Origin of the sequence: Rubellimicrobium rubrum (assembly GCF_006152115.1) — a bacterium.
GTDB lineage: Bacteria > Pseudomonadota > Alphaproteobacteria > Rhodobacterales > Rhodobacteraceae > Rubellimicrobium > Rubellimicrobium rubrum.
In genome coordinates this window covers 1-228,684 of record NZ_VDFU01000005.1, presented here as the reverse complement: position 1 = coordinate 228,684, position 228,684 = coordinate 1, and the positions used below count along the sequence as shown (strand labels likewise).

The following is a 228,684-nucleotide window of genomic DNA, read 5'->3' as shown; positions in this document are numbered from 1 at the left end:
TCTACGACGATACGGGTCATCTCCTGGATTGCGCCTCCAACGCCCGCGTCGCGTCCGCTCCGCTGCCCCGGGCGGTTGATCGCACCGTCGTCGCCGTGGCGCTCGGAGAGGCAAAACTGGCTGCCTTGCGCGCTGCCCTGGTCGGACGGCTGGTCAATGGGCTTGTCACCAATGAAGCCACGGCCGAAGCCCTTCTGTCCTAAGGGTGACGCGGCCCGCTTGGCCGGAAGCACGATGGCCGACGGCATTCGCCCAAGTCACTTATCGTTGAAGAAGCAGCTTGAAGCAACCTCAGGCCAGCTTTGGCCTACGCGTTCGGCCTTGCTGCAGCGCGGCGTGCAACATCTCTTGACAGGTGATCACGAAGTCAGGAGTATTTGCCCACGACGTAAGCATTTGCCCGATCGAGGCAAAACGGGAGGATACATGAACACGCTGACCCGCGCCCTAATGGGGGCGACGGCCCTTTGCGCCTTGGGCATCGCTGCCTCGGCCCAAGAGGCCACGACCCTGACGATCGCGACCGTGAACAACGGCGACATGGTCCGGATGCAGGGCCTGACCGATGCCTTCACCGAGCAGCATCCTGACATCGAGCTCGAGTGGGTGACGCTCGAAGAGAACGTGCTCCGCCAGAACGTTACGACCGACATCGCCACCAGCGGTGGGCAGTACGACGTGATCACCATCGGCACCTACGAGGTTCCGATCTGGGGCAAACAGGGCTGGCTCGTTCCGCTGAACGATCTGCCTGCCGAATACGATGTGGACGACATCCTGCCGCCGATCCGCGCGGGCCTGTCGGTGGACGACACGCTTTTCGCTGTCCCGTTCTACGGCGAATCCTCGTTCGTCATGTATCGCAAGGACCTGGCCGAGGCCGCCGGCGTCACGATCCCCGATCAGCCGACCTGGGACGACATCAAGGCCGCTGCAGCCGCCATGAACGATCCCGACAACGGCATCTACGGCATCTGCCTGCGCGGCAAGGCCGGCTGGGGCGAGAACACGGCCTTCATCACGACGATGGCCAACTCCTACGGCGCGCGCTGGTTCGACGAGAATTGGCAGCCCCAGTTCGACAGCCCCGAGTGGAAGGCGACCATCACCGACTACCTCGACCTGATGACCAACTACGGCCCGCCCGGTGCGTCGTCGAACGGCTTCAATGAGAACCTGACCCTATTCCAGCAGGGCAAATGCGGCATGTGGATCGATGCCACGGTCGCCGGTTCGTTCGTGACCGATCCCAACAACTCCACGGTTGCCGATCAGGTGGGCTTCGCTCTCGGGCCTGACTCTGGGCAAGGCAAGCGGGCCAACTGGCTCTGGGCGTGGTCGCTGGCCATCCCCTCGTCGTCGGACGCCCCTGACGCTGCCAAGCAGTTCGTCGCCTGGGCAACCTCGAAAGAGTACACCGAACTCGTGGCCGAGAACGAAGGTTGGGCCAATGTTCCCCCGGGCACGCGCACGTCGCTTTACGAGAACCAGGAATACTTGGCCGCGGCACCCTTCGCGCAGATGACGATCGACTCGATCAACGCGGCCGATCCCAACAGCCCGACCGTTCAGCCTGTCCCCTACACCGGCGTGCAGTTCGTCGCGATCCCCGAGTTCCAGGGCATCGGCACTGCTGTAGGCCAGGAGTTCTCGGCCGCACTGGCTGGCGAGAAGACCGTGGATGAAGCCTTGGCCGCCGCTCAGGAACTGGCGGTCCAAGAGATGACGACGGCGGGTTACATCCAGTAATCACCGTTGCAATGACCGCTGCGGCGGCCCTTGCATCGTCGCCCGGTCCCTTTGGGGGCCGGGCACAATCCCTCGCAATGAGGTCTGCCCCATGTCCACGCAAGCCTCGCGGGTCGCAGCCCGGGCCATGCTCTCGCCGACCGTACTCCTGCTGCTGATCTGGATGATCGTGCCGCTGGTCCTGACGTTGTGGTTCTCGTTCCAGCGCTACAACCTTCTTTATCCGGACCGCTCAGGCTTCATCGGGCTCTCCAATTACTTGAACTTCGTCTCGGCGCCCGCGTTCTGGGGAGCGATCATCAACACGTTCCTACTGGTGGGAGGCGTGCTGCTGGTCACGGTGGTGGGGGGAATCGGGATCGCCCTTCTGATCGACCAGCCGATCTGGGGGCAGGGGATCGTGCGGATCCTCGTGATCTCGCCCTTCTTCATCATGCCTCCGGTGGCGGCTTTGGTGTGGAAGAACATGTTCTTCAACCCGACCAATGGCTTGTTTGCCGAGGCGTTCAAGCTCATCGAGCTTCGGCCTTTCGATTTCCTCGGCCAGGCGCCGCTTGGATCGATCATCATGATCGTGTCCTGGGAATGGCTGCCATTTGCGACCCTGATCCTGCTGACCGCGCTTCAGTCCCTGTCCTCTGAGCAACTCGAGGCGGCCGAGATGGACGGCGCTCCGCCGGTCAAGCGGTTCTGGTTCATCATGCTGCCGCACCTTGCCCGCGCGATCACGGTCGTCATCCTGATCGAGACGATCTTCCTGCTGGGCATCTTCGGCGAGATCCTTGTCACCACGAACGGAGGCCCCGGCACCTCTTCGACCACGCTCACCTACCTCGTCTACAAGGAGGCGCTGCTCGACTTCGATGCCGGGACTGCCGCTGCCGGAGGTGTGGTGGCCGTCATCCTGGCGAACATCGTCGCCGTATTCCTGATGCGCGCCGTCGGCCGCAATCTGGACGCGTGAGGAGCTGACCGAATGTCGCGTGCCGTCACACCTGCCCGCAAGACGATCAACACCGTCCTCGCCTGGACCGTCGCACTGATCCTCTTCTTTCCGATCCTGTGGACGGTGCTCACCAGCTTCAAGCCCGAGCCCGTCGCGGTGGCGTCCCCCCCGGTGTTCCTGAACTTCGACTGGACGCTCAAGAACTACTACGACGTGGAGCGCCAGCGGGACTACTTCGACTACTTCCTGAACTCGGTCATCATCTCCCTGGGATCCACCGTCCTGGGGCTCGTCCTCGCAGTGCCCGCCGCCTGGTCAATGGCCTTCGTGCCCGGCCGCAGGACCAAGGACCTGCTGATGTGGATGCTCAGCACCAAGATGATGCCCGCAGTGGGCGTGCTCGTGCCCATCTACCTCATCTTCCGGACGCTCGGTCTGCTCGACTCGCGCATCGGCCTGACGGTCGTTCTGATGCTCATCAACCTGCCGATCATCGTGTGGATGCTTTACACCTATTTCCGCGAGATTCCTGGCGAGATCCTGGAAGCCGCGCGGATGGATGGTGCGACTCTGTCCTCCGAGATCATCTACGTCCTGACCCCGATGGCGCTGCCCGGCATCGCTTCCACGTTCCTGCTGAACGTCATCCTGGCCTGGAACGAGGCGTTCTGGACCATCAACCTCACGGTGACGGACGCGGCGCCGCTGACCAAGTTCATCGCCGGCTTCTCGTCACCGCAGGGCCTCTTCTACGCCAAACTGTCGGCGGCTTCGACCATGGCCATCGCGCCCATCCTCGTGCTGGGCTGGTTCTCTCAGCGGCAACTGGTGCGCGGCCTCACCTTCGGCGCCGTGAAATAAGGGACAACTCATGGGACAGATAACCCTTTCGGGTGTGGCCAAGCGGTTCGGCGAAGCCCAGGTCATTCCACCGCTGGATCTCGAGATTCAGGATGGCGAGTTCGTGGTCTTCGTCGGTCCTTCCGGGTGCGGCAAGTCCACGCTGCTCCGTCTGATCGCCGGGCTTGAGGACACCACGGGCGGCCGCATCATCATCGACGGCCGGGACGCTACGGGAGTGTCCCCGGCGCAGCGCGGCCTTGCCATGGTGTTCCAGAGCTATGCCCTGTACCCCCATATGTCGGTCAGGTCGAACATCGCCTTTCCGCTTCGCATGGCGGGCCTGCCCAAGGCGGAGCAGGACCGCAAGGTCGAGGCCGCTGCCAAGGTGCTCAACCTCACCAGCTACCTCGACCGTCGTCCGGGTCAGCTTTCGGGCGGGCAGCGCCAGCGCGTGGCCATCGGTCGGGCGATCGTGCGCGAGCCGTCGGCCTTCCTGTTCGATGAGCCGCTGTCGAACCTCGATGCCGCCCTGCGGGTCGGCATGCGGATGGAGATCAGCGAGCTTCACGAGAAACTCCGCACGACCATGATCTATGTGACCCACGACCAGGTCGAGGCCATGACCATGGCCGACAAGATCGTGGTGCTGAACGCGGGCCGGATCGAGCAGGTGGGCAGCCCGCTTGATCTCTACCGCAGCCCGCGCAACATCTTCGTTGCGGGCTTCATCGGCAGCCCCAAGATGAACCTGATCTCGGGGCCCGAGGCGCAGCGGTTCGGCGCCCACACGATCGGCATACGGCCCGAACACATTTCGGTCCACCCGACGATGGGTGAGTGGCGCGGCATCGTCGGCGTTTCAGAACACCTGGGCTCCGACACCTTCTTCCATGTTCAGGAGACCGGTCTTGGCGCTGCTCTGACGGTTCGTGCTGGCGGAGAGGTCTCGCTTCATCATGGCGATACGGTCTTCCTGACGCCCGAACCGGACAAGATCCACAGGTTCGATCAGAGCGGACTGCGCTTATGAAGCGCCTCGAGGGCAAGCGCGCCCTGATCACCGGGGCTGCGCGCGGTATCGGGCTGGCCTTTGCAGACGCCTACACCCGCGAGGGGGCCCGCGTCGCCATTGCCGACATCAACATCGACCGTGCGCGGCAGGCCGCTTCGGGCATCCCCCGCGCCATTGCCGTCCGAATGGACGTGACGCACCAGGACAGCATCGACGCGGCGGTGGCCGAGGTGGAGCGCGAGTTGGGCGGCATCGACATTCTGGTGAACAACGCCGCGCTCTTCGACGCTTCGCCTGTCGTCGAGATCACGCGCGAAACCTTCGACAGGCTTTTCGCTGTCAACGTTGCGGGCGTGTTCTTCACCACCCAAGCCGTAGCCAGGGGCATGATCGCCCGGGGGCAGGGGGGCAAGATCATCAACATGGCGAGCCAGGCGGGCCGCCGGGGCGAGGCGCTGGTGGCCGTCTATTGCGCTACCAAGGCCGCCGTCATCAGCTTTACCCAGTCAGCCGGCCTCGACCTGATCAAGCATGGGATCAACGTCAATGCGCTCGCGCCTGGCGTCGTCGATGGGGAGCATTGGGACCATGTGGACGCCATGTTCGCCAAGTACGAGAAGCGCCCCCTGGGCGAGAAGCGGCGCATCGTGGGTGAGGCGGTCCCCTTCGGCCGCATGGGCACCGCCGAGGACCTGACCGGCATGGCTGTCTTTCTGGCATCCTCCGAGTCCGACTATGTCGTCTCCCAGACCTACGGGGTGGACGGCGGAAACTGGATGGCCTGACGATGGACCTGGGACTGAAGGGCAAGATTGCGGTCGTGACGGGCGGTAGCGTCGGCATCGGCCTCGGCGTGGCGCGGACCTTCGCTCGGGAGGGGGCTGACGTCCTCATCGCTGCGCGCAACGGCGCGCGTGCCGAGGAAGCCGCCCGCACCATCGAGGTTGAGTTCGGCACCCGCGCCGTGGCCCAGGCCTGCGATGTCGCCACGGCCGAGGGCTGTGCGACGCTGATCGAGGCCACCCGGGCGGCGTTCGGCGGTTGCGACATCCTCGTCAACAACGCCGGCACCGGCTCCAACGAGACGATCCTGGATGCGCCGGACGAGAAGTGGCAGGCTTACTGGGATCTGCATGTCATGGCTGCAGTGCGGCTAGCCCGAGGACTCGTGCCTCTCATGGCACCCCGCGGGGGTGGCGCGATCCTAAACAACGCCTCCATCTGCGCGACCCAGCCGCTTTGGTACGAACCGATTTACAACGTGACGAAGGCCGCGCTGCTGATGCTCTCCAAGACGATGTCGACGGAGTTCATCCCCATGAACATCCGCGTCAATACCGTGAGCCCGGGTCTCATCCTCACGCCCGACTGGGTGAAGACCGCCAAGCAGCTTTCGGCTCCGAATGGCGGCGATTGGGAAGGCTACCTTCAAGGCGTCGCGGACGAGCACGCCCCCATCAAGCGCTTCGGCACGGTCCAGGAACTGGCGGACTTCATGGTCTTCCTTTGCTCCCCCCGGGCGTCCTACGCGGTGGGGTCCACCTATCACTATGACGGCGGCATGCTCCGCACGATCTGAGGATCAACCATGTCTATTCCCCTGAACGACGCCGCGCTGCAGAACCTGCCCGACGGCGTCGCCGGCCCCGCTTACGACCGTTCGAGCCTGACTGGCGGCATCCTCCATGTCGGCGTCGGCAACTTCCACCGTGCCCACATGCAGGTCTATCTGGATCGGCTCTTCAATCTGGGACGCGACCACGACTTCGCGGTCGTCGGAGCGGGCGTACGTCCGTCGGACGCCCAGATGCGGGACCGTCTTCTGGCGCAGGACTGCCTGACCACGGTGGTGGAACTGGACCCGTCGGGTCTGAGCGCCCGAGTGATCGGGTCCATGATCGACTTCGTGGCGGTGGAACCAGAGGCGATCGTAGCAGCGATGGCCAGCCCGGCGATCCGCATCGTCTCCACGACCGTGACCGAAGGCGGATACTATGTCGATGCCAAGACCGACGGGTTCGCGGCCGACCACCCCGACATGCAGGCCGATGCCCGGAACCTCGATGCCCCCCGGACGGTGTTCGGCATGATCCTGGCCGCCCTTCGCCGCCGTCGCGAGGCCGGGGTACCTCCGTTCACCGTGCTGTCTTGCGACAACCTCCCCGAGAATGGGCATGTGGCGGCGCGGACGGTCATTGGCTTGGCCCGGCTACAGGACCCGACATTCGCGGAGTGGGTCGCGGCCCATGTCGCGTTCCCGAATTCCATGGTGGACTGCATCACCCCCGCCACCTCGGACCGGGAGCGGCAGATGGTTCAGGATCGCTTCGGTCTCCTGGACTCGGCCCCCGTGGCGTGCGAGCCCTTTCGGCAGTGGGTGCTGGAGGACAACTTCCCGCAAGGCCGGCCGGCTTGGGAGGAGGTCGGCGCCGAGTTCGTGACCAATGTGGCGCAATACGAGCTGATGAAGCTCCGCATCCTCAACGGCGGCCACGCTGCCATCGCCTATCCCGGCGCGCTGCTGGGTCATCACTTCGTCCATGATGCGATGGCGGACCGACGCATCGCCGACTGGCTCGATGCGCTGACCCGCCGCGAGATCCAGCCAACCCTGGCCCCCATCGCGGGCGTCAGCTACGACGCCTATCGCGAGCTCATCGCGGAGCGGTTCTCCAATCCTGAAGTGGGCGACACGATCCCACGCCTTTGCCTCGACGGCTCGAACCGCCAGCCCAAGTTCATCCTGCCCACCGCACGCCAGGCCCTCGCCGAGGGACGGCGTTTCGCTGGCTTGGCTCTGGAGGTCGCGCTTTGGTGCCGGTACTGCGCCGGCGTGGACGAAGCTGGCAGGCCCATAGCTCCTAACGACGAGAACTGGGATGATTTGCGCGCACGCGCCTCGGCCGCCAAGACGGACCCGGCCGAGTTCCTGTCCAACACGCTGGTGTTTGGGGATATGGGACAAGACCTACGCTTTGCCGACGCCTTTGGCCGGCAACTCGCCTCGCTTTGGTCAAACGGCGTGGAAGCGACCCTTGCCGCTTACGTCCAGGACTAGGCCAGGGGCTCAGGCCTGACATCGTCGGAGCAGCCGCAGACCTCAGGTCGGAAACGCCAGGTCCGCCCAGATCGGCAGATGATCCGAAGCGACCCGGGACAGGCCCGTAACATGGACCTGTGCCCGGATCAGCCTGACAGCGCCACCCAGGATCATGTGGTCCAGGGCTACGAAGGGATGCGCGGCATGAAAGCTGGGTCCCGGCGTCACCAGCCGCAGGTCGCGGTGGAACGGCGCAAGCAGCCTCGCTGGGGCGCGTTCATTCAGATCTCCGGCCAGGACGACTGGCAGCCGGAGGTTCCGAGTCGCTGAAAGGATAGTCGAGACCTGCTGATGGCGGGAGCCCCGTTTCAGCCCCAGGTGCGCTGCCACCAGGGCGAAGCTGCCTGCCCCGGCCGTGGGACGTATGCGGGCAACCAAGGCCCCTCGGGGTTCGAGCCCGGGCAGGTCGAGGCGGTCCAGGACCTCGCCGGCGAAGCCCTTGCGGAGAAGGATGGCGTTGCCATGCCATCCCAACGAGGGTCCTGGACCGGGGTCGAGGTGCTGATAGGCCCCGTGGGTGGCCAGAAGGCCGAACGGGATCGCAGCGGGCCTTTGCCCAAGCCGCTTGTCTGCTTCCTGCAGAACGATCACATCGGGCTGGATTTCATCAAGCACGCTCAGAATGCGCTCGGGACGACGTTTCCAGTCCAGGCCCACGGCCTTGCGGATGTTGTAGCTGGCGATCCGCAGCCGCCATTCCGGCGCCGGCTTGCGATGGCGCGAGGTCATAGCACGGGCGACACGAGACGCGCGACCGAGTCGCGGAATTGCAGGAGCCGGGAACTGGACCGGTACTCGTCCGGATCGAACAGGCGACAGCGCGCGCGGTCGAGTTCATAGCTGGCCTCCATCTCGGCGGCTATGGCGGTGTCGTAGACCAAGGCGTTGAGCTCGTAATTGATGGAGAAGGACCGGATATCCCAGTTACCCGATCCGACGGAAGCCACCCAGCCATCGGCCACGACCGTCTTGGCATGAAGAAAGCCGCCTTCGTACAACAGGACCTCGACTCCCGCCGTGGCGATCTCGGCCAGATAGGTGCGGGCAGCCCAGTACACGAGTCTCTGGTCCGGCCCCCCGGACGCGATCATCACGGAGACGTCGATCCCGGACAGCGCTGCGGTCTTGAGCGCCTCGCTCAGCGAGGCGTCCAGGATGAAGTATGGGGTTTGAAGCCGGACCCGCTCTCGTGCACCGGTGATCATGCCGAAGTATTGCTGCCGGATCGCACGCCATTCCGAGTCAGGCCCCGACACCACGAGCTGGACCGGGTGGCGGGCCTCGTCGTCGTCCTGCAGTGGCGGAAAGTGCTCAGGTCCGAACAGGCTTTGCCCTGTAGCGTTGGTCCAGTCGACGGCAAAGACGCGTTGCAGGGCGCGTACCGCCAAGCCGGTCATTCGAAGATGCGTGTCGCGCCAGATCGCGTAGCCTCGACCGGGCGCGAGATGCTCGTCACCGATGTTCAGGCCGCCCGTGTACCCGATGCGCCCGTCGATCACGGCAATCTTTCGGTGATTCCGATAAGAGATCGTGTGAACCCGCCATAGCGGAGAGGACGGCCACATCTCGATCCCGCGGGCACGCATGCGCCGGATGTAGATGGCGGTCCTGATGCCGAACGAGCCGACCGGGTCGTAAAGGATGCGGACCTTCACGCCTTCGGACACCTTGGCCGCGAGGAGCGTCATCAGGTGTTCGCCCAGCCTGTCGGACCTCCAGATATAATACTGGAGGTGGATGCTGATGCGGGCCCCCGCCAGATCCTCCAAGAGGCGGGGATATTTCTCGGAGGCGTCCTGAAGGACCTCCACCTTGTTCGAGGTCGTCAGGAACCCGCCCGAGGTGGCCTGCGCCAAGGTCGCCATGTGCCGCACCAGCGGAGGCCGCGTGGTGATGCGCTCCATCGCCCGTTCGTGCTCGGAGCGGGCGCGGTCGAGAGTCTCACCCAGGTGGAGAGGCTGACCTTGGCGAAGGAGCTTGCGGGTCCGACCCACGCCACCGCGCATCCGGCCGAACAGGATATACATGACCAGGCCACCGAGCGGGACCGTCAGGAACAGGAACAGCCACGCGAACGCGGACTGGGGCCGACGGTTCTCGGAGATGATGTAGGCCGAGACCCCGACGACGTAGAGGATGTAGCCCAGTGTGAACAGGGTCATGGTGGTCCTTGCGGGCCGTTGTAGCCGCGCTTTCTTGGCCGGACCTTCACGCCGATCAACCCCTCCCGCAAGGGGGCAGCCACTGGTCGAACGTCCCTCGACGGCACCCCGAAGCGGTTCGGCGTCGATCTCGACACATGACCTGTGCGCCAGGGCACCACCCGCGCCCCTTGCTCCCGCAGGAGATTGTGTCCACCTGAGGCGTCCGGGTCGGAAAGGCGCTCAGGATGGAACTAGGTCTCTACACCTTTGGCGACGTGGGCAGGAACCCTGTCACCGGGCATTTCGTCACGCCGAGCGAGCGGCTTCGCAACCTCGTCGAGGAGATCACGCTTGCCGATCAGGCAGGGCTGGACATGTTCGGCTTGGGCGAACATCACCGGTCGGATTATGCTGTGTCCGCCCCAGCGGTAGCGCTGGCGGCAGCGGCCCTGCAGACCCGGACGATCCGGTTGGCCAGCGCCGTGACGGTGCTGAGCTCGGATGATCCCATTCGTGTGTTCCAACAGTTCTCGACGCTGGACAACCTCACTCAGGGCCGGGCGGAAATCATCGCCGGTCGGGGCTCGTTCATCGAGTCCTTTCCCTTGTTCGGCTACGATCTGGACGACTACGATACCCTGTTCGCCGAAAAGCTGGCGCTTCTGATGCAGCTAAACGAGGGGGAGCGGATCACTTGGCCGGGCGGCCAGCACACCCCCGAGATCGGGGATCGGGGGGTGTATCCGCGTCCCTATGGGGAACGCTTGCCCATCTGGGTAGCGGTCGGCGGTACGCCTCAGTCCGTGGGACGGGCAGGGATGCTGAACCTGCCGCTCGCGGTCGCCGTCATCGGAGGGGAACCCGCTCGCTTCCAGCCGCTCTTCCAACTCTATGATCGCGCGGTCAAGCAGGCAGGTCACGACCGGGGCCAGCTTAAGACCTCGCTGAACGTCCATGGCTTCGTAGCTGAAACGAGTCAGGAAGCCGCCGACAGTTTCTACCGTCCACAGGCCGAGGTGATGAATCGGATCGGCCGCGAACGAGGCTGGCCGCCGACAAGCCGAGCGCAGTTCGATGCCGCGCGAGGCCCTAGAGGAGCACTGTTCGTGGGCAGCCCGGCAGAGGTGACGGACAAGATCCTTGCCATGCACGAAATCCTTGGCTTCGACCGCTTCGTGATCCAGATGGCGATCGGCGTCATCGACCATCCAACGCTCATGAAGGCGATAGAACTTTTCGCAACGCGGGTTGCGCCAGAAGTCAGGAAGGCGCTGGCCTGAGCCCTGGTCTGGGCTGGCCGGACACCTAGCTGCCATGTCATTCAGCCGGGAGTTGCGAATGACCGAAGGGGTGGACCCGCGTTATCGCGACCTAGACACCTGGAACGCTTCGCAAACTGCGACCGCTATCTGGGAAAGTCAGCTTGCTGCCGTCGCGGCGGTCGGGCCAGCGCTTCCCGACATAACGCTGGCCGTCGAGGCCGCAGCCGGACGCCTTTCGGGCGGGACGGGCCGGATCGTCTATGCCGGCGCCGGCACTTCGGCCCGGGTCGCCGTCCAGGATGGCAGCGAGCTTGGGCCCACCTTCGACTGGCCCTCAGAGCGGATCGCCTTCCTCATTGCCGGTGGTCCTTCCGCGCTGCTTGAACCGAGTGAAGGGGCAGAGGACGACCGGGATGATGGCGCGCGCCAAGCGATGCAGGCCACCCTGGGCCCAGGGGACGTCCTTATCGCTGTGGCCGCGAGTGGCCGTACTCCATTCACCCTGGCTGTCGCTCAGGCAGCTCGCCGGCAAGGGACGCTGACCATCGGGGTCTGCAACAGCCCAGGTGCTCCGCTGACGTCTGCCTGTGAATTCGGCATCACTGTCGATACCGGCCCCGAACTGCTGGCAGGCTCCACGCGGATGAAGGCGGGCACGGCTCAGAAGGTCGTGCTCAACATGATCTCTACCCAGGTGATGATCCGGATGGGTCGTGTTTACGAAAGCTACATGGTGGAGATGCGCCCTCTCAACGACAAGCTACGCCAGCGTGCTGTCGAGATGGTCTGCCAGCTTGCCCGCTGCACCCCCGGATCGGCCAGCGACGCTCTTGAGCGAACCGGGTGGAGCATCAAGGCCGCTGTTCTCGTGGCGGGTGGCCTGGAGGCAGACGAGGCGACACGTCGGCTGACCTCCGCAAGCGGCAATCTCCGCCTGGCTTTGGAGAGTTCCGAGGATCATGGGCAATGATGTTCGAAAGCGCAGGCCGTTCAGTGTCCGCGCCCTTGACGCGCAAGCCATAGGGCACCGTCGAGGGCCGATCCCAGCGGGGGGCGTACGGTCCATCGGCGGGCCAGCGCCCCTGAGAAGAAAGGGGCTAGCCCTCCCAGAACGACGACCGGCAGATCGGCTTGATTCTGGAGGAGCTCGACCGATCGGACTACGTCGGCCGTGGCCCGCGCCATCACATCGAGCGCCGCAGCGTCCTGCGATGCCATGACCCGGGGCGCCAAGGCCGCGAAGTCCGCGGGCCGGGCCGACAACGACCAGGACACCAGGCCATCCGCGCCGCCGTGTTCCGTGACCAGCGACTCGAGCAGTGGGGTGGAGGGGCGGAACCCGTCATGGGCTGCCATGGCGGCTGACAGGATCGCGCGTCCGATCCAGGCTCCGCTTCCTTCGTCCCCGAGCACGAGGCCCCAGCCGCCGATTTGGCGAACCTTGCCTGCCAGTTGGATGGCAAAGACCGTGCCTGTGCCCAGCGCCGCGACCACCCCATCCTCCTGTTCCAACGCCCCCAAAGTTGAGGCGACGGCATCGCTGACCACATGCGCCCGAGCGAACGGAAGGCGTCGCATCAGCCGGTCCCGGAACCCTCGCGCGTTCGAGCCTGCGAGGCCCAGAGCGGCATGGACCTCTTTGGTCAGCGATTCATCAAGACCGGCTGAAGCCATGGCAGACCGGGTCGCGGCCAGAATGTTCACAAGGGCTCCGTCGGGGTCCGACGCGATGTTGGCCGGTCCTGCTTCGCCGCGGCCCAGGACAGGACCGTCCGCCTCTGCCACGGCCGCCCGGCAGCCTGTTCCGCCTCCGTCCACCCCGAGATAAAGCCGCATCGACGATCCTCCTCAGCCCTTCTTGCCGAAGGGCGGCGCGAGGGGAAGTGGGGGGTTGGCCGGCGGTCTCGATCAGCGCTCGGGAACAAGGCTTTACAGTCGGTCCCGATTGATCATCATTCCAACCATGAACGAGCTTGCAATGGTCGGGCGACGGACTGGGGACAATGTTGCACCCCACTCAGCCGCCATGGGACCTGCACATTCGGCTTGCTTCGAGATGCCGTCGGGCCTTGGCCCCAAGCCGACCAAAGAACAAAGAACCGATAGGGAGATCCTCATGACAACCGTGTTCCGCATTGCCCTTCTGGGAAGTACGCTGCTTGCCGGCGTCGCCCAGGCGCAGGAGCCTGTGACCCTGACCATCGAATCCTGGAGGAACGACGACCTCGCCATCTGGCAGGACACGCTCATCCCCGCCTTCGAGGCGCAGCATCCCGACATCAATGTCGAATTCGCTCCCACCGCCCCAGCCGAGTACAACGCAGCTCTCAATTCCAAGCTGCAGGCCGGCTCGGCGGGTGACCTCATCACCTGCCGGCCCTTCGACGCCTCGCTCGAACTGTTCAATCAGGGCCACCTTGCGGACCTGACCGACCTGCCAGGGATTGCCAACTTCTCGGACGTGGCCAAGTCCGCCTGGCAGACCGACGATGCGGCCGCGACCTTCTGCGTGCCCATGGCCTCGGTGATCCACGGCTTCATCTACAACAAGACCGCCTTCGACGAGCTTGGGCTCACCGAGCCGACAACCGTGGACGAGTTCTATGCGGTGCTCGATGCCCTCAAGGCCGACGGCACATACATCCCCATGGCCATGGGCGCCAACGACCAGTGGGAAGCGGCCACCATGGGCTACCAGAATATCGGGCCGAACTACTGGAAGGGCGAGGAAGGACGTCAGGCCCTGATCGCAGGAACCCAGAAGCTGACCGACCCCCAATGGGTGGCTCCTTTCGAGCAGCTTGCCCGGTGGAAGGATTACCTCGGCGACGGCTTCGAAGCGCAAACCTACCCCGATTCCCAGAACCTGTTCACCCTGGGTCGCGCCGCCATCTATCCCTCGGGATCCTGGGAGATTTCTGTCTTCAACCCTCAGGTGGACTTCGAGATGGGAGCGTTCCCGCCGCCCGTGCAGGCTGCGGGCGATACCTGCTACATCAGCGATCACACCGACATCGGTATCGGCATGAACGCCGCCACGCCTAACCCGGAGGCCGCGCGCACGTTCCTCGACTGGGTGGCCAGCCCCGAGTTCGCAAACCTCTACGGCAACGCACTGCCCGGCTTCTTCCCCTTGTCCAACGGCGAGGTGACTCTGGAGGACCCGCTCGCGCAGGAGTTCATCTCCTGGCGGGACGAGTGTGAATCGACGATCCGTTCGACCTACGCGATTCTGTCGCGCGGGACGCCCAACCTCGAGAACGAGACATGGAACGCCTCGGCCAACGTGATGCGCGGCACCGAGGCCCCAGTTGACGCGGCAGCCCGCCTCCAGCAGGGCCTCGACTCCTGGTACACGGCTGCGCCTCAGTGAGGACGGCGGGCCCCGGAGCGATCCGGGGCCACTCCACAGGAGAGATGGGAATGGCAGCACCTAAGGTCCGGTGGCATATCGCGGTGTTCCTTGCGCCGGCCGTGCTGGTCTACACCGCAATCATGATCATCCCACTGTTCGGAACGCTGAACCTGGCGCTTTACGGAGAAGAGGGTTTTCGTGGTTTCCAGAACTTCCGCGTCCTTTTCGGCGACCCGCTGTGGTCCGACGCCTTCTGGAATGCGCTAGGCAACAACATCTGGTTCTTCGTGATCCATATGCTGGTGCAGAACCCCATCGGCGTCCTTCTTGCCGCGCTTTTGGCCAGCCCGCGTCTCCGCTTTGCGGCCGCTTATCGGACAGCCATCTTCGTGCCGACGATTCTGAGCTTCGTGATCGTAGGCTTCGTCTGGAAACTGATTCTGTCGCCGCTCTGGGGGATCGCGCCGTCGATGCTTGGGGCAATCGGTCTCAAGGGGCTTTTCGCACCCTGGCTTGGCCAAGAAGGGTCGGCTCTGACCACGCTTGCGCTGATTTCCGTCTGGCAGTTCGTCGGGATTCCCATGATGCTGATCTACGCCGCGCTTCTCTCGATCCCTGACGAGGTGCTGGAAGCCGCCGAAATGGACGGCATCACCGGCTGGGCGCTCTTCCGAAAGGTGCAACTGCCGCTGATCCTCCCTGCCATCGGCATTATCTCGATCCTGACCTTCGTGGGTAATTTCAACGCGTTCGACCTGATCTACGTGTCTCAAGGGGCCCTCGCAGGACCGGACTTTGCGACCGATATCCTCGGCACCTTCCTTTATCGTACCTTCTTCGGCTTCCAGCTTCAGCTGGGCGATCCCAACATGGGTGCGGCCATCGCGACGGCGATGTTCCTGATCATCCTTGCGGGGGTGTGTCTTTACCTCTTCGGGGTTCAGAGGCGGCTCCGCCGGTATCAGTTCTGATGGCCGCACGCAGCCATCCCGGCCGCGCTCTAGCGGCGCATGCCGTCCTGATCGTCTACACGCTGATCGCGCTGTTCCCAGTGTGGATCATCGTGATCAACAGCGTGAAGTCCCGGCGCGCCATCTTCGGCGCCCCACTGGCGCTTCCGACGCCAGCGACCTGGGATCCGGTCGGTTACACGACGGTGCTCGAGAACGGCGACGTGATCGGCTACTTCCTGAACTCCGCCATTGTCACCATCGTCTCGCTTGCCATGGTCCTCCTCTTCGGAGCCATGGCTGCCTTTGCATTGTCCGAGTACCGGTTTCGCGGCAACACGCTCATGGGCCTTTACTTGGCTCTGGGCATCATGATCCCGATCCGCCTCGGCACGGTGGCAATCTTGCAGATGATGGTGGCGGCTGGCCTCGTGAACACGCTGACGGCGCTGATTCTCGTCTATACGGCCCAGGGCCTACCGCTCGCGGTGTTCATCCTGTCGGAGTTCATGCGGAACGTCTCGGATGATCTCAAGAACGCCGGCCGCATGGACGGCCTGTCCGAGTATGCGATCTTCTTTCGGCTGGTCCTGCCGCTGGTTCGTCCCGCCATGGCTACGGTCGCGGTCTTCACCATGATCCCGATCTGGAACGACCTCTGGTTCCCGCTCATCCTGGCTCCGTCCGAGGAGACCAAGACGATCACGCTGGGATCGCAGGTCTTCATCGGACAGTTCGTGACCAACTGGAACGCGGTGCTGGCGGCGTTGGCGCTCGCCATCCTGCCGGTCCTTGTCCTTTACCTCATCTTCTCGCGGCAGCTCATTCGCGGGATCACTGCCGGAGCCGTGAAATGACCATCCGCGTCCTTGTCGTGGGCCTTGGGAACATGGGACGCAGCCATGCGGTCGCCTATGCCAGCAATCCCGAGTTCGAGATCGTGGGTCTCGTGAACCGCTCGGTCATTGAACTTCCGCCGGAACTTGCCGGCCACACGATCACGACCGACTACCACGCAGCGCTGGCTGTGCTGAAACCGGACCTCGTCTGCGTGGCGACCTATTCGGATAGCCATGCCGACTATGCCGTAGCCGCCATGCAGGCGGGCGCGCATGTCTTCGTCGAGAAGCCGCTGGCGACCTCCGTCGAGGATGCAAGGCGCGTGGCGGAGGCTTCCCGGATCACCGGCCGGAAGGTGGTGATCGGCTACATCCTTCGCCATCACCCGAGCTGGATTCGCCTGATCGAGGAGGCTCGCGACCTTGGCGGACCTTACGTCTTTCGCCTGAACCTCAACCAGCAAAGCAGCGGCCCCACCTGGGAGGTGCACAAGCGGTTGATGGAAACGACATCGCCCATCGTGGATTGCGGCGTGCATTACGTGGACGTGATGTGCCAGATCACCGACTCCAAGCCGATCGAGGTGCGGGGCATGGGCCTTCGCCTGTCGGACGAGGTCGCGCCCAGCATGTACAACTATGGCCACTTCCAGGTCTTGTTCGAAGACGGTTCCTGCGGCTGGTATGAAGCCGGGTGGGGTCCGATGATGTCGGACACCGCCTTTTTCGTGAAGGACGTGATCTCGCCTCGGGGGGCCGTCTCCATCCGGATGGCCGAGGACGCGCGATCGGACGACATCGACACCCACACCAAGACATCGCTGATCCGCGTTCATCGGGTGGGCCAGCCTGACGAGGATCTGAGCATGGCGGACGAGCCCGGGCATCAGGAACTCTGCGACCGCGAGCAGGCCTTCGTGGCGCGTGCGATCCGCGACGATCTCGACTTGTCGCGGCACATGCAGGATGCGGTCAGTTCGCTCGCGGTCTGCCTGGCAGCGGACGAAAGCGTCCGCTCGGGCCAGCCGGTGAGGCTCTGATGGGGTCGCTTCGGCTTGCGGGTCTGACGAAGAGCTTTGGCCGCACAGAGATCATCAAGGGAATCGACCTTTCTGTCGCCAACGGTGAGTTCGTGGTGTTCGTCGGCCCTTCGGGCTGCGGCAAGTCCACGCTGCTGCGGATGATCGCTGGGCTCGAGGATGTCACCACCGGCTCGGTTACGCTGGACGGACAAGACATCACGAACGTCGCCCCGGCCAAGCGTGGCATTGCCATGGTGTTCCAGACCTACGCGCTCTACCCGCACCTGACCGTGCGGGACAACATGGGCCTCGCTCTCCGTCAGGCCGGGGTCTCGCGGGCGGAAACAGGTGCGGCCGTTGATCAGGCGTCGACTCTGCTGGACCTGAACCCCTATCTCGACCGCCGTCCTGCCGAGCTGTCGGGGGGGCAGCGTCAGAGGGTGGCCATTGGCCGGGCAATCGTCCGGACCCCGAAGCTGTTCCTCTTCGACGAACCTTTATCGAATCTGGACGCCGCGCTCAGGGTGGCCACACGGATCGAGATCGCCCGGCTTCACCGGGAACTCGGGGCGACGATGATCTACGTCACGCACGATCAAGTAGAGGCCATGACCCTCGCCGACCGCATCGTCGTGATGCGCGCAGGCGTGGTGGAGCAGGTCGGCCCGCCGATGCAGCTATACAACGATCCCTCGAACACCTTCGTGGCGGGATTCATCGGGAGCCCGCGGATGAACTTCCTCAAGGGCCGAGCCTTGGGCGAGCAATCCTCAATCATGGGCGTCCGTCCCGAACACCTCTCCATCACGTTCAGCGGTAGCGCCATCTCCGGTTCCGTCAGTCATGTAGAAGCGCTCGGCGGCGAAACGCTGGTCTATGTCCACACGGAGCCGCATGGCCTACTGACGGTCAGACTGTTCGGTGAGCACCATTTCAGCGTGGGTCAGGCGGTCGGGCTGACCCCGGATCCGGCTCGGGTCTTCCGCTTTGACGCGGAGGGCCGCCGGCTTCGCTAGTGGGGGGCCCAGACCCTGGCCGGCCCGCCGCGTGCGAGCACGTAGAATCCGTTCGCCGAAAGCCGTTCCCACGGCCCTTCGGTCCCGTCGGGCCATAAGACGCGGACCTCGGCGCTTGCGGCCTCCGCCAGACCCATGTGCCACCAGCCCATTGAGCCGCCCGCCTGACCGCCCCCAACCGTCACTTCGCGCGAATGGATGCCGTCGGCCAAGCGGACTTCGATCCAGGCACCAACGCCGTCGCGGTTCGCCCCCGGCTGCTCCAGGCGGATTTGGATCCAGTGGCCTGCTTCTCGGGTCGTATTGCGCCAAAGCTGGGCGTTTTCGCCCCGGTTTGTGACAGCCAAGTCGGGCAGCCCATCGAGATTGAAGTCGGCCAGCGTGGCCCCGCGCGAGACAGCCATGCTGGCGACGCCGGCCTCCGAACCGACCTCGAGGAAGGTACCATCCTCACGCAGCAGCAGCAGGTTGTTCGGGTCGCGAGCGGCGAAGTCGGGCATCTCGGCCACGTTGCCCTTGGCGATGAACAGGTCCGGCCGCGCATCGTTGTTCACGTCCGCGAACTCCAGGTGCCAGGCGGTCGAGGGTCGCACGTCGCCGCCGGTATAGGGTCTTTGAGCGATGGCTCCGCGAGGATAGGCCACATCGATATACTCGGGGCGAAGCGGTGCATCGGCTGGCAGCACCGTCGCCAGGGTCTGCAGCTTGTTGTCGGCCATGCTGCTCAACGCGTACTCGGGATAGCCGTCCAGATCGATATCCCGCGAGGCGATGCCCATTCCCCAGATCCGCAGGGGACTCCAGCCCTCGGCCTGCGTGAATGGAGCAGGCTCGCCCTCCGGGAGAACGCGCCACAACTGTTCCTGTCCGCCTTTGTAGTACTCACGGTCATTCGCGATCCGCAGAGACGGCGTGCCCGAACGATCCCAGTCCGTGAACATCATCGACAGCGCGCAGAAGCTCGGGCGCAGGGGCAGGGGCTCGCCGAAGGTTTGGCCTTCGGGGCGGAACAGGAGGTTGTCCGTGCAGGAACCCCAAGGGAAGAACTCCTCCTCCGGATCGATGTAGGTGCCCAACGCGAGGGTCGGCCAGTTCTGTCCGCGCTCCCAGGTGGCCGCGAAGGCCGAGGTCCAGGCGTTCGGAGCCTCGAAGCGCCAGAGTTCGTTGGCCGGTTCGAACCGGCACTCGCCAAGCCCGCGCATGAGCACGCTTTCGCCCTGACGCAACAGCACGAGGTCCTGCACGCCATCGCCATCCACATCAAGGGGATAGGCTCCGGTGACGGCCTCCAGTTCGATCCCGCTTGCCACCGGTTCGAAGCGCAGCGGGCCTCCCTGGGCCGAGATGTTGCGCCAAAGCGAGGCTCGCGAGGTGCCCCCGGCGAAGCCCAGGTCCGGGAACCCGTCCCCGGAGCAGTCGAACGCTGCCACTCCTCCGCCGACCATGTATTCCCACCCGCCGTCGTAGGAGCTGCGGACATTGGAGTAGTCTGTTTCCTCAACGAAGGTTGGGATGATCGGTTCTGCGGCCGAGGCGGCAGTCGCGAACAGTCCGGCAACGACTGCAAGGCGCATCAGTGCCGCGTCCGTAGGTTGGACGCGTAGGCGCCAATGCACCGTCCTTGATCCAACCCCTGCTCAACGGCCGAGCGAAAGTGAATCCCGCCTAGCAGTCGTGACTCAGCAGCTTCTAGCGCGGCCTCTTGGAAGCTGGAAAAGCTTCGGGCGGGCAACCCATCGTCCACATGCGTCGCATCGGTGAACGAGTAATCCTCGCCGAACAGATCGGTCAGCACGACTGCCGCGGCGGCCGATTGGGTGCTGTGCCCGGACGGGTACTCGGGGAACGGAGGCGTGATCAGCATGGGCTCGAAGCCTGGATCGAGATGCGCTCGGATGTAGGTCACGGGGCGGATCAGGTTGAACCGGAACTTCTCGTGCCAGCAACCGATGAAGGCGTCGGCCATGGCGATGCTCAGCTTGGCCAGCACCTCGGCCCGCCGCTCCTCGTCCGCATCCTCCGCATCCAGGACCTGCTGCGCAATCGAGATCCAGTGGCCCGGGGGGGTGGGCGACAGCATCGGATCGTCCGACCAGAAGCGCGCAACGGTGCGCTGTTCGTCGGTCAGCCGGCGACGCGTCTCCAGAACCTCGATGGCTTCCTCCATGAACCGCGAACCCGGTTCCTCGCTGTAGGCTGGGGGCGCGGGCGTCGGACAGGCTGCTGCGTCCGGCATCGCGAAGCTCCGGTTGCTTCCCCATTCGGGGAGGAGCGGCAATTGCTGCTGAACGATCCGGCTTGTTGGCGTCCATGCGCCCGGACCCTTGGCCAAGCTGTACTCGAGGGGGAAGCCCATGTTCTCCACCACGTGCCCGCCGTCCTTCTTGGCCCATTCAAGGATATGGGTGGCCAGATCCTGTCCAAGCGCCCGACTGCGGTCTGCCGTCTCGGCGCCAACGCCTTCGCTGGCATCGGCCCCCAGATGCTCCGCCATGCGGTCCAAGGCGCGCTGCCCGGTGGGACCGGTGTTGAAGAAGAGCTCGGCCATGGCCGCGGATAGAGCAGCCTGCAGGACGACGGCATCGTCGTAGTCCTGGCCGGGCCTCCGCTGCGGCAAGCCTGACAAACCATTCAGCTGTCCCTGGAGGCTGCGCAGCTTGGTGGAGCCACCGGCGACGGCCTCGAAGGCGGTGATGTACAGGTATGCGAATGCCCGGCTAGCCACGGGTGGCGAATAACTGGGCGTGTGCCGGACCAGTTCGAGCACGAGACGGGTATTGGTGTGAAGCACGTCATCCGGCGAAGGTCGTGCCATGGCTTGGCCGCCCATCAGCAGCCCTACAACAAGCGCCACTATCCCACGCACCGTGTCCACCACCCTCTTTTCCTCACGAGATTAGGTCATCAGCCATTCTCGAAAGCAAGAGATCGCCGCAACCGCTCTGGTCCGCTGACGATGTCATGGCTAATCCTTCGCCTGCCGGATCGGGAGGATCGCCATGACAGAGAAGCCAATTCGCATCGCGTGCATAGGGGAGGCGATGGTGGAACTGTCCGGGCTCGACCCCGAGCGGGGGCAACTCGGCTTCGGCGTGGCAGGCGATACCCTCAATACGGCGATCTACCTGAAAAGGATCTTGGGAGAGGGGGCAGAGATCTCCTATCTCACCGCCCTCGGGACGGATGCCTTCTCGGATCGCATTTCGACCTTCATGGAGGCCGAGGGGCTTGACACGTCCGGCGTCGCGCGGCTGCCAGGGCGACTGCCGGGGATCTACGCCATTTCGGTCGATCAGCATGGCGAGCGAACATTCTCGTACTGGCGCAGCGAATCCGCAGCCCGGTCGATGTTCGACACGGGCGGGATCGATCCGGCAAGCTTGGGCAACTTCGATCTGGTCATGCTGTCGGGCATCACCCTCGCCATCCTCCCGCCCGAGCAGCGCATCCGCCTGATCGCGCAGTGCGGCCTTCTTCGCGCATCGGGCAAGGCCATCGCGTTCGATACGAACTACCGGCCGCGTTTGTGGGAAAGCGAAGACGCCGCTCGGACAACTTTTGCTGCGATGTGGGACGCCACCACGATCGCGCTTCCATCCCGAGACGACGAGGACAAGCTCCATCCGGGCGAGGACGTGAACGCGGTGTTCGAGCGGCTCGCCCGCAAAGGGGTGAGTGAGATTGCGTTGAAGGACGGGCCGTCGGGGCCGCATCTTTGGGCGCGCGGTCAGGCCTTTCCACGGGGCGTGTATCCGCCAGCGCCCCGGGTCGTAGACACGACCGCAGCCGGAGACGGGTTCAACGCGGGCTATCTCGCCGCGCGGCTCCAGGGACAGGCCCCCGACCAAGCGGCTCAGACGGCTCATGCCTTGGCCACCCGGATCATCGGTCATCCCGGAGCCATCATCCCCCGCGACTGACGCGCCGCACGACCGAGCCTGACCGTCGCTCCGAACTCCATCACATGTGAGTTCCACCCGTGGTGACAGCCAGCGGGGAGGGCCTATGTGCGGCAGGACCGGTCGATCGTCGTGGACCACGCTTGCGACGGAAACCCGGCCCATAACCGTTGGGATCGGGCGAGGTCGGCTGCGCCCGCATGCACCAGTCCAAGGAGGACCGCCAATGCCAAGGATCCACGCCGGGAGCGATACCGGCTCTGTCGGACCCTGGCGTCTGCATCGGCTCGCGGCCATCGCGCTCATCCTGGCCCTACCGTCTGGGCTGGCTCAGGCCCAGACGCCCGGGGGACCTCCCGGCGCCGAGGAAGCCGGGCCGGCCGAGGTCGGCGTTATCGAGCTTTTGGCCGAGGACGTGCCCTACGCACTCACCCTTCCCGGTCGCGCCGTCGCCTTCGAGGAAGCGGATGTTCGCCCTCGCGTGAGTGGCGTGATTGAGGAGGTCGCCTTTCAGGCTGGCCGGCCCGTGAAGGCCGGTGATCTCCTGTTCCGCATTGAGGACGACACTTACGCCACGGCCGTTGCCGCAGCCGAGGCCACGGTGGCTGGGGCTCGGTCCAGCGTCGCTACCGCCCAGGCGACCGTTGAGCGGTACCGCAGCTTGGAGGGCTCTGCAGTGACGCGGGCCGATCTTGAGACCGCCGAGGCCGCGCTGTCGCAGGCGCGGGCTTCGCTGGCCTCCTCCGAGGCTGCGCTTCAGGCCGCCCAGCTGGATCAGGAACGCAGCGAGATTCGCAGCCCCATCGACGGCATCCCGGATGTGGCCGAGGTCTCGGTGGGCGAACTCGTCACCGCAAATCAGGCCGAGGCCCTGACCAGGGTGACCCGGCTGGACCCGATCTATGTCGATGTCACCGAATCAAGTGCCCGGATGCTGCGCATCCGCGAGCGCATCGACGCAGGAACCCTGGAGTCCGGCGACGCGCTTGGCATGAAGCTCGTGCTCGAGACCGGCGAGATGCACGAAGGCGAGGGGACGCTGGTCACGCCAGCGACGGCCGTATCCACGACGACGGGCACGGTCGATTTCCGGGTCCAGTTCGACAACCCCGACTGCCGGGTGTTGCCCGGCCAGTTTCTCCGGGTCGAGGTCACGCTGGGCACCAGCCCCGGCATCATCGTACCCCAGCGTGCCACCAGTCGCGCGCCCGACGGATCCCTGACGGCCTTTGTCGCCCGGGACGGGGTCGCATACGAGGTTACGCTGACCACGACCGGGACCTATCGCAACGGCTGGGTGGTGACCGAGGGGGCGCAACCTGGCGATCAGCTGATCGTGGACGGGCTGAACAATCTTCGCGACGGCGCCGAGGTGGTGCCGCGCCCCGTGGAGATCGACGAGCAGGGCGTCGTGCGCGACGTGGCCTCCACTGAACCCGCTCAGGATCCAGAGACAACCGAGGAGGGCGCGCCCTCAACGGCGCAGGCCGGTCCGGTGAGCGGAACCTCTTCGGGCGCTCGCAGCGCCCCGGCGCAGGAGTGAACGGCGATGGCCCAGTTCTTCATACATCGTCCCGTCTTCGCCTGGGTGCTTGCCATTGTCGTCATGCTGGCCGGGGCCTTTGCGCTCACGACCCTGTCCGTCTCCCAGTATCCTGACATCGCGCCCACCACCGTGCGGATCTCGGCCTCTTATCCTGGCGCGACCGCCGACGCCGTGGAAGGGTCGGTGACGCAAGTCATCGAGGACGGGCTGACTGGTCTCGATGGGCTGCTCTATATCGTCTCCTCCTCCAACGAAGGCTCGGCGAGCGTCACGCTTACCTTCGACGAAAGCATCGAAGGACCGGACGCGCAGAACGAGGTCCAGAGCCGGGTCCAGCAGGTCGAAGGGCGGCTGCCCGACGTCGTCCAGCGGAATGGCGTGACGGTTTCACGGTCGAGTTCATCGATCCTGATGGTCGGTGCGCTCGTTTCGACTGATGGGCGTTACAGCACCCTGGAGCTGGGAGACATCATGTCCTCCACCATCGAAGGACCTGTGCAACGGACCGAAGGGGTGGGCGGCATCAACAGCTTCGGCTCGGGTTACGCGATGCGGATCTGGCTCGACCCGCTCAGCCTTGCCCAGTATCAACTCACGCCATCGGACATCGTCGCGGCCGTCGAGGCGCAGAACACCACCGTGTCCGTCGGGGCCCTGGGCACCCAGCCCGTCGTGCCGGGCCAGCAGTTCACGGCAACGATCACCGCACAAAGCCAGCTTTCGACCGTCGAGGAATTCGAAGGCATTCAGGTCAAGTCGGGCGATGGGACCGGGATCGTCTATCTGGGCGATGTCGCACGGGTCGAGATCGGGCAGGAGCGGTATGGCGGTGACTCCCTTTTCAACGGACTGGCCGCGTCGGGGTTCGGGGTCAATCTCGCCACCGGTGCGAACGCCGTGGACACTGCTGCCGCTGTCCGGGCGACCATCGCAGGTCTGGAGGGAGCGTTGCCCGAGGGGGTTGAGGTTCGCTATGCCTACGACACCTCGCCTTTCGTGGAGCTGTCCATTGAGCAGGTCGAGCATACCCTGATTGAGGCGATCGCGCTCGTCTTCGCGGTGATCCTCATCTTCCTGCAGAACTGGCGCGCCACCCTCATCCCGATCGTGGCGGTTCCTGTGGTCCTCCTGGGAACCTTCGCCATGCTGGCCGTGCTTGGCTATTCCATCAACACGCTGACCATGTTCGCCATGGTGCTGGCCATCGGCCTTCTTGTGGACGACGCCATCGTGGTGGTCGAGAATGTCGAACGGTTCATGGCCGAAGAGGGTTTGGGACCTGTCGAAGCCACGGAAAAGAGCATGGGCCAGATCACCGGGGCGCTCATCGGGATCGCGCTCGTACTGTCGGCCGTGTTCCTGCCGATGGCGTTCTTCCCTGGCTCCACGGGTGTCATCTACCGGCAGTTCTCGGTCACGATCATCTCGGCCATGATCCTTTCAGCCGCCGTGGCGCTGATCCTCACTCCGGCGCTTTGTGCGTCGTTCCTGCGGCCCCATCGCGGTGGCAGGCAGTTCCTGCCTGCGCGCCTGTTCAACCGCGGCTTCGAGGCAGTGACGGACGGCTATGCCGCCGGCGTCCGCCGCATGGTTGCGTGGCCTCTCGTCGCGCTGGCCATCCTTGCTGGCGTCGGGTTCGGGGCATGGCAGCTTTACGGCCGATTGGACAGTTCGTTCCTGCCTGCAGAGGACCAAGGCGTCCTGATGACCCAGATCAACCTGTCCGAAGGGTCCACCATCGCCCAGACCACGGCGGTCGTCGAAGAGGTGCAGGATTACCTGATGACCGAAGAGACCGATGCCGTGGAGTCCACCTTTGCAGCCCTGGGCTTCGGCTTTGGCGGGTCCGGCCAGAATGCGGCCATGCTCTTCATCAAGCTCAAGGACTTCGAGGAGCGCGAGAGCGCTGACCTGTCCGCGACAGCCGTCGCGCAACGCGCCAACGCAAGGTTCGGCGACCACCGGGCCGGCCGCATCTTCGTCATTCAGCCGCCCGCCATCCAGGGACTCGGCAACTCGCGCGGGTTCTCCATGTACCTGGTGGATCAGTCGGGAGCCGGGACCGAGGCTCTTAGGGGCGCGGCAGAGGAACTCGTGCTGCTGGCCGAAGGCGACGAGCGGGTGCAGAACGTGGATGCGCGCGGGACCGAGGACGAAAGTGCACTCCGTATCAACATCGACCAGCAGAAGGCAGAAAGCTTTGGCGTGTCGGTCCCTGCCGTCAATGCCATGCTGTCGGTGATCTTCTCGGGCGAGAGCGTGAACGACTTCATCCTGGGCTCAAGCCTTCGGCCCGTCATCGTGCAAGCCGATGCGGCCAGCCGCATGCAGCCCGAGGATATCGAGAGCTGGTATGCCCGTAATGAGCAGGGGGAGATGGTGCCCTTCGCATCCTTCCTGACCACCGAGTGGGCTCCGGTCGCGCCACGCCTGTCACGGATCGACGGGCAGCGCGCCTTGTCGATTTCCGGATCCGAGGCCGATGGGACAAGCTCTGGCGAGGCCATGGACGCGATGGAGGAACTGGTGGCGCAGGTGCCGGGCGGCTGGGGCGTGGCCTGGACCGACCTGAGCTATCAGGAACGCCAGTCGGGCAACCAGGCGCCTTACCTGTATGCCCTTTCCGTGCTCGTCGTGTTCCTTTGCCTGGCGGCGCTTTACGAAAGCTGGTCGATCCCGTTCTCGGTCATGTTGTCGGTTCCGGTCGGCGTGCTGGGAGCCTTGCTGGCGGCTTGGCTGTTCGACCAATCGAATGACGTCTACTTCAAGGTGGGCCTGCTCACGACCATTGGCCTCGCGGCCAAGAACGCCATCCTGATCGTCGAGTTCGCGCGCGATCTCGAACTGGAGGGACGAACTGCCTCCCAGGCCGCCATCGAAGCGGCACGGCTCCGTCTGCGCCCCATCCTCATGACGTCGCTGGCCTTCATCCTTGGCGTCACGCCGCTGGCCACAGCGACAGGAGCCGGGGCGGGCGCACAGAATGCCATCGGAATTGGAGTGATGGGCGGCACACTGGCCGCGACCTTCATCGGGATATTCCTCGTACCGGCGTTCTACGTTGTCCTGCGAACCCTGAGAGGCAGGGGACGGATGCCAGCGGCGCAAGCCGCCGAATGACCGGCCGGGCGCCATCAGGGACTTGCCGATGCAGGCGCTGAAAGACACGCTCTGATATAATTTCGTCATTGATCATTGGCTCCGAACATCAGGGCTGAGGGGAAAGGGCCCGGTTCGCGTTGACAGGACGGGGCATGGGACGCCAGGCAGGAAGTGTAGTGCCGAAACTGAGTCTCCGAAACAACGGGGCCTGATCGGCAGGGTAACGGCGCGGGGGAGACTGCGGTGACCATGTTTGCCAACGACCGACGCATCCTGCCGTCACCGCACCGGTTCGGGGCGCGATCGCGCCCGCTTCTGGCTTGAGCGTTCCTGCACGGGGCCCTTGAATCGAAGCACATGAAACGAGGCCCCTGAACAGGGGGCTTTCCGGCCCAAGATAAAGAGCGGTGCAGCCGGAGGCCGTACTGGAGAATATAACAAAAAGAAGACGCTGATCCTGGCCGGCATCGCCGGCCTCCTGTCCACGAGCGCGATGGCCGAAACGATCGGGGTGTCGATGGCCCTTTTCGATGGCAACTTCCTGATCACATTGCGCAATGGCATGACCGAACACGCCGAGGGGCTGAAAGGGTCGAAGTCACAATCGAGGATGCAACTAATGACGTCGGCAAGCAACTAAGCCAGGTGCAGAACTTCATCGCTGCGGGCGTGGACGCCATCGTGGTGAACCCGTTGGACACGTCGGCCACGCAGGCCATGATCGATGCGGTGTCAGCCGCCGGCGTCCCGCTGGTGTTCGTCAACCGCCAGCCCATCAACGTCGATACCTTGCCGGACAACCAGGCCTTCGTCTCGTCCGACGAGCGCGAGTCGGGCACCCTGCAAACCCAGGAAGTCTGCCGGCTTCTGAAGGAGCAGGGCGTGACCGAAGCCAAGATCGTCGTCATGCAGGGCGAACTCTCGAACCAAGCCGCCGTTCAGCGCACGCAGGACATCCAAGACGTGATCGCCACCCTCGACTGTGCCTTCATGCAGATCGTGGAGGAGCAGACGGCCAACCGGAACCGGACGTAGGCCACCGATCTGATGGCGAACTGGCTATCGGCTGGCGTCGAATTCGACGCGTTCATCGCCAACAACGATGAGATGGCGATCGGTGGCATTCAGGCCATGAAGTCTGCCGGGATGTCGATGGACGAGATGATCGTCGCTGGCATCGATGCGACCCAGGACGCGCTTGCGGCCATGCAGGCCGGCGATCTGGACGTGACTGTGTTCCAGGATGCCGCCGGGCAGGGGTCGGGCGCGATCGATGCAGCGCTCGCTCTGGTGCGGGGCGAAACCGTCGAGCAGAAGGTGTATAACCCTTCCAGCTCGTGACTCCGGCCAACATCCAGGGGTTTCTGAGCTCTAAGTGAGGCCGTCCGGGCAGGAATGTCCGACCAGATGTCCTCTAGGGGCGGTCCAAGAGGGCCGCCCTTTCTCGTTCGCAGCGGAGGTGCCATCCGCAAGAGGCGCGGCTCGGTCCTGGCCTCTAGGGACCGTTGCGGGTCATGCATCTCGCGAATGGGATGTTCGTGAGGGATCGCTGCCCCGGCTTCACCCTTCTCCGTTAACGCGCTGGCCAGCCAGAGGACGGGTGCCGTGGCGGCTGGACATCCCATGCAGGTCCGGCAGGCCGTCAAAACCATCTGTTAACCAAGAGATCATATCGGGAAGGGGTCAGATCCAGGAGCAGAGTGCGACGAATGACCGACGACCAGAAGCTGACCCAGCGCCTCAAGTTCATGCAACTGACGGCCAAGGACGCGGAGCTTTCCCGAACAAGCCTCCCCGTCCTCAAGGATGCCATTGGCCGGGCGCTCGATGACTTCTACGATCATGTCGCCGCGACGCCCGAAGTGTCCGCCCATTTCCCCACGTCTGACAAGGTCGAGCGGACGAAAGCCCGGCAGGCGGCGCACTGGGCTCATCTCTTGAACGCCCAGCTCGATGGCGCCTATCTCGACAAGGCGCGGGTCATCGGTCAGACCCATGCCCGAATCGGGCTTGAGCCCAACTGGTATCTTGGGGCCTACGGCTTGGTCCTGGGACGCGTCATCCGCGAGGCGCTGCCCCGCATGCTGCGCGGCCCTTTCTGGAGCAGGCGTCGCCGCGAAGAGCGCGCCACCGCAGCGGTCAGCGCCGTCGTCCGTTACGCAATTCTGGACATGGACCTTGCTATCTCGACCTATATCGAGGCCATCACGGCCGAGCGGGACGCGGCGGATGCCGCCCGGCTGGCTCTGTCGCAAGAGCAGGGCCGCGCGATCGAACAGCTTTCCTCTGCCATGGAGGAGATCACCTCCAGTATCCGTCAGACGGCGGACAGCGCCGGACGGACCGAAACCCTTGCTGCGTCCTCCGCGGAGAGCGCCGACGAGAATGGCAAGGCGGTCCAGCGCACGGTCACAGCCATTCGAACGATCGCCGACAAGCTCCGCGTTCTTCAGGAGATCGCTCGCCAGACGGATCTTCTGGCTCTGAACGCTGCAGTCGAGGCGGCCCGCGCTGGCGAGAATGGGCGAGGCTTCGCTGTCGTGGCTTCGGAGGTCCGAAAGCTGGCCGAGCGCGCCGGGGTAGCGGCTTCGGAAATGGCCGCCATGGCGTCCGAAGCGGTGACGGCCGCGGAAGAGGGCGGAAGCCGCGTGACCAAGCTCCTGACCGACATCCGTCAGACAGCTACGCTCGTTGCCGAAATTTCATCGGCTTGCCGCGAACAGTCGATCGGCTCAACACAGATCAACGAGGTCATCCAGACGCTCGATCGGATGGGCAGCGGTCAGCAGAACGACTCGACCCGCTCGTTCAACCAAGAGCCCCGTCGTCTGATCGCTCGCCGTTAGTGGCCCGGGCGATCAGGCCCCAAGCATTCCAGACTTCGGCTCGGGCTGCCTCCATGTAAATAGCTTACCGCTGTCTGCGATGGCGTTCACCAGTGCACAGCTGTTGGCGCAAGAGGTGAATGCCTGCAGATCAGCAAAAGCTGCCACGTCGGGTAAGACGACCGACAAGCAACACGCCATGGACAGGAGATCTGGTGGCGGAGAGACAGGGATTCGAACCCTGGGAAGGCTTGCACCCTCAACGGTTTTCGAGACCGCCCCGTTCGACCGCTCCGGCATCTCTCCGCGGCCGAGGAACGATCTAGTCGGCTGCGCGGACAGACGCAACCCCCTTCAGCCAGTCTCCTAGCGCCTGACAATCGCGTCAGTCCGCTTTCGGTCGCTTGGCTGCGAGGGAGCAGATCACTATGACTCCTTTGAGGGCCGCTGGACGGCCAGTGGTATCGCGGAGCCTTGCTAGCCATGTCCATCCGAACTGCCGGCGCCTTGGTCCTGGTCCTTGGAGCCGCTCCAGTGCTGGCCCAGTCTGTCGCATCTGAAGCTGCAACCGACCAACCGGACCCCGTTGAGGCCATTTACGAGGCTCTCCTGCTGCCCCAAGTCATTGACCTGATGGCTGAAGAGGGCCGTGAGTACGGCGAGACCTTGGCGGAATCGCTGTTCGGTGGCGGCACGACTCCTGCCGAATGGTCGGAGGCCGTCGCGACCGTCTATGATGAAAACCATCTAGCCGATCAGGTTCTAGACTCCTTGGCGACCGGTCTCGAGGGGCAGGATACGTCGGCCATGCTAGCGTTCCTCGAGTCGGAGAATGGGCGTCGGGTTTCCAAGCTGGAGGTCGATGCGAGAACCGCCATGCTGGACGACGATGTGGAGCAGCAGGCCAAGGAGGCAGCCGCCGTCGCGATCGCCGAAGGCTCGCCCCGCATCGACCTCCTGCGCCGCTACGCGGAGACCAACGATCTTGTGGACACGAATGTCGCCGGCGCCATGAATGCGAACGTCGCCTACTTCCTGGGTTTGATGGATGGCGGTGCCTTGAACTCGGACATGACCGAAGATGATATCCTGTCGGGCGTGTGGGCGCAGGAGGCGCAGATCCGTGCCGACACGACCGAGTGGGTGTATTCATTCCTGCTCAAGGCGTACGAGCCCGCATCTGACGAGGATATCCAGGCCTACTTGGAGTTCTCGGAAACGGAGCCCGGACGGGCGCTGAACCGGGCTGTCTTCGACGCGTTCGATCAGAGATTGGTCGACGTCTCGCGGAAGCTTGGGCTCGTGGCAGCCCGGTATCTGACCACTGCGCAGCTGTAGGCGGCAACTCGATAGGGAACAACGGTCCCGTCCAGCGTCCCTGAATGGGGCACCCGTGATCCTGAAATCTTCGCGCTACGAGCCGTAGAGGATCAAGGTGGACACGAGGGCGCTGGGGTTTGCCTGAAAGAGCGCCAGGTCGCCCCGGAGTTGGAGTGATCGTGCAGGGCGATCAGCGATGGGTACCTGCGCGGCGTCCATGGCCGCCGAAAGGGAAGGGCCACCCCCCTGATTGACGTCCGCGAGGATGGCGGGGAGGTCGGACTTGACCCGCAACTCGACTGCACCACGCCGTTGAGCGTCAGCGGGATCTACAAGTGCACCTACGTTCAGACCGTGCGTACAGGCCACCAGCAGGATCATCGCGCCGAAAGGGATGTATCTCATTGTTCAGGCACCGGCCATGATATTGACTTGGAGTCCCATTGCGCAGATAAGCCGCCATCCCGGCAAGCGGATTCGTTTGCAGGGCCCGCGCTGCTTTGTGCTGCGCCCAGCATCATTGGACGCCCTTCAGGGGCGCGCTGCCCGAGGCGGGCCCGAAAGGGTCCACAACTTCCCTGCAAGGGGGGCCGCAGGGCGCGGAACAGGAAAGGAAGACCATATGTTCGCGGTTCTCAAGACCGGCGGCAAGCAGTACCGGGTCCAGTCGGGCGACGTCCTGCGCGTCGAGAAACTCGACGCCGAGGCGGGCGAGACGATCCAATTCAATGAAGTCCTCATAGTCGGCGACCAGATCGGCGCGCCTTTCGTGGCCGGTGCTGCTGTCCAGGCGACCGTGATCGATCAGATCAAGGGCGAGAAGACCATTCACTTCGTCCGCCGTCGCCGCAAGCATTCCTCCAAGCGGACCAAGGGCCACCGCCAGCAGCTCACCCTGCTTCGCGTGACCGACATCCTGGCCGGCGGAGCCGAGGGTACTGGCGTCAAGGCCGCCATCGGCACGGGCACTGGCCAAGGTGCGGCTCCGGTCAGCTTGATGGTGCGCGTGCGCCAAGCAGCCTCGACCGTCCGCCAGGAAGCCGGTGAGGTTCTCGACAGGGTCGAGAATGCCGCCGAAAGGGTAGTGGACGTCGTAGAGGACGCGGTCGAAAGCAGGACAGGCAAGGTGGCGCTTGCCGCAGTTGCCGCCGCCGGGGTCGCTGCGATCGCAGCCGCAGCCTTCCTGCCCGGATCTTCCGATAAGGCCGACGACTCGGCCGATAACGCCTAAGGAGACTGACCGATGGCACACAAGAAAGCTGGCGGATCTTCCCGCAACGGGCGTGACAGCGCCGGCCGCCGCCTCGGCGTGAAGAAGTACGGGGGCCAAGTGGTCATTCCCGGCAACATCATCGTGCGCCAGCGCGGGACCAAGATCTGGCCCGGCACCGGCGTGGGCATGGGGACCGATCACACGATCTTCGCCGTGTCCGAGGGTCACGTGACCTTCCGCAAGGGACTCAAGGGCCGGACCTTCGTATCCGTCTCGCCCGTCGCGCAGGCTGCTGAATAAGCTAAACTGATCTAATCGGGATGGGGGGCCGGGTAACGTTCCGGTCCCCCATTTCTTTTCCGCCTGCGTCTCTCTGGGGAAGCCGTTCCGCTGCGCCAGTCACAACATAGCTTCATGAAATCGCCTCAGTCCGGGCTTAGATTGTCCGGAACCCTCCGGCCCTACGCCGGAGCAGTGGGTGTCGGGGAGGACACCGCCATGCTCGAGTCAGTGGTCAAGGCACAGGTTGATCCAGTCACGCCGCAGCCGGTCATCCCGGCCGGACGCTTCATCCTGAGACCGATGCAGAAGTCCGACGCGGGACTGATCGCCCATTACGCCGGTGACAAACGCGTGGCCTGCAATACCCGATCCATCCCCCATCCTTTTCCGCCAGGGGCTGCCGAGGCCATGACCTCTCGTGCTGCGCAGCCAAGCCGCACCGAAGACGTGTGGGTGCTCGACGGCTCGGCCCATGGTCTGGGAGAGGTGCTTGGCCTGGTTTACCTGACCCGAATGGAGCGACGCCAGAGCGAGATCACGTTCTGGATCGCTCCGCCATTCTGGAACACGGGTCTTGCCAGCGAAGCTGTCGGAGCTTTGATCGCCGCCAATCCCCATGGGGATGAGGTCATATTCGCCGAAGTGTTCCAGGATAATCCGGGTTCCGCTCGGGTTCTGACCCATAACGGATTCGACTACCTGGGCGACGCGGAATCGTTCTCGGTGGCTCGTGGCATCAACGTCCCGACATGGACTTACGCGCTGTCCCTCAAGCGATAGATGAGGGTTCGGGGCTAGCAACTTCTCTGGGTTCGGCGCTCCGTAAGGAAAGCGGCAGCTTGCTTTGATGGTTTAAGTTCCGCATCCAGCAAGCGGCTCGTTCAGTTGACCCGTTTTTGGGGCGGCGTTCCTCAGGATGCCGCGCTCCAGCCCAGGCAGCCGGCAGGCAACGCCGTCCCGCTCACAAACACGGCCCCGTGCCGATAAAGGGCCCAACGCTCCTGGGCTGGCACGTCGAGAAGCGCCACCTGCAAGGTCGGCCCCGACCAGACCACGTTCGCTCCTAGATTGGCGAGGTCGCGCGCGATGTGCTCTGGCGGGCGGTTGGGTGCGAAGACGGCCAGGGTGTAGGGCGCATTCGAAGGGCGCGCGGCCCAGGCTCCCGATCCGAGGCAGAGTATGACCAGCGCGGCCAGCGCTGCGCCGCCCCGACCAGGCGGATTGTTTTGGCCACGTCGGAGAAACACCCAGCCAGTCCCCATCGGGACAAGGCCGAATACCGTCAGCCACCCGAGATCCCAGGCCAGGGGCGCCTCAGCCTCGATCCGAACGCGGTGCAGACCCAAGATCCAGTGCGACAGCACGGCGTCCGTGACATGCCAAAGCCCGAAGCCCAAGGCCAGCGCGCCTGCAAGGCCGGCCCCGGTCGGCATGAGATGCCGTCGGTGGGCCCGCCAGAGACCCCATAGGCCCGCGGCTGCCAGTAGATACATGAAGGCGTGGAAAAGCCCGTCCCAAAGGACCTGCCGCGTCAGGTCGCCTGCACCCGGTACAAGGCTCAGGAGATGATGCCACTGCAGGATCTGATGGAGGAGGATGCCGTCGAAGAACCCCCCCAAGGCGAACCCGAGCACCAGCGCCCAGCGGATACTTTTGTCTCGGACCATCGGCGTTCCCCTTTGCTGCCTAACATGGGAACAGCCAGGACGTTCCGTACGCTTGAGAAGACGGCGCGAACCCGCTATCGCGATGCCCTGTTCAAAGGTTCATTCCCATGAAGTTTCTCGATCTCGCCAAGGTCAACGTCCGCTCCGGCACCGGTGGCAACGGATGCGTTTCGTTCCGCCGGGAGAAGTTCGTGGAGTATGGGGGTCCGGACGGCGGCGACGGCGGCAAGGGCGGCGACGTGGTGATCGAGGTGGTCGAGGGGCTGAACACGCTCATCGACTTCCGATATCAGCAGCACTTCTTCGCCAAGAACGGCAAGGGCGGCCAAGGCAGCCAGAAGACCGGAGCGGACGGCGAGGACGTGGTCCTGCGGGTTCCCGTGGGCACCGAGATCATCGACGAGGACGAGGAAACGCTGATCGCGGACCTGACGGTGCCTGGACAGCGGATGGTGTTGGCGCAGGGCGGCAACGGCGGTTGGGGCAACATGCGCTTTACGTCGTCCACCAATCGGGCGCCCCGCCGCGCCAATCCGGGGCAGGAGGGCGTGGAGCGGACGGTCTGGCTGCGGCTCAAGCTCATCGCCGATGTGGGCCTGCTTGGAATGCCAAACGCAGGCAAGAGCACCTTTCTTGCCGCGACCTCCAACGCCCGTCCCAAGATCGCGGATTACCCCTTCACGACGTTGGTTCCGAACCTTGGGGTCGTGGCGGTGGATGGCGCCGAGTTCGTGATCGCCGACATCCCCGGCTTGATCGAGGGCGCTTCCGAAGGACGAGGCTTGGGCGACCAGTTCCTGGGTCACGTGGAGCGATGCAAGGTGCTCCTGCACCTGATCGATGGCACCTCCGAAGACGTCGCGAGCGACTGCGAGATCATCATCAACGAGCTTGAGCAGTACGGCGGCGATCTGGCCGACAAGCCCCGCATCACGGTCCTCAACAAGATCGACGCCCTTGCCGCCGATGAGCGGACGGCCAAGCTGTCGGACCTTGAGGAGGTCGCCGAGGGCCGTGTCATGCTGATGTCGGGCGCGACCAAGGAAGGTGTGACGGAGGTCTTGCGTGCCCTTCGCGCCGTCATCGACGGTGCCCGCGCCGAGGAAGGTCGCGAGGACGAGGAGGAGAAGCCGTGGCAGCCGTGATGCCGAGCCTGTCGGACGCTCAGCGCCTAGTTGTGAAGATCGGGTCCGCGCTGCTTGTCGATCGGGTCACGGGACTTCGGGCTCACTGGTTGCATAGCCTTGCATCCGACGTGGCTCGACTGAAGGCGCGCGGAACGCAGGTCGTTCTCGTGTCCTCGGGGTCCATCGCGCTAGGCCGAGGCGTGTTGGGACTACCGAGCCAAGGGCTTTCCCTTGAACAGTCGCAAGCCGCTGCGGCGGTCGGCCAGATCCGCTTGGCCCGCGCCTACGAGGAGGCACTGGCTCCGCACGGGATTGTGACCGGACAGGTGCTGGTCACGCTTGAGGATTCCACGGACCGGCGCCGCTATCTCAATTCCCGCGCGACCATGGAGACGATGCTCTCGTTGGGCGTGGTTCCGATCGTCAACGAGAACGACACGGTCGCGACCGACGAGATCCGCTATGGCGACAATGATCGCTTGGCAGCACAGGTCGCCGTCACCACAGGCGCGGATGTGCTGATCCTGCTGTCGGATGTGGATGGCTTCTACGACGGAAACCCGCACACCGACCCGGCCGCACGGCGGTTCGAAACAGTGGACCGGATCACGCCCGAGATCGAGGCCATGGCCGGCGAAGGTGTGTCCGGCCTGTCCAAGGGCGGGATGATCACAAAGCTCATGGCGGCTAAGGTCGCGACGGATGCTGGCTGCGCTATGGCGATCACGCTGGGGTCCTCGCTTCACCCTTTGTCGGCGCTTGAAGCAGGGGCGAATGCGACATGGTTCCGCGCCCAGACGGACCCACAAGCCGCCCGCAAGCGCTGGATTGCCGCCATGAAGCCCCGGGGCGAACTGCGTGTGGACGCCGGCGCGGCCCGCGCCCTTGGCGAGGGCAAGAGCCTGCTGCCGGCCGGGATCACGGCCGTGCAAGGTCGCTTCGGGCGAGGCGACCCCGTTGCGATCCTTTCGCCCGAAGGCACCCGCCTGGGCCTTGGGCTGGCCCGCTACACGGCCGAGGAGGCCCGCGCGTTGACCGGCCGCAAGAGCGCGGACATCGAGGCGATCTTGGGATACAAGGGGCGGGCGGCCCTGATCCACCGCGACGACATGGTGCTCTGATGCTCGACCATACCGATCTACGCTCCCTCATGGACGACATGGGGACGCGCGCCCGCTCTGCGGCCCGGGTTCTCGCCACGGCCGACTCCGAGCGGAAGTATGCAGCCCTCATCTCGGCCGCCCATGCCATCGAGGCGAACGAACAGGCCATCATGGACGCCAATGCCGAGGACCTGGTCTTCGCGGAAGCTCGGGGCCTGTCCTCCGCGATGATCGACCGGCTGATCCTAGACCCTCGCCGGATTCGGGCGATCGTGGACGGACTGCGAAACGTCGCGGCCCAGAGCGATCCGGTCGGGCGCGTGCTGGCCGAGTGGGACGTGCCCTCGGGCCTGCACATTCAACGGGTCAGCACCCCGCTTGGCGTGATCGGCGTGATCTACGAGTCCCGTCCCAACGTGACGGCCGATGCAGGCGCGCTTTGCCTGCAGGCGGGGAATGCCGTCATCCTGCGGGGGGGATCGGAAAGCCTGCATTCCTCGGCGGCCATCCACGCTTGCCTTGCCCAGGGCTTGCGGGAGGCCGGCCTGCCCGAGGACGCAATCCAGATCGTTCCGACGCGGGACCGGGCCATGGTCTCAGCCATGCTGGGTGCGGTGCAGCACATCGACGTCATCGTGCCGCGAGGGGGCAAAGGGCTTGTCGGACTGGTCCAAGCCGAGGCAAGGGTTCCTGTCTTCGCTCACCTCGAAGGCATATGCCACGTCTATGCCGACAAGGACGCCGACATCGACAAGGCACGACAGGTCGTGCTGAACGCAAAGACCCGGCGGACCGGCGTCTGCGGGGCAGCCGAATGCCTGCTGATTGACTGGCGCTTCTACACTCAGCACGGACCCGTCCTGATCGAAGATCTGCTCAGGGCCGGCGTGGAGGTCCGGACCGAGGGCGAGTTGCTCAACGTGCTAGGGACGGTGAAAGCCGCACCGGAGGATTTCGGCCGCGAGTTTCTTGACATGATCATCGCGGCCAAGCTGGTGGACGGTGTGGATGAGGCCATTGCCCACATCCAGCGCTACGGATCGGGGCATACCGAGTCCATCCTGACCGAAAGCGATGCCACGGCCGAACGGTTCATGACGCAGCTGGACAGCGCCATCCTGATGCGCAACGCCTCCACTCAGTTCGCGGATGGAGGAGAGTTCGGCATGGGAGCCGAAATCGGCATCGCCACGGGCAAGCTCCACGCCCGAGGGCCAGTCGGGGCCGAGCAACTGACCAGTTTCAAGTATCTGGTGACGGGCGATGGAACGATCCGGCCCTGATGCGCCGCCACGGACTCCGAAGACATTCGATCTTTGGCAGTCGAAGACTGCTCGTAGAGGCCGGACTAAGGGCGGGAGCGCCGACGAGACCAGAGGCCCGACGGGATCGCGGCTCCCCGCCTTGAGTCACTCGTCCCTTTGCTTCGAAGGTGATCGTCTACCTGCCTGCGTCCTGCACAACTCGTACGTGCAACCCTGGTTCGTCAGGGCAGTCGTGCTCACGGGTAGAAGCTGCGAAAGGCAGCCTCGCCCGCCAGACACGCCGTCTCACAGCGGCGCTTGGGGATCACATGCGCACGGTGATCCGGTCCCCATCGTAATCCAGGGTCACGTTGCGACCGAGCCTGTCCAGCACGCCTGCAAGCAGAGGAAACTGCACGAGGGCTGACGCCGCAGGAGGGGTCCCGCGCTGCTCCCGCACGGAGTCCCAGACCATCGGATCGACCCTGAGGCGGCCTCCCTCGGCAGTCAGATCCCAAGCGTCCAGTTGACGGGCCACCCGAATCCGTCCGCCGGTCGGCATGGCGGATTCCAGACACTGGAGCAGAAGGAAAACGGCCTTGACCTCGTCGCGGGGCACATCGCCGGTGACGCTCCAGTCGTAGACGATCCGTCCTGTGCGGGACAGGGCAGCAAGGATCCGCGTCACCTCGGCGCTGCCGATCCCTTGGCGGCCTGCCAGACCGAATGCCAGGCGGAAGAACCGGAGCCGCGCGTTCGCGCTTTCCACGCTTTGCGCGATCAATTGCATCTCTGGCGACGTCTCAAGCCCGGCCAGAGCCAGAAGCTCGACACCGTTGGCGATGGCACCAAGGGGGCTGGTCAGGTCATGGCAGATTCGGGCTGCAAGGAGAGCCGTCAGATCTGTGTCGCCGGGACCCTCTTTCGGGAGGGAGTGGACTTCAGGCATCGAGCGATGCACCTTTCCGTTGTGCCGCACCGAGTGATGCGGTCCTTCTAGAAAACCGGGAGCATCCATGGCCGATCTGAATGCGATCCTGGCACCCGGCATGCTGGTGACTCACCCTGATCACCCTGAATGGGGGACGGGTCAGGTCCAGTCGGTCGTGGGTCAGCGCATCACCGTCAACTTTCCGGAAGCCGGTAAGGTCGTCTTCGACGGCACGCGCATCCCACTGACCCTTGTCTCGCTTGGCCCGGCCATCCATTAGCCGGGCCGGCATGTTCTACCCCAGGTTGGTTGTCAAAGAGTTAACGCCCTCTTAATCCGATCCAGCCGAACAGCGGAAGCTTACGTCCGAATGTCGCAACACATGTCCCCTTTGGCTCTGCGTATCGCCGAGACCAAGCCTGAGATCGCATCGGCCCAAACTCTCCGCTTCTCCGTATTCGTGACCGAGATGGGCGGCCGCGGAGGCGATCAGACCGATGTAGGAAGGGGCATCGAGGCCGACCGCTTCGACCAGCACTGCCGGCACCTGCTTCTGCTGGATACGCTGCGAGACAACCGGGTCGTCGGCACGACGCGAGTCTTGACTGTCGAGGGCGCGCGCAAGGCCGGCCGGTTCGCCAGCGAGGAGGAGTTCGACTTGTTCGCCCTGCGCAAGAGCGGTCGGGTCCTACTGGAGATCGGGCGAACATGCCTTCATCCCGAGTATCGCGGTGGCGGTGCCATGCAGCGGCTTTGGCAGGGAGTCGCCGGCGTCGTCGCTGACGAAGGCGCCGAGATCCTGTTCGGCCTCGCCTCGTTTCCCTTCGACGATCCTACCTCACTGGCTAAGCCGCTCACCAATCTTTGGCAACAGCATCTTGCGCCCGAGTCCCTGCGGCCACAATCCCGCAGGCCATTCGCTGTTCCGATTATCCAGCCCAAACATGTCGACCGGCGCGAAGCGATCCTGAGGACCCCGTCGCTCGTCAAGGCTTACCTGCGGCTAGGCGGGTTAGTGGGAGAAGGGGCGTTTCACGACCCGGCCTTTAACTGTGTCGATGTCTGCATGGTGCTGGACACCGCCCGGCTCACGGCGACGTCCCGCGCCCTTTATGCCGGCGAGAGGGCGTGAGCCCCACGTGGCAGGGGAGCCCGGTGCTGGAGCCTCAGCGACCCGGCACTGCGGGGCTTGTCCGGGCAGGTCTAAGGGCCATGCCGCTTCTGATCGTGCTGAGCCTCGGTCTGCTTCTCTCGATCCTGGTGCGCTTCGTCGAGCTGCCGCTATGCCAAAGCCGGCGGCCGGTGACATCCTTCGTCACGGTTTTGGTCTGCCGGTGCTCGCTCAGGTTCATAGGATTGCGGGTCCGTGTCGTCGGCGAACCGATCAGGGGTCCGGGCGCGATCCTGGCCAACCACTCTTCATGGCTGGATATTCTGGTGTTGAACTCTCGCCAGCGTCTGGTGTTCGTCTCAAAGTCTGAGGTTGCTGCTTGGCCTGGGATCGGCCACCTGGCCCGGGCCACGGGAACCCTGTTCATCCGCCGCGAGGCCCGGGGGGAGGTCACGGCTCAAGCTCGCGCGCTGTCTGACCGCGTTGCGGCTGGTCAGACGATCGCCCTGTTTCCCGAGGGCACGTCCACCGACAATCGTCGCGTGCTGCCGTTCAAGCCGTCGCTCCTGGCCGGCCTGCTGTCCAAAGATCTGCCGGATGACCTCACGCTCCAGCCGGTCACTCTTTGGTACGAGGCGCCCTTGGGCCAAGACCCTCGGTTCTACGCGTGGTATGGCAGCATGGATTTCGGGCCTCATGCCCTGGCGGTGCTGGCAGCCAGCCATCGCGGGGTCGTGCATGTCACATATCACGCGCCGATCCCGGTCGCCGGACGTGAACGCAAGAGCCTTGCGGCTGAGGCCGAGGCCAGCGTGCGCGGCGCGCTACCGGGACGTGAGGAGCAGATCTCAACCGATGGCATCGTTCAAGGTCCTGAAGCGGGCGACCGGATCGCCGGAGTCCCATATCTCCGCTCCGAAGGCGAAGAAGTCGGTCACCGGTGACAACGCCCGCACCAGATCCTCGTCCAAGGCACCTTCGGCAATGACTGGGATCTCGATCATCTCGGACCACCACTCGAAGATCTCGCGCTCGGCGCGCCGGCCGTCACCCAAAGGCGTTGCGCCAGCCGGACCGAAGCTCACGTAATCCGCGCCGAGCTCGCCGGCCGTCATGCCGTCATGCCGCGACAGGCCGCAGAACGCCCCGACGATGGCGTCGTCCCCAAGCTCCTTGCGAACCTTGCGCACCGATCGCGCGGCATCGTTCAAGTGCACGCCATCCAGGCCGAGCTGCCGAGTCAGCAGAACATGGTTCTCCAGCACCATGGGGATGTCACGGGCATGCGCAACCTCGCGGAGCGCATCTGCCGCACGCGAGATCCGTTCCTCGTCGCGGGTGGACAGGGAAAGGCGGAGGCAAGCCACCGGACGCTCGTCCAGGCAGCGGGCCAGGAGGTCCGGAAAGGAGGACAACTCCAGTTCGGGCGGAGTGACGAGAGTGATCTGCGGCCTGTCGCGGGCGTCGGTCATGATGGTCCTCTCGGGCGTGGTTGCGGGGCTTGTAGCCAGGCCGTTCCGGTTTGCAAGCGGCGCCCTCTCGGCTTGCCTCGGTGGAGGCAGCCTCCTATGCAGCGAAACATGCAAGGATTCACTGAACCCGCCTTCGTCCTCGTCCGCCCTCAGATGGGTGAGAATGTGGGGTCTGCCGCCCGTGCGATGTGGAACTTCGGGCTGAGCCGTATGAGGCTGGTCGATCCGCGCGACGGCTGGCCCAATCCCCGCGCCGTTGCCATGGCCTCCGGGGCCGGCCGGGTGCTCGACGCCGCCCAGGTATCACCGGACCTGCTCGGAGCCGTCGAGGACTGCCACTACGTCTATGCGACGACTGCTCGGCCACGCGACCTGACCAAGACCGTCTTCTCGCCCGAGGAGGCGGCCCGGGACATGGCCCGCCGCGTCGGGCAGGGGGAGCGGGTGGCCTGCCTTTTTGGGCCCGAACGCGCAGGGCTGGAGAACGAGGACGTGGCGCGGGCCAACGCCATCATCACCGTGGACCTGAACCCGGAGTTTTCCTCCCTTAACCTGGCGCAATGCGTGCTGCTGGTAGCCTATGAATGGCGGCGAGCCATGCACGATGTCGTCGCCATCCGCGAACAGATGGCTGGAACGCAGCCGGCCACTGCGCTCGAGATCGATCACTTGGCACGCCACTACGAGGAGCGGCTCACGGAGGCAGGCTTCTTCTTTCCAGACCACAAGGCCGACAGCATGAAACTCTCGCTCCGCAATCTTTGGAGCCGCATGCCGTTGACCGGGCAGGACGTTCAGACGCTGCACGGGGTCCTGCGACAGATGGTCCGCTGGGCCAGCAGATCCTGAATGTAACGACCATATCCCGCAAAGGGTGCGACGGGCGCTTGGGCAGCAGCCTTGAAGGGCTCTTCTCCGGAGCTTAGACCCGCGCCGACCGATGGGGGACAGGATGGCAACGAAGCCGCGCGCAATTTTCGAGGAAGTGGGAACCGTCCAAAGGCCGGCAACCGTCACGGGCGCCATCGATCGGGGGCGTTCCGATTCCCGACGGTGGCTGCGCCTGTGGCTCATCGCGCTGTTTGCGCTGGTCGTGGTCATGATCCTTGTCGGCGGTCTGACCCGGTTGACGGATTCGGGCCTGTCCATCACCCGTTGGGATCTGGTGACAGGGACGATACCCCCGATGTCCGCGTCGGACTGGCAGGCCGAGTTCGACCTGTACAGGGCATCTCCGCAGTACGAGTTGATGAACAAGGGCATGACCATGCCCGAGTTCCAGCAGATCTACTGGTGGGAATGGGGCCACAGGCTGTTGGGCCGGGTTATCGGATTGGTGTTCATCGGGGGCTTTCTGGGCTTTTTGGTGGCAAGGCGTCTGACCGCAGGCTGGACCCAGCGCCTGCTGATGGTGGGGGTGCTGATCGGCCTTCAGGGGGTCGTGGGCTGGTGGATGGTGCATTCCGGACTGCAGGACGGCATGACCTCGGTTGCGTCCTATCGTTTGGCCACGCATCTGGGCCTAGCTTTTGCGATCCTTGGCCTGATCACTTGGTTCGCATTGCTCCTTGGGCGGCGTGACACGGAACTGCTCACGGCGCGTCGTCAGACCGAGCGACGTCTGTTCGCGGGTGCGACGGGCCTCATGCACCTGTCTTTCCTTCAGATCATCCTCGGGGCCCTTGTGGCAGGCATCGACGCGGGCCGGGCCTATCCGACTTGGCCCGACATGGCAGGGGGCTTCCTGCCGCCCGAGCCCCTGAGCATAGAGCCGATCTGGCGCAACTTCTTCGAGAACCCGGGTCTCGTGCAGTTCATCCATCGCATGACTGGATATGCGGTCGCGCTGCTTGCCGTCGTGGTTTGGCTCCGTGCGCGACGGTCTCCCCATCCGGCCACCCGGACGGCCTTTCATTGGGTTCTGGGCGCCGTCGCCATTCAGGTCGTTCTAGGGGTCTGGGCTGTGCTCAGCATGGCCCAACTCCATGTCGCCATCACCCACCAGGCGGGCGCGATTCTGCTTTGGACCTTGGTTGTCCGGGGCCGGTTCTTGGCCCGCTATCCTGTTGCCACGACTATCCGGGGGCGAGCATGACCGCTTATTCAGACCTTATGGCGTTTCAGCGGGAGACCGAAGCCCTGGCCCAGGTCATGGGCCGTCTCGGCTGGGATCAGGAGACGATGATGCCATCCGGCGCTGCCGCCCAGCGTGCGGAGGAGATGGGGGCGTTGGAGACCGTGCTACACGCCCGCCGGACCGATCAACGGCTGGGCGACTGGCTGGAGCATGCGGTGGCACCGGACGATGTGGCAGCAGCCAACCTGAGGCATATCCGCCGGTCCTTCGAGCGCAGCCGCCGCGTTCCCGCGCGGCTTGCGTCCGAGTTGGCGCGGGTGACATCGCGAGCTCAGGGGATCTGGGCTGAGGCCCGCGCGAACGAGGATGTGGCAGGCTTTCTTCCCATCCTGTCCGAGGTCGTGGCCCTTCGTCGCGAAGAGGGGGCGGCGCTTGGCGAGGGCGCCGACGTCTACGATGCCCTTCTGGAAGGATACGAGCCCGGCACCACGTCATCTGAACTGACCGCGATGTTCACGGCGTTGCGGCCGCGTCTTGTCGCCCTTCGTGACCGGGTCCTGTCCGCGCCGGAGCCCGCGCAACTGACCGGCATCTTTCCGGAAGAGGGGCAGATGATCCTTGCCGATGTCTGCGCCAGGGCCTTCGGTTACGATTTCACACGCGGGCGCCTGGATAAGGCGGTCCACCCCTTCTCGTCGGGCAGCGGGCTGGACGTCCGCATCACGACGCGGACCAATCCGGCCGATCCGTTCAACTGCATCTACTCCACGATCCATGAGGTCGGTCACGCCACTTACGAGCAGGGGATCGATAGCGCGCATTTCCTGACTCCGCTCGGGCAGGGCGCATCGATGGGGGTCCATGAAAGCCAGAGCCGGATCTACGAGAACCAGCTTGGCCGGTCCCGTGCCTTCACCGGCTGGCTGTATGGCCGCATGCGGGACATCTTCGGCGATTTCGGAATCGACGGCGAGGACGCGTTCTACCGCGCCATCAACCGTGTTTCGCCAGGCTTCATCCGGACCGAGGCGGACGAAGTTCAGTACAACCTTCACGTCCTTCTCCGGTTCGATCTGGAACAGGCTCTGATGCGCGGCGACCTCCAGGTGCAGGAACTCGAGGCGGCCTGGAACGACCGCTTCCTGGCCGATTTCGGCCGGCCAGTGGATCGACCGTCGCATGGCCTTCTTCAGGATGTTCATTGGTCCGTGGGACTGTTCGGCTACTTCCCGACCTACAGCCTCGGCAACGTCTATGCAGGCTGCCTCCACGACGCGATGCGACGCGCGCTGCCCGACCTTGATGGCGACCTGGCGCGCGGCGATGCGAGCGGGGCCGTCCAGTGGCTTCGCGATCGCCTTCAGAGGCACGGCGGCCTTCGGGAACCGCGTGACACGGTGGCCGATGCAATCGGAGGCGGGCCAAGCGAAGGGCCGCTTCTGGACTATCTGGAAACGAAGTTCGGATCGCTGTACCTGGCCTGACCGATGCTCCTAATGGACATCGAGGCGTTGCAGGTCTTCTTGGCTCGCGAGTTTCAGCAGGTGGCGGGTGACGTCCGCATCGACGGCCTGGACATCGACCGGCTCACGATGCGCCTCTTGGCGTCGGATCGGCATCTGCGGCCGGGTGGTACGGTCGGAGGACCGGCGATCTTCATGCTGGCCGATGTGGCCGCTTACTGCGTGATCCTGTCGCGCATCGGTCCTCGCGCGCTAACAGTCACCACCAACGCTGGCATCGATTTTCTTCGGAAACCGGCAGCCAACCGGGATCTTCTGTGCGAAGCGACGATCCTGAAACTGGGCCGGAGCCTTGTGGTCGTCGATACACGCATCCTCTCCGAGGGCTCAGGGCTTCTGGTCGCCAGGGCCAACCTAACCTACTCGATCCCGCCAGCGTCGTCCGCGGTATCATGATACCACAAAGCCTAAGGCATTGATTTGCTTATAAACTAAGTTCCAGGCCGATGTTGACCTCGGGTGTCGAACGGGTATAACCCCGGCATTCCGACGCGGGGTCCACCCCGCCTTCAATCCTGGGACACCCCGATGAAAACCTTTACCGCGACCCCCGCGGACATCGAGAAGAAGTGGATCCTGATCGACGCCGAAGGCGTCGTTCTCGGCCGCCTCGCCACGATCGTCGCGATGCGCCTTCGTGGCAAGCACAAGCCCACGTTCACGCCCCACATGGACATGGGCGACAACGTGATCATCATCAACGCCGACAAGGTGCAGCTCACCGGCGACAAGCGGGAAGAGCACTTCTATTGGCACACCGGCCATCCCGGTGGCATCAAGAGCCGCACCAAGGGTCAGATCCTTGAGGGCAAGCACCCCGAGCGCGTGGTCGAGAATGCGATCCGCCGCATGCTTCCCCGCAACCGCCTGTCGCGCCAGCAGCTCTCGCACCTGCGCGTTTTCGCGGGAGTCGAGCATGGCATGAACGCCCAGCAGCCCGAAGTCCTGGACGTGAAGTCCATGAACCCGAAGAACACGAGGACCGCGTAATATGGCCGACCAGATCAGGTCTTTCGACCAGCTGTCCCAAGCCGCCGTTGCGCCGGCCGCTGCCGACGCTGCGCCCGCCCCGGCACCACGTGAACCCATGCGGGATGCTCTCGGCCGTGCCTATGCCACCGGCAAGCGCAAGAACGCCATTGCTCGTGTTTGGATCAAGCCGGGCTCGGGCAAGGTGATCGTGAACGGCAAGGAAATGGCGGTCTATTTTGCCCGCCCCGTGCTCCAGATGATCCTGCGTCAGCCCTTTTCCGTGGCGGGCGTTTCCGACCAGTTCGACGTCATGGCGACCGTTGTTGGCGGTGGCCTCTCGGGTCAGGCTGGTGCGGTCAAGCACGGCGTGTCCAAGGCGCTCCAGCTCTACGATCCCTCGCTGCGCCCCTCCCTCAAGGCAGCCGGGTTCCTGACCCGTGACGCCCGGGTCGTCGAGCGTAAGAAGTACGGCAAGGCCAAGGCCCGCCGGAGCTTCCAGTTCTCAAAGCGCTGAACCATCTCTACGGTCATCACATTGGGGCGGCATCCATCGGGTGCCGCCTTTTTGCTGTGAGGTCAGCAAGGGCTTGCAGCCTCTGGGGCAGCAAGTCGAAACCTCAGTCACACAACCTTGCGTTCCCCAAGTGGGCAGGGGCACTTAGCCGTTGACCTTGCCGCATCGTCGGTGAACATCGCGACCAATTGCCGACAAGGAGGCCACTCAGCTCGATGGGCATCTTCGACACGTCCCCAAGGGCGCGAGCGGCGGCTCTGGTCGCACCTCCCTTCGCTTATGCGCTCCTGCTCCTGGCAGTGCCGCTGATCTCGATCGTCCTGATCTCGTTCTGGACCCAGACCGGCCTGACACTCAGCCGAGTCTTCACACTCGACAACTATCGCGAGATCTTCTCGGGTCCCATTTACATCTGGGGTAATCAGAACCGCTGGGGCGTTCTGCCCCTGTCGCTGTTTGTCTCGGCGACAGTGACCTTGGTCACGGTTCTTCTTGCTTATCCAGTGGCATACTTTGTGTCGTTCCACGTTGCGCCGCAGCGGAAGTCGCTCTGGCTGTTCCTGATCACCATCCCCTTCTGGACGAGCTACCTGATCCGCGTGTTCCTGTGGAAGGTGATCCTGGGCTACAACGGAGTGGTCAACACTGGCCTGATCGAGCTCGGTCTGATCCAGGAGCCCTTGGATTTTCTGCTCTATAACCTGAACTCGGTGATTATCACGCTATCCCATGCCTATGCCGTGTTCGCGATCCTGCCGATCTACGTGGCCTTGGAGAAGATCGACCGCAGCTTGCTCGAAGCCGCCCAGGACCTGGGTGAGAACCGCTTTACCACCTTTGTGCGGGTGACGCTCCCCCTGTCGGTTCCGGGCATCGTCGGTTCAGTCCTGATCGTCTTCATCCCGACCATCGGCGACTACGTCACCCCCGAACTCATGCTAGGGGCAGGCGGACGGCTGATCTCCAATGTCATCCAGACGCAGTTCCTGCAGCTGAACAACTGGCCGCTCGGCGCAGCGCTGTCGATCATCACCATGCTCGCCGTAGGAGTCGTAAGCCTTGTGTTCATCCTCCTGAACCAACGCTGGCTAAGGGGACGCGGATGAACAAGTGGTCCGGCCTTCGCGTCTACGCCCTCATCTATTTGGCTTTCCTATATGCCCCGATCCTGCTGCTGCCGCTGTTCGCCTTCAACGACGCGGCCATCATCGCTTTTCCCCTGACCGGGTTCTCGACACGCTGGTTCGAACAGCTCTGGACGACCCAGGCTCTGCATCAGGCGCTCCGCAATTCCCTCTTCATTGCAACCATCACGTCCATTCTCGCTACCTTGCTTGGCGTATGCGCCGCCCGGGCCGGCACCTTGGCGAACTTTCCCGGCAAGCGCGGCTTCCTGGGGTTCGTGATGCTCCCCCTCGTGCTGCCCGAGATCGTCATCGCCGTGGCGCTGCTGGTAGTGGTGCGGCAGGTGCTGGACCTCGACCTGTCCAACTGGACTGTCATCGCGGCGCACACCGTGATCTGCATCCCGTTCTCCATCGCCATTCTCAACGGCGCTTTTCAGAACCTCGACTCCTCCTTCGAGGAAGCAGCGATGGACCTGGGAGAGACGCGTTGGGGCGCGTTTCGGCTCGTGATCCTGCCTCTGGTGTTCCCGGGCATCATCTCCTCGCTGCTGATTTGCTTCATCATCTCGCTCGATGACTTTGTCATCGCGCAATTCCTGACCGGCGCAAATCCGACCATGCCTGTCTATATTTACGGCCTGACTAGGTTCGTGGATGCCCTGCCGCTGATCATGGCACTGGGAACCATCCTGGTGACGATCTCGATCGCCCTTCTGATCGTGGCTGAATACTTCCGGCGCCGGGGTGTGGCCCGCGCCGGCCTCAAGGATACCGGAGGCTTTCTGTGAGCGCCCAATCGAAGCCTGTCGCGGCTCCCCTTATCCAGCTTCGTGGTGTTCACAAGCATTACGGCGACTATCACGCCCTGAGGGGCATCGATCTGGAGATTCGCCAGGGGGAGTTCTTTTCTCTCTTGGGACCGTCGGGATGCGGCAAGACAACTCTCCTCCGCACCATCGCGGGCTTCGAAACCCCATCTTCTGGGACGTTGATGATCGACGGGCGGGATATGGCGGGGGTGCCGGCCAACCACAGGCCAACGAACATGGTCTTCCAGAGCTATGCCATCTTTCCTCACCTCTCGGTGGCCGAGAATGTGGGATTCGGCCTGCGCCGCGATCCTCGTCCGCGCGACCAGAAATCCCGTGCTGTGGCCGAGGCGCTCGAGATGGTTGGGCTGGGTGGCTATGGCAGCCGAGCCGCGCATGCTCTGTCCGGTGGTCAGCGCCAGCGCGTGGCACTGGCCCGTGCCCTGATCCTCAAGCCCAAGGTTCTGCTCCTTGATGAGCCGCTGTCGGCTCTGGACAAGAAGATGCGCGAGCAGATGCAGGTCGAGCTCATCCGGCTTCAACGGACGGTCGGCATCACCTTTATCCTGGTCACCCACGACCAGGAAGAAGCCTTGGTCATGTCCGACCGGATCGCCGTGATGTTCGAGGGCGAGATCGGTCAGATGGCCGATCCGGAGCGGCTGTATCGGCGTCCCAACACAAAGAGGGTGGCCGAGTTCATCGGAAAGATGAACCTTCTGCCCGGCGACGTGGCGATCGAAGGCAATCAGATTCTGGTGGACACCGCGGGTCTCGGGCGCGGCGCGATCGAGGCCGAACAGGCCCCCGGCGGAGTGATGCCCGGGCGAACGACCGTGGGGATCCGGCCCGAGACGCTGGGCCTCCTCTTCCCCGGTGAGACGACGGATCGCCGCCTTGCCGAGGGAGTCGTGGACGAGGTCGTCTATTACGGCGACATGACCTACTACGATGTCCGCGTCGCTGGTGTCGAACGACCCCTGACGATCTCTATGAAAAACCTGATCGGCCGCCCGGTGCTTGAGGTTGGGGCGGCAACTCAGGTGGTCTGGGACGAGCGTTCGCTGGTGGTGCTCAGCCGTTGAGCGCTACTCGTCCCTGAACTCAGGAACCGAACGTCGCGGTCTGCTGTTCGACTCCATAGGGCGGTGCCACGGTCAGTCCTACCGTTCGGCTCCGGGCCCATGGGAGGATCCACTGTGACTCGGATGAGGATGGCTTTCACAAGTCTGGCTCTGCTGCTGCCGCTGACTGCGGCACGGGCCCAAGGCAACCCTGATACCGTTGGGGTCAGCGTCGATGGCACCGTGATGGAGGTGCCATTCGATCTGGCAGTCGAGGCCTGTGGCATCGATGCAGAAACCCTCCGTGCCGAGTGGGCGTCCCTGGGAACAGAGGTGGGGACCATGGCGGATACGTCCGTAAATGCTGATGCGACCGATCTTGCTCCCGAGGTTGCTGTCGATACGCCCATGGATTCGACAATAGATGGCGTGAGCGTCGCAGACGGAGCCGACGCGACCCATGACAGCTCTGGAGATCCTGCACCCGATGTGGCGTCCGACGGGCCGAGCGGTCAAGGAACGGCTGATGAGCCTGCGTCCGACCCTGCTGTGAACGACGGACCTGCCACGCCGACCCAGGGCACCACCCAGTCCAAGGCTGCCGTGTGCGAGGTCGGCATGGACACTGCGACCGCTCTAGGACTGATTGCACCCTGAGACCATGCCGCGACCTGGCTGACAAGCGAGGAGCCGCTGTCGGGAACTGGCGCTACGGAACGGTCTCGCTGGCAGAAGGTTACTGGGTTGTAGGCGGGGCGATGAAACGTCCGGTCTCATGCGGAGATCAGGCAATAATCCTGACCCGCTCCATTTCGGAGGAGCCCTTATGAAATTCGCAACTCTCACCGCCTCGACGGCGGTGCTGCTGCTATCGTCGACGGCGATAATGGCTCAGGAAGCTGGCGCCACGACCAGCTTGGACAATGTATATGTGGACGTCGGAGGCCAGGCCATCCAGGTTCCCGTCGCCCAAGCGGCGCAAGCCTGCGGGCTAGATGAAGCCGCCATTCAGCAGGTCGCTTCGACACGCCTCGAGGAAAGCGGACTTGACCCTGCCGTGGTCTATGGCTTGGGCAACGAGACAGCAAGTGCGACCGACAGCACTGGCGCCACCGGAACAGAGGCGGCGACTTCGACCGACACCGCCGCTGCGTCCGGTACCATGGATTCGACCGGTACGGCCACGGCTGACGCCGGTGCTGCCGGGACGGCCGGTGCCACTGCTACCGGCACCGATATGGCGGCAACAGACGCCGGAACAACCGGCGCGGATGCCAGCGCCACCGATATGGCCAGCACCGACACGGCGGCAGCCCCCACCGACAGTGGCACGACGGGCATGACGTCGGACATGGCCACAGCGGATGCGGCGGGTTCGGCCGCAGGCGGTGACTTGACGGGCACGGTCCAGGATGTCGAGTCCACGGCAGCCGACACTTCGGCCACCGGAACTGCAGACCCCATGATGCAGTTGGTGGTCTGTCAGATCGACCAGGCTCAGGCCACGCAGGCCGGCATCGATGTCAGTGGCGCAGGTGCAATGGGCACGACTGGTGCCACGGGCAGCACGGCTACAGAGTAAACTGACTGCGGGGCGCGAAGGGCAACCTTCGCGCCCGACCTACTGGTCCGGGGGCAGCAGCCCTAAACCGCGTAGATAAACGCCGATCCCTGTTTCCAGCAGGTCCTCTGGAGGGAAGGGGCTTCGCGTCCCTGGTGTGCCGCGAGCGAACAGTTCCACCACGCCATGCGAAAGCGCCCAAACATGGGCCCAGAACATCGCAGGAGGTGGCCGCTTCTCGGGCGGAATATGCTGGCTCAAGTCGCGAGCAGCCTTCTCCATGACTTCCATCGATCGACGCGCAGCACTGGCCAGTTCCGGCGTGCGCTGGATCGAAACCCCGGATTCGAACATCGCCACATAGTGCCCTGGGAACTTGCGCGCGAAGGCCAGATAGGCCCGACCTGTCGCCTCAAACGAGGCCAGTGCCGAGGGCTGCCCCTTGCTCCAAGCGTGCTCGAGCAGGTCCGCGAACATTTCGTAGCCCTGCCGCGCCGCCTCGGCGATCAGGTCCTCGCGACCTTCGAAGTGGCGATAGACTGCGGCGGGCGTCACGCCTGCTTCGCGAGCAGCCTCTGACAGAGTGAAGCCGGTCGGCCCTTTTTCAGCAATGAGCCGCAGGCAAGCCTCGACCAAGGCCTCCTTGAGGTTGCCGTGGTGATAACCGCGCTTGAGCACCGTCAGATGCCCCCGGAGGCGGTGACCACCTCGGGGCCGCCCACGATCCGGGGGTCCAGTGCGCCGATCGCCTTTACGTCTTTTCGCGCGTAAGAGATCGGTGTCAGCACGGAGCGGATCAGGTTGAGTCGCGTCCGGCGCTTGTCATCAGCCCGAAGGCATGTCCAAGGCGTTCGTGTGCTGTGCGTGCGGATCAGAGTCTCGGCAATGGCAGCGGAATACTCGTCCCATTTGCGGAGCCCCTCGGCGTCGATCCAGCTGAGCTTCCACTGCTTCAGCGGATCGCGTTCGCGATCCAGGAACCGCTCCAACTGGGTGGCACGTCCGACGTTGAGCCAGATCTTGAAGAGGTGGATCCCCTCGTTGACCAGCATCTCCTCGAAGGGGCCGACTTGCTCGAACCAGTGGGCACGCTCCTCGGGCGTGCAGAAGCCGAAGACATGCTCAACCACCCCGCGGTTGTACCAGGATCGGTCGAACAGGACGATCTCGCCTGCCGTTGGAAGCTCGGCGATGTACCGCTGGAAGTACCACTGACCGGCTTCGATCTCGGTCGGCTTCCCCAGGGCCACCACGCGAGCGCCCCGCGGATTCAGGTTCTCGCTGAAAGCCTTGATCGAGCCTCCTTTGCCGGCGGCATCCCGACCTTCGAAGACGACGAGCACACGCGCCCCTGCTTCCTTGACCCAGGCCTGGAAGCGCACGAGTTCCACCTGGAGAAGGTCCATCTCGGTCTCGTAGGCTTGCCGCTTCATCGCCTCAGGGTAGGGATAGCGCGGATTGAGAACGTCGTCTTTGTGCGCCCCCTCTATCGTGCGTCGCACATCGGCTGGCGCTTCTTCATGGAAGTAGCGGCTGATGGCCCCGTCGAGCGGCAGTTTCATGTCTCGTCCTCCTGAGAGATACTATGGAAGCCGCCGCTGCCCCTTCAACCACCCTGGACGGCGGGCTGACCCGACACGCTCGATTACTGGCCGCGTCGTCCCGCTGTGCAGGATGGTCACAGGCTCCGAGGGGAGCCAGGCGGGCAGTATCAGCCGCCGATCTCCGCCAGGTCGTATGGCGTCGTTTGGTAGATGTCGTTGATCCAGTTGCCATAGAGAAGATGGGCATGGCTCCTCCATCGGTTCGGCGGCCGCTTGGAGGGGTCGTTGCCTGGAAAATAGTTCAACGGAAGCTGGATCCGTGTGCCAGACGCGACATCGCGGTCATACTCCTGCTTCAACGTATCGCTGTCGTATTCAAGGTGGTTGAAGATATAGAGCGCGCGCCGTTTCTTGTCCTCCACCAGGCACGGCCCGACCTCGTTCGAGGACAACAACGTCTTAAGCCCCGCGGCTTCGGTCTCCTCGCGCCGCATCTCGGTCCAGCGGCTCACCGGCACGACGAGTTCGTCGGAAAACCCCCGAAGATAGGTCGAAGCTGGATCGAGCGCCGAATGCCTATAAAGGCCGAACGCCTTTTCGTTCAGCATATGCTTGGACACGCCATGGAAATGATACGCCATTGCCATGCCGCCCCAGCAGACGCCGAACGTCGAGTGGACATGGCTCTGGGTCCAGTCGAAGACCTGTCGAAGCTCATCCCAATAAGTGACTTCCTCGAAGAGGAGATGCTCCACCGGAGCGCCCGTGACGATCAGACCGTCCAGCTTGTCGCCTGACGCGGCGACGTCCGCAAATGGCCTATAGAACTCGGCCATATGTTCGGCAGCCGTGTTCTTTGTCTCATGCTCCGTCATACGGATCAGCGTGAGCTCGATCTGAAGCGGCGTGGCGCCGATCAGCCGGGCGAATTGCGTCTCGGTCTGGATCTTCTTGGGCATGAGGTTGAGAAGTCCGATCCTCAGGGGTCGAATGTCCTGGCGCGCAGCCCGCGTGTCGGACATCACCATGACGCCTTCGCGGCTCAGGACATCATAGGCGGGCAAGTTCGCAGGCAGCTTGATGGGCATGGCGAAAACCTTGGAAAGCGTGGGCAAATACGCGACGGGGCAGGGCGTTGCAAGAGCGCATGCTGAGAGCGCTCAGGCCACCTGACGCATTCGCTCTCGCAGTGCCGCCGCGACGACGTCGACGAATGCCGCCTCTCCGTCCACGTGCGCCATGTCCTTGGCTTGGACGGTGACCCCCCAATGCTGCGCCATCGACGCGTACAAGGGCTGCCGATGCGCGAGCGCCTGAGCGTAGGTGAACCGGATGAAGGCGTCCGGGTCCACGTCGCCGTCGGTCAGGTCATTCGTGCCTTGGTACTCGGTCCACATTCGAAGCAGGAAGTCCGGGCGGTAAGCCATCGGCTTGGGCGACTGATCGAAGCGCCGCACCAGTTCGGTGGTATGATCGTCCGAGCCTTTGATCCAGATCATGAGACAGCGCGCGGACAGGGCGCGCAGGATTGGATCTTCCGGGTTGGTCGGATCGACCCATTCGCAGATCGAACCGCCCGTGTCGCACACAAAGTTCCGGTAGCCGTAAAGCGCCTTGGCCCGGTCGATGAACCGGCCTGTATCATGCAGCGCGGCGACCTCGGCCTCTCGGAATTCGGACTGACGACGCTGGTATTCTTCAAAGGGGAGGCCGCCTCGGCCGGGGTCGCCCGGCTTGCCGAGGTAGGTCGAGACGGGGTCCAGGTTATCGAACGTGATATTGGAGCCAATGTAGATCGAATCGGACATGAGCAGTTCGCGCAGGAACGGAACCTTCATGGCCTCGCGCTTGGCATTGTCGGCAATGAGTTCGCCCATGTAGCGGGTGCCAATCCTGTAATCGACCGAGTAGTGGAACCAGCGACCGGTACCGCGAAGGCATTTGGCGAGATGGGTCTTGCCCAATCCTGACATCCCGAACAACAGCACCTGCCGCTCGGTGGCATTGAGCCACTCCTGGTCCGTCCGGTAGATCATCCCACATCTTTCCCTGTCACCTCACGGACCGCACGAGACGTTCAAAGCCGTCGGCCAGACGAACAACGGCCGAGCCGCTGGTCATAGTGATCACACATGCAGTCCTGCTGGGTCTCTCACCGCAAAGAGGCCACAGGTGCAACCCGGAACATGGTTTGGCCCCGCCGGGTTCGACAGGGCCGCGCATGTGGATCAGAACCGGTAGCCCACTCTCAGGCCCAGCGAGACGGCGTCATTGCCCTCAAAGCTTGCGCCAAAGCCGCGTGTGGTCGCATCGCCCAGCCGTGTGTAGCGGACGCCGCCCGTGAGTTCGAGGCTGTCGTTCAGGGCATAGGTTGCTGCCAGTTGCAGCCCGAGCTGACCGTCCGTGGGTGCGAGATTGGACACGCCGCTGCGTGCGACGGCTGGGCTGAAATCGCTGCCTGTCGCAGGCTCGTAGATGACTGCGGCCGATGCAGTCAGCTGGTCCGAAAAGCGACGCCCGATGCCCAGGGTATAGGTCACGATGTCCTCGTCGTAACCCACGACCGGATTGTCCGGATAGGCTGGCCGACCGTCAGGAAGCCGTCCCGGGACGTTGATCTGGGTGGATGACCAGTCAACCCAACGAATGGATCCGAAGATCGCTGTATCCGCCGCGATGCCGGTCCTGAAGTCGAGGTTGACCGATTGCGGCAGGGTGTACGAGGTTTGTCCCGAACCGGTCAGGACGTCCCCAACCCCCAGGATTCCTGCCGCGAAGCTTGTCCCGTTCGAAAAGCTGGTTTCCGAGGAGTATGTAAGGGCCACACGGAGCCCGATCTCCTGACGCTCATAGGCTGCCCCCACGACGTAGCCCAGATCGCTGTCGGCGTCGAAGTTGCCGTCGTAATAGTAGGTCGCCAGCGTCGTGGGGTCAGCCGGGTTCAGCAGGGTGGGCGTTTGGACGTAAAGATCGGCATCCACACGCACGGATCGCGCACCGGCATGAACGCTGAAGCTGTCGTTCAGCTTGTAGCGGCCCAATGCCGTGATGCTGCTGGTTTCGAAGACTGCTTCGGATCCCCGGACGGGGTAGCCCAGTTCGGCGTTTGCATAGTTCACGTCGGCGCCGAACGGCTGGTCCAGAATGACTGCAACCGAGAGTCGGTCGTTGAGATCGTACTTGAACGAAAGGGTGACCTGATCGAAGTCCACTCCGACGTCGCCGGAACGCGACACCGCTCCGCTCACAGGGTTGGTGAAGCTTCCCTGGACGTCAGGGCTGGTGAAGCCGTAGCTGAGTTCGACGTAGTTCCCGTCTTCGAAGATGACGCCGACCGGCTGGCCCGAGCGGTCGAGTGCGCCTGCGCTCGCCAGCGACGTCGTTGCAAGGAGCATCGCTCCCGCGCCTTGCATGATGCGACTCATGGCTTCCCCTACCGTGATGATTTCGATGGCCCGAGCATCGCCCGGCGCTCTTGGTTGCGTCAACGAATGACGCGACGTTCGGTCGCATCTTCATCATTCGGCCCGCCTTGCCGCAACAAGGTGAGAAGGTTGCCACCCAGGATCATGGCTGCACCCAGGACAACGAACATATCGAGCCGCTCGCCGTAAAGGGCCCAGCCCACCACGGCTATCAACGGCAACCGCACGAAGTCCATCGGCATGACCACCGAAGCAGGAGCGACATTCAACGCGTTCGTCAGGCACCAGTGTGCCGCCAGACCCGTGATCCCGATGATGATGAACAAAGGAAGCTGAGCCGCGCTGGGCACCGGAACCTCCAGATCCCAGCCGACCGCGATTGTTGCCAAAGCCAATTGGAACGCGTTAAGCCAGAACAGGATTCCAGTGACGGGCTGCGTGCGGGTCAGCCGTTTGGTCATCATCGACGTGATCGCGAAACAGATCGCGCAGAGCGCTGCGGCAAGAATGCCAGGATCGAGATTCCCGAATTCCGGACGGGCGACCAGCAGCACTCCTCCGAACCCTATCACCCCCGCGAGAAGGCCACGACCGGTCAGCCGCTCCCCCAAGACGAGTGGAGCCATGAGAAGCACCCAAAGAGGCGTGGTGAATTCGAGAGCGAACACCTGCGCAAGCGGGATGACGGCCAGGGCATAGAACCACAGGTTCTGGCCTGTGAAATGGATCAGATTTCGCAGCACATGGAGGCCCAGCCTGTGTGGACGCGCCTCGTTGAGCCGGCCGCTCGCCGCAAGCAGTGCCGCTACGATGAGAAAGCCTACTCCGCTTCGATAGAACATGATCTCGAAGGTGTCGAAAGCGGCGCTGACCTGACGCCCGGCAATGGCAAGGAGCGAGAAGCTTCCGACTGAGCCGGCCATCCAAAGCGCCGCACGTGCTGTCCCGTGAGGCCTGCTATCGTGAAGGCTCAACCGGTCACCAACACCTTCACTTCGCTTGGCCCAGGCTGTGAGGCCAGGATACCGGGAAGATCCTCGCGGCCCACCTCGCGCGTCACGAGCGGCGCCGTGCTGATCGCGCCGGACGCGAGCAACTGAAGCGCGCGGCTTTGGGTGAACGGGTTCACGAAGGCCATCCGCAGATCCACCTCGCGCAGCAGCAGGTCGAATGGTTCAATCAAGACCCCTTCGCCTTTGGCAAGCACACCCACGATGACGACGCGACCCCCCCGTTCGGCCAGCCGCGGAGCCTGGGCCATCGTTTCGCCGGTGCCCGCGCATTCGAGGACGATGTCGGCCCCTCGCGGCCATTGCTCTCGGGCTTCCTCCGGAGTGGCCGCGACGGTGTGTGCGCCGACCGATCCACCGATCACCTGCCGAGCCGGAGACCGTGTGATCAACATGACCTCAGCCCCCGCGAGCCGCGCCAGTTGAACGCATAGAAGCCCGATGACACCCCCGCCGATGACGATGGCCCGCTCTCCGGGCCGGATCGCCGCAACGTCCAGGGCATGGACGCAGCAAGCCAAGGGTTCGGAGAAGGCGGCGCTGCGAAGGTCGAGCCCGGCTGGAAGGGATAGCGCGCGATGGGCAGGGACGCTGCTGAACTCGGCGAAGCCACCGTTTCTTTGAACGCCGATGGCAATGAGGTTTTCACAAAGATTGATGCGGCCCAGGAGGCAGGATGGACAGGCTCCACAAGCGATGTTCGGGTCGCAGGCAACGAGGTCGCCGACGCTGTGGGTCGTCACGCCCGCACCCACCGCAACAACGGTGCCGGAGAACTCGTGCCCGAGGACCACTGGCGGGCGGCTTGGAAACTCGCCCTTCAGGATGTGCCGATCGGTCCCGCAGACCCCCGCGTGAGAAACCCTTACGACGACCTCGCCGTGAACAGGGTCGGGATCGGGGATGTCGCCCACCTCGATCCGACCGACCTCCATGAACCGAGCCGCCTGCATCTCTCCGTCCTTCCTGCTGGTCAGGAATAGGCAACCACGCCGCAGCGGCAGGCGCCAGAGGGCCTATTCAAGCTCGATCGTCCCCGGCGGCTTTGAGGTGCAGTCGTAGAAGACGCGGTTGACGCCGCGGACCTCGTTGATGATCCGCGTCGCGGTCTCGCCCAGGAATTCGTGGGTGAAGGGATAATAATCCGCTGTCATGCCATCGACCGAGGTCACCGCCCGAAGCGCCAGGGCATAATCGTAGGTCCTGCCATCACCCATGACGCCGACGGTCCTCATGGGGAGAATCGCAGCGAAGGCCTGCCAGATCTGGTCATAAAGCTCGTGCCTGCGGATCTGATCGATGAAGACTGCGTCTGCCTCGCGGAGAATGGCCAGTTTCTCGCGGGTGACCGCGCCAGGGCAGCGGATGGCAAGGCCGGGGCCGGGGAACGGGTGGCGGCCGATGAACGATTCGGGCAGCCCAAGCTCGCGGCCAAGCTGGCGGACCTCATCCTTGAAGAGTTCGCGCAACGGCTCGACGAGCTTGAGGCCCATCTTCTCGGGCAGTCCGCCGACGTTGTGATGGCTCTTGATGGTGACCGAAGGACCGCCCGAAAAGCTGACCGACTCAATGACATCGGGATAGAGGGTGCCCTGAGCCAGGTACTCCGCTCCGCCCACTGCGGTGGCATGTTCCTGGAATACATCGATGAACAACCGGCCGATCGTCTTGCGCTTCGCTTCCGGGTCGTCCAGCCCTTCAAGGGCGCTCAGGAAACGATCTGATTCGTCCGCATGGACGAGAGGGATGTTGTAATGGTCGCGGAACATCGACACGACCTGCTCGGCCTCGCCCTTCCGCAGAAGCCCATGGTCCACGAAGACACAGGTGAGCTGGTCTCCGATGGCCTCGTGGATGAGGACCGCTGCAACAGAGGAATCGACGCCTCCCGACAGGCCGCAGATGACCTTGGAGTCGCCGACCTGTTCCCGGATCTTGCGAATGGCTTCGTCCCGGTACCCGGCCATCGTCCAGTCACCGCGAAAGCCCGCGAGGCGAAGGAAGTTGGCATACAGTGTGCGCCCGTTGGGGGTGTGGTGGACCTCTGGATGAAACTGCACGGCGTAGAAGTGACGCTCTGGGTCCGCCGTAATAGCGAAAGGGGCGTTCGGCGAGGTGCCATAGACCCGGAAGCCGGGAGCCAGCCGGCTCACATGATCGCCATGGCTCATCCAGACCTCTTCCCGGCCTTCCAGGAACCAGCCCTTGAGGATATCCAGGGTCCCCTCGCCGGGCGTGACGAAGGCGCGACCGAACTCGGCTGTGCCGTGCCCTGATTCGACCTTGCCGCCCAGCATGTGCATCATCGCTTGCTGGCCGTAGCAGATGCCGAGCACTGGGACGCCCTGTTCGAACACTTCGGCTGGGGGAAGGGGAGCGCCCTCGGCGAAGACCGAGGCAGGACCACCGGACAGGATGATCGCCTGAGGCGCGAAGTCCCGGATGAACGCCGCCGTGACGGCATTGAAGGGATGGATCTCGCAATAAACGTTAAGCTCGCGCAAGCGGCGGGCGATCAGTTGCGTGACCTGGCTGCCAAAGTCGATGATCAGCAGACGTTGGTGGTCCGAGGCGGCGATCTGGGCTGTGTCGAGGGTCATGAGTGGCGCCTTAGGACGTTGACGCACGCCACGCAAGCACGGCGCATGTCGCTTTTGCACGCCAAAGGGCGCATCCTCCTTCCCCCCTACCGCGTTGCCTCGGTATGAGGCGACATAGCCGAAGGAGGGCGTGGGCATGTCGGACGTGGCCGAAGCAGGAACGGGTCGCCGGTCGCGGGGTGGCGGTGGAGCGGCGAGACGCGCGGAGCGGACTGCGGTCAGCGTGGAAAGCGCCCGCTTCATTGAACGCAACATCCCGAATTTCGAGGTACTGAACGAGGAAGCGCTCCAGATCATCGAGCACAACGCCGAATCGGTGTTGGCCGAAGTCGGCGTGAACTTCGTCGAGAATCCCGAAGCGCTTCAGCGCTGGAGAGAGGCGGGCGCGGATGTCCAGGGCGAGCGTGTGCGCATCCCTCGTGGGCTGGCGCGGCAGCTTTGCTCGTCCGCGCCCCGAACCTTCACGCAGCATGCCCGTAACCCCGAGCGGAATGTGGAGATCGGGGGACGGTCGCTCGTTCTTGCCCCTGTCTATGGTCCGCCCTTCGTCCGCGACGCCGAAGGCGGACGGCGCTACGCCACGATCGAGGATTTCCGCAACTTCGTGAAGCTCGGCTACATGTCGAAGTGGCTGCACCACTCCGGTGGGACGGTCTGCGAGCCGACGGACGTTCCGGTGAACAAGCGTCACCTAGACATGCTTCATGCACACATGACGCTGTCCGACAAGCCGTTCATGGGGTCGGTCACGGCGCCTGAACGCGCACAGGACAGTGTGGACATGGCATCGCTGCTGTTCGGGGCGGACTTCGTCCAGAACAACACCGTCATGACATCGCTCATCAACATCAACTCGCCGTTGACCTTTGACGGCATCATGATGGGCGCGCTCGAGGTCTATGCCCGCAACAACCAGGCTGCCATCGTCTCGCCCTTCATCGTGGGCGGGGCCATGGCGCCCGTATCGGTGGCGGGCACCCTGACCCAGGTGCTGGCCGAGATCCTGGCCGGAGTCAGCTACAGCCAGCTTGTTCGCAAGGGCGCTCCGGTCATCGCCGGGGCTTTCGTGACCAGCATCGACATGAACTCGGGCGCGCCGACCTTCGGGACTCCGGAAGCCAGCCATATCACTTATGGGACCGGCCAACTCGTTCGCCGGCTCGGCCTGCCGTATCGGAGCGCCGGGGCATTCTGCGGGTCCAAGCTGCCCGATGCGCAGGCCGCCTACGAGAGTGCCAACAGCCTGAACATGGGGCTGCTCTCGGGTGTCAACTTCATGCTCCATGCCTGTGGCTGGCTCGAGGGCGGACTCGTCTCGTCCTACGAGAAGTTCGTCATGGATGCCGACCAGCTTGGGGCGCTGCACCATTTCGCCAGGGGCGTTGACCTAAGCGAGAACGGACAGGCGATGGACGCCATCCATGAAGTTGGGCCCGGTGGCCATTACCTGGGCTGCGAACACACCCAAGCCAACTTCAAGAACGCCTTCTGGCGGACGGACCTCTTGGACTACAAGCCCTTCGAGACATGGGACGAGGAAGGAGCGCGGGATACCCAGGCGCTTGCCTCCGCTCGGGTCAAGCGTCTGCTGGAGACCTACCGGCAGCCGGAGCTCGATCCAGCGATTCGCGAGTCCCTCGATGACTTCGTGGCGAGCCGTAAGGCAGCGGTTCCGGACGCGTTCCTCTAGAGCCTTTTGCATGGAGAGGCCCTCGCGCGCTGTGATAAGGCGCCGGGGGCCGAGAGTTCCCCTATTCATGAGCCGCACCAGCGGGACGTGTTGATCCCGGTCAACGGCCTGCAGCGCGCCGACCTGACATCTGGCCGTACAGGGCGCCATGTCGTCCTCATGCTGCGACAAGGGCTGGCCTATTGGCAGCCCGCAGAGCCCGAGCCTCTCCGAGCAGCGCGATCAGCACCGACACATGGCTAAGGTGGGTGTAGTCCGCGGATTTTGCCTGGCGCTTGCTTTCGAGCATCGCCTCCAAATCCAGAAGCTTCACGATAGCCTCGCCGACGCGGGGTGCCACCGGTCCACCAATCAGGCGGGGCAGGTGCTTGGCACGGTCATAACCATCGACACCGTATCGAGCCGCGCTGACCAGAAGCCGCGGACGATCAAGAGTCGCGATCATACCAAGAAGGTCAAGCATAGTCGTTCTCCTCGTGCAATGTAGCCCTTTGATAACGAGACTTTGCCACGAGTTTTGACAGTGTTGCGTGAGCCGGGGTCGGACCGTTCGCGGGGGTCAGAGAAGTTTAGCCCTTGGCAACCAATCTGGTCCGCGAACGGCGTTCCTTGGCGCGGCGTCCAAGGGATAGCCGGACGCGGCAGGTGGCCGGGACAGGCCGCGACGCAAGGCAGGAGCAGCGAATGACCATGACTGAACGTGTAGCCCATGTCGGGCCGGAGTTTGTAGCGTCGGAGCGGGTTGGTGAGTTTCCGGGCTGGGTGCCGGTGGCGGCACGGAATTACCTGGCCCACACGGAGGGCGGGCACTCCATTCGCTCCCTGGCTCGCGAGGCTCAAGTGCACCCATCCACAATCCTTCGCCGGGTGCGACGAGTGGAGTCGCTGCGCGACGACCCTTTGGTCGACTCGGCCTTGCGTCACCTCTCGGTCGACATCCCAGCGGCCGAAGACAAGGACAGGGACGAAGTTCTGGCCAACGAGTCCGTCCCAGTCCTCCGGCGGCTGGCCGAGGCCGGCAGCGTGCTGGCCGTGGCGCGGGACATGGAAAAGGGCGTCGTTGTTCGCGAAGGCAACGATGGAGAGCCCACACGGCTGGCCGTCGTGGACCGCAGGCTGGCCGAGGCCATGGCGCTGCGGGACTGGATCGCCTGCGTGGCCCCTGATGCCCGGATCCGCCGCTATCGAATCACCCCTTCGGGCCGTCAGGTTCTCCGCCGCCGCATGGAGGAGGCGAGGCCGGCTGGTCTTGCCGAGGCCCCCGCATCCTTCATCGGCATCCGTGCCGAAGAGGCTATCTGCGACGAGAGCCGGCTCAGGCATATGCGTTCATCGCTCCCGGAAAGTCCGCTTGCGGCCTTGGCCCGGCGTCGCGACGGCGAAGGGCGCCCGTTTCTCAGCCGTGAACTGGTGGCGGCCGGCGAACGGCTCCGAGAGGATTTCGAACTGGTCCAAGGCGTTCGCGATGGCGCCGTCGATTGGGATCAGTGGCTCGAACGACTGCCGGGTCACAGGTTCGCCGAGCGCTCGTCACAGGTCAACGGACCCGAGGCCGCCAGATCGCGCATGGAGCGCGCTTTGTCTGATCTTGGGCCAGGTCTGGCTGACGTCGCTCTTCGTTGCTGCTGCCTTCTGGAAGGGCTGGAGCAGCTTGAAAAGCGCCTGGGCTGGTCCGCGCGCTCTGGCAAGGTCGTGCTGCGGATTGCCCTTGAACGGTTGCGGCAGCACTACGGGGATACTGCGGAACGGTCCAAGTCGCTGATCGGCTAACCGATCAGGCCAATCCCGCTGCCCTGCCGAACAGATACATAGCCAGCACCGCCAGCCAGACCGAGGCCGCGCGTCTCCATCGGGCCGGCATCCCGGTCTGAAGGCGGCCGTTCCGGCGCAAGCTGGCCCCCAGTGCGGCCCATATCATGGCGACAGCTACCACTTCGGCTGAGAACAACACGAAATTGCCGGCCGAGGTCCACATGTTCGACGCGGGGAGGAGCACCAGTCCGAAGATGAGAGCCTTGGGATTCAGCAGCGTCGTGACCGCGACGCGGCGTGCCGTCACGGTGGGGCGTCCCGTCCCCATCGAAGGCACCCGCCACATCGACAGGGCAAGCCACATCACCCAAAGTGCTGCGACCACCGTAACGGCAGCCTTGGCCATCGGGACTGCCTCCAAGAGCTGCGCACCCAGAATCGACAGCGGGAGCGTCGTGGCGAGATAACCCAGAAGCTCGGCAGGGATCAGACGGATCGTGCGGAACCAACCTTGTTCCGCAGCGCCCATCGCCACGAGCGTGTTGGTGGGTCCTGGCGTGACCAGGAGCACAAAGATCGCTAGTGCCAGTTCGGAGTATGTCATGAGACGGCCATTGATGGGGCGTGCCGACTAGGCTCATGTGCAACATCGAAGTCAACCGGCGCTGCCGCATCCGCGACGTTTGGCGACACCGTCAAGGTCCAAAGAACGCCATGTTGTGCACTGGCGCGCTGGACCCGACATCCATAGATTGGTGGGAACCTGTCCCGAGGAAGGCCTCCATGCGCGACCTGAAGATCCCTGGCGAGCGGCATCCAGAAAAAGCGCACCGCCCCGATCAGGAGCAGCCGCGCAAGCCGGCTTGGATACGGGTCAAGGCGCCTACTTCGGCGGGCTATCGTGAAACCGCCCGTATCATGCGCGAGCACCGGCTCACTACGGTCTGCGAAGAAGCCGGTTGCCCCAACGTGGGAGAGTGCTGGAGCCAGGGCCACGCGACCATGATGATCATGGGCGAGATCTGCACCCGAGGCTGCACGTTCTGCAACGTGGCCACTGGGCGTCCCGACGTGTTGGACTCCTTCGAACCAGGCCGGGTTGCGGATGCGGTCCAGAAGCTGGGTCTCAGTCACGTCGTCGTCACCTCGGTCGATCGAGACGACCTGGAAGATGGCGGGGCCGAGCACTTTGCCATGACGATCAGGGCGATCCGGAGACGCTCTCCTGCAACCACGATCGAGGTTCTGGTGCCGGATTTCCTCAGATGCGGCCCCGCTGCGCTGGAGACGGTTGTGGCGGCCCAGCCGGACGTGTTCAACCACAACCTGGAAACGGTTCCGGGTCTTTACCCCGAGGTCCGGCCCGGTGCCCGGTATTTCCACTCCCTCCGTCTTCTGCAACGTGTCAAGGAGCTGTGGCCCCAGGCGTTCACCAAATCCGGAATCATGGTGGGCTTGGGCGAGGACAGGCAAGCGGTCCACCAAGTCATGGACGACATGAGGGCCGCGGACGTGGATTTCCTGACCATCGGGCAGTACCTTCAACCCAGCCCCAAGCATCACCGGGTGGATCGCTTCGTCACGCCCGACGAGTTCACCGCGTACGAGACGGCCGCTCGCGGCAAGGGTTTCCTGATGGTGTCCGCAAGTCCGCTCACGCGATCGAGCTATCATGCGGGGGACGACTTTGCCCGGCTCAGGGCAGCGCGGCAGGCGAAGTTCGGTTGATCTTTCTGGCAGACCCGGTCAGCCGTCCAAGCGTAGGACAGACAGGGCCTCATGTCCGTTAAATATAACTAGTATCTGCCTGGTTGAATGACGTTCGGTATGTGCGTGCTCGTCTCCGAGTCGTCCTCGGAGATCTTACCCCAGCATATGGTCAACCATCATCCAGCTTCTTCCGCCGAGGAGTCGCCGGTGCCGGGCTTCGGTGCAGGGGAGTCGACGGGCGTAACGATCTTGAGATAAGCGGCCATCGCTCTGCGATCCTCGTCGCTGAGTTGGCTAGTGTTCGCGACCACCTCGGCCATCTCTCCACCGACGACGTCGAACTCGGGCGTGAAGCCGGATTGCAGCATGGCCACAATCTGTGCTTCCGTCCATTTGAGGCCCGCTGGCGTGATGTTCGGATTGTGACCGTCGCCAGCGGGGTCCGGAGCACCCGCCAGCCATGATGCCCTTCGCAATCCGCCCAGAGCATTTCTGGGCGTGTGGCACTCTCCGCAATGTCCGAGCGCTTCGACGAGGTAACGGCCACGGGTCTGCTCGGGCGTGAGATCGCCCTGAACGACGAAGTCCCGGTCTTCGAACAACAGCTTCCAGCCCCCCACCGATCGGCGGATGTTGAAGGGGAAGGGAATCTCGTGGGGCAGGCTTTCAGCCGCTGAAGGGGGCAGGGTCCGCAGGTAGGCTACGAGGTCGGCAATGTCCTGAACGTCGGCCTTGTTGTAGGCGTTCCATGGAAAAGCCGGATAGTAGTGCTGTCCTTCCGGGGACACGCCGCGCATCACCGCATTGATCAGGTCCGCGTCGGTCCAATTCCCGACACCCTGCGGCGAGGGTGAGATATTCGGCGCAACGAACGTCCCGAACTGCGTGACGAACCGCTGGCCGCCCGACAGGACAGGTGCGTCGGCTGCCGGCGTGTCCGGTGCCACATGGCACGAGGCGCAGCCGGCTGCCGCGAACAGTATCTCTCCCCGCGTCGCATCCCCGGAAATGCCGGAAAGCTCAGCCGCAGAGATTGGGTCCGGCGCCGTCACCCACCAGGCCGCCCCGGCGCCTAGCAGCGCGAGGGCTCCGAGCGAAGCCAGCGCTGTCCGCATATCACTCGTCCGCTTCGCGGTAATCCTGGTGACAGGCGCCACAGGCCTTGCCAACCTCACCCAGACTGGCTTGCAGCGTCGCCAGGTCCGTCCCCGCGCCGGCTTGCAGATTGGTCACGGCTTGCTCCAACGCCTCGTGCTTGGCACTGAAGTCGTCCATGTTCTCCCAGATGGCCGGCAAGGCTTCGCTGTCGTCGAACTCGGCGTTGGAGGTGCCGGGCAGCCAGTAGCCAACCTGATCAAGTTGGGTCATATGGCTCAGGTTCTGAGCGGCCGTCGTCGCTGCGGCCCCGTCGTATTCGACATTGCCTTGAGCCATGGCACCGAGCTTTCCGAGATTGAACGCATAAAGCGACATGTGGGACTGTCGCGCCCTGACCGCCTGCTCCTCAGGAGAGGGCGGCGCATCCTGAGCGGCGGCGACGCTGGCGACGGCCAAGGCGGCCAAGGCAGCGATGCGGAACGTACGGGTCATCGGGTGGGCTCCTATCTGGATGGCTGGCAGGGAGAAGTTAACGTGACGTCCCGAACGGCTGCCACCGAAAAAACCGTTCGACGTCGCCGGTCGGACTTTGGTCCGTGAACAGCAGGAACAGGAACAACCCCTAGGCGAAGCTGTAGTCGGGTGGGTTCCGCCTAGGCGATGCCGCCGTCAAACGAGAAATGCTCCAACACCACCCAAGCCAGACTCATCGCACCGAGCGTCCGCGGATCATGTTGATGATCGCAAGCAGGATCACGGCGCCGATGACCGAAACCAAGATGCTCCAAAGCCAGCCGCCCTCGGCCACGTTCACTCCAAACAGCGCACCGAACAGCCAGCCGCCGACGATGGCGCCAACGATGCCGATGATCAGGTTCATCACGAGGCTGTCGCTGCGCCCCATGATCTTCTCGGCGATCCAGCCGGCGATGATGCCGATAATGATCCAAGCGATGATCGTCATACCGATACCCTCCAGCAAAGCCGCTCACGGCGCGGCCTGCCTCAACGCGGTCAGCCAGGTTCTGGGTCCAGCGTTGCGAACGATCGGGCCCAGGCCCTGCCTCCTCAAGCGTCGGTGAAGCGCACCTTGCCGATATAAGGAAGGTTGCGGTTGCGCTGCGCGAAATCGATTCCATAGCCGACCACAAATTCATCCGGAATGGAAAAGCCGATCCAGTCGGCGGCGTAGTCCACCTCGCGCCGGGACGGCTTATCCAGCAGCGCAATGGTTTTGAGACGCGCAGGCTTGCGGGTCCAAAGATAACGCGTGACCTGATGGAGCGTGTGTCCCGTATCCACGATGTCCTCGACCAAGAGCACATCGCGCCCTTCGATCGCGGCCCTGAGATCCTTGAGAATCCGTACTTCCCGGGAGGACTCCATCGAGTCGCCGTAGCTGGAGGCCTCGAGGAAGTCGACTTCCACGGGAAGGTCCAGCTCACGGACAAGGTCCGCGATGAACACGAAGGAGCCGCGCAGCAGGCCCACAACCACGAGCTTGTCCGTGCCGGCGAACTCCTCGCCGATCTCTCGGGCCAGGGACTCGATCCGAGCAGCGATGGACTTGGCCGATATCAGCTGATCGATGATGTAGGGGCGTTGGGGCATGGCGTTCCCGATCCGATGGGGCGGCCTCTTTCCTCGCTGCGGGACGGGACGAACTCAAGGCCGAATCCGCTCTGTACAGCCGTCGTGGGGTCATCCCCCTTGATCCCGAGCCGTTCCTGGCCGAAATGACGGGTCCCATCACAGAGGATGTGCGACGTGACCACCCATTCCGAGACTCGCATCCTCCCGTACACGGCCCAGCAGATGTATGATCTGGTTGCTGACGTCGCCCGCTACCCTGAATTCCTGCCATGGACGGCCGGGGCACGCATCCGCTCCGTGGAGGATCGGGGTGACCACCAGGAGATGCTTGCCGACCTCGTGATTTCGTTCAAGCTGTTTCGGGAAAGCTTCGGCAGCCGCGTGCTCCTCTATCCGGCAACCAAGCGGATCGAGACGGAGTACATGGAAGGCCCGTTCAAGCGCATGCAAAGCGTCTGGGGGTTCCGCGACGTTCCGGCGGGCGTGGAAGTGTCGTTCTCGACCGACTTCGAATTCCGGAACCGGCTTCTTCAGAAAGCTGCGGGCGTGTTCTTCTATCAAGCCATGCAGCAGGTCGTGCGAGCCTTCGAGAAACGCGCGCAACAACTCTACGGAGTTCGCTCCACAGCCTGAAGGAGAAGGTCCAGGGCATGGGCCACGCTAGCCTGCCGCACCTCGTCCCGACCCCGCGGACCGAACTCCACGGTTTCCGTCCTGGCCCCCTGAGCGGTCGCTAGTCCGAAGCAAACCCGTCCTTCTGGCTTACGACCAGACGCGCCGGGACCTGCGACGCCAGTGATGGCCACGGCTACGTCGGCCTCCGATCGATGAAGAGCGCCAACGGCCATCTGGCCGGCCACATCCTCGGACACGGCCCCATGGATCTCGAGCGCCTCTGTCGTCACACCGAGAAGGTCCATCTTTGCGGCGTTCGAGTAGGTCACGAAGCCCCTGTCGAAGACGGTCGACGCTCCGGCTGGTCCGGTCAGCTCACCGGCCAGGAGGCCACCCGTGCAGCTTTCCGCGACCGCAATCCGCAACCCCTTGGCGCGCGCAGCCGCAAGCAGCTCTCCGGTGTTCATCGCATCAGCACTCCATGGGCGAGACCCGCCAGGACAGTCACGCCCGCAGCCGCGAACAACCCTGCGAACAGGTCGTCGAGCACGACCCCGGCAGCCCCGGGGCGCCGATCTGCCCAGCCGATCGGTCCAGGCTTCCAGATGTCGAAAAGGCGGAACAGGACGAACGCCGCGATCCATCCGGGCCAAAGCCGCTCGACCGAGACGCCATTCGAGGCCGCACCAAGGGCGATCGGTAACAGTGCAATCCATTGACCGGCTACTTCGTCGATGACTACCCAGCTGGGGTCGTGATGACCCGGCTCCCCTATCCGGGCAATCAGGTCGGTGATCGACCAGAATGCCAATGCGACGACTGCGATCAGCGCCAAAACGAACATGAGGGGCCCGAACAGCTTGAGCAGCGCGTAAGCGACTACGACCGCTGCCAATGAGCCCCATGTGCCAGGAGCGGGCCGACAATGACCAACGCCTCCAAAGCTCCCTACCCAGTGGCTCAGGGTCATTCCGACACCAGCGTGGCCGTGGCAAGCGCCGCCATCCCTTCGCTTCGACCGGTGAACCCGAGTCGCTCGGACGTTGTCGCCTTGATGCTCACCCGCTCGGGACCAAGCCCGAGTGTCCGTCCGATGACGTCCTTCATTGCCCCGGCATGAGGCCCGATCCTCGGGGCTTCGCAGACCAGGGTCACGTCCACATGGGATACCCGAAGCCCCGCTTCGTCTGCCAGCCTCTTTGCATGATCCAGGAACAAGACGCTGTCGGCTCCCCGCCAGCGCGGGTCGGACGGCGGAAAATGGTGGCCGATGTCCCCCGCCGCAAGCGCGCCGAGGATGGCGTCAGTCAAGGCATGCAAGCCGACGTCCCCGTCCGAATGCGCAACAACCCCTTGGCTATGCGGGATCTTCACGCCGCAGATCGACACATGGTCGCCCGGCCCGAATGCGTGGACGTCATAGCCGTGGCCCGTTCTGATATCCATTCGGCCCTCCAGAATACGACTCGCCCTCGCGAGATCGCCGCGATGCGTGACCTTGAGGTTGTCCTCGTCCCCCCGGACGATGGCGACGCTCAGACCGGCCATCCGGGCGACCTCCACATCATCCGCCGCTCCGCCGGGAGAGGAGCGATGCGCGGCGAGGATCGGCCCGAAACGGAATCCCTGGGGCGTCTGTGCGCGCCAGAGGCCCTCTCGGGGCTGCGCCCCCTCGACCTCTGTCACCCCCCGCCAAAGCGCATCCGTGACCGGCAATGCTGGTGCGGCACCCTCATGACCGGCAAGCGCCTGAACCACCCGTTCAGCGACCTCGCGCGTCAGGCAGGGCCGGGCCGCATCATGAATGAGGACCGCGTCAGGGGGATCGGCGGCCAAAGCCTCCAACCCAGCCCTGACACTTTCAGCCCGCGTGGCACCACCGACGACCAAGCGCGCGCGGGGGTGGACGTTCTCGGCGAACGCGATGTCGTCGGCATGATGAACAAGGATCAGGGGATCCGCGCCCACGCGATCAAGAGCCATCATCGCGTGGGAGGCGACACTGCGCCCCGCAATCACGCGCCACTGCTTGGGACTGCCCCCAAGGCGGGTTCCCCGGCCCCCAGCCACGATGATGCCTGCGATGCGCATGCTGCTTTCCATGCCTGTCACTAACCTCATCATTGTTGCGGCGCAAATAGCCTCTGGGCCCTAGCACGACTGCCCAAAATCTGTGCAAGGCCAGAATGGTCCAAGTTCACGAGGAGCGCTCCGTTGTGGACGATCTTCGTTCCCGCTACGAGGGGTCCAAGCTTGAAATTCAGGCAAACGTTCAAAGGCGCGGCAGGACCGATGACAGATCCCCGGAAGATCGACTTGGCGGGAGTGCCGATCTTCTCTCCGGTTGCTTTGGCGCCCCTTGCGGGAATTACGGACCTACCGTTTCGGACACTGGTGTCGAGCTTTGGCGTCGGGTGGGTCGTCTCGGAGATGGTGGCCTCGCAAGAGATGGTGCAAGCCAAGCCCGGCGTGAGGGAGCGTGCCGAGTTGGGTTATGGGCAAGCCAACACGGCAGTCCAGCTCGCCGGGCGCGACCCGTACTGGATGGCCGAGGCTGCGCGAATGGTCGAGGCGAACGGGGCCCGCATCATCGACATCAATATGGGCTGTCCGGCAAAGAAGGTGACCAACGGCTGGTCTGGGTCCGCCCTGCTCAAAGAACCCGATCACGCTCTTCGTCTCATCGAAGCCGTGGTTCAAGCCGTGGACGTGCCCGTCACGCTCAAGACACGACTGGGCTGGGACGAGACGTCGATGAACGCCGGCTCCGTTGCCAAGCGGGCAGAGGATGCCGGAGTGCAGATGGTCACGATCCACGGTCGCACGCGGTGCCAGTTCTACAAAGGGAAGGCCGATTGGTCAGCTATCCGGGCCATCAAGGAGGCCGTGACGGTACCGGTGGTTGCGAATGGCGACATCGTGGACGTCGCAACGGCGCGGACGGCTCTGGCCCGCTCCCGGGCCGACGGTGTCATGATCGGCCGCGGCGCGCAGGGGCGCCCGTGGCTGCTCGCCCAAGTCGGCGCAGCCCTCGCAGGTGCCGAAGGGCCATCCACGCCGACCGGTTCTCACTTTTCCGATATGGTCGCAGGGCATTACGAGGCGATGTTGGATTTCTACGGTCCCTCTCTAGGCCACAAGGTGGCCAGGAAGCATCTGGGCTGGTACATGGACGTCGGCGGCACTGCGGCAGACCTGCGCAGTCTGGTCCTGACGTCTCAGGACCACCGAGCCGTCCTTCGCCTTCTGCCCGAGGCCCTGTCTAAGCAGACAACACGGGCCTGCGCAGCATGATCGCGGACGACGCTCTCTGGGCCTCGCTTCCCATTCCCGCACTCCTTCTGGCGCAGGACGACACAATCCTGCATCCGAACCCTGCAGCGGAGCTGTTTCTAAATCTGTCCGCAAAAGCGCTGGAGGGCGCGCCGGTCTTCGACAAGATCATGATCGATGCTCCACTGGAGGATGCATTCCGCCGCGCAAGAGCTCAGAAGTCATCGCTCTTCGTCAATGACGTAGACGTCGGATCTGGCGAAAGGCCGCCGCTGCAGTGCAACCTTCATTTTGCTCCGCTTCTGCGTAGCGAAGGGCAGATGCTGATGCTGATCAGCCCGCGCGAGATGGCCTCCCGCATGACGCAGAACGTCGGAAGCCAAAAGGCCGCGAAATCTGCCATCGGGATGGCCGAAATGCTCGCCCACGAGATCAAGAACCCCTTGGCCGGGATCACTGGAGCGGCACAGCTTCTGTCGATGGGGCTTGATGGTGCTGATCTCGAATTGACCGACCTGATCGTCGAGGAAAGCCGCCGTATCGTGAAACTGCTCGAACAGGTCGAGCAGTTCGGGAACCTTCGACCTCCCGCACTGAGGCCGGTGAACGTGCATGACGTGCTGGACCGGGCGCGGCAGTCGGCGGCCGTGGGCTATGGGGCGCATATGCGCTTCGTGGCCGATTACGATCCATCGCTTCCACGAACCCTGGCCGACGCGGACCAACTGCTTCAAGTCTTTATGAACCTGATCAAGAACGCCTGCCAAGCCAGTGCTGACGGCGGGACGATCCGTCTGCACACGTTTTATGAGCCGTCCCTCCGCTTGCGTAGACGGGACGGCACCCAGGCCCGCCTGCCGCTTCAGGTGGAAGTCTGCGATGATGGTCCTGGCCTGCCCGCCGACATAGCCGGAGACATTTTCGAGCCATTCGTCTCCGGTCGAGAGAACGGCACAGGCCTGGGCCTCGCCCTCGTGTCAAAGTTGCTCGGAGATGTGGGTGGCTGGATATCCGTGGAGTCGGTCCCGGGGCGCACCGTATTCCGCGTTTCGCTCCCCATGGCGCCAAAGGATGCCCCGGAATCCCTTGAAGGAGATCGCTGAATGGATGGAACCGTTCTTGTCGCCGACGACGACCGCACGATCCGCACCGTTCTGACGCAGGCGCTGACCCGAGCGGGGTGCAAGGTCCATGCCACCTCTTCGCTGGTCACGCTCATGCGCTGGGTCGAGGAAGGGAAAGGCGATCTCGTCATATCGGATGTGATCATGCCCGACGGCAATGGCATCGAGCAGTTGCCAAAGATCGGCGCAGCCAGACCGGGCTTGCCAGTCATCGTGATCTCGGCCCAGAACACCATCATGACGGCCATTCAGGCCGCCGAGGCCGAAGCCTACGATTATCTTCCGAAGCCTTTTGATCTGCCTGACCTCATGAAGCGAGCGGCACGAGCGCTGGAGGTCAAGCGACGCGCCGCCGCTCCAAAGATTGCGGCGGAAACGGAGGGACGTGGGGGCGATCTCCCCTTGGTGGGGCGAACGCCCGGCATGCAGGCGCTTTACCGCCTCGTTGCTAAGGTTATGAACACCACGCTTCCCATTCTGATCATGGGAGAATCCGGCACAGGAAAATCCCTGATTGCGAGGGCGATCCACGACTTCTCTGATAGGCGTGGGCAGCCATTCGTCATGGTAACGACCGCTGACTTGCAAGGCATGGACGGACCGTCCCAGGTTGTGGCCCGTGCACGCGGAGGCTCGATTCTCCTGGACGAAGTGGGCGATCTGCCAGAAGAGGCGCAGGCTCGTCTCGTGCGCATGCTGGACACCCTTGGGGACAGCGCGCCCAGGGTCATGGCGACCTCGCGGGCGGACCTTTCGACCCGCATGGAAGCCGGTCGGTTCCGAGAGGACCTGTTCTATCGCCTGGGCGGCGTTTCCATCGCGGTTCCGTCCCTGCGGGAACGGGTCGATGATATCCCGCTGCTGGCCGAGCACTTCCTGGCACGGGCCGAGAAGGACGGGGCCGTATCCCGTCGCCTGTCGCCTGGGGCGCTGGATCTGATCCGCAGCTATTCCTGGCCGGGAAACGTCCGCCAACTCGAGAATGCGATTCGCAGGCTTGTTGTCACCTCGACCGAAGAAGAAGTGGCGAAGGCGGAGGTCGAGGCGGTCTTGGGAAATCAGCCCGCGATGGAGCCACTGCTCGAGGGCGACGGCGGAGAACGGCTCATGGGCGCTGTGGCAAAGCACCTGCGGCGCTACTTCGATCTTCATGGCGGGGTCCTGCCGCCCGCTGGCCTTTACGATAGGATACTACGTGAAGTTGAAGTGCCACTGATCGAGATCGCCTTGGACGCGACCGCCGGAAACCAGGCGCGTTGCGCGGATCTTCTTGGAATTAACCGGAACACGCTCCGAAAGAAGATCACCGACCTCGATATTCGCGTGACACGTCGCAGGAAGTTGATGTAAAACCGCCACAGAACCGTGGCTCCTGGACAAAGGGATGATCACGGCGAGGGCGGGCAGGAACCTTCAGGGTTCCCTTCATGAGGCGATCAGGCGTGCAGCGCGGGCTGGCAGGCAAAGGACTGACTCGGTTCGGACGATGGATGCGCTTGCGGCGTGTCCGGAATGCCGCGACTCTGAGCCTCGTGATCCTGGGGCCGGCTCTGGCTGGGCTGACCTATGTCGTCCTCGGTCCGCTCGATCAGGGTGCTTCTTCGGCCGCACTGCGGCTCGTGCTCTTGACAGACCTGGTTTATGTCCTGGTCGTGGCGACCCTGGTCTTCCGCGAGGTCGCACGCATGGTCGCTGCCCGTCGGGCCAAGTCGGCAGGCAGTCGGCTCCATCTTCGGCTCGTAGGCGTCTTCGCGCTCCTGGCGCTTCTGCCCACCGTCACCGTGGCGGTCTTCTCAGCACTGACCATCAATGTAGGGCTCGAAGGCTGGTTTTCGGAAAGGGTCAGGGAGGTCGTCTCGTCGTCCCTCGAAGCCGCACAAGCCTATGAGCGCGAGCATCGCGAGGAACTCGAGCGGGATGGCCGCAGCCTTGCGGAGCTGATCGACTCCGAGAAGCTGGGCAACGTGGCCCTATCGGACGGGGACATCCGCCAGCTTCTCGGCAGTCGCCAAGACCAGATCGAAAGAGGGCTGACCGAGGTCTTCGTCATCAACGGCAGCGGCGGTATCCGGGCTCGCGGCGCGCGCAGCTACGAGTTCGGATACGAGGAGCCGACGGACGAAGACTTTCGTCTGGCGCAGGCCGAAGGGATCCGCATTCTCGAGGACTGGGCCAATGACGAGTTCAGGGCTCTGATTCCGATGCCGTCCTTTGCCGATCGTTACCTCTTCGTCACCCGGTCCGTGGACGGCGAGATCCTGTCACTGCTCGATGAGACGCAAGAAACCGTGGACCTGTATCGGCAACTCGACGACAACAAGGGCCGCCTGTTGTTCGAGTTTGGCCTTCTTTACCTGGGCTTTGCCCTGATCCTGATCTTGGCGGCAGTTTGGCTCGGCCTGTGGTTCGCCGAAGGGCTGTCGAAGCCCCTGGGACGGCTGCTCGGCGCGTCCGAACGGGTCGGCGCCGGTGACCTCAACGTACGCGTGATCGAGGAAGAGGGAGACGACGAGATCGCTGCCCTTAGCCGTCACTTCAACCAGATGACAGGCAGGCTCAAGGCCCAGCGGGAAAAGCTGCTCGACACCACAGAGCAGATCGAAAAACGGCGGCGTCTCTTCGACTCCGTTCTGTCGTCCGTGACGTCCGGCGTCGTGGGCTTGGATGCGGAGGGGCGGGTGACCTTCGCCAACCGGTCCGCGCAGAGGCTGCTTGCCGTCGATGAGGTGCAGGCCGAGACTGCGCTTGCGATCGCCGTCCCCGAGTTCGCTCCACTGCTTGCAACCCTCCGGCAAGAAGGCCGCGAGACGGTGCAGGAGCAGGTAGCATTGGTCCGAGCCGGGAAGCAGGAGATGCTTCTGGTTCGCCTTTCGCCGCGCCGCGCCGACGATGGATCGCTCGAAGGGTACGTTCTTGCCTTCGACGACGTGACGGATCTCGTGTCGGCGCAGCGCATGGCGGCGTGGGGGGACGTGGCCCGGCGGATCGCCCACGAGATCAAGAACCCTCTCACCCCGATCCGGCTGTCCGCCGAGCGCATCAAGCGCAAGTTCGGGCGCAAGCTAGGCGACGAGGCCGCAGACCTCGACCAGATGACCGATGTCATCGTCAGACAAACCGAGGACCTCCGGCGCATCGTGGACGAGTTCTCCAAGTTCGCCCGCATGCCCGAGCCGGACCGGCGCGACTCGGACCTCACCGTGCTTGTCCGCGACGCCGTCACCTTGCAAGAGGCCGGACAGCCCGGCGTCAGATTCGAAAGCGTCCTGCCGGCCGCGCAGGTGGCAGCCGAGGTCGATGCCACCATGATCTCCCAGGCAATGACCAACCTGATCAAGAACGCGGGCGAGGCGATCGAATCCTTTCAGGAGACCGGTCCCGGGGACGACTATGTGCCGACGATCCGGGTCATGCTCCTCGTCGATGGGAACCAGGCGCGCATCCTCATCGAGGACAACGGCATCGGGCTTCCCGAGGACCGTGCCCGTCTGTTCGAGCCATACGTCACGACCCGGGAGAAGGGGACTGGCCTGGGCCTCCCCATCGTGAAGAAGATCATCGAGGAGCACGGCGGCACGCTGGCGCTCGAGGATGCCGAAGGGCGGGGGGCTCGCGCCGTCATCCGCCTGCCGATCAAGGCGCGAGACGATCAGATCGAAGCAGCAGAACCAAAAACATCACAGGCAAGAAGGGCGGTATAAAAGAGATGGGCGACATCCTAATCACCGACGACGAGCGCGATATCCGAGAACTGATCTCGGACATTCTCAAGGACGAAGGCTACACGACCCGCCTCGCGGGAACTTCGGATCAATGCATGGCCGAGATCGCCAGGGAGGTGCCGGCGCTGATGGTCCTCGATATCTGGCTGAAGGACAGCCGGATGGACGGGATCGACATTCTTAAGCAAGTGCGGCGCGAGCACCCTGAGGTGCCCATTGTCATTATCTCAGGCCACGGCAACATCGAGATCGCGGTCGCGGCCATCAAGCAAGGCGCCTACGATTTCATCGAGAAGCCGTTCAACATCGAGCAGCTTTTGGTCGTGATCCGCCGGGCGATGGAGACATCGCGGTTACGGCGCGAGAACGTGCAGCTCAAGAGGGGCGACGCGCTGAAGTCCGAGATGCTGGGCGACTCGGCGGCATTTCGTCAGTTGCGGTCACAACTGGACAAGGTCACCAAGTCGAACGGCCGCGTGATGCTGTCGGGCGAGCCGGGTGCCGGCAAGGAAACTGCCGCACGATACATCCACGTGAACTCCAATCGGGCGGACGGCCCCTTCGTCGTCGTTTCATCGGCCTCAATCGCACCGGAGCGGTTCGAGGAGGTGCTGTTCGGGCGCGAACTTCCAGGCAAGGGAGTCGAAAAGGGACTCCTGGAGCAAGCCCATGGCGGCATTATCTACTTCGACGAAGTGGCGGACATGCCGCTTGGCACCCAGTCCAAGATCTTGCGGGTACTCGTCGATCAGCAATTTGCTCGCGTGGGCGGAACGGACAAGGTCCAGGTGGATCTTCGGGTCATCTCATCGAGCAATCGCGATCTTGCTGCTGCCATCGCCGCGGGGACGTTCCGACAGGAGTTGTTCCACCGTCTGAACGTGGTCCCGATCCATGTGCCTTGCATCGAGGAGCGCAGGGAGGACATCCCGTTGCTGGCCGAGCACTTCATCCAGGTGCTGAACCGGACTCAGGGCCTGCCGCTCCGCAAGCTGGGAGAGGACGCGCGCGCGCTCCTTCAAACCATGCTCTGGCCCGGCAACGTCCGCCAGCTCCGCAACGTGATCGAGCGGGTCCTGATCCTAGGGGAGGCCGGTGGAGACATCAGCGCGAAGGAGCTTCCTTCTATGGAGGAGGGGCCGACCGACGAAGGGCGGGTGGTGCTATCCGGTGGCCTGGCGACCCTTCCCCTTCGAGAGGCGCGAGAGCTGTTTGAGAAAGAGTACCTTCTTACCCAGATTAACCGGTTCGGCGGGAACATTTCTCGCACGGCGGCCTTCGTGGGGATGGAACGTTCGGCGCTTCATCGTAAACTCAAGTCGCTTGGCGTGGTGACCGGGCTGAAGACGACGCCGCGGCTCGTCTACGCAGAGGAGGGATGATGTCGGGGGACGACGGTCAGGGGCAATCGCCGCGTCGCGTGCTGGGACTTGCGTCCCGGCCCGCAATGGCTCAGAGCAAAGTGGCCACAGTTGTGGCTCCTTTGCATCCTGCGGGGATGGAAACTCCGTCTCCCGCACGACATAGTGAGTCGGACGGGGACGGCCCTCCAGTGCAGGGCCGCAAGAAGACGGGAGCCGGAATGGCCGACAGCAAGCAAAATCTTCAGGACGCGTTCCTAAACCACGTTCGGAAGACCAAGGTTCCCGTCACCATCTTTCTGATCAACGGCGTCAAGCTGCAGGGCGTGATCACCTGGTTCGATTCGTTCTGCGTCCTCCTGCGTCGCGATGGGCAGTCGCAACTCGTCTACAAGAGCGCTATCTCGACTATCATGCCGGCACAGCCCATCAACCTCTACGACGGGGACGAGTAGGCCTTGCTGGAGCGGGGCGAGCAGCGCACCCTGGCTTGGGTCCTCCATCCCGACATCAAGGGCGACCGGGAGGCTAGGCCGGCTGAGCCGGCGCTCGACGAGGCCGTGGCTTTGGCCGCCGCTCTTCCGGGTCTGCAAGTAGAAGGCTCCGAGGTCGTGCGCCTAAGCCGGGTGCATCCCGGGATGCTGTTTGGATCCGGAAAGATCGAGGAACTGAAGGCTCGGTTCAAGGAGCATGAGATCGAACTCGTGCTCGTCGACGGGCCGGTCTCGCCCGTTCAGCAGCGCAATCTGGAGAAGGAGTGGGGCGTCAAGCTCCTGGACCGGACCGGCCTCATCCTCGAAATTTTCTCGGACCGCGCTCGCACCCGTGAGGGGGTCCTGCAGGTTGAGATGGCCGCGCTAAGCTATCAGCGGACACGACTGGTGCGGGCTTGGACCCACCTGGAACGGCAGCGCGGCGGCTTCGGGTTCGTGGGCGGCCCAGGTGAGACGCAGATCGAGGCAGACCGTCGCGCCATCGATGACCAGCTTGTCAAACTGCGGCGTCAACTCGACCGTGTGGCGCGGACCCGGACGTTGCATCGTGCCGCTCGTGCCAAGGTGCCATTTCCTGTCGTGGCTCTGGTCGGCTACACCAACGCCGGAAAGAGCACGATCTTCAATCGCCTGACCGGTGCCGAGGTGCTGGCCAAGGACATGCTTTTCGCCACTCTAGACCCAACGATGCGGAGGGTGGCGTTACCGGCAGGCCTGCAGGTCATTCTGTCGGACACCGTGGGCTTCATCAGCGACTTGCCGACAGAGCTTGTGGCCGCCTTCCGCGCCACGCTGGAGGAGGTGCTGGACGCCGACTTGATCCTGCATGTCCGCGATATCAGCCACCCCCAGACCGACGCCCAGGCCAAGGATGTCGAAGGTATCCTCGAAAGCCTCGGCGTTGGAGAGAGCACGCCCCTGATCGAGGTCTGGAACAAGATCGACCTTCTCGCACCGGAAGCCCGCATCTCGGTGGACGTGCAAAGCGGCCGCGAGGCCAAGGTGATCTCGGTCTCAGCTCTGACCGGCGAAGGTCTCGACTCCCTGCTTGATGAGATCACACGATGGCTCGACGAGCCGCGGGAGGAGGAAGAGCTTCTTGTCTCCTTCGCCGCTGGTCGCCAAAGAGCCTGGCTCCATGAGAACCGGTTGGTGATCGAAGAGCAGGACGAGGAGAGCGGCACCCGGATGCGGGTTCGTTGGACAGCCCGTCAGCGCGACCGGTTCCAGACCCTCTGACGCCTGCCATACGCAAGTAAGACCAGGGTCTGAAGCTCACGCTTGCCACTCACGTTCGTCTTGATCGTCTACGACTTGTTAGCGGCCAGCGGGCTGCTCCGGCACCAACTGGGTTACTCCGACAGCGTTTCCGCGCGCCAGTGTGGGATCCAGCGACATGGGGACGTACTCGCCCCTCCGCCATAATTCGCCAAGGTCGTCGTAGTGATGCGATAGCGGATGGCCGGACTGCCCCGTCGAGATGATGAAGACCGAAGAATCAGGATCCGCGAAGTCGTAAACACCGCGATAGGCGGCAGCATGGACGTTGAGATAAGGCTCGGGCCCGGTGCCCAGCACTCTACCACGCATGAGGGTGTCATCGTCCCCACTCGTGGACTGTCTGATGTTGACGAACCATGACAGGAACGGGATCGAGCCTAACACAGGATGCTCGTGGACGGCCTCATGAGCATCGCCCCAGCGAAGCGATTCGAGAGCCGTGCCGTAACGCTCACCGATGGTGAGAAGGGCGTCGTCAAGAGCCTCCCTCGCCATGTCGTCGCAAGTTTCCACAGCTTCGGACTGCCGTACGTCGCACCAGATCGATGCGCCATCGATGTCCTTGAACACCCTCTCGATGAACAAGGGTTCGACATGGCTGAACTCGTTTGCAAGCGGACCGATCTCGTCCCGGATGAGCCGTTCTTGCAAGGCACGCATCCATGCTGCGTAGATCAGAGGTTCCGGGAGGTGCTCGTTCATCTGGCCGTTCCATTCGGCCAAAAGCTCTAGCGCTCGTTGACGTTGGCTGTCCGGCGTCCCGGTCGGCGCTGCATCGGCCGTAAACCATAGATCGCGCCCGACCAGCGGGAGGAGTGTGCGCGCAGCCTGGGACACGGTATCGAGCTGGGTCTCTATGAAGCTGTCGCGTGTGTGGATCTCGCGCGACTGCATGAGGAACTGCCAACGCTGCACCCGCTGGCTATCGCCCCAAAGAAACGACAGATGGTCTGGAAACGGAGCCTCGAGGATCTTGTTGTTGGTGTTCCCTAGGATACCTCCGGGCGGCTCGGTAAAGATCGGATTTGCCGACGGAGCCTTGACGCCGCGCCACCGGTTCTCTGGCCGGTAACCCAAGGTCGGCATGCGGCCCTGGCTTTGATGCCTGGCATCGCGGTCGGGGATCGACCCGAGAACGGTCATTGCGACAGAGCTTCGGTCGGCAAGAACGAGGTTCTGTGATGGCGCCATGAAGAGCGGAGCGACGGCCAGCCCTTGCTCAACGCTCTTCGCGCGCATGAGGCCCATCGCAGCGGTCAGCGTCGTGTCACGCCCCGACAGCGCGGTCCAGGCGACCGACATGACATGACCAGATGGTTGGACAAGGCCCAGACCGAAGTCCTCCGGAGCCAGAACTGGGCCGTTGTCTGTCCATTGCAGCTTGAGCGTAACCGACGCAGCGCCCTTGACCTCGATGATGCTATCCCGGGTCCGGAAGGGTTGCCAGCCGTCGGGGGTCCGGTACTCGCCCACGTTCTCCGGGTTCACCTCTTCGGCGTAAACATCCAGATCGTCGAGGTAGCTGGACGTGATCCCCCATCCGAGCTCTGCGGACCGGCCGGCCAGGATCATCGGTAAGCCGGGAATGGTCGCCCCGATCACGCCGCCGTCCTCAAGTTCGAGCCGGGCCAAGTAGAAGGCCGAAGGAGCCGAAAGAGGCAGGTGCGGATCATTGGCCAAGAGCGTAGACCCCGCTGTCGATCGCGCGATTCCAGCGGCCCAGGCGTTGGACGCCCCGGCGAACGGGAGACCTGGGTTCGGAAACAGCCAGTTGGGCGAAGAAGCGTCGGCATAGGTGGGTTGGACCCCTGGGATGATCGAAGCATAGCCGGGCAGGGCGGCCACGCCTTGGCCCGGCATCTCGGGGAGCACGTCAGCCACCCGCTCCGACTCGAGCAGCAGGGAGACCCGGGCGCGCAGAACCTCGGCATCGAGTTGTGGATTGAGTTGCAGCGCGAGGAGCTTGAGGATCGCAATTGAGTCGGCCGGTTGCCAAGGTGCGATGGCCTGCGGGAAAAGCCACATCTCGGGTGCGCCACGCCCCAATGCCCCTTCGTTCACAGTCTCGAGCCAAGCATTCACGCCGGCGCTGTAGGCGTCCAAGGCGTCTCGCGTCGATTGATCCTGCGCGTCCACGGACTCCCGAGCCAGCGTGTACAGGTCCAGACGACGGATCAGGGAGTCCGTCCCGAGCGTCCGCTCACCGAAAACCTCGGAGAGGCGCCCCTGAACGGTTCGCCGCAGCATCGTCATCTGCCAGAGCCGATCCTGAGCGTGGGCGTAACCCAAGGCGAAGAAGACATCCCTGTCAGTCGCCCCGAAAATGTGAGGCACATCGGAATGGTCCCGGACAATCTCCACCGGTCCCGAGATTCCCGCTACTTCGTACGTGCCATTGTAATCGGGGAGGGAGCGGGACGCGAACCACCAGATCAGCGAGAGCCCCGCGACGCCAAGGACAACCAGTGCCACGGTGATCCGGAACAGCCATCGAAAGAGAGTGACCAAGACCGGCCTCCGGAGACCTGGTTGACGAAGATGGGGGGCGCGGCCATCGTTTGGCAGGCTTTCACAGGCGGGGCAAGCGGATGACGGACACAGCGGCGGAAGCAGGCAACAGCGGGCTGGCTTTCCTGGGGCTTGGGGTCATGGGAGGTCCCATGGCCGGTCATCTTGCGGCCCGTGAAGCCGTCACGGTCTTCAATCGGACCTCGTCCAAGGCAGAAGCTTGGGTGGCTCGTCACGGTCACCGGTCGGCCCCAAGTCCCCGCGAGGCAGCTACTGGGGCACGTGCCGTACTCGCCTGCGTGGGCAATGACGATGACCTGAGAAGTGTCTGTGTGGGGCCCGATGGCGCATTTGCAGGAATGGCTCCGGGGTCGTTGTTCATCGACCATACGACTGTCAGCGCCCATGTGACGCGCCAGCTTGCGGCGGAAGCCGCTCAGAGGGGCATCGGCTACGTGGACGCGCCGGTGTCTGGCGGACAGGCAGGAGCCGAGAAGGGGCAGCTGTCCATCATGTGCGGTGGGACGGAGGCAGATTACAACCTGGTCGCGCCGATCGTCGCAGCCTATGCCCGCGCCTGTCGGCGGTTGGGCGAGGTTGGTTCCGGCCAGCTCGCCAAGATGGCGAACCAGATCGCCATCGCGGGCCTTGTCCAAGCGCTGTCCGAGGCGCTGGCCTTTGCCGAAAAGGCTGGACTGGATGGGAGAGCCCTGGTCGAGGTTATCTCTCAAGGCGCCGCCGGGTCTTGGCAGATGGTGAACCGCCATGGGACCATGCTCGAGGACCAGTTCGACCATGGCTTCGCCGTGGACTGGATGCGCAAGGACCTCGGGATCTGCTTGGATGCGGCACGGGAGCTACGGGCTTCCCTGCCTGTTACGGCCTTGGTTGACCAGTTCTATGGAGACGTTCAGGCCAAGGGCGGGGGACGGTGGGACACCTCGAGCCTCATCAAGCGGCTGAGATCCTGAAGGCCCACCCGGTCGTCAGCGTTCCGGCAGAAGTCCTTTGGGCGAGAACCTCAGGACCAAGAGTAGCACAACGCCCATCGTCAGGAGCCGCATGTGAGCGCTGGCATCTTGCAGGTGGGCCGTCACTGGCGATCCGTCGGGCAGCACTGCACTGATCGCGCCAAACAGGGACTGGCCAACAGGCTCCACTATGACCCAGAGCCACCAGATCAGGAATCCGCCAAGCACGGCGCCCCAGTTGTTGCCCGATCCACCCACGATCACCATGACCCAGATCAGGAAGGTGTAACGGAGCGGCTGATAGGAGCCAGGCGTCAACTGGCCGTCAAGCGTAACCATCATGGCGCCGGCGATTCCACAAACCGCCGAGCCAAGGACAAAGATCTGGAGATGACGGCTCGTCACGTTCTTGCCCATCGCAGCCGCCGCAACTTCGTTGTCCCGGATGGCACGCATCATCCGGCCCCACGGCGAGTGGAGCGCCCGCTGCGCTAGCCCCAACAGCACCAGCAGCACGGCCGCGAAAAGGCCCATGTAGAGCAGCTTGACCCAAAGAGTGGAGGCGATGACCGGGTCCAACCCGATCGACGCAGCCCGGGCCGTGAAGTCGGGGTCCTGCTGCAGTACGATCTCCTGAGGTACGGGCGAAGGGATGCCGACGACGTTCTTGACGCCGCGGGCCAGCCAGTCCTCGTTCTTGAGCACCGCCAGAATGATCTCGGCAATGCCCAGCGTCGCGATCGCAAGGTAGTCCGATCGCAGACCCAGCGCTGTCTTTCCCACGACCCAAGCAGCACCAGCCGCCAGAAGACCACCAGCGGGCCAAGCCAGAAGGATCGGCAGCCCGAGCCCTCCGAGATAGCCCGACACCGAGGGATTCACGGCTTCGACCGCCAAAGTGCCACTGCCGAGGACGGCACGTGCAGCAAGGAAACCCGCAACTGCCACCAAAACGAGAGCTAGGGTCTTCGAGCGGCCCGCAGCCATGCGATGTCGCACGACGATCAATGCTAGCACAGTCAGGGCTCCGAGCGCGAGCCCGGCGAGTATGCGTGCGCCGCCGGCGGCCCAAGCATCCGTAACGGGCGGGGATGCCACCAGAACGGCAGCGAGGCCACCCAGGGCGACGAACCCCATGACGCCGACATTGAAAAGCCCGGCAAAGCCCCACTGAAGGTTCACGCCCAGTGCCATGATCGCTGAAATCAGCCCCATGTTCACGATGGTCAGGGCATAGTTCCAGCCCATCATGAACCCAGTCACAAGGATCAGCATCAGCATTGCAAGATACAGGACAACGGGACGTAGATTGCTGGCCGGAGCCGCCGTGTTCGTCAGCGTCGCCCGAGGAAGAGTGGTCATACGGATTGACCTTTGAAGAGGCCCGTGGGCTTGAAAAGGAGCACAAGGATGAGAATCGCGAAGGATACGGCGAACTTATATTCCGTGCTCATCAACTGAAGCAGGCTCGCAGGAACCCACTCACCAGGCAGGGCATAGGCTACGACCTGTTTCCATGCGTAGGTGACGACCACTTCCGAAAAAGCGATCACGAAGCCGCCGGCTATGGCGCCCAGAGGATTGCCCAGCCCCCCCACGACGGCCGCGGCAAAGATGGGCAGCAATAGCTGGAAATAGGTGAAAGCCTTGAAGCTCTTGTCCAAGCCATAAAGCACGCCTGCCGTGGTGGCCAGGGCCGCAACGATGATCCAGGTCACAGCCACGACCCGGTTCGGATTGATCCCCGATAGCAGCGCAAGATCCTCGTTGTCGGAAAAGGCCCGCATCGACTTGCCGGTCCGGGTCCGGTTGAGGAACCAGAACAGGGCTGCCACCGCCAGCCCGGCCACCACAAGGGTGATAAGTTGGGTCGTGCGCAGGGCCAACCCTTCCTCCAGACCGGACCACTCCCGGAAGTCACGGGCGTTGATCACGAAGCGTGCGCCGTCAGTGAACTGGATGTCCTCGACGCCAACCAGAAACCGGGTGAGCGCGCTCATGATGAACATGACGCCCATGGATACGACCACCAGGATGACCGGAGCGGCCCTTGCCTCCCGATAGAAGCGGTAGACCACGCGGTCGGTCCCGAGCACCAGAAGTGACGTAAGGGCGATGCCCATCGGCAGAGCCAGCAGCGCGGTCGGCAGGGGGCCGAAGGTCAGTCCCATCGCTTGCAGACCGAAGGTGAGCAGGATCGTCACCGCCGTTCCGAACGCCATGGTCTCACCATGTGCGAAGTTGGAGAACCTCAGGATGCCGTAGATCAGGGTGGCTCCGAGTGCACCCAGGGCGAGTTGTGCCCCATAGGCCGCAGCCGGGATGAAGACGAAGTTCAGAAACGCCACAAGAGCATTGAGGAGGTCCATCAGCAAATCCTGCGAATATGGAACGGAGCGGGATCGCACCACCCAAGGCATGTTGGTCCAACCAGGCCCGCCAAATACCCCGGTACCATTCGGACGCCGATCGGTCCCACCTTCATCCCCCCAGGAAGCTTTTTCGCACCTGCGGGTCGGCCAAAAGCTCCCGCCCGGTGCCGGTGAAGGCATTGGCCCCCTGCACGAGAACATAGCCCCGGTCCGCTATCTCCAGCGCTTGACGGGCGTTCTGCTCCACCATCAGGATGGTGATGCCTGCCCTGGCGATCTCGAGGATGCGGTCGAAGAGCTCGTCCATGACGATCGGGCTCACGCCAGCGGTGGGTTCATCCAGCATGAGCACGGAAGGACGGGTCATCAGCGCCCGGCCGACCGCAACTTGCTGACGCTGGCCGCCTGAAAGCTCTCCGGCCGGCTGGCGCCGTTTATCCCTGAGGATCGGAAACAGGCCGTAAACCTGCTCAATGGTCTGCGTGATGTCGTCCCGGCGTAGGAATGCGCCCATTTCGAGGTTTTCCTCGACACTCATCGATGGGAAGATGTTCCTGACCTGCGGAACGAAAGCCATCCCCTTGGCGACGCGCGCCTGCGGAGAAAGACCGGTGATCTCCTCCCCGTTCAGACGGACGCTGCCCGTCCGCAGGTCGAGCATGCCGAAGATCGCTTTCATGGCCGTCGACTTGCCCGCCCCGTTAGGGCCGACGATGACGGCGATCTCACCTTTCTCAGCGGAGATGGTGCAACCGTTCAGGATGCTCGGGCCCTTGCCATAGCCGCCGACCATGCCTTCGCCAACCAGGAAGGCTCGGGCGACGACCGAGGCGGGACGACTGCCGTCGTTGTTTGCAATCTGCACGCCAATAGGCACGGGACTGGCCACGGAGCGGTCCTTGTTTCCACGATCCTCGCGAAGGGCGTCCAGATCGCTCATGCCGGAACCTTGTTCTTGAGGCCGGTGCCTAGATACGCCTCGATCACAGCTTCGTTCGACATGATCTCACTGGCGGAACCCTCGGCCAGCACCTTGCCTTGGGCCATGACGATCACCGGATCGCAAAGCCTCCCGATGAAGTCCATGTCATGCTCGATGACGCAGAACGTATAGCCCCGCTCACGGTTGAGCCGCACTATGGCGTCCGCGATGGTGTTCAGCAACGTTCGGTTCACGCCTGCGCCCACCTCATCGAGGAACACGATCCGCGCGTCGACCATCATGGTGCGGCCAAGCTCGAGCAGTTTCTTCTGCCCACCGGAAAGATTACCTGCACGCTCATCGGCGACATGGGTCAGTGTCAGGAACTCGAGCACCTCGTCGGCTTTGCGCGCAAGAGCGCGCTCCTCCGCTAGGATGCGGCCGCGCGCAAACCAGGCGCTCCAGATGCTTTCGCCTGCCTGATTAGGCGGAACCATCATCAGGTTCTCGCGTACTGTCATTGAGGAGAATTCATGCGCGATCTGAAACGTGCGCAGCAACCCCTTGTGGAACAAGGCATGTGGGGGCAGGCCGGTGATATCCTCACCCGCCATGGTCACCCGACCCGACGTCGGGGGCAGCCGTCCCGCTATGACGTTGAACAGGGTTGTCTTGCCTGCCCCGTTCGGCCCGATAAGTCCGGTGATGGATCCAGTCCGAATGATCAGGTTAGCGCCGTCAACGGCGTGGAAGCCGCCGAAGTGCTTATGTAGGTCATGGACCTCGATCATGCGGAGCTGCTCCCTGTAGCGCGACCGGTGGTCCGGATGGGCGACGGCCCGGGGCTCTATCCCGGGCCGTGGCATACCGTCAACGCGATTCCGCGTCTCAGCGGTAACGGATGGTTTCGATCTGGCCGTCCTTGAACTCCAGTTCCCGGAAGTTGCCGGCGGACTCACCTTCGCCGATCAGTTCCACGGCGGTCGCGCCGACGTAGTCGATGTCGGTGCCGGCCGCGATCATGTCGAGCGCCTTGCCGAGTTCGCCAGGAAGAATCTGCTCACCCGGAGCGTTGGCCAGATCCATGACCTTGGCAGCCCAGTCGGCGCCGTTGGTAGATCCTGCGGCCTGCATGGCCAGCATGACAAGGGCAGCCGCATCATAGGACTCGGGCGCGTAGACCGAGGTACCGTCAAGGTTCTGCGCGGCCGCCAGTTCCTGGAACGCAGTGGTGCCGGGGCTGTCGGTGCCGGGCATGGTGCCGAACGATGTAGCCAGGCCTTCGCCCAGATTGTCCACAATGTCCTGGCCGACCATCCCATCCGGAAGCACGAAGGTTTCGAACGCACCCGTGTCCAGCGCGTTCTGGATGATTCCACGTCCGCCCTGATCGGTGTACCCCGCGACCAGAAGCACGTCCGAACCGGACGCGGCCAGCGACGCGACCTCGGCCGAATAATCGGCCTTGCCATCTTCATGGGGGACGGTGATCGACACGGTGCCGCCAACGGCCGCGAATGCTGTCTGGAACGCGTCCGCCAGACCCTTGCCATAATCGTTGTTCGTATACGTCACGGCTACATCGGTCACGCCGCGCTCTTGCAGAACGTTGGCAAGGATCTCGCCCTGGCGCGCATCCGAGGGCGATGTACGAAAGAAGAGATCGTTGTCCTCGGTCGTCGAAAGCCCGGGCGAGGTGGCCGAGGGCGAGATCATCCCGATGCCGTTGGGGACCGCGACATTGGTGAGGATTGCACCGGTCACGCCCGAGCAGTCCGCACCGACGATCGCGGCGATGCCCTGTCCCACAAGACCTTCGGCCGCAGCCGTCGCAGCCGCTGAGTCCACGCAGGTGGAGTCGGCACGGAGCGGCGTCACAGTCTGCCCGCCGCCCAGCAGCGTTCCAGCGGCGTTGACTTCGGCGATGGCCATCTCGGCACCGGCCGCCATGTTGGGGGTGATCGACTCCAGCGGGCCGGTGAAGCCCAGAATGATGCCGATCTTGACCTCGCCTGCGGCGTCGGTCGTTTCCTGCGCGATGGCGCCCCCGGCAAGAAGGGCGGACGCCGAAGCGGCCAGGAGAAGCTTGCTCATAGATGGTCTCCCTGAGGGATTCTGATACTGCCCGGCACGCTAGTCGGCGTGTCAAGAAAAAGGAAGAAGCCTTTGGGATAGGAGGATTGCTGTCAGATCGACAGCCGTGCGCCGCTTTGCGTTCCGCGCTCCCGATAGGGCGTGCTGCCGTAGTGCGCCCGGTAGCACTTGGAAAAGTGCGATGGCGAAGCGAATCCGCAAGCCAAGGCCACGTTTATGACGCTCATGTCCGTCTGCATGAGCAGGTTGCGGGCCTTCTGAAGACGCAATTCCATGTAGTAACGCTTGGGACTTCGATCGAGGTAACGACGGAACAAACGCTCGAGCTGCCGGGTGCTTAGCCCCACATCCTTCGCCAGAATCGCAGGAGAGATCGGATCCTCGATCGCCTGTTCCATGATCTGGACGACGCGCGACAGCTTGGGGTGGCGGACGCCGATCCGTGTCGGGATGGAGAGGCGTTGGGTGTCCTGGTCGGTCCGGATCGACGAATAGATGAGCTGGTCGGCGACCGCGTTCGCGAGTTCTTCCCCGTGATCGTCCGCGATGAGCTTGAGCATGAGGTCGATCGAGGCGGTGCCCCCCGCCGTTGTCATCCGGTTGCCATCGATCACGAAGACGGACTTGGTCAGGATCACATTCTCGAACTCCTCGGCGAACGAATCCTGGTTCTCCCAGTGGATCGTCGCGCGTCGTCCATCGAGCAGCCCAGCCTTGGCCAAGGTGTGAGCGGCTGTACAAAGCCCGCCGAGGGTGACGCCGCGCCGTGCCTCGCGCCGAAGCCAGTTCAGAATGGTCCGGGTCGTGGCTGCATGAACGTCGATTCCCCCACACACCATGACAGTGTCGTCGCGCGAAAGATCCCCGAACTCCATGTCCAACTTGAACACGGTCCCGTTCGAGCAGGCGACGCTCTGCCCACCTTCGCCGGCGAGGGTCCAGGTATAGAGTTCGCGCCCAGCCATGCGGTTCGCTATGCGCAGCGACTCCACGGCGCAGGCAAAGCAAAGCATCGTGAAATCCTTTAGAAGGACAAAGACGAAACGGCGAGCGCGACTGTCGACCTGCTCGAGTTCAATTACCTGAGGATGAATGTTCATCAGACTGGCCCTGGGAACGACCACATGTCGTCCGCATGCGACAGTCTCAGGTTCCTCATGTCGCTACAAGATCTCCTGTTTGCGGCATCCGATGTCGCGAGCTTCGTACAAAGCCGCTGTCTGCCTATCCGCCTGCGGGGCTTCCACGGGCGGCGCAAACCGGGGTTTTGCCTTGGACATGCGCGAGGCGGTCGCTATAAGCGCGCCCATTCGACGGGGACGGCCCCATCGACCGACGAGGAGAGCGACCATGGGGGAATGGCAGAAGACCGACTGGCGCAGGAAGTCGCGCGTACAGATGCCGGACTATCCCGATCAGGATCGCCTCGCCTTCGTCGTATCACGCCTGGCCTCGTACCCGCCGCTCGTGTTCGCTGGAGAGGCACGCAAGCTCAAGGCGCATCTGGCGAAGGTGTCAAAAGGGGAGGCCTTCCTCCTCCAGGGCGGCGATTGCGCCGAAAGCTTCGCTGAGTTCTCGGCCGACAGCATCCGGGACACCTTCAAGGTGATCCTGCAGATGGCCATGGTTCTGACCTATGGGGCCAAGGTGCCTGTGGTAAAGGTGGGCCGCGTCGCGGGTCAGTTCGCAAAGCCACGGTCAGCCCCGAGCGAGGTGATCAACGGGATCGAGTTGCCGTCCTACAAGGGCGACATCATCAACGGTTTCGACTTCACCTCCGAGGCGCGCGTTCCCGATCCCGAGCGCATGCTTCAGGCCTACCTGCAGTCGGCGGCCTCGCTCAATCTGCTTCGCGCCTTTTCCACAGGCGGCTATGCGGACGTTCACAAGGTCCATGCCTGGACGCTTGGGTTCACTTCCAGCCCCGAAGCCGAGAAGTATCGCGAGATGGCGAACCGCATCTCTGACACGCTGGACTTCATGCGGGCGGCGGGGATCAGCGACGAGGCGGCGCACACCTTGCAGACTGTGGAGTTCTTCACCTCCCATGAAGCGCTTCTGCTTGATTACGAGGAGCCGCTGACACGCGTGGACTCGACCACCGGCCAGTGGCTCGCCGGATCGGGCCACATGATCTGGATCGGCGACCGCACACGGCAACCCGACGGGGCGCATGTGGAGTATTGCCGCGGCGTGCAGAATCCCATCGGACTCAAGTGCGGGCCGTCGATGACGGCCGGCGACCTGAAATCCTTGATGGCCAAGCTGAATCCAAAGAACGAGGCGGGGCGACTGACACTGATCGCACGGTTCGGAGCGGGGACCGTGGCCGAGCATCTGCCTCGGCTTGTCCGCGCGGTGCAGGAGGAGGGCGCTCAGGTCGTCTGGTCCTGCGACCCCATGCACGGAAACACGATCAAGTCGTCGTCCGGCTACAAGACGCGGCCGTTCGACTCGGTGCTGCGGGAGGTGCGGGAGTTCTTCGCGATCCACAATTCCGAAGCGACGATCCCGGGCGGTGTGCACTTTGAGATGACGGGCAAGGACGTGACCGAGTGCACGGGTGGTGTAAGGGCGGTTACCGACGAAGACCTGTCTGACCGGTATCACACGGCCTGCGACCCGCGCCTCAACGCCAGCCAAGCCTTGGAACTCGCGTTCCTGGTGTCGGAAGAGCTGTCCGCGCGTCGCACGAGCCTTGCCAGGGCCGAAGCGGTCTAACTAGCGACCGGGCGGTTCACGCCCGGTCCGTCCCAGTTGCTGGGATCAGGGATTCGATACGACGAGCCGAAGCTGGGCCCGTCGGTGAGTGGAGGGCGCCGATCCAACCCGGTCGCCCGCCACCGCATGGAGCACTGGCTGGCTGGGCTGGACGAGGCGTTGGCAGCGCAGTGTCGGATCTTCTCGGATGTCGAACTTAACCTTGGCAAGCCGTGCCGGTTGGTCCAGGAACAAGCCGCCCACCGCCCGAGTGACGCGATCGTCTTGATCGAGAAGGGGTAGCAGAAGCAGCCGCCCCGTAATTGGCGCCTGTAGAATCCCACGGCGAGCGGTGACGGGGAGGTCGACCAGCGCCGGGTCCTCGAAGCACCGTTCCAGCCAACGGCGGAGCCCATTGCGGCTGTCGGGAGCAAAGAGAACCGACAAGGGCATCCCCCGAGCCTCAAAGCCCATGTGACTGCAGACGACCTGCCCACCTGTCCTGATCCGCGCGATTCCGGGTGCGATCCGCTCAAGAATGAACGCGTGGGGCAGGGCCTCTTCGATCTGGGTCGCGTCGAGGTCACGGCGGTGGGGCAGGTGGTCGGTGCCCTTTATGTCCCGCCAATATGCTTCCAGAACCTGCATGGCGCGCTGTCCGGCTGGAACATCGCGGAAGGTCAGCCCTCGACCGTCCTGTCGGTCGGCCACATATCCAGCAAGCGCATCGGTCTGATCGCCAGAATCATCACGGGGCATGGGTCTCTCCGGAGTCGTGCCGTTTGGTTACATATTTATTAATGTACATCGTGGCGCGGTAATGTCCGTTACTTAAGTGTAAACCGGTTAATGCCCTGTTCAGCTAAGCGGCACATCGCTGGGTTGCAGCTTCTCTCCAGAGGTGGACGCATGATCCGTTCTATGACCGCTTTCGCCAGTCGACGGGGCCGACACGGCGATATTGACTGGGATTGGGACCTGCGCAGCGTCAATGGGCGGGGGCTTGAGTTGCGCCTGCGCCTGCCGGAGGGCATCGCGGGGCTGGAGCAGGCGGTGCGCAACGCGCTTTCGGCAAGGCTCGCTCGGGGCAACGTCTCGCTCACGCTGCGCCAGACGAGGGCCGCCGCAGAGGGGGCGCTTGCCTTGGACGACGATCAGCTCGACCGTGTTCTCCACGCTCTGGAGCATGTGCAACAAAGGGCTTTCACCTTGGGCGTGACGCTGGCGCAGCCAACGGCCGCAGATGTGCTGTCCCAGAAGGGCGTGGTCGTCGCTGCGCCTTCTGTCGTGTCTGAAGAAGGTCTCGTGGAGTGGCTTCTAACCGACCTAGGTGTTCTCCTGGATGAGTTCATCAATGCCCGCGAAGCCGAGGGATCAGCCCTCGCGGCAGTCATCCAGGGACAACTCTCGCAGATAGAGTCCTTGGTCGAGGAAGCGACCGGTGCTGCGGACCTACGTCGCGACGAGGCACGACTGGCGATGGCCGCCGCTTTCCGCCGTGTCTCGGACGAGGTGTCGGAAATCGACGAAACCCGTCTCACCCAGGAATTAGCTTTGCTAGCGCTCAAGTCCGACGTGACCGAGGAGTTGGACCGATTGCGCGCCCATGTCGCTGCAGCGCGCGAACTGATCGGGGACCCGCAGCCGGCTGGCCGGCGCCTCGATTTCCTGGCGCAGGAATTCAACAGGGAAGCCAACACCCTGATGTCGAAATCCGGGTCGATGCGGCTTGGCCGAGTCGGACTTGACCTCAAGGCCGCCATCGACCAGATGCGCGAACAGGTTCAGAACGTGGAGTAAGGGATGGCTGCCCAGGAAGGTTCGACTCGGCGCGGCTTGCTCATCATCCTGTCTTCGCCTTCCGGCGCCGGGAAGACCACCTTGGCCCGGCGGCTTCTGTCTGCCGACCCTCAGATCGGCTTTTCGGTGTCTGCGACGACCCGTCCTCCGCGCCCGGGCGAGGTGAATGGGCGGGAGTATCACTTCGTCACCCGCCCCGAGTTCGAAGACATGGTGAGGCGGGGTGAACTCCTTGAACACGCCGAGGTGTTCGGGAACCTGTACGGCTCGCCGCGGACGCCGGTCGAAACAGCGATGTCGGGTGGGCGAGACACGCTGTTCGACATCGACTGGCAGGGCGGGCAGCAGATCCGGAACTCCCCGCTGGGACGTGAGGTGGTCTCGATCTTCATTCTGCCCCCCTCCATGCAGGAACTGGAACGCCGCCTACGTTCGCGTGGCCAGGACAGTTCCAACGTCATTGCCGGGCGCATGGCACGCTCCATGGCAGAGGTCAGCCACTGGGCGGAGTATGATTACGTCCTCGTCAATCGCGACCTGGACGAGATCGACGCGAAGGTCCGCAGCATCGTCGCCGTCGAGCGTCTCCGGCGCGATAGGCAGCCTTGGCTTACCGATTTCGTGCGTGGCCTGGCCCACGAGTTTCAGGACGCCCGATGATCTGGAAGTTCGATGGGCAGGAGCCGGAAATCCATCCCTCAGCCTGGATTGCGCCGGATGCACAGGTGATGGGTCGCGTTCGCATCGGTCCGCGTGCTTCGGTGTGGTTCGGGGCGGTGCTTCGCGGGGACAACGAGTGGATCGAGATCGGTGAAGAGACCAATGTTCAGGAGCATTCGGTCCTTCATACGGACTGGGGTTATCCCCTGACCGTCGGGGCAGGTTGCACGATCGGTCACAAGGCCATGCTGCACGGCTGCACCATCGAGAGCGGAAGTCTGATCGGCATGGCAGCCACGGTGCTGAACGGGGCCGTCATCGGATCGCAATGCCTAGTTGGGGCAGGGGCCCTGGTGACAGAAGGCAAGCGCATCGGCCCGCGCAGTCTTCTGATGGGGGCACCCGCAAAGGTCGTGCGAAATCTGGACGACGAGGCCGTGGAGCGTCTCCGCCTATCCGCACGGAACTATGCCGAGAATGCGGTCCGGTTTGCGACAGGCCTCAGGCCGGCGGGTCCAACGTTGAACCTATGACATAGAAGTTGAAGTCGAGGCTTGGTGCGATAGCCTGGACTTCGTTGCGCACAGCCTCGGCGTTGGGAAGGGCAGTCGTGAGCGCCCGGTATCGGCCTGCAAACCCCAGTTCGACAAGCCGGCAAGCCAGGTCTATGACGTCGAAACTTTCCCCCATCAAAGCGGAGAGCACGACGTCGGGCTTGACGTCAGACAGCAGACGAGCGTCGATTTCAGAGAAACTGGCGAAATAGAAACCTTCCAGCTTAGGCACTGGGCGGCCTTCACGTTCCCAAGTCATAAGGTTGCCGATCACCAGGATCATAGAGCTTTCGAGATACCTGCCTTTTTGCCTGACCGTCACACGGATGAAACATGAACCTTATCCAGATCCGGGCTGAGCCCACGGGTCTGAGAAGCCAATGAACGCGCCGCGCTTACGTTGTGATCATAAGTCAGGATACAACGCCAGCAAGAAGCTGCGTTCGACTGAAATACAAATCGAGTGAACGGTAGTCCATGTCGCCTGACGCCATTGCTATTGTGAACGCCTTGCCAATGCCCGCGGTCCTGATCGGGCCGGAAGAGCGGGTGGAGGCATCAAATCCTGCCGCCAAGGCCCTGTTTGGCCATGATGGAACCGGTCGGCACTACATCACCGTGCTCCGGCAGCCTGCGACCCTGGACATCATCGAAAGCACGCTGCGCGACGGCACTGCGCGCGACGCCCGTTTCCTCGGCAGTGACGCGACGCGAAACACCACATGGCGCGTCAGCGCGCGTGACGTTGCACCGAAAGGCCGTCGTCGTGTCCTCGTCGTGTTCGAGGACATGACGGCCGTTGAAGAAGCTGGCCAGATTCGCCGCGACTTCGTTGCAAACCTGAGTCACGAGCTCCGGACACCCCTGACGGCGCTGCTTGGTTTCGTTGAAACCCTGAGAGGACCCGCCAAGGACGATGAAGCGGCACGAGCTCGCTTCTTAGCCATAATCGCTCGTGAGGCCCAGAGGATGGCTCATCTCGTCGATGACCTGCTCTCCCTGAGCCGCGTCGAGGCGGACGAGCGTCGGCGTCCGCTGGAACCTGTGGACCTTGGCGCCCTGACAAGCTCGGTGGTTGCGACGCTGGAGCCGCTGGCGCGGCAAAAGGAAGCTCACCTCCAAGTAGAAGTGCCTGAGGCAAAGGTGATTGTGCCGGGTGATCCTGGCCAGTTGCGGCAAGTGCTGACCAATTTGATCGAGAACGCCATGAAGTATGGCGGCAGTGGGGAGGACATCGAGGTCTCGTTGACATCTCCGGAGTTCCAACCAGCGCTGCGTCGGTCAGGAGTGTGCCTTAGCGTATCGGACCATGGTCCCGGGATCGCAGCGCATCACATTCCAAGGCTGACCGAGCGCTTCTACAGAGTCGACGCCCACCGGTCGCGCGAGGTCGGTGGAACCGGATTGGGTCTGGCCATTGTGAAGCATATCGTCAACCGCCATCGCGGGCGTCTCCGCATTGAGAGCGCAGTGGGACACGGAAGTCGGTTCACCGTCGTGCTTCCCGTCGATTGAGGAGCGCGAACCGATGGGACCTGTCCAAGCGGTGCGACAAGGAGAGGTAAGCAACTTGTGCCGGGCAGGATGAGCACAGGCGCCCCATGCTTCTGATGACCGCTGTTGTCAGCAAGTTAGAACGTCGCTGGTTCTGCAGAATAGACCTGTTGCGGCGAGGATTGGGGGGAGATTGGGCCGGGCGCAGAGGTCAGGGATCGGAGCCCGCCCCGGCCTGCCTCTGGAGGTCATTCGGCAGCTTGGTCCGGGGCAGGGAGCTCCAGCGTCGCCTCGGCCGCACGTTGGGCGCCGCGGCCGTCCATCCAAGACTTCCTGGGCTTATGCGGGTTGCTCTGGGGCTGATACCGCGTGCGCTGCTTGCCGACCGTCGTGACATTCGGGGCAGAGGTCTCCTGCATCTCCTGGATGGCGAACAACACGGCGCTCAGGCGCTTGTTCTCGGTAATCGCCTCGGGGGTCACGCGCTGCTGGTCGGGGTCGATGGCGCGGTAAGGCAGGGACATACCCTGCGAGCGCACCTCAAGCCGACCGTCCGGAAAGGCATAGGTCTGGACGTACTGGCCCACCAGGCCACGCGTGACCTCGCTCTCCTCCAGCAGAATCCGATTGCGCTCGTAGGTCAGCGTGAGTTGCTGGCCCACATAGCGCTGGTCGCGCCAGCACAGGATGTCGCGCAGCCGGTCGACCCCATCGGCGAGCGGCCGGTGCAGGTCCTCGGAGCGGGCCGGTACCCGGGCGAAGCGCCCGTTGTGACGCGCGATGAAGCCGGGCAGGAAGGCGTTCGCCGCTTCCATGGTGCTGATGCCCTTGAGCCGCATCTCCTTGACCAGCCGGTCCTGCAGCCTGCGGTTCGCGCGCTCGACCCGGCCTTTGGCCTGGCTCGAGTTGGCGCACAGGATCTCGATGTTGAGCTCCGCGAGCGCACGGCCGAACTGGGTCATGCCATGACCGCTGGCCGCATCGGCCTTCGCCACGCGGAAGATCGAGTGCTTGTCCGAGTAGAAGGCCACCGGGCGGCCGTGCTGGCGCAAGTAGCCCTCCAGTACTTCGAAGTAGCTGAACGTGCTCTCGGAGGGCACAAAGCGCATCTGCATGAGCCGGCTCGTCGCGTCGTCGATGAACACCAGGAGCGTGCAGGCGGGCCCGCGCTCCTCGAACCAGCGATGCTCGGAGCCGTCGATCTGCACCAGCTCGCCCAGGCGCTCGCGGCGCAGGCGGGGCTGGTGAAACTGGCGCCGTTGCCAGCACGACAGCCACAGCCCGTCCTCGGCCATCCACTTGCGTAGCGTCTCGCGCGACTCCGAAAGCCCATGGCGCTCCGCTAGCTTCTCGGCCGCCAACGTCGGCCCGAAGTCGGCGTAGCTCTCGCGCACCAAGGCTAGAGCCAAGTCGCGCACGCCAGGCAGGGTCCGATTGTTCGACGGCCGCCCACGTGCCTTGTGGCGCAGCGCCGGCGCGCCTTCGACCTGAAACGTCCGCAGCAGCCGCTGCACCTGACGCGGGCTCAGCCCCAACAAGTCGGCCGCGCGCGCCACGCTCAGTCGACCCTCGACGACGCAGGACAGCACCTCGATCCGAGGCAGCTCGCGTTCGCTCATCAGAACCCATCCCATCCGCCACCTCCGTAGCCGCCATTCGGGTCGGGAAGGGTGACAGTTCTACTTTGCGGCTACAGGTCGCAGTCGCATAACATATATTATGTCAAGTAATTCGGCTGCTGGCCCGACTTTCATGGTCAGGGTGGATTCGAGCAAATACGTTCCATCTGGATTAGCCAGATCCAAGGGCTTTTACAGCGGACGTTCTGCGCCGGAACAATGCCAGCTCTCTCACGGGTTTGGCTCCGTCTCGGATGCTTGGCGTCGCATGGTGTCACCTTGGAGAGTGATTGTCGGATCGCGCTGTTCGATAACGTCGGCCCTGCATCGTCGGCTCGCGACGCCTGAGACAGCGCGAGGTACTCGATTCATGCAGGCCATCGAAACGATGTTCCTGATCATATTGGGAGGTTCGAGTCTCCTGAGGTGATCTTCGTTAGTCATTCCGCAGCTGCGAAGCAGAGGCGGAGCAGCTCGATTTCTCGGCGAGCTCGGTCACGATGTCTTAAAGGCTGAAGCAGGTCCTGAGGCTCTGCACATGATCCAGGCTTTCGACACGAACTCAATCCAGACTTCGCCCTGGAGGGAATGCCATGTGTTGCGTTCGCCCCAAAGCGGCCCGAGAGTTCGTCCCTGCCCTCCTCTTTCTGATCACTGGTGACTTTGGTCCCCCCTCGTGCCCGCAGGCTTCCACGATTGGTCAGCCATGCCGCCAGCAGGAACTCGTGGAGGCATGGTTCGCGCGATGGAACATCAGGGGCATCATCTCGATTCGAACGCCGCTGGAGAGATACCAGTCCCGACAAGGCCAGAATCTTGGTGCGCTGGGTTCGACAAGAGTGTTAATGCAACGACCATGCATGATCTCGTCATCCATCTGGATCGCGTGAACAACGCGAATTCGGTCGAAGGTCTTTGGCGGCTGCATCTGGACGCAATGGCCTCTTTCGGCTTTGATCGACTGCTCTACGGGTACACCCGATATCGTAGCGGTCGCAGTCTGGGCGACCCCCAGGACTGGGTGGTTCTGACCAATTTGCCTGCGGCTTACATGCGCCCCTACATCGAAGACGGGCTCTACGCCAATGGCCCTATGGTCCGCTGGGCCCTTGAGAATGACGGCGCATGTTCCTGGTCCTGGATCACCAGGACGGCGGCCGAAGGTGGCTTCTCGCCCTCCGAACTCAAGGTCTTAGACTTCAACCGCAAGCTTGGGGTCACCTGCGGCTACACCATCAGTTTCCGCTCTGTCTCACAGCGCGCCAAAGGCGGGATTGGCCTCTGCGCTCGCCCGGGCTTGGATCAGGATCGCGTCGATGAAATCTGGGCGCAGCACGGCCCGACGATCACGGTGATGAACAATGTGTTCCACCTGAAGCTGCTCACCCTGCCCTACAGCGGCGCGCGCCAACTCACGCCTCGGCAACGCGAGGTGCTTCAGTGGGTCGGTGACGGAAAGACGGCACAGGACATTGCCCTGCTGATGGGCCTTACGGCCGCAACGGTGGAAAAGCATCTTCGTCTGGCGCGTGAGGCGCTCGATGTCGAGACGACGGCCCAGGCCGTGTTGAAGGCCGCGTTCTACAACCAAATGTTCACAGTGGACACCTGACGCCGCATCAAACGCCGGGGCCAGCGTACACAGAGCACGGCGCCCGATCTGGCTCGTGGAACGCGTCAGCCGTTATACCTGCAGAACCTCGGTCGAGGCAGAAAACCAAGAGGTGGCCCATAGGTGGCCAACCTCATGGCAGAGGCAGTGCCGCCGTCAGCTAAAACAGCATGGCGGCGGCCTCCGCAAACGCTGTCAGGCGCCCGCGTTCATCTTGGCGACCTCGGCTGCGAAGTCCTCGGTCTGCTTTTCGATGCCCTCGCCGACGGCGAGACGAACAAAGCCCGTGACCGCGACGCCTGCATCCTTGGCAGCCTGCGCAACCGTGACGTCAGGGTTCACGACGAAGGCCTGTCCCATGAGGGTCGACTCGGCCATGAACTTCTTCATCCGGCCTTCGAGCATCTTCTCGATCACAGCGTCGGGCTTGCCCGACTCCTTGGCGATATCGAACTGGACCTGACGCTCCTTGACGACCAGCGCGGGATCCAGCGCCGCCTCGTCCAGGGCTGCCGGATTGGCCGCGGCAACGTGCATGGCGATCTGCCGCCCAATGCCGTTGTCGGTGCCGGACAGCGCCACGAGCACGCCGATCTTGCCAAGTCCCTCACCCGCGGCATTGTGCACGTATGAGACGACGGTCTCACCGCTCAGCGTGGACATGCGGCGCAGCGTCATGTTCTCACCGATCTTGGCAATGGCGTCCATGACGGCAGTCTCGGCCGGCTGGCCGTTCAGATCGGCCTGCTTGAGGGACTCGATGTCATCAGCGCCGAGCGCGGCCTGAGCCACATTACGGACAAGAGCCTGGAACTCGGCGTTCTTGGCGACGAAATCGGTCTCGGAGTTGACCTCGACCACGACGCCTTTGCCGCCCGATACGGCCACGCCGACGAGGCCTTCGGCGGCAGTGCGGCCAGATTTCTTGGCAGCCTTGGCAAGACCTTTGGTCCGCAGCCAGTCAACGGCCGCTTCCATGTCGCCGTCCGTCTCAGTCAGGGCCTTCTTGGCATCCATCATGCCTGCGCCGGTGCTTTCACGCAGCTCTTTCACCATGCTCGCGGTGATCGCCATCTCATGCCTCCTTGAATGGAAATCCGGGCGGGGTGTCGCACCCGCCCGGTATCAGTTTTGCGACACAAACCCTGATCAGGCGGTCGCGGCGTCCTCGAGCGTCTCTTCCGAGAGTTGCTCCATGGCGCCGATATCGACGCCCGCCGCGCCCAGTTGGGCGCTCATGCCTTCAAGAGCGGCACGGGCCACGAGGTCGCAGTACAGCTGAATCGCCCGCGCGGCGTCGTCGTTGCCGGGGATCACATAGTCGACGCCCTTGGGCGAGCAGTTCGTGTCGACCACGGCCACGACCGGGATACCAAGCTTCTGGGCTTCCTGGATGGCCAGATCTTCCTTGTTGACGTCGATGACGAACAGGAGGTCGGGCACGCCGCCCATTTCACGGATGCCACCGAGCGAAGCCTGCAGCTTGGCCTGCTCACGCTCCATGCCAAGACGCTCTTTCTTGGTCAGCCCTTCGAACCCGCGATCGGCCGCTTCGTCAATCGCCTTCAGCCGGTTGATCGACTGCGAGACCGTTTGCCAGTTGGTCAGGGTGCCACCCAACCAGCGGTGGTTCATGTAGAACTGCGCGGACCGTTCGGCCGCGTCCGCGATCGACTTCTGCGCCTGGCGCTTGGTGCCCACGAACAGGATGCGGCCGCCACGGGCCACGGTGTCGCGTACCACGCGCAGCGCTTCGTCCAGCAGCGGTACGGTCTGGGTCAGGTCCAGAATGTGGATGCCATTCCGCGAGCCGTAGATGTACGGCCCCATGCGGGGGTTCCAGCGGGCGGTCTGGTGTCCGAAGTGTACGCCTGCCTCAAGCAGCTGGCGCATGGAAAACTCGGGGAGAGCCATGTCGTTGTCCTTTTCCGGTTTGGCCTCGGCGAAGGTATCAGGGTTGCCCCCAACCGGTGGACCATCGAGGGATTTCTCCCCCCGGGGCCCGCCTCCGCCTGCGAAGTGGGGGGGACCTAGCGATAAACACCCGAAGGTGCAAGAGGCACGCAGTAAGCGGTTCGGGTTGACGCTGCCCTGGGCTTGCGGGCAACTGCACGTTCATGACCCCTGCCCCTGACATCCTGTGCATCGGTTCGGTCCTTTGGGACATCATCGGTCGGACTCCGTCCCACATGAGGCTAGGCGCAGACCTGCCGGGACGCATCACACAGGTGACTGGTGGCGTTGCCATGAACATCGCTGTCACCCTGCGCCGCTTCGGGCTCCGGCCCGCGCTGCTGAGCGCCGTCGGTCGTGACGCCCCAGGAGAGGCACTGACGGCCGAAGCTGCGAACATGGGTCTCGTGATCGATTACCTCTACAGATCGGAGGACTTGCCGACCGATCGTTACATGGCCATCGAAGGCGGGAACGGGCTGATTGCTGCCATCGCCGATGCCCATTCCCTGGAAGCTGCGGGCGATAAGATCTTGCGGCCGCTGGAGGATGGAAGGCTTGGTACGGCGCAGCGACCCTGGGACGGACCGGTGGCACTGGACGGCAATCTGACCGCCGATCTTCTCGCCCGGATCTCGGCGTCCCCATTGTTCCGAAAGTCCGACCTTCGGGTCGCCCCTGCCAGTCCGGGCAAGGCCGAGCGCCTTCTGCCGCTGATCGATCACGCCGGCACGACACTGTACGTGAACCTGGAGGAGGCTGGCCTGCTCTGCCACCGAGAGTTCGCGAACTCGGCAGACGCAGCGAAGGGGCTGATAGATCGGGGTGCTCGGCGGGTGCTGGTCACGGACGGTGGCAGGTCGGCGTCCCATGGAGATGGTTCCGGGGTGACCACGCAGGTTCCTCCCGATGTGCTGGTGACCCGGGTGACGGGCGCGGGCGACACATTCATGGCCGCGCACATCGTGGCCGAGCGGGACGGCGCAGACCGGGAGGGCGCGCTCGCCCGGGCGCTGCGGGCCGCCGCACTTTACGTCTCAGGAGAAGCGCCAACATGATCCCCATGCATTTTTCCCCCGAGGTGAGCGACGCTCGCAGTCTGGGACGTCCGATCGTGGCGCTCGAATCCACGATCATCACCCATGGCATGCCATGGCCGCGCAACGTAGAGACCGCTCGCCTGGTCGAGGAGGAGGTCCGCGCCCACGGTGCCGTCCCGGCCACCATCGCCGTCATGGCGGGACAGGTGCATGTCGGCCTGTCCAGGGATCAACTTGAGCAGTTGGCTCAGGCCAAGGACGTCGCCAAGCTCTCAAGAGCCGATCTGGCGGCTTGCCTGGCCCAGGGCGGGACGGGTGCGACGACCGTTGCCGCAACGATGATCTTGGCCAAGCTTGCGGGGATCGACGTCTTTGCAACCGGTGGAATCGGCGGCGTGCATCGCGGCGCCGAGTCCAGCTTAGACATCTCGGCGGACCTGCATGAACTCGCGCAGACGGCGGTGACCGTGGTGGCCGCAGGGGCAAAGGCCATTCTCGATCTGCCAAAGACCTTCGAGGTGTTGGAGACCCTGGGCGTACCGGTCATCGCGGTCGGACAGGACGAGTTGCCGGCGTTCTGGTCGCGCCGCTCTGGCCTGCGGGCCCCGCTGCGCATGGATGATCCGGCCACGATTGCGGCGGCGCATCGGATGCGCGCGGCAATCGGGCTACCAGGTGGGCAACTCGTCGCCAATCCGGTTCCCGCCGAGCACGAGATCCCCGCGGAGGAGTTGGCGCCGTTGATCGCCCAGGCGCTGCTCGAGGCAGGGAACCAGGGCATCGCAGCCAAGGCCGTCACGCCGTTCTTGCTGGCCCGGATCTACGACCTGACCGGTGGCCGCAGCCTGGAGACGAACATCGCCCTGGTCCTGAACAACGCGCGTCTAGCAGCGAGAATCGCAGCCGAAATGCGCAGCGCTCAGGGCTGATCACGGTCGTTCGGCGCTTGGGCGGCACGGCTGGTTGCAGCATGGCGCGGCCCTGTCCTAGAACCTTCGAGAAAACGATCAAAGGTCAGGTCCATGCTTCCGCCCAAGCCGCAGAAACGTCTGCCACGCCAGCAGCATTGGCTGGTGACGCGTATTCTGGGCGCGCTCCGAAACAACTTCTTTGCCGGCGTGGTGGTGATCGCGCCTATTGGCCTTACGATCTGGCTGATCTGGACCTTTGCCGGGTGGGTCGATGGCGTCGTCATGCCATTCGTCCCCGGCTACTGGCATCCCGAAGCCATCGTGAACCGCTGGGTCGGCCACCCTCGCGGCGACCCGGAGTGGATCGAAGTCAACATCCGCGGCGTGGGCGTGGTCTTTTTCCTGTTTTTCACGATCCTGCTTGGCTGGATCGCGAAAGGACTGGTCGGCCGTTCGCTCCTTCGGACCGGAGAGGACCTGGTCGGCCGGGTCCCTGTCATTCGTTCGATCTACAACGCCGTGAAGCAGATCTCCGAGACAGTCTTTACACAGTCCGACGCCCGGTTCGAGAAGGTCTGCCTAGTGGAGTTCCCACGCAAGGGCATGTGGTCGCTGGCCTTCGTGTCAGCCCCCCTCCGCGGCGAGATTCGGCAACGGCTGTCCCTCGACGGGGACGAGATGGTTGGGCTGTTCCGCCCGATCACGCCCAATGCGACGACGGGCTACCTACTGTTCGTGCCCCGGTCCGAGATCATCGAACTCGACATGTCGCTTGAGGATGCGGCCAAGCTCGTCATCTCGGCGGGCCTCGTCTACCCGGGTGAGGCACCCGTTTCCAACGGGGCGCTTTCCTCAGGAGTTGTCCCACCACCGGCCTGATTCCAGTCGGCAGTCAGTTCTGTCGTCCATCTCCCGGGGGAGAATACCCTGGAATGGTAGAGGCGCGTCCGCGCAGAGCCTGGCCAGTCCGGAGTGCGCGCAGGTTCGAGTTTCGTCCCGCAACCTCCCTGCTGACCCCTGCTTCTGCAACCGAGCCCTGCGAGCGTTAAAGGGCTGTCCAGCCCCCATCGACGCTGATGGTGGTCCCGGTGATCTGGGCAGCCGCGTCGCTGCACAGGAAGGCCGCTGTGCCACCGATCTGCTCGACAGTGGCGAACTGCCCGGACGGCTGACGGGCCAGCATCACCTCCCGGATGACAGTCTCCCGGTCCATGTCGTGCGCCTTCATCTGGTCGGGGATCTGGGCCTCGACCAAGGGCGTAAGCACATAGCCCGGACAAATGGCGTTTGCGGTGATCCCCTGTCCGGCCACCTCGAGGGCTGTGGTCTTGGTCAAACCGACAAGACCATGCTTGGCGGCGACGTAAGCGGATTTGTACGGCGAGGCCGTGAGGCCATGGGCGGATGCCACGTTCACGATGCGACCCCAACCGCGCGCGCGCATGCCTGGCAGGGCCGCCGCGGTCGTATGAAACGCCGAAGACAGATTGATGGCGAGGACGAGGTCCCACTTTGCTGGCGGAAACTCCTCGATCGGCGCGACGTGCTGGATGCCAGCATTGTTCACGAGGATGTCGCAGGTACCACTTGAGTCCACCAGCGCCCGACAGTCCACGGCCTTGGACATGTCAGCCTGAACGTATCTAACCTCAACCTCGAACTCATGCCCGAGCTGCCTGGCTAGGTCGTGATCCGCTCGATCATCCGTAAAGGAGTTCAGGACCACGTTCGCGCCAGCGGCTGCCAACTCCCGGGCGATCCCCAAGCCGATGCCAGACGTGGAGCCGGTCACGACCGCCGTTCGACCGGACAGGGGACGAGCAAGAGCCATGGATATGCGTCCTCTACTGCGCTGCGGCACAATAGACGTTCAGGCCGCAGGAACAATGGGCACGGTTTTGCCGACTGAACGGCAAGTTGTCGGCGGCTTTTGGCCGCAGCGCCGCCTTACACGATGCCTGAGCCCCCTACCCCAAGATGTTGGCGTTGTGGACAAACCGGGCGACCCAAAGCGAGTCGGAACTCAAGAATCTGTGATTCGAAGCTGACCGTATCCAGAATTCGGGCACCTTCTGCAGCCCTGACTGCCTCTGGATACCTTGGAATCTTAAGGAATCACATCAACTCAGGCTTCGCTGTCGCCAACTGAACAAAAAAACGCCCGCCAGTTGGCGGGCGCTGAGTTGTTGAGGCAGGTTTCATACAGGCAAGAAACCTATCGAGCAGTGACCTCTTTATAGGCGTTTTGCAGTTGCTCCGCTAGCCAAAAGTTTGATTTCGCATGGCTGCACGCGTAACGTCGCCAAACGCTCCATCGAGGCACCAGGGAGAGCAGTCGTCATGAAGTCCAACTTCGTCACCCATCTGGGACGGGGAGCCGTAACGTTTTGCATGCTGCTGGGCACGGCAGCTTGGGCCGAGCCCAAGCACGCCATCGCGATGTATGGAGAGCCCGCGCTGCCGCCTGACTTCGACCACCTTCCTTATGTGAACCCTGAGGCTCCAAACGGTGGATCCGTAGTGTCGGCCGAGGTCGGCAGCTTCGACAGCCTTAATCCGTACATCCTCAAGGGCACGGTTCCCTGGCAGCTGACGTCTCTTGTGACCGAATCCCTGATGGGCCGCTCCCTTGATGAGCCTTTCACGTTGTATGGGCTTCTGGCCGAGACCATCGATGTGCCCGACGATCGAAGCTGGGTCGAGTTCCAGTTACGCCCCGAAGCTCGTTTCTCGAACGGGGACCCGGTGACCGTCGAAGACGTGATCTGGTCCTATGAGACGCTGGGGACGCAGGGCCATCCACGGTATCAGACCTTCTGGGCCAAGGTGGAGTCCATCGCTCCGGTGGGGGACCGCGGGATCCGCATCACCTTCAACGTCCAAGACCGCGAGCTGGCCCTTCTCGCTGGTCTGAGACCGATCCTGCAGAAGAAGCAATGGGAAGGCGTCGACTTCGCCAGCGCGGACGGGCTGGACATCATCCCCATCACCTCCGGTCCCTACGTCGTGGAGACCTATGATGCTGGGCGCTCAGTCACCCTGCGCCGCGATGAGGACTACTGGGGAGCGGACCTGCCCTTTCGCCGCGGGACAATGAACCTCGACAAGGTACGCTACGAGTTCTTCGGCGATGAAACAGCCGCCTTTGAAGCTTTCAAATCCGGCGAGACGAACATCGTCCGAGAGACCAACGTCGCGCGCTGGGAGAGCGAATACGACTTTCCCTTGGTGCAGGATGGTGAGGTCGTCCTCTCCGAGGTTCCCCACCTGCGCCCCTCGGGCATGACGGGCCTTGTCATGAACACGCGCGACCCGCTCTTTTCGGACTGGCGCGTCCGCGACGCCATGATGCTGGCCTTCAACTTCGAGTTCATCAACGAAGCGATGACAGGCGGCGAACAGCCTCGCATCACGTCCTATTATTCCAACTCGCCTCTAGGCATGACTTCCGGAGCCGCCCAGGGCAAGGTGGCCGATTACTTGGCCAAGTACGCGGACTCCCTCCTTCCGGGAGCCATGGAAGGCTATGAGCTGCCCACGAGCGACGGGTCAGAGCGAAACAGGGCGAACGTCGCCAAGGCGATTGGCCAGCTCGAGGCCGCAGGCTGGACAGTGGGTGAAGATGGTTCGCTGCGGAATCCAGGCGGCGAGCCCTTCGCCTTCGAGATCCTATTGGAGAACGGCTCCTCAGAAGTGGCGTCCGTGGTGGACATGTATGTTCAGTCCCTGGGGCGGCTCGGCATGCAAGTGACCGTCAATTCCGTGGACTCGGCGCAGTACAAGCAGCGGACGGACGGCTATGACTTCGATATGACCTATTTCCGACGTGCCGTGTCCAACTCGCCGGGCAACGAACAGGTGCTTTACTGGGGCTCCGGCACGGCCGACGAGCCGGGTGGCCGCAACCTGATGGGAGTGAAGTCGCCTGCGGTCGATGGGCTCATCCGGGACCTGCTGACGGCCGAATCGACCGACGACTTCACGGCCGCCACGCAGGCGCTGGATCGGGTGCTGACCAGCGGCCGGTACGTCATCCCGTTCTATCAGTGGAACGTGGCGCGCATTGCCCATGCGGCGGAGCTGACCTACCCGGAACGGCTCCCCCTTATGGGAGACTGGCCCGGCTGGCAGCCGGACGTTTGGTGGTGGGAGCCCCAAGAGTGAAGCTGATCATGGTGGCAGCCGTTCTCTCGGTTCTGTCGGCCTGCGGGCCAGTGATGCTGGTCGGTGACGCTCTGGTCGGCGCAACGCAAGCAGGAGTCATGGTAGCAGACGTGGCTCTTTGAGAGCCGATTGAGCGAAGGATGGAACGACCTCCCATCCTTCGCCGCTGGACGACGTCACGCGATCGAGGTCACCCAAAGGATCGTCGCGTCGTCCTGACTTATGGACACGACATTATGGCCCATGGAGGCGTCATAGTAGGCGCTGTCGCCGCGCTTCATCTCCACCGGTTCATAGAACTCGGTATAGAGCCTGATCGCGCCGGTCAGGACGTAAAGGAACTCTTCGCCGTCGTGGCGGACCCAGCCGCCGAACTCTTCAAGTCTGCGGGCCCGGACTCTGGCGCGATACGGCAGCATCTGTTTCCGGGTCAACGTCTCGGCCAGCAACTCGTGCTCATAGGTGGTGGTCAGATGCGCCGCACCCTCGCCGGCCTTGGTCACGGTCATGCGGCCATTGACTTGGGCGCGTGACGCTGGGGTAAACAACTGCGGCACCGAGATCCCGAGACCGACGGCAAGCTTCTTCAACGCTTCGTAGGTGGGCGACATCTGCCCGTTCTCGATCTTCGACAGGGTGGACCGAGCCAGGCCTGCATGGTTGGCGGCCTGTTCAAGCGTCCAATCCCTTGCGCGGCGCAGTTCTCGCACACGCGCACCCAAGTCCAGAGGTGGAGCATGATCCACCTCTCCATCAGAACGGGCAATGCGGATCAGAGCCTTCGGGTCGTTGCCAGCCATGGAACGCTGACTATACGATAGTGCCGATCATACGCAACGCCGGCAGCCTGTACGCCCCTGGCCCCCGATCCAGGTCCCTTGATCTGGGCCAAGGCCGGGGTGGCATCCATGGGGTGCCGCGCCCCGCCCCCAGGTTCAGCGGACGGACCGTATTGAGTGCAGCGCCGAGAACTTGCGCCCAAAGCGCAACGGGCCGTGCTAGCGCTCGATCCTTCAGCTATCCCGGCGCTTCGCTCCTGCAAGGACGGACGCGCCATTCGAGGCAGACGAAGCGCTGGACCCCTCGACGGCATCGCGGCGCCCGTTGGCCTTGGGCTTGGGCGGCTGAGCTTCGGCCAGCTTCTCGGCCAGCTCTTTCACGATCCCGAAGGACCCCTTGATCCGCTCGGCCTCAGTCGGCCACTCGCGGAGCACGACGAGCTTGTTGTCCTTGATCCGTGCCTGCCCGTTCTGGCCTTGAATGAACTCCACGAGTCCCGCCGGTGAGGCGAAGCGGTCATTGTGGAAGACGAGCGTCGCGCCCTTCGGTCCGACATCCAGACGTGCCACCCCAGCCCTGCGGCACATCGCCTTGATCCTGACAACCAAGAGGAGAGTATTCACCTCGCGAGGCAGGGAACCGAACCGGTCGATCAGCTCCGCCGCGAAACCCTCCAATTCGACCTTGGTCGAAAGCGCAGAAAGCCTGCGATAAAGGCCCAAGCGTACGTCGAGGTCGGGAACGTATTCCTCTGGGATCAGCACCGGCACGCCCAAGTTCAACTGTGGGGCCCACTGCCCTTCGGTGTCGACCAATTCACCCTTCCCGGACCGAAGCCGGTCGATCTCCTCTTCCAGCATCTGCTGGTAGAGCTCGAAGCCGACCTCCCGGATTTGTCCAGACTGCTCTTCGCCCAAGAGGTTCCCGGCACCCCGGATATCCAGATCCTGGCTGGCCAGTTGGAACCCGGCCCCAAGACTGTCGATGCTGCCCAGCACCCTCAGCCGCCGTTCGGCCGGTTGGGTCAGCTTCTGGCGAGGCCGCGTGGTTAGATAGGCATAGGCGCGCGCCTTGGAGCGGCCGACTCGACCGCGGATCTGGTAAAGCTGGGCCAGACCGAACATGTCGGCTCGCCACACGATCATCGTGTTCGCTGTCGGAATGTCCAAGCCGGACTCCACGATCGACGTGGCAAGAAGCACGTCGAACTTGCCGTCATAAAAGGCGTTCATGCGATCGTCGAGTTCGCCTGCAGCCATCTGACCATGCGCAACGACCACCGACACCTCGGGCACCTCGCGCCGGAGCCAGTCCTCCATCTCCGGCAGGTCTGCTAGTCGCGGCACGACGAAGAAGCTCTGTCCGCCGCGATAATGCTCGCGCAGCAGCGCCTCGCGGATGGTGATCGTGTCGAACTCGGACACGTAGGTCCGGATTGCCAATCGGTCGACGGGAGGGGTCGTGATGACGGACAGGTCGCGCACGCCCGAAAGCGACAGTTGCAAGGTGCGCGGGATCGGGGTCGCGGTAAGTGTCAGCACGTGGATGTCCGTGCGGAGCTGTTTCAGGCGCTCCTTGTGTCCGACACCGAAATGCTGCTCCTCATCAATGACAAGCAGGCCCAGATTCGCGAAACGCACCTGCTTGGCCAGCACCGCATGGGTGCCGACCACGATATCGACCGTTCCCTTTGCCATGCCCTCGCGGGTCTGGGCAGCCTCCTTGGCAGAAACAAAGCGCGACAACGGCCTTACCTCGAGAGGAAAGCCCCGGAATCGCTCCGCGAAGGTTCGGTAATGCTGGCGCGCCAGCAGCGTCGTCGGCGCGACCACCGCGACCTGGACACCCGACATAGCGGCAATGAAGGCGGCACGAATAGCGACCTCGGTCTTGCCGAAGCCCACGTCGCCGCAGATCAGCCGGTCCATCGGGTTGCCGGATGCCATGTCGCCCAGCACGTCATCGATGGCCTGAAGCTGATCGTCGGTCTCGGCATAGGGAAAGCGGGCCAGAAACTGGTCCCAGATGTCCTCGGGCGGCTCAAGCTCGGGCGCATGGCGCAAGGCGCGCTCGGCCGCAGTGCGAATCAGACGCTCGGCGGCGATCTTGATCCGCTCTTTCAGCCTCGCTTTCCGGGCCTGCCAGGCTCCGGCGCCCAGTCGGTCGAGGAGGCCCTCCTCATGGCCGAAGCGACTCAGGAGTTCGATATTCTCGACCGGCAGGTAAAGCTTCGTGTTCTCCGCATACTCAAGAGCGAGGCACTCGTGAGCCACTCCCAAGGCCCTGAGTACCTCAAGCCCAAGGTAACGCCCGACTCCATGATCGACATGCACCACGAGGTCGCCGGGCGTGAGCGTGTTCACCTCGGTGAGGAAGTTGTCGGCCCGCTTCCTTTTGCGGGTTTGCCGGATCAGACGGTCGCCGAGCACGTCCTGCTCGGCTATCACAGTCAGACCGGGTGCCTCGAAGCCATGTTCGAGCGGCCAGACGGCCAGATGGATTCCACGTTTTCCAATACGGGTGAAGTCCATGACAGGGATCGTTTCCCCGAGCCCTTCATCCTCCAGCAGTCCCATGAGGCGCTCGCGCGCGCCCTCGGAGTAGCTGGCCAGAAGCACGGGGCCAGCGTCGAGACGAGCCTTCACATGATCCGCGAGGGCGCCGAACAGAGAGATCTTCTCCTGCTGTCGCTCAGGCGCGAAATCCCGGCCGATCCGTCCGCCCGCATCGATGACACCCATGCCGGTCGGCAGCTTGAGTGGGCTGAACTGAAGCAAGCGCCTGTTACGGACGGCGTCCTCCCAGGCCGCTTCGTCCAGATACAGCAATCGGGGGGGCGCGGGCTTGTAGACCGAGTCCATCCGCCCCCGCTCTTTCAGGGCCGACCGCCGGGCGTCGTAGGCATCCTCGATGGCGGCCCATCGGGCGATGCGGGTGGCCGTGACCTGATCGTCCAGGGTCACAGTCGCCTTTGGCAGATAGTCGAAGATCGTCTCGAGCCTATCATGGAAGAACGCGAGCCAGTGCTCCATTCCTGCGTGCTTGCGGCCAGCGGAAACGGCTTCATAAAGGGGGTCATCGCTGCCGGCTGCCCCGAACTCGATCCTGTAGTTCTGCCTGAAGCGGGTGATTGAGGCTTCGTCGAGAATGACCTCGGACACGGGCGCAAACTCGACAAGGTTCAGCTTCTCGGTGGTTCGCTGCGTCGTAGGATCGAAGCGCCGCGCTCCGTCCAGCGTATTCCCGAAGAAGTCGAGCCGCACCGGGCCGGGATGCCCAGGAGGCCACACATCGACCAATCCGCCGCGTACGGCATAGTCCCCGGGCTCGGTCACCGTCGGGCTTTGGGTGAATCCCATGCGGGACAGGAAGGCCCGGAGCGCGGTCTCGTCCACTCGGTCGCCAACCCGGGCGGTAAAGGCCGCTGTCCGCAGGGTCGCCCGGGCTGGCACGCGCTGGGTCGCGGCGTTCAGAGTGGTGAGCAGGACGAACCGGTCCGGCATGTCATGGACAAGCCCCGCAAGCGTCGCCATCCGTTGGGCTGCTATATCGGGATTGGGCGACACACGGTCAAACGGCAGCACGTCCCAAGCCGGAAAGACGAACACGGGCAGGCCAGGGTCATAGAACGCCAGCGCCGACTGCATGGCAGCCAGCCTGCGGTCGTCCCGAGCCACGTGCACGACGCAGCACCCGGATCTGTCGAGCTCGTTCAGGACAAGGCGAGCGTCATAGCCTTCCGGCGCGCCGCCGACGTTGATGTGCAGGGGATTGCTGGGCATGCGCGTCACCTACCGCGCAGGGCGATGGTGTCAACGGCGCGTGCGTTCACAACCCCTGCAGCACCTGCAGGTTCTGATACATGCCGAACATGGCGGTGATGAAGATCGCGACCATTCCGACGATCTGCGTCCGCAGCCGATGGCGCACTAGTGCTTGGAAGAGCGCATCTCCGTGTGGAGCCTCGGTATGAATTCGGCGGGCAGTCACCAAGCTCATGGTTCCGACGATCGTCATCGGAGTGGCAAGAAGAATAACGGCTTGAGCGAATTCCACGCCATACCACACCGCAAGGATGAAGAGCAGCGTCAGAACGAATGCAACAAGGCCCGCAAGCCAAAGCCCAGACATTTCAGAGATGTAGAGTAGACGGTTCACGTTGATCCGAACCAAGTCCTCGAGATCGGCCAGAGCCTGTCCGCCATGCCGCCGCGCCCGAATGACGAGGTCGAAAGGAACGCCCAACACCCAATGGCTGGCCGACGACCAGATGACGGCAAGGACGATCCAGAACCAAAGGTTCGAGAAGGACCGGAAGTCTATGACTTCAAATAAGGTTTGAGTCCAGTCCACGTCGGTTGCAGGCTGCGTCCCTGTTTCGTCCTGTCAGCGTAGTGGAGCAGACAGACGATGCCCAGCCTTGAGGTCGCGTGCTCTTCGTGCGACCCGTCAGCTGTGGCCGCCCTGCCCGGCCCTTTGATCGGAGCGCCCGATGACCCTGAGCCCGGCCCCATTCCCGACTGCCCGCTTGCGCCGCCTGCGGGCCACGCCCGCCCTTCGTGCCTTGGTCCGAGAGAACTCCCTGAGCCCATCCGACCTGATCTGGCCGCTGTTCCTGATGCAGGGATCCGATCAGGCGGTTCCCGTGCCGTCCATGCCTGGGGTGCTTCGCCTGACCGTCGATCGTGCGGTCGGAGCGGCCCGCGAGGCCCGCGACCTTGGAATTCCGGCGGTCTGCCTGTTCCCCTACACCGCCATGGAGCACCGCACCGCGGACTGCGCCGAAGCCTGGAACCCGGAGAACCTCTCCAATCGCGCCATTCGTGCCATCAAGGACGCGGTGCCGGACGTCGCCGTCATGACGGACATCGCGCTTGATCCCTATAACATCGACGGACACGACGGTTTCGTTGAGGGTGGGGAGATCGTGAACGACCGAACGGTCGAGGCTTTGGTCAGGATGGCGCTGGCACAGGCAAAGGCTGGCGCGGACATCCTGGGTCCCTCGGATATGATGGATGGGCGCGTCGGCGCCATTCGTCGCGCGCTGGAATCTGATGGATTCCAGAACGTTACGATCCTAAGCTACGCCGCCAAGTTCGCTTCGGCCTTTTACGGCCCGTTTCGGGATGCCGTAGGCGCAACAGCGGCGCTCAAGGGCGAGAAAAAGACCTACCAGATGGATCCGGGCAACTCGGACGAGGCGCTGCGTCTGGTGGCGCGCGACCTGTCCGAAGGGGCCGATATGGTCATGGTAAAGCCCGGCATGCCCTACTTGGACATCTGCCGACGCGTGAAGGACAGGTTCGGCGTCCCGACTTTTGCCTATCAGGTCTCGGGTGAATTCGCGATGCTCAAGGCTGCGGCGGCGAATGGCTGGCTGGACGGCGACCGCGTGATGATGGAAAGCCTGATGGCCTTCAAGCGTGCGGGTTGCGACGGCGTCCTGACCTACTTCGCACCCGAGGCGGCCCGCGCGCTCCACGGCTGACCGTGCGAGCGATTCGGTGACAAGCGGCCGATTCTTGGTTAGGCTGATTCCCAACGGCCGGTAACAAGGCCATCAACTGGTGGGCAGTGACAATGAGCGGAATTTCGAGACGGACGTTTGTGGCCATGGCTCTGACGGGGTCGGTCTTGGCTGGATGCGCCAACGGCATCGGATCGGGTGGAGCAGACATCGTGGATGCTCGGGTCGATAGCACCCTGAGCTTCCTTTACACGAACTACCCCGGAACCCAGGATCTCGCGGGGCGCGCCGCTGGCATCCTCGTCATGCCAGTCGTGACCGAGATCGGTTTGGGCGTGGGTGGATCCTATGGCACTGGCGCCTTGCGGGTCGGCTCCACCAGCGTCGACTACTACTCGGCAACCGCAGCCTCGGCCGGGCTGCAGATCGGAGCGCAGCAGTACAGCCATGTCCTCTTCTTCATGACCCAGGATGCCCTTGCCGAATTCCGGGCTTCGCCGGGCTGGGCCGCCGGCGCGGACATTGAGTATGCCGTGAACGCGCAGGGCGAGGTGCTCAGGGCCGACACCACGACATCACTCTCCCCGGTCATTGCGGTGGTCTTCGCCCAATCCGGCCTACGCATGGGTGCGACCATCGAAGGCACCAAGTACACCCGCATCATCCCCTAAGCCCCGTTCCAGCGGCGACACGTGCTGTCGCCCCCGAACGATGCATCCTCTTGGTTGCCGGCCGATAACGAACCGGAACAACCAGGGGGACCAGCGTCATCAGAACCAGCACCCGCGTGGCCGAGATCGGCGGCACCGGCGTCGGTTGCTCCGTGCTGTATCGCCTGACCAAGCTCGGCTGGTCAGATGTCATGCTGATCGAGCGCTCGGACCTGACATCGGGGTCGACATGGCATGCGGCAGGCACCTTCCATGCGCTGAACGGCGGCACCAACATGGCAGCCCTCCAGGGCCATACGATCCGGCTCTGTGACAAGTTGGAGCGCCTCACCGGCACGAGTTGCGGCCTGCACCACGTCGGACGCATCACCCTGGCTGACACGTCGCAGCGGTACGACATGCTCAAGGCCGAGCGCGCCGAGCATCGCTACATGGGCCTCGATCCTTGGACAGCACGCCCTGGACGTTCGGGCAGAAGCTTCTGAATGAGGATTTCGCAATGATCGAAGACTCGGTGGTCTTCGATACCCCTCGTTTTCCAGTTCTTGGCCGTTCCGGCGTCAAGAGCGTCATCCACGCGCCGTTCACCTTTGCCCCGGACAGTACCGCTGATCGGGCCCCTGCCGGGATTGCGGAACTTCTGGTCCGCCTGAGCCGTGATGGCAGGCTTTTCGCAAGGCGGTGGAATGGGTCTTTCGCTGGCTCAGTGGATGATCCATGGCGAGGTAGAGTGTGACCCAAGGGGCTTCGACGTGGGCCGCTTCGGGAGCTGGATGACGCCGGGGTTACACCGTTCACAAGGTCATCGAGAACTACCAGATGCGATTCTCGGTCGCTTACCCAAACGGGAAGCGCTCGGCCGCTCGGCCCTTCAAGACCTCGCCCATGTACGACCTCTTCAGCGGCATGAACGCCGTGTGGGGCCGGCAATACGGTCTCGAGGTCGTCAACTACTTCACGCTGCCTGGGAAGCGCACTTGCGAGATCCCGACGTTCAAGCGTTCCAACGCTTGGGACGCCACCAACGCGGAGGTCGCAATAGTCCGAACGGCAGTCGGGATCGGCGAGTTATCCAATTTCGGCAAATGTCGCGTGACCGGTCCCAGGGCACGGGAGTGGTTCGATCGGATCATGGCGGGCACGATCCCGCAGCCGAGCCGTCTGGCCCTCAGTCCGATGCTCGCCCGCTTGGGGAGGATCACGGGCGATTTCACCGTGTCCTGCCTGTCCGGGACAGAGTTCATGCTCACTGCGAGTTACGGCGCGCAGGGCTGGCACCTGCGGCGCTTCGACGCGCACTGGGACGACGGCGTGCGGGTGGAGAACGTCTCCGATGCGCGCAGCGGCTTCCAAATCGCCGGGCCAACGCCTCAGAGTTGCTGGAATGAGCCACTCGCGGCGACGTGGCGGCGCTCCGCTTGATGGATTGCCGTCGTATGACGGTCGCCATGGCCGACTGTCATGTGCAAAGGGTCAGCTATACCGGTGATCTCGGCTTTGAGATCTTCTGTGACCACATGGCAGTGCGGCACCCCTGGAGCACGCTTTGGGACGCGGGCAAGGATCTCGGCCTCACGCCTTTGGCATGCGCGCGATGATGTCGCTGCAGTTCGACAAGTGGTTTGGGAGTTGGGGTCGCGTATACTTGCCAGACTATACGCCCGCAGAGACGGGCTTGGACAGGTTCGTTCGCTACGACAAACCGGTCGATTTCGCAGGCAAAGCCGCAGCCTTGGTCGAAAAGGTGGCTGGCCCGAAGAAGCGATTGCCGTCCCTCGTGGTGGACGCCGGGATGCCGACGTCGTCGCGTGGGAGCCGATCCGGCTGGACCGAACCGTAGTGGGCTGGTGCACGCCAGGCGGATACTCGCACCACACCGGACAGTCCGTCGCCCAGGGTTCTCACCCGCCCGAACGAATCGTCGATGGGCTCGCGCTCGAGGTGGAGATCCTGGGCCAGCGTCGCCCTACCCGCATCCACCTCCCACTAGTGTGGAACGACGAGGGTCGGATGCGCAGCTGTGCCTGACAAGCGACCAGCCTCAACGCTCGTCCAAAGGACTTGGTGCCGGTGAAAGGACTCGAACCTTCACGAGGGGTTGCCTCGGCGGATTTTGAATCCGCTGCGTCTACCATTCCGCCACACCGGCCGGCCCCGACCCTCTACCGATCCCGGGGCCGCTCGTCAAAGGGTCAAAGCTGCCGCGTGTTGAACGTGTCGCACTGGCCAATGTCGCCCGACTCATATCCCGCATAGAACCAGCGCTGCCGCTGTTCGCTGGTGCCATGCGTAAAGGTCTCGGGCCGCACCACGCCGCTCGATTCCTGTTGGAGGGTATCGTCCCCGATCTGCTGGGCGGCGTTCAGAGCCTCTTCGATGTCGCCCTGCTCGAGGCTGCCGAAGCGTTCCTGGGCGTAACGCGCCCAGACGCCCGAGAAGCAGTCGGCCTGAAGTTCGACACGCACGGCGTTGCTGTCGGCGCCCTGCTGCGATCCGCGCTGGGCCTCCGACAGAATGCCGAGCTCGTCCTGCACATGATGGCCGATTTCGTGCGCCACGACGTAGGCGGCGGCGAAATCGCCTTGGGCCCCGAGCTGACGCTCCATCGTCGTGAAGAAATCAGTATCCAGATACACCTTCTTGTCCAGGGGACAGTAGAAGGGCCCGGTCTGCGCACTCGCGCCGCCGCATCCGGATTGGGTGGCACCCTTGAATAGCACCAGCACGGCCGGCGTATAGGTCTGCCCCAACTCCTGCTGGAAGATCTGCGCCCAGACCTCCTCGGTGTCGGCCAAGGTAACGGACACGAACTCGGCCGCACGTTCGTCGGCTTCGGTGGGCTCGTACGAACCTGTCTGGATCCCACCTCCCCCCGAGGCGCCAAGAATCGGTGTCAGGTCCACCCCAAGGAAGTATCCGATCACTACGATGGCGAGCACACCGATCCCGCCGCCACCCGCCGCGAGGCCACCCCTGCCGCCTGAGCGCCGCCGGTCTTCGATATTGCTGCTGCCGCGCCGCCCCTGCCACTTCATGGCCGAACTCCCCAATCTACCCTGGGGGTCACAACGCCATGAGCCGGGCAAAAGGTTCCGAGACCCCGCTTGCCTCTGCCGCCGACCTCGGAAAGGGTGCGTGCCGAACACTGGAGAAGCGATTGACCCGCACGACCTTGATCGTTCTTGCCGCCGGTGGCTCCTTTGCTCTCTTGGCCGGGGCTTACCTGTTCCAGGCGCTAGGCTATCCCCCTTGCGCGCTGTGCTGGTACCAGCGGTATCCGCACTTTGCTGCCGTCGCGATCGGAGCCTTGGCGCTCGCGGTACGCGGTCCTTTCCTGCCCATCCTGGGTTCCATCGCCGCCTCCGCCACTGCGATCCTCGGTGCGTACCATACCGGAGTGGAGCGGGGCTGGTGGCAGGGCCCGACCCACTGCACCGGAGGCGCACTCGGAGGGTTAAGCGGCGGCGATCTTCTGTCGGTCGAGGGACCGCGAATCGTCATGTGCGACCAGGTCGCCTGGGAGCTCCTGGGCCTGTCGATGGCGTCCTGGAATGCTGTCTTCTCCGTACTGCTGATGATCGTATGGATCGTGGCCGCCCGTCGCTCGGCTACACGGGCCGCCTGACTGGACGACGGGAGCTTAGGAGCAGGTTGGTCTCGCTTCGCGTGACGCCCTCGATCCGGCGGATCGCGAACAGCGCCTGATCGAATCGTTCGAGCGTGTCCGTCTCGATCTCGACGATCAGGTCCCAGGTGCCGTTCGTGGTATGGAAAGCCATCACTTCGGGGATGCCGGATAGCTTGGACATGACCCGATCCGTCCCGCGTCCCTCGACCTGAAGCATCATGAGGCCCCGCACCGGCGCAGTCGCGAGATCGGTCCGTGTCAGGACGGTAAAGCCCGCGATCTCTCCCGAGGCCATGAGCCGCGCCATGCGGGCCCGTACCGTGGTGCGCGTCACACCCAGATCATGAGCAAGGTCCGACAAGGTCGCCCGACCGTCTCGCCTCAGGGCAGCCACGAGGCGATGATCCATTTCGTCCAACAACGCTATCCGTTTTGATCGATCAACATACCTATCGCACAGAATGCCGCCTTATGTCTTCCACCTCAACAAGCGAGCTTGGCTGCAAATGGACACACGTGACATCATCCTGATCGGCGCCCCCGTGGACAGCGGCAAGCGCCGCCGCGGCTGTCTGATGGGCCCTGACGCCTACAGGGTTGCTGGGTTGGCCGAGGCCTTGTCCGGGTTGGGCCACCGGGTGTCCGACTTGGGGAACATCGCGCCCGACCTGTCCGACGCGCCATCGGACCCGAAACTCTGGGCGCTTGGCGAGACGGTGGGCTGGACCACTGCGCTCGCCCGTGTGGCCGAGGACGCGGCCGGACGTGGCATGCCGATCTTCATGGGCGGGGATCATGCGCTGTCCATGGGGTCCGTAGCGGGCGTCGCTGTCCATGCCCAGCGCTGCGGCAAGCCGCTGTTCCTGCTCTGGCTGGACGCGCACAGCGACTTTCACTCGCTGGAGTCAACCGAGACGGGGAACCTGCACGGCGTGTCGGTGGCGTATCTCGCGGGCCGCGCCGGGTTCACCATGTTCCCGCCGATGACAGCGCCCATCCCCGGCCAGAACATCTGCATGATCGGCCTTCGCTCCGTTGATCCGGCAGAACGCGCCGCCCTGCGCGAGACTGAGATCCACCTCGCCGATATGCGCCATATCGACGAATACGGGATCAGGACGCCGCTTGCGGACTTCCTGGCTCGGGTCGAAGCGGCCAATGGTCTGCTGCATGTATCGCTTGACGTGGATTTCCTGGATCCCGACATCGCTCCGGCTGTCGGAACCACGTCCCCGGGGGGCGCCACCCTACGAGAGGCGCATCTGGCCATGGAGATCCTCTGCGACTCCGGCCTCGTGTCCTCGCTGGATCTCGTCGAACTGAACCCATTCCTCGATGAGCGCGGCAGGACGGCCGGCGTGATGGTGGATCTCACCGCCTCGCTGCTGGGCCGCCGCATCTTTGACCGTCCCACCCGAAGCCTTGCCTGACCCGGAGACCTGCCATGAACCTCGCCCTTCCCCTGCCCGCCGCCGATCAGGCCGTCCCGTCCGCCAAGGCGCTGATCCCGTTCGTGTCCGTTGCGAACATGATGCGGCTGGTGCATCGCATCGGGATCGAGGTTATGCTGCGCGACCTTGCGGAGGTGCTGGAGGGAAACTTCCGGCGGTGGGAGAGCTTCGACAAAACAGCTCGCATCCCGGCCCATTCCGCCGAAGGCGTGATCGAGTTAATGCCGACCTCGGACGGCGAGGTTTATGGCTTCAAGTACGTCAACGGTCACCCGCGCAACATGCGAGCCGGTCTTCAGACGGTGACGGCGTTCGGCGTCCTGGCGGACATGCACACGGGCTACCCCGTCCTGCTGTCGGAGATGACGCTTCTGACCGCGTTGCGCACCGCCGCAATGTCGGCTCTGGCCGCGAAGCATCTTGCCCCCAAGGGGGCGAGCACGATGGCGATCATAGGGAACGGTGCTCAGTCCGAGTTCCAGGCCCTGGCCTTCAAGGCGATCTGCGGGATCGACACTGTCCGACTTTGGGATCTGGACTCTGCAGCCACCGAGAAGTGCGCGAGGAACCTTCGTGGTCACGGGCTGACTATCGTGCCCTGCGCGAGCGCTGAGGAGGCCATCCTGGGGGCACACATCGTGACCACCGTCACGGCGGACAAGCGGCTTGCGACCATCCTGACCGACAACATGATTGGCTCCGGGGTTCATATCAACGCCGTGGGTGGCGACAGTCCGGGCAAGACGGAACTGGCGCGGGAAATCCTGCTGCGCGCTGACATCTTCGTAGAGTTCCCGCCGCAGACCCGCATCGAGGGGGAGATCCAGCAACTCGACCCCGACCATCCGGTGACCGAGTTGTGGGAGGTCATCGCTGGCCGCCGAGCTGGCCGGACTGTGGACAGTCAGATCACCTTGTTCGACTCGGTGGGCTTTGCGATCGAGGACTTCTCGGCGCTGACCTATGTCCTCGCTAAGGCCGTCGAGGCCGGAACCTACGATCTCCTGGACATGGTGGCGGACCCCGATGATCCAAGAGACCTGTTCGGCATGCTGATCCGGGCCGGGGTCTGATACTGGACCCTGCCCTATCCAGCGGCCATGATGCCCCGACCGACATGGGAGGAGAGATCATGGCCGAGCGCGTGGGCTTCGTAGGGGTTGGCTTCATGGGTCATGGCATGGCGCACAACATCCTGACCAAGGGTTATCCTCTGACGGTGCTGGGGCACCGTCGGCGCGATGCGATCGATGATCTGGTCGGCAAGGGTGCCACCGAGGCTTCGACGCCCGCGGCCCTGGCCGAGGCGTCCGATATCGTGGTGCTCTGCCTCACCGCTTCGCCACAGGTCGAGGAGGTCGTCGACGCCATGCTTCCGGCGCTGCGGGCCGGTTCAATCGTCATCGACTGCTCGACGTCGGACCCTGTCTCGACGATCCGCCTTGGCGGGCTTCTGCACGATCGGAAGGTCGGGCTCGTGGACGCCCCTCTGGGCCGGACGCCCAAGGATGCTTGGGAAGGCAATCTCGACGTCATGGTCGGAGCGGTCGAAGGCGACTTCGCGCGCGTAGAGCCGGTTCTCAAGACATTCGCCAGCCGTGTCCTACGCGTAGGCGGCCCAGGCGACGGGCACCGGATGAAGCTTCTGAATAACTTCCTGTCCCTGGGCTACGGCGCGATTTACGCCGAAGCCTTGGCGATCTCTCGCAAGGTGGGCATATCGGTCCAGCAGTTCGACGCGGTGATCCGAGGGAGCCGGATGGACTGCGGGTTCTACCAGACCTTCATGGGTTATGCTCTCGAGGGGAACCGCGAAGCCCATCGCTTCACCCTGTCCAATGCCTACAAGGATCTTCGTTATCTGGAGTCGATGGCCAACTCGGCCATGGTGCCGACGCCAGTGGCATCGGCGGCCAAGAACTCCTACGCAATGGCGGTCGGGAGCGGCGGCAACGGCGGCGAGGACTACGTCCCTCACCTTACCGACTTCGTGGCGAAGGCTGGCGGCATCGACCCCTGACGAGGCTGCTCGGGTAGCGACGGCCTGCGTGCTGGCCTCGCTGGCACCTGACCGAGCCCGAAGGCAGACCCGGTGAGGACTGCGGGCTAAGCTTTGCCTGGCCGGGTTCATCGTCACAGCCCGGACGCCGGTTCTGACCTAGTGGTACTTGAACTCCCCCACGACGTGGCGCCATTCGCCAGGCCCGATGAGCTTCCGATGCGTGAAGCGGACCGAATGGATCGGTCCCTCAATCTCGCGCTGCCAGAACTCGATGAACTCGAAGAGTCGGGGATGGTCCGGGGCGAGGTCGTAATGCTGCCAGACAAACGTGTTCAGGACGCTCCTGTAATCCGGCATCCGGTAGAAGACCTCGGCCGTGGTAAGACCGTAGCCCCTGAGCATCAGTTCGGTGTCCGAGACGGCTTTTGCGGTCATATGGTCCCCTTGTAGCAACGGTCCGTTCCCTCTAAGGCCAAGCGTGGCTCAAGGGTTCCATAAAAGTCAATAAAAGCATGTTGTTAGCAGGCGATGTAGGCGGCTGCTACCTTTGGGCGCAGCCTTTGCAACTCAAGCTGCGGGGGTATATATAATTTCAACAACTAGATATTGAGCAGGCCTGCCCGCATGTCCGACACGCCCGACACACCCGACGAGACCTTTGGTGCGACCCCGAAAGGCGCGCACGGGCCCACCATCTCCATTGCGGAGGAGATGAAGACCTCCTACCTCGACTATGCGATGAGCGTGATCGTCAGCCGGGCTATCCCCGATCTGCGGGACGGACTGAAGCCGGTGCAGCGGCGCATCCTATATGCGATGCACGAGACCGGAAACACTCATGACAAGTCCTACCGCAAGTCGGCCCGCCCTGTGGGGGACGTCATGGGCAAGTATCACCCCCATGGCGACTCCTCGATCTACGAGGCGCTGGTTCGGATGGCCCAGGACTTCTCGATGTCGTTGCCGCTGCTCGATGGGCAGGGCAACTTCGGGTCGATGGACGGCGACCCGGCGGCGGCCATGCGCTACACCGAAGTGCGTATGGATAAGCCGGCGGCCTATGTCCTTGCCGACATCGACAAGGAAACCGTCGACTTCCAGGACAACTACGACGGCAAGGACCGGGAGCCGACGGTCCTTCCCACGCGGTTCCCGAACATGCTCGTCAATGGCGCGGGTGGGATCGCGGTTGGCATGGCGACCAATATCCCTCCACATAACTTGGGCGAGGTTGTGGATGCGACGCTTGCCCTGATCGATGACCCGGACCTCACATCCGAGGATCTGATCCAGTATGTCCCGGGACCCGACTTCCCGACCGGTGGCGTGATGCTGGGCCGCTCCGGCGCGCGAAAGGCCTATCTCGAGGGACGAGGCTCGGTCGTGATCCGCTCCAAGACCCATATGGAGGAGATCCGGACCCGTCAGGCCATCATCGTGACCGAGATTCCCTATCAGGTGAACAAGGCCACGATGATCGACAAGATCGCGGAGGCTGCCCGCGACAAGCGGATCGAGGGCATCGCGCATGTGCAGGACGAGTCCGACCGGAACGGCGTCCGCGTGGTCATCGAACTCAAGCGCGACGCGACCGCAGATGTGGTGCTGAACCAGCTTTGGCGCTTCACGCCGATGCAGACCTCATTTGGCTGCAACATGCTCGCGCTAAACGGCGGCAAGCCGGAAACGCTGACGCTGCGCCGGTTCCTGACCTCCTTCATCGATTTCCGCGAGGAGGTCGTCGCGCGTCGGACCGCCTTCGAGCTTCGCAAGGCCCGAGAGCGGGCGCATATCCTGTGCGGCTTGGCGGTCGCGGTGTCCAATGTGGATGAGGTCGTTCAGACAATCCGGTCGTCGCGCGACGCTGCCGAGGCGCGCGAGCGCCTGATGACCCGCGCCTGGCCAGCCCAAGAGATTGCACCTTTCATCCGCTTGATCGACGATCCCCTGCACCCGATCAACGAGGACGGAACCTACAACCTGTCCGACGCCCAAGCCCGCGCTATCCTCGACCTCCGCCTGCAGCGCCTCACGCAACTAGGCGTCGAGGAGGTCACGAACGAGCTCCAGGAACTGGCTGGGAAGATCAAAGAGTACCTTGAGATACTGGGCAGCCGAGAGCGTATCATGGGGCTCATCGCAGACGAGCTTCGCGAGGTCAGGTCGCTCTTCGCTGTGCCGCGACGGACCGAGATCACGGAATGGGCGGCCGACCTAGAAGATGAGGACCTGATCGAGCGCGAGGACATGGTCGTGACCGTGACTCAGGGTGGCTGGATCAAGCGGACGCCGTTGTCCGAGTTCCGGTCCCAACGGCGGGGCGGCAAGGGTCTGTCCTCCATGCAGACCAAGGAGGAGGACGTCGTCACGACCCTCTTCGTGGCCAACACGCATACCCCGCTCCTGTTCTTCACGACCGACGGGATGGCCTACAAGCTCAAGTGCTGGAGGCTGCCCCTTGCCGGGCGGACGGCTAAGGGCAAGGCGTTGGTCAACCTCCTTCCCATCGAGCAGGGAGTCACGATCGCGGCGATCGTTCCGGTGGACCGGCCCGAGGACCATTGGGACGAGTTGCAGATCGTCTTCGCGACCTCGACCGGTGACGTGCGCCGCAACGCCTTGTCCGATTTCACCAACGTGAACCGCGCGGGCAAGATCGCCATGAAGCTGCCGGACGGCGTGGATCTGGTGAACGCCCGCATCGCGTCCGAGGATGACGACGTGCTGCTGGTCACCGACCATGGCCGTGCGATCCGCTTCCCGACTACCGATGTGCGTGTCTTCAAGGGCCGTGATTCGACCGGTGTTCGTGGCATCTCGCTCCGCGATGAGACGGACCACGTCGTGTCGATGTCCACGGTCCGGCATTTCGAAGCCTCGCCGGAGGAACGCGGCGCTTACCTCAAGATGCGCCGGGCCGTCCTCGGTGTGACCGAGGAAGAGAACGGCGGCGCCGAGGAGGATGAGACCGTGGCAGGTGCCATCAGCCAGGAGCGTTATGCTGAGATGTCGGCGGCCGAGGATCTCATCCTCACCATCACGTCGGGCGGTATGGGAAAGATTACATCGTCGCACGACTACCGCGTCAGCAACCGTGGCGGGATGGGAGTGCTTGCCATGGACCTGAGCGAGCGGCGCGGTCGCGAGACCGGCCGTATCGTCGCGGCCTTCCCGGTGGAACTGTCCGATCAGATTATGCTCGTGACATCCGGCGGCCAGTCGATCCGGGTCCCGGTGGACGGCATCTCGTTCCGCTCGCGGGGTGTCGGCGGTGTGCGCGTCTTCGATGTGGACGGCGAGGAGGTCGTCTCGGTCGCTAAGGTGGCCGAGCAGTCGGAGGACGATGTTCCGCTTTGACGGGCAGGACAATGGGCCCGGCGGCAATTGGCCGGGCCCAGCCCATGTGAGCGGACCAGGGCCTTGCCCTTCTGCCTGTCAGGCAGCAGGATGGTCCTCAAGTCAGACGTGACCGCGCAAGGTCCGCTTTCAATGAGGGCACGAGCATGATTTCCCGTTGCGCCATGGCGGCGCTTCTTCTTTCGTCTTCGGCAAACCTGGTTTCCGCACAGGCGTTCTCGGGGGCCGAGATTTCGGCGGAGGTACTGACCTTCACCGATGACGTCGATCTGGGCGAGAAGGAATACCGGGGCGCCGTCCAGTTCGGGCTGGCTGCCGGGTTCGGAGCCGCCGCCGACCTGTCCTACCACAACTCGGATGGACTGGGTCTGGGCGGCAGGAATCTGACCTTTCACGGCTTCTATGAAGGCCTCGATCTGGCCACCGTCGGACTGTTCTACGGACGTGACAGCATCGATGACGGCGATGCGGAGTTGCTCGGTCTCGAGGCGGCAACCACCCTGATGGGCGGTGATCTACAGGGCGCGCTTGCTTCGTATGATGGCGATGTGGGAAGCGGAAGTCTGCTCTCGGTGGACGCGCGCTATGCGTTCGGCGGTTTTGCCGCCACGGGCTTTGCCGGCGCGATGTCAGGGGACGTCGACGGCAGCCGCATTGCCCTTGGGGCCGAGTATCAGATCGGCGCCGGACCCACTCTCTATGGTGAGGTGGGCCGCCGCAGCGTGGACGACGACGGTCAGACCTATCTGAGCCTGGGGGCGCGCCTGGCAATCGGGCCGAATGCCGGGACCACCTTTGAATCCCGGAGCATCTTCGAGATCCTGCCCGGCTACTGATTCACGACTTCGCAACGGAAAGGTGGTCTCTTTTCTCCGGAAGGGGACCACCATGAACATCTATCACTGCATGATCGAGCTGCGTCAGGACGCGAAGGCGCTGGCCTTTGCCGCGGCTGCAGAGTCCTGGCTTTCCAGGTTGCAGACGCGGGGGATCATACGAAGCTGGCGGCTTCTTCGACGCAAGTTCGGCCTTTCCTCTTCATCCCATTGCGACTTCATCCTTGAGATCGAGGTGGACGGCCTGACCCAACTGGACGAAGCGTTCGCGGCCTTGTCGTTGAGCGAGGATGACGATGAACGCCGCTACGACCAGTTCCACCATATGATCGGGCGCGCCGAGATCGGATTGTACAGGCCGTTCCCCGACGCCGCGAGCCGCGAGCGGATCGCGCTTATCTGAGCGTCCCTGCCCTTTTCATCCGCGCCAGGCCGCCATATTCCAATGGTATGAGCAACTCGGTCCATATCATTGGGGGCGGCATGGCAGGGGTCGAGGCCGCTTGGGCCTGTGCTCGCGCCGGCGTGGCCGTCATCATCCACGAAATGCGTCCCAAGACCGGCACCTTCGCCCACAGGACGGGCGATCTGGCCGAAATGGTTTGCTCGAACTCCTTCCGGTCCGACGACGATCAGCAGAACGCTGTCGGCCTCCTTCACTGGGAGATGCGTGCCGCTGGATCGCTTGTCATGGAGATGGCCGCCCGGCACCGTCTGCCGGCGGGCGGTGCCCTGGCCGTGGATCGCGACGCCTTTTCCCGAGACGTGACGCGAGCGATCCGATCCCATCCTTTGATCAGTGTGGTCGAGGAGGAGGTGACCGAAATGCCTGGGCACGGCCTCTGGATCATCGCGACCGGCCCTCTGACGTCGGGCTCGCTGGCCGAGTCGATCCGGCAGATCACCGGTGCCGAACAGCTTGCCTTCTTTGACGCCATTGCCCCGATCGTCTACGCCGATAGCATCGACATGGACGTGGCATGGAGGCAGTCCCGCTACGACAAGGGCGACACCGAGGAAGAGCGGACGGCGTACATCAACTGTCCCATGACAAAGGAGCAGTATGAGGTCTTCCTAGATGCCCTTCTTGCCGCCGAGAAGACGACGTTCCACGAAGGCGAGACGGCCGGGTACTTCGACGGCTGCCTTCCGGTAGAGGTCATGGCCGAGCGGGGCCGCGAGACGCTTCGCTTCGGGCCCATGAAGCCCGTGGGTCTAACCAACGCGCACCGGCCCGAGATCAAGCCCTATGCCGTGGTTCAGCTTCGCCGGGACAACGCCTTGGGGACGCTCTATAACATCGTAGGCTTCCAGACGAAGATGAAGTACGGAGCCCAGACTGACGTCTTTCGCATGATTCCGGGCTTGGAGAACGCGAGCTTCGCCCGACTCGGGGGCATCCACCGCAACACCTTCATCAACTCTCCGACGCTGCTCGATGCTGAGATGAGACTGAGGGCGCGGCCGAACCTGCGCTTTGCCGGACAGATCACCGGCGTCGAAGGCTATGTCGAATCCGCTGCCATGGGCTTGCTCGCCGGCCGTTTGGCCGCGGCCGAGTTGCAAGGAGAGACCCTCCCCGCGGTCCCTGCCACGACAGCCATCGGCGCCCTGCTGAACCACATCACCGGCGGGGCTGTCGCGAAAACGTTCCAACCGATGAACGTCAACTTCGGCTTGTTTCCGCCCCTGGCCGAAGCGCGTGGCGGCCGGCGAGGCCGCGCCGACCGATACAAGGGCTACACCGACCGGGCCAAGGACGACTGGGCGGGATGGCTGCGACCAGAGGCGGGCGCACAGGCGGCCGAGTGACCTTTCGCACGCGCTTCGCCCCGTCTCCCACCGGACCCCTTCACCTAGGTCACGCCTATTCCGCGCTCCTGGGGCACGAAATGGCGATGCGCGAAGGTGGGGAGTGGCTGCTTCGGATCGAAGATATCGACCGTCAACGATCAAGGCCTGACTGGGAGAGGCAGATCTATGACGACCTGCTCTGGCTGGGTCTTTGGTGGCCGGAGCCGGTCATGCGGCAATCGGAGCGGCTGGGCGTCTATGAAGCGACTCTGGCCCGACTATGGGGCGAGCGCTGGCTTTATGCCTGCACCTGCTCGCGCGCGGACATCGCGGCGGCACTCTCGGCACCTCAGGAGGGAATGGCGCCGATCCTAGGGCCAGATGGCATGGTCTACCCGGGCACCTGCCGCGCTCGGGATCGGGTTCCGCTTGACGGGCCGATGCCGGACGAAGCGCTGCGCTTGCAGATGGGCCGGTGCGGTGAGTTAGGCGACGCGCGCGCAGTCGAGGGAGACGTGTTCTGGTTCGAGGAACTTGGACAGGGACCGAACGGAGAGCATGGCCCCATCGAGTTCACTGCAGAAACCATGATGCGGGAGGTTGGTGACGTGGTCCTGGCCCGTCGAGGCATGGGCACCTCCTACCATCTGTCGGTGGTTCTGGACGATGCGACCCAGGGCATCACTCATGTGGTCCGGGGACAGGACCTGTTTGAGGCCACGAAGATCCACGTGGTTCTTCAACGTCTCCTCGGCCTGCCCACGCCGACCTATCACCACCACCCGCTGGTCCGTGATGACACCGGGCGTCGTCTGGCAAAGCGAGAGGACGCCAAGGCCATCGCGCGATACCGGGCCGAGGGAGCGACGCCGTCAGACATCAGACGACTGGTCGGCCTCTGATACCTCCTGGCCCTCCCGGACCGACGTGAAGAAGCAGCTGCGGGCACCGGTGTGACAAGCCGGTCCGGTCTGACGGACCTTGAGAAGAAGCGCATCTCGGTCGCAGTCGACCCGCAGGGCGACCAGTTCCTGGGTGTGGCCGCTGGTTTCGCCCTTGGTCCAGAAGGCCTGCCGGGAACGTGACCAGTACGTGACGCGACGGCTCACCAGGGTTTGCGACACGGCTTCGACATTCATCCAAGCCATCATGAGAACCTCGCCCGTGCTCGCATCTTGCGCGATGGCCGGGATCAGACCGGCTTCGTTGTACGTCAGTGTCGCAGGGTCGAAAAGCATCCCGATCATCCTTTCGCAAGCCGGGGGAACGCGCCTATCTAGGCAACGCGCCATGAAAGGGCAAATCATGTCGGATCAGGACCTGCTCCAACTCTACTCCACGCGGATCCTGGCGCTGGCGTCGTCGATTCCACGTACCGGGCATTTGGACGATCCTCACGGAGCCGCCCGCAAACGTGCCCCCCTGTGTGGCTCGACCGTGTCAGTGGAGGTTCGACTGGAAGACGGACGGATATCGGACTTTGCCCAGGATGTCCGTGCTTGTGCCTTGGGGCAAGCCGCCGCTTCAGTGGTAGGGTCTGCAGTCGTGGGCCTCAGGCCGGAGGAGGTCCGTCAAGGCCGACAAGCCTTATGGTCCATGCTGCGCGAAGGGGCTGCAAGCCCTGACGGACCGTGGGCCGATCTCATCGTGCTTCTGCCCGCTCGGGACCATCCGAACCGCCATGGCTCAATCCTGCTAGCCCTGGATGCGACCATCGAAGCACTGGACCAGGCCGAAGCGCGAAAAAAAACCGCCGCGCCCTGAACGGTTCGCGGCGGTTGAGGAACGCTCCCGCGCGGGACCCGAACATCACCTGAGGATCGATGATCCTCTTGGCCGACAGGGCATGTCGGCCGTGAACCCCGTTTGGCCATACAGGGCGGCAAAGTCGGCGCGGAAGCGCAGGCAGATCAAAGCAGGCCAGGAGCGGCAAGGGCCGCAAGGAACAGCACCACGAGGGATACACCCCCCAACAGGTCGGAGATGATACCCCAGTCGAGTTCAGGGGTCAGATCGTCTTTACGGTCCATTCTGTCCTCCAAGGTTGTTGCCCCTTTGTTCTCATGCCAGTTAAGACCTGTAAAGAACTTTATGAGAACATGGCCAAGACAGCTGTCGTTCTGGTTCGGACTGTGTCGCTTTTTCAAGAGTCTGGACGCTGGTGAACAGGCGGACGAACGAGGACCTGAAGGTTGCCGATTCAACCAACCGCGATTAGGCGAATCGCCTTATCCTGCTCCATGAGCCAGAGGAGCAGTCGGGCCGCTCGGCCACGCGGGCTTTCCAGACGCGGGTCATCATTCAGCAGCTTGCGTGCATCGCTTTGGGCGATGGCCATGAGCCCCGCCTGCCGTTCAAGATCTGCGATCCGAAACCGGGGCAGGCCGGACTGGGCCGTCCCAATGACGTCCCCGGACCCCCTGATCGCGAGATCCTCCTCCGCGATCCGGAAGCCGTCTTCGGTTTCTCGGAGCAGGGTCAGCCGACGGCGCGCCGTCTCTCCGAGGGGAGCCTCGTAGAGAAGAACGCAGGTCGATGCGGCACTTCCACGTCCCACACGCCCCCGCAACTGATGCAACTGGGCAAGCCCGAACGACTCGGCGCGTTCTATGACCATGATGGAAGCATTGGGTACATTGACGCCCACCTCGATGACCGTCGTCGCCACAAGAAGGGAGGTGTTCCCCTCCACAAAGGCTGACATGGCGGCATCCTTTTCCGCCGGCGCGAGACGGCCATGCACGAGCCCGACGCGGTCACCGAACACGGCCCGCAGATGGCGGAACCGTTCCTCTGCGGCCGTCAGGTCGCTGATCTCCGACTCCTCGACCAGGGGGCAGACCCAGTAGGCCTGACGGCCTTCGGCGATCGCTCGGCCAAGGGAGCCCACGACCTCATCGAGTCGCTCAGTCGACACGAGGACCGTCGTCACAGGCTTACGGCCCGGTGGCTTCTCGTCGAGAACGGACAGGTCCATGTCGCCATACTGGGCCAGTGCCAAACTGCGAGGAATCGGGGTAGCCGTCATGACCAGCACGTCGGATAATCCGCCCTTCGCCCCCAGCTCCATCCGTTGAGCGACACCGAAGCGGTGCTGCTCGTCCACCACGGCCAGGCGCAGGTCGTGGAACTCGACGTCCTTCTGGAAAAGGGCATGGGTTCCAATCAGGATCTGGATGGTTCCGTCAGCCAGGGCCGCCAGCTTTCGGTCCCGCTCCGCGCCCTTGTCACGACCCGTCAGCAGCTCGAGACGGATGCCGGCCACCTCGGCCAGCGGTCGCAGCCCCTCCATATGCTGCTGGGCCAGGATGCCCGTAGGAGCCATCATAGCGCCCTGCCCGCCTGCTTCGACGGCGACCAGCAAGGCGAGGAACGCCACCAACGTCTTCCCCGCCCCGACATCGCCTTGCAGGAGCCGGTTCATGCGATGGGTGGAGGCCATGTCGGCCTCGATCTCGCTCAACGTGCGGATCTGGGCGGTCGTAGGACGATACGGCAGACTAGCCAGAACCCGGGTGCGAAGATGCCCATCACCGATGGAGGCGCGTCCCCGGACCCGACGGGCCGTCGCTCGGGCGAGGGCCAAGGTGATCTGGTGGGCAAAGAACTCGTCGTAGGCCAGCCGTTTGCGACCCGGAGCGTCCGGTAGCAGGTCGACTGGATCCCTTGGCGAGTGAGCCTGAACGAGCGCCTCGCGCCAGGAGGGGAAACCTTCGCGGCCGACCAGCCCACTGTCGACCCACTCCGGCAGCTCAGGAGAGAGTGCGAGGGCACCCTGAGCAGCCCGGCCCATCACCTTCTGAGTGATCCCGGCCACCAGGGGATAGACCGGCTCATAGGGAGGAATGCTCCCGGTCTCCTCCTCGGACAGGATGTAATCGGGATGCGCCATGCGACCCATGCCGTCGTACATCTCGACCTTGCCGGAGACTATGCGACGGCTTCCAAGAGGTAGGGCACGGGCAGGCCAGTCCGATGGGGCATGAAAGAAGATGATCTGGAACGAGGTCTGAGCGTCGAACACCGTCACGATGTGGGGCTTGCCCTTGGCGGGTGGGGGGCGGTGCCTCTCCACGGTCACAGCGACAGTCACCGTTGCCGGCAGAGATGCTTCGTGGATTGAAGCGCGAAGACGGCGATCCGTGCCTCCTTGCGGCAGGGTAAAGAGGATGTCCCGTGGACGCTCGATGCCAGCCTGCTCCAGCGTTTGTGCCGTTTTGGGTCCAACTCCCTTGAGCCCGGTCAAAGGCCCGAACAAGGGCCACAGGATTTCGGGGCGACCGGTGGAGCGCCCGGTCATGCCGTGCCGATGAGATCGAGCCAGGCAGCCTCATCAATGACCCGGACATTATGGCGCTCCGCTTCCTTGGCCTTTGAACCGGCCCCGGGTCCGGCCACCAAGATGTCAGTCTTTGCCGAGACCGATCCCGCCACCTTGGCCCCCAGTTGTTCGGCCCGCGACTTGGCCTCGGCCCGGGTCATGCGTTCCAGGCTTCCGCTGAAGACGATGGTCAGCCCGGCGATGGCGCTCGTGGCAGTGCGAGGTGGTGGGTTCTGAATCCGGAGGTGGGGAACAAGCCGGTCGATGGCAGCCCGCTCGGCGTCCTGATGAAAGGCGGTCACGACAGAGGTCGCAAGGACCCGACCCACGCCGTCGATTGAGCAAAGCTCTTCCCACTCAGGACCCTGTCCGACTTCGGCCCTGGACATGCCCGCTTCGAAGGCTTCCCAGGATCCGTAGTGCTGGGCCAGAAGCGCCGAACCGGCATCCCCAAGATGCCGAATTCCCAAGGCAAAGATGAGCCGCCCGAGTGGTATACTCCGCCGCTCCTCGATCGCGCGGAACAGGTTGGACGCGCTCCGCTCGCCGTAGCCCAGACGTGCCTTCAAGCGCTCCGGATTTGCTTGGTCACGCTCCTCAAGGGTGAAGATGTCCGCCGGTTCGCGGATCGGGAGGATGGGGTCCACGAAGAACATCTCGACCTGCTTGGCGCCCAGACCCTCGATATCGAAGGCGCTTCTTGAAACGAAGTGCTTGAGCTTCTCGACGGCCTGAGCGGGACAGGCCATCCCACCGGTGCAGCGACGCACGGCATCCCCCGCCTCGCGAACGGCATCCGAGCCGCACTGCGGGCAGACAAGTGGAAACTGGTAGGCGGTCGCGTCCGCTGCCCGACGCGACAGATCTACGTCCACCACCTGAGGGATCACGTCGCCTGCCCGCCGAACCTCAACCCAGTCTCCGATCCGCAGATCCTTGCCACCTCGAATGGCTTCCCCGGTGGCGGCTGACCGGCCAGCGATATAATTCTCGTTGTGCAGCGTGGCATTCGACACCACCACTCCGCCTACCGTAACGGGGTCGAGCCGCGCAATCGGCGCCAAAGCCCCGGTGCGGCCGACATTGACTTCGATGGCCGTCAATCGGGTCCAAGCTCGTTCGGCCGAGAACTTGTGGGCAATGGCCCAACGAGGCGTGGTGGAACGAAAGCCCAGACGCCGCTGCAGGCTGAGGTCATTTACCTTGTAGACGACCCCGTCGATGTCGTAGCCCAGCGTGGCGCGCTGTTCTTCGATCCCGGCATAGGCATCGAGCAACTGCCTGGGTGTGTCGCACAAGCGGATCAACGGATTGACCCGGAAGCCAAGGGCCTCAAGACGGCGAAGCGTGTTCCACTGCGTGTCTCCGAGTGGCTCCGACATCTCACCCCAGGCATACGCGAAAAAGCGCAGGGGACGCGAGGCGGTGATGGAGGGGTCCAACTGGCGAAGCGAGCCGGCCGCGGCATTACGCGGGTTTGCAAAGCCGCGCCCTCCGGCCTCGGTGGACCGTTGGTTCAGCGCCGCAAAATCCGAGTGGCTCATGTAAACTTCGCCTCGCACCTCGAGAACCTCGGGTGCGGGTTGGATCAGGCGGTTCGGGATATCGCCGACGGTCAAGGCATTTGCGGTCACGTTCTCGCCGACCTCGCCGTCCCCCCGGGTGGCCGCCTGCACAAGCCTGCCATTCTCGTAGCGCAGGCTCAGAGACAGTCCGTCGATCTTGGGTTCGGCAACATAGGCGAGGGCAGTTTCGGTGCCGAGATTGAGATAACGTCGGATCCGTGTATCGAACTCTGTGATCTCCTCGGCCGCGAAAGCATTTGCCAGGCTCAGCATCGGAACCCTATGCACGACCTTGCCAAAGGCCTCAGCCGGTGTGGCGCCTACTTGCTCGGACGGGCTGTCGCTTCGCTTTAGGCTGGGAAATCGAGCCTCGATGGCCGCGTTGCGTATCTTGAGGAGATCGTACTCCGCATCGGACATGATCGGCGCATCATGCTCATGGTACGCCGCATTTGCCTTGGCCAGAAGATCCGCAAGCCGCGCAAGCTCTTCGGTGGCCTGCGCAGTCGACAGATGTGCGACGTCGCACGTAATCGGGTCTGCAACTACCTGTCCTGCCGCTTCGGAACTCTGCTCAACCATGCCGAATCCCCGCTGGTATCCTGACGATTGATAGGTGTCAGGACTGTCGGGGTCCAGACCACTGCGGCCGTCCAGCAGCAGACGCGAGTGTGGATTTCAGAGTGTCCAGGTCAGCATCGACTGGCCGAAGGCGGGTTCGGGTTCGAGAACAGATCAACACACACAAAGCCGCAGCGTCTGCTGCGGCTTTGTGTCCGATCGTCGCGCAGGCCCTTCTCAAAGGCGCTTGTCCGCACCTTCTCGCGGAGATTTGGCTGAGTAACTAAGCTCAGACGGCCAGTCGCTCCATGTCCCGGGACATGACTTCCGGATCCCGAAGAACATAGCCGCGGCCCCAGACCGTCTCGATGTGACTTTCGCCACCCGTCGCATGAGCCAGCTTCTTGCGCAGCTTGCAGATGAAGACATCGATGATCTTCAGTTCGGGTTCATCCATGCCGCCGTAGAGATGGTTCAGGAACATCTCCTTGGTCAGAGTCGTGCCTTTCCGCAGACTCAGGAGTTCGAGCATCTGATACTCCTTGCCAGTCAGATGGACCGGCTGCCCGCCGACCTCCACCGTCTTGGCGTCCAGGTTCACGGCGATCCGTCCAGTGCGGATGATCGACTGGGAGTGCCCCTTCGACCGGCGGATGATGGCATGAATGCGTGCCACCAGTTCCTCGCGATGAAAGGGCTTCGTCAGATAGTCGTCCGCTCCAAAGCCGAAGCCCTTGAGCTTGCTATCGGTATCATCGTCACCTGAAAGGATCAGGATTGGTGTCTCGACCTTGGACAGCCGCAACTGCCGCAGGACCTCATGGCCGGTCATGTCCGGCAAGTTGAGGTCAAGGAGGATCAGGTCGTAATCGTAGAGCTTCGCGAGGTCGATCCCTTCTTCCCCCAAGTCCGTAGCATAGACGTTGAGGTTGGCGTGGGTCAGCATCAGCTCGATGCTGCGCGACGTCGTCGGATCGTCTTCTACGAGCAGGATTCGCATCCCGGGCCTCCGTTATTCAAAGCTGAGCCTACCCTAGATGTTCAATGGTTAACTGCTCGTTACGATTACAGCCCCTTCTCTCATTTCTCGCTAAGGTTGTCGATACTTTTGTAACCATGTCGTTCGCAATGCGGCTTCACCGTGGATGGTCACGGCCTGCTCCCATTCGGCGAACTCCTCCTCGCTCAGGCCGTAGGTCTGGAGGGCCGATCCCCTTGAGATCAACCCAGCCTCTACGGCCCGGACCACGGCAGCCTTGCGTGAGGCCACCCATCGCCTTGTTTCGGGCGGAGGAAGATCCGCCCTAGTCATAATCGTTCCATCCGGCAGCGTTACGGCTCGGGGGCCGTCAACCTTGCGCAGAAACATCGCTCACCCCTGTTTGACGATCTTCGCAGGGGGGAGCGTTGCGTCTTGACGCTTAAGGCAGAATGAAGCAAGGCCTTGTGAGTAAGTCGCATTTTCCTATATTGTCGAACGACCTTGGGGCTGATTTTAGCCTCCTCCGTGGAAGCTCCTATGCCTCTCGACGACACTCTTGCCCCCTCGGGGCTCAACTCCTTGGGCTTGCCAAAGAAGCCTGCCGACACGCGGGTGGTGGTGGCCATGTCGGGCGGCGTGGACAGTTCCGTCGTGGCGGCCATGCTGGCGGAAGAAGGTTACGACGTCGTCGGAGTGACGTTGCAGTTGTACGATCATGGCGCCGCATTGGCCCGAAAGGGGGCCTGCTGCGCGGGACGTGACATCCACGATGCGCGGCGGGTCGCAGAGGCGGTAGGTTTTCCTCATTATGTTCTCGATTACGAGTCGACTTTCCGCGACTCGGTGATCAACGAATTTGCGGACAGTTATCTGGCCGGAGCGACGCCGGTCCCCTGCATCCGCTGCAACGAACGGGTCAAGTTCCGGGATCTGCTTGGTGTGGCCAAGGATCTCGATGCCGACTGCATGGCTACGGGCCACTACATCCGGCGGTACATGGGACCCAACGGTGCAGAACTGCACCGCGCCGCCGACGCTGCGCGGGACCAATCCTATTTCTTGTTCTCCACGACACGGGAACAACTGGATTACCTTCGTTTTCCTTTGGGCGGGCTTGCTTCCAAGGCCGAGACCCGGGCCTTGGCCGCGCGCTACGGCCTCGCGGTGGCTGACAAGCCCGACAGTCAGGATATCTGCTTCGTGCCCTCCGGCAACTACGCCGCGGTGATCGAGAAGTTGCGCCCCGGTGCGGCCGAGCCGGGTGACATCGTGGACGAACTGGGGAACGTCCTAGGACATCACGGCGGAGTCCTGCACTACACGGTAGGCCAGCGTCGTGGTCTGGGGATCGGGGGCCTGGGCGAGCCACTGTTCGTGGTCCGACTTGATCCCGACAGGCGTCACGTCGTGGTCGGCCCGCGCGAGATGCTGCAAACGCGACGTGTGGTGCTCAAGGAGTTGAACTGGCTTGGCGACGCGCCGCTCGACGGCGAGCAGGAGGTGCTTGTGCGGGTCCGCTCCACCCGGCAGCCTGTGCCGGCCCTGGTCCGAGCGACCGAGGACGGCGCCGAGGTGACGCTGCTCACCCCCGAGGAAGGCGTTGCGCCCGGGCAGGCTTGCGTCTTCTACGCTCCCGAAGGGACACGCGTGCTCGGCGGTGGCTGGATCCGTCGCGCCGCCTGATCGACCTCCCATCCCGCCAGGATCGCCTCTGCGGCACGCAGGCCGGGTGCAGGCCCACCCTGCCCCAACCGCTCCATGGTGAGCCGCATGGCGTGCTGCTGAGCCTCTGGATGAGCAAGAACCCTTAGCAGCCCTTCGGCGATGAGATCCGGACGGCAGGCTGGCCCAAGGAACTCAGGCACCGTCCGGGACTCGGATACGATGTTGACGAGCGTCACCGTGTCCAACCGCACGATCCGATGAAGGACCTGCCAGGACAGCCATGCCATGTCGTAGGCGATGACCATGGGCGTGCCAGCGGCCGACAATTCCAGGGACACCGTCCCTGACGCGGCCAAGGCAACATCTGCGGCGCGAAAGGCTGCGCGCTTGGTGGCCTGCGATTCCGGATCCTCCCCCGGAACCAGAAGGATCGGCTTCACTGGCCAGGATCCTGACAGGTCACGAACCAGATCGGCAACGGGCCGGGCTGCGGGAAGAACGACCCTCAACCCTGACCGTCGCGCCGCGACCTGGGCGATCGCCTCCCCGAAGCGAACCGTCAGGCGTTCGACCTCTCCCCGCCGCGATCCTGGCAGAGCCAGAACCATCGGAGCGTCACCGATCCCGTGGGCGGTTCGGAACAACCGCGCTTCGGCCTCGGTGGCTGGGGGCTCGGCCACGACCGGGTGGCCGACGAAGTCGCAGGGCACCCCTTCAGCTTCCCAAAGAGGGGGCTCGAAGGGGAAGAGAGCCAGCAGTTGATCGACGACGCCTTTGAGCTTTAGGGCTCGACCGGGCCGCCAAGCCCAGATGGTTGGGGCGACGTAATGGACACAGCGGATCTCCGGCGCCGCCTGCTTGACGGCTCGGGCCGCTCGCAACCCGAAATCTGGAATGTCGATGGTGAGGAGGATGTCGGGCCGGGTCTCGATCACCCGGCGGATCACCTCGTTCAGACGCCGTTTCAGGCCGAAATAGCGAGGAAGAACTTCGGCCAGTCCCATGACCGACAACTCGGACATTGGAAACCGACTCTCTAGCCCGGCGGCAGTCATGGCATGGCCGCCGATACCGTCGAATGTCACATCGGGTCTTAGTTCCCTCAAGCCTGCCATGGCAGCAGCGCCGAGCCGATCGCCTGACGGCTCGCCCGCCAGGATGAAGATCCTCATGACCGAGGTTCCCTGACCCAGAGCACGATCCCCGCACGGTCGGCAGCAGCGACACTCCTGTCCCGTTCAAGAACCATGACGCCTCGTGCCTCGATCACGATGGCGGCCAGACCCGAGCCTTGCGCCTGCTCGACGGTCCCAGGGCCGATGACCGGCAGATCGGCGCGCCGGTCCTGGTTGCGCTTGGGGGCCTTGAAGAACACAGCCCCGCGCGCCAGCCCGATCACGCTCCGGAGCATAAAATCCGTTCCCGGTGCGGTCTCGACCGCCAAGACCTGATTGTTCCTGACGATCAGCCCCTGCCCGATGTCGGCTTCGGCGAGAATGCGATGCACCTCTTCGGCTCGGGCCGAGTCGGCCTCCTGGCCTGGGGATGGCTGCGCGACCGTCAGCACACCAGCAGGGGGAAGCAGATCCGGAACGATATCCTGGACGGAACGCACCACGAAGCCAGCGTCTTCAAACAGGTGCATGACCGTTCGCAAGGCGCCATCGTCGCCTTTCTGGAGGGCGTCCATCAGCCTTGGAACCAAGGGCGCCGTAAGCGGATCGACGGCTCTGGGGTCGATCTGCGGCCGGGCAATCTTGCCGCTGAAGCAGACTGTACTGACTTCAAGGTCGGACAGGTGACGCATCAGGGTTCCTAGGTGCTCAATGCGGAACACCAGCGGCTCCGGAGGCACGGCCACGAGGCTCGTCTCCTGCCCAACAACGCAGAGAACAGGAGGAACGCCGGTCCTGCCGAGCGCGGCCGCCACATGGGATGTCAACGGATCAACGCTGCCGATCAGCGCGATCATCGCGGCGTCAGGAACTGCCGGTCGGAGGCAGACTGAACGAACTCGGCCCACTCACGGACCATGCCGCTGTCAGCACCGTTCAGCGCCCGGACCTTCTGCTGAAAGGGGGCCTCACCGTCGCGAAGATCCTGATAGGCCTGTCGGAGCGCAGAGATGTCTTCCCGCGGAGTGCCCCGACGCTTCAGGCCGATCAAGTTCAGACCTTCGAGTTCCCCACGCGGGCCTTGGACAAGGCCATGGGGCAGCACGTCATGGGTTACCATCGAAAGCGCGCCGATCATGGCCCCCCGGCCGATGCGGACCCATTGATGGATCCCGGCCAAGCCGCCGATCACGACGTCGTCGCCGACTTCGCAATGGCCGGCGATGGCTGCGCAGTTGGCGACAACCACACGGTCGCCGACCTTGGCATCATGCGCGACGTGGCAGCCCGCCATGAACAAGCCACCGTTCCCGATGCGCGTCTCACCACCACCGCCAGCAGTCCCGAGGTTCATGGTCACATGCTCCCGGATGCGGTTGTGCGATCCGATGCGCAAGCGGGTCCTCTCTCCCGCATACTTCAAGTCCTGCGGCACTTCACCCAACACAGCGAAGGAGAAGACCAGAGTCCCCTGACCGATTTCCGTGTCGCCCTGCACGACGACATGCGACTTGAGTTCGACGCCGTCGCCGAGAACGACATCCGGCCCGACCACACAAAGCGGACCGATGCGCACGCCTGCGCCGATCTTGGCCCCGGGCTCGATCACGGCGCTGGGATGGACTTGCATCAACCGGCCATCGACATGTCTATCATCGCTGTGAACTCCGCCTCGGCGGCAAGCTCGCCATCCACGGTGGCGCGCCCGGCAAAACGCCAGACCTTGCCGCCAGGCTTGCCCCGCAGCGTCGTCACATCCATGACGAGCTGGTCGCCTGGCACCACCTTGCGGCGGAACTTGCAACTGTCGATCGCCATGAAGTAGATCAACAGTTCCTTGTCCATCATACCCAGCCCGGCCCCGACCATCACGCCAGCCGTCTGCGCCATGGCTTCGATGATCATCACGCCTGGCATGATCGGCTGGGCAGGAAAGTGCCCCTGGAACTGCGGCTCGTTCATCGTGATGTTCTTGATGCCCTGTGCTCGGGCGGTGCCTTCGATGTTTCGTACCCGATCCACCAAAAGGAACGGATATCGATGTGGTAAAATTCGTTGAATGAGCAGGATATCGGCCTCGGTCACGGCCGCGATCGGCATGGCTGCGGTGGTTGCCTCGTCCATGGCGCATCCCCTGTCATTGTTGCGGCCTGCCTAGCAAGACGCTCCCGGGCTCGCAAGCGCTGCGGGTCAGTCGCCCGGGATGCCGATGGCCGGGGCCTGCTCGGATGGCTGGCTCCGGTCCGGCGCGTCTGATGGTTCGATGACCGACGTGGATCTACCCGGTGCCTCTGCTTCCTCAGTCGGTCCACTGGCCGGGCCTGAGACGGCTGACGGAGGTTCCACGGGCAAAGGCGAAGCCCCGTCTCCAAGTTGGGCATCCATGGCGGCAATTGCTTCGTCGGTAACATCGACGAGGCCGACGCTCAGGAAAACATCACGCCGTTCGAGGATGACCGCGGCTCCGCTGTCCAGCATGAGCCGCACCAAGACCGGCCTCACAGAGTTCAGGAACTCTTCCCGTCCCCGTGCCACCGCCTCTTCCAAGTCACGCTGCTTGGCGTCCTGCTGGGCCCGGATAGTCTGGACCCGGGCGTCGAACGCATCAGCCTCGGTGCGGAAGTCCTCGACCTCCATCGTAGGGCGACGGTCGGTGAGGGAGCGTTCTTCGGTCGTGAGTTGCAGGCGCAACCGCTCGTTCTCGGCCGACAAAGCTTCGGTGCGTTCGCGCAGATCGTCGCTGATCCGCTGCCCGAACTGCGTCTCGGCCAAGAGCCGGTCCACATCGATCGTGAGGACCGGGCTTTGGACACGGCCCATCGAGAGGTCGTCCTGCGCCACCCCGAAATCGGGAACCAAGGCCAGGAGGGCCGCAGCGATCAGGGCGCGCAGGTGCATCAGAACTGGGTCGAGACGGTCACGTCGAAGTTCTGGGGCCGGTCGAACTCTTCGGATAGAAGCGGGCGCGTGAAGTTGAACCGGAGTGGCCCCAAAGGAGTGTCCCAGAACACTGACACACCCGCCACGGCCCGTGGCGTGAAATCGTCATAACGGACACGGTCCGTCTGCTCGACGCCAACATCCCACACGGAGCCGTAATCGACGAAGGCTCCGCCCGATATCCCATATTCCTCGGGAAGGAAGATCGGGAACTCGGCTTCCAGGCGCGCAACAGCATAGGTGTTGCCACCCAGAGCGTCGTCCGTCTCAATGTCGCGCGGGCCGATCCCGCCCCGTTCAAACCCGCGAATGACCCTGGAGCCTAGGAAAAAGCGGTCCGTCACCCGGCTGTTGCCATCGAGGTAGTTCAGGAAACCGCCTTCCAGAGTGGCCCGAAGCGTAACATCCTCGCCCATCACCCGCGTCTCGGCTGAAGCCAAGGCGGTGCTACGGATGAAGCTGCGGTCGCCGAACCCATACTCCTGACCTGCCCGCAGAAGGAAATTGGTCGGCGAGTCCAGATTGGAACGACGTGTGTCGATGCTGTAGCTGAACCCCACCGAATTGGTCCAAAGCCCGCCCTGCGCGGCTTCGGCTTCGATGATCGGGCTTGCGTCGTCGCTTTGATCGGCTGGCGTGTCCGATCCAGCGACATCGGTGATGTCCGTGTACTCGCCAGCATAGAAGACGTTCAGTCGCCCCCTCTCGCTGATCGGGAAGCCAAGCGATGGAGACACGCGGAACGCATCAGTGTCGTAGAGCGCGCTTGCGTTGTCGGTCTGCCGGAAGCTGAGCTCGATCCCTGCCTCAAGGTCACGGCCAAGGAAACGGGGCTCCGTAAAGTCGAACGTCAGAACCCTATTGTCGCTGCCGGTGGACAACTCGAACTCAAGCGACTGCCCACGGCCGAGGAAGTTCGCCTCCGAGAAACTGGCCACCAGAGCTGGGCCATTGTCGCTCGAATAGTTCACGCCGAACGACAGCGAGCCGGTGGGCTGCTCCTCGACGTTCACGTCAACGATCACCTGATCGGGGGACGACCCCTCACGTGCCTCGACTTCGGCATCGGCGAAGTAGCCCAGAGCACGAATCCTCTCGGCCGATTCGCGAATCTCACGGGGGTTGAACGGGTCACCCTCGACAGTCCGGAACTGGGCGCGGATCACACGGTCCAACGTTGTGGCGTTGCCCTCGATGTCGATCCTTTCCACAAAGATACGATCACCCGGGACGAGCGCGTACTCAACGTTCAACGCGAGACCCCGTTCATCACGGGTGATCCGGGGTTCGACCAGGAGGAAGTTGATCCCCTGGCGCAATGCCAGAGTCTCGATCCTCGCGATGTCGTTGTCCACGGCGAGCGGCGAGTAGACCTGCCCCGGTCGGACGCGAACCGCGGCGCGGAAGGCCGACACATCGACCTCTGGGATGGCGCTTGTCACGGTCACGGTGCCGAAATCGAACCGCTGCCCTTCCTGAACGTCGAACGTGATGAGGTAGGCGTCACGTTCGCGGGTCAGGTTTACCCCGACATCATTGACCGTGAAATCCGCATAGCCGCGCGAGCGATAGAAGTCGGTCAGGAGTTGCCGGTCGAAGTTGATCCTTTCGGCAACGAAGGTGTCGCTGCCGATGACCTGCCTTAAGAGACCCGCCTGGCGCGTCTCGAGCACGTTGCGGAGCCGCCGATCGGAGAAGCCGCGGTTCCCGACGAACGAGATGCGCTCGACCTCGGTCACGCCGCCTTCGTTCACTTGGAACACCAAGTCGACCCTATTATCGTCGCGCCGGATGATGGCAGGCACCACGACTGCGTTGATCCGACCCGACGCGGCATAGGCCTGCACAATGGCGGCCGTGTCCTGCTCGGCCTGAACTGGAGAGAACACACGCCGTTCCACCGATCCGACCAGCGGAGCGAGTTCCTCATCCGACAGGCGCGCATTTCCCTCGAAGTTGATCCGGTTGACTGTCGGCCATTCCTGCACGCGGATGACCAGAGTGCCGCCGTCGGGCACGACGTCCACTGTCTCGAACAGACCTGTGCCCCGAATCGCCTGCGCGGCGTCGTTGAGTTGTCCTGCGGTCAGGGTCTCACCCTGAGAGATGCCGGCCTGTGCCAGGATCGTGGCGGTCTCGATCCGCTGGTTGCCCTCGACGCGGACAGAATCGAAACTGAAGTTCTGGGCGCCCAGGGTAACCGGCGCTGCTGAAAGCAGCAGAGCCGCGAAGACACGGCCGCGCAAACCCACACGCTTTGTGCGTCTCAGCCGTCCGTTCATCTCCACCGCCCGCTTCTTTGTGGTTATTCGCCCCGAGGCGTAGCGGGAACCAGGCCCGATGTCAAAACCAACGGACGTGGACGGCGCGAGCGCCTGTCAGCGGATACCATATGAGCACAGCCATGCACCGACCCAGAGCGACGCGCCCACAATGGCCAATCCGAGCAACCTGTCGAGATGAACACTGGCCAGAACGATCAGACCCTGCGAGTTCAACCGGAACCCTTGCATCGCGCTCCCCCTGCTGCGCCGGCCCGTATGGCATGGGAACAGGGCAGCAGGACGGCTCAACTACGGCAAATCAAGGGCACAGGAACAAGTCGTTCGCCACGGCCCAGAACATCAGCGTCAGAAGAAGGGCAAGCCCCGCAGCCATCAGCACCCGCAAGGCACGATCCGTCGGTGGCCGACCCGTGACCGCCTCCCAAGCGTGGAAAACCAGATGCCCTCCGTCAAGGATCGGAATCGGGAACAGGTTCATGAGACCGACCGCCGCCGAAAGAACAGCCAGGAATCCGATAAAGCTGGTGGTCCCTTGCGACGCCATCGCACCCGAGGTTTCCGCAATGCCGACCGGCCCGGACAGATTGCACGTCGAAATGGCCCCAGTCAGCATATGCCCGATCCCGGAAAGCGATGATCCCAGGACGAACCACAACTGCGCCAGCGAATCTCCCAGGGCGGTCAGCAGACCCGGCGTCTCGGTCTTGGCCTCGAAGAACGGTCCGCCCGAGACGCCGACAAGCCAGCGTGTCTCGAAACCGCCTTCGGGCAGCGGAAGGTCGGCACGCCTGGGAACTACCGTGAAGTGCAACATCTCGCCACTGCGCCAGATATCGAAGGCCAGCGGACGGCCCTCGGAGGCGAGGACGGAGGCCACCAACTCATCGAAGGCGTAGACTGGTCTGCCATCGACGGCGGTGACGACGTCACCGCTCCGGATTCCTACATCCCAGGCTGCGCTGTCCGGCGAAACGGACGAGGCCACAGGCGGCAGCGGATGTGGGCCGCGCACCGCCAGTTCCTCTCCGTCCCGGCGGATCCGGTAATCGATGCTAGGTGCGGGCGGGATCTCAGCAAGAGCTCCACCTAGCGTCTGCACCGTGACAGGGCGCCCGGCGACGTCGAGAATCTCATCGCCCGGTCGAAGCTCTTGAACATAAACTTCGGGAAGCTGCACCAGTTGGGCCACTGTAAGGGGGTCAGTGGCTCGACCTTGCGAAAGAATGAGGGCGCAGAACAGCAGGACCGAAAGGAGGAAGTTGGCAAAGGGTCCGGCCGCAACCGTCGCGGCTCTGGCCCAGAGTGGGGCGCCCAGCATCGTTTGCCGCCGCTCGGAATGGGCAACTCGACTATCGTCGCCACCAACCGAGGCGGCGTTGGCGTCCCCGAGGAACTTGACGTAACCCCCGAAAGGAAGCGCAGCGACTTGCCAACGCGTTCCATGCCGGTCGGTCCTCGCGAACAGCACGGGGCCGAAGCCCAGAGAGAACACCTCGGCCTTGATGCCGGTCCAGCGCCCGACAATGTAGTGACCGTACTCGTGAACCGCGACGATGATCGAAAGCGCAATCACGAACGCGACCAAGGTAAAGGCCAAGCTGCCGAACTGGGGCAGGAACTGCGTCACGTCCACTCATCACCTCATCATGCCGACCACGATCTCGCCGGCCCGGAGCCGGGCGAGGCGGTCCGCCTCTAGCACGTCCTCTAGGGACGGCACGGCATCATCTGGACTTAGGCGCGGCAAGCCCGAGTCACCAGACATCCTATCAAGCGTTCGCGTCACGACGGGTGCCATATCGGTGAAGCCGATCGCCCCGGCGAGGAACGCGTCCAGCGCGGCCTCTTTGGCGGCGTTGAACACTGGACCGGACAGGCCTCCCTCTTCCATGACCCGGCGGGCCAGCGCCAAGGCCGGATAGCGCTCCGGATCGGGAGGGCGGAACGTCAGCTGGCCTACGGCCGCAAGATCCAGGCGCGCGACGGGCAGCGGCTCACGGATGGGATAGTTCAGGGCGAACCCTATGGCATGCCGCATGTCCGGGGCGCCGAGATGCGCCATGAGAGCGCCGTCCCGGAAGCCCACCAGCGCGTGAACCAGGCTTTCGGGATGGATCAGGACCTCGATGGCCTCAGGAGGGAGGCCGAAGAGCTCATGGGCCTCGATCACCTCGAGGGCCTTGTTGAACATGGAAGCCGAGTCGATCGTGATGCGCTGCCCCATTGCCCAATTAGGGTGGGACGAAGCTTCCTCCACGGTCGCTTGGTGCAGACTGTCCAGCGGCCAGTCGCGGAACGCTCCACCGGATGCCGTCAGGACCAATCGTTCCACGTCCCGAACGCTCTCGCCTCGCAGGGCTTGGAAGATTGCGGAATGCTCGCTGTCCACCGGCAGGATCACAGCCCCATTCTGCCGCGCGGTGGCCATCACTAACGGCCCCGCGGCAACCAGCGTCTCCTTGTTCGCCAAGGCCAGCACCCCGCCGCGTCGAAGAATCTCGACGCCGGGCACAAGGCCGGCGGCGCCGACGATGGCGCTCATCGTCCAGTCAGCGGGGCGCTGGGCAGCTTCCTTGACGGCCTCGCCCCCGGCCGCGACCTCGATCCCGCTGCCAGCGAGATGGTCCCTAAGTTCATGGTACCGATCATCGCAGGCCGTCACAGCCAGGCGCGCGCCCAGCCTGCGCGCCTGATCGGCCAGCAGGGCAACATTGTTGGCGCCGGTCAGGGCCTCGACGTCGAACTCGCCAGGCCGCCTTGCGATCAGATCGAGGGTGGACTGCCCGACACTACCCGTCGCGCCCAGAACGGAGATGCGCCTCAACTCGACACCACCGGAACCCCAGCCAGCGCGCTCACCAGCAGCATGAACAGCGAAGCACCCAGCATGGCATCGAAGCGGTCGAACAACCCGCCATGGCCCGGAATGAGAGCGGATGAATCCTTGACACCCATTCGCCGTTTCAGAGCACTTTCGGCGATGTCGCCCCACTGGGATGCCATGGAAAGCGCGATGGAGAGCGGCACGATCTCGGGGCCAACTTGGGCGAACTGGTCGAAGAGGAGTCCCACCCCTGCCGCGCCGACCCAACCCGCGACCGTTCCAGACCACGTCTTCTTCGGGCTAACGCGGGGCCAGAACTTGGGCCCGCCGATCAGGCGGCCCGCGAAGTAGCCGGCGATGTCGGTGATCACGACCACGCCGATAAGCCACAGAATCCAGAAGAAGCCGTAATCCGTCCGGAAAGTCACGAGACCCCAGCCCGCCAACTGCACAGCCAAGGCGAAGAAGAAGAACGTCATCCGCTCGCGACGCAATGTCAAAGCGCCGGCCAGGGATGCCAACAGGAACAGGCTCAGCCCCCAAGTCTCCTGCAGCGCAAGCTGGCCCGAAAGAACGCTCGCCACCATGGCGGCGAGCAGCATGCCCCGGGTCGGACCCTGGGGTTCGATCATCGTCCAAAGTTCCCAGATCATGATGGCTGTGACGAACACCGTCACCATCTGGAACCACACCCCACCAGCCACGACGCAGCCGGTTCCTACGGCGATCATGACGGCAGCCGACGTCGCACGCGGCCCAAGGTCAGCCCAACGGGATGGATCGGCTGGCGCCGTCACGCCGGAGCCTTGACTGCCCCGAACCGGCGGTCGCGCATCGCATACCCATGGACGATGCGCCCGAACTCCGCCGCCGTGAAGTCCGGCCAGAGCGTATCGATGAACTCGTACTCCGCATATGCCGACTGCCAGAGCAGGAAGTTCGAAATGCGCGCCTCGCCGGATGTTCGTATGACTAGATCGGGGTCTGGCAGCACGCGGGTATCAAGAAACTTGGCCAGCGTTTCGGCGTCCACATCCTTGTGGGTAAGTCGCCCCATCTCGATCTCGTAGGCCAGCCGCTTGGCGGCACGGGTCACCTCATCCCGTCCGCCGTAGTTCAGCGCGATGGTCAGATGGACCCGGTCGTTGCCAGAGGTGAGCAACTCCAGATCATCCATGAGAGTAATGAGCTTCGGATCGAGCTTGATCCGGTCGCCAATGAACCGGACGCGCACCCCGCGCCGGTAAAGATCCTGCGCTTCGCGCTGGATGTAGCGCCGGAACAGCGACATGAGGCCAGCAACTTCGGCCTGAGTGCGCTTCCAGTTCTCCGTGGAGAAGGCGAAGATCGTTAGATACCTCACCCCGAGATCGGGACAGGCCTCCACGATCTCGCGGACGCGCTTGGCGCCGGCATGGTGACCCAGGAGGCGCGGTCGTCCGCGCATCTGGGCCCAGCGCCCATTGCCGTCCATGATGATCGCAACGTGTCGGGGACCGGCCGGGTTGGCGCCCGTCCGGGCTTCGGTCGTGCTGTTCATGGCCATGGCCGAACTCCGGATCTGCGCAGGTCAGACCTGCATGATTTCGGCCTGCTTGGCCTCGAGCGCCTGATCGACGTTCTTGATGAAACGGTCCGTCAGTTCCTGGACCTCGCCTTCCCAGAACTTGACGTCGTCCTCGGAAAGACCGTTGCCCTTGGCCTTCTTGATCTGGTCCATGCCGTCCCGGCGAAGGTTGCGGATGGCGACCCGCGCGTGCTCGGCGTAGTTGGCCGCGACCTTTGTCAACTCGCGGCGCCGCTCCTCGTTCAACTCGGGGATCGGGAGCATAATGATGGTGCCATTCGTCTGCGGATTGATCCCCAGCCCCGAGTCGCGGATCGCCTTTTCGACCTTGGACACCATGCCACGGTCCCAAACGTTGATCGTCACCATCCTCGGCTCGGGCACGTTGATCGTCCCGAGCTGGTTCACTGGTGTCATCTGACCATAAGCCTCGACCTGGACAGGTTCCAGCATGGAGCCCGAAGCACGCCCCGTACGAAGCGAAGCGAATTCGGTCCGGAGCGAGGCGATTGCCCCGTCCATACGCCGGCTCAGGTCGTCGGTATCGAGTTCGAAGTCGTCAGCCATAAATATGCTCGTCCCGATGTTTCTCGCGGGTTCGCCGCTCTATAGCCGTATCGCCGCAAGCTTGTATAGCGCCGCCTTTTCAGTCGAAAGCGCGCCTGAACACCATTAGCCATGAGTTTATGACAATTCGTAGGCGCTTCCGTCCTGGGCTCGTCTCGGCTCTGTCAGATAACGGCCCTGCCGGGGAACGGAGAGGTCGCCAAAGTCCTTCGCCAGCCGGTGCAGCCCTTCCCTCATCTCGGCCCCATGAAGTGGCTGCCCGTGCATGGTCATGAGCAGGTCGGGCTGGAGGTCGGCTAACTGAGCGACGGACTCCTCGGCGTCGGGCCAGTTGACCGTGAAGTACATGGGTGGGCCGTGCAGTTCCGGCTCTTGTACGGCGACGGCGTAGGCCGACTCCTGCGCGGTCGTGACGACCGCATCGCCCGCAATGAGCGTGCGGTCCGATTCGCGCCAGAACGAGACGTGGCCAACGGAGTGCCCCGGCGTGTGGACCCAACGCCAGCCTGCCAGGAACGGCACGCTTCCGTCGGACGGCAGATCCTGTAGACGCTGCGCGACATCGACCGGCTTGCGAGGGTAGAGCCGCGCCAGTGCGGCCATGAGGCCGCCGCCGACCGTTGGGTCGCCCGGTGGGTAGGAGGCGCTCCCATCAAGGTACGGACGTTCCAGCGGATGGGCAAAGACCGGCACGTCCCAGTCCTCAGCAAGTTGCTCCAAGGCGCCCACATGATCGAAGTGGCCATGTGTCATCAGGATGGCGGCTGGTCGCGAGTCTTCGCCGAAACGCGCCCGCGCTGCGTCGCGGATCAAGGGAGCCGTGCCCAACAGGCCGGCGTCGATCAGCACCCAGTTCCGGTCAGCGGCTCCGGCAGCTCCGACGAACACCACATTCACGAGTCCCAGGCGGCGGTAGGCCAAGTCCGACGCAACCTCATGCGTATGGTCATGCCGCACCGAGTCCATGTCCGGATCGAATGCTACAGACTCGTCGGATATGGGGATCTGCTGTGCCATCGCGGGCTCCTGCGCTGTCGTCCGCAGCACAACGGCACGATGGCGACAGGTGTTCCCGCCAGTTTCCGGAACGCCGCTCAGCCCTGGACGACGGTATAGGTCCCTTGTCCGGCGAGGATCCCGCGAAAGCCGCCCGGCTCGTCAAGAGAGAACACAATGATGGGCAGGTTGTTGTCGCGGGCCAGCGCGATGGCGGAAGCGTCCATCACACCTAGGTTCCGGGTCAGGACCTCGGTGTAGCCGACCCGCTCGTAACGCTTGGCGTCCGGGTGCTTCTTGGGGTCTTTGTCGTACACCCCGTCGACCTTGGTTCCCTTGAAGATCGCCTCGCAACTCATTTCGTTCGCTCGCAGAGTCGCGGCGGTGTCGGTCGTGAAGTACGGATTCCCGGTCCCCGCGGCGAAGATGCAGACCCGCTTCTTCTCCAGATGGCGGACTGCGCGGCGCCGAATGTAGGGCTCGCAGACCTGATCCATGGGAATCGCGCTGATCACCCGCGTGAAGACACCCAGATCCTCAAGGGCCGATTGCATGGCCAGCGCATTCATCACGGTGGCCAGCATGCCCATGTAGTCGGCCGTCGTCCTCTCCATCCCCTGCGCGGAGCCCTGAAGCCCACGGAAGATGTTGCCGCCACCGATGACCATGCAGATCTCGACTCCCAGATCCCGGACGCTTTTCACCTCTTGGGCGATGCGCTGCACCGTCGGGGGATGGAGCCCGTAGCCTTGGTCGCCCATCAGCGCCTCGCCCGAGATCTTGAGCATCACGCGCCTGAACGTCGTCTGCGGTGGCTGGGCCTCCGGGGTTTCGATCACGTCGTTCATCCCGCGCCTCCGCCTGCTTCCAACGGCGCCTCCAATGTCGCAAAGAGCGACAGGTTTCAATGGGAGGCGGCAATGGAACTGCATGGGATCTCCGCTGACCGGCCCGTGCTGATCGCTGGTCCAACGGCTTCGGGGAAATCCGCCCTCGCTCTCCGAATCGTGGAACAAGGCGGAGGCGTGATCGTCAACGCCGATGCGTTGCAGGTCTATTCAGGGTGGCGCATCCTGACCGCTCGCCCTTCCCGCGAGGAGGAAGTCCAGGCGCCTCATGCCCTGTTCGGCCATGTCGGCATGGAGCAGCCCTATTCCGTCGGCCACTGGCTGAGAGAGATGGCGCCGATCCTGAATGGCAACGAGCGCCCGGTGATCGTTGGTGGCACAGGCCTTTACCTCAGTGCGCTCACCAAAGGTCTGGCACTGGTCCCTGCCACCCCGCCGGCTATCCGGGCCGAAGCCGATGTCATGCCGTTGGACACGCTCTTGGCCCAACTCGATCCTCAGACCGCGGCGGGGCTCGACCAGCGCAACCGCGCCAGGGTCCAGCGGGCTTGGGAGGTGCTCCGATCGACAGGGCGGGGCTTGGCGGAATGGCAGGCCGAAACGCCGCCGCCCCTCCTGCCGCTAGAGACTGCCCATGCCTTCGTGCTGCGGCCGGAGGTGCCGTGGCTCAACGCGCGGATCGAAGCGCGATTCGACTCGATGCTACGCCAAGGGGCCATGGAAGAGGTCAGCGCTGCCCTGCCCGGCTGGAAAGAAGGATCACCTGCATACCGCGCGCTCGGGGCGGATCAATTGCGCGCTCATTTGATGGGGCAGATCGGCTTGGAGGAGGCGCGGCAGCAAGCCATCATCGCGTCGCGGTCTTATGCCAAGCGGCAGCGTACTTGGTTTCGTTCGCGCATGGCTAACTGGATGCCCGTCGTCTTGCCGTAAGGTGAAGGTGAGGTCGCTGCGCACTGTTGCGATGTCGAGTCCGGTCGTTGACCGGTACAGCTAGAGCGTGCCCAATGCGATCAGCCGTGCGTCGCGCAGGAAATGCATGCCCGATCAGCGTGCAAAGAATGCGGGTCAAGGGGAGTTGATATGACGGATCAGCAGAACGTCGACCGCGCCGTGCATTCTGCCGCACGGATCTATGCCGAAGAGGTCCGGAACGGAACGCTCTCCCGGCGCGAGTTCCTGACACGCTCGACGGCTTTGGGCGTCGCCTCGGCCACCGCTTACGGGCTGATCGGCCTGAAGGCTCCTGTCAGCGCGCAGGCGGCCATGGCTCCGGTCGAAGGCGGGACGGTGCGAATGAACATGGAACTCCGCCCTCTCAAGGATCCCCGCACCTGGGATTGGTCGGAGATCTCGAATTTCGCGCGCGGATGGCTTGATTATATGGCCGAGTACGAACCGGACGGCAGCATCCGTCCTATGCTCCTCGAGTCCTGGCAAGCCAGTGAAGACGCCAAGATGTGGACACTCAAGGTCCGGCAAGGCGTGAAGTGGAACAACGGTGACGATTTCACGGCAGAGGATGTGGTCCACAACATCCGCCGCTGGTGCGACGGCACCGTCGAGGGCAACTCGATGGCGTCTCGCCTCGGTGGCCTGATCGATCCGGCGACCAACCAGATGCGCGAGGACGCGGTCGTGATCCTCGATCCGGCGACGGTCCAACTCACCCTGTCCGAGCCCGACGTGGGCGTGATCGCCAACCTGACGGACTATCCCGCTGCCGTGGTTCACCAAAGCTATGACAACGGCGACTTCACCGATGCGGCCATCGGGACCGGTCCCTACATGCCCGAGACGAACGAGGTCGGTGTGCGCCAAGTGCTCGTCCGCAACCCCAACAATGTCTGGTGGGGAACGGCGGTGCACGGCGGACCTTACCTAGAGCGGATCGAGTACATCGACTACGGGACGGACCCCGCTGCGGTCCTCGCCGCCGCGGAGTCAGGCGAGATCGACGCAACATACCAGACGACCGGCGACTTCATCGACATCTACGACTCGCTCGGATGGGTGAAATCCGAGGCCATGACCGCAGCCACGCCCACTATCAGAGTGAACCAGTCGGTCGCACCCTACGACAACGTGGATGTGCGACGCGCGATCCAGATGGCCGTGAGCAACAGCGTCGTGCTGGAACTCGGTTACAGAAATCGTGGCGAGGTTGCGCAGAACCACCACGTCTCGCCGCTCCATCCGGAGTACGCCGACGTGACCAGCCCCGCGGTGGACCCTGCCGCCGCCAAGGCTCTTCTCGACTCGACCGGTTTCGGCGACCACGAGTTCGAGCTGATCTCCGTCGACGACTCTTGGCAGGCCGCGACCTGCGATGCGGTCGCGGCGCAGATGAGGGATGCCGGCTTCAACGTGAAGCGCACCGTTCTGCCGGGGGCGACGTTCTGGCCCGGCTGGATGGATCACCCGTTCTCGGCCACCGAGTGGAACATGCGCCCGCTCGCCGTGCAGATATACAACCTCGGCTACAAGACCGGCGGAGCCTGGAACGAGACGGACTTCAGCAACCCGGACTTCGACGCGTTGCTGGTCCAGGCCAATGGCTTGGTCGACCCGGCTGCACGTCGCGACGTGATGGCCAAGCTGGAACAGACGATGCTGGATCAAGGCGTGGTAATGACGCCCTACTGGCGCGCGCTGTACCGTCACACGACGACCAGGGTCCACGGCGCAGAGAAACACCCCACCCTCGAGCATCATCACTACAAGTGGTGGATCGAGCCGGAGAACTGAATTATCCGCAGGCTCAGCGGGGGACCTTGGCGGCCCCTCGCTCCTGACACCGCAGGCGAGCACTCGACAGGACGGACGTCATGCTGCGCCTCCTTCTTCGTCGTGTGGTCATTATGCTGGTCACGGCCCTGCGCCTGGCCTTCGTGGTCTTCTGGATCATGAACCTAGGCCCGAGCCTGAAGCGGATCGCGGTGACAGAGGTGGGCAGCCGCATCACGTCTGCCGAGATGACCAGTTGGCTTGACGAGAACGGCTACGGCCGTCCCTTGCTGCTTCGGAATGTGGAATGGCTCGGGCTGGTTCCGGGATGGACCAGCCTCGACGAGGACAGGACCCTTCGCGGTCGCTGCGTCGACCCAAGGCAGGATCGCGGGGCTGCGCCGAACCGCTGCGGCATCCTGCAAGGAGACTGGGACTATTCGCGGATCTTTCGTGCCGAGGTCGTGGCCCGCTCCCTTGGCCCGACAGCCAAGCTGATGTTCTGGGTCATGGTTGTGATGGTGCCGTCGGCCCTGCTCGTCGGGGTCGTGGCTGGCATGCGGGAGGGGTCGAAGACGGACCGCCTGCTGTCCACCGGTTCCATCCTTACGACCGCCACTTAGAAATAAGTATCGGGGGTCGTGTTCATCACAGTGTTCTCCTCATCTGCTGTCGGGCTGAAATGGTTCAATGGCTCCGCGACATCCGCAGCGGAGGACGCCAGGCTGGTGAACTTCTCCCTGCCCGTCCTGACCACTGCGCTCTATGGAATGGGCTACATCGCGCGGCCGACCCTGGCTTCGATGGCCGAGCCCAGTACATACGCCCAGCAAGACTAAAGAGTGTGAGCTTTCCCTAGGTGGTGCTGCGGCACGCGCTAAGAAACGCGCTGATGGCCCCGTTCACGGTCATCATGCCGCAGTTCCCGTGGCTACTGAACGGCGTTGTGATCGTCGAAACGCTGTTCAACTACAAGGGGTTTGCCTGGACTCTTGTTGAAGCGGCGGGCAACAACAACAATGAACTGCTCCTCAGCGTTTCCTTGGTGTCGGTCGTGGTTGTGCTGGTCATGCAGCTCATTTCGGATGTGGGTTATGTCTACCTCAATGCCCGCCTCCGGCTCTCCTGAGGTGCGACATGGAACCGATGTCATGGACCGGCAGCTTTGGGCTAGTTTTGAACCCGCTCCTCCTTGTAGCTCTGGCTCTTTTCGCAATCGGCGTCGTTCTGTTTCTGGCTGCGGGTTTGCTGCGTCCAGATCTGCGGCACAAATGGATTCGGCTGGCACTATCACTATGAAGGCGGGCGCGCAGGACTGGCTTATCTCGCGCTGAAGGTGTCATGCAGGCTCATCGCTGTCGTCGTCCTGGCCTATGTCGTAGGCGGGATGGTCATGCCGTGCGGGAGCTCGGGACTCGTAGGAGCGATGCCCGAAGGTTCCTCCTCGTTTGGGCTGATCTCTCGGTTGATTCAATTATGTCAACGGCCTGTATCCAAAAGCTCGGTCTTTGAGGCAGGATTCTCGACTCTCCCGTGGGTGTGATCGGCTTCGTTCTAGTGCCGTTCTGGGTCTGCAAGGCGGTAGCCGTCGGCGCGTTCGACCTGATCGCCATCCATGATCCGCTCTCGGTCGTGTCGGGCCTCAAGAACAAGCCACCGGGCGTGCCGGTTCCCGGAGCCGAGGTAATGATACCGGGCTGCCACTACCTCTTAGGTGGAGAAAACCTTGCCCGCGACGTGTTCTCGCGGACGGTCCACGGCTCCTCCATCGTCATGCAGATTGCACCCCTCGCGACGATCTTCTCCTTCATGGTAGGCATCACCTGGGTTTGGCGGCCGGCTACTATGGCGGGTGGCTCGAAGGAGCGCTGTCGTTCCTTGCGAACCTGATCCTGGCTTTCCCCATGATCCTTCTGTTCTATCCGCAGGTCACGCCAGAGATCCTGGAAACTGGCCTGCCCAGCTACATAGCGATCGTCCTTTTCGCGTTCCCGCTCGCCTTCGTCGCTGTCCTGATATGGTCACGTTTACAGAGCCAGAGGTCGAAGGTCCTTGCGATGCTGGCAGTCAGCATGGCCGTGCTGGGCTGGTTTTACTTGTCCCTGATCAGCCAGGCCGGGACTCCGGTCGCGTTCCTTGGTGCAATCGATCTCTTCGATGCGCCGTCAGGGGTGCTTGTCGTCTTTGCTTCCGTCTTTTTCGGGAATGCGGCGACGGTGTTCCGGATCGTCCGGGGTCTGGCACTGGATCTGAAGACGCGCGACTACGTGGCAGCCGCCCAGACCCGAAGCGAAGGGGCTTGGTACATCATGCTATGGGGGATTTTTCCCGATGCGCGTGGACCCCTCGTCGTAGATGTCTGCCAACGCATTGGCTAAACCACCAGCCTGCTTGGCAACTTGGATTTTCTCGGCCTTGGCTTGGCTCCGGACAGCCCTGACTGGGGGTCTAGCATCAACTCGGGCAGGCAGCTCCTGTTGGTGTTCCCCCATCCGGCCCGTGTTCCCGCCGTGGCTTTGCTCAGTCTGGTTCTAAGTCTGAACCTCCTCGCGGACGGACTGCGGGAAGAAAGCTTGAGGGATTGAGGCCATGACCTCCTCCCCGGCTCTGGGCACCTTGGGATCCGCGGCTGCGCTACTAGGACGACCTGTCCGACCCATCCATGGTCGCGCTCGGGATCAAGCAGGACCTCGGGGTGAACGGTCGCATCACCGGCGGCCGTATGGTGTTCAAAGGTCGAGACCTGTCTCGATTGTCACCGACGGAACTTCGGGCCCTACGCAGTGCCGGGATTGCCATGATCTACCAAGAGCCCATGGCTTCGCTGAACCCTGCCATGACGATCGGCAGGCCGCTTATGGAGGTGTCCATCATCCATCAGGGAGCCACCGCAACTGAGGCACGGGCCTGCGGCCTTGAACTTGCGTTCGACGTCAAGCTGCCGGACCCTGAGCGCACCCTGCAGAGCTACCCGCACCAACTCTTTGGAGGCAGCAGCAGCGCGCCTTCATCGCCATGGCCCTCATGGCCCGACCCTCGCTTCTTCTCCTGGATAAGCCGACCACGGCTCTGAATGTGATGGTAGAGGCGGCCGTCATGGAGCTAGTCCGAGACCTGGGCAGGAAGTGCGGCACGTCGGTGCTGTTCATCAGTCACGATCTCGATCTCGTGCAGGAGGTGTGCGACCGGATCTGTGTAATATACTCCAGCGAGGCGGTCGAACGGGGACGCGTAACCGATGTCCTCTCGCGGATGCGGCATCGATACACACAGGCCTTGTTCCGGGTGATCCCGCTCCCCGGGACAGACAAGAACCTTCGGCAGATCAAGGCCATACCAGGCAACTTTCCCCTGCCGCATGAACCTCCGCCCGGGTGCAATTTTGGGCCCCGCTGCGACTACTTCCAGCCCGGCCGCTGCGATGCCCAGGAAATTCCCATGCTCCCTGCTGGCCTGGATGAGCGGCACGACACCCACTGCCTTTGAGTGCAGGAAATCGGCTGGGGCGCTCCTGCCGGGTCTGGCGACGTCAAGCAACGATCTGATCCTGGTCCCGTCGGCCTTCGGGTGGAGAACCTTCGCAAGTACGACGACGTCGGTGGTGGGCCACTCGGCGGCCGCGCCCTGCAGGTTGTCAAGGTCAACGAGGACGTGAGCTTCGATGTACGGGAAGGCGAGACCCTCGCCATTGTGGGTGAGTCCGGCTGCGGCAAGAGCACGTTTGCCAAGGTGCTGACGGGCTTCGAACACGCGAGTTCAGGCCATGTGATGCTGCACGATCGGGAGACCCGGGACACACCGGTCCGCATGCGGGATCCCAGAACCGTCGCGGCGGTGCAGATGGTGTTCCAGAACCCCTTCGACACCCTGAAACAGTCGGAGACCGTGGGACCGCAGATCACGCGGGCCCTGAAGATGTTTCCCATCGGCACGTCGGATGCTGACCGCCGTGGCCGGATACTGAAGCTCTTCGACCAGGTGAAGCTTCCCCGAGCCTTTACAGACCGGATGCCGCGACAGTTGTTGGGCGGGCAGAAGCAAATGGTCGGCATCGCACGCGCCATTGCAGGTAGCGCCAAGGTGGTCATCGCGGACGAGCCGGTGTCCGCCCTCGACGTGTCGGTCCAAGCCGCCATCACGGACCTGCTCATGGAGATCCAGCGCAACCAACGGACCACCCTTCTGTTCATCGGCCACGACTTATCGGTCGTACGCTACTTAAGCGGCCGGGTCCTCGTGGTGCATCTTGGTCATGTCGTCGAGATCGGCACGACAATCGACATCTTCGCGCCGCCCAACCATCCGCTTACTAAAGCCCTCTTGTCGGCGGTGCCGGTCGCGGACCCTACCATCCGGAAGACCCGCATCGTTCTGGAGAATGATATCCCTTCGGCCATGAACCCTCCGGCGGGCTGCCCGTTCCAGACCCGATTCCGCTGGAAGAGCGACGTTCCCGGCGACCTGTGCGAGCGCGAGGTGCCACCATTGACGCAGCTTGCGCCGGGCTACGGGATCAAGTGTCACCTATCCGACCCAGCGCTGTCTCGAATGGAACCTGTGCTCCAGAACGCTCCGGAATATTCGGAATAGGCGCGCTTCGTGGTCGTCACGATGCGCGACGACCGTGCCCCTGCTTTGACGATCAGTTACCCCAGATCGCCCGGACGTATCCCTGCGTCTCAACGTAAGGCGGGATGCCGCCATGCTGTATCACGGCCCCGGGACCAGCATTGTAAGCTGCCAGGGCGAGGTCCCAGGTCCCGAAACGATCGAACTGCCGGCGAAGGTAGCGCGCGCCCCCTTCAAGGTTCTGTTGGGGATCCATGGGATCCACGCCCAACAGGCGCGCAGTGTCGGGCATGAGCTGCGCCAGACCGATCGCGCCTTTGTGCGATACCGCGCCCGCGTTCCAACCAGACTCCTGCTGAACCAGACGGAGAAAAAGATCTTCCGGCACCGCGTGACGGCGGGCGGCGGCTCGGGCCAGCTCAAGCAAGGGACCGCTGTATCGGCCGGCGTAAGCCACGGACGCGACTCCTGGCAGCGGCGGGACTTCTGCCTTGGGGGGCTGGAGCCTGATGGAGTTGTTGTACTGTTGGGCGGCCCGGCCATCCAGCACCGACAGCTGCGACGCAAAAAGACTGGACCTGTTCATCGTCGACACAGTGTCCGACCAAGCTGCACCCGCCAAGGCCAGCAAGGCCGCAAATGCGGCTCCGGCGCGAACCGATATGCTCATGCAAGCCCCCTCGTCACCCAAGCCCAAAGGCTACTGCAACGAGCCCCTGAGTCCAGCGGAATTGTTCCTCACAGCCCGTAGGGCTTTGCATGTCCCGGCCCAAAATGGTCTAAGACGTCCAAGTTCTAAGGCAGTGGCACGAAGGGAGACCAGCTATGGCCGGAGTCAACAAAGTCATTCTCGTTGGTCGGCTGGGCCGTGACCCCGAGGTGCGGAGTTTCCAGAACGGCGGCAAGGTCGTGAACCTGCGACTCGCGACCTCGGAGAACTGGAAGGACAAGGCGACAGGGGAACGCAAGGAAAGGACCGAGTGGCACAGCGTGGCCATCTTCAACGAGAACCTTGGTCGCATAGCCGAGCAGTATCTTCGCAAGGGCTCGAATGTCTATGTCGAAGGCCAACTCGAAACCCGCAAATGGCAGGATCAATCCGGCCAAGACCGCTACACGACCGAGATCGTCCTGCGCCAGTTTCGGGGCGAGCTGACCTTGCTGGACGGGCGCGGCGGCGATTCGGGTGCCCCGTCGGACGACATGGGCGACGATCAGGGCGGCCGGTACGGTGGCGGGCGCAGCGGCGGTAGCGGAGGCTACGGCGGTGGCTCCTCGTCCGGAGGAGGATTCGGCGGCGGGCGCAGTGGCGGGGGCGACCTCGACGACGACATTCCGTTCTGAACAGGATGGGCGGGACTGATCCCGCCCTACCCGTTCCTGAGCGTGGCGAGCACCAGGTCTTCAGGAACATCTTGCGCGACGAAAGCCTGCCCGATTCCTCGGGCCAGGATGAAGCGCAGCTTCCCTCCAACTGCCTTTTTGTCCTGCCCCATGAGGGACAGCAGGTCGGCAGGTCCGGGCAGTTGGCCTGGGACATCGGCCAGGGCCGACATCATTCCCATAGCGCCCAGGTGCGCCCGGATGCGCGATGGCTCCTCCTGGCTGCACAGCCCCATTCGCGCGGAAAGGTCGAAGGCCAGACCAAGGCCGATCGCGACAGCCTCCCCATGGAGCAGGCGGTCCGAGTAGCCGGTCGCCGCTTCCAGGGCGTGGGCGAACGTATGACCCAGGTTGAGAAGCGCGCGATCGCCTTCTTCGGTTTCGTCGCGCATGACAATCTCGGCTTTCATCTGGCAGGAGCGGCGAACAACTCGATCCAGGGCGGACCCGTTCTTGGCGAGGATGGATGGCCCGCTGCGTTCGAGCCATTCATAGAAGTCCCGATCCCCAAGCAGACCGTATTTGACGACCTCGCCGTAGCCCGACAGGAAATCCCGCTGTGACAGGGTTGTCAGCAGGGTTGTGTCCGCGAGGACCAGGGTGGGCTGGTGAAACGCGCCGACCAGATTCTTGCCCTGAGGCGTGTTGATCCCGGTTTTTCCGCCCACCGAGGAGTCAACCTGAGCCAACAGCGTCGTCGGAATTTGCACGAAACGCACGCCCCGACGGAGAATCGCTGCAGCGAAGCCGGTCAGGTCGCCGATGACCCCACCGCTTAGGGCAACGACCAGGTCGCGGCGCTCGACCTTCTGCTCCAGCAGCCATTCCACTGTCTGGGACAGATGCTCCCAGCCCTTGGTGCCTTCCCCGGGCGGTAGAACCAGAACCCCCGCGGAAATGCCCTCCGCCTCCAGTGCCGCCGCAAGCCGCGGCCAATGCAGGGCCGCGACATGCGCATCGGTGACGACGGATACACGCGGCCGGTGCAGGAAGGGTTTCAGGAACCGGCCAGCCTGGTCAAGCAGGTCCGGACCGATCTCTATGCTGTAAGCCCGTCCGGGCAGGTCCACGCGAACGCTCATGAAAGCTCCAGGATGTCAGGCCGCGTGGCGAGCACGTCCAATGCACGGCTCGCCGTGTCCTCGATGGAGAAGCCCGGTTCGGACCGGACGGACAGATCGGCCAGGCGGTAGATCGGTACACGCTTCTCGTAGAGACTCGCGAGAGTTCCCCTAGGATCGGCGGTGCGCAACAGCGGCCTCGTATCCTTGTGCCGGACACGGTCCCATAGAGTCTCGAGATCGACGTCCAGCCAAAGCGCGACGCCAGCATCCGTTATGGCCCGGCGATTCCGCTCGGCCAGATAGGCACCGCCGCCGGTCGAAAGAATGGCCGGCGGGCCGGTCAGGAGCCGTGCAATCACCTCCGCTTCTCGATCACGGAAGAAGGGCTCGCCGTCGCGGGCGAAGATCTCGGCGATCGAGGCGTTGGCCGCTTCCTCGATGGCGGCATCACTGTCCAGGAAAGGAGCCCCGACCCGCGCGGCAAGGGCCTTGCCGACGGCAGTTTTGCCGGATCCCATCATGCCGACAAGGACAACACTGCGGCGGAGGTGCGGACCCTCGGCACCGCTTCCCATCGCGCTCTTCTTTCGTACTCCACCGCCTGCCATGCCCTGCGCCAAGCCTGAACTGTGCCCGCGGCGCCGCGCCCGGCCCGCGTCTCGTTGTGCGTCACCCGACCTAATGGGATGAACTCCGCGAAAAGACCATATACAACACGAACGGACGGCCCACAGATGGCCGACAGGGTTTCGAGGCAGAGCAATGTGGCGACTGATCAAGGTTCTGCTGGTCCTGGCAATTCTTGCCGGGATAGCGCTGGTGGCCTATGCCTATCTCGGTCCGATCCTCCTGCCCGGGGATTTTACCGCGCCAGTGCGCGAGGTCGTGCAGCCGGTTGACCTGGATCTGGACCAGTGATGCGGCGCATGTCCGTGATAACCATGATGGTGGCCCTTGGCGGACCTGTCATGTCACAGGAGGACGGTGCGCCGTTATCGGCCATCGATTGGCTGTCGCAAAGCGTGGAAAGCGCACCGACCGTCGCAGCTTCGCGGCCGCAGGCTGTCGAGCCGCCGATTACCAGCACCGGCACAGCGCCGGGCGTTACGGTGACTCCCCTGGAGGACACTCAGTCCGGCCCTTTGGGAGTTCTGCCGTCCGATGTGACGGGTCTTCCCATCGGTCTCTGGGCCAGGAGCGACGAATCCACCCTCGTCTCACTGATCCGGGCCGAGCAGGTCGAAACGCTGCCGGCCCTTCAGGATCTGCTCGTGACCTTGATGCTGGCCGTGGCTGAGCCGCCTGTCGGAGGCTCTGGGGACGCCCTGTTCCTGACCCGGGCCGACAAGCTGCTCGACATGGGTGCGATCGAGGCGGCCCAAGCCCTGCTCGAGTCGGGTGACCTGCTGGATCGAGAGGTGTTTCGCCGCTGGTTCGATGTATCGCTCCTTCGTGGTACCGAATCCGAAGCTTGTGCCATGCTGGAACAGCAGCCGACACTCGCACCGACACTGATGGCGCGCGTGTTCTGCGTGGCTCGCAACGGGGATTGGAATGCAGCCGCGTTGACGCTCAACACCGCCCGCGCCCTGGGCGACGTGACGCCTGACGAGGAGGCTTTGCTCACCAGGTTCCTCGATCCCGAACTCGCCGGTGAGGGAGAGGACCTTCTGCCTCCCAGCCGCCCCAGTCCCCTGGTTTACCGTCTCAAGGAGGCGGTCGGAGAGTTGATGCCCACGTCGGGCCTACCTCTTGCGTTCGCTCATGCCGATCTGCGGGACACGGTGGCATGGCGTGGGCAGATCGAAGCGGCCGAAAGGCTGGCTCGGCATGCCGCCTTGTCCGAGAATGTGCTCCTGTCGGTCTATACGGCCCGCGCTCCGGCGGCTTCGGGGGGGGTGTGGGATCGCGCGGCGGCGATCCAGGACCTCGAAGCGGCGCTCGAATCGGAGGACGACGCGGACCTTGCCCAAGCGCTGCAGGTGGCCTGGGCAGCCATGGAGGATGCAGGCCTTCAGGTGCCTTTCGCCCGGATCTACGGTGAGATGCTCCTCAGCCGTAGGCTCGACGGCCCGGCCGCACAACTGGTGTATCGCATCGCTCTTTTGTCACCGGCCTACGAGGCTGCGGCTCGATCCCATACGCCCCGCTCGGTTGCCGAGCGGATCTGGCGCGCCGTCGTGACAGGGGAGTTCGCTGACGTCGAGGCGAAGGACGCACCCAGCGCAGCCGTGCTGGCCGGCTTCCAAGCCTCCTCCCCTTCCGAGAGCCTTGCCTCCGCCATTGAGGAGGGCCGGGTGGGCGAGGCCGTGCTGCGCGCCATCGCGGCTTTCCAACAGGGCCTGGACGGCGACCATCAGGCCGTGACGGACTCCATTGCCACCCTTCGTGCCGCCGGGCTTGACGAGATCGCGCGCCGGGCCGCGCTCCAGTACCTCATCTTGGACGCAAGGACATGAGCGCGTCCCGCTGGGTCGAGGCTTTCCTCGACTCGTTGACGGCGGAACGGGACGCGGCGTTGAACACTCGGCTGGCCTATCGGCGTGACCTGCACGCCTTCGTCGACTGGCTGACCCGTCGGGGTGGCGATGTCATGACAGCGCAGGATGCCGACATAGACGGCTATCTCCAGGCTTGTGATGACCAAGGCTTGTCCAAGGCGACCCGGGCACGACGCCTGTCTTCCGTCCGGCAATTCTTTCGGTTTCTCAACGAGGAAGGGCTGCGCCCGGACAATCCGTCCCTCCGATTGGCCGGACCCGGCCGGGACCGGAAACTGCCCGGCATCCTTGAACTGTCAGAGATCGAATCCCTGATCGAGGCAGCCCGGATTACCCCTCAGGACAGCCTTCGCAACGTCTGTCTGCTGGAACTGCTCTATGCCACAGGCATGCGGGTCAGCGAGTTGGTGTCGCTGCCGGTGGCCGCTGTCCGGGGCGACCCCCGGGTCATTCTGGTCAAAGGAAAAGGCGGCAAAGAGCGGCTCGTACCTCTGTCACCTCCCTCCCGTGAAGCCTTGGCGGCTTGGCTGGTGGAGCGCGACCGCACTCAGGAATGTCAGGTTCGTGGCTCTCCACCATCCCGCTTCCTTTTTCCATCCCGTGGCGCGGCAGGTCATCTGACTCGGCAGGGGTTTTTCGGGCTGCTCAAGACCTTAGCCGTGCAAGCTGGTTTGCCGCAGGAAAAGGTCACACCCCACCGCTTGCGCCATGCTTTCGCGACGCATCTGCTGGCCGGTGGGGCCGACCTCCGGTCCATCCAGGCGATGCTGGGGCACGCCGATCTCGCGACAACAGAGATCTATACGCACGTTCTGGACGAAAGATTGCGCGAACTGGTGCTGACCCATCACCCATTGGCCCGACCCGATAGTGCTGAGCAGTAGTCTCATCCGTTTACCCCCTAACTGTCGCAAGGACTTTGTGGGCGGATGGAGATCAGCACCGCCGACGATCATGTGGGCAATGGACGGTCGTCTCCCAGTGACAGTCTCAGGTCGATCCGGGCCCGTCAGTGGGACCCACGGCAGGTTTTCCCTAAGCCGTTGTAACGAGCATCCTCCCCGGCCCCGATCCGCGCGTTCTGGCGCGGCCGCTCTGGCAGCGGTACCATGGGTTCGTGATCCTGAGCCCCGATCTCAAATTCGTTGACGACTTTTAAGGCTTGTCCTAACCTGCGCTCGAAAGCTGGCCAAGTCCGGCAGGGAGCGAACATCAAAGGGGTGCGACCACGCACCCCTTTTTAGTTTGTCCCATCTTGGATGTCCTTTCGTTGATGACGTGTCGGGTTGGTGACCCCTGACACTTCGGCCACGGCATGCTAAGCGCGGGCGCGACACCACAATGCGAACGGACCTCATCCGAATGTCGATCTCCCTGAAGCCACTTACCTTCCTTGCCCTGCTGGCCTTGGCCGCGCCCCTGGCCGCTCAGGAAACTCCGGCGGCTCCGACCGAGGAACCTGCAGCGGAACCACCGGCCGCCCCGGCGACCGAGGGTGCGGACGAACAGGAGCCTGCAACCGCACCCGATCTGGAGATGGGTCAGCCCATCGAAGGCGCCGCCGCTTCGGGTGAGCCGCGCGTGGGCGAACCATACATCCGGGAGTCGTTCGGTGACTGGGCGCTGCGGTGCCTCAAGGCCGAGGAAGCGCCAGATCCCTGCCAGCTGTACCAACTTCTCGAAGACGAGGAAGGAAACGCGGTTGCCGAGATCAGCATGTTCCCATTGCCCGAGGGACAGCAAGCTGCGGCTGGAGCCACGATCGTGGCTCCGCTCGAGACGCTTCTGACCGAGAACCTGACCCTGTCGGTAGATGGCACGGGCGCCCGCCGTTACCCCTTCACTTTCTGCAACCGCGCTGGTTGCGTAGCCCGTATCGGGCTGACCATGGAAGAAATCGACCAGTTCAGGCGTGGGAACGCAGCCCAGTTGTCGCTCGTCCCGGCGGCGGCGCCGGACGAACGCGTCAATCTGACGATCTCCCTGTCCGGCTTTACGGCCGGTTTCGAGTCCAGCTCGGTCCCACCGGATGCCGCCACGACGGATGCGGCTCCCCAAGAGGCTGCGCCGCAGCCTGAGTAACCTCGCGAACGGCAGGGGCTGTCTTATCGAGCAGCCCCCGTCGTCATGCGGTCCTGAGAGCAACCACTGCGTTCAGGCCGCCAAAGGCAAACGCGTTCGATAGGCAAGCCGTGACCTTGGCTTCCCTGGCAATGTTCGGAACGACGTCCAACGGGCACTCCGGATCGGTGGCATCGAAGCCGATCGTCGGCGCGATCACCCCTTCTCGGAGTGCCAGCAGACAGGCCAAGACCTCGACCGCTCCGGTTCCTCCGATCAGGTGCCCGTGCATCGACTTCGTCGAGGATACGAGAAGGTGGTCAGCCGCAGGGCCAAAGGCTTTTGCCAAGGCAAGGCATTCCACACGGTCATTGGCCGTCGTCCCTGTCCCATGCGCGTTGACATAGGCGATGTCCTCGGCTGCAAGGCCGGCATCGGCGAGGGCAGCCGAAATGGCCCGCTGCGCGCCATCAGCCGAAGGCAACACGATGTCCTTGGCGTCGGCAGTCATGCCGAAGCCCGCGAACTCGGCCAGGATATCGGCACCACGCTCAACCGCATGGTTCCATTCTTCTAATACGAAGACGGCCGCGCCCTCTCCTTCGACCATTCCGTTCCGCGTGGCACTGAAGGGACGGCACCCATCCTCCGACATGACGCGCAAGCCTTCCCAAGCCTTGATGCCGCCGAAGCACAACATCGCCTCGGAGCCGCCGGTTAGCATGACATCGGCCATGCCAGACCGGATCATTTGGAACGCCAGACCCATGGCGTGGTTGGACGAGGCGCAAGCGGAGGAGACCGTGAAGACCGGCCCCTGCAGCCCATGCTCCATGCTAACCGCGCTTGCAGCGGCATTCGCCATGAGCCGGGGGACCACAAAGGGATGGACGCGATTCTTGCCCTCTTCGTACACCGACCGATAGCTGTCATCGACTGTCGAAAGGCCGCCACCACTGGTGCCCAGGAGGACGCCCGACCGGCAGGCCAACTCCTCATCGATGCTGAGCCCTGACTGCTTCATCGCCTGCGCGGCAGAGATCACGGCGAACTGGGTGAAGCGGTCGTACAGGGCGATCTGCTGGCGACCAAAATGGGCGGTCTCATCGTAGTGCTTGACCTGCGCCCCTATTCGCACGGACAGGCGGTCCGCGTCGCGGATCGTCAGGGGCCCGATGCCGCAGACGCCATTCCGTAAAGCTTGCAACGTCGAAGGAACATCATGGCCAAGGGCATTGATGGTCCCTGCCCCGGTGATCGCGACACGCCGCATCAAGCGCGTTCCATGACAAGCCTTTCGACCGCCTTGATCATGGCGCCCACCGTGGACACGTCGAACTCACTAGCCTGAGGTTCATTGGCGTTGAAGGGCACGCGAAGATCGAACGCCTCCTCGATGGCGAATATGCTCTCGACCAGCCCGAGTGAGTCCAGGCCAAGGTCGGCCAAGCTCATGTCCTCACGGATGTCGGATGGTTCGAGCAGCGCCTGCTCGGCGATGATCGCGATGACGCGCTCGCGCGTGTCCATGGCTGCCCCCGGTCCCAGATCGCAGGTGACTTAGCCGTCCTGACGCCGCTTTGGAACCCCTGCGGCAAGGTCACGCAGAATCCGGGGCAGCCGACGAAGGGCCTTGTAGCTTTCGATTTGCAGGTCCATCCGAGTGGCCGGATTTCCCATCATGACGCGTCCCGCGGGCACGTTGGACAGGATCGAGGCGGCGCCGGTGACGACAACGTCGTTCCCGATCACGAGGTTGTCGCCTACCCCGGCCTGTCCCCCCAACACCACCCGGTCGCCGATCACTGTGGAACCGGCGATGCCGACCTGACCACACAAGAGACAGTGCTGCCCCACCACCACATTGTGGGCGACCATGACGAGGTTGTCGATCTTGGTGCCGCTGCCGACCCGCGTGGGTCGGATCGTTCCAGCATCAATCGTAGCGCCCGCCCCCACCTCCACATCGTCGCCGATGTCCACGCCCCCAAGGGAGTGGATCCGATGCCAACTCGGATCGGTCGGGATCGTCACCTCACCCCGCCCTAACGAGTCCCGAGCAACCTCGACATGGGACGGCTCGGCGGTCACAAAGGAGAACCCATCGCCCCCGATCACCGCGTTGGGCTGCAGAATGACGCGAGCGCCGATCGATACACGACGCCCGATCCGCACGCCCGAATGGATCAGGGCCCCGTCGCCGATGCGAGCACCCGGAGCTATGGTTACCTGAGGTCCGATCCTCGTTCCCGCGCCGATCTGGGCATCAGCCCCAATCACGGTGAGGGCACCGACGGCGACGCCTTCGCCTAGGCGCGTAGTGGGATCAACCTGGGCCGAAGGGTGGACCCCTGCAGGGTAAGGGTCTTCATCAAGCATCCTTGTCAGACGAGCCATGGCCAGCCGCCCCCGGGGCGCGAGGATGGCAGCCTTCAATCCCATCGACTGCCAATCCGCGTCAGGCCACAACAGGGCTGCAGATGCGCGCCCTTGTGCAAGCGACGCCGCCCAGTTCGGAGCTAGAGCCAAGGCAAGGTCGCCTGGCCCAGCCGCAGCGGGCTCGGCTGCACCGGTCACCTCCAAGTCGAGACGCCCTACGGCCTCGGCACCAAGCGCTTTGGCAATCTCACCGATCGTCGGCATGAGCGTCCCCGTGTTTTCGGGAGGTTCCTACCCCTGGAGCGGCGCGGCCTCCACCCCTTCAGCCTCCAAGGCGGCCCAAATCTGCGCATCGCGCCCGTAGACGTCGCGCCTGAACTGCAGCCCGCCGCGAACATTCGTGAATGCGGTACGGTACTCGAGATGGACGGGGATCGGCTGCTCCAGGTTGACCCGCGTTTCCGCGCGGGATTGCAGCTTGGCCTCGAACTCCCCTTTTGGATCTGAGGTCTGTCGGGCCAGCAGATGATAGGCGAAGTCGCGTGGCTGCTGGAGGCGTATGCAGCCATGGCTGAAGGCCCGAGCCTCACGCTGGAACAGATCCTTGGCCGGCGTGTCGTGCAGATAGATGTTCCAGGGATTGGGGAACATGAACTTCACCAGCCCCAAGGCGTTGTCGTCCCCCGGCGGCTGGCGCATCGAGTACGGGAAGCTCGAAGCGGAGTACGAGGCGAAGTTCACCGCACCCCGATTCACTACGTTCCCCGACGAGTCGGTGACCTGCAGATGCCCTACCGCGTTCGGGTTGCGCTGCAACTGTGGTAGGTATTCCTTGACGATGATCGACCGGGGCACGAACCAGCTTGGGTTTACGACCATGAACTCCATGAGGTCCGAGAACTCGGGCGTCTGACGGTCCTCGGCATCGGCACCGATGACGGCCCGGGTTCGGAACGTCGGCACGTCATTGTCCACGATCATTGCCGTGAAGTCGGTCAGGTTCACCCAGACATGGCGCGCACCACGTGGGGCCGCATTCCATCGTTCCCGCTCCAGCGCGACAAGGACGGATCGCAGGCGGTCCGAAGCCGACAGGTTAATCTGCTCCAAGGTGCCCTTGCCTGCCACGCCGTCAGGCGCCAATCCGTGCGCCAACTGGAAGCGCTGCACCGCTTGCGTCAGCGCGTCGTCGTAGCGCGCGCTGGCGGTAGGAGCGAGCCAGCCCATGTCGATCAGTCGGTCACGCAGCGCACGCACGGTGGTGCCGTCCTGCCCGGGCTCGAGACCTTCGACGGCCACGTTCGCGCCCCACCCACCGGAAGCGATCAATTCTTCCAGTCGCATCTTCTCGCGCAGGAGGCGGGGATACTCGGAGGTGGACGGGGCAAGCCCGCGCAGGAAGGCGACCGGCTCTTCTTCCGGAAACACGGTGATGACGGCCAGCGGATCGGCCGCGAGCACCGCGCGCTTGATGTGCGGATTGACCGTGGACGGCACGAGCATCCCTGCGTTCAGGTCCCCGGCCAGCCTCAGGAAGGCGCGGCTCATGTCGACCTCGGCGACCCCCTGGTCGTACGGAGTGCTGGCACCCTGAAGGGACCTGACCATCGCCTCGGGGTCATGGCGACGGGCACCCAGCCCATGGAGCGGCGCTTCGGCCATCGCAGCCAAAAGCGCATTCCGCCGCCGGATCACGGCATCCTCCGTGCCGGTCCATATCCCGGAGAACCCGCGGCTGCGGTAAAAGGCCGAGAGAACCTCATCCCGCGCGGCAGCCTCGGCCACGCCTTGCCGGAATCCGGTAACGATCGACATCGCGCGCGCGCCCGAAGCGGGCAACGAGGCAGACAAGGCTCCTGCGGAAAGCCCGGCCAGAAAACGACGTCGAGATGTGCTGTGCATGGTGGCCTCGGCGGTCGGGAGGGGTGGGATAAGACAACATAGTGGTGGTCGCCTTGGCAGCCTACAACGCGGTCCACAACCAGGATCACCCCACTGTGCAAAGTTGCAACAGCGAAGCTCCGCCAAGAATCTGAGCAGGATTCTGCCTAGGCCAACACTCCGGAAACGGGGCGTATCAGAGTGCCCTTGGTCGCCGTGCCGACTCATGTCATAGTCGTGAGGCATCTGGGATAAAGATGACAAAAATGCCCATGGAACATGGGCTTATAAATATAGGCGACGGGACAGGCGCTGGCGGTATGAACAACAACAGCTCTTCGGGCATTTCTCGGCGTGCGCTTTTGGGCGTTTTCGCTGCAACGGCCGTCACGGCCGCCCCGAGTTTCTCCAACGCGGCAGGCTTCCTTCGGGGTGCTGGCGACATTCGCCGCGTAAAGATGTACTCCGGGCGTACGGGCGAACATCTCGACACGATCTACTGGATCGAGGGGGAGTATATCTCCGAAGCCGTGCGGGAGGTCAGCCTCTTCATGCGCGACTGGCGGAATGGTCAGGCTGTGGCGATGGACACCCGCACGGTGGACATCATCGCCGCGAGCCATAATCTCCTCGATGTTTCTGAGCCCTACATGCTCCTGTCGGGCTATAGATCGCCACAGACGAATGCCATGCTGCGTTCGAACTCGTCCGGCGTGGCGCGGAACTCCCTGCATATGCGCGGACAGGCGGCCGATCTTCATCTCGACTCCCGGTCGGTCAACCAGATCGCGCGTGCCGCGATGGCCTGCCAAGCCGGCGGCGTCGGCCGTTATTCCGGCTCGGGGTTCGTGCATATGGATTGCGGCAACGTCCGCACCTGGGGCAGCTGAGCGGCTGCTTTCACGATCAACCCTGACTTCTGCAAAAGGCCCGGCGATCCATCGTCGGGCCTTTGTTGTTTTGTTGGACGAGCCGCACTGGATCACTGGGTCTGATACGCACTGACCCACGGTTCCGTGCCCAGCGATGCAACCCGATGGCGGTCGAGCCGTTGACAGGCGATCGAAATCGCCCAGCCCCTGCTGCTGCAGGGGTTCGAGCCTTGCAAGGAGACCGTCATGGCAGACGACCGCCTGAGGATGCAGGATCCACGGCATCAGTACCCCCAACCCCCCTTTCCCGCTCAGCCGCAACCCGTCCCTGGCCTAGCCCGCGAGATGGATCCAAAGCCGGACCACGGAGAGACCAGCTACCAAGGCTCCGGAAAGCTCCGGGGACGAAAGGCGCTGATCAGCGGAGGCGATTCAGGAATCGGACGTGCTGCGGCCATCGCATTCGCCCGAGAAGGCGCCGATGTCGCCATCTCCTATCTCCTGGAGGAACAGCCGGACGCGGACGAAGTGATCGCGCTGATCGAGGCGGAGGGCCGCAAGGCGGTCGCACTTCCAGGCGACCTGACGGACGAGACCCACGCGCGGCGCGTCGTGCAGAACGCGGCTGATCAACTTGGCGGGCTCGATGTGCTCGTGATCAACGCGGGCCATCAGCAGGCGTTCGAGTCTCTCGACAAGATCACGACCGAGGACTTCGACGAGACGTTGAAGACCAACCTTTACGCCCTGTTCTGGATGGCCCAGGAAGGCGCCAAGCTCCTGCCGCCAGGTGGCTCTATCATCACTACCGCGTCGATTCAGGCCTATGAGCCGTCAACCGCCATCATGCACTACGCCATGACCAAAGCCGGCATCGTGGCCTTCACCAAGGCCTTGGCTACCGAGCTGATCTCCAAGGGGATCCGGGCCAATGCGGTTGCGCCGGGTCCGTTCTGGACCGTTCTCCAGCCAAGCGGCGGCCAACTGCCCGAGAAGGTGAAATCCTTCGGCGGCGATTCAAAGTTCGGGCGTCCCGGGCAACCTGTCGAGATCGCCCCCGTGTATGTGCTGCTGGCGTCTCAGGAAGGCAGCTACATCACCGGCGAAGTCTTCGGGGTGACCGGGGGCGAGGGGATCGCCTGAAGCATTCGCTCTGGTGGAGAGCCCCGCATCGCGGCGGCTCCCCATCAGCCCGCCCTGTGACTGACCGCCAGTTCCAACTAGTAATGCGGGCAGACTGGCCGGCATACAGCCGGTCTCAGGCCAACTCGGACTCTGTTTCCTGGCTCGTCTCGAGAGGCGTAGCCGATTCAGGCCCACTCGACGCATTAGGTCGTAAGAGACCAGCACTGCACCGGTAGTGTCAAGTGACCTGGTGCACCCGACAGGACTCGAAGCTGTGACCTCTGCCTTCGGAGGGCAGCACATCGAGGCAAAATACGCCATTCTATTCAGAAGTTTGCCTGAGCCAGACAACGGTGCTGTTCCCGAACTGAACATCTTATATGACCGGGAGCCGCTGGCGAGTCAGTTCATCGAAGCCCCGTGACGCGACCCTCTCGAGCAGTTGCGGAGCCGGAGAGGTGTAATTGCCCTGGGGTCAGGACCCGTTACAGACGAACTCAAGCCTGACGTTCCGGTAAGCCGTTTTGTGTGGCACGCTTCTTGGGCGCGAGGCTTGGCTGCTGTCGTGATCTGCGCACCCTCTCAGGCCACATCAGACCCCCTGGTGTCCCGGTTCTGCCAACGAAGCGGCATCCGGTGCCATGCCTCTAGGTCCGAGCCGCACCCGAACCGGGAGGAGGGCGGGATGCGAGCCACTCTGATTGGTTTGGTGGCGCTGTTCGGCTCTGGGCGCACGTGGGCGCAGGACACGGCCGGCGACTCTGAGGCAGGTCGCCGGGTCGCCAACCAATGCCAAGGCTGCCATGGCATGGAGGGCAGGAGCGAGAGCACGCCGCGCATCGGCGGCCAGCCCGCAGCCTACCTGGTCGCAAAGCTCCACGCCTTCCACTCGGGCGAGCGCAAGACCGCGAACAGGACGATCAGCCTCGTCGCCAAGATCCTGAAAGACGAGCAGATCGACGACGTCGCGGCCTGGTAAGCGAGCCACACGGCGACGCCCGTGCTCCCCGAGGGCTACAGCATGACCGCCGCACCGGACCAATGCCTCGGCTGTCATGGCGCGGACGGCATGGCATGTGCGGGAGGATGTCCCGAACGTCGCCGGAGACCAACAGACCTATCTGGAGGCTCAGTTGGAGGCCTTCTGGGGCGGCGAGCGGGTGAGCGAGGTGATGACGCCCATCGCCCAGTGGCTCTCGGACGAGGAGCTTGAGGCGGTGGCGCTCTGGTACGCGTCGGTCTGGAGGTGTCTGGTCCTTAGGTCCACCACACACCAACCCCGCCAGAAGATCATGGTGGCGGCGAGCCCTGAAGGGCCAGAGCCGTTGCAGAACCTGACCCCAGGCCGCGGTTCAGAGGGACGGCGATTTCTCCGTCTTTGGCAATCCACGGCCTGTTCGTATTGCTCTCAGGATCTTCTCATCCACATCTTCCGCGTGGGTGTAGACCCGGTTCAACATCTCTGTTGATTTCCACCCCCCGTAAGCCGCGACCGCCTTGGCGTCCACACGGTTCCGGATCATCATCTCCTGGGCAAAGCCGTGTCGACCCGCTGCGTGGGGGGTGAGACGTGCGGCCTGCATTTTTTCACAGGCTCGATCCCAATCCTTCTTAGGACCGCTCTTCCCCGCATACCCGAACAGCCGCAAATTCTCGCGACAGCGCGGCCAGCCTCGCGGTACCTTGGGAATGATTCCGGCCAGCTCGTCAGCGAGCTCCTGCGTAATCTCAATCGTCCGATCTTCGCTGCCCTTAGCCCCAGGGATTACGATGTTCCGATTATGCAAATCCAGCAAATGCTCGGGCCCTATTGAAGTTGCCTGAGAGATACGGGCTCCAGTTACGAACATCAAATGAGCTAGTACGCCAATTTTGTACGGTGCGTGGCCTCTGAATTCCTCCAGCCACTTCCAACTTCCAGGAGTCTTCTTGATCTTGCTCGGTTTCCCGCGGACCTTATCCTGCTTTGCGCATGCTTCAGGTCGGTATGAGCGTATCTTGATTGGCCCACACAGGCGCTTCGCGTGAGCGTTCAAGATCACCGACCGAACCGGAACAATGATCCATCGGCGCCAAGTCTCCGTTGAAGCCTTGGGTAGAATTTTGGGCCCAAGAGTCTGCACGTCCTCTTCTGTGATTGTATCTACCAGCCGATCCCCGATATGTTTCACCACCTTTTCCAAGTAACGAGCCGCTTGAGGATCGGGCTCGGAGTGTAGAATTGCTTCAAAAAAGGTGATGGGGGCCTGCTCGTCGCCGACGAGATGCTTCCTCAGCTCGCTTTCTGTCCGGTCGTGGATCCACTTGCGCGCCCCAGCTTCTGTAGATGCGCCAGTGCTTTCGCGGATATATCCTGTGATGGGTCGATCATTGAATTCGACCCGCCCCTTTGCCCACCATTTTTTGCCACGGCGATACGCTTCGAGCGGCACTTTTCACCCTCCAAAAAGATCTGATCGACGTGCTCAGGAAGAAGAATCATATCTCGCCCAACCGTGACAAATTGCCCGGCCTCGGAGGCTTTTTCCCGAAGGGTCCTTGGTTTGATTTTTCGTCCGTGCTCCGCAAACACGGAAGCCCACTCCTCGGGTGTTTTTCCGAGTCGAAGGATCCGAGGCAGAGCATTGTTGTCGGCGGTTTCCATGCCCCGGAAGTCGGGAGACCTTCAAGGGATTTGACGAAATTGGCCGATGGGGTCCCGAAATAGGCGATGGGGTCCCGAAGGAGCTGTAGGGCGACATCGGCGAAGACGGGCGTCCGCAACCGACGAGGATTCACCACCCCTGCCAAGCGGATACCCTACGCCACGGAGCCATCGCCGCGGCTCGGCTTGACTGTGGCTTTTGCCTGTTCATCAACTACGCTGGCTGACACTCCCAGCTCGCAAGCGCTCGAAAGATTCGTGATTGCTGTCGGCACCTCGACGTTCGACCTCTTGCCAGGCGTGGAGCAGTGTGAAGAACCCATGCAGCGCCGCGTCGGGGTCGGAGTAGCCTGCCACCCGGCCTGCGACGTTGAGACGAATGCTGTCTGGCAGGAGGATCTCCCGGAGCATGGCATCCGGCGCGGCGCAAGAGGGTCGTCCGTCGGGATAAGGTTGCGCCAGAACCAGCGCCGCGTAGTCGATGTAGACCCGGCTCTGATGGGAAGGGCCGACTCCGTCCGTTCCCCGAAGACTGGCACGGCGACGTATTTAGACCACTGGACGGCCTTCGGATCCGCGAGGTCGATCCGCAGGGTCCGGAGAGCCTCACGCTGCGTCAGCGTAAGGTCGACTCTGATGCCGACCTTGACCGGCGGCCAGGACGAGAGCAGGAGCGGCTCGACTTCTTGGACATGCATCCGGTCGAGCCGGCGCAGGATCGAGGCTGTGTCCGCCCTGGCGCGCTGGCGCAGATGTCGAGACAGAGGCGGGAGCCTCAGCATTGTCAGTCACCTGCCTCAATGAGGCCGTACCGAGCGTACAGTTGGAGCGCCTCATGATGCGAGTAGAGGCCTGCCTCGCGGGCGGCCTCGATGGCCCCGGGCCGGCGAACCAGCTCCGGCAGGTATGCCCGCATGACCAGACCCCCGCTGCCGGACAAAGGTCTCGGGAGGTTCAGCGGGCAGGTGTCGCGGACTGGAGCCAGGAGGACCAGGTCACCCGCTGGGCCTTCCACTTTGCTAGCCAGCAGCCGCGCCAAGCCTCGGGGTGCAACAGCGGCCTTCAGCATCGCCCTGACGACAATCTGGGGATCCCGGGGCCCGCCGAAGACGAGGCCGACGGAGTAGATAAGGCTGCGCCCTTCGACGAGGGCGTAGTCACCGTAGCTGGTGCGCCGATATCCGAGCAAGCGCATGAGTGGAAGTTTCCTCAACATTGGGGGCCGCTCCGTCACCTGTCCCGCGACCCGGGCAGGACAGGTGACGCAGCCATGACGGCTAGGCTCATCTCGGATTGGAGATCACGCTGGATGGCGGACCCCTTCCTCAACGGCAGGATGGATCCGGACGGACGGCAGCGGGGGTCCGGAATCCAGTTACCGGCCCATGATGCCGATCATGTCAGTCAGCCGGGCCCCGTAGTAGTTGACGGCGGCGTGCAGGTTGGCGCCGCCCACGCCCTTCTGGCCGAGATCGTCGATCTGCTGGTGCGATGCCTGGGCGAGCAGGTCCCGCAATTCCTCCAGAGTCCGGATGACCTCCGAGGCCATCGATGCCACAGTCGTGCCATCAGAGAAGATCTCGACCAGACGCTCCACGAGCTCTTCGCCTCGGTCTCCCGCGAGCGCACCCGCAAGCCGGTGGAGCGGGAGGACGTGGCGGTCCACGAACGCCTCGACCTCGATAATCTCGGCCTCGCCGACCCGGCTGCGCATCGCCGGCGCGCCGTCGTGGACAACTGGCAGGGTGGCTACTGTCGATAGGTGACCCATGGGGTCCTCCAAGACGATCGAGGCGCGGCAGAGGCCGCAGCTGACGCTCGTCGTCAAGCACCGCGCGCCGGGACGCGCAGCGGGGCGGCTTACCCGTATGTCAGGCGGCCTGGCGCCCTCTCGCGGACGGCATGGTCCGCGGCTGGGATGGTGTCGGCAAACCCGCGAGCGTCGCGCGCAGGCGGTCTGTCAGCAGGCAGAGCTCAGCGACGATCGGATCCGCCGGGTCGATCAGACTGAACGCCTCCGCCTCCGGGCTCTCGAGATCGGTGACGAGCTCCAGTGACATCAGGAGGAGCAGCTCATCGAGGAGGCGGAGCGTGCGACGCGAAGGGACCGGCTCGTGCCGGAGCCTGTCGACGATCTCGTCCACGGCGTTGGCGTGGGACTTGCCGCCCAGGAGATCCGCGGCGATGCGCAAGCCCGCAGCATGGTCGGCTACAAAGCGGCGAAGGGGCCTGTAGCCGGCGGCCACAGGTGCCGGGCTGGCAAACCGTGGGCGTAGAGATCGCAGGTGGGTCATGGGGGTGTCCTCGACCGTGTGGGTCGCCGCGCGGGATGCGCTGGCGGTCAAGATCGTCGTCGGTCTCGGTCGGGAGGATCGCCCTGCCCTGACGCGTTCGGCCGGGGCTCACCCTGGGGCTCCGGGCGGATGCGGATGGGAGGGCCCGATCCTCCTCGCTTCATCCTCGCTTCGAAGTCAGGTCTGGCGCCGATGGGTCGTCGTCGCGTTTTCGGGTTCGTCGGCCGCGGGCGCCGGGGGTCAGGACGAGGGGTGTGGCTGGGGATCTTCGCTCCCCATCCTTGGCCTTCGGCGTGGGCAGAGCCCCCTGGAGCGGACACGCACCTGTCTCATGGTGGTGCGGCGGTCTGGGAGCCCTCCGACGTGATTGGAAGAGTCGCCTTTCGGCCTTTGGCGACACGCCGGTACCAGGTTGCCCGCGATATCCCCTCGGCTTCCCAGGGGCGCTCGGCCGAGAGAGTGTGCTCTCGCAGGTATTCCTCGCGCGAAACCGCCCCATCGGCGCGGCGTCGGGCCTTCTCTCGCCCGGCGCGGCGTCGCTGACGCTCCACCTGCGAGTAGATCTGCTCCAGGCGCAGCTCGTGCGCGAGGTCGTCGGAGACGCCCAGCATGAGGGCCATGGTGGCGCCGGCGTAGTGCAACCGCCCGTCGAAGGCGGGAACCGACGATCGGGCGCCCTCCGCGCGCCGGAGGAGACTCTGGATCACGGCCCGCACCTCCGAAGGCGGGAGACCGGGCGTTGCCTCGACCGCCTTTGCCTCTACGGCCTTGGCAATTTCCTCCTTTTCCATCGTGTGGGTCAGGCAAGTCCCGAACAAATGTAACCAAACGTTACGCAGCCCCTCGGGGATCTTGCCGCACCAATGCCACCGGAGTCGTTCGAGATCACGGGCAACCTGCCGGAACCGGGCGGTCGACTCCAGGCCACGGGGCGGCAGGACCTCGCCGGCAACCTTGGCCGCCTTGCGCTCCCGGCGCCGCTTGAGCTGCTTGCGCGTGGGCCGGCCAGCGGCGCGATAGATCGCGTCGGCCAGCGGGTCGAATGCATATCGCGCGAGCGTGCCGCCGATGACCTTCACGTCCCGGCCGTTCTTCGGGTTGATGGTCCCCGGCAGCCGGAACACCCGCGAGACGTCTGAGCACGCGGGATCCGCGCCGAGGGGCCGGGCGAGTTCGATGAGCGCTCGCAGGCCGCCACGCCAGCGCGGCACGGCGGCGCGCGGAAGTTCTACGAGCAGCCAAATCGCAGCCAGTCCCCTCCCAGTCGAGACGACCAGAGACGGCAGCGGGATCCCGCATCTGCCCAGCTCACTCTCAAGGATCGCCGTCATCTCTTCTGCCGCCAACCCGGCCCATTCCGGCAAGCGCCAGTAATCAAGGTCGAGGTAGAGAGATCCCAAGGCCGCAAGCCGATCGGATCGGCGCGGCCCCCAAAATCTGTTCATCGACAGGTAAGTGGGCTCGTCGAGAGCGGTCTCTGCCGCGAGCGGCAGCACATCGGGTGGCAGGGCGCGCGACCAGGTGGTCTCTGCGTCGAAGATGGCCATAAGAGTCGGCTTGCCCCGCGAACCCGGCGGGTGAATCAGACGGACGAAGTCTGCGGTCGACAGATGCGTGGCGGCCGGCTCGGCGGCGATGAAGTCGAAGGGGCTGGGGTGCTGCATTTCAAGGAGATGCGCCCCGCGAAGACGTCACAAAAACGGAAGAAGGGGGCGCATCGATCCGATGCAGCAGACGGATGGTTTCGCAGTGATGCGCCCCCATAGGCTCGGGGTTCGACTCCCTGACCTCGCCATTCGCAGAACCGCCGGGTGATCCGGCCCGGTCGGGCCCGCGGCTTTCGGTGCTGTCAGCGTGCCTCGGGTGTCGGTGTTCGCGGCTTGGGAGAGGCCTGCTGCCCGTGCTGCCGAGGCGATCGGCACGCCACGGACGGCGCTCTGACGTGGCGCGAGGGCTGACCCTTCGGCCCTGATGCCTGCCGATCAGGCTGGCGAAGCCGGGCCGGGGTTGGCCGGTGAGGTGGGCCCTTTTGGCGAGGCCGGCGTTCCGGATCGACGACGTGGGTCCGGCGGCGCCGGCGGCGGTCGTCCACGACGGCGGCCCGCAGACTTCGGAGTACTTCGCCGAGGATCCTCACATGCCGCGGGATCCCTTCACCTCGCGGCCCCTCGATAAGGGCGACGCTGCCGGAAAGGGGCGACTCGTCGGACGGCGCAGACAAGAGCTGCCGATGGAGATCCCCAATCAGGCGGAACATCCACGGACGTATAGGCTCGCCCCGAACGAGCGCGAGAACGAGTGTCTCCGCACGGTATCGCCAGAGCGACCCGCCCACGCGGTCGGAAGCGGCAATGAGGTCGTCGCCGTGGATCCCGACGTGCGCCCTTAAGGCGCCGAGGGCAACCGAGGTCCGCGCCTCGGCAGGCGTGGACGAGGATGGAAGTGGTGGCATGTAGGGTCTCCGGATCGTCGTCGCAGCGCCATGCCGTGACGCGTCAAGGAAGGGGCGAACCCGGATCCCGCTCCCGCAGCCAGCCATCTGTCGGCGGCGCTCGCACCCGAGAGAGCGCCGCGGACGATGGTACGGCGCCCAGGCAGATCGACAGATCTGAGGTCCATTAATGACTTACCAACATACTAACCAACCGAGTCCCCACTTACTGACTTGCTTACCTCTGACTTACTGGCTTACCGACTTCCACTGACGTACCGGACTGGCCGCCCGCCGGTTCATGGGCAGCGTCCCCTCTGGACCAGCCCCCGCCGCGTGGCCACCGCCAGAGGACCGGACGTTATCTTCGCTCCGTGGCGTCTCACCGAACCTGCCCCGCGTCGGTGATCATAGTTTTTCCGTCTGAACCGATCCGACCAATCTCCCTTCTGTCCATCACAAAGGAGAACAGCATGGGACAGGGTCACGCCATCTATAGGGAGGACTACATCATCGCCGCCGGCGAAGCTCTCGAGCACAAGAAGGGCTCGGCGGTCAGCGCCTGGGAGGTCTTCGACAGCCTCGGGAAGCGGGGCAAGTTCGAGAGGGTCGAAAAGATCTGGGCCGTGCATGTGGGGTCTCGCAACGTGACCGCGGCCACGGTTGCCGACGATCTGCCCGAGCAGTTCGTCACCGGGCTCGATCAGGCGATCGGGGTCGCCGCGACGTCGATCCGGGCGCTGATGGCGGGCGAGAGCGCGCGCCAGACCGCCTCGCATCTGCGGCAAATCCAGCGGCTGGAGAGCCAGCATGCCGATGAGATCACCAAGTGCGAGGACAAGATTGCCGCCCTCAAGGAGGAGAACGCGAACTGGAGCGCCGAGGTGTCCCGCCTGGGCGATCGGGAAGAGGAGTTGACGCGGGAGCTCGAGCGCGAGCGGGACCTGCGGCGGAAGGCTGAGGACGCCGCGAGCCGTGCCTTGCCCCTGCCCTGGCCCTTGCCGATCTTGGGCGACCGCGTCCCGCTCGTCTCGCCGATCCGGCTTGCGCCGCCCTCGCCGTCCGATCGGCCGGTGCCGCTCGTGGATCGGTTCCGTCGCGACCCTTCGCGCTCGGAGGCGCGTTGGTCGACCACCGGGGATGATGCGTCGGAAGGTTCGAACTCGGAAACTCCGCCGACCTCGTCGGCGGATCCCAACCAGATGGAGTTGCCCATCTGACAGCACATGAGGTCTGGGCCACGTCCCGCCTAGCGTGCCTGCCGGGCGGACGGGCCGTGCTCATTCGTGCGGTTGCGATCGGTTCCGGACGCGCCCACGCAGATGTTGATGACGGACAGCGCGGGCTGCGTCAGGCTAAAGCTTACTCGAACCGCGTCCTGACCCGCTGCCGCTGATGCCCTTTGGGTCTGGTCCGGCGGCGGTGGAGAATCGCCATGTAGTCCCAGTAATCAGACCGGGCGGTATCGATGTCGCGGCAGGTGCCGAAGACGTGGACAGCGACCGCCGCCTTGCGAGCGGCCATCGGGAGCTCCCGCTCGAGCACCGCAGGATCGACGCCACCGTCGGTTGTGCTGGCCTTTCTGGCCCCGGTCTCGAGGTCCTGGCCCACGCGGAATTCGTAAGCGCGACGTGTCGCCTCGATGCGGTCGTACACGGCCTGGAGTTCTTCCAACAGGGGCGTGCCGGAACGCTTCGGATTGAGGCGAGCGACGGTCAGCTTCGCAAGGGCGACGGCCTGCGCGAGCAGGACCTCCTCGGCCAGATCGACCTTTGAGACCTGGGCCGCCTCGCGTGCCAGGAGCGCGCCGGCCTCCGCCACCAGGGATGTGACATACAGCCAGCTTTCGCAGATGTGGATCTCGTCGCAGGCACTCTGCGCGATCTCCACAATGCGCGTGCACATGAGGGAGGCCATAGGGAAGCTCCAGATCAGAAGGGGTCTGATCCGGAGCTAGGGAACAGTGGTGGGCGCCATGAAATCGGTGATCGGGCGATGAGCGGCTCGACATCATGGCCCGGCCCAGGTCGAACTCCTCGACCACCGCGAGATCGTTATGGACCTTGCGCCTTGCGACGGACCGCCCGGGCATCGCGCAGGGGTGGTCCGGCGCGAGAGGCGAGGTCCTCCACGTCGCGACCGATCATCTGGGCAAGGATCAGGAGCCCGGTCGAGCGGGACAGATTGCATGCGGGCAGCTTGGAGGACGTTCGCGAATGCCGCGCCGAAAGCGCAGGCCGTTGATGTTCCTGCCACCTGTCTCGATTGATCTCTGAAGGTGGCCGAGCGCGGCGTCGTCTACGCAGACGAGGCGGCCGGCGAAGGTCTGCGACGGGGCGGGGATGAGTATTTCTGCGCAAGGAGTTCATTTGTCCTGACCAAGAGGGCAGATCGCCGGTTCTCGTGCGAGAACGTCTGTCACGATCTCGATCATTGGCCGCGCCTGCGGGTGCGACAGCGGGGGATCCAAGGGGGTGTGCAGCTCCCCCTTTGGCCTGTCCGGAGGACGCCCGGGGTCCAGGAGCGGCGAGCGGCCTGGCGGTGTTTTGGGGGTCCAGGGGGATGAGGCGGCGCCTCAAACTCCCCTGGCGAACCAGCGGGTGTCCGCAACGAAGTTGCGACACCCGCTGAGTGAGTAAATGTCCGTCGCAATTCGTTGCGACACCCAGATTCGGGCGCGACCTCCCATTCACACCAGCAATGGAGGGGCGGATGTCAGATAGTCGCGAAAGCTATTCGGACCGAATGAGGGCTCAAGGGAAGTATTGCCTGGCCCTGGGATTCGATACGATGGGGTTCGGAGATCTCGATGGCTTCATGGTTCATGGAGAGCGCTTGGGTGGAAACCTGAAGCACGTCGACCCGACGAGAAGGCACCTGAACCGCGTCGTCATCGTCATGGGAGAGAAAGCGACGGAGCAGACCAAGACGCTCGATGTCGCGGCGCTCATCCAGGAAGAAGCAATGCTTGCCGCGGTCAGGAACATGAACTCGAACACCGCCGGCCTGAGGACGAACATGCGCAAGCCGACGAAGGCGAAGGCGGTCCGCAGGGCCGGCCCTCAGCCGCCCTGCTACCGCACCAAGACCTCCTCGGGTCCGCTGCGTGAAGGCGTCTTGGCGTTGCACCGGGACTGGTTCCTTGCGGATGAGGATTGCCCCCGGAAAGACCGGATCCGGTTCCTGAACGACAAGGGCATGTGGGTAGAGCACGACCGCCGCAAGTACCATCTCTTTGCGGAGATCGGGACGCGCTTCCTGCTCGAGACGTTCGGTGAGGCCGTGGTGTTCGCGCGCTTCGATGGAGACGAGCAGGCAGGCCACATCCACTTCGTTCTGGCCTGCGCCGTCGAAGAGAAGCCGAGCCACCGATACGCGCAAGGCCGGACCATGTTCGTTCCGTCCGCGATCCCTGCGATCCGTGACCGAACCGAGACTCAGGTCATCAACGGGAAGGAGGTCGAGGTCGAGATCACGGGCTACGAGAACGCCCAGAACCTCGCCGGGCAGTTCTTCGAGGGCCCCGAGTTCGCGCATCTCAACATCGTGCGGGCCGAGCCGAAGTCCGCCCTGATCCGCGAGGCCGAGATGATGGCGGAAGGCGAGCGGACCCGCATGCAGGATGAGCACGAGGTCGAGCCGCTGTTTGCGGATCCGGTCCCGGACGGCGCGCCGAATGCGGTGAGGCAATTCCTTCTTCAACGAGCGAAAGCGCGTCAGGACGCCGAGAAGCTCATCAGCGAGAAGAAGGGCAGGACGGTTCGTTCTGGCCCGGCCCAGGGCTGGGCGCTCGACTATCTGGAAGCCCTCGGCGTCATCACGCCGGAAGATCGTAAGGTCCACTCGACGCGCCGCGCTCAAGCCGAGTTTCTGGCGACGTTCCAGAGCACGTTCGGCACGCCGGAAGAGATGATGGCGGACCCCGATCTGGTCGCCGACAGGGCGGTGGACCTGGCCCGAAAGAAGATCGCCGAGGTGGCGGCTCAAGCCGCCGAGGAGCGGGCGCGCGAGGACGCCAGAGCGGCCGCCGTGCGGGATGCCGACGACTTCCTGGAGCGGGTCGCGATGGGGACCCAGCGAACCCAGGAGGGGCTCGATGCCCGGGCGGCTCTCGAGGCCAAACTGGCAGAGGAAAAGTTCTTGGCCGAGGCTGATCGGAAGGCTGCTGATGAGGCCGCTCGGGCCGAGCGCGACCGCCTGATCGCCGAAGCAAAAGAAGAAGCGTCGGGAATCGTCGGGAGCGCGAAGACGGAGGCCCAGGCCATCGTCGTCGAGGCGCTGACCGAGGCCAAGTCGATCCTAACCAGGGCCCGCAGGAAGGCCGATGAGTGGCTCACCATGGCAGCCGAAAAGGCCAGCCATTGGCTAAACGTGGGGGCGGTCGTGAAGACCTTGGCGAAGGTCACGGGCTTTGGGAGCCGCCCCGAGATCCTGGAGGCCGATGCGGCGGCCGAGGCTCTCAAGGCAGATCCCGACTTCCAGCGGGTCCGTCAGAAGGATCAAGCGCGCTGATCATGTCGGACCAGCTTCGGACATCACCGGCGCGGCAGACGGCGGTGGAGATCAAGGAACTGGTGGGCTGAGAAGCGGTTGGAGCGCCGGGCCAGATCGGGGGCCAGAAGCCGCAGGGCATCTCCGGCCTGCCCCCTCATGGCGCGATACATCTCTTCCATGTAAAAGGCGTCGACCGGTCGCCAGGGTGCACGGTAGAGGTTCCCGACCGAGAGGGTCCCGACCTGTGCCTCACGGCGTTTGAGGACGCCCAGCACCCAGAGAGGTACCTGCTTGATCTCGAAGTATGGATGCTCGGATCCGTCCTTGAAGCGATGGAAGTTGATCTCCACGCGGTAGAGGGTCAGGCCGATGACGACGGAAGCGGACACGTAGTCAGGTCCGACGTGATGCCCAAAGGGGATCAGGTGCATCAGGACCTCCCGAACCAGGCGTCGAGGCGACGGGGCATGGACAACAGGTCATGGTTGGCGATCAGGCCGAAGTGCCTGGCGACCTGGGGCATGAGGAAGCGAAAGGCGGCGCGCTCGGATTGCCGGCTCGTCATCGGGCGATCCTCGAAGGTGAAGGCGTAGGCCAGGCCTATGGAGGAGAGGTGGTGGAGGTCGTGGCTGTCCAGGTTGCCTGCCAGGATCCGAGCCAGCCGCCAATCGATGGCACGCGCCGGACTGACGTGGGTGACGATCAGGTGGCCGCGGAGTTCGGGGCAGGACGGCTCATCGATCCCGACCGGGACGACAAAGGTCACCGTGTAGATCGTGCGGCTGTCGAAGCTGCGGGCGCAACCGAAGGCGTAGTAAGCGGCATCATGGCAGAAGCCGAGGAGGTGCATCGTAGATCCTTGGACTGAGGCGGCGGCGATCATCGCCTCCAGACCAAGGAGATGGGTACGGTCCTCGCGCCTCAGGAACTCAAGCGATCTATCTCCAAAGAAGAAGTCAGGCAGGCAAAGCCTTGCACATCTGACTGGTCCTCAACGCATGCAATATCTTGGCCGTGGCGGTGCACCTGGGTCGAAGCGACATGGTCCCGAGACCCTCCCCAGTATTCGACGAGGCGCAAACAAGCTACTCTTACGGCGGTTGATGATCATGCTCGAGGTCGCCTTCGAAAAGCGGCGAGACAGTGTCAGATCCGATAAGAAGGGCACGATCCAGCCGGCCATTCCGCGCTTCGCAACTCGTTTCCGGCACAAGAAGGCAGGCGTGGCAGGCCGCGCCGTGGAGGTGGCGATCGTCGTGCTGATCGTCAGGCCGATGTTCCACACAGACCGGGTCATTGGAACAGGTCGTGAGACCATCGAGAGCGCGGGCCAAGAGTTTCGGCACCTGCGAGGCCATGTCGCTCAGGCCTCCGAGGGTTCCCTGCCCGCCCGAGGTTGCCGTGTAGATGAGCAGACCGTACCGCGGGACACCGTCAGGCTTGCTCGCGTAGATGCGCTCCTTCAGGGAAGAGAGTGGGTATCCGCATTCCAGGGACAACTCGATCATCAGCGCATGGCTGAGGCTGTGGAGCGCCCAGTAGACGACACCGAGATGTTCAGGATGCTGAACGCCTCTCCGACGTGCTTCGAGCTCCTCCCCTCGACGCAATCGCCGCGCATGATCCACGACCTCCGGTCGCGAAGCCCAAGCCGCGATCGTTTCGGGATCAAGATGCAGGAAGATGCCCTCGCCGAGCTGTTCGACCGCCGGGAACCACGCAGTCCCAGCGCCGACCGGCGCGCCTTTCACAGCAAGGTGGATCTCGTCGAGCTCGCTTTCCGTGGCCGACGGCGCCGCCTCAAGGCGGGTGAAGCCGTAGATGCAGGCCACCTCCCTGAGCCGGTCGACTCGGACGAGCCCCGCCAGAAGGCCCTTGATCCTTGAAGGGATGACGAGGGTGTCCAGATCCAGTCGTCGCCCCAGAAGGCGCGAGTTCGCTCCTTCCCGACCAATCGTTGCCGTCGGTGCAGACAGTCGGTCGAACTCCTCGATACGTGGATCGGGATGCTGTCCAGATCCGCCCCCTCCACGGGTCGCCAGGGCTTCCAAAATCTCTTCGTCGGTAAATGGCGCAAAGGCAGGAGCAGTTTGCGGAAGAGCCCTGAGCGTCGCAAGGAAGCCGGGCAAGGCGCGGATAGCCTCCACGGTGGACCAATGATCTTCCAGTGCGGCAGCGGCCGCAGCGCTCTCGACCGGCATCGAGATCACCGACACGACCTGCGGGAAGTAGGCGTTGGTCGCCGATCGTGCGAGGAGATGCAGGTGCTGATCGCATCCCTCCTCCGGCCGATCCCAACGATTCATCCAGGGGCTCGAGCCGTCGCATCGGCCGAGGATGTGGGGAACATGTAGAGCGGCGAGCGACACCGATCGGCCGCAGTCGCAGCGAACCGTCACGTCGGTCGGGTCGGAGCTTACGCCTCGTTCGACCCATCGCAGCGGCCGTCGGCAGGTGTCGCCAGCCTCATGAACCATCCTCCGCCAGTCGATGTCCCGCAGATGACCCTTTGGGCAGGCGGCGACGAAGCGGATCGGGCTGACCCTGACTTCGGTGCCATCGATATTGCCTCGGAGCGACTCATCCGATTTGACCGTCAGGTTCCTGAATTTCGTCATGAGGCGCCGCGTCTCGCCGCCCGTGGGAGCTTCGCCCTTTGCCGGGTCGCAGACGAACCACTCCGGGAAGATCCGGACAGGCACGTGAGGGCGTTTGGCGTCCTTGCGGTCGGGATCGTGCAATGGCGGGGTTCGCAGGGAGGGCACCGCGCCGTCAGGAAGCCGGACATCATCGAGCTGTTCCAGCAGGAGGCGGCTCAGGCGTGGCTCCTCGATCAGCCGCGACACGCCCTCGGCGCCGAGCCGCCAATCCTGCACCCCCGCCACGATCACCCCCTGCTCAGGCATGTCCATCATCGCGCCCGGCCCGTAGGTGTAGAGGAACTGGCTGAATCCTTGGGTAACGTCGTTTGTCATGGGCTCGTCTTCATGGGACTTCCGTCAGGGCGCCTGAGCATCAGGAGCGCCGCGGGCTCTGTTTCTCGCATGGATCGGCCGGCCGCGAACCACGCGCGCCGGCCATCGAGATCCGTGGGCAGAGGCTTCAGGGGTTCCTGAAGGAGTCGCTGAGGTTCAACGCCTTTGTCGTAACGGAACTCGCCACCGCCGTTCGTTTGCTCGTCTGCGATGGCGGCCCAGGCGGCCCGCAGATCGTCGAGCCGAGACAGCACGCCCGCGCGCTCGTCCGGCGACAGGTCGGACAGCACCATCTTCGCGGTCACCTCGTCGCGCACGATCCGAACGACCTCATCGCGCGAGGCTGCCCGTTCGGCAGCCTCAGAGGGCGTGAGGGCTGGGTCGAGGTGGCGGACGGCGGCGACCAGCATGGCCGCGAGCGCACGGTCTAGCGCGCGCGAGGCGAACGGCGTCACGCTGGTGGCCTCCACCGCGCGATAGAAGCTCATGTGGAAGGCGCGGAACTGCTCGTGGTGCGTGCGGTCGCGCGGCTTGTGAAGGTTGAGCAGCGTCACCACCAGCCCCGGCCTTCCCCGAGACCGGCCGACCCGGGAGGTCGCCTGAATGTACTCCGCAGCCGTCTTGGGCTGCCCCTGCACCACCATGAGGCCGAGCCGCGGGATGTCAAGGCCTACGGAGATCATGTTCGTCGCGAGCGCCACATGGGCCGAACCCTTGTCGGCGGCCGGCAGGCCCAGCGCCTTGCGCGCCTTGGCGACCTTGTCGGTGGCCACCCGCGAGGTCAGCTCGATCGTCTCGTGCAGAGAGCGATTCACGAAGGGCGCGCCGGCCGGCGCTTCGCGAACTCGGTCCACGCCGTAGTGGGAGAGGTTCCTGCGAACTTCGTCGTCGACGATCCGCCGCGCGCCGCCGAGTTCGCGGAGCGCGTTGAAGTAGCAAAGGGCCGTCAGGTAAGGATCCGCAGGATCTTCCTTCGTCCCGGCCGAGAGGGCACCCGCCCCCGCAAGAAGCGTTTGGAGCGTCCGCAAGAACACCCGCTTCGGCCCCTGCCCCGGCGCGCCGACGCCCAGATAGAGCCGTCCCGGGGTACCCCGATCCGTTTCCGCGAAGAAGCTGTCATGGCGGCATGGGCCCGGCGGCGGGAAGATGCGTGTCTCCCCCCTGCCAAACAGGGCTCTGATCTGCTTGTCGGCGCGTCGCACCGTCGCCGTCGAGGCCACGATCTTGGGCCCACGCCGGACGCCGTTCACCATTCTCGAGGCCAGCAGGTCGAAGGCCGTCTCGTAAAGGCCCGCCACCGTCCCGAGCGGTCCCGATATCAGGTGCAGCTCATCCTGAATCACGAGGTCGATGGCCGGCAGTTCTTGCGGAAGCTTCCGGCCTTCACGCGGCTCGGCGGCGCCGTAGAACCCGGCGCCATTATGACGGTCGACATGGCCGAAGAACGCGCCTGATCTCCCCTCCCAAGGCACGTTGGCGAATTTATCCACCGTGGCGATCATGAAGGCTGGCAGACGGCGATAGATCTCCTCGTCCACCGAGACGATCGGCAGCCGCTCGGCAAACTCGCAGGTCGGGTTCGAGCAGTTCACGATCAGCTGGGCGGGCTTCATCATGTTCGGCCGGGCGGTAAAACAGTCCGGCCCGATCTCGTGACCGCACCAGGGGCAGGCTTTGAGCGGCAGGGGCGTGGGTCCGCCCTGCTTCTTCATGCGTTTCAGCCACCCCACGAGCGTCCGATCAACGTCGTCCTTGTTCGACCCCATGCGGTTCGGCGTCACTGCGCCGCCGACCCAAAGCCCAATCTCGATCGGCCAGTCCCCCAGGCGCTTGCCCCCCACCCGCTCGAGCTCGAGCGCGCAGACGAGACCCGCCGCGCGCGAGAGCTGGTCGAGCGTGAGGAGGCGCAGCGTGTAGCGCATCACGACACTCAGCCCCGCCCCGGTCAGGCCTGGGTTCGCGAGCCGCCGGCGCGCGATGGCGAAAGCCGCGAGGCCGAGGTAGGCCTCCGTCTTGCCACCGCCTGTCGGGAAGAACAGAAGATCCACGACCGGCCGATCCTCGCTCTCGCGGTCAGCGAGGCCGTCGAGGTTGAGGAGGATGAAGGCGATCTGGAACAGGCGCCACTTCGGCGGCCCGAGCTCATCCGGCGCAACCTTCCGCTCCACGGCCTCGCGTCGCCGGTTCGAGCGGGCGATGGCGCGGTTCATGATCGCGAAGGCTTCGCGCGACATGGGATCGCCGGAGAGACGCCTCAGGCCTTTCTCGATCCGCGCGCGCGCCTCGCCGATCTCCTTCAGGCAGCGCTCGGCCACCTCGCGCCGGCGCGGGGCCAGGGTGCCCACAGTCGCCGCCTAAGCGGTCGCCCATTTGCCGTATAGCCTCGGCAGCGCATCCAGCAGAGCCCGCAGGGCCTCGGGCCCCTTCTCCGCCGCAGCCGCCAGCTCCTCCATCCGCAGCTCCACCCCCTCGCGGGCCAAGTCGGCGGTGACGCCCTTGACCTCCTCGCAGGGCAGCGGCTCGGTCCAGACGCGATGGATGCGCCCCCCGCGCGGCTCCTCCCAGTCGGCCGACACGTTGTGGCCGGCCGCGAAGGTGCAGGCCTCGCCGTAATGGAGGTCGGCCAGCCGCTCGTCGGGATCCTCGGAGTGGTAGGTCGAGAGGTCGTCGCGCGGGGCGAAGCCCTCCTCGCAGGACAGCTCCAGCCGCGCCTGGAACGCCGTGGCGATGTCCGCATACCGGCGAACAACGCGGGCGCGGCGGTTGACCAGGAACACGCTCACCGCCCGCGTCCGGCGGACGGTCCCGTCGGGCAGAACGGTCTCGCGCACTGGGCGCACCCGCAGCGCGAGCTCCAGCCCGTCTGCGAAGGCCATCCGGCCCGGCGTCCGGCTTCCCGGCACCACGACATCCCGCGCGCCCTCGATCAGGTCCAGAACGACCCGCTCCTCGCGCGGGATGCGCCGCCAGGTGAGGTCCGAGGCGTAGGGCTTCCGAACGGGCTTGCCGTCTTCGCCCAGCAGTGGCGCCTCGCCCTCCGGGGGTGCGGCCTCGGGCATGACCAGCGCAGCCTCGAGCGGCGGCTCGGGCTGGTAGTCGCCCCAGGTGACGCGGGCCTCGATCCTCGACGCCCCCTCGGGCACGAGCACCGTGAGCCCCACCGACGACGGAAGGAAGCTCCGCTTTTTCGCGGGCCCGCCCTCCGCCGCCCCCTCGTCGTCGCGTACGGCCTCGTCGCCCAGAGTCTCCTCGCCGCGCAGGTCGTCCACGGCGGCCTCGGCCCGATCCTCCTGCGAGGGCGGCGGCGCCATGGGCGCATCGATGGAGGGCGCGATCATCCCGGCGAGATAGAAGGTCGAGGGCGGGACCTTGCCCAGCACCTCGCGCTCGAGGTCCCGGTCAAGGTCCGGATGCGGGCCGATCAGGTCGCGCCGGAGCATCTCCACGAGGCGCTCTCGGACTTCTACGGGCGATGCGGGCTTGGGCAGGACCGAGAGGCGGTCGACGGGCTTGGGCGGTTCGGCGTGATCGTCAGGCATTCGTACCCCTTACTCGGCCGCAGCCTGACTGAGGCGTTTGGCGCGATCAAGGCGGCTCTCGGACTGGGCTGCCTTCATCTCCTCGGCGTGGCGTTCTGCGTTCAGGGCGAGGAGGCGCTTCAGGACCTCGTCGCGGATCTCCTGCGGCCAGTGGAGGCGGCCCTGGTAGGTGTGCTCGTCCTCCGGCTCGCCGGGCTGGCCGCCCTTGTCGTTCTCGTCCCCGGGCTTCTCGAGGAACACAGGGCGGACCGCCTCCGCGAGGTCGTCCCAGCCGTAGGCCCGCAGCACCGCCCGGTCCATGGCCTCGTGGAGGTCGCGGAGCCGCGTGATCCCCTCGTCCGTCCGCTCGGGGTCGTGAAAGCGGTTGTAGGTCTTGGTCATGCCGAGGTCGGTGGCGGCCATGAGCGAGGCGCGGTGGTCATGGTATGCATGCCCAGCCGCCTCGAGCATGGGTGCTGTCTCGTAGCCGGGAGGGAGGGGGAACGTCTCAAATACGTCTGATGGATTGTATGTCAGTCCATCACCCCGACTCGCTCCTGCAAAGCGGTTCCACACCTCATGCACTCTCGACTGAACTACTGAAAAAAACGAATAGGAGTCGGACGCGAGAACCACAAGCTTGTGCGAATATATCAGGCCGGTCGGAAGGCGCGCAAATGCATGATGAGCGGACGCCGCGGCACTGTGCACCAAGACGTTTTTCAATGTTGCAATGGCGCTGTATAGACCAGGGCGACGGTCCGCATACTGCCACCAGCGATTGCGTATTGCGTCACGCTTCTGCCCATCCCGATCCGGCTTTACTCTTTGCCGGACGATTTCAATAAGTTCAGGCCAATCCTCAGCCACAGGGTCTGGAAAATCGGCTGGCACCAGTCCTTCAAACAGGCACTGCTTTTGCTCATGAAGAGACATCGTATGCCATGACTTCAAATTCGAGCGCCGACCGAGAGGCATGGAGGAAAAATCAATTGCGTATCGACTATGCGAGTGACTTGGGGAATTACATGCCTCATCCCCTCCAATAAAAGGAAAAATTCGCTCTCTGTTTCGTACGTTCCTATTGATTAGCTGCTCAAGAGCATCAAGGCTCTCGGCCTGCCCCTTGGCAGCCGCCTCATCGTCGAAAGTGAAGCCGATGCCAAGGAGAAAAGAACCAACAAAAGATATTGAGTCGTTCTCCCCAAGTTGAAACGGCGAACTATCGTGACTTCCTTCGGCCAGATAGGCCGAGATTCGATCTACCCGCTTACCGTTAAGCACAGCACAGGCTGAGGGTCCCTTTAGAATATGGACCACACTTACCTTTACAGAGGCTTCGCCGGGCCACATAAAATTTCTATCCGCACGGATAATAGACCCGCCAAGATCGATGATGCTCTTTAGCCCAGTTTCCCGTGTATCACCTTGGCGAATTGTATCGGTAGCTATAAGCCCTGAAGCACCTTCCTGTCGAAGCAGATAGAACGCACGCCGGAAAAAGTGAGCCGAAAGGTCAGCGCTCCTTGATCCTTCAGGGTGCAAATGCTCCAGCCAAAGACTGTAGGAGTCTCCAAAGTAGGTGGAAATGATCTTTCCGCCCAGAAAGGGCGGATTTCCCACCATGGCATCGAAGCCGCCCTGCTCGAAGACCTCGGGAAATTCGACCTCCCAATGGAACGGCGTGATCCCCTGCGCCCGCGCCTGCCCCGCGCGGGCGTGGGACAGGTCGAAGCCGTGGAGCCCGTCGCGGCTCTTGCTGTCGAACTCCCCCTGGAACGCCTTCATGGCGGCCAGGCGGGCCTTGGGCTTCTCGGCCGCGAAGAAGGTGGCGACGATGGCATCCGCCGTCGCGCGGATGTCGGCCAGCCGGCTCTCGGCCGTGCGGAGGAGGCCCGAAAGCTCCACCTCCGAGGCGTCGTGCGGCGCGCGCCGGACCAGAGACCGCGCCTCGCGCCAGCCCTTGAGCCGCTCCTGCACCGCCCCCCGCAGGAACAGCGCCGCGTCGCGGTTGTCGTGGGTCCAGGACCCCTGCGCGATCTGCTCGGCCGAAAGCCCCACGAGGCTGTCCCCCGCCTTGATCGCGTGGTCGAGGAAGGTGAACTCGTGCTCAGCGGCCAGCGTAGCGAGCCAGAGCGAGAGTTTGGCGAGGTCCGCCGCCATGGGGTTGCGGTCCACCCCGTAGAGGCAGCGCTGCGCCACGAGCCGGCGGGCGTGGGTGGCCTCGTCCTCGTCGGGCGGAATTGCGGGTTTGAGGTAGTCGTGCTTGCCCCAGGCCTTCTCGAGCCGCTCCCCGATCTGCCGGCACGCCTCCACGAGGAAGGCGCCCGACCCGCAGGCCGGATCGCAGACCTTGAGGTCGAGGACATCATCGGGCCGGGCATCTTCGCCCAGCCGCTCGAAGGCCGGGGCGAGGGCATGGGCCACGATGGGCGCTGTGAGCGACCGGGGCGTGTAGTGGCTCCCCGACCGCCGTCGCTCTTCGGTGGGCTGGAGGATTGGGTGCCCCGGCGGGATAGGCGCCCTTTCCGGCGAGCCGCGGGGGTCCGCCACGGCGCCGAGGGCCGCGAGGAGGTCGGCTTCGACTGTGGCCTTGAGGGCAGCGTCCCAGGCCTTGCCCTTGGCCTCGACGCCCTGCTCCTTGAGCCACTTCTGCCTCCCCCCTGGCTTGAGGCGGAGGAGCGAGTCCACGCCAACGAAGGTGGGAAGGCGCTTCTCGTCCCGGACACAGATCATGCGCTCCGACGCGGCTTCGGCTGTGAAGCCCATGACGGTCTCGTAGACCGAGCCGATCTGCTCCACGTCGAGCGCGCGATAGGAGACCCGCTCCCGCGCCCCGTCGGCCGTGCGGGCGGGCAGCGTCATCAGCCCGCGCAGGATGCGATGGACGCAGCCGTCCGAGACCCGGAGGATCGCCTCCGACCCGCCCGGCACGCCGCCTTCGAGGAACGGGAAGACTCTGGGGTCGAAGAGCTTGCCGCCCCGTCCCTTGATCCAGTGCGGGTGCCCCTCGTGGACCAGCCGGAACACCGACAGGAGCTGCCCCCAGCCGCCATACCGGTCGTCCATCGTGTCGGGGTTCGTGGCTTGGTCATCCTCAAGCCGCGCGAAGAGGGTGGCGACCGAGTAGCCCGATTGCCAGAGATCCCGCGCGCGAGGCGCGCGCTCGGTGGGGAGAAGATCTCGGTCCTCGGCGTAAAGCAGGAATACGAGCCTCATGAGGGCCGTGAGCAGGCCCTCATAGAGATGCTGCGGCCGCTCCCGTGCCAAGACGCCGATAGTCTCCGGGTCGGCGCGGTGAAGCCCACGCAGAAGTTCGTGGAGGGCGCCGAGGACCTGCTCCGAAAGCTTCTCGGAGACGTCGTTCTGCGCCTCGCGGGAGGCTTTCATGAGGGGATGGAGCCGGTTCTCCACCGGCCCCGTGAACAGCCTCTGGTTCCCCAGGGCGACCTTCAGGCCGCCGAGGAGCGCCCGACCCTCGGTCCGCGCCAGCGCCGCCAGTGGCCAGGTCATCCATCCCGCCGTCTCGCCCCGCGGCGCATAGATCAGCCGAAGGGCGTTGCGGGCCACGAGGACGCCGGCCTCGACGCCGGTCTCGCGGACCATGCGCTCGAGCCGCTGATGGGGGGACGCCGGCCACCCCTCTTCCTGCCCGCGCTCATCTGCGTCCAGGTCCGGCCGGATCAGGACGAGGAGCTGCGCGGGAGGCAGGCCCTCGGCTGGGCGTGGCCAGAGCACCGCCCAGTCGGGGGAGACATGCGTTTCGTATTCGGATACGGGAACAGTGAGCCGATCAGGCAGTTCCGGCCCTCCCGGCGCGCCGGCTACGAGGCTGGCCGGCCATCGCAGCACGCCGCCGAAGAACGACCAGGGATCGCGAAGCGCGAACTGCGCATCGTCGGATCGCCGGTCCTCCCGCGGGTCGAGCCCGAGCGCCTCGGCAGCCTCCTCCGAGTCCGTCGCACGCTGCCTATCCGGCTCGAGCCCCTTCTCGCGAAGCACGTTGGCCCCGAGCACCAGCCCTTGCGGCCTGATCTCGCCCAGCCACAGGTCCGTCGCGTCCGCCGGCCGATCCCCCCTCATGCCTGCCCCTCCGGCCAAAGATAGACGATCCCGACCGGCTCCACCTGCCGCGCGGCGATCCGGTAGCCCTCGCGCACACGCGCGGGCTCGGCCTCGATATCGCGCTCGAGGCGCGCCACCTTGTCATCCCAGGACTTCCGGTCCGCCTCCTTCTGCCGCCTCTCGCGGTCAGCCTGCGCGCGCTCCTCGTCGCTCCGGAGATCCAGAACGCCCTGCGCCGGCGGAACCCATTCAGCGCGAGCCGCGGCCACGCGGGCGAGCTGCCGGCGAATGAGGTCGGCGATGGCGGCCGCCTCTCGCTCTCCATTCTCCTGAAGCTGGCCGCGCGCCACCTCCTCGGCAGTTCGTGCTCGCTCCTCGGCATGAGAGCGAAGGTCGGCGACGTCCCGGGCCACCCAGGCTGCGATCCGCTCCGCGATGTCCGGGCGGACCGAGCCGCCGCCCCGCAGAGCCTCATGCAATTGTGCCAGGGTGGCGGCCTCTCCTTGTTCGCCGAAGGGGCTGAGCGGACGCAACTCGCGGTCCGCGTCACGCCAGCGTGCGGTCACGGGGATGATCTCCTCGTGGAGCCTCTGGCCGGCTGGCCCATAGAGCGCCAAGCGGGAAATCAGCACCACCCGGGCCTGCGGCCCGCCCGCTGGCACAATCGCCACGCGATCGAGGGCGTCGGCAAAGCCCCTCGCACGGAACCGCGACACGAGCCGCTTCACGAGGCGGTGCTCGAGGTGCAGTTGGACGACGTCCTGAGGCTCGGGTTGGCCTTGGCGCAGAGTCGGCGGCGCGAAGACGAGCCCTCGTGGCGGGTTCTTCGCTCGCCACCTGGCCAGTTCGCGTGCGCCCGGCGGCCGGCCAGGGCGCAGTTCATCGAGGAGAGATTGCCAGCTCGGATCACCGGCAAAGGCCGGATCATCAGGGCTGAGATGGAGGGCCTCCGGAACGCTGAAATCTCCAGGGCGCAGGGCCGTCCCGCGCCCCACGAGCCCGAGCGCCTGGTCCACGACCACCCTGAGATCTCTCGGATCCACGCCGATCCGTCTTCGCGCGCGTTCCTGGATCGCGGCCAGCCTGTCGTTCTCCTGCCTGAGCCGCTCGAGCCGCGTCGTGCTCTCGTCTCCCATCTCGCGCCGTGCCGCCTCGACCCCCCTGGGCGCATCGGCGGCCAGCACCCGCGCGAGCTCCCGGGCTTCGCCGCGCCCGATCCCCGCCCGAAGCCGACCCTCGATGTCCTCGCGGATCACCTGTCCCGCGGCGCCGAGCTCGCGCCGGATGCGCTCGGTCTTGGCGACAAGGGCGTCGAGAACGCGATCCTCCTCGCGCTGCGCATAGGAGAAGTAGCGGCAGGTCACGATAGCGGAGGGCTGGAGCTTGCGATCGATTCGTCCGTTGCGCTGCTCGAGGCGTGACGGGTTCCAGGGCAGATCGAAGTGGAACAGGTCGTGGCAGCGCGCCTGAAGGTTGATGCCCTCCCGGGCGGCATCGGTGCAGACGAGGATCCTCACCCGGGTCTTCTCGAACGAGGCATTGAACTCGATCTTGATGCGGTCGCGCGTGTCCTGGTCCGCCCGGCCGGTGAAGCGCAGGATGCGCCCCTCGACATCGACGCCCAAGCCGTCGAGCGCCTCCTCAAGCCTCGCCACGAGCCACCGATGGGTGTCCTCCCATTCGGTGAAGATGATGAGCCGCCGGTCCAGCCATGCCGTGCCGTCGAGCATCTCGGCCCGGATCCACTCCACGATCCGCTCAACCCGCGCGTCCGGCCGGTGCCGATGCGCGTCGGCCAGCGCCAGCATCTCGTCGATCCGCGTCAGGGCCAGCGGCTCGCCCCTGCCCGCCAGCCTCCGAGTCTCGGTCGCGATGCGGTCGTCGTCCTCCGGCTCTTCGCTCTCGACGAGGGCCCGGCGTTCGAGGGTGCGGCGGTGCGTGGAAAGGCTGCGGTGGAAGGCGGCCAGAGACGAGAACAGGCGTTGCTGAAACAGCGCCAGGAGAAAGCGCGTGGACTGTGACCCGCCCGCGCCGGCCACCATGTCGGCCAGCATCGCGGCAAGGCGTAGCTCCGGGGCGTCCTCGGGCAGGCCGCTGATGACGACAGGCTCCACCCGGCGCTCAGGGAAGGGCTCGCCCAACTGGCGCAGATCCTCCTTGAGGCGCCGCACCATGACGGGCTCGAGATCCTCGGGCTCGACCGGAATGCCGCGGGTGAACCGCTGCGGATCGAGGATCTCAAGCAGCGTCGAAAAGGCGTTGGAGTGGCCGTTGTGCGGGGTGGCCGACAGGAACAGGCGGTGCTCGAAGCGCCCGGCAAGATCCCGGACCGCTCGCGTCATCTGGCTTTCCGTGGCATAGGTTCCGCTGCCCGACGGAGCCGCATGGTGAGCCTCGTCGAGGATCAGGAGGGAGCCGGGCCGGAACGCGCCAAGGCTGTCCCGGAGCGGGCCGGCATACGCGTCCTCGGCTAGGACGGCGTGGGACAGGGCGAAGAAGGACCCGAGCGCCCAGGGATTCGCTCCGAACCCACGCATCCGACGCGTCCAGGCCAAATGCTCCGCGTCCACGGCCGTCAGGTCGAGGCCGAACTTCTGCGCCATCTCGTCCTGCCATTGCAGGATCATTGAGGCGGGCGCGGCGACCACGACGAAGTCGATGCGCCGTCGGAGAAGAAGTTCGCGAACGATGAGGCCGGCCTCGACAGTCTTGCCCAAGCCCACATCATCCGCGATCAGGAGATTCGCTCGCGGAAGATCCAGCGCCTTGCGGAGCGGCAGGAGCTGGTACGGGTCGAGCCGGATGCCCGACCGGAACGGCGCCTGGAATAGCGACCGATCCGCGGCCGAAGCGGTCCCCCATTCGGTGACCCTTAGGTGTGCGCCCAAATCATTGGCTTCTGCCGGCAGCGCTGATGCGAGGCCAGACCATTCGTCCGAGAGCCCCCGCCATGTCCGCTCCGCGCCGAGGCAGACGTCCAGCGTCTCGCCCTGCGCGTCGTCGTCGATGCAGACCAGCCTGTGAGCCGCGGGTCGGCCATCAATCGCGGACTGGACCAGCCATCGCCGGCCTCTCGCCTGGACCAGATCTCCGATTACTACGTTGGCCACCGCTCAACCCCCCTGCCCTCAAGGAGCAATGAACTAGGACTTCTGCCGAAGGCAAGTTGTCCCAGGGACGACGTCATCGAGAGCACTCAGATCGTGACATCAGGATCGGACAAAGGTGTCGATCGCTCCGCCGTTGACCCCCTCCGGAGCAGACAAGCCGATGCTGATCTATGGGTACGAAGGGCCACAAGGCAGTCGCAGCTACGTGGCCCATGACAAATTCAGACGATAGGCCAAGAGGAAGGCTGGGAGCTGTGGCACCCTGACACAAACGAGATTGAGGATATCGACGACGCAGCTTGAGAAACCCTGGACGCCGCCCTTCGCCTACGATTAGCAGTCGAGGGGCGGCTCGTAGGCCGCCCCGTTCAGGCCCTGACGATCTGACTGCCTCTCGACGGCATCCGTGTGCCGGCGTGGGTCTGCGACGATCTACAGAGGGGAGCGGTCACAGAGTCGAAGCCGTCGTGTAATAATCACGGAAGTAAGGGGCTGTCGGCGTCAGGTGGTTATCTTTGCAGGCTCACTGCAAGGCCGTTCCATTCGGGCAAAGAGGGAAACGGAGCGTTGCTGAATGAGTAAAGAGGGCCCGTGGCAAAACCGGACGGCTAAATCCTTCGATGGACTTAATGCGCTGGTTGGCCTCGCCCAAGGGCGTGGTAGCCATGAAGCAGACATGCGCGATACCCAAGCAGCCGGTAGCCTTCGGGATGACAAGCTTCCCCTGGGGAAGGTGCTTTTCTTGCCGCTCGCAGCGGAGGTCATCCAGCTGTCCGATCGCGGCTTCGGCTATGCGACAACAGTCGCAGGGCAACGCCTCTTCTTCCACCGCAACGCTGGTATCCGACGGGACGACTTCAATGTCTTGAAGGCCGGGGACGCCATCTTCGCGATCGTGGGAAGCGATCCAAGGCGGCCGGATCGAAAGGAGATCGTCCGTTGGGCTGCGTCGGATCGCATCGCCTGGGATGACGGCGCCCCTGAGGATCAGGCCTCTTGGGACACGATCCGTCGGGCACGACTGGAGAACCGTGTTCAGCGGCTGGAGCCGGTGCTTCGGCCGGATTGGTACGTCCAAAAGTGGGGATCGGCGCCCGCGCCGGCGGACCTCAATGACGACCTTCTACGCGAATTCGTTCTCGCGCGCATTGGAAGCATGGCACCGGACGAGATCGAGCGGCTCGATCCCCTGAGCCTTTCGGGATCGGCGCTCTATGCCTTCGCCCAATGCTTCGACACGACGCATCCGGACGCCTTGGCCCTGCTCGATGACGTTCTGGCGGAGCGCCTGCCGCTGCTCGGTCGACCCGGACCGCGCGTGCTCGCCCGCGCGTCGGAGGCACGGCGCGCGGAGGTGGTGACATGGTTCGTGCGCGCCGGAGGGGCCGAGACTGCCGCAGAGGAGCGCGATACTATGCTCACCGGGCGGGCGCCCTGGGAGGTTGAGGCGGTAACGCACCTGCTGGCGTCCGGTCTCCCGCATGGGGCAGGCCTGGTACGCTGGCTCGAGGCATTGCACAACAATGGTCTCTTGCCTGAGGGTTTCGCCGAAGCAGTCGCTGGGACTGACGGGATACAGGTCCTCCGATACCTAGAGCTCCTCCCTGATACGCAGGGGAATGCTCTTTTGTGTGTAGCGGCGGCCACCGATGAGAGGCGCGTCGCCGCGATAGCTCTGCGGCCAGACCTTGCCGCAGAGCTCGCGCGCCGCGCGGCTCTTGCGTTTGATTTGGAGACTGATGGGCGAACGACGAGGCAGATTGGCATCGCCACGGCGGCGGGAAGCTGCTTGCTGCTCGATGGAGGCGGACCTGAGGAGCAGGCGGAGGCGCTCGCCACACTGAGCCGGCGTCTTTCCGAGGCGCCGATCGTCGTCGGCCACAACGTCCTCGCCTGGGACCTCCCAATCGTCCGGCAGGAGGGCATCACTCCGCTCGCGACTGGCATCGTCTGGGACACGCTTCTCGTGGAGATGCTGCTGGACCCGCGCGCGGTATCCCATGCCTTGGGCGGAGCGCACCGCGCCGATATGGACGCGGCCGACGCGCTCGCGCTCTTCCATAGGCAACTCGACCGCTTTCCCGATTCCTTTGCGGCCTCGATCCTGACCGATCCGCCTGCATGCAGCGCCGCGCTCGTCGGGCGCATGGCACAGGCGCTCAAGGACGCTCCCCTCGAGGCAGCGCCGCTCCCGCGCTGGGTCGCGGACCGCGAGCTTGGCCGCAACAGGCCCATTCTCGCCCCGCGCCACGCCATCGACGACCTCGCTTGGACCCGCGGCGTCGACGTCGTCTCGACGCCGGACGGGGGGGGCCTCCCGGTCGACCTCCTTGTTGTCGACGCGAGCGCCCTGCGCGCCGACTCCGCATTCGCTTCGGGCTCCGATCCGCGGGCTGCGGTCCTCCTGGCGCTGGCCGAGCGCTGCGCGACCGCGGGAATCGCGCTGCGAGTCGCGATGCTCCCGCCCTGGCTGCTCGAGGGGTCTCCAGGCTCCGCTGTCCGCCGCGCGGCCGGGCCTGCGGCAGCGCAGGCCTTGCGGGCGTGCCCACTGCCGCCCGCGGGTCCGTGGTGGGAAACCTTTGACGCCGGGTCTCTGCGTGTCTTGTCGTGGACCGGTCCGGTCCGCCTTCTTCCGGCGCCGCCAACAGCGGCGGACGCGCCGCAGGTCGGCCCGGCGCCTTTGGGAGGGCTCGTATGGGAGGAGAGTGCGGGGTGCTGGGCACAACCCGACCCCGTCGCGGCGCGTCTGGAGGTGTCTCCAACGATGCGGCGGTTCGGGACCGCATGCCTCCCGGCGGAGGCGATCGTGCCGCCGGGTCCAGCACCAAAGACCCCAGTGCCGCTCGTGCCCGAGCGACGGGCGATCCGCATGAGCCCCGGGGGGTTCGATGCCGCCACCTACTGGGCCGACGTCGTCGGCGAGGTGGTCGGGCTGGCGGCGGAGGGAGAAGTCCGTGCGCTTCTCGTCGGCTCTAGCAGAAGCCGGGCGCTCCTGTCCCTCCTCGAGAAGGCGTTGGCTGAGATCGGTCATGGTGAGGTCAAGGCGGAGCACGTCAGCCGTGGCGAGCACCTGAAGCGGGCGTCTCGCATTGGTGGGACAGTCGTCCTGCTGACAGAGGAGTGGAGGGAGTGGCACAGGCTTGCCGAGGCGCAGGGCATCGTGCTTCGCCCACTCGTGGAGGCGCTGCCCGTCGAGGAATGGCACGCCCTCGCGTGTGTCGCACCAGACCCTTTGAGGTCCCCGCCGGGACCGATCACGCGCGCCGACATCGCCGCCAGACTGGTCGAAACATCTCGCACGTATCTCGAGGCTTGGCTTCAGGAAAGCGGGATCGCCGCCGCCCGGGTGGCGCCCGTGCTGCTCGATCCGCGTGCCGGCGAGCTGGTACGCCCGCTCAGCGGCCGCCTCGCGCCGCGGCCGGCGCTCCCGGCCCTGCCGGAGGGCGCGCGCCGCAGGCTGGTAGACATTCTCGAGCCGCTCGCGGTCCGGCGCGAGCCGGCGCCGTCTGACATCAAGGCAATGGAGGCCTTCCTGGTTGCGCACTGGCAGCCGCCTGGCAGGCAGGGCAACGCCGTGGAGGGCTTCAAGCCCACCCAGCGCAGAGCCATGGACGCGATCTTGCGCCGACAAGAGGACGTCGTCGTAACGCTGCCAACCGGAGAGGGAAAGTCCGTCCTCTTCCAAGTCCCCGCGCTGTGCCGGGGCCTGCGTCATCGCCGTCTCACGCTCGTACTGTCGCCTCTCAGGGCGCTGATGCGGGATCAGGTCGAGCGGCTGCGCATGCAGGGCTTCGATGCTTCGGCAGACTACCTGAACGCCGACCGTCCGAGGCACGAAAAGACCGAGATCCTCGAGGGCCTGCTCGATCACAGGATCGTCCTTCTCTACGTGGCGCCAGAGCGCCTGCGCGACCCCATCTTTCGCGACGTGCTCGGGCGACGGATCGCGGCCGACGCTGGGCTGGAGCGACTGGTCCTGGACGAGGCGCATTGTCTGAACCAGTGGGGGTTTGAGTTCCGGCCCGACTACTTCTTTGCAGTAAGAGAGGTTTTCCACTGGACCGACGCCGCAGGCGCGCCGGACGCGTCAGAGACGGCAGCCGAAGCGCTCCCGGACGCTCCCATGCAAGAGGCCGGGCCGGCCGCTCCCGTTCTCATGCTGTCGGCCACGCACACCGCCGCCGACCGGGACGCGCTCGCTGCGGTCCTGAAGTCGGCGGGCGGGCCGGGCCGAAGCGTGCCCTTGACGCCGGTGCCGCCGCCCAACGAGCAGCCCCATCCGCTGCGCGAGCACATCGAGGTCCGGACCGAGAAGATGGGCGGCGCCATCCTCGGGAAGAAGGAGTTCGACAAAGGTCTACCAGAACGGATGCCTCATCTCGCGGCAGCCGTCCGCGCGGCGCGGGAGAACGGCGCGCGCACCGGCCAGCGCAGCGGTGTGCTTGTCTTCGTGACACGCCGTACTCATGCCGAGGCCGTCGCTTCGGCGCTCGCGCAGGAGACGGGAGCAGCGTCCGAAGCGTTTCACGCCGGCCTTCCCGCCGGCCTGCGCGAGGAGCTTGTAGAGGAGTTCCGCGAGGGGCGCATCGACGTGCTCGTCGCCACGAAGGCCTTCGGAATGGGGATGGACATTCCCGACATCCACCATGTCGTGCACCTGTCGCCTCCGGCCTACCTGGAGGACTACATGCAGGAGGTCGGCCGGATCGGCCGCGGCGCCCGGGAGCGGAAGGCTGCGGGGATGGAGCGATTCCCAGCGACGTTGCTGTGGTCCCCGGCCGATTTCGCCACCGCGCGGGACTTGCGCAAGAAGAACGAGGTTACTGAAGCGTCGATCCGAAGGTTCCATGACGAGTTGCGGAAGCGTGCAACTGGGGATCGGGTGATCGTTCCTACCTACGGTTACGAAGAGTTCTTCAGCGACGGCCACAAGCGCGCGCTGGAGACCCACTGTCGGATGTCGCTTCATTGGCTGGAAGAGGCAGGTCGGCTGAAACTCGTCAACCTCGTCCGCACGTCGCTCTCTGTGGTCCTACATGCCGACGCGTTGCGAAGGATCGCGGGGGAGAAGAGCACTACGGCACACGCAGCGGGTCAGCTTCTCGCGATGCACGGCGACGACGGTTCGCCCAGCAACCGCGCGGCCGGCGGGTCAGGGCAGCGCGTCCTACTCGACGTCGGCGCCTTGAGTCGTGCCTGCGGACATGCCGGAACGGACGACACCCTCGTGGCTCTCGCAGAGCTCCGCGACAGGCGTGCCATCGAAGTCGAATGGCGGCTGTCGGCGAGCCCCCTGCGGCTCTGGAAACAGCCACCCGACCGGACGGACGCGCTGATCGACGCCGTCCAAAAGGGGATTGAGCGGCTCATCAAGCGGGCCACGGGGCCAGGTGCCGAATTTGATCCAACCGGCTTGATGAAGGAGGTCGGCGACGCGCGCGACAACGAAGAGGACGTTTTCGCAGGGGCCACCGAGGAGGAGCGAAAGTGCTTCCGACAGGCTTGGACATGGGCGTTGAAATCACTCGCTCTGTCCTGCGGGATTTACCTTAGGCAGGTATCGCAGAAGGAAGGGCTCGCATGGCGAGTCCGGCTTCCCCTGACGGAGGAGCGCAAGGCGCATCGGCGCGCCGAAAAGCTGCTCCAGACCGTTCGAGGACTGATTACACAGGTGCGACGGGGCGATCCCGAAACGGTTTCCGTGGATGCCGGCGACCTCGTGAAGCTGGTCAAGGAGGTCCACCAGGGTTTCAGCACCCGCGACCTCGACGCCACCCTCCGTCTGGCATCAGCGCTACGCCAACTCTCGATCCGCGAGGAGCTGCTGCCTAGCCATTACGAGGTCGCGCTTCGGGGCGAAGGCACCGGGCTGGAGGGGCAACTGGAGTTGGCGGCGCGACTTGCCTCGGTGAACTCGCACGCTGAGGCCCGCCTCGTTGTGATGGAAGCCTTTTGCGGCATCCCCGAGGCTGCGCGGGACGGGTTTGTCAGAGGCTACATGGCATGCCGCGACGCGTCGGAGGTCGAGGCACTCCTCGTGCAGCAGTTGGGCACCGTCTCCGAGGCGGACGCCAGCCTCTCGGAGTTCGTGAAAAACCTGCTACGCCGCTATCGTGGCGAGGCCGTGGAAGAGCATTTCGCGCGATTCAAGTCGTCCGAGGAGCCGGCGCAATGGAAGGCGATCACGCATCCATACAACCGGCCGATGCTGGTGAACGCGGGGCCTGGTGCCGGAAAGACGGCCGTGCTCGTTGCCCGGATCGTGCATCTGCTACACGTGCAGGGCCTCAAGCCGGGCGAGATCCTCGTCCTCGCCTTCAACCGCGCCGTCGTGCAGGAAATCCGCGCGCGGGTGGCCGCGGTGTTCCACGATCTAGGCTACGGCGGTTATACCCGTGACCTGCGGGTCCAAACGTTTCACGCGCTGGCGACGAGGCACCTTCCGGAGGGACCGCGCAGGAGGGACGAGAACGTCCTCGACGCTTTAGGGGACCGCCTGCGCCTGAGGCCCTTCCTTGCCGCCGAAGTCGCGGCGGGCTGCCGCTGCATCCTCGTCGACGAGTTCCAGGACGCCAACGATGCGATCTTTGGCGTCATCAAGAGCCTTGCCGAGGCTTCGGGGGCTGGGATCTTCGCCATCGGCGATGATGATCAGGACATCACGCGGTGGAATCGTGCCTGCGGCGCGTTCTCCGGAACCTACTTCGAGCGGTACGAGCAGACGTTCGGAACCAGTCCGGAAGACCTTTGCGCACTCACGGTGAACTTCCGCTCGGGGCGCGCGATCGTGGAGGGCAGCGAGCGCGACCTGGCGGCAATGCTGGATCGCAGTCCTGTCAGCGCGCGCCTGAAGCGCTCCGCGCTACGCGCGCGTGCGGATGCGCCGCCAGGCGAATGGCAGGTCGAGGATTGCCGGGGCCGTTCCTGGAACGACGTGGTCGCGTATGTGACACGGCGCCTTGCCGATTTCCCGAAGGACCGGTCCGTCGCGATCCTTTGCCGAAGCAACGCCGACGTGGACCGTCTGAAGGAGCCGTTGACGGCGGTGCTACCCGGCCTGAGGGTCCAGAAACGGAGCGAGATCCTGAATGTCGCTGACTGCCGCCATGTCGGGTTGTGGCTGGACCTGCTCGACCAGCGGATTGCCCAGGGAGACGACGCCGCCACGACAGACCTGCACGACACGCTCCTCGACGAATTTCGCAAGACAATCCGCATCCCGGAGACGAGGGGCGATGGCGAAGGCATGCGAGACCTTGCGGCCCTATGGACCTGCGTGCGGGAGGAGGATCGCGAGGCCCGCCTGTCCGACGTCGCCGACTTCCTGAGGAGTTGGCTCCGGCCTGACGACGTCGACCGTCTCGTGGGTCGCGGGGCCACGCGGATCCTTTCGACGATCCACAAGGTGAAGGGGCTGGAGTTCGACGATGTGATCGTGATGCCGTCCACCTCGGCCTTCCCCATGGGCGGCGACGATCCGGCGCGTGCAGCGGCCGAGGAGGCCCGCGTCCTCTACGTTGCCGGGACCCGTGCCAAGAAGCGCATGCTGAGGCTGCACGGCGAACGCGAGTCCGCATGGCTCGCCGACCCGCCGCGCCCCCTCGCGGGCCGTGACGACAGCCGGTTTCTCAGGGGGAATGGGGCTGAGATCGACTTGGGCTGGACGGCGGATGGCCGGGGGTTCAATACAGACCCTGCGGGTCTCCACGACTACATCCAAGCGCATGTTGCAGTCGGCGATCCGATCGCCGTCGGTGGCCGTGGCGGCGGTGCCGGGCGCTCCCTCTTCCATGTAGATGCCTCAGGCAAGCGCACCCAGGTGGGGTTCCTCGCGTGGGACACCGGGGCCGCGGGTTCGGGACCGGATCTTCGTGTTGCCGCCGTCGTCCGCTTCGCCCCGGACGTGCCGCCCCGGTGGACCGATGGCCGCACATGGGCCTACGCCGTCCTCGTGGAGGGACGGCTTCGTTGAGGTTGAGATGCTGAACGACCCCGACTTTGTCCCCGCCTGAAGGATGGGCGGATCGTCGTGGTGGAATATAAGGGAGCGCATCTGGTAGGGGCGCCGGAGCGCGGGAGAAGCGCCTCCTCGAAGATCTTTGGGCTCGCAGCGCGGACAACACCGCCTCGATCACGAACGCCCTCCTTTGGACGCCTTCCCACGAAAGGGGGTGAGCGGACATGCGCCATTGCAGCATGACAGCTGCGGCCGGCGTCGCGATGCGGTCGCACGCACGGGCTCCAGCGAAGAGCCACTTGGTGACGTGCGTCGGCCAGCAACAGACATCTGCGAGGGATGCTGGCTGGTCGTCGCCCGGAATGGTCTCATACCACTTAAACCGGAATTCGTACCTCGCGGACAGGCAGGCCGATCTCCCTCGATCCGGTTATGCGGTGTTGTTCGATGGAGCGCGTCATAAACTCGCGCATGGCGTCGATCGTCGCGGTCCTGCCTTCTCGGGCGCGATTGAAACAGGCTTGGGCCGAGGCTTCGAATTCGTTACGCATCCCGAGGACGGCAAGGTCGCCCGCCGGGATCTCTTGTTGCCCGACAGCGAAGTACAGCAAACCGTCCGCGTCCTGAGCCTCAGCAAGTCTGTAAAGGTTCAGCCGGGCGGTCGAGGCGCGCCTGCACCATGACGCGGAGACGAACTCGGCCCGCCAGGATCTGAATTGCTCGATGGAGGTACAGATCCTCCTTTTTGCCGCGAAGGTGTCTTCGATCGCCCTCTTCAGACAATCGGCCACGGCGCCTTGAATTGATATCGCGGCCATGTCCGCCGGGGTGAAAGTGTCGTCGCCCCACGTCCTCACGGCACCTCCTTCAGTCAAAGGGTTGCGCTCATCCGCTGATCGAAGCACGTAGAGCAGAGACCCATCCAGCGACGACCTGTCGCAGCTTACCCGCAGATCTGAGAGCATTGCGGCAGCCCGTTCAAAAACAGCCTGTGCGGACAAGGCAGAACCTGCGAAAGCCACGTCGACACTGCCGGCAATCGTCGCGGGGCCGTATCTATTGAAGTGGCCATCAGGATAGAACTGCGGCTCGCGAACCATGACCTGAATCCGGCGAATTTTTTGAAAGTCGTCATCAAGAGTTTGGCGGCCGTCGAGGGTGGAGATCGCGCTGTCGCACAATACGAACACTCCGACCTCGACGTAAGCGCGATCCTCGGCGGGCGTGTCGCCCCAGAGATCCTCCTCAAGTTCGAACGCATGTCCTGCGAGTACTAGAGTCATGTGAAAGGGCCTACTGAAGTTACTGATGCGGTGCATCAAGCACTTGGGCGAGCGGCTCTCAACCTGAACCTTCGAGGGCCAAACCGCCGAAATCCAGATCCGTGCCGCCCTCCCTGATCGCTTCACCGCCCTCGGCACTTCCGAATCACGGCACGCTGCATAGAGCCGCTGGGATCAGGGGATCCACTCTTCAGGGCGCGACGAACGAAGCCGCTTCACAGCCTCATGTATGCGCCGTGTCAGCATCGCGGACCCTTCCTACTGTCGGCTACGGTTGCTCTATCACCTCGGCGTCCGCCGCTCGCCTCTCCGGCCTTCACCCGTTCACCTTGTGAACCCTGGATTTGACACCCAGAAGCTTGGCCCTTGCAGCCAGTTCCGAAGGCAGCTCTCGTTCAGTCAGGAGGATCATTCGCACGACCACATCGACTGGCAGGCGTGTTGCACGGATCACCTCCCGGTACTTCACGCATTGGTAGATTCCGCGACGAAGATCGTCGTCGCTGGACAAGCAGGACTTGACCTCTACCACCGCGAACTCTTCTCCTTTCGTAAAGAGAACGTCGACCCGGTCGCCTGACAACAGATCGCTCTCCGTAGTTCCCTCGAACCCCCGCGAAAGACCGAATTCGCCTGGGTTATCGCGAGCCCACTTTTTCAGCCGCCGGTGCTGTTCGCTCTCACCCTTGCCGCGCGGAAATTCCGTCTCCGGTGGCTTGCCATCCTGCTCTGTGAAATTTCTTCGCTCCAGCCTGTCTGGGCGATCGCCAAACGCCTCCCGGAAGACAAGATCCCAGCCTTCGTATTTCTTGACCGCCTCACGGACGCTCCTCACGACTTCGAGCTTGCGATCTCTGTCTAAGTGTTCCCACGTTCGGCCTCGCAATGCTCGCCAAAGGTTGTCGTGATACCAGGCGAAGCCATTGCCCGGAATTCCAGACGTGCTGGTGACCAGCGCATTAATGGGAGGGGCATCGTCAGCGACGGAGGTGATATTGCTCATCATTTTGCCCGCGACGCCACCGATGTGGAGGGGGAAGATCTTTGTGGTCTTTAGCTCTCGCTCCAGCATCCTGGCGGCTTCGCCATAGGTGACGAATGGCTCGTCCATCGTTTCCAGTTTTTCGAGGAGAAGGGAAAGGAGGTATGGTGCCCCTGTCCGTTCAAGCCACTCCCTCTCGTAAGACATCTCCACCCCTTACCGGCCGAATATCTTGCAGACACATGGGCGAATGCTCCCATTCAGAGATTAGCCTCTTATGCCGTAGATGTGAAAGTCCTGTTTCTCGCTACGGTTGAGAGGGGCTCAGAGTCGCCCAGGTCGGGTTTCATCCTTCGCGTCCATCTGTCAGGTCGACCTGTGCTCGTACGGGTGGTGGAGGACCGGGCGAGGCGCATTCCGGTGGCGTGGGGGCTCGTGCCTATGCTGGTGGGAGTGAGTTCATAGCTTCGGACAAGCTCACCCGCTCTGGCTGGGGTCGCCTCGACAGCGAATGGACCGTCCTGCGTCGGCAGGCTGGCCCACCAAAACCAGTTGGTGCTTGCTAAGACGAAGAAAACTTGGACGAGAGCTCCTGACCAGGTTCTGTACGGGGTTTGAACGGATTCGGCACGTCGGGCCAACGTTCTAGGACTACCCGAGCCGGCAGACGCACCTGCCACGTATAAGCCAAGCTACTCATTTCAAAAGTTTTTATGGCGCACCCGACAGGATTCGAACCTGTGACCTCTGCCTTCGGAGGGCAGCACTCTATCCAGCTGAGCTACGGGTGCCTAGGGCGGAGATAGGCTAAGCGAGCGACTACCGCAACCGTAAACCTCACGCAAAGAGATCGCGGCAAAGTTCCAAGCCTGACACCAAGGCGTCAACCTCCTCGACCGTGTTGTAGAGCCCGAACGACGCACGGCAGGTCGCCCCGACTCCCATGTGCTGGAGGAGCGGCATCGCGCAATGCGTGCCTGCCCGGACGGCGATTCCCCGGCGATCCAGGACGGTCGAGATGTCGTGGGCGTGCGCTCCGTCCATCGTGAAGGAGAAGATCGCCCCCTTTCCGTCGCTCGTGCCCTGAAGCTGAAGCCAGTTCAAGCCACCCAGCCGCTCGCGTGCGTAATCGCGCAGCGTTCGCTCGTGGGCTGCGATGTTCGCCATGCCCAAGTCGGTCATGTAGTCCAGGGCGGCTCCGAAGCCGATGGTCTGCACGATGCCAGGCGTCCCGGCTTCGAACTTCATCGGCGGATCGGCATAGGTGATCAGGTCGCGGGTGACCTCCCGGATCATGTCGCCGCCGCCGAGGAAAGGGCGCATCTCATTCATCCGGTCGCGCCGTATGAAGATGGCGCCAGATCCCGACGGGCCATAAAGCTTGTGACCCGTGACGGCGTAGAAGTCACAACCGATCGACTGCAGGTCGACCGGCATGTGAACCGCGCCCTGACTGCCGTCCACGAGCACAGGCACGCCTTTCTCGTGCGCGCCGGCCACGATGGACTTTACGTCAATCACCGAGCCGGTCACGTTCGACATCTGCGTCACTGCGACCAGCTTGGTCCGCGGCCCGATTGCATCGATCATCGCCTGCGGGTCGAGATCGCCCTTGGCGTCGCACTCTACCCATTTCAGGACAACGCCCTGTCGCTCCCTCAGGAAATGCCACGGCACGATGTTGGCGTGATGCTCGAGCAGAGACAGGACGATCTCGTCGCCCGCTTCCATGCGCGGCATGGCCCAGCCATAAGCGACGAGGTTGATGCCTTCGGTCGTACCCGACGTGAAGACGATTTCGTCCTCAGTGGGGGCGTTCAGGAAGCGCGCGACCTTGCCGCGAACAGCTTCGTACCGCTCCGTCGCCAGAGAGGAGAGCGTGTGCAGGCCGCGATGAACGTTCGCGTACTCCTCGGCGTAGCCGCGCGTCACAGCGTCTATGACGGCCTTTGGCTTTTGCGCCGACGCTCCGTTGTCGAGGTAGACCAGCGGCTTTCCGTGGATCTCGCGTGAGAGGATCGGAAAGTCCGAACGGATGCGTTGCACATCATACATCAGGTGGGCCTCCAAAGCCCAGGAACACGAGGAGCGACGATAGCGCTATGCCCACGATCACGGCCCCCAGGAGCAGGGCAAGCACGGCTCGGCCAAGACCCTGGAACCCGTGAAGGGTCCGGGTGAAGTGGATCAGGCACCATAACAGGATGCCCAGGCTGGCCAGCGCCAGCACCGGGGCGAGCGGAGGAAGCAGCAGCCCCGCCACGATCTGCACAAGCTGGACCGCGATGGCGATCACCTCGATCCAAACCGCGACGAGGAGCGACTGACTGAAACGGCCAACGCCGCCCAGGATCTGCCCGCCCACCTGCAGGGCCCCTGCGGACAGCAGCAGTGAGGCGACCAGCATTGCCGCATGCATGAGCGGGCTGAGGACCACCTCACCCCCGGCCGTCGGGATGGAGAAGGTTCCGCCAGCCAACATGCCAACAAGCAGCGCATCGAGAACCGAGACAAGCACGGCACCTTGCACAACTGTCCCCAGCGAGGGGCGGAGGTTCAGCAGCTGTTCGGCCGCATGCTGCGGGGCTGCGACGCTGTCCCGCATCATCGTCACGAGATCCGAGCCGCTATAGGCCATGCGTTCGCGGCATCGTGGCCGCCTCCTTTTGTGCGAGCCACCAGAAGGCGACGAAGACCCCGATCCAAACTACGCCCGCAAGGTTGGCCAAGGCAGAACTGCCCGTCAGACCCGCAAGCAGTCCCGTCAGCAACCCCAACGGGGCTGTCGCCAGCCACGACCAGAACAAGGCCAAGCGCGCACCGTAGGCCGTGCCATGCCCACCCGCTAGGCGCGAGACCGCATGCACGATCCCGGCCGCACCATAGAACACGAGCGGCCAGATGATCATCCAGCCCAGAAGCGCGTAGGCGACCAACCGACTGAATTCGTCCTGTTCGGCTTGGGCGGTCCGCATCAGTCGCGGCCATTGGGCCACGAAGATGAGCCCGCACCCGATCATGAGAAACGCCAGAGCCCTCGACTCGTTGACCCCGCGAGCAAGATGCTCCCGGACAACCTGTCGCGGGCCTTGAACCAGGCTCCGCCGGATGTCGGCCGTCAGTCCCATCAGCGCCGGCGAGCCAGCCAGCCTTCGAGGCGCTTGGACAGATCCGACGCAAGCCGATCGTCAGCGATCTCTTCGAGCGACTCCCGAAGGAAGGCGAGCGTCAGCAGATCCTTGGCATCGCGTTCGGGCACGCCCCGCGACCGAAGATAGAACAACGCGGTCTCGTCGATCGCGCCAGCCGTCGAGCCATGCGAGCACTTGACATCGTCGGCATAGATTTCCAGCTCGGGCTTTGCGAGGAACTGGCTCTCCTCGTCGAGTAGCAACGCTTGGGAGAGCTGGTAGCCATCAGTCCGCTGGGCACCTGGCCTGACCAGGATCTTGCCCTGGAAGACACCGACCGCCCCATTGCGAACGACCTTCTTGAACACCTGCCGGCTTTCGCAGCCCTCGGCGGCGTGTGTGACGAAGACGGTGTCGTCGTGGTGGAAATCACCATCGCCCACCGCTGCGCCGGCCACATGAGCCACAGCTTCTTCGCCGCCCAAGGTGACGACGATCTCGTTCCTGGTCAGCACACCGTTAAAGGTCAAGGTGAACGATCGGAAGTCGGCCTTCGACGCCAGCCGGGCAAAGATGTGCGTCACCGTCCGGCGCTGATGGTCGCGACCCTGGGTGCGGACATGATGCAGGCTGGCGCCTTCTGCGACGTCGACCTCCATCACGCTGTTGAAGCGCGCCGCGGCTGGTCCGGTCTCGAGCAGCGTGAGACTCGCCCCGGCCTCCACCTTCACGAGGTGGTGCAGCATGGCGTCGGCCCGGTCATCGACATGACGATAGATGAGGTGCACGGGTCGCGCGACTGCTTCGGTCACATGGATGACCAGCCCCTCTTCGGCAAAGGCAGTGTTCATCGTCGCAAGGGGGCGCGCGACGGGTTTCTGCCCTTCGCCCTCGAGAACACCAAAGAGGCTCTGCGCCCAATGGATATCGCGGGATGCGGCGTCGGCCAGCCGTTCGATCGATACGCCTGCCAGATCGAGGCTGTCCGACGCTTCCGAGTCGAACCGGCCATCCACGAACACAAGACGTAGGGCGTCCACGTCCGGAAAGGCGACACCGTCGTCATCAACAATCGGAGCCGCCGGAAGTGGTTCGGGCACGACGAGGCTCTGCGGATCCGTGAACCGCCAGTATTCGTCCCGACGGACAGGCAGCCCCATCTCCTCGACCCGCTCGCGCGCGCTAGTCCGGGCCGCCCGAGCCCAGGTACCACCGCTCGGGAGCGTCATGCCCTCCAGACGGGTGGTCGTCGCCTGCAGACGAAGGTTTGGCCGGTTCATTGCGCCTCCGCCAGGATATCGGCATAGCCGTTCGCTTCGACGTCCCGCGCGAGCTCGGGGCCGCCGGTCCGAATGATCCGGCCATTGGCCATGATGTGCACCACATCCGGGGTGATATGATCGAGAAGACGCTGGTAATGCGTAATGACCAGAAAGGCCCGCCCCGCATCGCGCAAGGCGTTCACGCCCTCGGACACCAAGCGCATCGCATCGACATCAAGGCCCGAGTCGGTCTCGTCCAAGATGCACATGCGGGGCTCCAGCACCGCCATCTGGAGGATCTCGTTGCGCTTCTTCTCACCGCCCGAGAAACCCACATTGATTGGGCGCTTCAGCATGTCGGCATCGATCTTGAGCGACTGCGCCTTTTGACGGACCAGCTTGAGGAAATCAGCGGCCGACACCTCCTCCTCGCCCCGCGCCTTGCGCTGGGCGTTCAGGGCGGTGCGGAGAAACGTCATATTGCCGACGCCCGGAATTTCCACAGGATACTGGAACGCCAGGAACACGCCGGCTGCTGCCCGCTCCTCGGGCTCAAGTGCCAGAAGATCGATGTCATCCAGATGGGCGGAGCCCTCGGTCACCTTGTACCCGTCGCGGCCGGCCAGAACATAGGACAGTGTGGATTTGCCCGATCCGTTCGGCCCCATAATCGCGTGCACCTGGCCCGCACCCACCGAAAGATCGAGACCCTTGAGGATCGGCTTGGCGCCGTCCTCGAGTTCGACATGCAAGTTCTTGATGTCCAGCATCGAATTCTCCTGCCACCAAGGGCCCACTGCTGTTCTTGTCATGCCTCCCCGCACCGACGTTCCCGTCGCGGGAAAGGACTGCTGCTCACTGGCTCAGGCGAACCGCCGTACCGGTCGCCGTGACCAGGAGCATCGAGTTGACCACCTGGTGGCCCAAGCTCACGCCGATCACCGCATCGGCTCCTTTTGCGGCGGCCCGGCTCTTCAGGTCCCGAAGCACGGCATCGCGTGCCTCGGTCAAGCTGGACCCGACCGACGCAGGACTGCGCCGGAACCGTGCCAGGAACCCCCGCGAGGGTTCCTGTATCACCTCGGCGCCCAGCACGACTTCGGCGGCGACGATACCTATATAGGCCGACACGTCCCGGCCCTCGAGGTTCGAGGTCGTGGTGACCGTGATAACCCTCACCAGGGGCTCGGCCCCGCGAAGCCCAAGGTCACCGGGCCTCGCCTCGGATGCCATGGCACGCAGGACCGGCTCCCTGCGGATCGTGGACCTAGACATCAGCCGACGCTCCCTTCCAGGGAGATGGCCACGAGTTGCTGCGCCTCGACCATGAACTCCATGGGGAGAACCTGCAGCACCTCCTTGCAGAAGCCGTTCACCACAAGCGCCACGGCCTCTTCCTCGCCAACGCCGCGCGAACGGCAGTAGAAGAGCTGGTCGTCGTCCACCTTGGAGGTCGTGGCCTCATGCTCCACGCGCGAGGAGGTGTTCTTGACCTCAATGTAGGGGACGGTGTGCGCCCCGCACTTGTCGCCGATCAGGAGCGAGTCGCACTGCGTGTAGTTGCGCGATTCCGCCGCCTTGGGGTGCATCGAGACGAGGCCCCGATAAGTGTTCTGAGCCCGTCCGGCCGAGATGCCCTTAGACACAATGCGCGACTTGGTGCGCTTGCCCAGGTGGACCATCTTGGTGCCGGTATCGGCCTGCTGGTGGTTGTTGGCAATGGCGATGGAGTAGAACTCGCCCTGGCTATCGTTGCCGCGCAGGATGCAGGACGGATACTTCCAGGTAATGGCAGAGCCGGTCTCAACTTGCGTCCACATGACCTTGGCGCGGTCGCCGCGGCACTCGGCGCGCTTGGTCACGTAGTTCAGCACGCCGCCCTTGCCGTTCTCGTCGCCGGGATACCAGTTCTGGACGGTCGAGTATTTCACCTCGGCGTCTTCTTCCACGATGATTTCGACCACAGCAGCATGAAGCTGGGCCACATCGCGCTTGGGCGCGGTGCAACCTTCGAGATAGGACACATAGCTGCCCTTGTCGGCGATGATCAGCGTGCGCTCGAACTGCCCCGTATTCTCCGCGTTGATGCGGAAGTATGTGGACAATTCCATCGGACAGCGGACGCCCGGCGGGATGTACACGAAGGACCCGTCCGAGAAGACGGCGCTGTTGAGCGTGGCGTAGAAGTTGTCCGACGGCGGGACCACGCTCCCCAGGTACTTCTTCACCAGAGCGGGGTGTTCGCGGATCGCCTCGGAGATCGAGCAGAAGATCACGCCGGCCTTCGCCAGTTCGGCCTTGAAGGTCGTGCCGACGGAAACCGAGTCGAACACGGCGTCTACGGCGACCTTACGCGGCTCCTCGCCTTCGGGGCGTTCGACGCCCGCAAGGATCTCCTGCTCCTTCAGAGGGATGCCGAGCTTCTTGTAAGTGTCGAGCAGCTTGGGATCGACCTCGTCGAGCGACTTGGGCTTGACGGCCATGCTCTTGGGACGCGCGTAGTAGTACTGGTCCTGAAAGTCGATTTCGGGGAGCGTCAGGAGCGGCCAGTGGCGCGGCTCCTCCAGTTGCTGCCAGCGCTCGTAAGCCTGCAGCCGCCAATCGAGCATCCACTCGGGCTCGCCGTTCTTGTCGGAGATGAGACGCACGATGTCCTCGTTCAGGCCCTTGGGCGCGAACTCGGTTTCGATGTCGGTCTGGAATCCGTATTTGTAGGCGCCCAGCGAGGCAACGGCCGCGACGGTCGCCTCGTCCACGCCCTCGCGCACCTCCAGAGCGGTTTCTCGCGCCTCGAGGGCGTCGGCTCGAATCTCCATCACCGGAGCTTCGGTTCGATCATCAAGAGCGGCCATCATCGTTCCTCTCTCGTCCCGGACTCAGGCGGCCCGGCTACGTTGCTTGCGTCTGGCAGCGGTGAAGGCGTCGGCAAACCGCAACACCTCCTCCTCTGTCGTGGCGGGCCCAAGGGACACGCGCAACGCGCATCCCGCAGAGCCTTCGTCAAATCCCATGGCCCGGAGGACATTGCTGGCTCGAGCCTTGCCGGACGAACAAGCCGACCCGGCCGAAACGGCAAACCCTGCAAGATCCATCGCCATCACCTGCGTCTCGCCCTTCCAGCCCGGCGTCACGATCAGGCTGGTGTTGGGCAGGCGCCGCGACCGGCGCCCCACCAATATGGTATCAGGGGAGTCGGCCTCAAGCGCAGTTTCTAGAATATCTCTAAACTGCGTGACCTGTTCCCACACGCCGTCTGCCAAGTCGCGTAAGGCCGCTTGGGCCGCAGCCGCCATGCCTGCGACGGCCATCAGGTTCTCGGTTCCGGCCCGGCGGCCCATTTCCTGACCGCCGCCCCTGAGGCGAGACTGCAGGTGATGGCCCCTTGGAACAACAAGCGCACCCACCCCTTTAGGGCCGCCGAACTTGTGTGCCGACAGGAAGACCATCCCGGTGCCAGTCCAGTCATGAGCGTAAGGCAGCCGGCCGACCGCCTGGGTGATGTCGCTTACGGCCAGACCTGGCGGCAGATCCTGCACGATCCCACTCTCGGAGTTCGCAAGCTGCAGGGTGCTCGATGCTGGGTCCGTAACCGCCACAGCGCCGTCGCGCCCGACCGAAAGATCCGCATCCGTCCAAGCCAGCACTGCCTCGTGCTCTACTCCGCCCGATCGCAGGTTGCGGCCTTCCAAAGCCAAGGCCGCGGCCTCAGTTGCACCCGAGGTGAAGATCAGATCCGCCTGTGTCGCCCCCAGGGCTTCGAGAAGCCTTTCACGGGATGCCTCGATGAGGCCCTTAGCAGCCCGCCCCTCTGCATGGACGGACGACGGGTTGCCCACGAGGTCCATGGCATCGATCATCGCTTGGCGCGCTTCGGGGCGAAGCGGCGCGGTAGCGTTGTGGTCCAGGTAAATGCGGGGCCTCACTCGTCCACCAACTCCAGAAGCGACGGGACGGCCGGGCACGGCGCCAACTGATTCTTCACCACGTCGGACAGGCGGGTCTGATGCAGGAACACGTAGACTTGGGCCGAGAGCCCTTCCCATAGCCTGTCGGTCAGTGCTTGCGCCATGGTGCCAGAGACTCCCTGCCTGGCGCCCGCGCCCTTGTGCAGTGCGCTCACCGTTTCATCGACCGCACCCAGGATGTCCGCGATGCGGATCTCAGACGCAGGGCGACCCAGCCGATATCCCCCACCGGGACCGCGAACCGAGTCCACCAGACCGACGCGGCGGAGCTTGACGAAAAGCTGCTCCAGATAGGGCAGCGAAATATCCTGGCGTTTCGCGATCTCTCCAAGATTGACCAATGAGCCGTCGGGCTGCATCGCGATATCCGCGAGCGCCACCATCGCGTAACGACCTTTTGTCGAGAGCTTCATGCCCTAACCCCAAACGCCAATTCCGTTGACGCGCGCCGACCGCATCTTTAACTGCTGCCCATCGCCAGGTCCTTTCGGGACGCTGGATTAGAACTGTTCTAAGGTGCCCGAGGCTTTCTGTCAAGAAATCCCCTGGCCTGCCACCGCAAGGGACGTGCATGCCTGAAGTCATCTTCCCCGGCCCCGAAGGTCGGCTCGAAGGCCGCTACCATCCGCAGAAGGACCGTGACGCCCCGATCGCCATCGTGCTTCATCCGCATCCGCAGTTCGGCGGGACGATGAACAACCGCGTCGTGTACAACCTGCATTACGCGTTCCATCAGCTCGGGTTCACGGTGCTGCGCTTCAATTTCCGCGGTGTTGGGCGGAGCCAAGGCGAGTACGACCAAGGGATCGGAGAGCTTTCGGACGCGGCTGCCGCTCTCGATTACCTTCAGGCCATGAACACCAACGCCAAGCATTGCTGGGTTGCGGGCTTCAGCTTCGGCGCGTGGATCGGGATGCAACTCCTGATGCGGCGGCCCGAGATCACGGGCTTCATTTCCGTGTCGCCGCCCGCCAACATGTATGACTTCAGCTTCCTTGCCCCCTGCCCCTCTTCCGGCCTGATCATCAACGGCTCGGCGGATCGGGTCGCACCGCCCGCCGATACGGTCGGGCTGGTCAACAAGCTCCATGAGCAAAAGGGCATCACCATCACCCATGAGGTCGTGGAGGGCGCCGGCCACTTCTTCGAAGATCCCTACATGGACAAGATGATCGACTCGGTGAAGACTTATGTGAAGCGGCGGCTGACCGAGACGACCCGCTGATGCCCTCCCTGACCGAAGAGATCGCGGATGCGCTGGCTCTCGACGTGATCAGGGCCGCGCAGGAGTTGGGCGACGACGAACTGATTGCCGAGATCGCGAACATTATCGGCGCCTCGTCGACGACCACGCAGGAGGCGTTCATGACCGCCGTGCGGGTGCGCCTGTCCGAGCAAAGGGCGCGCCGCACCTTGGCCGAGCGGTTGTCCAAGGGTCCTGCCGGAGGGGCGCGACGCGGTGCCGGGGGCCGGCAACTTCCCGATCTGCCAGAAGATAGCGCCCATTGAACGATCGCCTGTCCGCGCAGATGGGGTTTCTGCTCGAGGCGGATCGCCTGAAGTCGGTGCTCAGGGCAACCACGCTGGCCGACGGTTCCAGGGTCGAGAACTCGGGTGAACATAGCTGGCATCTCGCGCTCTACGCGATGGTCCTGCGGGACCAGGCAGCCCCGGGCGTGAACATCGACCGGGTGATGCGGATGCTCATCCTTCACGACCTCGTGGAGATCGACGTGGGCGACGTGCCCATCCATTCGGCCAATGGGGCTGCGCATGGCTCCGCCGAGGTGCTCGCGGCGGAGCGTGCTGCGGCGGACCGGATCTTCGGGCTCCTGCCGCCCGATCTCGGCTCTGAGTTCCGGGCGTTGTGGGAGGAGTTCGAGGCTGCAGAGTCGCCAGACGCGGTCTTCGCCAAGAGCCTCGACCGGGTGCAGCCGGTGATGCAGAACCTCGCAAGCGGCGGGGGGACGTGGGTCACTTACGGCGTCACGGCCGACCAGCTCGAAAGCCGGGTAGGCGTCAAGGTGGCACGAGGGGCGCCAACGCTATGGGCATGGGTCCAGGAGAAGACCACGGCTTGGTTCGCTGCGCGCTGAACGTGCTGGTGTAGGCTGCTGCAACGGAGACCCGGCGATGGGTCGATGTCGATCATCGCTAAGGAACAAGGGCCGCTCGCCCACACGATCGATCAGGCGGCTGCAAAGGACTCGGAGCGGGTCGCATACCACGGCATACCAGCTTTCCCCGTCCTCACGGATGCGCTACACGGCGCCCGAGCCCACCTCTGGCCGAAGGCACGCCCCATGACCAAGATCAAAGTCGAGAACCCCGTCGTCGAGCTCGACGGCGACGAGATGACCCGGATCATCTGGGACTTCATCAAGAAGAAGCTGATCCTGCCCTATCTGGATCTCGACCTGAAGTACTACGACCTCGGCATCGAGGAGCGGGACCGGACCAACGACCAGATCACGGTCGATGCGGCCAACGCCATCAAGCAGCACGGCGTGGGCGTGAAATGCGCGACCATCACCCCCGACGAGCAGCGCGTGGAGGAGTTCGGGCTCAAGCAGATGTGGAAGTCCCCCAATGGGACGATCCGCAACATCCTGGGCGGCGTCATCTTCCGTCAGCCGATCATCTGCCGGAACGTGCCGCGCCTTGTCCCGGGCTGGACCAAGCCGATCGTGGTGGGCCGCCACGCCTATGGCGACCAGTACCGTGCCACGGACTTCCGGTTCCCCGGCAAGGGAAAGCTGACGATGCGCTTCGTCGGCGAGGACGGGACAGTCATCGAGCGTGACGTGTTCGACGCCCCCTCCTCCGGCGTGGCCATGGGGATGTACAACCTCGACGAGTCGATCATCGACTTCGCACGGGCTTCGCTCAATTACGGGCTCAACCTTGGGTGGCCGGTCTATCTGTCGACCAAGAACACCATCCTCAAAGCCTATGACGGCCGCTTCAAGGATCTGTTCCAGCAGGTCTACGACGAAGAGTTCGCCGAGTTGTTCAAGGCCAAGGGCATCACCTACGAGCATCGCCTGATCGACGACATGGTCGCCTCGGCGCTGAAATGGTCGGGCGGTTATGTCTGGGCCACCAAGAACTACGACGGCGACGTGCAGTCCGATACGGTGGCGCAGGGCTTTGGAAGCCTCGGCCTGATGACGTCGGTGCTGATGACGCCCGACGGGAAGACGGTGGAGGCCGAGGCGGCGCACGGGACCGTCACCCGGCACTTCCGGCAGCACCAAAAGGGCGAGCAGACCTCAACCAACTCCATCGCGTCGATCTATGCCTGGACCGGCGGCCTGAAGCATCGCGCGAAGCTCGACAACAACGCCGACCTTATGCGGTTCGCCGATACGCTGGAGAAGGTCACCGTCCAGACCGTGGAGGATGGGTTCATGACCAAGGACCTCGCGCTGCTCGTGGGTCCTGACCAGAAGTGGCTGACCACGATGGGTTATCTCGAGAAGGTGGATGAGTACCTCAACAAGGCCCTGGCGGGCTGAGCCGCCCCGGGGGCGCGGACCCGTCGTGTCTGCGTCCCCATCATCCGCAGGTGCAGCCCACACCTTGGTCGAGGATGCCCAGGGGATTGCCTTCGGCACCGTGATGGCGGCCGTGGGCGTCAGCCTCCTCACTCATCTTGGCCTGATCACAGGGCAGACGGCGGGTCTGGCGGTACTGGCCTCCTACCTGACCGGTCTCCCGTTCGGCGCCGTGTTCTTCGTCATCAACCTCCCCTTCTACTGTCTAGGCTGGAAGAGGATGGGCGCAGGCTTCACGGCAAAGACCTTCCTCGCGGTCGCGGCCCTGTCGGTCCTGTCGATGCTGGTACCGCGCTGGTTGGACTTCGGCCACGTCGACTCGGTCTTCGGTGCCGTGCTGTTCGGGCTCTGCTCTGGGGCCGGCCTGCTGGCACTGTTCCGGCACGGCGCGTCGCTGGGCGGCGTCGGCATCGTGGCGATACTGATCCAGGACCGGACAGGCTTCCGGGCGGGCTGGACCCAACTCGGATTCGATGCCCTTCTGTTCGCGGTGGCCCTGCTTCTTCTGGATCTCCGGACCGTGGCTCTGAGCGCATTGGGAGCAGTCGTCTTGAACCTCGTCATCGCGATCAATCATCGGCGCGACCGGTACATGGCCTACTGATACGCCAAGATCGAGAACCCCAGGGGAACTAAGGCTCAGCCTTTCCGTTGGCGCATCACATGCGCGCGAGCGTCGTCGCTTGCGTGCCCTGAAAGGAAAGCGCCGCCTATGCACGGGATCATCTACCTTATCGGCCTGATCGTGGTCGTTCTTGCCATCCTCTCATTCCTGGGACTGAGCTGACATGGCTGACCGCACCATCATCACGCCTTCCTCATCCACCTCGACCACGACTTCGGCTGCGGGGTTCTCGTCGGGTTCTGGGGCTGCCGCTGCGCCCGGGCATTACGTGGACTGGCATTCGATCATCGCGGGCGCTGTCGTTGCGACGGCCATCGGGGTGGTCTTTGCGGGGTTCGGAGCCGCACTGGGCCTCTCCGCTCTGTCGCCCCAGCAGGGAGAGGGAAACGGCACGCTGTCCCTGATCCTCACTGGAGTATGGGCGCTTGTCACCATCCTAGCCTCATACGGTGCGGGCGGCTATGTGGCGGGTCGCATGCGCCGACGCGTCGAAGCCGCGACCCCGGACGAGGTCAGCGCGCGCGACTCCATCCATGGGATGGTGGTCTGGGGTCTTGGGGTCCTGATCGGGGCCTGGATCGCGGGCAACGTGCTTGGCTCTGCGGCGAACGCAGTGACGAACGTGGCCCAGGGTGCGGCCCAAGCCGTCGGATCGGTGGCGCAGGGTCTTGGCTCGGCTGCGGGTGGCGCGGCTCAAGCCGCCACTGACGCCGCGGCCGGCGACGGCGGAACCGGTGGGCTCGACCTGTCGGGCTTCAACCCCATCGAAGCCGTCAACAACCGCCTCCTTCGCGGAACCGGCGAGCAGGTCGATCCGAACGCCACGGTGTCGCCTGTTGCACGTGACGTGCTGTTCGAGGTCGCCCGTACGGGCGAGCTCACGGAGGACAATCGCGCGATCCTGGCCGAAGAGGTCGCCCGCAACTCCACCCTGACCCCCGACGAGGCGAATGCCCGGATCGACCAAGCCGTGGAGCAGGTGACGCAACTTCGGGACGAAGCGCAGCAGCGGGTGGATCAGGCGGCCCAGGCGGCTCGCGATGCCGCCGACGCAGCCCGGCGCGCGGCCGTCCTGACCGGGTTCCTGGTTGCGGCCGGCTTTGCCATCGCGCTTGGGGCGGCCATGTACGGAGCCGGCTTGGGCGGCCGTCATCGTGACGAAGGAAGGATGCTGTACCTCTTCCGTAGCTACTGATCCGTGCCTATATGACGCATGGGAAAGGGGGCGGCCTGCCCGGGCCGCCCCTAGCCTTTTCTGCATATGCATTGTACTGCCGCCACGTTCCCCGAAAGAGAGTCTCATGGACATCCGCAATATCGCGATCATCGCGCACGTCGACCACGGCAAGACGACCCTGGTGGACCAGCTCCTCAAGCAGTCCGGCGCGTTCCGCGACAATCAAGCGGTGGCCGAGCGGGCCATGGACTCGAACGACATTGAGCGTGAGCGGGGAATTACCATCCTCGCCAAATGCACCTCGGTCGAGTGGAAGGGAACGCGCATCAACATCGTCGACACCCCCGGCCACGCCGATTTCGGCGGTGAGGTGGAGCGGATCCTGAGCATGGTTGACGGCGTCTGCCTTCTGGTGGACGCGGCCGAAGGCCCGATGCCGCAAACGAAGTTCGTGACCTCCAAGGCGCTGGCTCTGGGCCTCAAGCCCATCGTGGTGCTCAACAAGGTGGACAAGCCCGAGGCTGACCCCGACCGCGCTCTCGACCAGTGCTTCGACCTCTTCGCCGCGCTCGGGGCGACAGACGAGCAGCTTGATTTCCCGCACATCTACGCGTCGGGCCGCGCGGGCTGGGCCGATCTGGAACTGGACGGATCACGCCAGAACTTGGATGCGCTGTTCGATCTGGTTGTTCGGCATGTGGAGCCGCCGCGGCAGCTCGCGCAGATGCAGCAGCCGTTCCGGATGCTGGCCACCACGCTTTCGGCCGACCCCTTTATCGGGCGGATCCTGACCGGCCGCGTGGAATCCGGGACCCTTCGGGCAGGCGAAACCGTCAAGGCCTTGTCCCGCTCGGGCGAAAAGCTGGAGCAGTTCCGAGTGTCCAAGATCCTCGCGTTTCGTGGACTTTCGTCGCAGGCGATCGACGTGGCCGAAGCTGGTGACATCGTTACTTTGGCCGGCATGTCCAAGGCGACGGTGGCTGATACCATCTGCGACCTGTCTCTCGATATTCCTCTCCCAGCCCAGCCCATCGACCCGCCGACCATCTCGGTCACGTTCGGGATCAACGATTCGCCCCTGGCTGGTCGGGACGGCAAGAAGGTGCAGTCCCGCGTGATCCGCGAGCGGCTCCTGAAGGAAGCGGAACTGAACGTCGCCATCAAGGTGACCGACACACCGGGCGGCGACGCTTTTGAGGTTGCTGGCCGCGGCGAGCTTCAGATGGGCGTGCTGATCGAGAATATGCGTCGTGAGGGCTTCGAGCTCTCGATCTCGCGGCCCCGAGTGCTCTTTAAGGAAGAGAACGGCGTCCGCATGGAGCCGATCGAAGAAGTCACCATCGACGTCGATGATGAATACACCGGCGCGGTGGTCGAAAAGCTGACCGGCCCACGGAAGGGCGACCTGGTCGAAATGCGGCCAGCTGGGGCTGGCAAGACCCGCATCATCGCCCATGTGCCGTCGCGTGGCTTGATCGGGTATCAAGGCGAGTTCCTGACCGATACGCGCGGGTCGGGCGTCCTGAACCGAATCTTCCACGGCTGGGCTCCTCACAAGGGTGAGATCCAGGGCCGCCGGCAAGGCGTCCTGATCTCGATGGAGAACGGCGCGGCGGTCGCGTATGCTCTTTGGAACCTTGAAGACCGGGGCCGCATGTTCGTGAACCCACAGGACCCGGTGTACGAAGGCATGATCATCGGTGAGCATTCCCGTGACAACGACCTCGAGGTGAACCCGCTCAAGGGCAAGAAGCTGACGAACGTCCGCGCGTCGGGTACTGACGAAGCGGTGCGGCTGACACCCCCCATCCTCATGTCGCTCGAGCAGGCGATCGCTTACATCGACGACGACGAGTTGGTCGAAGTGACGCCGAATGCCATTCGTTTGCGGAAGCGCTTCCTCGATCCCCATGAGCGGAAACGTCAAGCCAAGGCTAGCTGATCTGCATCTGGATTGAGTGAGAGGGGCGGCTAAGCCGCCCCTCAAGGTCTTCGATGCAGCGGGTTGTCTGGTACTGGTTCCAGCACGGATGGGTCCGGCGACCTTGAACCAGAGATCCGCGCCAGACCGGTTGGACAAAGATCGAGGATGACGCAACGACCGCAGGCTGGATCGCGGAATGTGCAGCAGCGTTGGCCGTGGAGCATCAGAACTTCGTGGTGATCGTAGACCGCCTGGGCATCCCAATCGGCGGGCAGCAAGGCCGCCAGCGCCGAGTGGGACGGGCCGACGTTCATTGAACTTGGAATGAGACCGGTTCGTTGAGCGACCCGGTGATGATGACTGTCTACCGGAAGCGCTGCCCGGCGAAGTTGGCTGAAAGAGAGGACTGCCGCGCTCGTCTTGGGGCCGATCCCTGGAATGGCTTCCAGCCAACTGCGAGCCTCCTGCACGGAGAGGCTCTCCAGAAAATCCAAGGCCAGGACTCCGTGCCGATCAGTGATGGCGCGCAGGATGGCTTGGATGCGAGGGGCCTTCTGTTCCGGCCAGGTCACCCCCCTTATGTGATGCTGGACTTCGGCTGTCGGTGCATCGCGCAGGGCTTCCCAATCCGGATAATGCTCGCGGAGTGCTTTGAAGGCGCGGCCCGAGTCCTGGTTCCGAGTGCGATGGGACAGCAGGGATGAGATCAGTTCGCTGAGCGGATCGAGGTCATGGAAATAGGCAATGGGACATCCATAGGCCTGGCAAAGGCGCTGATGTATTTCCAGCGCTTTGCCCTGTCGTGACTCAAGGTCCGTGCGATCCTGCCCCATAAGGACGGAATCGCTGAACTCCTGTCTTGGTTCCCCGGAAGCTTGATACCCGTGGCGCGGTTCCTGCTCAGTCCATCTCCTCGACCACTACGAGATCCCGCACAGCAGCTCCACGCGCATGATCGAGCGCAGCCTGATAACCGGCGGACTCGTAGCAGGCCACGGCCGCCTCGAGACTGGGGAACCGGGCTACCACGTTGCGCGGACGGTCGGCACCCTCGAGCTGTCTGTAGCGACCGCCCCGTGCCAGGAATACGCCGCCATGAGCGGCAATTGCCTCGGTCGCCAGCTTCGCGTAGCGACCGTATGCCTCCGCGTCCGACACTTGGACATGGGCAATCCATAGCGCGGTCATGCGAAGACTCCTTCGATCACGGCTTCAGCGGCCTTGATCGCGGCGTCGGCGTTCGCTGCGCTAGAAGCGCCGCCCTGGGCCAGATCAGCCCGCCCGCCCCCGCCCTTCCCGCCCAGTTCGGTAACAGCAGCGCGGAGGAGGTCGACAGCCGAAAGTCTTTGGGCAAGGTCCGCCGTCACACCAGCCGCTACGGCCGCTTTACCCTGATCCTCGGTGATCAGAAGCACGGCACCCGAGCCCAGTTCTGCCTTCATGCCGTCGATCAGGGCCGGAAGCTCCCGGCCGGTCACGCCGGACAGCACTTGCGCTCGGAAGGAGATGCCGCGCACCTCGCGTGCGGGGTTGGCGCCCGCCGCTGGTCCGCCCATCGCGCGCTCCCGCCGAAGTTGCGCCACTTCGTTCTGCAGGGCGCGACGTTCGTCCAACAGCGTCTTGACCCGTCCCGCGGCCTCCCCGACCGGAGCCTTGAGCAGGCCTGCGATCTCCTGAAGGGATCGTTCGCGGGCTCGGAGGTGGTCAAGCGCTGCCTGACCCGTCAGGGCCTCAACACGCCGGATGCCAGCGGCCGAAGCACTGTCCGACAACATGACGAATGCGCCGATGTCGCCCAATCGGCTGACATGAGTCCCACCGCACAATTCGAGCGAATAGGTCTGTCCCTTTGCGCCCTTGCCAGAGCCTTCCAGCTCTCCCATCGAGACCACCCGGACCTCGTCTCCATACTTCTCCCCAAACAGCGCCTGGGCCCCTAGTCCCCGCGCATCGTCGGGGGACATGAGCCTGGTCTCCACGACTCCGTTGCGACGGATGTGGTCGTTGACCTCACGCTCGACTCGCTCGATCTCCTGAGCCGAAAGGCCTTGGCCGTGGGAGAAGTCGAAGCGCAGACGGTCAGGGGCATTCAGGCTACCCCGCTGGGCGACATGGTCTCCCAGGGCGCGGCGCAGCGCCTCGTTCAGCAAATGTGTCGCCGAATGGTTCGCACGAATGGCCGAGCGCCGGTCGTGATCGACCGTCAGTTTCGCTGGCTGGCTTCGTGCGACACGACCCTCGACCACCTCGCCGTCGTGGATCACCACCCCGGCAGAACGGCGCGTGTCGGTCACCCGTACTTTGCCCGTGTCGGTGGCGATCACGCCGGTGTCGCCGACCTGCCCACCCGACTCGGCATAGAACGGCGTCTGGTTCACGACGATCTGCACACGATCCCCGGCACTCGCCTCCTCGACCGCCGAGCTGTCCCGAACAACGGCAAGAACCTGACCCTCAACCTCCTCGGTGTCATAGCCCAAGAATTCGGTCGTGCCGTTCTGTTCGGCCAGGTCGAACCAGATCCGAGCATCCGTCGCGTCGCCCGACCCGGCCCAGGAGGCACGGGCGCGAGCCTTCTCCTCGGCCAGAGCCGCTTCGAAACCAGCCACGTCCACGCTACGGCCCTTCTCGCGCAACGCGTCCTGCGTCAGATCAAGAGGGAATCCGTAAGTTCCATACAGCCGGAATGCCGCATCGCCGGGAAGGTCTGCCCCATCTGGCAACCGGGCCAGTTCGTCGTCCAAAAGGCGCAGACCACGGTCCAGTGTTTCCCGGAACTTGCTTTCCTCCCGCTTCAGCGTGTCGGTGATGAGGGCCTGACCGCGCGACAGTTCGGGATAGGCCGCACCCATCTGCTGCACGAGCGCGGGGACGAGGCGATGCATCACCGGATCCTTGGCGCCGAGCATTGCCGCATGACGCATGGCACGGCGCATGATCCGGCGAAGGACATAGCCACGGCCTTCGTTGGATGGCATCACGCCATCAGCGATCAGGAAGGACGTGGAGCGCAAGTGGTCCGCGATGACGCGGTGGTGAGTCTTGCCGGGGCCATCCGGGTCCGAGTGCGTCGCGTGGGCCGAGGCCTCGATCAACGAGCGCATCAGGTCCGTGTCGTAATTGTCGTGCTTGCCTTGGAGCAGTGCGCCAATCCGCTCGAGCCCCATCCCAGTATCGATCGACGGGCGCGGCAGAGCGGAGCGGGAGCCGTCCTCGAACTGCTCGTACTGCATGAACACGAGATTCCAGATCTCGATGAACCGGTCGCCGTCCTGATCGGCCGAGCCCGGGGGCCCGCCCCAGACAGAAGGGCCGTGATCGTAGAAGATCTCGGTGCAGGGGCCACAGGGACCGGTCGGACCCATCATCCAGAAGTTGTCGCTGGTGGGAATGCGAATGATACGGTCGTCCGACAGACCCGCAACCTTCTTCCAGATGTCCGCAGCCTCATCGTCGGTGTGATAGACGGTCACGAGGAGGCGGTTTCCGTCGATGCCGAAGTCCTTGGTCAGAAGCTCCCACGCGTAGGGGATCGCGTTCTCCTTGAAGTAATCTCCAAAGGAGAAGTTACCCAGCATCTCGAAGAAGGTGTGGTGACGGGCCGTATAGCCGACGTTGTCGAGGTCATTGTGCTTGCCGCCCGCTCGGACACATTTCTGGGCCGTGGTAGCCCGCTTGTATGAGCGGCTTTCAAGTCCGGTGAAGACGTTCTTGAACTGGACCATGCCCGAGTTCGTGAACATCAGGGTCGGATCGTTCCGCGGCACAAGCGGCGAGGAGGACACGACCTCATGGTCGTGACGGCCAAAGAAGTCGAGGAAGGTCGAACGGATATCGGCGAGGCTGGTCATGGCGGAGTCCCCGGAAGCGGCCGCTGTGGAATAGCCCTCGCGCGGGTCCGGGTCCAGTGTCTCGCCCAAAGTTCCGGAATGCCAGTCAGCAAAGCGAAACGGGCGGAGCCTTGCGGCCCCGCCCGTTCCCCAACCTTTCAGCCGACGATCACATCTCGACGATGTCGCCGTCCTCGTCATGCCCATCGCTCGGGACCGAGAAGTCGAGGCCGTGAGCGGCCCTGATCTTGTCTTCGATGGAATTCGAGACGTCGGGATGGTCCCTGAGGAACTGCTTGGCGTTCTCCCGGCCCTGCCCGATGCGTTCATCGCCATAGGAGAACCAGCTTCCTGATTTCTCCACGACTCCGGCCTTCACGCCCAGATCGAGGATCTCGCCGGTCTTCGAGATCCCTTCGCCGTACATGATGTCGAACTCGACTTCCTTAAACGGCGGAGCGACCTTGTTCTTGACGACCTTGACCCGTGTCGTGTTGCCCACGACCTCGTCCCGGTCCTTGATCGCTCCGATGCGACGGATGTCCATGCGCACGCTCGCGTAGAACTTCAGCGCGTTGCCACCTGTGGTCGTCTCGGGCGAGCCGAACATCACGCCGATCTTCATCCGGATCTGGTTGATGAAGATAACCATGCAGTTCGAGCGGCTGATCGAGCCAGTGAGCTTGCGCATGGCCTGCGACATCAGGCGGGCGTGAACGCCAACTGATGAGTCGCCCATGTCACCTTCCAGTTCGGACTTCGGCGTCAATGCGGCCACCGAGTCGACGACCACAAGGCTGACAGCGCCGGAGCGAACCAGGGTGTCCACGATCTCGAGCCCCTGCTCACCCGTATCGGGCTGGGAAATCAGCAACTCGTCAAGGTTGACGCCCAACTTCTTGGCGTATTGCGGGTCGAGCGCGTGCTCTGCGTCGACGAAGGCGCAGACGCCGCCCAGCTTCTGCATCTCGGCCACGACATGAAGGGTCAGCGTGGTCTTACCAGACGACTCGGGCCCGTAGATCTCGATGATGCGGCCCTTGGGAAGGCCCCCGATGCCTAAGGCGATATCAAGGCCCAGCGACCCGGTCGAGCATGCCTCGATCTCGGGCATCTGGTTCTGCCCGCCGAGCTTCATGATTGAGCCCTTGCCGAACTGCCGCTCGATCTGCTGCAGTGCGCTTTCCAAGGCCTTCTGCTTATCGGCCGTCTTTTTGTCGGTCATTGTGAGGAGGTCTGCCACTGCCATGTCCTGAACCCTATATCCCATGGCCGCCCCTTGGCGGCAATCAGGCCTTTTGTTCCCGTCTTGTTCCGGTCTTGTTCCGGTCTTCAGATATGGGACCAAACCGTGAACATTTCAAGCTGAATCCGTGCTTCGGAGCCTAGCACGGCCATGGTTAATTCGGTGTGAGCAGGACCTCGCCGACGTGCATCGCCGACTTGAAAATCACGGTGCAGCCTGCTGCCGACTTCTTACCGGGCAAGGATGAGATCGGCCCGCAGACCGCCAAGACGCGTGCTCTCGCCCAGCCGGAGACTGCCGCCGTGGGTCCGTGCGATATCGGCTACTATGGCAAGGCCTAAGCCCACCCCAGGGCTGTTCTGGTTGCGCGCTGCATCGAGGCGGGTGAACGGTCGCATCGCCTCGTCGCGCCTTTCGGGCGGTATGCCGGGTCCGTCATCCTCGACCGACAGCCGGACCATCCGATCCCCGAATGCAAGACCGACCCGCGCCTGCGATCCATAGATCAGGGCATTCCCGATGAGGTTCTCCAAGGCACGGCGGACCGCCATCGAACGAAGCGGAACGGGCCCAGGATCCTCACCGGCCACGTCATCCAGTGACACGGCCGCGCCCGATCGCTGGAAGTCCTCGACTACCGTGTGGACAAGGTCCGTCAGGCGCACTGTCTCCTGAGCATCGCCAGCGTCTCCTCGTGCGAAAGCGAGGAACGCGTCCACCATCCGGCTCATATCGTCGACGTCGCGGACAAGCTCCTTGGCATCCTCGTCATCCAGAAAGGACAATCCCAGCCGTAGCCGCGTTAGTGGCGTGCGCAGGTCATGGCTTATGCCGGCCAGCATGGCGGTTCTCGCTTGGGTCTGCCGATCGATCCTGTTCCGCATGTCCAGAAAGGCCATACCCGCAGCACGAACCTCGCTCGCTCCGGAGGGACGGAACGGGACGACTCGACCCCGACCATAGGCCGTAGCCGCCTGGGCCAGCCGTTGAATGGGGCGGAGCTGGTTTCGCAGGAACAGGTACGCCACCGTCGTCAGCACGAGCCCAAGCACGACCGTCAGAACCAGTAGCTGGTGCGGGTTGCTGGCTGCGATGCGCTCACGGGAGAAGCCCACTTCGAGAGAGCCGAACGGGGTCGCAAGCCAGATGGTGACCTCGCGGGACACACTCAGGTCGACGGCTTGCAACTCTGGCAGGTCGGTTCTCAAGGTCTCCACCATGGCACGACCTGACAGGTCCCACCGGCCAATCGAGCTCACCGGGGATGCTTCGGGCCGGAGATCAACCCGCAGGTCCAGCGGAACGGCAGCGGCGGTGGCATAGGCCAGGGCCGAGCCGGGATCGGACGCGGAGCTGGTGGCCTCTGCCAGAAAGCGCAGTTCCAGCAGGAGCGAGCGGGTCATCTGCCGCGTGACGTCCTCGTAGTAGCGCTGGACAAAGCTGACCGAGACCGCAAGTTGAAGGGCCACGACGGGCAGCAGCAGGATCAGCGCGGCGCGCGCTACCAGCGACCGAGGCATGCGATCATGAAGCCAGGCGCGAAACATGGGTTCAAGCCTAGCCGCGCCGGCACAGCCGGGAAAGTGGTGACGCAAGCATCTCTGAGAAGCCATCCATCCAGTCGGTCCTATCCGCCATGACAAGCGCTCAAGTCGGATGGGGAGTGCAGCTGGCGCCGGGCGTAGTGCGAATCCGGGCTCCAAACCCTTCACCCTTCACTGCCCAAGGGACGAACACGTACATCTTGGGTGAGACCTCGCCCTGCGTCATCGACCCTGGCCCAGATCACGAAGGCCACCTTGAGGCGGTGCTGGCGGAGCTGCGGGGGCGCAGGCCGGCCGCGATCCTTGTCACGCACGCGCACCGGGATCATTCGGGGCTGGCGCCCGCACTTGCCCACAGAACCGGAGCGCCGGTGATGGCGTTTGGCGACGCCTGGGCAGGTCTCCGGCCAGGGTCGGGACGCCTCGGGCCTGAATGGGGCGCGGATCTGCATTTTGCACCTGATCAGCTTCTTGCCGATGGAGAGCGCATCCGGCTGGAAGATCGTGACCTCATCGTGTGGCACACGCCGGGTCACATGGGGAATCACCTGTGCTTTGACGATGGTGCAGGGCTATTTACCGGGGACCATGCCATGGGCTTCGCGACCAGCATCGTGTCCCCGCCCGAAGGCGACATGGGGGACTACATCAGGTCGCTCGAACGACTCCTGACGCTTGGACAACGGCAGCTTCTGCCTGGGCATGGAGAGCCAGTCGCAGACGGGCAGGCGCGTCTATCCGAGTTGATGGCTCATCGCCGAACCCGCGAGGCCCAAGTACTGCTCTTGCTGAAACAGGGGCCTGCCACACCCGTCGAAGTGGCCAAGGTCCTTTATCCGAATCTACATAGCCAATTGGGATCAGCGGCCGCCAGGACCGTCCTGGCTCATCTGCTATTGCTGGAACGGACGTCTCAGGTCGCGCGTGAAGGCCCGCCTGGCATAGATACACCCTTCCGCTGCGTATGAACCAACAGGCACGTTTCCCCTCTGGACGCCGCCAAACACCATTGCTATAGCCGCCCCGTGTTCCGGCGTAGCTCAGCGGTAGAGCAGTTGACTGTTAATCAATTGGTCGTAGGTTCGATCCCTACCGCCGGAGCCACAATGAGAAGAAGCTGTTGATCTGGTGAATTTTCGCCTGTCTGGAGTCGAGCCCAAACCGATTCGATGCACAACCGGTGCACACGGAGCCGAACCTTGGGAGCAACACGACGCGGACAACGGCATCTCGAGCAACGCTCTGGCGGTTTTCTCTGGCAACGGCGCTGGCTGCGCCGTAGGCGACCGGGTCCCCTGGACCCCATCTGTAAATCGACACTCGTTTTCGGCCTGCGCACCCACCTCCTCTCCGACGCGAGGATCCTGGCCCTGCGCCAGACAGACATGTCTGACCCGGGTTCAATCTTAGTGCACGACGGGCTGCCCCTGACCCTGAGTTTGGTCTGGGGTTTATGCCAGGTTTCGGGCAAGGTGAGCTTGGTCTGCGCA

General features: G+C 64.0%; 197 protein-coding genes, 4 tRNA genes and 4 pseudogenes (1 of these 205 only partly in view). 103 read left to right on the top strand and 102 right to left on the bottom strand.

Going from position 1 to position 228,684, the window contains the following annotated elements:
* The 8 genes from FHG66_RS06805 to FHG66_RS06770 all read left to right on the top strand — a co-directional run.
* Window positions 1–203 carry the 3' end of a sugar-binding transcriptional regulator gene (locus FHG66_RS06805; RefSeq protein ID WP_246082491.1) on the top strand. Its footprint begins 754 nt before the window's first position, so 203 of the gene's 957 nt are visible here — the last part of the coding sequence; its start codon lies beyond the left edge, outside the window; it ends in the stop codon at window positions 201–203.
* A 223-nt stretch (window positions 204–426) separates the two neighbouring features.
* A complete protein-coding gene (locus tag FHG66_RS06800) occupies window positions 427–1,749 on the top strand; it encodes an ABC transporter substrate-binding protein (protein WP_139075985.1) in 1,323 nt (440 codons plus the stop codon).
* 91 nt (window positions 1,750–1,840) lie between these two features.
* Window positions 1,841–2,713 (top strand): carbohydrate ABC transporter permease, encoded by an 873-nt coding sequence (locus FHG66_RS06795; RefSeq protein ID WP_139075984.1) that lies wholly within the window; start codon window positions 1,841–1,843, stop codon window positions 2,711–2,713.
* 12 nt (window positions 2,714–2,725) lie between these two features.
* The gene (locus FHG66_RS06790) at window positions 2,726–3,556 is read left to right on the top strand and encodes a carbohydrate ABC transporter permease (RefSeq protein ID WP_139075983.1); all 831 of its coding nucleotides are present in this window, start codon (window positions 2,726–2,728) and stop codon (window positions 3,554–3,556) included.
* 10 nt (window positions 3,557–3,566) lie between these two features.
* Window positions 3,567–4,568, top strand: coding sequence for an ABC transporter ATP-binding protein (locus tag FHG66_RS06785; RefSeq protein WP_139075982.1), 1,002 nt, complete (start codon window positions 3,567–3,569; stop codon window positions 4,566–4,568).
* Window positions 4,565–5,335: an L-iditol 2-dehydrogenase gene (locus tag FHG66_RS06780; RefSeq protein ID WP_139075981.1), complete on the top strand. Its 771-nt coding sequence runs from the start codon at window positions 4,565–4,567 to the stop codon at window positions 5,333–5,335. Before FHG66_RS06785 ends, FHG66_RS06780 begins: the two co-directional genes overlap by 4 nt.
* A 2-nt stretch (window positions 5,336–5,337) precedes the next feature.
* Window positions 5,338–6,129, top strand: a complete 792-nt coding sequence (locus FHG66_RS06775; protein ID WP_139075980.1) for an SDR family NAD(P)-dependent oxidoreductase — start codon at window positions 5,338–5,340, stop codon at window positions 6,127–6,129.
* Window positions 6,130–6,138: 9 nt separating this feature from the next.
* Window positions 6,139–7,608 carry a mannitol dehydrogenase family protein gene (locus FHG66_RS06770; protein ID WP_139075979.1) on the top strand — a complete coding sequence of 490 codons (1,470 nt, stop codon included), beginning with the start codon at window positions 6,139–6,141 and terminating at the stop codon, window positions 7,606–7,608.
* A gap of 42 nt (window positions 7,609–7,650) precedes the next feature.
* Here the strand turns inward: FHG66_RS06770 and FHG66_RS06765 are convergent, their stop codons facing one another.
* Complete coding sequence (locus tag FHG66_RS06765; protein WP_139075978.1) at window positions 7,651–8,379, bottom strand: endonuclease/exonuclease/phosphatase family protein; 729 nt, start codon at window positions 8,377–8,379, stop codon at window positions 7,651–7,653.
* Window positions 8,376–9,812, bottom strand: a complete 1,437-nt coding sequence (gene cls, locus FHG66_RS06760) for a cardiolipin synthase (protein WP_139075977.1) — start codon at window positions 9,810–9,812, stop codon at window positions 8,376–8,378. Before cls ends, FHG66_RS06765 begins: the two co-directional genes overlap by 4 nt.
* Window positions 9,813–10,039: 227 nt before the next feature.
* Between cls and FHG66_RS06755 the strand changes: the two genes are divergently transcribed.
* Both FHG66_RS06755 and FHG66_RS06750 read left to right on the top strand, forming a co-directional pair.
* The gene (locus tag FHG66_RS06755; protein WP_139075976.1) at window positions 10,040–11,074 is read left to right on the top strand and encodes an Atu2307/SP_0267 family LLM class monooxygenase; all 1,035 of its coding nucleotides are present in this window, start codon (window positions 10,040–10,042) and stop codon (window positions 11,072–11,074) included.
* A gap of 58 nt (window positions 11,075–11,132) precedes the next feature.
* Window positions 11,133–12,026: an N-acetylmuramic acid 6-phosphate etherase gene (locus FHG66_RS06750; RefSeq protein WP_139075975.1), complete on the top strand. Its 894-nt coding sequence runs from the start codon at window positions 11,133–11,135 to the stop codon at window positions 12,024–12,026.
* Between the two features lie 20 nt (window positions 12,027–12,046).
* Here FHG66_RS06750 and FHG66_RS06745 read toward each other — a convergent pair whose 3' ends face one another.
* A complete protein-coding gene (locus FHG66_RS06745) occupies window positions 12,047–12,892 on the bottom strand; it encodes a glucosamine kinase nucleotide-binding domain-containing protein (RefSeq protein ID WP_139075974.1) in 846 nt (281 codons plus the stop codon).
* A 280-nt stretch (window positions 12,893–13,172) separates the two neighbouring features.
* Between FHG66_RS06745 and FHG66_RS06740 the strand changes: the two genes are divergently transcribed.
* From FHG66_RS06740 to FHG66_RS06720, 5 genes are read left to right on the top strand one after another with little or no spacing between them, the layout of a single operon-like run.
* Window positions 13,173–14,429 carry an ABC transporter substrate-binding protein gene (locus FHG66_RS06740; protein WP_139075973.1) on the top strand — a complete coding sequence of 419 codons (1,257 nt, stop codon included), beginning with the start codon at window positions 13,173–13,175 and terminating at the stop codon, window positions 14,427–14,429.
* 50 nt (window positions 14,430–14,479) lie between these two features.
* Window positions 14,480–15,382 carry a carbohydrate ABC transporter permease gene (locus FHG66_RS06735; RefSeq protein ID WP_139075972.1) on the top strand — a complete coding sequence of 301 codons (903 nt, stop codon included), beginning with the start codon at window positions 14,480–14,482 and terminating at the stop codon, window positions 15,380–15,382.
* Window positions 15,382–16,218: a carbohydrate ABC transporter permease gene (locus tag FHG66_RS06730; protein WP_139075971.1), complete on the top strand. Its 837-nt coding sequence runs from the start codon at window positions 15,382–15,384 to the stop codon at window positions 16,216–16,218. The genes FHG66_RS06735 and FHG66_RS06730 overlap by 1 nt, the downstream gene beginning before the upstream one ends.
* A complete protein-coding gene (locus FHG66_RS06725) occupies window positions 16,215–17,240 on the top strand; it encodes a Gfo/Idh/MocA family protein (protein ID WP_176556154.1) in 1,026 nt (341 codons plus the stop codon). Before FHG66_RS06730 ends, FHG66_RS06725 begins: the two co-directional genes overlap by 4 nt.
* Window positions 17,240–18,238 carry an ABC transporter ATP-binding protein gene (locus FHG66_RS06720; RefSeq protein ID WP_139075970.1) on the top strand — a complete coding sequence of 333 codons (999 nt, stop codon included), beginning with the start codon at window positions 17,240–17,242 and terminating at the stop codon, window positions 18,236–18,238. Before FHG66_RS06725 ends, FHG66_RS06720 begins: the two co-directional genes overlap by 1 nt.
* Here the strand turns inward: FHG66_RS06720 and FHG66_RS06715 are convergent.
* Together FHG66_RS06715 and FHG66_RS06710 are read right to left on the bottom strand one after the other, a co-directional pair.
* On the bottom strand, window positions 18,235–19,812 hold the full coding sequence (locus FHG66_RS06715) for a CRTAC1 family protein (protein WP_139075969.1): 1,578 nt from the start codon (window positions 19,810–19,812) through the stop codon (window positions 18,235–18,237). The genes FHG66_RS06720 and FHG66_RS06715 overlap by 4 nt on opposite strands.
* Window positions 19,812–21,113 carry a vanadium-dependent haloperoxidase gene (locus FHG66_RS06710; protein WP_218013801.1) on the bottom strand — a complete coding sequence of 434 codons (1,302 nt, stop codon included), beginning with the start codon at window positions 21,111–21,113 and terminating at the stop codon, window positions 19,812–19,814. The genes FHG66_RS06715 and FHG66_RS06710 overlap by 1 nt, the downstream gene beginning before the upstream one ends.
* 124 nt (window positions 21,114–21,237) lie before the next feature.
* Here FHG66_RS06710 and FHG66_RS06705 point away from each other — a divergent pair, with 124 nt between their 5' ends.
* The 5 genes and pseudogenes from FHG66_RS06705 to FHG66_RS21505 all read left to right on the top strand — a co-directional run bounded on the left by FHG66_RS06705 (window position 21,238) and on the right by FHG66_RS21505 (window position 29,631).
* A complete protein-coding gene (locus tag FHG66_RS06705) occupies window positions 21,238–22,158 on the top strand; it encodes a sugar kinase (RefSeq protein ID WP_139075968.1) in 921 nt (306 codons plus the stop codon).
* A gap of 205 nt (window positions 22,159–22,363) precedes the next feature.
* Window positions 22,364–23,680: an efflux RND transporter periplasmic adaptor subunit gene (locus FHG66_RS06700; protein WP_139075967.1), complete on the top strand. Its 1,317-nt coding sequence runs from the start codon at window positions 22,364–22,366 to the stop codon at window positions 23,678–23,680.
* A gap of 6 nt (window positions 23,681–23,686) precedes the next feature.
* Entirely contained in the window at window positions 23,687–26,803 is a 3,117-nt protein-coding gene (locus FHG66_RS06695) for an efflux RND transporter permease subunit (protein WP_139075966.1), read from the top strand.
* A 627-nt stretch (window positions 26,804–27,430) separates the two neighbouring features.
* A pseudogene (locus tag FHG66_RS06690) lies at window positions 27,431–28,126 on the top strand (substrate-binding domain-containing protein).
* A 368-nt stretch (window positions 28,127–28,494) separates the two neighbouring features.
* The gene (locus tag FHG66_RS21505; protein ID WP_176556153.1) at window positions 28,495–29,631 is read left to right on the top strand and encodes a globin-coupled sensor protein; all 1,137 of its coding nucleotides are present in this window, start codon (window positions 28,495–28,497) and stop codon (window positions 29,629–29,631) included.
* 195 nt (window positions 29,632–29,826) lie between these two features.
* Here the strand turns inward: FHG66_RS21505 and FHG66_RS06680 are convergent.
* Window positions 29,827–29,916 (bottom strand) — tRNA-Ser (locus tag FHG66_RS06680).
* 177 nt (window positions 29,917–30,093) lie between these two features.
* Between FHG66_RS06680 and FHG66_RS06675 the strand changes: the two genes are divergently transcribed.
* Window positions 30,094–30,948, top strand: coding sequence for a hypothetical protein (locus tag FHG66_RS06675; RefSeq protein ID WP_246082490.1), 855 nt, complete (start codon window positions 30,094–30,096; stop codon window positions 30,946–30,948).
* 75 nt (window positions 30,949–31,023) lie between these two features.
* On the opposite strand, the gene FHG66_RS06670 is transcribed toward FHG66_RS06675, so the two are convergent.
* Window positions 31,024–31,335, bottom strand: coding sequence for a hypothetical protein (locus FHG66_RS06670; RefSeq protein WP_139075964.1), 312 nt, complete (start codon window positions 31,333–31,335; stop codon window positions 31,024–31,026).
* A gap of 217 nt (window positions 31,336–31,552) precedes the next feature.
* Between FHG66_RS06670 and rplU the strand changes: the two genes are divergently transcribed.
* The 3 genes from rplU to FHG66_RS06655 all read left to right on the top strand — a co-directional run bounded on the left by rplU (window position 31,553) and on the right by FHG66_RS06655 (window position 33,205).
* The gene (gene rplU / locus FHG66_RS06665) at window positions 31,553–32,161 is read left to right on the top strand and encodes a 50S ribosomal protein L21 (protein ID WP_139075963.1); all 609 of its coding nucleotides are present in this window, start codon (window positions 31,553–31,555) and stop codon (window positions 32,159–32,161) included.
* A gap of 12 nt (window positions 32,162–32,173) precedes the next feature.
* Complete coding sequence (gene rpmA, locus FHG66_RS06660; RefSeq protein ID WP_139075962.1) at window positions 32,174–32,443, top strand: 50S ribosomal protein L27; 270 nt, start codon at window positions 32,174–32,176, stop codon at window positions 32,441–32,443.
* A 198-nt stretch (window positions 32,444–32,641) separates the two neighbouring features.
* On the top strand, window positions 32,642–33,205 hold the full coding sequence (locus tag FHG66_RS06655; RefSeq protein WP_139075961.1) for a GNAT family N-acetyltransferase: 564 nt from the start codon (window positions 32,642–32,644) through the stop codon (window positions 33,203–33,205).
* 131 nt (window positions 33,206–33,336) lie between these two features.
* Here FHG66_RS06655 and FHG66_RS06650 read toward each other — a convergent pair whose 3' ends face one another.
* The gene (locus tag FHG66_RS06650) at window positions 33,337–34,092 is read right to left on the bottom strand and encodes a DUF2243 domain-containing protein (protein ID WP_139075960.1); all 756 of its coding nucleotides are present in this window, start codon (window positions 34,090–34,092) and stop codon (window positions 33,337–33,339) included.
* A 107-nt stretch (window positions 34,093–34,199) separates the two neighbouring features.
* Between FHG66_RS06650 and obgE the strand changes: the two genes are divergently transcribed.
* The 3 genes from obgE to FHG66_RS06635 are packed head-to-tail and all read left to right on the top strand — an operon-like array spanning window position 34,200 to window position 37,605.
* Complete coding sequence (obgE, locus tag FHG66_RS06645) at window positions 34,200–35,237, top strand: GTPase ObgE (RefSeq protein WP_139075959.1); 1,038 nt, start codon at window positions 34,200–34,202, stop codon at window positions 35,235–35,237.
* Entirely contained in the window at window positions 35,237–36,340 is a 1,104-nt protein-coding gene (gene proB / locus FHG66_RS06640; protein WP_139076005.1) for a glutamate 5-kinase, read from the top strand. The genes obgE and proB overlap by 1 nt, the downstream gene beginning before the upstream one ends.
* On the top strand, window positions 36,340–37,605 hold the full coding sequence (locus tag FHG66_RS06635; protein WP_139075958.1) for a glutamate-5-semialdehyde dehydrogenase: 1,266 nt from the start codon (window positions 36,340–36,342) through the stop codon (window positions 37,603–37,605). Before proB ends, FHG66_RS06635 begins: the two co-directional genes overlap by 1 nt.
* Window positions 37,606–37,891: 286 nt before the next feature.
* Here the strand turns inward: FHG66_RS06635 and FHG66_RS06630 are convergent, their stop codons facing one another.
* Window positions 37,892–38,515, bottom strand: coding sequence for a histidine phosphotransferase family protein (locus FHG66_RS06630; RefSeq protein ID WP_139075957.1), 624 nt, complete (start codon window positions 38,513–38,515; stop codon window positions 37,892–37,894).
* A 67-nt stretch (window positions 38,516–38,582) separates the two neighbouring features.
* On the opposite strand from FHG66_RS06630, the gene FHG66_RS06625 reads away from it, so the two are divergent.
* The 3 genes from FHG66_RS06625 (at window position 38,583) to olsA (ending at window position 40,552) form a co-directional block, all read left to right on the top strand.
* Window positions 38,583–38,777, top strand: coding sequence for a DUF3553 domain-containing protein (locus tag FHG66_RS06625; RefSeq protein ID WP_139075956.1), 195 nt, complete (start codon window positions 38,583–38,585; stop codon window positions 38,775–38,777).
* 102 nt (window positions 38,778–38,879) lie between these two features.
* Window positions 38,880–39,629 carry a GNAT family N-acetyltransferase gene (locus FHG66_RS06620; RefSeq protein ID WP_246082489.1) on the top strand — a complete coding sequence of 250 codons (750 nt, stop codon included), beginning with the start codon at window positions 38,880–38,882 and terminating at the stop codon, window positions 39,627–39,629.
* Window positions 39,626–40,552 carry a lyso-ornithine lipid O-acyltransferase gene (olsA, locus tag FHG66_RS06615; protein ID WP_484335601.1) on the top strand — a complete coding sequence of 309 codons (927 nt, stop codon included), beginning with the start codon at window positions 39,626–39,628 and terminating at the stop codon, window positions 40,550–40,552. The genes FHG66_RS06620 and olsA overlap by 4 nt, the downstream gene beginning before the upstream one ends.
* Here the strand turns inward: olsA and FHG66_RS06610 are convergent.
* Complete coding sequence (locus FHG66_RS06610; RefSeq protein ID WP_139075953.1) at window positions 40,457–41,080, bottom strand: thiamine phosphate synthase; 624 nt, start codon at window positions 41,078–41,080, stop codon at window positions 40,457–40,459. The genes olsA and FHG66_RS06610 overlap by 96 nt on opposite strands.
* Before the next feature lie 108 nt (window positions 41,081–41,188).
* On the opposite strand from FHG66_RS06610, the gene FHG66_RS06605 reads away from it, so the two are divergent.
* The 11 genes from FHG66_RS06605 to FHG66_RS06555 all read left to right on the top strand — a co-directional run bounded on the left by FHG66_RS06605 (window position 41,189) and on the right by FHG66_RS06555 (window position 50,748).
* Complete coding sequence (locus tag FHG66_RS06605; RefSeq protein WP_139075952.1) at window positions 41,189–41,929, top strand: RNA methyltransferase; 741 nt, start codon at window positions 41,189–41,191, stop codon at window positions 41,927–41,929.
* A 103-nt stretch (window positions 41,930–42,032) separates the two neighbouring features.
* Window positions 42,033–43,175 carry a heme A synthase gene (gene ctaA / locus FHG66_RS06600; protein WP_139075951.1) on the top strand — a complete coding sequence of 381 codons (1,143 nt, stop codon included), beginning with the start codon at window positions 42,033–42,035 and terminating at the stop codon, window positions 43,173–43,175.
* Window positions 43,172–44,641 carry a carboxypeptidase M32 gene (locus tag FHG66_RS06595; RefSeq protein WP_139075950.1) on the top strand — a complete coding sequence of 490 codons (1,470 nt, stop codon included), beginning with the start codon at window positions 43,172–43,174 and terminating at the stop codon, window positions 44,639–44,641. Before ctaA ends, FHG66_RS06595 begins: the two co-directional genes overlap by 4 nt.
* Before the next feature lie 3 nt (window positions 44,642–44,644).
* Window positions 44,645–45,076, top strand: a complete 432-nt coding sequence (locus FHG66_RS06590) for a PaaI family thioesterase (protein ID WP_342777480.1) — start codon at window positions 44,645–44,647, stop codon at window positions 45,074–45,076.
* A gap of 132 nt (window positions 45,077–45,208) precedes the next feature.
* Window positions 45,209–45,670: a 50S ribosomal protein L13 gene (gene rplM, locus FHG66_RS06585; protein ID WP_139075949.1), complete on the top strand. Its 462-nt coding sequence runs from the start codon at window positions 45,209–45,211 to the stop codon at window positions 45,668–45,670.
* A 1-nt stretch (window position 45,671) separates the two neighbouring features.
* The gene (rpsI, locus tag FHG66_RS06580; protein ID WP_139075948.1) at window positions 45,672–46,166 is read left to right on the top strand and encodes a 30S ribosomal protein S9; all 495 of its coding nucleotides are present in this window, start codon (window positions 45,672–45,674) and stop codon (window positions 46,164–46,166) included.
* Between the two features lie 215 nt (window positions 46,167–46,381).
* Window positions 46,382–47,272 carry an ABC transporter permease gene (locus tag FHG66_RS06575; RefSeq protein ID WP_139075947.1) on the top strand — a complete coding sequence of 297 codons (891 nt, stop codon included), beginning with the start codon at window positions 46,382–46,384 and terminating at the stop codon, window positions 47,270–47,272.
* Window positions 47,269–48,081: an ABC transporter permease gene (locus FHG66_RS06570; RefSeq protein ID WP_139075946.1), complete on the top strand. Its 813-nt coding sequence runs from the start codon at window positions 47,269–47,271 to the stop codon at window positions 48,079–48,081. Before FHG66_RS06575 ends, FHG66_RS06570 begins: the two co-directional genes overlap by 4 nt.
* Entirely contained in the window at window positions 48,078–49,187 is a 1,110-nt protein-coding gene (locus FHG66_RS06565; RefSeq protein ID WP_139075945.1) for an ABC transporter ATP-binding protein, read from the top strand. Before FHG66_RS06570 ends, FHG66_RS06565 begins: the two co-directional genes overlap by 4 nt.
* Window positions 49,188–49,316: 129 nt before the next feature.
* Complete coding sequence (locus tag FHG66_RS06560) at window positions 49,317–49,823, top strand: hypothetical protein (protein WP_139075944.1); 507 nt, start codon at window positions 49,317–49,319, stop codon at window positions 49,821–49,823.
* Between the two features lie 169 nt (window positions 49,824–49,992).
* Window positions 49,993–50,748: a hypothetical protein gene (locus tag FHG66_RS06555; RefSeq protein ID WP_139075943.1), complete on the top strand. Its 756-nt coding sequence runs from the start codon at window positions 49,993–49,995 to the stop codon at window positions 50,746–50,748.
* Window positions 50,749–50,787: 39 nt separating this feature from the next.
* Here the strand turns inward: FHG66_RS06555 and FHG66_RS06550 are convergent, their stop codons facing one another.
* The 8 genes from FHG66_RS06550 to guaA form a co-directional block, all read right to left on the bottom strand.
* Entirely contained in the window at window positions 50,788–51,405 is a 618-nt protein-coding gene (locus FHG66_RS06550) for a TetR/AcrR family transcriptional regulator (RefSeq protein ID WP_139075942.1), read from the bottom strand.
* 2 nt (window positions 51,406–51,407) lie between these two features.
* A complete protein-coding gene (ppk2, locus tag FHG66_RS06545) occupies window positions 51,408–52,289 on the bottom strand; it encodes a polyphosphate kinase 2 (protein ID WP_139075941.1) in 882 nt (293 codons plus the stop codon).
* 149 nt (window positions 52,290–52,438) lie between these two features.
* Window positions 52,439–53,359 (bottom strand): homoserine O-succinyltransferase, encoded by a 921-nt coding sequence (locus FHG66_RS06540; protein ID WP_139075940.1) that lies wholly within the window; start codon window positions 53,357–53,359, stop codon window positions 52,439–52,441.
* 72 nt (window positions 53,360–53,431) lie between these two features.
* A complete protein-coding gene (locus FHG66_RS06535) occupies window positions 53,432–54,307 on the bottom strand; it encodes an ATPase (protein WP_139075939.1) in 876 nt (291 codons plus the stop codon).
* 192 nt (window positions 54,308–54,499) lie between these two features.
* Window positions 54,500–55,696 (bottom strand): OmpP1/FadL family transporter, encoded by a 1,197-nt coding sequence (locus FHG66_RS06530; protein WP_139075938.1) that lies wholly within the window; start codon window positions 55,694–55,696, stop codon window positions 54,500–54,502.
* 59 nt (window positions 55,697–55,755) lie between these two features.
* Window positions 55,756–56,619 (bottom strand): DMT family transporter, encoded by an 864-nt coding sequence (locus FHG66_RS06525; RefSeq protein WP_139075937.1) that lies wholly within the window; start codon window positions 56,617–56,619, stop codon window positions 55,756–55,758.
* A 47-nt stretch (window positions 56,620–56,666) separates the two neighbouring features.
* A complete protein-coding gene (locus FHG66_RS06520; protein WP_139075936.1) occupies window positions 56,667–57,659 on the bottom strand; it encodes a zinc-dependent alcohol dehydrogenase family protein in 993 nt (330 codons plus the stop codon).
* A gap of 63 nt (window positions 57,660–57,722) precedes the next feature.
* Complete coding sequence (gene guaA, locus FHG66_RS06515) at window positions 57,723–59,306, bottom strand: glutamine-hydrolyzing GMP synthase (protein WP_139075935.1); 1,584 nt, start codon at window positions 59,304–59,306, stop codon at window positions 57,723–57,725.
* Between the two features lie 136 nt (window positions 59,307–59,442).
* On the opposite strand from guaA, the gene FHG66_RS06510 reads away from it, so the two are divergent.
* Window positions 59,443–60,996: a trimethylamine methyltransferase family protein gene (locus tag FHG66_RS06510; protein WP_139075934.1), complete on the top strand. Its 1,554-nt coding sequence runs from the start codon at window positions 59,443–59,445 to the stop codon at window positions 60,994–60,996.
* 157 nt (window positions 60,997–61,153) lie between these two features.
* Here the strand turns inward: FHG66_RS06510 and FHG66_RS06505 are convergent, their stop codons facing one another.
* A complete protein-coding gene (locus tag FHG66_RS06505; protein ID WP_139075933.1) occupies window positions 61,154–61,459 on the bottom strand; it encodes a DUF6477 family protein in 306 nt (101 codons plus the stop codon).
* A gap of 221 nt (window positions 61,460–61,680) precedes the next feature.
* Here FHG66_RS06505 and FHG66_RS06500 point away from each other — a divergent pair, with 221 nt between their 5' ends.
* Window positions 61,681–62,766 (top strand): DUF6456 domain-containing protein, encoded by a 1,086-nt coding sequence (locus FHG66_RS06500; protein WP_425471711.1) that lies wholly within the window; start codon window positions 61,681–61,683, stop codon window positions 62,764–62,766.
* A 4-nt stretch (window positions 62,767–62,770) separates the two neighbouring features.
* Here FHG66_RS06500 and FHG66_RS06495 read toward each other — a convergent pair whose 3' ends face one another.
* Entirely contained in the window at window positions 62,771–63,352 is a 582-nt protein-coding gene (locus tag FHG66_RS06495; protein ID WP_139075932.1) for a LysE family transporter, read from the bottom strand.
* Between the two features lie 179 nt (window positions 63,353–63,531).
* Between FHG66_RS06495 and lipA the strand changes: the two genes are divergently transcribed.
* On the top strand, window positions 63,532–64,476 hold the full coding sequence (gene lipA, locus FHG66_RS06490) for a lipoyl synthase (protein ID WP_139075931.1): 945 nt from the start codon (window positions 63,532–63,534) through the stop codon (window positions 64,474–64,476).
* A gap of 158 nt (window positions 64,477–64,634) precedes the next feature.
* On the opposite strand, the gene FHG66_RS06485 is transcribed toward lipA, so the two are convergent.
* The 4 genes from FHG66_RS06485 to hpt all read right to left on the bottom strand — a co-directional run bounded on the left by FHG66_RS06485 (window position 64,635) and on the right by hpt (window position 67,167).
* A complete protein-coding gene (locus FHG66_RS06485) occupies window positions 64,635–65,573 on the bottom strand; it encodes a cytochrome c (protein ID WP_139075930.1) in 939 nt (312 codons plus the stop codon).
* A gap of 1 nt (window position 65,574) precedes the next feature.
* The gene (locus FHG66_RS06480; protein ID WP_139075929.1) at window positions 65,575–66,048 is read right to left on the bottom strand and encodes a c-type cytochrome; all 474 of its coding nucleotides are present in this window, start codon (window positions 66,046–66,048) and stop codon (window positions 65,575–65,577) included.
* A gap of 214 nt (window positions 66,049–66,262) precedes the next feature.
* Window positions 66,263–66,520, bottom strand: a complete 258-nt coding sequence (locus tag FHG66_RS06475) for a GlsB/YeaQ/YmgE family stress response membrane protein (protein WP_176556152.1) — start codon at window positions 66,518–66,520, stop codon at window positions 66,263–66,265.
* Window positions 66,521–66,624: 104 nt separating this feature from the next.
* Window positions 66,625–67,167: a hypoxanthine phosphoribosyltransferase gene (gene hpt, locus FHG66_RS06470; RefSeq protein WP_139075928.1), complete on the bottom strand. Its 543-nt coding sequence runs from the start codon at window positions 67,165–67,167 to the stop codon at window positions 66,625–66,627.
* A gap of 156 nt (window positions 67,168–67,323) precedes the next feature.
* Between hpt and FHG66_RS06465 the strand changes: the two genes are divergently transcribed.
* On the top strand, window positions 67,324–67,782 hold the full coding sequence (locus tag FHG66_RS06465) for a type II toxin-antitoxin system RatA family toxin (RefSeq protein WP_139075927.1): 459 nt from the start codon (window positions 67,324–67,326) through the stop codon (window positions 67,780–67,782).
* Here FHG66_RS06465 and FHG66_RS06460 read toward each other — a convergent pair.
* From FHG66_RS06460 to FHG66_RS06450, 3 genes are read right to left on the bottom strand one after another with little or no spacing between them, the layout of a single operon-like run.
* The gene (locus tag FHG66_RS06460; RefSeq protein WP_139075926.1) at window positions 67,758–68,231 is read right to left on the bottom strand and encodes a CinA family protein; all 474 of its coding nucleotides are present in this window, start codon (window positions 68,229–68,231) and stop codon (window positions 67,758–67,760) included. The genes FHG66_RS06465 and FHG66_RS06460 overlap by 25 nt on opposite strands.
* Window positions 68,228–68,734, bottom strand: coding sequence for a phosphatidylglycerophosphatase A family protein (locus tag FHG66_RS06455; RefSeq protein WP_139075925.1), 507 nt, complete (start codon window positions 68,732–68,734; stop codon window positions 68,228–68,230). The genes FHG66_RS06460 and FHG66_RS06455 overlap by 4 nt, the downstream gene beginning before the upstream one ends.
* The gene (locus FHG66_RS06450) at window positions 68,731–69,855 is read right to left on the bottom strand and encodes a bifunctional 2-C-methyl-D-erythritol 4-phosphate cytidylyltransferase/2-C-methyl-D-erythritol 2,4-cyclodiphosphate synthase (protein ID WP_139075924.1); all 1,125 of its coding nucleotides are present in this window, start codon (window positions 69,853–69,855) and stop codon (window positions 68,731–68,733) included. Before FHG66_RS06450 ends, FHG66_RS06455 begins: the two co-directional genes overlap by 4 nt.
* 201 nt (window positions 69,856–70,056) lie before the next feature.
* Here FHG66_RS06450 and dusB point away from each other — a divergent pair, with 201 nt between their 5' ends.
* The 7 genes from dusB to hflX all read left to right on the top strand — a co-directional run bounded on the left by dusB (window position 70,057) and on the right by hflX (window position 78,977).
* Window positions 70,057–71,058 (top strand): tRNA dihydrouridine synthase DusB, encoded by a 1,002-nt coding sequence (gene dusB, locus FHG66_RS06445; protein WP_139075923.1) that lies wholly within the window; start codon window positions 70,057–70,059, stop codon window positions 71,056–71,058.
* Window positions 71,055–72,140: a two-component system sensor histidine kinase NtrB gene (locus FHG66_RS06440; protein WP_139075922.1), complete on the top strand. Its 1,086-nt coding sequence runs from the start codon at window positions 71,055–71,057 to the stop codon at window positions 72,138–72,140. Before dusB ends, FHG66_RS06440 begins: the two co-directional genes overlap by 4 nt.
* Window positions 72,141–73,511 carry a response regulator gene (locus FHG66_RS06435; RefSeq protein ID WP_139075921.1) on the top strand — a complete coding sequence of 457 codons (1,371 nt, stop codon included), beginning with the start codon at window positions 72,141–72,143 and terminating at the stop codon, window positions 73,509–73,511. It begins immediately after the preceding gene.
* A 140-nt stretch (window positions 73,512–73,651) separates the two neighbouring features.
* Window positions 73,652–75,862 carry a sensor histidine kinase NtrY-like gene (locus tag FHG66_RS06430; protein ID WP_246082488.1) on the top strand — a complete coding sequence of 737 codons (2,211 nt, stop codon included), beginning with the start codon at window positions 73,652–73,654 and terminating at the stop codon, window positions 75,860–75,862.
* Window positions 75,863–75,867: 5 nt separating this feature from the next.
* Entirely contained in the window at window positions 75,868–77,265 is a 1,398-nt protein-coding gene (gene ntrX / locus FHG66_RS06425) for a nitrogen assimilation response regulator NtrX (protein ID WP_139075919.1), read from the top strand.
* Window positions 77,266–77,465: 200 nt separating this feature from the next.
* Window positions 77,466–77,699: an RNA chaperone Hfq gene (hfq, locus tag FHG66_RS06420; RefSeq protein WP_139075918.1), complete on the top strand. Its 234-nt coding sequence runs from the start codon at window positions 77,466–77,468 to the stop codon at window positions 77,697–77,699.
* Window positions 77,700–77,705: 6 nt separating this feature from the next.
* Window positions 77,706–78,977 carry a GTPase HflX gene (hflX, locus tag FHG66_RS06415; RefSeq protein ID WP_139076001.1) on the top strand — a complete coding sequence of 424 codons (1,272 nt, stop codon included), beginning with the start codon at window positions 77,706–77,708 and terminating at the stop codon, window positions 78,975–78,977.
* A 78-nt stretch (window positions 78,978–79,055) separates the two neighbouring features.
* Here the strand turns inward: hflX and FHG66_RS06410 are convergent, their stop codons facing one another.
* Window positions 79,056–81,527, bottom strand: a complete 2,472-nt coding sequence (locus FHG66_RS06410) for a penicillin acylase family protein (protein ID WP_139075917.1) — start codon at window positions 81,525–81,527, stop codon at window positions 79,056–79,058.
* An 80-nt stretch (window positions 81,528–81,607) separates the two neighbouring features.
* On the opposite strand from FHG66_RS06410, the gene FHG66_RS06405 reads away from it, so the two are divergent.
* Entirely contained in the window at window positions 81,608–82,498 is an 891-nt protein-coding gene (locus FHG66_RS06405) for an NAD(P)-dependent oxidoreductase (protein ID WP_139075916.1), read from the top strand.
* Window positions 82,499–82,513: 15 nt separating this feature from the next.
* Here the strand turns inward: FHG66_RS06405 and FHG66_RS06400 are convergent, their stop codons facing one another.
* The 6 genes from FHG66_RS06400 to FHG66_RS06375 all read right to left on the bottom strand — a co-directional run bounded on the left by FHG66_RS06400 (window position 82,514) and on the right by FHG66_RS06375 (window position 88,986).
* The gene (locus FHG66_RS06400; RefSeq protein WP_139076000.1) at window positions 82,514–83,779 is read right to left on the bottom strand and encodes a branched-chain amino acid ABC transporter permease; all 1,266 of its coding nucleotides are present in this window, start codon (window positions 83,777–83,779) and stop codon (window positions 82,514–82,516) included.
* Window positions 83,780–83,856: 77 nt separating this feature from the next.
* Window positions 83,857–84,867, bottom strand: coding sequence for a branched-chain amino acid ABC transporter permease (locus FHG66_RS06395; RefSeq protein ID WP_139075915.1), 1,011 nt, complete (start codon window positions 84,865–84,867; stop codon window positions 83,857–83,859).
* 112 nt (window positions 84,868–84,979) lie between these two features.
* On the bottom strand, window positions 84,980–85,663 hold the full coding sequence (locus tag FHG66_RS06390; protein WP_425471712.1) for an ABC transporter ATP-binding protein: 684 nt from the start codon (window positions 85,661–85,663) through the stop codon (window positions 84,980–84,982).
* A 143-nt stretch (window positions 85,664–85,806) separates the two neighbouring features.
* Window positions 85,807–86,583 (bottom strand): ABC transporter ATP-binding protein, encoded by a 777-nt coding sequence (locus tag FHG66_RS06385; RefSeq protein WP_139075913.1) that lies wholly within the window; start codon window positions 86,581–86,583, stop codon window positions 85,807–85,809.
* Between the two features lie 97 nt (window positions 86,584–86,680).
* The gene (locus FHG66_RS06380; RefSeq protein ID WP_139075912.1) at window positions 86,681–87,886 is read right to left on the bottom strand and encodes an ABC transporter substrate-binding protein; all 1,206 of its coding nucleotides are present in this window, start codon (window positions 87,884–87,886) and stop codon (window positions 86,681–86,683) included.
* A 92-nt stretch (window positions 87,887–87,978) separates the two neighbouring features.
* Window positions 87,979–88,986: a GlxA family transcriptional regulator gene (locus FHG66_RS06375; RefSeq protein ID WP_139075911.1), complete on the bottom strand. Its 1,008-nt coding sequence runs from the start codon at window positions 88,984–88,986 to the stop codon at window positions 87,979–87,981.
* 250 nt (window positions 88,987–89,236) lie between these two features.
* On the opposite strand from FHG66_RS06375, the gene FHG66_RS06370 reads away from it, so the two are divergent.
* Window positions 89,237–90,607 (top strand): class II 3-deoxy-7-phosphoheptulonate synthase, encoded by a 1,371-nt coding sequence (locus FHG66_RS06370; RefSeq protein WP_139075910.1) that lies wholly within the window; start codon window positions 89,237–89,239, stop codon window positions 90,605–90,607.
* 45 nt (window positions 90,608–90,652) lie between these two features.
* Here the strand turns inward: FHG66_RS06370 and FHG66_RS06365 are convergent, their stop codons facing one another.
* A complete protein-coding gene (locus tag FHG66_RS06365) occupies window positions 90,653–91,345 on the bottom strand; it encodes a PAS domain-containing protein (RefSeq protein ID WP_139075909.1) in 693 nt (230 codons plus the stop codon).
* 162 nt (window positions 91,346–91,507) lie between these two features.
* On the opposite strand from FHG66_RS06365, the gene FHG66_RS06360 reads away from it, so the two are divergent.
* From FHG66_RS06360 to FHG66_RS06350, 3 genes are read left to right on the top strand one after another with little or no spacing between them, the layout of a single operon-like run.
* A complete protein-coding gene (locus tag FHG66_RS06360) occupies window positions 91,508–92,386 on the top strand; it encodes a YicC/YloC family endoribonuclease (RefSeq protein ID WP_246082486.1) in 879 nt (292 codons plus the stop codon).
* A 3-nt stretch (window positions 92,387–92,389) separates the two neighbouring features.
* A complete protein-coding gene (gmk, locus tag FHG66_RS06355; protein WP_139075907.1) occupies window positions 92,390–93,046 on the top strand; it encodes a guanylate kinase in 657 nt (218 codons plus the stop codon).
* A complete protein-coding gene (locus FHG66_RS06350) occupies window positions 93,043–93,579 on the top strand; it encodes a gamma carbonic anhydrase family protein (protein ID WP_139075906.1) in 537 nt (178 codons plus the stop codon). The genes gmk and FHG66_RS06350 overlap by 4 nt, the downstream gene beginning before the upstream one ends.
* Here FHG66_RS06350 and FHG66_RS06345 read toward each other — a convergent pair.
* Window positions 93,548–93,883 carry a hypothetical protein gene (locus FHG66_RS06345; RefSeq protein WP_139075905.1) on the bottom strand — a complete coding sequence of 112 codons (336 nt, stop codon included), beginning with the start codon at window positions 93,881–93,883 and terminating at the stop codon, window positions 93,548–93,550. The two genes, FHG66_RS06350 and FHG66_RS06345, sit on opposite strands and share 32 nt — an antisense overlap.
* 194 nt (window positions 93,884–94,077) lie before the next feature.
* On the opposite strand from FHG66_RS06345, the gene FHG66_RS06340 reads away from it, so the two are divergent.
* On the top strand, window positions 94,078–95,115 hold the full coding sequence (locus FHG66_RS06340) for an ATP-binding protein (RefSeq protein WP_139075904.1): 1,038 nt from the start codon (window positions 94,078–94,080) through the stop codon (window positions 95,113–95,115).
* A gap of 227 nt (window positions 95,116–95,342) precedes the next feature.
* Here the strand turns inward: FHG66_RS06340 and FHG66_RS06335 are convergent, their stop codons facing one another.
* Window positions 95,343–96,728 carry an ISNCY family transposase gene (locus tag FHG66_RS06335; protein WP_139075903.1) on the bottom strand — a complete coding sequence of 462 codons (1,386 nt, stop codon included), beginning with the start codon at window positions 96,726–96,728 and terminating at the stop codon, window positions 95,343–95,345.
* 841 nt (window positions 96,729–97,569) lie between these two features.
* On the opposite strand from FHG66_RS06335, the gene FHG66_RS06330 reads away from it, so the two are divergent.
* On the top strand, window positions 97,570–98,325 hold the full coding sequence (locus FHG66_RS06330) for a LuxR family transcriptional regulator (RefSeq protein ID WP_139075902.1): 756 nt from the start codon (window positions 97,570–97,572) through the stop codon (window positions 98,323–98,325).
* A gap of 195 nt (window positions 98,326–98,520) precedes the next feature.
* Here FHG66_RS06330 and tsf read toward each other — a convergent pair whose 3' ends face one another.
* Window positions 98,521–99,399, bottom strand: a complete 879-nt coding sequence (gene tsf / locus FHG66_RS06325; RefSeq protein WP_139075901.1) for a translation elongation factor Ts — start codon at window positions 99,397–99,399, stop codon at window positions 98,521–98,523.
* 75 nt (window positions 99,400–99,474) lie between these two features.
* A complete protein-coding gene (rpsB, locus tag FHG66_RS06320; protein ID WP_139075900.1) occupies window positions 99,475–100,239 on the bottom strand; it encodes a 30S ribosomal protein S2 in 765 nt (254 codons plus the stop codon).
* Between the two features lie 203 nt (window positions 100,240–100,442).
* On the opposite strand from rpsB, the gene FHG66_RS06315 reads away from it, so the two are divergent.
* The 3 genes from FHG66_RS06315 (at window position 100,443) to FHG66_RS06305 (ending at window position 103,108) form a co-directional block, all read left to right on the top strand.
* Window positions 100,443–101,336, top strand: a complete 894-nt coding sequence (locus FHG66_RS06315) for a PfkB family carbohydrate kinase (protein WP_139075899.1) — start codon at window positions 100,443–100,445, stop codon at window positions 101,334–101,336.
* Entirely contained in the window at window positions 101,333–102,247 is a 915-nt protein-coding gene (locus FHG66_RS06310) for a pseudouridine-5'-phosphate glycosidase (RefSeq protein ID WP_139075898.1), read from the top strand. Before FHG66_RS06315 ends, FHG66_RS06310 begins: the two co-directional genes overlap by 4 nt.
* Window positions 102,248–102,340: 93 nt before the next feature.
* Window positions 102,341–103,108 carry a DUF502 domain-containing protein gene (locus tag FHG66_RS06305; RefSeq protein ID WP_139075897.1) on the top strand — a complete coding sequence of 256 codons (768 nt, stop codon included), beginning with the start codon at window positions 102,341–102,343 and terminating at the stop codon, window positions 103,106–103,108.
* Between the two features lie 166 nt (window positions 103,109–103,274).
* On the opposite strand, the gene FHG66_RS06300 is transcribed toward FHG66_RS06305, so the two are convergent.
* Window positions 103,275–104,060, bottom strand: a complete 786-nt coding sequence (locus FHG66_RS06300) for a 3-hydroxybutyrate dehydrogenase (RefSeq protein WP_139075896.1) — start codon at window positions 104,058–104,060, stop codon at window positions 103,275–103,277.
* A gap of 509 nt (window positions 104,061–104,569) precedes the next feature.
* Between FHG66_RS06300 and FHG66_RS06295 the strand changes: the two genes are divergently transcribed.
* On the top strand, window positions 104,570–106,393 hold the full coding sequence (locus FHG66_RS06295) for an extracellular solute-binding protein (RefSeq protein WP_425471710.1): 1,824 nt from the start codon (window positions 104,570–104,572) through the stop codon (window positions 106,391–106,393).
* 176 nt (window positions 106,394–106,569) lie between these two features.
* On the opposite strand, the gene FHG66_RS06290 is transcribed toward FHG66_RS06295, so the two are convergent.
* From FHG66_RS06290 to FHG66_RS06280, 3 genes are all read right to left on the bottom strand, one after another.
* Entirely contained in the window at window positions 106,570–107,193 is a 624-nt protein-coding gene (locus tag FHG66_RS06290) for a helix-turn-helix domain-containing protein (protein WP_139075895.1), read from the bottom strand.
* Window positions 107,194–107,406: 213 nt separating this feature from the next.
* Entirely contained in the window at window positions 107,407–110,955 is a 3,549-nt protein-coding gene (gene mfd, locus FHG66_RS06285) for a transcription-repair coupling factor (protein ID WP_139075894.1), read from the bottom strand.
* Between the two features lie 46 nt (window positions 110,956–111,001).
* A complete protein-coding gene (locus tag FHG66_RS06280; RefSeq protein ID WP_139075893.1) occupies window positions 111,002–111,526 on the bottom strand; it encodes a component of SufBCD complex in 525 nt (174 codons plus the stop codon).
* 139 nt (window positions 111,527–111,665) lie between these two features.
* Here FHG66_RS06280 and hemB point away from each other — a divergent pair, with 139 nt between their 5' ends.
* The 3 genes and pseudogenes from hemB to FHG66_RS06265 all read left to right on the top strand — a co-directional run bounded on the left by hemB (window position 111,666) and on the right by FHG66_RS06265 (window position 115,342).
* On the top strand, window positions 111,666–112,664 hold the full coding sequence (hemB, locus tag FHG66_RS06275) for a porphobilinogen synthase (protein ID WP_139075892.1): 999 nt from the start codon (window positions 111,666–111,668) through the stop codon (window positions 112,662–112,664).
* A gap of 92 nt (window positions 112,665–112,756) precedes the next feature.
* Window positions 112,757–113,314 carry a lipid-binding SYLF domain-containing protein gene (locus tag FHG66_RS06270; protein WP_139075891.1) on the top strand — a complete coding sequence of 186 codons (558 nt, stop codon included), beginning with the start codon at window positions 112,757–112,759 and terminating at the stop codon, window positions 113,312–113,314.
* A gap of 98 nt (window positions 113,315–113,412) precedes the next feature.
* Window positions 113,413–115,342 (top strand): annotated as a pseudogene (locus FHG66_RS06265) (FAD-dependent oxidoreductase).
* Window positions 115,343–115,376: 34 nt separating this feature from the next.
* Here the strand turns inward: FHG66_RS06265 and FHG66_RS06260 are convergent.
* Both FHG66_RS06260 and ypfJ read right to left on the bottom strand, forming a co-directional pair.
* Window positions 115,377–115,463 (bottom strand) — tRNA-Leu (locus FHG66_RS06260).
* A 43-nt stretch (window positions 115,464–115,506) separates the two neighbouring features.
* Window positions 115,507–116,349: a KPN_02809 family neutral zinc metallopeptidase gene (ypfJ, locus tag FHG66_RS06255; protein WP_139075890.1), complete on the bottom strand. Its 843-nt coding sequence runs from the start codon at window positions 116,347–116,349 to the stop codon at window positions 115,507–115,509.
* A 122-nt stretch (window positions 116,350–116,471) separates the two neighbouring features.
* Between ypfJ and FHG66_RS06250 the strand changes: the two genes are divergently transcribed.
* The gene (locus FHG66_RS06250) at window positions 116,472–116,939 is read left to right on the top strand and encodes a disulfide bond formation protein B (protein WP_139075889.1); all 468 of its coding nucleotides are present in this window, start codon (window positions 116,472–116,474) and stop codon (window positions 116,937–116,939) included.
* On the opposite strand, the gene FHG66_RS06245 is transcribed toward FHG66_RS06250, so the two are convergent.
* On the bottom strand, window positions 116,923–117,360 hold the full coding sequence (locus tag FHG66_RS06245) for an Lrp/AsnC family transcriptional regulator (protein ID WP_139075888.1): 438 nt from the start codon (window positions 117,358–117,360) through the stop codon (window positions 116,923–116,925). The genes FHG66_RS06250 and FHG66_RS06245 overlap by 17 nt on opposite strands.
* 88 nt (window positions 117,361–117,448) lie before the next feature.
* On the opposite strand from FHG66_RS06245, the gene rocF reads away from it, so the two are divergent.
* The 3 genes from rocF to FHG66_RS06230 are packed head-to-tail and all read left to right on the top strand — an operon-like array spanning window position 117,449 to window position 120,413.
* Entirely contained in the window at window positions 117,449–118,372 is a 924-nt protein-coding gene (gene rocF / locus FHG66_RS06240; RefSeq protein WP_139075887.1) for an arginase, read from the top strand.
* Window positions 118,373–118,386: 14 nt separating this feature from the next.
* Entirely contained in the window at window positions 118,387–119,466 is a 1,080-nt protein-coding gene (locus tag FHG66_RS06235) for an ornithine cyclodeaminase (protein ID WP_139075886.1), read from the top strand.
* 44 nt (window positions 119,467–119,510) lie between these two features.
* The gene (locus tag FHG66_RS06230; RefSeq protein ID WP_139075885.1) at window positions 119,511–120,413 is read left to right on the top strand and encodes an NAD(P)-dependent oxidoreductase; all 903 of its coding nucleotides are present in this window, start codon (window positions 119,511–119,513) and stop codon (window positions 120,411–120,413) included.
* 138 nt (window positions 120,414–120,551) lie between these two features.
* Here FHG66_RS06230 and FHG66_RS06225 read toward each other — a convergent pair whose 3' ends face one another.
* Window positions 120,552–120,830, bottom strand: a complete 279-nt coding sequence (locus FHG66_RS06225; RefSeq protein ID WP_139075884.1) for an usg protein — start codon at window positions 120,828–120,830, stop codon at window positions 120,552–120,554.
* A gap of 189 nt (window positions 120,831–121,019) precedes the next feature.
* On the opposite strand from FHG66_RS06225, the gene gyrA reads away from it, so the two are divergent.
* The 5 genes from gyrA (at window position 121,020) to gluQRS (ending at window position 127,284) form a co-directional block, all read left to right on the top strand.
* Window positions 121,020–123,752 carry a DNA gyrase subunit A gene (gene gyrA, locus FHG66_RS06220; RefSeq protein WP_139075883.1) on the top strand — a complete coding sequence of 911 codons (2,733 nt, stop codon included), beginning with the start codon at window positions 121,020–121,022 and terminating at the stop codon, window positions 123,750–123,752.
* Window positions 123,753–123,898: 146 nt separating this feature from the next.
* Window positions 123,899–124,588, top strand: coding sequence for a porin (locus tag FHG66_RS06215; protein ID WP_139075882.1), 690 nt, complete (start codon window positions 123,899–123,901; stop codon window positions 124,586–124,588).
* A gap of 52 nt (window positions 124,589–124,640) precedes the next feature.
* Window positions 124,641–124,991, top strand: a complete 351-nt coding sequence (locus tag FHG66_RS06210; RefSeq protein ID WP_139075881.1) for a DUF6614 family protein — start codon at window positions 124,641–124,643, stop codon at window positions 124,989–124,991.
* Between the two features lie 47 nt (window positions 124,992–125,038).
* The gene (gene trmFO / locus FHG66_RS06205) at window positions 125,039–126,400 is read left to right on the top strand and encodes a methylenetetrahydrofolate--tRNA-(uracil(54)-C(5))-methyltransferase (FADH(2)-oxidizing) TrmFO (protein WP_139075880.1); all 1,362 of its coding nucleotides are present in this window, start codon (window positions 125,039–125,041) and stop codon (window positions 126,398–126,400) included.
* Complete coding sequence (gene gluQRS, locus FHG66_RS06200) at window positions 126,361–127,284, top strand: tRNA glutamyl-Q(34) synthetase GluQRS (RefSeq protein ID WP_139075879.1); 924 nt, start codon at window positions 126,361–126,363, stop codon at window positions 127,282–127,284. The genes trmFO and gluQRS overlap by 40 nt, the downstream gene beginning before the upstream one ends.
* On the opposite strand, the gene hisI is transcribed toward gluQRS, so the two are convergent.
* The 3 genes from hisI to ligA all read right to left on the bottom strand — a co-directional run bounded on the left by hisI (window position 127,255) and on the right by ligA (window position 132,733).
* Window positions 127,255–127,620, bottom strand: coding sequence for a phosphoribosyl-AMP cyclohydrolase (gene hisI, locus FHG66_RS06195; protein WP_139075878.1), 366 nt, complete (start codon window positions 127,618–127,620; stop codon window positions 127,255–127,257). The two genes, gluQRS and hisI, sit on opposite strands and share 30 nt — an antisense overlap.
* A gap of 962 nt (window positions 127,621–128,582) precedes the next feature.
* Window positions 128,583–130,682 (bottom strand): ATP-dependent DNA helicase RecG, encoded by a 2,100-nt coding sequence (gene recG, locus FHG66_RS06185; protein WP_139075877.1) that lies wholly within the window; start codon window positions 130,680–130,682, stop codon window positions 128,583–128,585.
* Window positions 130,679–132,733 (bottom strand): NAD-dependent DNA ligase LigA, encoded by a 2,055-nt coding sequence (ligA, locus tag FHG66_RS06180; RefSeq protein ID WP_246082494.1) that lies wholly within the window; start codon window positions 132,731–132,733, stop codon window positions 130,679–130,681. Before ligA ends, recG begins: the two co-directional genes overlap by 4 nt.
* Here ligA and FHG66_RS22180 point away from each other — a divergent pair.
* A complete protein-coding gene (locus FHG66_RS22180) occupies window positions 132,701–132,874 on the top strand; it encodes a hypothetical protein (RefSeq protein WP_246082497.1) in 174 nt (57 codons plus the stop codon). The two genes, ligA and FHG66_RS22180, sit on opposite strands and share 33 nt — an antisense overlap.
* Before the next feature lie 244 nt (window positions 132,875–133,118).
* Here the strand turns inward: FHG66_RS22180 and ctrA are convergent, their stop codons facing one another.
* Both ctrA and sciP read right to left on the bottom strand, forming a co-directional pair.
* A complete protein-coding gene (gene ctrA / locus FHG66_RS06175) occupies window positions 133,119–133,829 on the bottom strand; it encodes a response regulator transcription factor CtrA (RefSeq protein ID WP_139075875.1) in 711 nt (236 codons plus the stop codon).
* A gap of 90 nt (window positions 133,830–133,919) precedes the next feature.
* Entirely contained in the window at window positions 133,920–134,198 is a 279-nt protein-coding gene (sciP, locus tag FHG66_RS06170; RefSeq protein ID WP_139075874.1) for a CtrA inhibitor SciP, read from the bottom strand.
* Between the two features lie 150 nt (window positions 134,199–134,348).
* Here sciP and mnmA point away from each other — a divergent pair, with 150 nt between their 5' ends.
* Window positions 134,349–135,494, top strand: a complete 1,146-nt coding sequence (gene mnmA, locus FHG66_RS06165; protein ID WP_139075873.1) for a tRNA 2-thiouridine(34) synthase MnmA — start codon at window positions 134,349–134,351, stop codon at window positions 135,492–135,494.
* On the opposite strand, the gene lpxB is transcribed toward mnmA, so the two are convergent.
* The 13 genes from lpxB to pyrH all read right to left on the bottom strand — a co-directional run bounded on the left by lpxB (window position 135,437) and on the right by pyrH (window position 148,618).
* Window positions 135,437–136,648, bottom strand: a complete 1,212-nt coding sequence (lpxB, locus tag FHG66_RS06160) for a lipid-A-disaccharide synthase (RefSeq protein ID WP_139075872.1) — start codon at window positions 136,646–136,648, stop codon at window positions 135,437–135,439. The genes mnmA and lpxB overlap by 58 nt on opposite strands.
* Window positions 136,645–137,448, bottom strand: coding sequence for an LpxI family protein (locus FHG66_RS06155; protein WP_139075871.1), 804 nt, complete (start codon window positions 137,446–137,448; stop codon window positions 136,645–136,647). Before FHG66_RS06155 ends, lpxB begins: the two co-directional genes overlap by 4 nt.
* Entirely contained in the window at window positions 137,445–138,224 is a 780-nt protein-coding gene (gene lpxA / locus FHG66_RS06150) for an acyl-ACP--UDP-N-acetylglucosamine O-acyltransferase (protein ID WP_139075870.1), read from the bottom strand. The genes FHG66_RS06155 and lpxA overlap by 4 nt, the downstream gene beginning before the upstream one ends.
* A complete protein-coding gene (gene fabZ / locus FHG66_RS06145) occupies window positions 138,221–138,715 on the bottom strand; it encodes a 3-hydroxyacyl-ACP dehydratase FabZ (RefSeq protein ID WP_246082484.1) in 495 nt (164 codons plus the stop codon). The genes lpxA and fabZ overlap by 4 nt, the downstream gene beginning before the upstream one ends.
* 66 nt (window positions 138,716–138,781) lie before the next feature.
* Window positions 138,782–139,489, bottom strand: coding sequence for an OmpH/Skp family outer membrane protein (locus FHG66_RS06140; RefSeq protein ID WP_139075869.1), 708 nt, complete (start codon window positions 139,487–139,489; stop codon window positions 138,782–138,784).
* Window positions 139,489–141,813 carry an outer membrane protein assembly factor BamA gene (gene bamA, locus FHG66_RS06135; protein WP_139075996.1) on the bottom strand — a complete coding sequence of 775 codons (2,325 nt, stop codon included), beginning with the start codon at window positions 141,811–141,813 and terminating at the stop codon, window positions 139,489–139,491. Before bamA ends, FHG66_RS06140 begins: the two co-directional genes overlap by 1 nt.
* A 301-nt stretch (window positions 141,814–142,114) precedes the next feature.
* A complete protein-coding gene (gene rseP, locus FHG66_RS06130; RefSeq protein ID WP_139075868.1) occupies window positions 142,115–143,449 on the bottom strand; it encodes an RIP metalloprotease RseP in 1,335 nt (444 codons plus the stop codon).
* 3 nt (window positions 143,450–143,452) lie between these two features.
* On the bottom strand, window positions 143,453–144,640 hold the full coding sequence (gene dxr / locus FHG66_RS06125; RefSeq protein ID WP_139075867.1) for a 1-deoxy-D-xylulose-5-phosphate reductoisomerase: 1,188 nt from the start codon (window positions 144,638–144,640) through the stop codon (window positions 143,453–143,455).
* Complete coding sequence (locus FHG66_RS06120; protein ID WP_139075866.1) at window positions 144,637–145,437, bottom strand: phosphatidate cytidylyltransferase; 801 nt, start codon at window positions 145,435–145,437, stop codon at window positions 144,637–144,639. Before FHG66_RS06120 ends, dxr begins: the two co-directional genes overlap by 4 nt.
* Window positions 145,434–146,186 carry a polyprenyl diphosphate synthase gene (uppS, locus tag FHG66_RS06115; protein ID WP_246082483.1) on the bottom strand — a complete coding sequence of 251 codons (753 nt, stop codon included), beginning with the start codon at window positions 146,184–146,186 and terminating at the stop codon, window positions 145,434–145,436. The genes FHG66_RS06120 and uppS overlap by 4 nt, the downstream gene beginning before the upstream one ends.
* Window positions 146,187–146,210: 24 nt before the next feature.
* Entirely contained in the window at window positions 146,211–146,774 is a 564-nt protein-coding gene (frr, locus tag FHG66_RS06110) for a ribosome recycling factor (protein ID WP_139075865.1), read from the bottom strand.
* 117 nt (window positions 146,775–146,891) lie between these two features.
* Window positions 146,892–147,791 (bottom strand): MBL fold metallo-hydrolase, encoded by a 900-nt coding sequence (locus FHG66_RS06105; protein ID WP_139075864.1) that lies wholly within the window; start codon window positions 147,789–147,791, stop codon window positions 146,892–146,894.
* Window positions 147,792–147,868: 77 nt separating this feature from the next.
* On the bottom strand, window positions 147,869–148,618 hold the full coding sequence (gene pyrH / locus FHG66_RS06100) for a UMP kinase (protein WP_139075863.1): 750 nt from the start codon (window positions 148,616–148,618) through the stop codon (window positions 147,869–147,871).
* 72 nt (window positions 148,619–148,690) lie between these two features.
* Between pyrH and miaA the strand changes: the two genes are divergently transcribed.
* The 6 genes and pseudogenes from miaA to FHG66_RS06075 all read left to right on the top strand — a co-directional run.
* Entirely contained in the window at window positions 148,691–149,551 is an 861-nt protein-coding gene (gene miaA, locus FHG66_RS06095) for a tRNA (adenosine(37)-N6)-dimethylallyltransferase MiaA (protein ID WP_139075862.1), read from the top strand.
* A gap of 150 nt (window positions 149,552–149,701) precedes the next feature.
* The gene (locus tag FHG66_RS06090; RefSeq protein ID WP_139075861.1) at window positions 149,702–151,366 is read left to right on the top strand and encodes an ABC transporter substrate-binding protein; all 1,665 of its coding nucleotides are present in this window, start codon (window positions 149,702–149,704) and stop codon (window positions 151,364–151,366) included.
* A gap of 80 nt (window positions 151,367–151,446) precedes the next feature.
* A pseudogene (locus FHG66_RS06085) lies at window positions 151,447–152,474 on the top strand (ABC transporter permease).
* A gap of 404 nt (window positions 152,475–152,878) precedes the next feature.
* A complete protein-coding gene (locus FHG66_RS22850) occupies window positions 152,879–153,235 on the top strand; it encodes a hypothetical protein (RefSeq protein ID WP_425471708.1) in 357 nt (118 codons plus the stop codon).
* Window positions 153,236–153,249: 14 nt separating this feature from the next.
* Window positions 153,250–153,723 (top strand): hypothetical protein, encoded by a 474-nt coding sequence (locus FHG66_RS22845; protein WP_425471707.1) that lies wholly within the window; start codon window positions 153,250–153,252, stop codon window positions 153,721–153,723.
* Between the two features lie 281 nt (window positions 153,724–154,004).
* Window positions 154,005–155,935, top strand: a pseudogene (locus tag FHG66_RS06075) (dipeptide ABC transporter ATP-binding protein); the annotation flags it as partial.
* Between the two features lie 52 nt (window positions 155,936–155,987).
* Here FHG66_RS06075 and FHG66_RS06070 read toward each other — a convergent pair.
* Entirely contained in the window at window positions 155,988–156,584 is a 597-nt protein-coding gene (locus FHG66_RS06070) for a lytic transglycosylase domain-containing protein (protein ID WP_139075860.1), read from the bottom strand.
* Between the two features lie 155 nt (window positions 156,585–156,739).
* On the opposite strand from FHG66_RS06070, the gene ssb reads away from it, so the two are divergent.
* Entirely contained in the window at window positions 156,740–157,258 is a 519-nt protein-coding gene (gene ssb / locus FHG66_RS06065; RefSeq protein WP_139075859.1) for a single-stranded DNA-binding protein, read from the top strand.
* 26 nt (window positions 157,259–157,284) lie between these two features.
* On the opposite strand, the gene aroB is transcribed toward ssb, so the two are convergent.
* Both aroB and FHG66_RS06055 read right to left on the bottom strand, forming a co-directional pair.
* Window positions 157,285–158,379 (bottom strand): 3-dehydroquinate synthase, encoded by a 1,095-nt coding sequence (gene aroB, locus FHG66_RS06060; RefSeq protein WP_139075858.1) that lies wholly within the window; start codon window positions 158,377–158,379, stop codon window positions 157,285–157,287.
* Window positions 158,376–158,936, bottom strand: coding sequence for a shikimate kinase (locus FHG66_RS06055; protein WP_139075857.1), 561 nt, complete (start codon window positions 158,934–158,936; stop codon window positions 158,376–158,378). Before FHG66_RS06055 ends, aroB begins: the two co-directional genes overlap by 4 nt.
* 187 nt (window positions 158,937–159,123) lie before the next feature.
* On the opposite strand from FHG66_RS06055, the gene FHG66_RS21500 reads away from it, so the two are divergent.
* The 4 genes from FHG66_RS21500 to FHG66_RS06040 all read left to right on the top strand — a co-directional run bounded on the left by FHG66_RS21500 (window position 159,124) and on the right by FHG66_RS06040 (window position 162,944).
* Complete coding sequence (locus tag FHG66_RS21500; RefSeq protein ID WP_176556150.1) at window positions 159,124–159,279, top strand: hypothetical protein; 156 nt, start codon at window positions 159,124–159,126, stop codon at window positions 159,277–159,279.
* Between the two features lie 8 nt (window positions 159,280–159,287).
* Entirely contained in the window at window positions 159,288–160,820 is a 1,533-nt protein-coding gene (locus FHG66_RS06050) for a hypothetical protein (protein WP_246082482.1), read from the top strand.
* Window positions 160,817–161,746, top strand: coding sequence for a site-specific tyrosine recombinase XerD (locus tag FHG66_RS06045; protein WP_139075855.1), 930 nt, complete (start codon window positions 160,817–160,819; stop codon window positions 161,744–161,746). Before FHG66_RS06050 ends, FHG66_RS06045 begins: the two co-directional genes overlap by 4 nt.
* 478 nt (window positions 161,747–162,224) lie before the next feature.
* On the top strand, window positions 162,225–162,944 hold the full coding sequence (locus FHG66_RS06040) for an invasion associated locus B family protein (protein WP_139075854.1): 720 nt from the start codon (window positions 162,225–162,227) through the stop codon (window positions 162,942–162,944).
* 43 nt (window positions 162,945–162,987) lie between these two features.
* On the opposite strand, the gene FHG66_RS06035 is transcribed toward FHG66_RS06040, so the two are convergent.
* The 4 genes from FHG66_RS06035 to FHG66_RS06020 are packed head-to-tail and all read right to left on the bottom strand — an operon-like array spanning window position 162,988 to window position 167,117.
* On the bottom strand, window positions 162,988–164,196 hold the full coding sequence (locus FHG66_RS06035; RefSeq protein ID WP_139075853.1) for a beta-ketoacyl-[acyl-carrier-protein] synthase family protein: 1,209 nt from the start codon (window positions 164,194–164,196) through the stop codon (window positions 162,988–162,990).
* Window positions 164,196–164,453, bottom strand: coding sequence for an acyl carrier protein (locus FHG66_RS06030; RefSeq protein ID WP_139075852.1), 258 nt, complete (start codon window positions 164,451–164,453; stop codon window positions 164,196–164,198). The genes FHG66_RS06035 and FHG66_RS06030 overlap by 1 nt, the downstream gene beginning before the upstream one ends.
* Window positions 164,454–164,483: 30 nt before the next feature.
* Complete coding sequence (locus FHG66_RS06025) at window positions 164,484–165,566, bottom strand: UDP-3-O-(3-hydroxymyristoyl)glucosamine N-acyltransferase (RefSeq protein WP_139075851.1); 1,083 nt, start codon at window positions 165,564–165,566, stop codon at window positions 164,484–164,486.
* Between the two features lie 27 nt (window positions 165,567–165,593).
* Window positions 165,594–167,117, bottom strand: coding sequence for a L,D-transpeptidase family protein (locus FHG66_RS06020; RefSeq protein ID WP_246082481.1), 1,524 nt, complete (start codon window positions 167,115–167,117; stop codon window positions 165,594–165,596).
* A 386-nt stretch (window positions 167,118–167,503) separates the two neighbouring features.
* Here FHG66_RS06020 and mepK point away from each other — a divergent pair, with 386 nt between their 5' ends.
* The 3 genes from mepK (at window position 167,504) to FHG66_RS06005 (ending at window position 170,159) form a co-directional block, all read left to right on the top strand.
* Window positions 167,504–168,073 (top strand): peptidoglycan L,D-endopeptidase MepK, encoded by a 570-nt coding sequence (gene mepK, locus FHG66_RS06015; RefSeq protein ID WP_139075849.1) that lies wholly within the window; start codon window positions 167,504–167,506, stop codon window positions 168,071–168,073.
* 228 nt (window positions 168,074–168,301) lie between these two features.
* Window positions 168,302–169,198 (top strand): SDR family oxidoreductase, encoded by an 897-nt coding sequence (locus FHG66_RS06010; protein ID WP_139075848.1) that lies wholly within the window; start codon window positions 168,302–168,304, stop codon window positions 169,196–169,198.
* Between the two features lie 667 nt (window positions 169,199–169,865).
* On the top strand, window positions 169,866–170,159 hold the full coding sequence (locus tag FHG66_RS06005) for a c-type cytochrome (RefSeq protein ID WP_139075847.1): 294 nt from the start codon (window positions 169,866–169,868) through the stop codon (window positions 170,157–170,159).
* A 373-nt stretch (window positions 170,160–170,532) separates the two neighbouring features.
* On the opposite strand, the gene FHG66_RS06000 is transcribed toward FHG66_RS06005, so the two are convergent.
* The 5 genes from FHG66_RS06000 to FHG66_RS05980 all read right to left on the bottom strand — a co-directional run bounded on the left by FHG66_RS06000 (window position 170,533) and on the right by FHG66_RS05980 (window position 175,782).
* Window positions 170,533–171,612, bottom strand: a complete 1,080-nt coding sequence (locus FHG66_RS06000; RefSeq protein WP_139075846.1) for a tyrosine-type recombinase/integrase — start codon at window positions 171,610–171,612, stop codon at window positions 170,533–170,535.
* 996 nt (window positions 171,613–172,608) lie between these two features.
* Window positions 172,609–173,019 (bottom strand): hypothetical protein, encoded by a 411-nt coding sequence (locus FHG66_RS05995; protein ID WP_139075845.1) that lies wholly within the window; start codon window positions 173,017–173,019, stop codon window positions 172,609–172,611.
* 180 nt (window positions 173,020–173,199) lie between these two features.
* Window positions 173,200–173,595 carry a hypothetical protein gene (locus FHG66_RS05990; RefSeq protein WP_139075844.1) on the bottom strand — a complete coding sequence of 132 codons (396 nt, stop codon included), beginning with the start codon at window positions 173,593–173,595 and terminating at the stop codon, window positions 173,200–173,202.
* Window positions 173,596–173,695: 100 nt separating this feature from the next.
* Window positions 173,696–174,118, bottom strand: a complete 423-nt coding sequence (locus FHG66_RS05985) for a hypothetical protein (RefSeq protein WP_139075843.1) — start codon at window positions 174,116–174,118, stop codon at window positions 173,696–173,698.
* Between the two features lie 329 nt (window positions 174,119–174,447).
* Complete coding sequence (locus FHG66_RS05980) at window positions 174,448–175,782, bottom strand: DNA-primase RepB domain-containing protein (protein WP_139075842.1); 1,335 nt, start codon at window positions 175,780–175,782, stop codon at window positions 174,448–174,450.
* 1,240 nt (window positions 175,783–177,022) lie between these two features.
* Between FHG66_RS05980 and FHG66_RS05975 the strand changes: the two genes are divergently transcribed.
* The gene (locus FHG66_RS05975) at window positions 177,023–177,769 is read left to right on the top strand and encodes a hypothetical protein (protein ID WP_139075841.1); all 747 of its coding nucleotides are present in this window, start codon (window positions 177,023–177,025) and stop codon (window positions 177,767–177,769) included.
* 142 nt (window positions 177,770–177,911) lie between these two features.
* Here the strand turns inward: FHG66_RS05975 and FHG66_RS05970 are convergent, their stop codons facing one another.
* Window positions 177,912–178,466 (bottom strand): hypothetical protein, encoded by a 555-nt coding sequence (locus tag FHG66_RS05970; RefSeq protein ID WP_139075840.1) that lies wholly within the window; start codon window positions 178,464–178,466, stop codon window positions 177,912–177,914.
* Between the two features lie 795 nt (window positions 178,467–179,261).
* On the opposite strand from FHG66_RS05970, the gene FHG66_RS05965 reads away from it, so the two are divergent.
* Window positions 179,262–181,061: a F0F1 ATP synthase subunit B family protein gene (locus FHG66_RS05965; protein WP_139075839.1), complete on the top strand. Its 1,800-nt coding sequence runs from the start codon at window positions 179,262–179,264 to the stop codon at window positions 181,059–181,061.
* Between the two features lie 23 nt (window positions 181,062–181,084).
* On the opposite strand, the gene FHG66_RS05960 is transcribed toward FHG66_RS05965, so the two are convergent.
* The 7 genes from FHG66_RS05960 to drmD all read right to left on the bottom strand — a co-directional run bounded on the left by FHG66_RS05960 (window position 181,085) and on the right by drmD (window position 194,711).
* Complete coding sequence (locus FHG66_RS05960; protein ID WP_139075838.1) at window positions 181,085–181,474, bottom strand: hypothetical protein; 390 nt, start codon at window positions 181,472–181,474, stop codon at window positions 181,085–181,087.
* Entirely contained in the window at window positions 181,474–181,893 is a 420-nt protein-coding gene (locus FHG66_RS05955; RefSeq protein ID WP_139075837.1) for a hypothetical protein, read from the bottom strand. Before FHG66_RS05955 ends, FHG66_RS05960 begins: the two co-directional genes overlap by 1 nt.
* Before the next feature lie 241 nt (window positions 181,894–182,134).
* The gene (drmB, locus tag FHG66_RS05950) at window positions 182,135–184,018 is read right to left on the bottom strand and encodes a DUF1998 domain-containing protein (RefSeq protein ID WP_139075836.1); all 1,884 of its coding nucleotides are present in this window, start codon (window positions 184,016–184,018) and stop codon (window positions 182,135–182,137) included.
* Window positions 184,015–186,363: a helicase-related protein gene (locus FHG66_RS05945; protein ID WP_218013800.1), complete on the bottom strand. Its 2,349-nt coding sequence runs from the start codon at window positions 186,361–186,363 to the stop codon at window positions 184,015–184,017. Before FHG66_RS05945 ends, drmB begins: the two co-directional genes overlap by 4 nt.
* A gap of 9 nt (window positions 186,364–186,372) precedes the next feature.
* Window positions 186,373–187,557, bottom strand: coding sequence for a hypothetical protein (locus tag FHG66_RS21870; RefSeq protein ID WP_218013799.1), 1,185 nt, complete (start codon window positions 187,555–187,557; stop codon window positions 186,373–186,375).
* A 9-nt stretch (window positions 187,558–187,566) separates the two neighbouring features.
* Window positions 187,567–191,619: an Eco57I restriction-modification methylase domain-containing protein gene (locus FHG66_RS05940; RefSeq protein ID WP_218013798.1), complete on the bottom strand. Its 4,053-nt coding sequence runs from the start codon at window positions 191,617–191,619 to the stop codon at window positions 187,567–187,569.
* Window positions 191,616–194,711 (bottom strand): DISARM system SNF2-like helicase DrmD, encoded by a 3,096-nt coding sequence (gene drmD, locus FHG66_RS05935; RefSeq protein ID WP_139075835.1) that lies wholly within the window; start codon window positions 194,709–194,711, stop codon window positions 191,616–191,618. Before drmD ends, FHG66_RS05940 begins: the two co-directional genes overlap by 4 nt.
* Window positions 194,712–195,387: 676 nt before the next feature.
* On the opposite strand from drmD, the gene FHG66_RS05930 reads away from it, so the two are divergent.
* Complete coding sequence (locus FHG66_RS05930; RefSeq protein ID WP_176556149.1) at window positions 195,388–202,683, top strand: UvrD-helicase domain-containing protein; 7,296 nt, start codon at window positions 195,388–195,390, stop codon at window positions 202,681–202,683.
* A 362-nt stretch (window positions 202,684–203,045) separates the two neighbouring features.
* Here the strand turns inward: FHG66_RS05930 and FHG66_RS05925 are convergent, their stop codons facing one another.
* From FHG66_RS05925 to iscR, 12 genes are all read right to left on the bottom strand, one after another.
* Window positions 203,046–203,951 (bottom strand): hypothetical protein, encoded by a 906-nt coding sequence (locus FHG66_RS05925; protein WP_139075833.1) that lies wholly within the window; start codon window positions 203,949–203,951, stop codon window positions 203,046–203,048.
* Window positions 203,952–204,267: 316 nt separating this feature from the next.
* Window positions 204,268–205,140 (bottom strand): hypothetical protein, encoded by an 873-nt coding sequence (locus FHG66_RS05920; protein ID WP_139075832.1) that lies wholly within the window; start codon window positions 205,138–205,140, stop codon window positions 204,268–204,270.
* 507 nt (window positions 205,141–205,647) lie between these two features.
* Window positions 205,648–205,724: transfer RNA gene (locus FHG66_RS05915), tRNA-Arg, on the bottom strand.
* A 46-nt stretch (window positions 205,725–205,770) separates the two neighbouring features.
* The gene (locus FHG66_RS05910; protein ID WP_139075831.1) at window positions 205,771–206,988 is read right to left on the bottom strand and encodes a cysteine desulfurase; all 1,218 of its coding nucleotides are present in this window, start codon (window positions 206,986–206,988) and stop codon (window positions 205,771–205,773) included.
* Window positions 206,981–207,571: a YIP1 family protein gene (locus FHG66_RS05905; protein ID WP_139075830.1), complete on the bottom strand. Its 591-nt coding sequence runs from the start codon at window positions 207,569–207,571 to the stop codon at window positions 206,981–206,983. Before FHG66_RS05905 ends, FHG66_RS05910 begins: the two co-directional genes overlap by 8 nt.
* The gene (locus FHG66_RS05900) at window positions 207,561–207,953 is read right to left on the bottom strand and encodes a YIP1 family protein (RefSeq protein WP_246082480.1); all 393 of its coding nucleotides are present in this window, start codon (window positions 207,951–207,953) and stop codon (window positions 207,561–207,563) included. The genes FHG66_RS05905 and FHG66_RS05900 overlap by 11 nt, the downstream gene beginning before the upstream one ends.
* A gap of 107 nt (window positions 207,954–208,060) precedes the next feature.
* Window positions 208,061–209,344 carry a Fe-S cluster assembly protein SufD gene (gene sufD / locus FHG66_RS05895; protein WP_139075828.1) on the bottom strand — a complete coding sequence of 428 codons (1,284 nt, stop codon included), beginning with the start codon at window positions 209,342–209,344 and terminating at the stop codon, window positions 208,061–208,063.
* On the bottom strand, window positions 209,341–210,096 hold the full coding sequence (gene sufC, locus FHG66_RS05890; RefSeq protein ID WP_139075827.1) for a Fe-S cluster assembly ATPase SufC: 756 nt from the start codon (window positions 210,094–210,096) through the stop codon (window positions 209,341–209,343). Before sufC ends, sufD begins: the two co-directional genes overlap by 4 nt.
* Window positions 210,097–210,181: 85 nt before the next feature.
* Entirely contained in the window at window positions 210,182–210,601 is a 420-nt protein-coding gene (locus FHG66_RS05885; RefSeq protein WP_246082479.1) for a heavy metal-binding domain-containing protein, read from the bottom strand.
* Window positions 210,601–212,142 carry a Fe-S cluster assembly protein SufB gene (gene sufB / locus FHG66_RS05880; protein ID WP_139075992.1) on the bottom strand — a complete coding sequence of 514 codons (1,542 nt, stop codon included), beginning with the start codon at window positions 212,140–212,142 and terminating at the stop codon, window positions 210,601–210,603. The genes FHG66_RS05885 and sufB overlap by 1 nt, the downstream gene beginning before the upstream one ends.
* 60 nt (window positions 212,143–212,202) lie before the next feature.
* Window positions 212,203–213,249: a cysteine desulfurase family protein gene (locus FHG66_RS05875; protein WP_176556148.1), complete on the bottom strand. Its 1,047-nt coding sequence runs from the start codon at window positions 213,247–213,249 to the stop codon at window positions 212,203–212,205.
* A complete protein-coding gene (gene iscR / locus FHG66_RS05870; protein WP_139075825.1) occupies window positions 213,246–213,704 on the bottom strand; it encodes a Fe-S cluster assembly transcriptional regulator IscR in 459 nt (152 codons plus the stop codon). The genes FHG66_RS05875 and iscR overlap by 4 nt, the downstream gene beginning before the upstream one ends.
* 158 nt (window positions 213,705–213,862) lie before the next feature.
* On the opposite strand from iscR, the gene FHG66_RS05865 reads away from it, so the two are divergent.
* The 7 genes from FHG66_RS05865 (at window position 213,863) to typA (ending at window position 220,592) form a co-directional block, all read left to right on the top strand.
* Window positions 213,863–214,516 (top strand): alpha/beta hydrolase, encoded by a 654-nt coding sequence (locus FHG66_RS05865; protein WP_139075824.1) that lies wholly within the window; start codon window positions 213,863–213,865, stop codon window positions 214,514–214,516.
* Window positions 214,516–214,800: a hypothetical protein gene (locus tag FHG66_RS05860; RefSeq protein WP_246082478.1), complete on the top strand. Its 285-nt coding sequence runs from the start codon at window positions 214,516–214,518 to the stop codon at window positions 214,798–214,800. The genes FHG66_RS05865 and FHG66_RS05860 overlap by 1 nt, the downstream gene beginning before the upstream one ends.
* Window positions 214,797–215,387 (top strand): HD domain-containing protein, encoded by a 591-nt coding sequence (locus FHG66_RS05855; protein WP_139075823.1) that lies wholly within the window; start codon window positions 214,797–214,799, stop codon window positions 215,385–215,387. Before FHG66_RS05860 ends, FHG66_RS05855 begins: the two co-directional genes overlap by 4 nt.
* 207 nt (window positions 215,388–215,594) lie before the next feature.
* Window positions 215,595–216,809, top strand: a complete 1,215-nt coding sequence (locus FHG66_RS05850; protein WP_139075822.1) for an NADP-dependent isocitrate dehydrogenase — start codon at window positions 215,595–215,597, stop codon at window positions 216,807–216,809.
* Window positions 216,810–216,834: 25 nt separating this feature from the next.
* Window positions 216,835–217,452 carry a YitT family protein gene (locus FHG66_RS05845; RefSeq protein ID WP_246082477.1) on the top strand — a complete coding sequence of 206 codons (618 nt, stop codon included), beginning with the start codon at window positions 216,835–216,837 and terminating at the stop codon, window positions 217,450–217,452.
* Between the two features lie 184 nt (window positions 217,453–217,636).
* Window positions 217,637–218,668, top strand: a complete 1,032-nt coding sequence (locus tag FHG66_RS05840) for a hypothetical protein (protein WP_139075820.1) — start codon at window positions 217,637–217,639, stop codon at window positions 218,666–218,668.
* 106 nt (window positions 218,669–218,774) lie between these two features.
* Window positions 218,775–220,592: a translational GTPase TypA gene (typA, locus tag FHG66_RS05835; protein WP_139075819.1), complete on the top strand. Its 1,818-nt coding sequence runs from the start codon at window positions 218,775–218,777 to the stop codon at window positions 220,590–220,592.
* Between the two features lie 41 nt (window positions 220,593–220,633).
* Here typA and FHG66_RS05830 read toward each other — a convergent pair whose 3' ends face one another.
* The 5 genes from FHG66_RS05830 to FHG66_RS05810 all read right to left on the bottom strand — a co-directional run bounded on the left by FHG66_RS05830 (window position 220,634) and on the right by FHG66_RS05810 (window position 227,197).
* A complete protein-coding gene (locus tag FHG66_RS05830) occupies window positions 220,634–221,407 on the bottom strand; it encodes an endonuclease III domain-containing protein (RefSeq protein ID WP_139075818.1) in 774 nt (257 codons plus the stop codon).
* A 67-nt stretch (window positions 221,408–221,474) separates the two neighbouring features.
* Complete coding sequence (locus tag FHG66_RS05825; protein WP_139075817.1) at window positions 221,475–221,762, bottom strand: DUF1330 domain-containing protein; 288 nt, start codon at window positions 221,760–221,762, stop codon at window positions 221,475–221,477.
* On the bottom strand, window positions 221,759–224,425 hold the full coding sequence (gene alaS / locus FHG66_RS05820; protein ID WP_139075816.1) for an alanine--tRNA ligase: 2,667 nt from the start codon (window positions 224,423–224,425) through the stop codon (window positions 221,759–221,761). The genes FHG66_RS05825 and alaS overlap by 4 nt, the downstream gene beginning before the upstream one ends.
* Window positions 224,426–224,573: 148 nt before the next feature.
* Entirely contained in the window at window positions 224,574–225,653 is a 1,080-nt protein-coding gene (gene recA, locus FHG66_RS05815) for a recombinase RecA (protein WP_139075991.1), read from the bottom strand.
* 227 nt (window positions 225,654–225,880) lie between these two features.
* Window positions 225,881–227,197, bottom strand: a complete 1,317-nt coding sequence (locus FHG66_RS05810) for an ATP-binding protein (RefSeq protein WP_139075815.1) — start codon at window positions 227,195–227,197, stop codon at window positions 225,881–225,883.
* Window positions 227,198–227,286: 89 nt separating this feature from the next.
* Between FHG66_RS05810 and FHG66_RS05805 the strand changes: the two genes are divergently transcribed.
* Together FHG66_RS05805 and FHG66_RS05800 are read left to right on the top strand one after the other, a co-directional pair.
* Complete coding sequence (locus tag FHG66_RS05805; RefSeq protein WP_139075814.1) at window positions 227,287–228,162, top strand: MBL fold metallo-hydrolase; 876 nt, start codon at window positions 227,287–227,289, stop codon at window positions 228,160–228,162.
* A gap of 61 nt (window positions 228,163–228,223) precedes the next feature.
* Window positions 228,224–228,298: transfer RNA gene (locus FHG66_RS05800), tRNA-Asn, on the top strand.
* The last annotated feature ends 386 nt before the right edge of the window (window positions 228,299–228,684 follow it).

Excerpts from the sequence above, each read along its gene's own strand:
- FHG66_RS06800 (WP_139075985.1), top strand. The coding sequence starts at position 427 with ATGAACACGCTGACCCGCGCCCTAATGGGGGCGACGGCCCTTTGCGCC.
- FHG66_RS06795 (WP_139075984.1), top strand. The coding sequence starts at position 1,841 with ATGTCCACGCAAGCCTCGCGGGTCGCAGCCCGGGCCATGCTCTCGCCG.
- FHG66_RS06790 (WP_139075983.1), top strand. The coding sequence starts at position 2,726 with ATGTCGCGTGCCGTCACACCTGCCCGCAAGACGATCAACACCGTCCTC.
- FHG66_RS06785 (WP_139075982.1), top strand. The coding sequence starts at position 3,567 with ATGGGACAGATAACCCTTTCGGGTGTGGCCAAGCGGTTCGGCGAAGCC.
- FHG66_RS06780 (WP_139075981.1), top strand. The coding sequence starts at position 4,565 with ATGAAGCGCCTCGAGGGCAAGCGCGCCCTGATCACCGGGGCTGCGCGC.
- FHG66_RS06775 (WP_139075980.1), top strand. The coding sequence starts at position 5,338 with ATGGACCTGGGACTGAAGGGCAAGATTGCGGTCGTGACGGGCGGTAGC.
- FHG66_RS06770 (WP_139075979.1), top strand. The coding sequence starts at position 6,139 with ATGTCTATTCCCCTGAACGACGCCGCGCTGCAGAACCTGCCCGACGGC.
- FHG66_RS06765 (WP_139075978.1), bottom strand. The coding sequence starts at position 8,379 with ATGACCTCGCGCCATCGCAAGCCGGCGCCGGAATGGCGGCTGCGGATC.
- cls (WP_139075977.1), bottom strand. The coding sequence starts at position 9,812 with ATGACCCTGTTCACACTGGGCTACATCCTCTACGTCGTCGGGGTCTCG.
- FHG66_RS06755 (WP_139075976.1), top strand. The coding sequence starts at position 10,040 with ATGGAACTAGGTCTCTACACCTTTGGCGACGTGGGCAGGAACCCTGTC.
- FHG66_RS06750 (WP_139075975.1), top strand. The coding sequence starts at position 11,133 with ATGACCGAAGGGGTGGACCCGCGTTATCGCGACCTAGACACCTGGAAC.
- FHG66_RS06745 (WP_139075974.1), bottom strand. The coding sequence starts at position 12,892 with ATGCGGCTTTATCTCGGGGTGGACGGAGGCGGAACAGGCTGCCGGGCG.
- FHG66_RS06740 (WP_139075973.1), top strand. The coding sequence starts at position 13,173 with ATGACAACCGTGTTCCGCATTGCCCTTCTGGGAAGTACGCTGCTTGCC.
- FHG66_RS06735 (WP_139075972.1), top strand. The coding sequence starts at position 14,480 with ATGGCAGCACCTAAGGTCCGGTGGCATATCGCGGTGTTCCTTGCGCCG.
- FHG66_RS06730 (WP_139075971.1), top strand. The coding sequence starts at position 15,382 with ATGGCCGCACGCAGCCATCCCGGCCGCGCTCTAGCGGCGCATGCCGTC.
- FHG66_RS06725 (WP_176556154.1), top strand. The coding sequence starts at position 16,215 with ATGACCATCCGCGTCCTTGTCGTGGGCCTTGGGAACATGGGACGCAGC.
- FHG66_RS06720 (WP_139075970.1), top strand. The coding sequence starts at position 17,240 with ATGGGGTCGCTTCGGCTTGCGGGTCTGACGAAGAGCTTTGGCCGCACA.
- FHG66_RS06715 (WP_139075969.1), bottom strand. The coding sequence starts at position 19,812 with ATGCGCCTTGCAGTCGTTGCCGGACTGTTCGCGACTGCCGCCTCGGCC.
- FHG66_RS06705 (WP_139075968.1), top strand. The coding sequence starts at position 21,238 with ATGACAGAGAAGCCAATTCGCATCGCGTGCATAGGGGAGGCGATGGTG.
- FHG66_RS06700 (WP_139075967.1), top strand. The coding sequence starts at position 22,364 with ATGCCAAGGATCCACGCCGGGAGCGATACCGGCTCTGTCGGACCCTGG.
- FHG66_RS06695 (WP_139075966.1), top strand. The coding sequence starts at position 23,687 with ATGGCCCAGTTCTTCATACATCGTCCCGTCTTCGCCTGGGTGCTTGCC.
- FHG66_RS21505 (WP_176556153.1), top strand. The coding sequence starts at position 28,495 with ATGACCGACGACCAGAAGCTGACCCAGCGCCTCAAGTTCATGCAACTG.
- FHG66_RS06675 (WP_246082490.1), top strand. The coding sequence starts at position 30,094 with ATGTCCATCCGAACTGCCGGCGCCTTGGTCCTGGTCCTTGGAGCCGCT.
- FHG66_RS06670 (WP_139075964.1), bottom strand. The coding sequence starts at position 31,335 with ATGAGATACATCCCTTTCGGCGCGATGATCCTGCTGGTGGCCTGTACG.
- rplU (WP_139075963.1), top strand. The coding sequence starts at position 31,553 with ATGTTCGCGGTTCTCAAGACCGGCGGCAAGCAGTACCGGGTCCAGTCG.
- rpmA (WP_139075962.1), top strand. The coding sequence starts at position 32,174 with ATGGCACACAAGAAAGCTGGCGGATCTTCCCGCAACGGGCGTGACAGC.
- FHG66_RS06655 (WP_139075961.1), top strand. The coding sequence starts at position 32,642 with ATGCTCGAGTCAGTGGTCAAGGCACAGGTTGATCCAGTCACGCCGCAG.
- FHG66_RS06650 (WP_139075960.1), bottom strand. The coding sequence starts at position 34,092 with ATGGTCCGAGACAAAAGTATCCGCTGGGCGCTGGTGCTCGGGTTCGCC.
- obgE (WP_139075959.1), top strand. The coding sequence starts at position 34,200 with ATGAAGTTTCTCGATCTCGCCAAGGTCAACGTCCGCTCCGGCACCGGT.
- proB (WP_139076005.1), top strand. The coding sequence starts at position 35,237 with ATGCCGAGCCTGTCGGACGCTCAGCGCCTAGTTGTGAAGATCGGGTCC.
- FHG66_RS06635 (WP_139075958.1), top strand. The coding sequence starts at position 36,340 with ATGCTCGACCATACCGATCTACGCTCCCTCATGGACGACATGGGGACG.
- FHG66_RS06630 (WP_139075957.1), bottom strand. The coding sequence starts at position 38,515 with ATGCCTGAAGTCCACTCCCTCCCGAAAGAGGGTCCCGGCGACACAGAT.
- FHG66_RS06625 (WP_139075956.1), top strand. The coding sequence starts at position 38,583 with ATGGCCGATCTGAATGCGATCCTGGCACCCGGCATGCTGGTGACTCAC.
- FHG66_RS06620 (WP_246082489.1), top strand. The coding sequence starts at position 38,880 with ATGTCCCCTTTGGCTCTGCGTATCGCCGAGACCAAGCCTGAGATCGCA.
- FHG66_RS06610 (WP_139075953.1), bottom strand. The coding sequence starts at position 41,080 with ATGACCGACGCCCGCGACAGGCCGCAGATCACTCTCGTCACTCCGCCC.
- FHG66_RS06605 (WP_139075952.1), top strand. The coding sequence starts at position 41,189 with ATGCAAGGATTCACTGAACCCGCCTTCGTCCTCGTCCGCCCTCAGATG.
- ctaA (WP_139075951.1), top strand. The coding sequence starts at position 42,033 with ATGGCAACGAAGCCGCGCGCAATTTTCGAGGAAGTGGGAACCGTCCAA.
- FHG66_RS06595 (WP_139075950.1), top strand. The coding sequence starts at position 43,172 with ATGACCGCTTATTCAGACCTTATGGCGTTTCAGCGGGAGACCGAAGCC.
- FHG66_RS06590 (WP_342777480.1), top strand. The coding sequence starts at position 44,645 with ATGCTCCTAATGGACATCGAGGCGTTGCAGGTCTTCTTGGCTCGCGAG.
- rplM (WP_139075949.1), top strand. The coding sequence starts at position 45,209 with ATGAAAACCTTTACCGCGACCCCCGCGGACATCGAGAAGAAGTGGATC.
- rpsI (WP_139075948.1), top strand. The coding sequence starts at position 45,672 with ATGGCCGACCAGATCAGGTCTTTCGACCAGCTGTCCCAAGCCGCCGTT.
- FHG66_RS06575 (WP_139075947.1), top strand. The coding sequence starts at position 46,382 with ATGGGCATCTTCGACACGTCCCCAAGGGCGCGAGCGGCGGCTCTGGTC.
- FHG66_RS06570 (WP_139075946.1), top strand. The coding sequence starts at position 47,269 with ATGAACAAGTGGTCCGGCCTTCGCGTCTACGCCCTCATCTATTTGGCT.
- FHG66_RS06560 (WP_139075944.1), top strand. The coding sequence starts at position 49,317 with ATGGCTTTCACAAGTCTGGCTCTGCTGCTGCCGCTGACTGCGGCACGG.
- FHG66_RS06555 (WP_139075943.1), top strand. The coding sequence starts at position 49,993 with ATGAAATTCGCAACTCTCACCGCCTCGACGGCGGTGCTGCTGCTATCG.
- ppk2 (WP_139075941.1), bottom strand. The coding sequence starts at position 52,289 with ATGAAACTGCCGCTCGACGGGGCCATCAGCCGCTACTTCCATGAAGAA.
- FHG66_RS06540 (WP_139075940.1), bottom strand. The coding sequence starts at position 53,359 with ATGCCCATCAAGCTGCCTGCGAACTTGCCCGCCTATGATGTCCTGAGC.
- FHG66_RS06535 (WP_139075939.1), bottom strand. The coding sequence starts at position 54,307 with ATGATCTACCGGACGGACCAGGAGTGGCTCAATGCCACCGAGCGGCAG.
- FHG66_RS06530 (WP_139075938.1), bottom strand. The coding sequence starts at position 55,696 with ATGAGTCGCATCATGCAAGGCGCGGGAGCGATGCTCCTTGCAACGACG.
- FHG66_RS06525 (WP_139075937.1), bottom strand. The coding sequence starts at position 56,619 with ATGGCCGGCTCAGTCGGAAGCTTCTCGCTCCTTGCCATTGCCGGGCGT.
- FHG66_RS06520 (WP_139075936.1), bottom strand. The coding sequence starts at position 57,659 with ATGCAGGCGGCTCGGTTCATGGAGGTCGGTCGGATCGAGGTGGGCGAC.
- guaA (WP_139075935.1), bottom strand. The coding sequence starts at position 59,306 with ATGACCCTCGACACAGCCCAGATCGCCGCCTCGGACCACCAACGTCTG.
- FHG66_RS06510 (WP_139075934.1), top strand. The coding sequence starts at position 59,443 with ATGTCGGACGTGGCCGAAGCAGGAACGGGTCGCCGGTCGCGGGGTGGC.
- FHG66_RS06505 (WP_139075933.1), bottom strand. The coding sequence starts at position 61,459 with ATGCTTGACCTTCTTGGTATGATCGCGACTCTTGATCGTCCGCGGCTT.
- FHG66_RS06500 (WP_425471711.1), top strand. The coding sequence starts at position 61,681 with ATGACCATGACTGAACGTGTAGCCCATGTCGGGCCGGAGTTTGTAGCG.
- FHG66_RS06495 (WP_139075932.1), bottom strand. The coding sequence starts at position 63,352 with ATGACATACTCCGAACTGGCACTAGCGATCTTTGTGCTCCTGGTCACG.
- lipA (WP_139075931.1), top strand. The coding sequence starts at position 63,532 with ATGCGCGACCTGAAGATCCCTGGCGAGCGGCATCCAGAAAAAGCGCAC.
- FHG66_RS06485 (WP_139075930.1), bottom strand. The coding sequence starts at position 65,573 with ATGCGGACAGCGCTGGCTTCGCTCGGAGCCCTCGCGCTGCTAGGCGCC.
- FHG66_RS06480 (WP_139075929.1), bottom strand. The coding sequence starts at position 66,048 with ATGACCCGTACGTTCCGCATCGCTGCCTTGGCCGCCTTGGCCGTCGCC.
- FHG66_RS06475 (WP_176556152.1), bottom strand. The coding sequence starts at position 66,520 with ATGACGATCATCGCTTGGATCATTATCGGCATCATCGCCGGCTGGATC.
- hpt (WP_139075928.1), bottom strand. The coding sequence starts at position 67,167 with ATGCCCCAACGCCCCTACATCATCGATCAGCTGATATCGGCCAAGTCC.
- FHG66_RS06460 (WP_139075926.1), bottom strand. The coding sequence starts at position 68,231 with ATGAACACCGGAGAGCTGCTTGCGGCTGCGCGCGCCAAGGGGTTGCGG.
- FHG66_RS06455 (WP_139075925.1), bottom strand. The coding sequence starts at position 68,734 with ATGACCCTGAGCCACTGGGTAGGGAGCTTTGGAGGCGTTGGTCATTGT.
- FHG66_RS06450 (WP_139075924.1), bottom strand. The coding sequence starts at position 69,855 with ATGCGCATCGCAGGCATCATCGTGGCTGGGGGCCGGGGAACCCGCCTT.
- dusB (WP_139075923.1), top strand. The coding sequence starts at position 70,057 with ATGACAGATCCCCGGAAGATCGACTTGGCGGGAGTGCCGATCTTCTCT.
- FHG66_RS06440 (WP_139075922.1), top strand. The coding sequence starts at position 71,055 with ATGATCGCGGACGACGCTCTCTGGGCCTCGCTTCCCATTCCCGCACTC.
- FHG66_RS06435 (WP_139075921.1), top strand. The coding sequence starts at position 72,141 with ATGGATGGAACCGTTCTTGTCGCCGACGACGACCGCACGATCCGCACC.
- FHG66_RS06430 (WP_246082488.1), top strand. The coding sequence starts at position 73,652 with ATGCGCTTGCGGCGTGTCCGGAATGCCGCGACTCTGAGCCTCGTGATC.
- ntrX (WP_139075919.1), top strand. The coding sequence starts at position 75,868 with ATGGGCGACATCCTAATCACCGACGACGAGCGCGATATCCGAGAACTG.
- hfq (WP_139075918.1), top strand. The coding sequence starts at position 77,466 with ATGGCCGACAGCAAGCAAAATCTTCAGGACGCGTTCCTAAACCACGTT.
- FHG66_RS06405 (WP_139075916.1), top strand. The coding sequence starts at position 81,608 with ATGACGGACACAGCGGCGGAAGCAGGCAACAGCGGGCTGGCTTTCCTG.
- FHG66_RS06400 (WP_139076000.1), bottom strand. The coding sequence starts at position 83,779 with ATGCTGATGCTGATCCTTGTGACTGGGTTCATGATGGGCTGGAACTAT.
- FHG66_RS06395 (WP_139075915.1), bottom strand. The coding sequence starts at position 84,867 with ATGGACCTCCTCAATGCTCTTGTGGCGTTTCTGAACTTCGTCTTCATC.
- FHG66_RS06390 (WP_425471712.1), bottom strand. The coding sequence starts at position 85,663 with ATGGTCGGCGGCTATGGCAAGGGCCCGAGCATCCTGAACGGTTGCACC.
- FHG66_RS06385 (WP_139075913.1), bottom strand. The coding sequence starts at position 86,583 with ATGATCGAGGTCCATGACCTACATAAGCACTTCGGCGGCTTCCACGCC.
- FHG66_RS06380 (WP_139075912.1), bottom strand. The coding sequence starts at position 87,886 with ATGAGCAAGCTTCTCCTGGCCGCTTCGGCGTCCGCCCTTCTTGCCGGG.
- FHG66_RS06375 (WP_139075911.1), bottom strand. The coding sequence starts at position 88,986 with ATGAACATTCATCCTCAGGTAATTGAACTCGAGCAGGTCGACAGTCGC.
- FHG66_RS06370 (WP_139075910.1), top strand. The coding sequence starts at position 89,237 with ATGGGGGAATGGCAGAAGACCGACTGGCGCAGGAAGTCGCGCGTACAG.
- FHG66_RS06365 (WP_139075909.1), bottom strand. The coding sequence starts at position 91,345 with ATGCCCCGTGATGATTCTGGCGATCAGACCGATGCGCTTGCTGGATAT.
- FHG66_RS06360 (WP_246082486.1), top strand. The coding sequence starts at position 91,508 with ATGACCGCTTTCGCCAGTCGACGGGGCCGACACGGCGATATTGACTGG.
- gmk (WP_139075907.1), top strand. The coding sequence starts at position 92,390 with ATGGCTGCCCAGGAAGGTTCGACTCGGCGCGGCTTGCTCATCATCCTG.
- FHG66_RS06350 (WP_139075906.1), top strand. The coding sequence starts at position 93,043 with ATGATCTGGAAGTTCGATGGGCAGGAGCCGGAAATCCATCCCTCAGCC.
- FHG66_RS06345 (WP_139075905.1), bottom strand. The coding sequence starts at position 93,883 with ATGATCCTGGTGATCGGCAACCTTATGACTTGGGAACGTGAAGGCCGC.
- FHG66_RS06340 (WP_139075904.1), top strand. The coding sequence starts at position 94,078 with ATGTCGCCTGACGCCATTGCTATTGTGAACGCCTTGCCAATGCCCGCG.
- FHG66_RS06335 (WP_139075903.1), bottom strand. The coding sequence starts at position 96,728 with ATGGGATGGGTTCTGATGAGCGAACGCGAGCTGCCTCGGATCGAGGTG.
- FHG66_RS06330 (WP_139075902.1), top strand. The coding sequence starts at position 97,570 with ATGCATGATCTCGTCATCCATCTGGATCGCGTGAACAACGCGAATTCG.
- tsf (WP_139075901.1), bottom strand. The coding sequence starts at position 99,399 with ATGGCGATCACCGCGAGCATGGTGAAAGAGCTGCGTGAAAGCACCGGC.
- rpsB (WP_139075900.1), bottom strand. The coding sequence starts at position 100,239 with ATGGCTCTCCCCGAGTTTTCCATGCGCCAGCTGCTTGAGGCAGGCGTA.
- FHG66_RS06315 (WP_139075899.1), top strand. The coding sequence starts at position 100,443 with ATGACCCCTGCCCCTGACATCCTGTGCATCGGTTCGGTCCTTTGGGAC.
- FHG66_RS06310 (WP_139075898.1), top strand. The coding sequence starts at position 101,333 with ATGATCCCCATGCATTTTTCCCCCGAGGTGAGCGACGCTCGCAGTCTG.
- FHG66_RS06305 (WP_139075897.1), top strand. The coding sequence starts at position 102,341 with ATGCTTCCGCCCAAGCCGCAGAAACGTCTGCCACGCCAGCAGCATTGG.
- FHG66_RS06300 (WP_139075896.1), bottom strand. The coding sequence starts at position 104,060 with ATGGCTCTTGCTCGTCCCCTGTCCGGTCGAACGGCGGTCGTGACCGGC.
- FHG66_RS06295 (WP_425471710.1), top strand. The coding sequence starts at position 104,570 with ATGAAGTCCAACTTCGTCACCCATCTGGGACGGGGAGCCGTAACGTTT.
- FHG66_RS06290 (WP_139075895.1), bottom strand. The coding sequence starts at position 107,193 with ATGGCTGGCAACGACCCGAAGGCTCTGATCCGCATTGCCCGTTCTGAT.
- mfd (WP_139075894.1), bottom strand. The coding sequence starts at position 110,955 with ATGCCCAGCAATCCCCTGCACATCAACGTCGGCGGCGCGCCGGAAGGC.
- hemB (WP_139075892.1), top strand. The coding sequence starts at position 111,666 with ATGACCCTGAGCCCGGCCCCATTCCCGACTGCCCGCTTGCGCCGCCTG.
- FHG66_RS06270 (WP_139075891.1), top strand. The coding sequence starts at position 112,757 with ATGAGCGGAATTTCGAGACGGACGTTTGTGGCCATGGCTCTGACGGGG.
- ypfJ (WP_139075890.1), bottom strand. The coding sequence starts at position 116,349 with ATGAAGTGGCAGGGGCGGCGCGGCAGCAGCAATATCGAAGACCGGCGG.
- rocF (WP_139075887.1), top strand. The coding sequence starts at position 117,449 with ATGGACACACGTGACATCATCCTGATCGGCGCCCCCGTGGACAGCGGC.
- FHG66_RS06235 (WP_139075886.1), top strand. The coding sequence starts at position 118,387 with ATGAACCTCGCCCTTCCCCTGCCCGCCGCCGATCAGGCCGTCCCGTCC.
- FHG66_RS06230 (WP_139075885.1), top strand. The coding sequence starts at position 119,511 with ATGGGAGGAGAGATCATGGCCGAGCGCGTGGGCTTCGTAGGGGTTGGC.
- FHG66_RS06225 (WP_139075884.1), bottom strand. The coding sequence starts at position 120,830 with ATGACCGCAAAAGCCGTCTCGGACACCGAACTGATGCTCAGGGGCTAC.
- gyrA (WP_139075883.1), top strand. The coding sequence starts at position 121,020 with ATGTCCGACACGCCCGACACACCCGACGAGACCTTTGGTGCGACCCCG.
- FHG66_RS06215 (WP_139075882.1), top strand. The coding sequence starts at position 123,899 with ATGATTTCCCGTTGCGCCATGGCGGCGCTTCTTCTTTCGTCTTCGGCA.
- FHG66_RS06210 (WP_139075881.1), top strand. The coding sequence starts at position 124,641 with ATGAACATCTATCACTGCATGATCGAGCTGCGTCAGGACGCGAAGGCG.
- trmFO (WP_139075880.1), top strand. The coding sequence starts at position 125,039 with ATGAGCAACTCGGTCCATATCATTGGGGGCGGCATGGCAGGGGTCGAG.
- gluQRS (WP_139075879.1), top strand. The coding sequence starts at position 126,361 with ATGGCTGCGACCAGAGGCGGGCGCACAGGCGGCCGAGTGACCTTTCGC.
- hisI (WP_139075878.1), bottom strand. The coding sequence starts at position 127,620 with ATGCTTTTCGACCCTGCGACACTGACGTACAACGAAGCCGGTCTGATC.
- recG (WP_139075877.1), bottom strand. The coding sequence starts at position 130,682 with ATGACCGGGCGCTCCACCGGTCGCCCCGAAATCCTGTGGCCCTTGTTC.
- FHG66_RS22180 (WP_246082497.1), top strand. The coding sequence starts at position 132,701 with ATGCTCATGGTACGCCGCATTTGCCTTGGCCAGAAGATCCGCAAGCCG.
- ctrA (WP_139075875.1), bottom strand. The coding sequence starts at position 133,829 with ATGCGAATCCTGCTCGTAGAAGACGATCCGACGACGTCGCGCAGCATC.
- sciP (WP_139075874.1), bottom strand. The coding sequence starts at position 134,198 with ATGTTTCTGCGCAAGGTTGACGGCCCCCGAGCCGTAACGCTGCCGGAT.
- mnmA (WP_139075873.1), top strand. The coding sequence starts at position 134,349 with ATGCCTCTCGACGACACTCTTGCCCCCTCGGGGCTCAACTCCTTGGGC.
- lpxB (WP_139075872.1), bottom strand. The coding sequence starts at position 136,648 with ATGAGGATCTTCATCCTGGCGGGCGAGCCGTCAGGCGATCGGCTCGGC.
- FHG66_RS06155 (WP_139075871.1), bottom strand. The coding sequence starts at position 137,448 with ATGATCGCGCTGATCGGCAGCGTTGATCCGTTGACATCCCATGTGGCG.
- fabZ (WP_246082484.1), bottom strand. The coding sequence starts at position 138,715 with ATGGACGAGGCAACCACCGCAGCCATGCCGATCGCGGCCGTGACCGAG.
- FHG66_RS06140 (WP_139075869.1), bottom strand. The coding sequence starts at position 139,489 with ATGCACCTGCGCGCCCTGATCGCTGCGGCCCTCCTGGCCTTGGTTCCC.
- bamA (WP_139075996.1), bottom strand. The coding sequence starts at position 141,813 with ATGAACGGACGGCTGAGACGCACAAAGCGTGTGGGTTTGCGCGGCCGT.
- uppS (WP_246082483.1), bottom strand. The coding sequence starts at position 146,186 with ATGGCCATGAACAGCACGACCGAAGCCCGGACGGGCGCCAACCCGGCC.
- frr (WP_139075865.1), bottom strand. The coding sequence starts at position 146,774 with ATGGCTGACGACTTCGAACTCGATACCGACGACCTGAGCCGGCGTATG.
- FHG66_RS06105 (WP_139075864.1), bottom strand. The coding sequence starts at position 147,791 with ATGGCACAGCAGATCCCCATATCCGACGAGTCTGTAGCATTCGATCCG.
- pyrH (WP_139075863.1), bottom strand. The coding sequence starts at position 148,618 with ATGAACGACGTGATCGAAACCCCGGAGGCCCAGCCACCGCAGACGACG.
- miaA (WP_139075862.1), top strand. The coding sequence starts at position 148,691 with ATGGAACTGCATGGGATCTCCGCTGACCGGCCCGTGCTGATCGCTGGT.
- FHG66_RS06090 (WP_139075861.1), top strand. The coding sequence starts at position 149,702 with ATGACGGATCAGCAGAACGTCGACCGCGCCGTGCATTCTGCCGCACGG.
- FHG66_RS22845 (WP_425471707.1), top strand. The coding sequence starts at position 153,250 with ATGATCCTTCTGTTCTATCCGCAGGTCACGCCAGAGATCCTGGAAACT.
- FHG66_RS06070 (WP_139075860.1), bottom strand. The coding sequence starts at position 156,584 with ATGAGCATATCGGTTCGCGCCGGAGCCGCATTTGCGGCCTTGCTGGCC.
- ssb (WP_139075859.1), top strand. The coding sequence starts at position 156,740 with ATGGCCGGAGTCAACAAAGTCATTCTCGTTGGTCGGCTGGGCCGTGAC.
- aroB (WP_139075858.1), bottom strand. The coding sequence starts at position 158,379 with ATGAGCGTTCGCGTGGACCTGCCCGGACGGGCTTACAGCATAGAGATC.
- FHG66_RS06055 (WP_139075857.1), bottom strand. The coding sequence starts at position 158,936 with ATGGGAAGCGGTGCCGAGGGTCCGCACCTCCGCCGCAGTGTTGTCCTT.
- FHG66_RS21500 (WP_176556150.1), top strand. The coding sequence starts at position 159,124 with ATGTGGCGACTGATCAAGGTTCTGCTGGTCCTGGCAATTCTTGCCGGG.
- FHG66_RS06050 (WP_246082482.1), top strand. The coding sequence starts at position 159,288 with ATGTCCGTGATAACCATGATGGTGGCCCTTGGCGGACCTGTCATGTCA.
- FHG66_RS06045 (WP_139075855.1), top strand. The coding sequence starts at position 160,817 with ATGAGCGCGTCCCGCTGGGTCGAGGCTTTCCTCGACTCGTTGACGGCG.
- FHG66_RS06040 (WP_139075854.1), top strand. The coding sequence starts at position 162,225 with ATGTCGATCTCCCTGAAGCCACTTACCTTCCTTGCCCTGCTGGCCTTG.
- FHG66_RS06035 (WP_139075853.1), bottom strand. The coding sequence starts at position 164,196 with ATGCGGCGTGTCGCGATCACCGGGGCAGGGACCATCAATGCCCTTGGC.
- FHG66_RS06030 (WP_139075852.1), bottom strand. The coding sequence starts at position 164,453 with ATGGACACGCGCGAGCGCGTCATCGCGATCATCGCCGAGCAGGCGCTG.
- FHG66_RS06025 (WP_139075851.1), bottom strand. The coding sequence starts at position 165,566 with ATGCCGACGATCGGTGAGATTGCCAAAGCGCTTGGTGCCGAGGCCGTA.
- FHG66_RS06020 (WP_246082481.1), bottom strand. The coding sequence starts at position 167,117 with ATGTCGATCGTTACCGGATTCCGGCAAGGCGTGGCCGAGGCTGCCGCG.
- mepK (WP_139075849.1), top strand. The coding sequence starts at position 167,504 with ATGAACAACAACAGCTCTTCGGGCATTTCTCGGCGTGCGCTTTTGGGC.
- FHG66_RS06010 (WP_139075848.1), top strand. The coding sequence starts at position 168,302 with ATGGCAGACGACCGCCTGAGGATGCAGGATCCACGGCATCAGTACCCC.
- FHG66_RS06005 (WP_139075847.1), top strand. The coding sequence starts at position 169,866 with ATGCGAGCCACTCTGATTGGTTTGGTGGCGCTGTTCGGCTCTGGGCGC.
- FHG66_RS05995 (WP_139075845.1), bottom strand. The coding sequence starts at position 173,019 with ATGCGCTTGCTCGGATATCGGCGCACCAGCTACGGTGACTACGCCCTC.
- FHG66_RS05990 (WP_139075844.1), bottom strand. The coding sequence starts at position 173,595 with ATGGGTCACCTATCGACAGTAGCCACCCTGCCAGTTGTCCACGACGGC.
- FHG66_RS05985 (WP_139075843.1), bottom strand. The coding sequence starts at position 174,118 with ATGACCCACCTGCGATCTCTACGCCCACGGTTTGCCAGCCCGGCACCT.
- FHG66_RS05980 (WP_139075842.1), bottom strand. The coding sequence starts at position 175,782 with ATGCAGCACCCCAGCCCCTTCGACTTCATCGCCGCCGAGCCGGCCGCC.
- FHG66_RS05975 (WP_139075841.1), top strand. The coding sequence starts at position 177,023 with ATGGGACAGGGTCACGCCATCTATAGGGAGGACTACATCATCGCCGCC.
- FHG66_RS05970 (WP_139075840.1), bottom strand. The coding sequence starts at position 178,466 with ATGGCCTCCCTCATGTGCACGCGCATTGTGGAGATCGCGCAGAGTGCC.
- FHG66_RS05965 (WP_139075839.1), top strand. The coding sequence starts at position 179,262 with ATGTCAGATAGTCGCGAAAGCTATTCGGACCGAATGAGGGCTCAAGGG.
- FHG66_RS05960 (WP_139075838.1), bottom strand. The coding sequence starts at position 181,474 with ATGCACCTGATCCCCTTTGGGCATCACGTCGGACCTGACTACGTGTCC.
- FHG66_RS05955 (WP_139075837.1), bottom strand. The coding sequence starts at position 181,893 with ATGCACCTCCTCGGCTTCTGCCATGATGCCGCTTACTACGCCTTCGGT.
- drmB (WP_139075836.1), bottom strand. The coding sequence starts at position 184,018 with ATGACAAACGACGTTACCCAAGGATTCAGCCAGTTCCTCTACACCTAC.
- FHG66_RS21870 (WP_218013799.1), bottom strand. The coding sequence starts at position 187,557 with ATGCCTGACGATCACGCCGAACCGCCCAAGCCCGTCGACCGCCTCTCG.
- FHG66_RS05940 (WP_218013798.1), bottom strand. The coding sequence starts at position 191,619 with ATGAGGGGGGATCGGCCGGCGGACGCGACGGACCTGTGGCTGGGCGAG.
- FHG66_RS05930 (WP_176556149.1), top strand. The coding sequence starts at position 195,388 with ATGCGCGATACCCAAGCAGCCGGTAGCCTTCGGGATGACAAGCTTCCC.
- FHG66_RS05925 (WP_139075833.1), bottom strand. The coding sequence starts at position 203,951 with ATGACTCTAGTACTCGCAGGACATGCGTTCGAACTTGAGGAGGATCTC.
- FHG66_RS05920 (WP_139075832.1), bottom strand. The coding sequence starts at position 205,140 with ATGTCTTACGAGAGGGAGTGGCTTGAACGGACAGGGGCACCATACCTC.
- FHG66_RS05910 (WP_139075831.1), bottom strand. The coding sequence starts at position 206,988 with ATGTATGATGTGCAACGCATCCGTTCGGACTTTCCGATCCTCTCACGC.
- FHG66_RS05905 (WP_139075830.1), bottom strand. The coding sequence starts at position 207,571 with ATGGCCTATAGCGGCTCGGATCTCGTGACGATGATGCGGGACAGCGTC.
- FHG66_RS05900 (WP_246082480.1), bottom strand. The coding sequence starts at position 207,953 with ATGATCGGGTGCGGGCTCATCTTCGTGGCCCAATGGCCGCGACTGATG.
- sufD (WP_139075828.1), bottom strand. The coding sequence starts at position 209,344 with ATGAACCGGCCAAACCTTCGTCTGCAGGCGACGACCACCCGTCTGGAG.
- sufC (WP_139075827.1), bottom strand. The coding sequence starts at position 210,096 with ATGCTGGACATCAAGAACTTGCATGTCGAACTCGAGGACGGCGCCAAG.
- FHG66_RS05885 (WP_246082479.1), bottom strand. The coding sequence starts at position 210,601 with ATGTCTAGGTCCACGATCCGCAGGGAGCCGGTCCTGCGTGCCATGGCA.
- sufB (WP_139075992.1), bottom strand. The coding sequence starts at position 212,142 with ATGGAGATTCGAGCCGACGCCCTCGAGGCGCGAGAAACCGCTCTGGAG.
- iscR (WP_139075825.1), bottom strand. The coding sequence starts at position 213,704 with ATGAAGCTCTCGACAAAAGGTCGTTACGCGATGGTGGCGCTCGCGGAT.
- FHG66_RS05865 (WP_139075824.1), top strand. The coding sequence starts at position 213,863 with ATGCCTGAAGTCATCTTCCCCGGCCCCGAAGGTCGGCTCGAAGGCCGC.
- FHG66_RS05860 (WP_246082478.1), top strand. The coding sequence starts at position 214,516 with ATGCCCTCCCTGACCGAAGAGATCGCGGATGCGCTGGCTCTCGACGTG.
- FHG66_RS05850 (WP_139075822.1), top strand. The coding sequence starts at position 215,595 with ATGACCAAGATCAAAGTCGAGAACCCCGTCGTCGAGCTCGACGGCGAC.
- FHG66_RS05840 (WP_139075820.1), top strand. The coding sequence starts at position 217,637 with ATGGCTGACCGCACCATCATCACGCCTTCCTCATCCACCTCGACCACG.
- typA (WP_139075819.1), top strand. The coding sequence starts at position 218,775 with ATGGACATCCGCAATATCGCGATCATCGCGCACGTCGACCACGGCAAG.
- FHG66_RS05830 (WP_139075818.1), bottom strand. The coding sequence starts at position 221,407 with ATGGGGCAGGATCGCACGGACCTTGAGTCACGACAGGGCAAAGCGCTG.
- FHG66_RS05825 (WP_139075817.1), bottom strand. The coding sequence starts at position 221,762 with ATGACCGCGCTATGGATTGCCCATGTCCAAGTGTCGGACGCGGAGGCA.
- alaS (WP_139075816.1), bottom strand. The coding sequence starts at position 224,425 with ATGACCAGCCTCGCCGATATCCGTTCGACCTTCCTCGACTTCTTTGGC.
- recA (WP_139075991.1), bottom strand. The coding sequence starts at position 225,653 with ATGGCAGTGGCAGACCTCCTCACAATGACCGACAAAAAGACGGCCGAT.
- FHG66_RS05810 (WP_139075815.1), bottom strand. The coding sequence starts at position 227,197 with ATGTTTCGCGCCTGGCTTCATGATCGCATGCCTCGGTCGCTGGTAGCG.
- FHG66_RS05805 (WP_139075814.1), top strand. The coding sequence starts at position 227,287 with ATGACAAGCGCTCAAGTCGGATGGGGAGTGCAGCTGGCGCCGGGCGTA.